244 protein-coding genes, 9 tRNA genes and 1 pseudogene (2 of these 254 cut by a window edge) are annotated in these 225,397 nt (G+C 45.2%); 85 read left to right on the top strand and 169 right to left on the bottom strand.

Going from position 1 to position 225,397, the window contains the following annotated elements:
* The 4 genes in view from H7R39_RS08050 to H7R39_RS08035 are tightly spaced (at most 16 nt apart) and all read left to right on the top strand, a layout consistent with a single transcriptional unit that may run on beyond the window.
* A protein-coding gene (locus H7R39_RS08050) for a helix-turn-helix domain-containing protein (protein WP_185898757.1) crosses the window boundary here: on the top strand, positions 1-160 show its final stretch. Its footprint begins 434 nt before the window's first position; the window shows 160 of its 594 coding nt (coding positions 435-594); the start codon falls outside the window, past its left edge; its stop codon occupies positions 158-160.
* Positions 153-293, top strand: a complete 141-nt coding sequence (locus tag H7R39_RS08045) for a hypothetical protein (RefSeq protein WP_185898756.1) — start codon at positions 153-155, stop codon at positions 291-293. The genes H7R39_RS08050 and H7R39_RS08045 overlap by 8 nt, the downstream gene beginning before the upstream one ends.
* Before the next feature lie 16 nt (positions 294-309).
* Positions 310-1,986, top strand: coding sequence for an ATP-dependent nuclease (locus H7R39_RS08040; RefSeq protein WP_185898755.1), 1,677 nt, complete (start codon positions 310-312; stop codon positions 1,984-1,986).
* Between the two features lie 8 nt (positions 1,987-1,994).
* A complete protein-coding gene (locus tag H7R39_RS08035; protein ID WP_185898754.1) occupies positions 1,995-2,864 on the top strand; it encodes a DNA adenine methylase in 870 nt (289 codons plus the stop codon).
* On the opposite strand, the gene H7R39_RS08030 is transcribed toward H7R39_RS08035, so the two are convergent.
* From H7R39_RS08030 to H7R39_RS07920, 23 genes are all read right to left on the bottom strand, one after another.
* The gene (locus H7R39_RS08030; RefSeq protein WP_185898753.1) at positions 2,861-5,356 is read right to left on the bottom strand and encodes a phage tail tape measure protein; all 2,496 of its coding nucleotides are present in this window, start codon (positions 5,354-5,356) and stop codon (positions 2,861-2,863) included. The two genes, H7R39_RS08035 and H7R39_RS08030, sit on opposite strands and share 4 nt — an antisense overlap.
* A 360-nt stretch (positions 5,357-5,716) precedes the next feature.
* Positions 5,717-5,980: a phage tail assembly protein gene (locus H7R39_RS08025; protein ID WP_170020587.1), complete on the bottom strand. Its 264-nt coding sequence runs from the start codon at positions 5,978-5,980 to the stop codon at positions 5,717-5,719.
* A 2-nt stretch (positions 5,981-5,982) separates the two neighbouring features.
* The gene (locus H7R39_RS08020) at positions 5,983-6,213 is read right to left on the bottom strand and encodes a hypothetical protein (protein WP_185898752.1); all 231 of its coding nucleotides are present in this window, start codon (positions 6,211-6,213) and stop codon (positions 5,983-5,985) included.
* Positions 6,210-6,701: a phage major tail tube protein gene (locus tag H7R39_RS08015; RefSeq protein WP_185898751.1), complete on the bottom strand. Its 492-nt coding sequence runs from the start codon at positions 6,699-6,701 to the stop codon at positions 6,210-6,212. The genes H7R39_RS08020 and H7R39_RS08015 overlap by 4 nt, the downstream gene beginning before the upstream one ends.
* A 1-nt stretch (position 6,702) precedes the next feature.
* On the bottom strand, positions 6,703-7,812 hold the full coding sequence (locus H7R39_RS08010) for a phage tail sheath protein (protein WP_185898750.1): 1,110 nt from the start codon (positions 7,810-7,812) through the stop codon (positions 6,703-6,705).
* Positions 7,813-7,828: 16 nt separating this feature from the next.
* Positions 7,829-8,239: a DUF5675 family protein gene (locus tag H7R39_RS08005; protein WP_185898749.1), complete on the bottom strand. Its 411-nt coding sequence runs from the start codon at positions 8,237-8,239 to the stop codon at positions 7,829-7,831.
* Complete coding sequence (locus H7R39_RS08000; RefSeq protein ID WP_185898748.1) at positions 8,236-8,592, bottom strand: hypothetical protein; 357 nt, start codon at positions 8,590-8,592, stop codon at positions 8,236-8,238. Before H7R39_RS08000 ends, H7R39_RS08005 begins: the two co-directional genes overlap by 4 nt.
* Positions 8,593-8,694: 102 nt before the next feature.
* A complete protein-coding gene (locus tag H7R39_RS07995; protein WP_002944602.1) occupies positions 8,695-8,979 on the bottom strand; it encodes a hypothetical protein in 285 nt (94 codons plus the stop codon).
* Positions 8,963-9,358 carry a hypothetical protein gene (locus H7R39_RS07990; RefSeq protein WP_185898747.1) on the bottom strand — a complete coding sequence of 132 codons (396 nt, stop codon included), beginning with the start codon at positions 9,356-9,358 and terminating at the stop codon, positions 8,963-8,965. Before H7R39_RS07990 ends, H7R39_RS07995 begins: the two co-directional genes overlap by 17 nt.
* Positions 9,359-9,360: 2 nt before the next feature.
* Positions 9,361-9,723 (bottom strand): DUF1353 domain-containing protein, encoded by a 363-nt coding sequence (locus tag H7R39_RS07985; RefSeq protein WP_185898746.1) that lies wholly within the window; start codon positions 9,721-9,723, stop codon positions 9,361-9,363.
* Positions 9,724-9,727: 4 nt separating this feature from the next.
* Entirely contained in the window at positions 9,728-10,264 is a 537-nt protein-coding gene (locus H7R39_RS07980) for a DUF4376 domain-containing protein (RefSeq protein WP_185898745.1), read from the bottom strand.
* A gap of 3 nt (positions 10,265-10,267) precedes the next feature.
* Positions 10,268-10,489 (bottom strand): hypothetical protein, encoded by a 222-nt coding sequence (locus H7R39_RS07975; protein WP_039888133.1) that lies wholly within the window; start codon positions 10,487-10,489, stop codon positions 10,268-10,270.
* A complete protein-coding gene (locus tag H7R39_RS07970) occupies positions 10,482-10,838 on the bottom strand; it encodes a hypothetical protein (RefSeq protein ID WP_002944563.1) in 357 nt (118 codons plus the stop codon). Before H7R39_RS07970 ends, H7R39_RS07975 begins: the two co-directional genes overlap by 8 nt.
* Before the next feature lie 10 nt (positions 10,839-10,848).
* A complete protein-coding gene (locus H7R39_RS07965; RefSeq protein ID WP_002944601.1) occupies positions 10,849-11,679 on the bottom strand; it encodes a phage tail protein in 831 nt (276 codons plus the stop codon).
* Between the two features lie 27 nt (positions 11,680-11,706).
* On the bottom strand, positions 11,707-12,297 hold the full coding sequence (locus tag H7R39_RS07960; protein ID WP_185898744.1) for a phage tail protein: 591 nt from the start codon (positions 12,295-12,297) through the stop codon (positions 11,707-11,709).
* Positions 12,297-13,340: a baseplate J/gp47 family protein gene (locus tag H7R39_RS07955; RefSeq protein ID WP_185898743.1), complete on the bottom strand. Its 1,044-nt coding sequence runs from the start codon at positions 13,338-13,340 to the stop codon at positions 12,297-12,299. The genes H7R39_RS07960 and H7R39_RS07955 overlap by 1 nt, the downstream gene beginning before the upstream one ends.
* Positions 13,337-13,627, bottom strand: a complete 291-nt coding sequence (locus H7R39_RS07950) for a GPW/gp25 family protein (protein WP_185898742.1) — start codon at positions 13,625-13,627, stop codon at positions 13,337-13,339. Before H7R39_RS07950 ends, H7R39_RS07955 begins: the two co-directional genes overlap by 4 nt.
* A 104-nt stretch (positions 13,628-13,731) precedes the next feature.
* Positions 13,732-14,196: a phage baseplate assembly protein V gene (locus H7R39_RS07945; RefSeq protein ID WP_185898741.1), complete on the bottom strand. Its 465-nt coding sequence runs from the start codon at positions 14,194-14,196 to the stop codon at positions 13,732-13,734.
* Between the two features lies 1 nt (position 14,197).
* Positions 14,198-14,653 carry a hypothetical protein gene (locus H7R39_RS07940; protein WP_185898740.1) on the bottom strand — a complete coding sequence of 152 codons (456 nt, stop codon included), beginning with the start codon at positions 14,651-14,653 and terminating at the stop codon, positions 14,198-14,200.
* Positions 14,653-14,949, bottom strand: a complete 297-nt coding sequence (locus tag H7R39_RS07935; protein WP_185898739.1) for a hypothetical protein — start codon at positions 14,947-14,949, stop codon at positions 14,653-14,655. Before H7R39_RS07935 ends, H7R39_RS07940 begins: the two co-directional genes overlap by 1 nt.
* On the bottom strand, positions 14,942-15,295 hold the full coding sequence (locus H7R39_RS07930; protein ID WP_185898738.1) for a hypothetical protein: 354 nt from the start codon (positions 15,293-15,295) through the stop codon (positions 14,942-14,944). Before H7R39_RS07930 ends, H7R39_RS07935 begins: the two co-directional genes overlap by 8 nt.
* 135 nt (positions 15,296-15,430) lie before the next feature.
* Positions 15,431-17,176 (bottom strand): phage major capsid protein, encoded by a 1,746-nt coding sequence (locus H7R39_RS07925; protein ID WP_185898737.1) that lies wholly within the window; start codon positions 17,174-17,176, stop codon positions 15,431-15,433.
* Positions 17,169-18,590 (bottom strand): phage portal protein, encoded by a 1,422-nt coding sequence (locus tag H7R39_RS07920; protein WP_185898736.1) that lies wholly within the window; start codon positions 18,588-18,590, stop codon positions 17,169-17,171. Before H7R39_RS07920 ends, H7R39_RS07925 begins: the two co-directional genes overlap by 8 nt.
* A gap of 452 nt (positions 18,591-19,042) precedes the next feature.
* On the opposite strand from H7R39_RS07920, the gene H7R39_RS07915 reads away from it, so the two are divergent.
* Together H7R39_RS07915 and H7R39_RS07910 are read left to right on the top strand one after the other, a co-directional pair.
* Positions 19,043-19,267, top strand: a complete 225-nt coding sequence (locus H7R39_RS07915) for a type II toxin-antitoxin system HicA family toxin (RefSeq protein WP_170020632.1) — start codon at positions 19,043-19,045, stop codon at positions 19,265-19,267.
* A gap of 1 nt (position 19,268) precedes the next feature.
* Complete coding sequence (locus H7R39_RS07910; protein ID WP_185898735.1) at positions 19,269-19,628, top strand: type II toxin-antitoxin system HicB family antitoxin; 360 nt, start codon at positions 19,269-19,271, stop codon at positions 19,626-19,628.
* A 10-nt stretch (positions 19,629-19,638) separates the two neighbouring features.
* On the opposite strand, the gene H7R39_RS07905 is transcribed toward H7R39_RS07910, so the two are convergent.
* The 3 genes from H7R39_RS07905 to H7R39_RS07895 all read right to left on the bottom strand — a co-directional run bounded on the left by H7R39_RS07905 (position 19,639) and on the right by H7R39_RS07895 (position 22,267).
* Positions 19,639-20,085, bottom strand: coding sequence for a hypothetical protein (locus H7R39_RS07905; RefSeq protein ID WP_185898734.1), 447 nt, complete (start codon positions 20,083-20,085; stop codon positions 19,639-19,641).
* A gap of 37 nt (positions 20,086-20,122) precedes the next feature.
* Entirely contained in the window at positions 20,123-20,389 is a 267-nt protein-coding gene (locus H7R39_RS07900; protein ID WP_170020637.1) for a gag protein, read from the bottom strand.
* A 177-nt stretch (positions 20,390-20,566) separates the two neighbouring features.
* Complete coding sequence (locus H7R39_RS07895) at positions 20,567-22,267, bottom strand: phage terminase large subunit family protein (protein ID WP_185898733.1); 1,701 nt, start codon at positions 22,265-22,267, stop codon at positions 20,567-20,569.
* A 600-nt stretch (positions 22,268-22,867) separates the two neighbouring features.
* Here H7R39_RS07895 and H7R39_RS07890 point away from each other — a divergent pair.
* The 3 genes from H7R39_RS07890 (at position 22,868) to H7R39_RS07880 (ending at position 24,023) form a co-directional block, all read left to right on the top strand.
* Complete coding sequence (locus tag H7R39_RS07890; RefSeq protein WP_002944562.1) at positions 22,868-23,248, top strand: hypothetical protein; 381 nt, start codon at positions 22,868-22,870, stop codon at positions 23,246-23,248.
* A gap of 233 nt (positions 23,249-23,481) precedes the next feature.
* Positions 23,482-23,823: a hypothetical protein gene (locus tag H7R39_RS07885; RefSeq protein ID WP_185898732.1), complete on the top strand. Its 342-nt coding sequence runs from the start codon at positions 23,482-23,484 to the stop codon at positions 23,821-23,823.
* On the top strand, positions 23,820-24,023 hold the full coding sequence (locus tag H7R39_RS07880; RefSeq protein ID WP_185898731.1) for a tail protein X: 204 nt from the start codon (positions 23,820-23,822) through the stop codon (positions 24,021-24,023). The genes H7R39_RS07885 and H7R39_RS07880 overlap by 4 nt, the downstream gene beginning before the upstream one ends.
* On the opposite strand, the gene H7R39_RS07875 is transcribed toward H7R39_RS07880, so the two are convergent.
* From H7R39_RS07875 to H7R39_RS11480, 3 genes are read right to left on the bottom strand one after another with little or no spacing between them, the layout of a single operon-like run.
* Entirely contained in the window at positions 24,004-24,192 is a 189-nt protein-coding gene (locus H7R39_RS07875) for a hypothetical protein (protein WP_002944652.1), read from the bottom strand. The genes H7R39_RS07880 and H7R39_RS07875 overlap by 20 nt on opposite strands.
* 10 nt (positions 24,193-24,202) lie before the next feature.
* The gene (locus H7R39_RS07870; RefSeq protein ID WP_002944714.1) at positions 24,203-24,730 is read right to left on the bottom strand and encodes a Rha family transcriptional regulator; all 528 of its coding nucleotides are present in this window, start codon (positions 24,728-24,730) and stop codon (positions 24,203-24,205) included.
* Positions 24,718-24,840: a hypothetical protein gene (locus tag H7R39_RS11480; protein WP_002944636.1), complete on the bottom strand. Its 123-nt coding sequence runs from the start codon at positions 24,838-24,840 to the stop codon at positions 24,718-24,720. Before H7R39_RS11480 ends, H7R39_RS07870 begins: the two co-directional genes overlap by 13 nt.
* Positions 24,841-25,156: 316 nt before the next feature.
* On the opposite strand from H7R39_RS11480, the gene H7R39_RS07865 reads away from it, so the two are divergent.
* The 6 genes from H7R39_RS07865 to H7R39_RS07840 all read left to right on the top strand — a co-directional run bounded on the left by H7R39_RS07865 (position 25,157) and on the right by H7R39_RS07840 (position 31,666).
* On the top strand, positions 25,157-25,369 hold the full coding sequence (locus H7R39_RS07865; RefSeq protein ID WP_185898730.1) for a helix-turn-helix domain-containing protein: 213 nt from the start codon (positions 25,157-25,159) through the stop codon (positions 25,367-25,369).
* Positions 25,370-25,488: 119 nt separating this feature from the next.
* Positions 25,489-26,406 carry a phage late control D family protein gene (locus H7R39_RS07860; protein WP_185898729.1) on the top strand — a complete coding sequence of 306 codons (918 nt, stop codon included), beginning with the start codon at positions 25,489-25,491 and terminating at the stop codon, positions 26,404-26,406.
* A gap of 376 nt (positions 26,407-26,782) precedes the next feature.
* Positions 26,783-28,039, top strand: a complete 1,257-nt coding sequence (locus tag H7R39_RS07855; protein ID WP_185898728.1) for a tyrosine-type recombinase/integrase — start codon at positions 26,783-26,785, stop codon at positions 28,037-28,039.
* A 206-nt stretch (positions 28,040-28,245) separates the two neighbouring features.
* Positions 28,246-29,679, top strand: coding sequence for a hypothetical protein (locus H7R39_RS07850; protein WP_185898727.1), 1,434 nt, complete (start codon positions 28,246-28,248; stop codon positions 29,677-29,679).
* Between the two features lie 41 nt (positions 29,680-29,720).
* Positions 29,721-30,005 carry a hypothetical protein gene (locus H7R39_RS07845; RefSeq protein WP_185898726.1) on the top strand — a complete coding sequence of 95 codons (285 nt, stop codon included), beginning with the start codon at positions 29,721-29,723 and terminating at the stop codon, positions 30,003-30,005.
* 140 nt (positions 30,006-30,145) lie between these two features.
* Complete coding sequence (locus H7R39_RS07840) at positions 30,146-31,666, top strand: plasmid recombination protein (RefSeq protein WP_185898725.1); 1,521 nt, start codon at positions 30,146-30,148, stop codon at positions 31,664-31,666.
* A 694-nt stretch (positions 31,667-32,360) separates the two neighbouring features.
* On the opposite strand, the gene truD is transcribed toward H7R39_RS07840, so the two are convergent.
* The 15 genes from truD to H7R39_RS07765 form a co-directional block, all read right to left on the bottom strand.
* Entirely contained in the window at positions 32,361-33,485 is a 1,125-nt protein-coding gene (gene truD / locus H7R39_RS07835; protein ID WP_185898724.1) for a tRNA pseudouridine(13) synthase TruD, read from the bottom strand.
* A complete protein-coding gene (locus H7R39_RS07830; RefSeq protein ID WP_185898723.1) occupies positions 33,463-34,296 on the bottom strand; it encodes a thiamine-phosphate kinase in 834 nt (277 codons plus the stop codon). Before H7R39_RS07830 ends, truD begins: the two co-directional genes overlap by 23 nt.
* A gap of 103 nt (positions 34,297-34,399) precedes the next feature.
* On the bottom strand, positions 34,400-36,208 hold the full coding sequence (locus H7R39_RS07825; protein WP_185898722.1) for a menaquinone biosynthesis decarboxylase: 1,809 nt from the start codon (positions 36,206-36,208) through the stop codon (positions 34,400-34,402).
* A 73-nt stretch (positions 36,209-36,281) separates the two neighbouring features.
* A complete protein-coding gene (locus tag H7R39_RS07820; protein ID WP_323874601.1) occupies positions 36,282-36,512 on the bottom strand; it encodes an ester cyclase in 231 nt (76 codons plus the stop codon).
* A 15-nt stretch (positions 36,513-36,527) separates the two neighbouring features.
* On the bottom strand, positions 36,528-36,674 hold the full coding sequence (locus H7R39_RS07815) for a hypothetical protein (protein WP_185898720.1): 147 nt from the start codon (positions 36,672-36,674) through the stop codon (positions 36,528-36,530).
* Between the two features lie 131 nt (positions 36,675-36,805).
* Complete coding sequence (locus H7R39_RS07810; protein WP_185898719.1) at positions 36,806-37,171, bottom strand: Imm10 family immunity protein; 366 nt, start codon at positions 37,169-37,171, stop codon at positions 36,806-36,808.
* A 4-nt stretch (positions 37,172-37,175) separates the two neighbouring features.
* The gene (hemC, locus tag H7R39_RS07805; protein WP_185898718.1) at positions 37,176-38,105 is read right to left on the bottom strand and encodes a hydroxymethylbilane synthase; all 930 of its coding nucleotides are present in this window, start codon (positions 38,103-38,105) and stop codon (positions 37,176-37,178) included.
* Positions 38,093-38,530 (bottom strand): FxsA family protein, encoded by a 438-nt coding sequence (locus H7R39_RS07800; RefSeq protein ID WP_185898717.1) that lies wholly within the window; start codon positions 38,528-38,530, stop codon positions 38,093-38,095. The genes hemC and H7R39_RS07800 overlap by 13 nt, the downstream gene beginning before the upstream one ends.
* Positions 38,527-40,239: a proline--tRNA ligase gene (locus H7R39_RS07795; protein WP_185899399.1), complete on the bottom strand. Its 1,713-nt coding sequence runs from the start codon at positions 40,237-40,239 to the stop codon at positions 38,527-38,529. Before H7R39_RS07795 ends, H7R39_RS07800 begins: the two co-directional genes overlap by 4 nt.
* Positions 40,236-41,528 (bottom strand): glutamyl-tRNA reductase, encoded by a 1,293-nt coding sequence (gene hemA, locus H7R39_RS07790; protein ID WP_185898716.1) that lies wholly within the window; start codon positions 41,526-41,528, stop codon positions 40,236-40,238. Before hemA ends, H7R39_RS07795 begins: the two co-directional genes overlap by 4 nt.
* Complete coding sequence (locus tag H7R39_RS07785; RefSeq protein ID WP_185898715.1) at positions 41,528-42,421, bottom strand: polyprenyl synthetase family protein; 894 nt, start codon at positions 42,419-42,421, stop codon at positions 41,528-41,530. Before H7R39_RS07785 ends, hemA begins: the two co-directional genes overlap by 1 nt.
* A 23-nt stretch (positions 42,422-42,444) precedes the next feature.
* On the bottom strand, positions 42,445-42,900 hold the full coding sequence (locus H7R39_RS07780; protein WP_185898714.1) for a hypothetical protein: 456 nt from the start codon (positions 42,898-42,900) through the stop codon (positions 42,445-42,447).
* Positions 42,893-43,150, bottom strand: coding sequence for a DUF2018 family protein (locus H7R39_RS07775; RefSeq protein ID WP_185898713.1), 258 nt, complete (start codon positions 43,148-43,150; stop codon positions 42,893-42,895). Before H7R39_RS07775 ends, H7R39_RS07780 begins: the two co-directional genes overlap by 8 nt.
* A gap of 88 nt (positions 43,151-43,238) precedes the next feature.
* Positions 43,239-43,862 (bottom strand): HAD family hydrolase, encoded by a 624-nt coding sequence (locus H7R39_RS07770; RefSeq protein WP_185898712.1) that lies wholly within the window; start codon positions 43,860-43,862, stop codon positions 43,239-43,241.
* Positions 43,859-44,191 (bottom strand): hypothetical protein, encoded by a 333-nt coding sequence (locus H7R39_RS07765; protein ID WP_185898711.1) that lies wholly within the window; start codon positions 44,189-44,191, stop codon positions 43,859-43,861. The genes H7R39_RS07770 and H7R39_RS07765 overlap by 4 nt, the downstream gene beginning before the upstream one ends.
* Before the next feature lie 79 nt (positions 44,192-44,270).
* Between H7R39_RS07765 and H7R39_RS07760 the strand changes: the two genes are divergently transcribed.
* Positions 44,271-45,542: an O-acetylhomoserine aminocarboxypropyltransferase/cysteine synthase family protein gene (locus H7R39_RS07760; protein WP_185898710.1), complete on the top strand. Its 1,272-nt coding sequence runs from the start codon at positions 44,271-44,273 to the stop codon at positions 45,540-45,542.
* A 166-nt stretch (positions 45,543-45,708) separates the two neighbouring features.
* On the opposite strand, the gene H7R39_RS07755 is transcribed toward H7R39_RS07760, so the two are convergent.
* From H7R39_RS07755 to H7R39_RS07740, 4 genes are all read right to left on the bottom strand, one after another.
* The gene (locus H7R39_RS07755; protein ID WP_185898709.1) at positions 45,709-46,515 is read right to left on the bottom strand and encodes a class I SAM-dependent methyltransferase; all 807 of its coding nucleotides are present in this window, start codon (positions 46,513-46,515) and stop codon (positions 45,709-45,711) included.
* 73 nt (positions 46,516-46,588) lie between these two features.
* Positions 46,589-48,034 (bottom strand): potassium/proton antiporter, encoded by a 1,446-nt coding sequence (locus tag H7R39_RS07750; RefSeq protein ID WP_185898708.1) that lies wholly within the window; start codon positions 48,032-48,034, stop codon positions 46,589-46,591.
* Positions 48,035-48,159: 125 nt separating this feature from the next.
* Positions 48,160-48,537: a heat shock protein transcriptional repressor HspR gene (locus H7R39_RS07745; RefSeq protein ID WP_185898707.1), complete on the bottom strand. Its 378-nt coding sequence runs from the start codon at positions 48,535-48,537 to the stop codon at positions 48,160-48,162.
* Between the two features lies 1 nt (position 48,538).
* On the bottom strand, positions 48,539-49,411 hold the full coding sequence (locus tag H7R39_RS07740; RefSeq protein WP_185898706.1) for a DnaJ C-terminal domain-containing protein: 873 nt from the start codon (positions 49,409-49,411) through the stop codon (positions 48,539-48,541).
* Between the two features lie 173 nt (positions 49,412-49,584).
* On the opposite strand from H7R39_RS07740, the gene H7R39_RS07735 reads away from it, so the two are divergent.
* The 3 genes from H7R39_RS07735 (at position 49,585) to H7R39_RS07725 (ending at position 53,198) form a co-directional block, all read left to right on the top strand.
* Positions 49,585-51,000 (top strand): Do family serine endopeptidase, encoded by a 1,416-nt coding sequence (locus H7R39_RS07735; protein WP_185898705.1) that lies wholly within the window; start codon positions 49,585-49,587, stop codon positions 50,998-51,000.
* 250 nt (positions 51,001-51,250) lie between these two features.
* Complete coding sequence (locus H7R39_RS07730) at positions 51,251-51,943, top strand: response regulator transcription factor (RefSeq protein ID WP_185898704.1); 693 nt, start codon at positions 51,251-51,253, stop codon at positions 51,941-51,943.
* A 16-nt stretch (positions 51,944-51,959) separates the two neighbouring features.
* Positions 51,960-53,198, top strand: a complete 1,239-nt coding sequence (locus tag H7R39_RS07725) for an ArsS family sensor histidine kinase (protein ID WP_185898703.1) — start codon at positions 51,960-51,962, stop codon at positions 53,196-53,198.
* Positions 53,199-53,389: 191 nt separating this feature from the next.
* On the opposite strand, the gene H7R39_RS11305 is transcribed toward H7R39_RS07725, so the two are convergent.
* The 6 genes from H7R39_RS11305 to secA form a co-directional block, all read right to left on the bottom strand.
* Positions 53,390-53,626: a hypothetical protein gene (locus H7R39_RS11305; protein ID WP_228724759.1), complete on the bottom strand. Its 237-nt coding sequence runs from the start codon at positions 53,624-53,626 to the stop codon at positions 53,390-53,392.
* On the bottom strand, positions 53,602-54,069 hold the full coding sequence (locus tag H7R39_RS07720) for a hypothetical protein (protein WP_228724758.1): 468 nt from the start codon (positions 54,067-54,069) through the stop codon (positions 53,602-53,604). Before H7R39_RS07720 ends, H7R39_RS11305 begins: the two co-directional genes overlap by 25 nt.
* On the bottom strand, positions 54,042-54,305 hold the full coding sequence (locus H7R39_RS07715; RefSeq protein WP_185898702.1) for a sodium:solute symporter: 264 nt from the start codon (positions 54,303-54,305) through the stop codon (positions 54,042-54,044). Before H7R39_RS07715 ends, H7R39_RS07720 begins: the two co-directional genes overlap by 28 nt.
* 229 nt (positions 54,306-54,534) lie before the next feature.
* Entirely contained in the window at positions 54,535-54,657 is a 123-nt protein-coding gene (locus H7R39_RS11475; RefSeq protein WP_267455024.1) for a hypothetical protein, read from the bottom strand.
* 702 nt (positions 54,658-55,359) lie between these two features.
* Complete coding sequence (locus H7R39_RS07710) at positions 55,360-56,556, bottom strand: ABC transporter permease (protein ID WP_185898701.1); 1,197 nt, start codon at positions 56,554-56,556, stop codon at positions 55,360-55,362.
* 244 nt (positions 56,557-56,800) lie between these two features.
* Positions 56,801-59,386 carry a preprotein translocase subunit SecA gene (gene secA, locus H7R39_RS07705; protein ID WP_185898700.1) on the bottom strand — a complete coding sequence of 862 codons (2,586 nt, stop codon included), beginning with the start codon at positions 59,384-59,386 and terminating at the stop codon, positions 56,801-56,803.
* 89 nt (positions 59,387-59,475) lie between these two features.
* On the opposite strand from secA, the gene lolA reads away from it, so the two are divergent.
* Entirely contained in the window at positions 59,476-59,988 is a 513-nt protein-coding gene (gene lolA, locus H7R39_RS07700; protein ID WP_185898699.1) for a LolA-like outer membrane lipoprotein chaperone, read from the top strand.
* Positions 59,989-60,563: 575 nt separating this feature from the next.
* On the opposite strand, the gene H7R39_RS07695 is transcribed toward lolA, so the two are convergent.
* Together H7R39_RS07695 and H7R39_RS07690 are read right to left on the bottom strand one after the other, a co-directional pair.
* On the bottom strand, positions 60,564-61,067 hold the full coding sequence (locus H7R39_RS07695) for a hypothetical protein (protein WP_185898698.1): 504 nt from the start codon (positions 61,065-61,067) through the stop codon (positions 60,564-60,566).
* Positions 61,064-62,386 (bottom strand): ATP-dependent DNA helicase, encoded by a 1,323-nt coding sequence (locus H7R39_RS07690; protein WP_185898697.1) that lies wholly within the window; start codon positions 62,384-62,386, stop codon positions 61,064-61,066. The genes H7R39_RS07695 and H7R39_RS07690 overlap by 4 nt, the downstream gene beginning before the upstream one ends.
* Before the next feature lie 49 nt (positions 62,387-62,435).
* On the opposite strand from H7R39_RS07690, the gene H7R39_RS07685 reads away from it, so the two are divergent.
* Positions 62,436-64,505, top strand: a complete 2,070-nt coding sequence (locus H7R39_RS07685; RefSeq protein WP_185898696.1) for a bifunctional C40 family peptidase/M15 family metallopeptidase — start codon at positions 62,436-62,438, stop codon at positions 64,503-64,505.
* Positions 64,506-65,321: 816 nt separating this feature from the next.
* Here H7R39_RS07685 and H7R39_RS07680 read toward each other — a convergent pair.
* The 3 genes from H7R39_RS07680 to H7R39_RS07670 all read right to left on the bottom strand — a co-directional run bounded on the left by H7R39_RS07680 (position 65,322) and on the right by H7R39_RS07670 (position 67,138).
* Complete coding sequence (locus H7R39_RS07680; protein WP_185898695.1) at positions 65,322-65,645, bottom strand: hypothetical protein; 324 nt, start codon at positions 65,643-65,645, stop codon at positions 65,322-65,324.
* 1 nt (position 65,646) lies between these two features.
* Positions 65,647-66,120 carry a DUF523 domain-containing protein gene (locus tag H7R39_RS07675; protein ID WP_185898694.1) on the bottom strand — a complete coding sequence of 158 codons (474 nt, stop codon included), beginning with the start codon at positions 66,118-66,120 and terminating at the stop codon, positions 65,647-65,649.
* Positions 66,121-66,283: 163 nt separating this feature from the next.
* Positions 66,284-67,138: a D-amino-acid transaminase gene (locus tag H7R39_RS07670; protein WP_185898693.1), complete on the bottom strand. Its 855-nt coding sequence runs from the start codon at positions 67,136-67,138 to the stop codon at positions 66,284-66,286.
* Between the two features lie 130 nt (positions 67,139-67,268).
* On the opposite strand from H7R39_RS07670, the gene H7R39_RS07665 reads away from it, so the two are divergent.
* Positions 67,269-67,778 (top strand): hypothetical protein, encoded by a 510-nt coding sequence (locus tag H7R39_RS07665; RefSeq protein ID WP_185898692.1) that lies wholly within the window; start codon positions 67,269-67,271, stop codon positions 67,776-67,778.
* On the opposite strand, the gene H7R39_RS07660 is transcribed toward H7R39_RS07665, so the two are convergent.
* Complete coding sequence (locus H7R39_RS07660) at positions 67,779-68,063, bottom strand: hypothetical protein (RefSeq protein ID WP_122863615.1); 285 nt, start codon at positions 68,061-68,063, stop codon at positions 67,779-67,781.
* On the bottom strand, positions 68,053-68,985 hold the full coding sequence (gene rsmH / locus H7R39_RS07655; protein ID WP_185898691.1) for a 16S rRNA (cytosine(1402)-N(4))-methyltransferase RsmH: 933 nt from the start codon (positions 68,983-68,985) through the stop codon (positions 68,053-68,055). The genes H7R39_RS07660 and rsmH overlap by 11 nt, the downstream gene beginning before the upstream one ends.
* Before the next feature lie 54 nt (positions 68,986-69,039).
* Between rsmH and H7R39_RS07650 the strand changes: the two genes are divergently transcribed.
* The 4 genes from H7R39_RS07650 to ftsZ all read left to right on the top strand — a co-directional run bounded on the left by H7R39_RS07650 (position 69,040) and on the right by ftsZ (position 73,835).
* Positions 69,040-69,627, top strand: coding sequence for a class II aldolase and adducin N-terminal domain-containing protein (locus H7R39_RS07650; RefSeq protein ID WP_185898690.1), 588 nt, complete (start codon positions 69,040-69,042; stop codon positions 69,625-69,627).
* Positions 69,628-69,749: 122 nt separating this feature from the next.
* Positions 69,750-71,213 (top strand): peptidylprolyl isomerase, encoded by a 1,464-nt coding sequence (locus H7R39_RS07645; RefSeq protein WP_185898689.1) that lies wholly within the window; start codon positions 69,750-69,752, stop codon positions 71,211-71,213.
* Positions 71,214-71,235: 22 nt separating this feature from the next.
* Positions 71,236-72,669, top strand: coding sequence for a cell division protein FtsA (gene ftsA, locus H7R39_RS07640; protein ID WP_185898688.1), 1,434 nt, complete (start codon positions 71,236-71,238; stop codon positions 72,667-72,669).
* 17 nt (positions 72,670-72,686) lie between these two features.
* A complete protein-coding gene (gene ftsZ, locus H7R39_RS07635) occupies positions 72,687-73,835 on the top strand; it encodes a cell division protein FtsZ (protein WP_185898687.1) in 1,149 nt (382 codons plus the stop codon).
* Between the two features lie 805 nt (positions 73,836-74,640).
* Here the strand turns inward: ftsZ and H7R39_RS07630 are convergent.
* From H7R39_RS07630 to rpmH, 19 genes are all read right to left on the bottom strand, one after another.
* On the bottom strand, positions 74,641-74,934 hold the full coding sequence (locus H7R39_RS07630; protein ID WP_185898686.1) for a metal-sulfur cluster assembly factor: 294 nt from the start codon (positions 74,932-74,934) through the stop codon (positions 74,641-74,643).
* On the bottom strand, positions 74,931-76,133 hold the full coding sequence (locus H7R39_RS07625; protein WP_185898685.1) for a peptidase M50: 1,203 nt from the start codon (positions 76,131-76,133) through the stop codon (positions 74,931-74,933). Before H7R39_RS07625 ends, H7R39_RS07630 begins: the two co-directional genes overlap by 4 nt.
* Before the next feature lie 8 nt (positions 76,134-76,141).
* Positions 76,142-76,480, bottom strand: coding sequence for a hypothetical protein (locus H7R39_RS07620; RefSeq protein ID WP_185898684.1), 339 nt, complete (start codon positions 76,478-76,480; stop codon positions 76,142-76,144).
* Between the two features lie 28 nt (positions 76,481-76,508).
* The gene (locus tag H7R39_RS07615) at positions 76,509-76,709 is read right to left on the bottom strand and encodes a hypothetical protein (RefSeq protein ID WP_185898683.1); all 201 of its coding nucleotides are present in this window, start codon (positions 76,707-76,709) and stop codon (positions 76,509-76,511) included.
* A 5-nt stretch (positions 76,710-76,714) separates the two neighbouring features.
* On the bottom strand, positions 76,715-76,900 hold the full coding sequence (locus tag H7R39_RS07610) for a peptide ABC transporter ATP-binding protein (RefSeq protein ID WP_122873751.1): 186 nt from the start codon (positions 76,898-76,900) through the stop codon (positions 76,715-76,717).
* A 206-nt stretch (positions 76,901-77,106) separates the two neighbouring features.
* A complete protein-coding gene (gene purH / locus H7R39_RS07605) occupies positions 77,107-78,645 on the bottom strand; it encodes a bifunctional phosphoribosylaminoimidazolecarboxamide formyltransferase/IMP cyclohydrolase (RefSeq protein WP_185898682.1) in 1,539 nt (512 codons plus the stop codon).
* 309 nt (positions 78,646-78,954) lie between these two features.
* The gene (locus H7R39_RS07600; protein ID WP_185898681.1) at positions 78,955-79,698 is read right to left on the bottom strand and encodes a TerB family tellurite resistance protein; all 744 of its coding nucleotides are present in this window, start codon (positions 79,696-79,698) and stop codon (positions 78,955-78,957) included.
* A 4-nt stretch (positions 79,699-79,702) separates the two neighbouring features.
* Entirely contained in the window at positions 79,703-80,761 is a 1,059-nt protein-coding gene (locus H7R39_RS07595) for an SDH family Clp fold serine proteinase (RefSeq protein ID WP_004320299.1), read from the bottom strand.
* Positions 80,762-80,847: 86 nt separating this feature from the next.
* Positions 80,848-80,979 carry a hypothetical protein gene (locus tag H7R39_RS11470; protein WP_267455014.1) on the bottom strand — a complete coding sequence of 44 codons (132 nt, stop codon included), beginning with the start codon at positions 80,977-80,979 and terminating at the stop codon, positions 80,848-80,850.
* Between the two features lie 3 nt (positions 80,980-80,982).
* A complete protein-coding gene (gene purL, locus H7R39_RS07590) occupies positions 80,983-83,172 on the bottom strand; it encodes a phosphoribosylformylglycinamidine synthase subunit PurL (RefSeq protein ID WP_185898680.1) in 2,190 nt (729 codons plus the stop codon).
* Positions 83,173-83,516: 344 nt separating this feature from the next.
* A complete protein-coding gene (locus H7R39_RS07585; RefSeq protein ID WP_185898679.1) occupies positions 83,517-84,269 on the bottom strand; it encodes a hypothetical protein in 753 nt (250 codons plus the stop codon).
* Between the two features lie 11 nt (positions 84,270-84,280).
* Positions 84,281-85,018, bottom strand: coding sequence for a hypothetical protein (locus tag H7R39_RS07580; RefSeq protein ID WP_185898678.1), 738 nt, complete (start codon positions 85,016-85,018; stop codon positions 84,281-84,283).
* 32 nt (positions 85,019-85,050) lie between these two features.
* A complete protein-coding gene (locus H7R39_RS07575) occupies positions 85,051-85,788 on the bottom strand; it encodes a hypothetical protein (protein WP_185898677.1) in 738 nt (245 codons plus the stop codon).
* A gap of 30 nt (positions 85,789-85,818) precedes the next feature.
* Positions 85,819-87,138: a tRNA uridine-5-carboxymethylaminomethyl(34) synthesis GTPase MnmE gene (gene mnmE / locus H7R39_RS07570; RefSeq protein WP_185898676.1), complete on the bottom strand. Its 1,320-nt coding sequence runs from the start codon at positions 87,136-87,138 to the stop codon at positions 85,819-85,821.
* A complete protein-coding gene (locus H7R39_RS07565) occupies positions 87,135-88,277 on the bottom strand; it encodes a Jag N-terminal domain-containing protein (protein WP_185898675.1) in 1,143 nt (380 codons plus the stop codon). Before H7R39_RS07565 ends, mnmE begins: the two co-directional genes overlap by 4 nt.
* Complete coding sequence (gene yidC / locus H7R39_RS07560; protein ID WP_221892119.1) at positions 88,277-89,824, bottom strand: membrane protein insertase YidC; 1,548 nt, start codon at positions 89,822-89,824, stop codon at positions 88,277-88,279. Before yidC ends, H7R39_RS07565 begins: the two co-directional genes overlap by 1 nt.
* Positions 89,825-89,835: 11 nt before the next feature.
* Positions 89,836-90,177, bottom strand: coding sequence for a membrane protein insertion efficiency factor YidD (yidD, locus tag H7R39_RS07555; RefSeq protein WP_228724757.1), 342 nt, complete (start codon positions 90,175-90,177; stop codon positions 89,836-89,838).
* A gap of 2 nt (positions 90,178-90,179) precedes the next feature.
* The gene (rnpA, locus tag H7R39_RS11300; protein WP_314997704.1) at positions 90,180-90,524 is read right to left on the bottom strand and encodes a ribonuclease P protein component; all 345 of its coding nucleotides are present in this window, start codon (positions 90,522-90,524) and stop codon (positions 90,180-90,182) included.
* On the bottom strand, positions 90,512-90,646 hold the full coding sequence (gene rpmH / locus H7R39_RS07545) for a 50S ribosomal protein L34 (protein ID WP_002946826.1): 135 nt from the start codon (positions 90,644-90,646) through the stop codon (positions 90,512-90,514). Before rpmH ends, rnpA begins: the two co-directional genes overlap by 13 nt.
* Before the next feature lie 135 nt (positions 90,647-90,781).
* Between rpmH and H7R39_RS07540 the strand changes: the two genes are divergently transcribed.
* The 3 genes from H7R39_RS07540 to H7R39_RS07530 are packed head-to-tail and all read left to right on the top strand — an operon-like array spanning position 90,782 to position 93,123.
* Entirely contained in the window at positions 90,782-91,258 is a 477-nt protein-coding gene (locus H7R39_RS07540) for a GNAT family N-acetyltransferase (protein ID WP_185898672.1), read from the top strand.
* A gap of 39 nt (positions 91,259-91,297) precedes the next feature.
* Positions 91,298-91,927 carry a uracil-DNA glycosylase gene (locus H7R39_RS07535; RefSeq protein WP_185898671.1) on the top strand — a complete coding sequence of 210 codons (630 nt, stop codon included), beginning with the start codon at positions 91,298-91,300 and terminating at the stop codon, positions 91,925-91,927.
* On the top strand, positions 91,924-93,123 hold the full coding sequence (locus tag H7R39_RS07530) for a hypothetical protein (RefSeq protein ID WP_185898670.1): 1,200 nt from the start codon (positions 91,924-91,926) through the stop codon (positions 93,121-93,123). Before H7R39_RS07535 ends, H7R39_RS07530 begins: the two co-directional genes overlap by 4 nt.
* Here H7R39_RS07530 and H7R39_RS07525 read toward each other — a convergent pair.
* The 18 genes from H7R39_RS07525 to H7R39_RS07440 all read right to left on the bottom strand — a co-directional run bounded on the left by H7R39_RS07525 (position 93,111) and on the right by H7R39_RS07440 (position 111,809).
* Entirely contained in the window at positions 93,111-93,509 is a 399-nt protein-coding gene (locus H7R39_RS07525; protein ID WP_185898669.1) for a YbgC/FadM family acyl-CoA thioesterase, read from the bottom strand. The two genes, H7R39_RS07530 and H7R39_RS07525, sit on opposite strands and share 13 nt — an antisense overlap.
* 85 nt (positions 93,510-93,594) lie before the next feature.
* A complete protein-coding gene (locus H7R39_RS07520) occupies positions 93,595-95,442 on the bottom strand; it encodes a response regulator (RefSeq protein ID WP_228724756.1) in 1,848 nt (615 codons plus the stop codon).
* 11 nt (positions 95,443-95,453) lie between these two features.
* Entirely contained in the window at positions 95,454-96,479 is a 1,026-nt protein-coding gene (locus H7R39_RS07515) for a hypothetical protein (protein WP_185898668.1), read from the bottom strand.
* Positions 96,480-96,488: 9 nt separating this feature from the next.
* Entirely contained in the window at positions 96,489-97,307 is an 819-nt protein-coding gene (locus tag H7R39_RS07510; protein ID WP_185898667.1) for a cell surface protein, read from the bottom strand.
* 241 nt (positions 97,308-97,548) lie between these two features.
* A complete protein-coding gene (locus tag H7R39_RS07505) occupies positions 97,549-98,076 on the bottom strand; it encodes a threonine/serine exporter family protein (RefSeq protein WP_122863583.1) in 528 nt (175 codons plus the stop codon).
* On the bottom strand, positions 98,069-98,851 hold the full coding sequence (locus H7R39_RS07500; protein ID WP_185898666.1) for a threonine/serine exporter family protein: 783 nt from the start codon (positions 98,849-98,851) through the stop codon (positions 98,069-98,071). Before H7R39_RS07500 ends, H7R39_RS07505 begins: the two co-directional genes overlap by 8 nt.
* Positions 98,848-99,315 (bottom strand): DUF4149 domain-containing protein, encoded by a 468-nt coding sequence (locus H7R39_RS07495; RefSeq protein WP_185898665.1) that lies wholly within the window; start codon positions 99,313-99,315, stop codon positions 98,848-98,850. The genes H7R39_RS07500 and H7R39_RS07495 overlap by 4 nt, the downstream gene beginning before the upstream one ends.
* A 156-nt stretch (positions 99,316-99,471) precedes the next feature.
* A complete protein-coding gene (gene prmC, locus H7R39_RS07490) occupies positions 99,472-100,320 on the bottom strand; it encodes a peptide chain release factor N(5)-glutamine methyltransferase (RefSeq protein WP_185898664.1) in 849 nt (282 codons plus the stop codon).
* Positions 100,307-101,512, bottom strand: a complete 1,206-nt coding sequence (locus H7R39_RS07485) for a M48 family metallopeptidase (RefSeq protein WP_185898663.1) — start codon at positions 101,510-101,512, stop codon at positions 100,307-100,309. Before H7R39_RS07485 ends, prmC begins: the two co-directional genes overlap by 14 nt.
* An 8-nt stretch (positions 101,513-101,520) precedes the next feature.
* Positions 101,521-102,651 (bottom strand): hypothetical protein, encoded by a 1,131-nt coding sequence (locus H7R39_RS07480; protein ID WP_185898662.1) that lies wholly within the window; start codon positions 102,649-102,651, stop codon positions 101,521-101,523.
* 5 nt (positions 102,652-102,656) lie between these two features.
* On the bottom strand, positions 102,657-104,018 hold the full coding sequence (locus H7R39_RS07475) for a sodium-dependent transporter (RefSeq protein WP_185898661.1): 1,362 nt from the start codon (positions 104,016-104,018) through the stop codon (positions 102,657-102,659).
* Between the two features lie 211 nt (positions 104,019-104,229).
* Positions 104,230-104,664 (bottom strand): hypothetical protein, encoded by a 435-nt coding sequence (locus H7R39_RS07470; protein WP_185898660.1) that lies wholly within the window; start codon positions 104,662-104,664, stop codon positions 104,230-104,232.
* Positions 104,665-105,154: 490 nt separating this feature from the next.
* Entirely contained in the window at positions 105,155-106,450 is a 1,296-nt protein-coding gene (hisD, locus tag H7R39_RS07465) for a histidinol dehydrogenase (RefSeq protein ID WP_185898659.1), read from the bottom strand.
* A complete protein-coding gene (locus H7R39_RS07460) occupies positions 106,447-107,481 on the bottom strand; it encodes a 1-aminocyclopropane-1-carboxylate deaminase (protein ID WP_185898658.1) in 1,035 nt (344 codons plus the stop codon). The genes hisD and H7R39_RS07460 overlap by 4 nt, the downstream gene beginning before the upstream one ends.
* 40 nt (positions 107,482-107,521) lie before the next feature.
* Complete coding sequence (locus tag H7R39_RS07455; RefSeq protein ID WP_185898657.1) at positions 107,522-108,589, bottom strand: OmpA family protein; 1,068 nt, start codon at positions 108,587-108,589, stop codon at positions 107,522-107,524.
* Positions 108,576-109,913, bottom strand: a complete 1,338-nt coding sequence (locus tag H7R39_RS07450) for a MotA/TolQ/ExbB proton channel family protein (protein ID WP_185898656.1) — start codon at positions 109,911-109,913, stop codon at positions 108,576-108,578. Before H7R39_RS07450 ends, H7R39_RS07455 begins: the two co-directional genes overlap by 14 nt.
* An 8-nt stretch (positions 109,914-109,921) precedes the next feature.
* Positions 109,922-110,986 carry a class II fructose-bisphosphate aldolase gene (gene fbaA, locus H7R39_RS07445; protein WP_185898655.1) on the bottom strand — a complete coding sequence of 355 codons (1,065 nt, stop codon included), beginning with the start codon at positions 110,984-110,986 and terminating at the stop codon, positions 109,922-109,924.
* Positions 110,987-110,996: 10 nt separating this feature from the next.
* A complete protein-coding gene (locus H7R39_RS07440; RefSeq protein WP_185898654.1) occupies positions 110,997-111,809 on the bottom strand; it encodes a peptidylprolyl isomerase in 813 nt (270 codons plus the stop codon).
* Between the two features lie 109 nt (positions 111,810-111,918).
* On the opposite strand from H7R39_RS07440, the gene nth reads away from it, so the two are divergent.
* Positions 111,919-112,554, top strand: coding sequence for an endonuclease III (gene nth / locus H7R39_RS07435; protein ID WP_185898653.1), 636 nt, complete (start codon positions 111,919-111,921; stop codon positions 112,552-112,554).
* Here the strand turns inward: nth and H7R39_RS07430 are convergent.
* The 18 genes and pseudogenes from H7R39_RS07430 to H7R39_RS07350 form a co-directional block, all read right to left on the bottom strand.
* Positions 112,551-113,120, bottom strand: coding sequence for a hypothetical protein (locus H7R39_RS07430; RefSeq protein WP_185898652.1), 570 nt, complete (start codon positions 113,118-113,120; stop codon positions 112,551-112,553). The genes nth and H7R39_RS07430 overlap by 4 nt on opposite strands.
* A gap of 268 nt (positions 113,121-113,388) precedes the next feature.
* A complete protein-coding gene (locus tag H7R39_RS07425; RefSeq protein ID WP_185898651.1) occupies positions 113,389-114,666 on the bottom strand; it encodes a M20/M25/M40 family metallo-hydrolase in 1,278 nt (425 codons plus the stop codon).
* A 15-nt stretch (positions 114,667-114,681) separates the two neighbouring features.
* Positions 114,682-114,942, bottom strand: coding sequence for a heavy-metal-associated domain-containing protein (locus H7R39_RS07420; RefSeq protein WP_122867530.1), 261 nt, complete (start codon positions 114,940-114,942; stop codon positions 114,682-114,684).
* Positions 114,935-115,264 carry an aryl sulfotransferase gene (locus H7R39_RS07415; protein ID WP_185898650.1) on the bottom strand — a complete coding sequence of 110 codons (330 nt, stop codon included), beginning with the start codon at positions 115,262-115,264 and terminating at the stop codon, positions 114,935-114,937. Before H7R39_RS07415 ends, H7R39_RS07420 begins: the two co-directional genes overlap by 8 nt.
* The gene (locus tag H7R39_RS07410; protein WP_185898649.1) at positions 115,261-116,334 is read right to left on the bottom strand and encodes a transglutaminase-like domain-containing protein; all 1,074 of its coding nucleotides are present in this window, start codon (positions 116,332-116,334) and stop codon (positions 115,261-115,263) included. The genes H7R39_RS07415 and H7R39_RS07410 overlap by 4 nt, the downstream gene beginning before the upstream one ends.
* A 594-nt stretch (positions 116,335-116,928) precedes the next feature.
* Positions 116,929-117,633, bottom strand: a complete 705-nt coding sequence (gene cmoA, locus H7R39_RS07405; RefSeq protein ID WP_185898648.1) for a carboxy-S-adenosyl-L-methionine synthase CmoA — start codon at positions 117,631-117,633, stop codon at positions 116,929-116,931.
* Positions 117,630-118,511, bottom strand: coding sequence for a bifunctional riboflavin kinase/FAD synthetase (locus H7R39_RS07400; protein WP_185898647.1), 882 nt, complete (start codon positions 118,509-118,511; stop codon positions 117,630-117,632). Before H7R39_RS07400 ends, cmoA begins: the two co-directional genes overlap by 4 nt.
* On the bottom strand, positions 118,477-119,523 hold the full coding sequence (locus tag H7R39_RS07395) for an SAM-dependent methyltransferase (protein WP_407644571.1): 1,047 nt from the start codon (positions 119,521-119,523) through the stop codon (positions 118,477-118,479). Before H7R39_RS07395 ends, H7R39_RS07400 begins: the two co-directional genes overlap by 35 nt.
* Before the next feature lie 45 nt (positions 119,524-119,568).
* Positions 119,569-119,643 (bottom strand): annotated as a pseudogene (locus tag H7R39_RS11635) (23S rRNA (cytidine-2'-O)-methyltransferase TlyA); the annotation flags it as partial.
* Positions 119,633-121,576, bottom strand: a complete 1,944-nt coding sequence (gene ligA, locus H7R39_RS07390) for an NAD-dependent DNA ligase LigA (protein WP_185898645.1) — start codon at positions 121,574-121,576, stop codon at positions 119,633-119,635. The pseudogene H7R39_RS11635 and the gene ligA, both read right to left, overlap by 11 nt.
* 24 nt (positions 121,577-121,600) lie before the next feature.
* A complete protein-coding gene (gene folP / locus H7R39_RS07385) occupies positions 121,601-122,737 on the bottom strand; it encodes a dihydropteroate synthase (RefSeq protein WP_185898644.1) in 1,137 nt (378 codons plus the stop codon).
* Positions 122,734-123,354 carry a DNA polymerase III subunit delta' gene (locus H7R39_RS07380; protein ID WP_185898643.1) on the bottom strand — a complete coding sequence of 207 codons (621 nt, stop codon included), beginning with the start codon at positions 123,352-123,354 and terminating at the stop codon, positions 122,734-122,736. Before H7R39_RS07380 ends, folP begins: the two co-directional genes overlap by 4 nt.
* A 3-nt stretch (positions 123,355-123,357) precedes the next feature.
* Positions 123,358-123,900, bottom strand: coding sequence for a HobA family DNA replication regulator (locus H7R39_RS07375; RefSeq protein ID WP_009495895.1), 543 nt, complete (start codon positions 123,898-123,900; stop codon positions 123,358-123,360).
* Entirely contained in the window at positions 123,897-125,096 is a 1,200-nt protein-coding gene (locus H7R39_RS07370) for an aspartate kinase (RefSeq protein WP_185898642.1), read from the bottom strand. The genes H7R39_RS07375 and H7R39_RS07370 overlap by 4 nt, the downstream gene beginning before the upstream one ends.
* Complete coding sequence (locus H7R39_RS07365; RefSeq protein ID WP_122862193.1) at positions 125,096-125,563, bottom strand: RNA pyrophosphohydrolase; 468 nt, start codon at positions 125,561-125,563, stop codon at positions 125,096-125,098. The genes H7R39_RS07370 and H7R39_RS07365 overlap by 1 nt, the downstream gene beginning before the upstream one ends.
* Before the next feature lie 217 nt (positions 125,564-125,780).
* Positions 125,781-126,548, bottom strand: coding sequence for a hypothetical protein (locus H7R39_RS07360; protein ID WP_185898641.1), 768 nt, complete (start codon positions 126,546-126,548; stop codon positions 125,781-125,783).
* Positions 126,549-126,588: 40 nt separating this feature from the next.
* On the bottom strand, positions 126,589-127,725 hold the full coding sequence (locus tag H7R39_RS07355; RefSeq protein ID WP_185898640.1) for a PepSY-associated TM helix domain-containing protein: 1,137 nt from the start codon (positions 127,723-127,725) through the stop codon (positions 126,589-126,591).
* Between the two features lie 87 nt (positions 127,726-127,812).
* Positions 127,813-129,774, bottom strand: a complete 1,962-nt coding sequence (locus H7R39_RS07350; protein ID WP_185898639.1) for a TonB-dependent receptor domain-containing protein — start codon at positions 129,772-129,774, stop codon at positions 127,813-127,815.
* A 113-nt stretch (positions 129,775-129,887) separates the two neighbouring features.
* Here H7R39_RS07350 and H7R39_RS07345 point away from each other — a divergent pair, with 113 nt between their 5' ends.
* The 8 genes from H7R39_RS07345 (at position 129,888) to H7R39_RS07310 (ending at position 136,690) form a co-directional block, all read left to right on the top strand.
* Positions 129,888-130,838, top strand: coding sequence for a helix-turn-helix domain-containing protein (locus tag H7R39_RS07345; RefSeq protein WP_185898638.1), 951 nt, complete (start codon positions 129,888-129,890; stop codon positions 130,836-130,838).
* 256 nt (positions 130,839-131,094) lie between these two features.
* Positions 131,095-132,147: a radical SAM family heme chaperone HemW gene (gene hemW / locus H7R39_RS07340; protein ID WP_185898637.1), complete on the top strand. Its 1,053-nt coding sequence runs from the start codon at positions 131,095-131,097 to the stop codon at positions 132,145-132,147.
* A gap of 65 nt (positions 132,148-132,212) precedes the next feature.
* Positions 132,213-132,617: a Sec-independent protein translocase protein TatB gene (gene tatB / locus H7R39_RS07335; RefSeq protein ID WP_185898636.1), complete on the top strand. Its 405-nt coding sequence runs from the start codon at positions 132,213-132,215 to the stop codon at positions 132,615-132,617.
* Positions 132,617-133,372: a twin-arginine translocase subunit TatC gene (gene tatC / locus H7R39_RS07330; RefSeq protein WP_185898635.1), complete on the top strand. Its 756-nt coding sequence runs from the start codon at positions 132,617-132,619 to the stop codon at positions 133,370-133,372. Before tatB ends, tatC begins: the two co-directional genes overlap by 1 nt.
* Before the next feature lie 25 nt (positions 133,373-133,397).
* On the top strand, positions 133,398-134,426 hold the full coding sequence (gene queA / locus H7R39_RS07325; protein WP_185898634.1) for a tRNA preQ1(34) S-adenosylmethionine ribosyltransferase-isomerase QueA: 1,029 nt from the start codon (positions 133,398-133,400) through the stop codon (positions 134,424-134,426).
* Between the two features lie 71 nt (positions 134,427-134,497).
* Positions 134,498-135,451 carry a hypothetical protein gene (locus tag H7R39_RS07320; protein WP_228724755.1) on the top strand — a complete coding sequence of 318 codons (954 nt, stop codon included), beginning with the start codon at positions 134,498-134,500 and terminating at the stop codon, positions 135,449-135,451.
* A gap of 123 nt (positions 135,452-135,574) precedes the next feature.
* A complete protein-coding gene (locus H7R39_RS07315; RefSeq protein WP_185898632.1) occupies positions 135,575-136,003 on the top strand; it encodes a VOC family protein in 429 nt (142 codons plus the stop codon).
* A gap of 84 nt (positions 136,004-136,087) precedes the next feature.
* On the top strand, positions 136,088-136,690 hold the full coding sequence (locus tag H7R39_RS07310) for an alpha/beta hydrolase (RefSeq protein ID WP_185898631.1): 603 nt from the start codon (positions 136,088-136,090) through the stop codon (positions 136,688-136,690).
* Between the two features lie 248 nt (positions 136,691-136,938).
* Here the strand turns inward: H7R39_RS07310 and ruvX are convergent, their stop codons facing one another.
* The 4 genes from ruvX to ilvC all read right to left on the bottom strand — a co-directional run bounded on the left by ruvX (position 136,939) and on the right by ilvC (position 140,930).
* Entirely contained in the window at positions 136,939-137,313 is a 375-nt protein-coding gene (gene ruvX / locus H7R39_RS07305; protein WP_185898630.1) for a Holliday junction resolvase RuvX, read from the bottom strand.
* 213 nt (positions 137,314-137,526) lie between these two features.
* Complete coding sequence (gene dprA / locus H7R39_RS07300) at positions 137,527-138,294, bottom strand: DNA-processing protein DprA (RefSeq protein ID WP_185898629.1); 768 nt, start codon at positions 138,292-138,294, stop codon at positions 137,527-137,529.
* A complete protein-coding gene (locus tag H7R39_RS07295) occupies positions 138,291-139,907 on the bottom strand; it encodes a divergent polysaccharide deacetylase family protein (protein WP_185898628.1) in 1,617 nt (538 codons plus the stop codon). Before H7R39_RS07295 ends, dprA begins: the two co-directional genes overlap by 4 nt.
* Positions 139,908-140,930 (bottom strand): ketol-acid reductoisomerase, encoded by a 1,023-nt coding sequence (ilvC, locus tag H7R39_RS07290; protein ID WP_185898627.1) that lies wholly within the window; start codon positions 140,928-140,930, stop codon positions 139,908-139,910.
* Between the two features lie 129 nt (positions 140,931-141,059).
* On the opposite strand from ilvC, the gene H7R39_RS07285 reads away from it, so the two are divergent.
* The 6 genes from H7R39_RS07285 (at position 141,060) to rpsR (ending at position 146,116) form a co-directional block, all read left to right on the top strand.
* Positions 141,060-141,878 (top strand): HDOD domain-containing protein, encoded by an 819-nt coding sequence (locus H7R39_RS07285; RefSeq protein WP_185898626.1) that lies wholly within the window; start codon positions 141,060-141,062, stop codon positions 141,876-141,878.
* Positions 141,875-143,794, top strand: a complete 1,920-nt coding sequence (locus H7R39_RS07280) for an RNB domain-containing ribonuclease (RefSeq protein ID WP_185898625.1) — start codon at positions 141,875-141,877, stop codon at positions 143,792-143,794. Before H7R39_RS07285 ends, H7R39_RS07280 begins: the two co-directional genes overlap by 4 nt.
* The gene (gene holA / locus H7R39_RS07275) at positions 143,787-144,773 is read left to right on the top strand and encodes a DNA polymerase III subunit delta (RefSeq protein ID WP_185898624.1); all 987 of its coding nucleotides are present in this window, start codon (positions 143,787-143,789) and stop codon (positions 144,771-144,773) included. The genes H7R39_RS07280 and holA overlap by 8 nt, the downstream gene beginning before the upstream one ends.
* Before the next feature lie 90 nt (positions 144,774-144,863).
* Positions 144,864-145,250 carry a 30S ribosomal protein S6 gene (gene rpsF / locus H7R39_RS07270; RefSeq protein ID WP_185898623.1) on the top strand — a complete coding sequence of 129 codons (387 nt, stop codon included), beginning with the start codon at positions 144,864-144,866 and terminating at the stop codon, positions 145,248-145,250.
* Positions 145,251-145,259: 9 nt separating this feature from the next.
* Entirely contained in the window at positions 145,260-145,841 is a 582-nt protein-coding gene (locus H7R39_RS07265; protein WP_185898622.1) for a single-stranded DNA-binding protein, read from the top strand.
* Positions 145,842-145,855: 14 nt separating this feature from the next.
* Positions 145,856-146,116: a 30S ribosomal protein S18 gene (gene rpsR, locus H7R39_RS07260; RefSeq protein ID WP_002946417.1), complete on the top strand. Its 261-nt coding sequence runs from the start codon at positions 145,856-145,858 to the stop codon at positions 146,114-146,116.
* A gap of 291 nt (positions 146,117-146,407) precedes the next feature.
* Here rpsR and H7R39_RS07255 read toward each other — a convergent pair whose 3' ends face one another.
* From H7R39_RS07255 to H7R39_RS07240, 5 genes are all read right to left on the bottom strand, one after another.
* Positions 146,408-147,001 (bottom strand): hypothetical protein, encoded by a 594-nt coding sequence (locus H7R39_RS07255; RefSeq protein WP_407644568.1) that lies wholly within the window; start codon positions 146,999-147,001, stop codon positions 146,408-146,410.
* A gap of 483 nt (positions 147,002-147,484) precedes the next feature.
* Positions 147,485-147,607 (bottom strand): hypothetical protein, encoded by a 123-nt coding sequence (locus H7R39_RS11465; protein WP_267454983.1) that lies wholly within the window; start codon positions 147,605-147,607, stop codon positions 147,485-147,487.
* 40 nt (positions 147,608-147,647) lie between these two features.
* The gene (locus tag H7R39_RS07250) at positions 147,648-148,232 is read right to left on the bottom strand and encodes a hypothetical protein (protein WP_221892111.1); all 585 of its coding nucleotides are present in this window, start codon (positions 148,230-148,232) and stop codon (positions 147,648-147,650) included.
* 403 nt (positions 148,233-148,635) lie between these two features.
* A complete protein-coding gene (gene lon / locus H7R39_RS07245) occupies positions 148,636-151,062 on the bottom strand; it encodes an endopeptidase La (RefSeq protein ID WP_185898621.1) in 2,427 nt (808 codons plus the stop codon).
* Positions 151,063-151,071: 9 nt separating this feature from the next.
* Positions 151,072-151,719, bottom strand: coding sequence for an outer membrane protein assembly factor BamD (locus H7R39_RS07240; RefSeq protein ID WP_122862170.1), 648 nt, complete (start codon positions 151,717-151,719; stop codon positions 151,072-151,074).
* Positions 151,720-151,868: 149 nt separating this feature from the next.
* On the opposite strand from H7R39_RS07240, the gene fliW reads away from it, so the two are divergent.
* The 6 genes from fliW to hpf are packed head-to-tail and all read left to right on the top strand — an operon-like array spanning position 151,869 to position 158,846.
* Positions 151,869-152,252 (top strand): flagellar assembly protein FliW, encoded by a 384-nt coding sequence (gene fliW / locus H7R39_RS07235; RefSeq protein ID WP_185898620.1) that lies wholly within the window; start codon positions 151,869-151,871, stop codon positions 152,250-152,252.
* A gap of 28 nt (positions 152,253-152,280) precedes the next feature.
* Positions 152,281-156,249 carry a hypothetical protein gene (locus tag H7R39_RS07230; protein ID WP_185898619.1) on the top strand — a complete coding sequence of 1,323 codons (3,969 nt, stop codon included), beginning with the start codon at positions 152,281-152,283 and terminating at the stop codon, positions 156,247-156,249.
* On the top strand, positions 156,243-156,893 hold the full coding sequence (locus H7R39_RS07225; RefSeq protein WP_185898618.1) for a pilus assembly FimT family protein: 651 nt from the start codon (positions 156,243-156,245) through the stop codon (positions 156,891-156,893). The genes H7R39_RS07230 and H7R39_RS07225 overlap by 7 nt, the downstream gene beginning before the upstream one ends.
* A 1-nt stretch (position 156,894) precedes the next feature.
* Positions 156,895-157,803 (top strand): type II secretion system protein, encoded by a 909-nt coding sequence (locus H7R39_RS07220; protein WP_185898617.1) that lies wholly within the window; start codon positions 156,895-156,897, stop codon positions 157,801-157,803.
* On the top strand, positions 157,803-158,258 hold the full coding sequence (locus H7R39_RS07215; protein WP_185899392.1) for a hypothetical protein: 456 nt from the start codon (positions 157,803-157,805) through the stop codon (positions 158,256-158,258). Before H7R39_RS07220 ends, H7R39_RS07215 begins: the two co-directional genes overlap by 1 nt.
* Positions 158,259-158,309: 51 nt before the next feature.
* Positions 158,310-158,846: a ribosome hibernation-promoting factor, HPF/YfiA family gene (gene hpf, locus H7R39_RS07210; protein ID WP_185898616.1), complete on the top strand. Its 537-nt coding sequence runs from the start codon at positions 158,310-158,312 to the stop codon at positions 158,844-158,846.
* Between the two features lie 447 nt (positions 158,847-159,293).
* On the opposite strand, the gene H7R39_RS07205 is transcribed toward hpf, so the two are convergent.
* From H7R39_RS07205 to H7R39_RS07195, 3 genes are read right to left on the bottom strand one after another with little or no spacing between them, the layout of a single operon-like run.
* Positions 159,294-159,737: a response regulator gene (locus H7R39_RS07205; protein ID WP_185898615.1), complete on the bottom strand. Its 444-nt coding sequence runs from the start codon at positions 159,735-159,737 to the stop codon at positions 159,294-159,296.
* 40 nt (positions 159,738-159,777) lie between these two features.
* Complete coding sequence (hemH, locus tag H7R39_RS07200; protein WP_185898614.1) at positions 159,778-160,710, bottom strand: ferrochelatase; 933 nt, start codon at positions 160,708-160,710, stop codon at positions 159,778-159,780.
* Positions 160,707-161,567 (bottom strand): Gfo/Idh/MocA family oxidoreductase, encoded by an 861-nt coding sequence (locus H7R39_RS07195; RefSeq protein WP_185898613.1) that lies wholly within the window; start codon positions 161,565-161,567, stop codon positions 160,707-160,709. The genes hemH and H7R39_RS07195 overlap by 4 nt, the downstream gene beginning before the upstream one ends.
* Positions 161,568-161,745: 178 nt before the next feature.
* Between H7R39_RS07195 and alaS the strand changes: the two genes are divergently transcribed.
* The 4 genes from alaS (at position 161,746) to H7R39_RS07175 (ending at position 167,521) form a co-directional block, all read left to right on the top strand.
* A complete protein-coding gene (gene alaS, locus H7R39_RS07190) occupies positions 161,746-164,295 on the top strand; it encodes an alanine--tRNA ligase (protein ID WP_185898612.1) in 2,550 nt (849 codons plus the stop codon).
* A gap of 264 nt (positions 164,296-164,559) precedes the next feature.
* Positions 164,560-165,054, top strand: a complete 495-nt coding sequence (locus tag H7R39_RS07185; protein ID WP_185898611.1) for a 3-isopropylmalate dehydratase — start codon at positions 164,560-164,562, stop codon at positions 165,052-165,054.
* Positions 165,054-165,599, top strand: a complete 546-nt coding sequence (gene maf / locus H7R39_RS07180) for a septum formation inhibitor Maf (RefSeq protein WP_185898610.1) — start codon at positions 165,054-165,056, stop codon at positions 165,597-165,599. Before H7R39_RS07185 ends, maf begins: the two co-directional genes overlap by 1 nt.
* Positions 165,596-167,521, top strand: coding sequence for a transglycosylase domain-containing protein (locus H7R39_RS07175; protein WP_185898609.1), 1,926 nt, complete (start codon positions 165,596-165,598; stop codon positions 167,519-167,521). Before maf ends, H7R39_RS07175 begins: the two co-directional genes overlap by 4 nt.
* A 395-nt stretch (positions 167,522-167,916) precedes the next feature.
* Here H7R39_RS07175 and H7R39_RS07170 read toward each other — a convergent pair whose 3' ends face one another.
* The 25 genes from H7R39_RS07170 to H7R39_RS07050 all read right to left on the bottom strand — a co-directional run bounded on the left by H7R39_RS07170 (position 167,917) and on the right by H7R39_RS07050 (position 190,557).
* On the bottom strand, positions 167,917-168,306 hold the full coding sequence (locus tag H7R39_RS07170; protein ID WP_185898608.1) for a hypothetical protein: 390 nt from the start codon (positions 168,304-168,306) through the stop codon (positions 167,917-167,919).
* An 87-nt stretch (positions 168,307-168,393) separates the two neighbouring features.
* Positions 168,394-169,011: a hypothetical protein gene (locus H7R39_RS07165; RefSeq protein WP_185898607.1), complete on the bottom strand. Its 618-nt coding sequence runs from the start codon at positions 169,009-169,011 to the stop codon at positions 168,394-168,396.
* A 367-nt stretch (positions 169,012-169,378) separates the two neighbouring features.
* Entirely contained in the window at positions 169,379-171,751 is a 2,373-nt protein-coding gene (locus H7R39_RS07160; protein WP_185898606.1) for a tetratricopeptide repeat protein, read from the bottom strand.
* A gap of 303 nt (positions 171,752-172,054) precedes the next feature.
* The gene (locus H7R39_RS07155; RefSeq protein ID WP_185898605.1) at positions 172,055-172,813 is read right to left on the bottom strand and encodes a hypothetical protein; all 759 of its coding nucleotides are present in this window, start codon (positions 172,811-172,813) and stop codon (positions 172,055-172,057) included.
* An 84-nt stretch (positions 172,814-172,897) separates the two neighbouring features.
* The gene (gene cuyB / locus H7R39_RS07150) at positions 172,898-173,581 is read right to left on the bottom strand and encodes a cysteate racemase (protein ID WP_185898604.1); all 684 of its coding nucleotides are present in this window, start codon (positions 173,579-173,581) and stop codon (positions 172,898-172,900) included.
* Positions 173,582-173,644: 63 nt separating this feature from the next.
* A complete protein-coding gene (locus H7R39_RS07145) occupies positions 173,645-174,988 on the bottom strand; it encodes an anaerobic C4-dicarboxylate transporter (RefSeq protein WP_185898603.1) in 1,344 nt (447 codons plus the stop codon).
* A 90-nt stretch (positions 174,989-175,078) separates the two neighbouring features.
* Positions 175,079-176,479 carry an aspartate ammonia-lyase gene (locus tag H7R39_RS07140; protein ID WP_185898602.1) on the bottom strand — a complete coding sequence of 467 codons (1,401 nt, stop codon included), beginning with the start codon at positions 176,477-176,479 and terminating at the stop codon, positions 175,079-175,081.
* Positions 176,480-177,353: 874 nt separating this feature from the next.
* A complete protein-coding gene (locus H7R39_RS07135; protein ID WP_185898601.1) occupies positions 177,354-177,686 on the bottom strand; it encodes a cupin domain-containing protein in 333 nt (110 codons plus the stop codon).
* Positions 177,687-177,827: 141 nt separating this feature from the next.
* Positions 177,828-178,184, bottom strand: coding sequence for a 50S ribosomal protein L19 (gene rplS, locus H7R39_RS07130; protein WP_002951216.1), 357 nt, complete (start codon positions 178,182-178,184; stop codon positions 177,828-177,830).
* Positions 178,181-178,885, bottom strand: coding sequence for a tRNA (guanosine(37)-N1)-methyltransferase TrmD (trmD, locus tag H7R39_RS07125; RefSeq protein ID WP_185898600.1), 705 nt, complete (start codon positions 178,883-178,885; stop codon positions 178,181-178,183). Before trmD ends, rplS begins: the two co-directional genes overlap by 4 nt.
* Positions 178,885-179,412 carry a ribosome maturation factor RimM gene (rimM, locus tag H7R39_RS07120; protein ID WP_185898599.1) on the bottom strand — a complete coding sequence of 176 codons (528 nt, stop codon included), beginning with the start codon at positions 179,410-179,412 and terminating at the stop codon, positions 178,885-178,887. The genes trmD and rimM overlap by 1 nt, the downstream gene beginning before the upstream one ends.
* On the bottom strand, positions 179,405-179,647 hold the full coding sequence (locus H7R39_RS07115; protein WP_002946320.1) for a KH domain-containing protein: 243 nt from the start codon (positions 179,645-179,647) through the stop codon (positions 179,405-179,407). Before H7R39_RS07115 ends, rimM begins: the two co-directional genes overlap by 8 nt.
* A 7-nt stretch (positions 179,648-179,654) precedes the next feature.
* Positions 179,655-179,885, bottom strand: coding sequence for a 30S ribosomal protein S16 (gene rpsP, locus H7R39_RS07110; RefSeq protein WP_002951203.1), 231 nt, complete (start codon positions 179,883-179,885; stop codon positions 179,655-179,657).
* A 67-nt stretch (positions 179,886-179,952) separates the two neighbouring features.
* On the bottom strand, positions 179,953-181,293 hold the full coding sequence (ffh, locus tag H7R39_RS07105) for a signal recognition particle protein (RefSeq protein WP_185898598.1): 1,341 nt from the start codon (positions 181,291-181,293) through the stop codon (positions 179,953-179,955).
* Positions 181,294-181,360: 67 nt separating this feature from the next.
* The gene (locus H7R39_RS07100) at positions 181,361-182,119 is read right to left on the bottom strand and encodes a pseudouridine synthase family protein (protein ID WP_185898597.1); all 759 of its coding nucleotides are present in this window, start codon (positions 182,117-182,119) and stop codon (positions 181,361-181,363) included.
* The gene (gene waaA / locus H7R39_RS07095; protein ID WP_185898596.1) at positions 182,116-183,255 is read right to left on the bottom strand and encodes a lipid IV(A) 3-deoxy-D-manno-octulosonic acid transferase; all 1,140 of its coding nucleotides are present in this window, start codon (positions 183,253-183,255) and stop codon (positions 182,116-182,118) included. The genes H7R39_RS07100 and waaA overlap by 4 nt, the downstream gene beginning before the upstream one ends.
* Before the next feature lie 9 nt (positions 183,256-183,264).
* A complete protein-coding gene (locus H7R39_RS07090; protein WP_185898595.1) occupies positions 183,265-183,975 on the bottom strand; it encodes a zinc ribbon domain-containing protein in 711 nt (236 codons plus the stop codon).
* Positions 183,976-183,984: 9 nt separating this feature from the next.
* A complete protein-coding gene (locus tag H7R39_RS07085) occupies positions 183,985-184,722 on the bottom strand; it encodes a Nif3-like dinuclear metal center hexameric protein (RefSeq protein WP_185898594.1) in 738 nt (245 codons plus the stop codon).
* 6 nt (positions 184,723-184,728) lie between these two features.
* Positions 184,729-185,613 (bottom strand): glycine--tRNA ligase subunit alpha, encoded by an 885-nt coding sequence (glyQ, locus tag H7R39_RS07080; RefSeq protein WP_185898593.1) that lies wholly within the window; start codon positions 185,611-185,613, stop codon positions 184,729-184,731.
* 20 nt (positions 185,614-185,633) lie between these two features.
* Complete coding sequence (locus H7R39_RS07075; RefSeq protein WP_185898592.1) at positions 185,634-187,172, bottom strand: AbgT family transporter; 1,539 nt, start codon at positions 187,170-187,172, stop codon at positions 185,634-185,636.
* 6 nt (positions 187,173-187,178) lie between these two features.
* Positions 187,179-187,595 (bottom strand): GyrI-like domain-containing protein, encoded by a 417-nt coding sequence (locus H7R39_RS07070; protein WP_185898591.1) that lies wholly within the window; start codon positions 187,593-187,595, stop codon positions 187,179-187,181.
* Between the two features lie 2 nt (positions 187,596-187,597).
* A complete protein-coding gene (locus tag H7R39_RS07065; protein WP_185898590.1) occupies positions 187,598-188,071 on the bottom strand; it encodes a DUF3972 domain-containing protein in 474 nt (157 codons plus the stop codon).
* Positions 188,072-188,081: 10 nt separating this feature from the next.
* Positions 188,082-188,579 (bottom strand): 5-(carboxyamino)imidazole ribonucleotide mutase, encoded by a 498-nt coding sequence (gene purE, locus H7R39_RS07060; RefSeq protein ID WP_185898589.1) that lies wholly within the window; start codon positions 188,577-188,579, stop codon positions 188,082-188,084.
* Entirely contained in the window at positions 188,576-189,835 is a 1,260-nt protein-coding gene (locus H7R39_RS07055; protein ID WP_185898588.1) for a peptidase U32 family protein, read from the bottom strand. The genes purE and H7R39_RS07055 overlap by 4 nt, the downstream gene beginning before the upstream one ends.
* Positions 189,835-190,557: a chemotaxis protein gene (locus H7R39_RS07050; RefSeq protein ID WP_185898587.1), complete on the bottom strand. Its 723-nt coding sequence runs from the start codon at positions 190,555-190,557 to the stop codon at positions 189,835-189,837. The genes H7R39_RS07055 and H7R39_RS07050 overlap by 1 nt, the downstream gene beginning before the upstream one ends.
* Positions 190,558-190,683: 126 nt before the next feature.
* Here H7R39_RS07050 and H7R39_RS07045 point away from each other — a divergent pair, with 126 nt between their 5' ends.
* The 18 genes from H7R39_RS07045 (at position 190,684) to H7R39_RS06960 (ending at position 201,486) form a co-directional block, all read left to right on the top strand.
* Positions 190,684-191,463, top strand: coding sequence for a histidinol-phosphatase (locus H7R39_RS07045; protein WP_185898586.1), 780 nt, complete (start codon positions 190,684-190,686; stop codon positions 191,461-191,463).
* Between the two features lie 85 nt (positions 191,464-191,548).
* Positions 191,549-192,979: a type I glutamate--ammonia ligase gene (gene glnA, locus H7R39_RS07040; RefSeq protein WP_002946283.1), complete on the top strand. Its 1,431-nt coding sequence runs from the start codon at positions 191,549-191,551 to the stop codon at positions 192,977-192,979.
* A 207-nt stretch (positions 192,980-193,186) separates the two neighbouring features.
* Positions 193,187-193,262: transfer RNA gene (locus tag H7R39_RS07035), tRNA-Lys, on the top strand.
* A 12-nt stretch (positions 193,263-193,274) separates the two neighbouring features.
* Positions 193,275-193,350 (top strand) — tRNA-Glu (locus tag H7R39_RS07030).
* Between the two features lie 15 nt (positions 193,351-193,365).
* Positions 193,366-193,441: transfer RNA gene (locus H7R39_RS07025), tRNA-Val, on the top strand.
* Between the two features lie 8 nt (positions 193,442-193,449).
* Positions 193,450-193,526, top strand: a tRNA-Asp gene (locus H7R39_RS07020).
* Between the two features lie 3 nt (positions 193,527-193,529).
* Positions 193,530-193,605 (top strand) — tRNA-Lys (locus H7R39_RS07015).
* Between the two features lie 21 nt (positions 193,606-193,626).
* Positions 193,627-193,702: transfer RNA gene (locus H7R39_RS07010), tRNA-Val, on the top strand.
* An 8-nt stretch (positions 193,703-193,710) separates the two neighbouring features.
* A tRNA-Asp gene (locus H7R39_RS07005) sits at positions 193,711-193,787 on the top strand.
* Positions 193,788-193,790: 3 nt separating this feature from the next.
* A tRNA-Lys gene (locus H7R39_RS07000) sits at positions 193,791-193,866 on the top strand.
* Between the two features lie 245 nt (positions 193,867-194,111).
* Positions 194,112-194,588: a tyrosine-type recombinase/integrase gene (locus H7R39_RS06995; protein ID WP_185898585.1), complete on the top strand. Its 477-nt coding sequence runs from the start codon at positions 194,112-194,114 to the stop codon at positions 194,586-194,588.
* An 11-nt stretch (positions 194,589-194,599) separates the two neighbouring features.
* Entirely contained in the window at positions 194,600-195,352 is a 753-nt protein-coding gene (locus tag H7R39_RS06990) for a tyrosine-type recombinase/integrase (protein WP_185898584.1), read from the top strand.
* Positions 195,336-196,460 carry an AAA family ATPase gene (locus tag H7R39_RS06985; RefSeq protein ID WP_185898583.1) on the top strand — a complete coding sequence of 375 codons (1,125 nt, stop codon included), beginning with the start codon at positions 195,336-195,338 and terminating at the stop codon, positions 196,458-196,460. The genes H7R39_RS06990 and H7R39_RS06985 overlap by 17 nt, the downstream gene beginning before the upstream one ends.
* Before the next feature lie 517 nt (positions 196,461-196,977).
* On the top strand, positions 196,978-197,259 hold the full coding sequence (locus H7R39_RS06980) for a hypothetical protein (RefSeq protein ID WP_185898582.1): 282 nt from the start codon (positions 196,978-196,980) through the stop codon (positions 197,257-197,259).
* Positions 197,228-197,800, top strand: a complete 573-nt coding sequence (locus H7R39_RS06975) for a hypothetical protein (RefSeq protein WP_185898581.1) — start codon at positions 197,228-197,230, stop codon at positions 197,798-197,800. Before H7R39_RS06980 ends, H7R39_RS06975 begins: the two co-directional genes overlap by 32 nt.
* A 208-nt stretch (positions 197,801-198,008) precedes the next feature.
* Entirely contained in the window at positions 198,009-198,347 is a 339-nt protein-coding gene (locus tag H7R39_RS06970) for a plasmid mobilization protein (RefSeq protein ID WP_185898580.1), read from the top strand.
* Positions 198,344-200,800, top strand: a complete 2,457-nt coding sequence (locus H7R39_RS06965) for a hypothetical protein (RefSeq protein WP_185898579.1) — start codon at positions 198,344-198,346, stop codon at positions 200,798-200,800. Before H7R39_RS06970 ends, H7R39_RS06965 begins: the two co-directional genes overlap by 4 nt.
* 611 nt (positions 200,801-201,411) lie before the next feature.
* Positions 201,412-201,486 (top strand) — tRNA-Glu (locus tag H7R39_RS06960).
* Between the two features lie 355 nt (positions 201,487-201,841).
* Here the strand turns inward: H7R39_RS06960 and H7R39_RS06955 are convergent.
* From H7R39_RS06955 to H7R39_RS06945, 3 genes are read right to left on the bottom strand one after another with little or no spacing between them, the layout of a single operon-like run.
* Positions 201,842-203,767, bottom strand: a complete 1,926-nt coding sequence (locus H7R39_RS06955; RefSeq protein ID WP_185899391.1) for a DEAD/DEAH box helicase — start codon at positions 203,765-203,767, stop codon at positions 201,842-201,844.
* Complete coding sequence (locus H7R39_RS06950; protein ID WP_185898578.1) at positions 203,757-204,980, bottom strand: M16 family metallopeptidase; 1,224 nt, start codon at positions 204,978-204,980, stop codon at positions 203,757-203,759. Before H7R39_RS06950 ends, H7R39_RS06955 begins: the two co-directional genes overlap by 11 nt.
* Positions 204,980-206,029: a dehypoxanthine futalosine cyclase gene (locus tag H7R39_RS06945; protein WP_185898577.1), complete on the bottom strand. Its 1,050-nt coding sequence runs from the start codon at positions 206,027-206,029 to the stop codon at positions 204,980-204,982. Before H7R39_RS06945 ends, H7R39_RS06950 begins: the two co-directional genes overlap by 1 nt.
* 116 nt (positions 206,030-206,145) lie before the next feature.
* Between H7R39_RS06945 and H7R39_RS06940 the strand changes: the two genes are divergently transcribed.
* The gene (locus H7R39_RS06940; protein WP_185898576.1) at positions 206,146-206,289 is read left to right on the top strand and encodes a hypothetical protein; all 144 of its coding nucleotides are present in this window, start codon (positions 206,146-206,148) and stop codon (positions 206,287-206,289) included.
* Between the two features lie 40 nt (positions 206,290-206,329).
* Positions 206,330-206,701 carry a putative periplasmic lipoprotein gene (locus H7R39_RS06935; RefSeq protein ID WP_185898575.1) on the top strand — a complete coding sequence of 124 codons (372 nt, stop codon included), beginning with the start codon at positions 206,330-206,332 and terminating at the stop codon, positions 206,699-206,701.
* Between the two features lie 98 nt (positions 206,702-206,799).
* Here H7R39_RS06935 and H7R39_RS06930 read toward each other — a convergent pair whose 3' ends face one another.
* The 3 genes from H7R39_RS06930 to H7R39_RS06920 all read right to left on the bottom strand — a co-directional run bounded on the left by H7R39_RS06930 (position 206,800) and on the right by H7R39_RS06920 (position 208,694).
* Entirely contained in the window at positions 206,800-207,306 is a 507-nt protein-coding gene (locus tag H7R39_RS06930; protein ID WP_185898574.1) for an endonuclease V, read from the bottom strand.
* A 72-nt stretch (positions 207,307-207,378) separates the two neighbouring features.
* Entirely contained in the window at positions 207,379-207,777 is a 399-nt protein-coding gene (locus H7R39_RS06925; protein WP_185898573.1) for an NfeD family protein, read from the bottom strand.
* Entirely contained in the window at positions 207,774-208,694 is a 921-nt protein-coding gene (locus H7R39_RS06920; protein ID WP_009493831.1) for an SPFH domain-containing protein, read from the bottom strand. Before H7R39_RS06920 ends, H7R39_RS06925 begins: the two co-directional genes overlap by 4 nt.
* 107 nt (positions 208,695-208,801) lie before the next feature.
* On the opposite strand from H7R39_RS06920, the gene H7R39_RS06915 reads away from it, so the two are divergent.
* Together H7R39_RS06915 and H7R39_RS06910 are read left to right on the top strand one after the other, a co-directional pair.
* Positions 208,802-209,248, top strand: a complete 447-nt coding sequence (locus H7R39_RS06915; protein ID WP_185898572.1) for a copper resistance protein NlpE N-terminal domain-containing protein — start codon at positions 208,802-208,804, stop codon at positions 209,246-209,248.
* A 39-nt stretch (positions 209,249-209,287) separates the two neighbouring features.
* Positions 209,288-210,490: an MFS transporter gene (locus tag H7R39_RS06910; RefSeq protein WP_185898571.1), complete on the top strand. Its 1,203-nt coding sequence runs from the start codon at positions 209,288-209,290 to the stop codon at positions 210,488-210,490.
* 134 nt (positions 210,491-210,624) lie between these two features.
* On the opposite strand, the gene H7R39_RS06905 is transcribed toward H7R39_RS06910, so the two are convergent.
* The 10 genes from H7R39_RS06905 to H7R39_RS06860 all read right to left on the bottom strand — a co-directional run bounded on the left by H7R39_RS06905 (position 210,625) and on the right by H7R39_RS06860 (position 218,495).
* Positions 210,625-211,431: a CheR family methyltransferase gene (locus H7R39_RS06905; protein WP_185898570.1), complete on the bottom strand. Its 807-nt coding sequence runs from the start codon at positions 211,429-211,431 to the stop codon at positions 210,625-210,627.
* Complete coding sequence (locus tag H7R39_RS06900) at positions 211,424-211,987, bottom strand: CheB methylesterase domain-containing protein (protein ID WP_185898569.1); 564 nt, start codon at positions 211,985-211,987, stop codon at positions 211,424-211,426. Before H7R39_RS06900 ends, H7R39_RS06905 begins: the two co-directional genes overlap by 8 nt.
* A gap of 354 nt (positions 211,988-212,341) precedes the next feature.
* Positions 212,342-212,530: a hypothetical protein gene (locus tag H7R39_RS06895; protein WP_185898568.1), complete on the bottom strand. Its 189-nt coding sequence runs from the start codon at positions 212,528-212,530 to the stop codon at positions 212,342-212,344.
* 73 nt (positions 212,531-212,603) lie between these two features.
* Entirely contained in the window at positions 212,604-212,873 is a 270-nt protein-coding gene (locus H7R39_RS06890; RefSeq protein ID WP_009493814.1) for a FlhB-like flagellar biosynthesis protein, read from the bottom strand.
* Between the two features lie 2 nt (positions 212,874-212,875).
* Positions 212,876-214,573 carry a flagellar hook-length control protein FliK gene (gene fliK, locus H7R39_RS06885; RefSeq protein ID WP_185898567.1) on the bottom strand — a complete coding sequence of 566 codons (1,698 nt, stop codon included), beginning with the start codon at positions 214,571-214,573 and terminating at the stop codon, positions 212,876-212,878.
* Positions 214,574-214,603: 30 nt separating this feature from the next.
* Entirely contained in the window at positions 214,604-215,800 is a 1,197-nt protein-coding gene (locus H7R39_RS06880) for an MFS transporter (protein WP_185898566.1), read from the bottom strand.
* Positions 215,790-216,452 carry a potassium transporter TrkA gene (locus H7R39_RS06875; RefSeq protein WP_185898565.1) on the bottom strand — a complete coding sequence of 221 codons (663 nt, stop codon included), beginning with the start codon at positions 216,450-216,452 and terminating at the stop codon, positions 215,790-215,792. Before H7R39_RS06875 ends, H7R39_RS06880 begins: the two co-directional genes overlap by 11 nt.
* Complete coding sequence (locus H7R39_RS06870) at positions 216,449-216,727, bottom strand: AtpZ/AtpI family protein (protein WP_185898564.1); 279 nt, start codon at positions 216,725-216,727, stop codon at positions 216,449-216,451. Before H7R39_RS06870 ends, H7R39_RS06875 begins: the two co-directional genes overlap by 4 nt.
* The gene (hemL, locus tag H7R39_RS06865) at positions 216,727-218,142 is read right to left on the bottom strand and encodes a glutamate-1-semialdehyde 2,1-aminomutase (RefSeq protein ID WP_185898563.1); all 1,416 of its coding nucleotides are present in this window, start codon (positions 218,140-218,142) and stop codon (positions 216,727-216,729) included. Before hemL ends, H7R39_RS06870 begins: the two co-directional genes overlap by 1 nt.
* Positions 218,139-218,495 carry a c-type cytochrome gene (locus tag H7R39_RS06860; protein WP_185898562.1) on the bottom strand — a complete coding sequence of 119 codons (357 nt, stop codon included), beginning with the start codon at positions 218,493-218,495 and terminating at the stop codon, positions 218,139-218,141. Before H7R39_RS06860 ends, hemL begins: the two co-directional genes overlap by 4 nt.
* A gap of 82 nt (positions 218,496-218,577) precedes the next feature.
* On the opposite strand from H7R39_RS06860, the gene folD reads away from it, so the two are divergent.
* From folD to ychF, 9 genes are all read left to right on the top strand, one after another.
* Positions 218,578-219,429 (top strand): bifunctional methylenetetrahydrofolate dehydrogenase/methenyltetrahydrofolate cyclohydrolase FolD, encoded by an 852-nt coding sequence (gene folD, locus H7R39_RS06855; RefSeq protein WP_185898561.1) that lies wholly within the window; start codon positions 218,578-218,580, stop codon positions 219,427-219,429.
* 3 nt (positions 219,430-219,432) lie between these two features.
* The gene (gene lepB, locus H7R39_RS06850; RefSeq protein ID WP_185898560.1) at positions 219,433-220,299 is read left to right on the top strand and encodes a signal peptidase I; all 867 of its coding nucleotides are present in this window, start codon (positions 219,433-219,435) and stop codon (positions 220,297-220,299) included.
* Complete coding sequence (locus H7R39_RS06845) at positions 220,296-220,946, top strand: site-2 protease family protein (RefSeq protein WP_185898559.1); 651 nt, start codon at positions 220,296-220,298, stop codon at positions 220,944-220,946. Before lepB ends, H7R39_RS06845 begins: the two co-directional genes overlap by 4 nt.
* A gap of 109 nt (positions 220,947-221,055) precedes the next feature.
* Entirely contained in the window at positions 221,056-221,496 is a 441-nt protein-coding gene (rpiB, locus tag H7R39_RS06840) for a ribose 5-phosphate isomerase B (RefSeq protein WP_185898558.1), read from the top strand.
* The gene (locus tag H7R39_RS06835; protein WP_122862113.1) at positions 221,493-221,822 is read left to right on the top strand and encodes a hypothetical protein; all 330 of its coding nucleotides are present in this window, start codon (positions 221,493-221,495) and stop codon (positions 221,820-221,822) included. Before rpiB ends, H7R39_RS06835 begins: the two co-directional genes overlap by 4 nt.
* Before the next feature lie 20 nt (positions 221,823-221,842).
* Positions 221,843-222,391, top strand: coding sequence for an adenine phosphoribosyltransferase (apt, locus tag H7R39_RS06830; RefSeq protein WP_185898557.1), 549 nt, complete (start codon positions 221,843-221,845; stop codon positions 222,389-222,391).
* Positions 222,391-222,993 carry a DedA family protein gene (locus H7R39_RS06825; protein WP_185898556.1) on the top strand — a complete coding sequence of 201 codons (603 nt, stop codon included), beginning with the start codon at positions 222,391-222,393 and terminating at the stop codon, positions 222,991-222,993. The genes apt and H7R39_RS06825 overlap by 1 nt, the downstream gene beginning before the upstream one ends.
* Entirely contained in the window at positions 222,974-224,425 is a 1,452-nt protein-coding gene (locus H7R39_RS06820; protein WP_185898555.1) for a leucyl aminopeptidase, read from the top strand. Before H7R39_RS06825 ends, H7R39_RS06820 begins: the two co-directional genes overlap by 20 nt.
* Positions 224,425-225,397, top strand: the 5' portion of a protein-coding gene (ychF, locus tag H7R39_RS06815; protein WP_185898554.1) for a redox-regulated ATPase YchF. 131 nt of this gene lie beyond the right edge of the window; 973 of the gene's 1,104 nt are visible here — the first part of the coding sequence; it begins with the start codon at positions 224,425-224,427; its stop codon lies off the right edge, out of view. The genes H7R39_RS06820 and ychF overlap by 1 nt, the downstream gene beginning before the upstream one ends.

Raw genomic sequence — 225,397 nt, 5'->3', positions numbered from 1 at the left:
CGGCAATAACAATCAAATAGGCAGTTTTGAAAACAATAGGCTAAATACGCCTGAATTTCAAGAGTTTAAAGAACTTTTTAAAAAATACGGAAACCAAAACTTATTAAACGGCTTTATCAAAAGGCTAAAAGAGATAAAAGGACTATCGGAAAATGTATAATCTCCAACTCACGCCGCGCGGTATGCTTAAAATCGTTTCGGTTAATCCAAATTTTCAAAGCTACGAGATCGATCTAAACGAAACCCAGGAGCATTTTAAAATCGTGGGTAAAGTGGTAAAGAGTATAGTTTAAATTTTAAGGGACTTTTATGAGCACAAGCGATAGTTATATTTATATAGAAAAGATTGAGATAAAAAAATTTAGAGCCTTTAGCGAAGAGGGGAAAACCTATGAGATAGAGTTAGGCAGGCATATCACTTGCATATCCGGGCACAACGGAATAGGCAAATCTACTATCTTGGCCATGCTAAGCAATTGCGGAGAAGTTAAAAAACAAGACGGAGTATTGCTTAATGGCGATAAATTCGCGGGCGAGTATAGCTCAATCGTGAAATTCGATAAAGATTACGACAAGCCCGGCGATAAATGTAGTATATATTTTCACGCTCCCGATAATGTGAAAGATTCATCGGGCTTTAAATATCCAAAAGTGATTGATTTTAGAGCGGCTATCCAAAACGGAGAAAGATATAGATTATTACCAAAAAAGACGCACGAACGCCCAACCGAAAGCAAAATAGAATGGCCGACGTATTATTTAGGGCTTTCCAGACTGTATCCAATCGGCGAATCCGAAAACGTAGACGTAATCGGGCTAAGAGCAGATGTTGAAATAAAAAATGAAATGTTTAAAGCATATTCTAGTATTTTAAATACAAATATCGATAGCATAGACTCGAGTTTCGTAAGTCCATCCGACGCCAAGAAGAAAAAGGGAGTAGGAATAAAAACGGATAAATACGGAATATTATCAAACTCGTCTGGACAAGATAATCTTGGGCAAATTTTGATGGCAGTATTTTCTTTTCAAAATCTAAAAAATACCTTAGAAAAAAAAGACAATTACTGGTATGACGGCGGCATCTTGCTTATAGACGAGCTAGATGCGACGCTACACCCCGCTGCGCAAAATAAACTTTTTAAATTTCTTTATCAAAAGTCGAAAGAGCTACATTTACAGATAGTCTTTACGACACATAGCTTGAGTCTTTTGGAGCACATAACTAAAACTCACGATTTATGTGATAAAAATAGATCGCTAGTGCTTCAATATCTAACAAACGGCAGAGGCAAGATCGAGATAAAAACCAACCCTACCATAGACGAGATTAAACATGATTTATTGATAACATATTCCGGAATATTAGAAATTCCAAAAATAGACGTCATAACAGAGGATGACGTTGGAAGGTGGCTACTCAAAAATATTATAGAACAAAAACAATTACATCTAAGTCTTAACTACCTAGACTGCAATTTTGGATACGAGGAAATATCAAAGCTGATAGTGGGTAGCTCAATTTTTAAAAATTGCTTGGTAGTTTTTGACCCAGATATCTCAAAAGAAGAAAGAAAAAATAATGTAAAAAAAGCCATAGAAAACAATACTTTTTTTACATTAAATAGTCCGTCTAATGAAAATAAAAACAAAAGATGCTTGCTTATATTGCCAGGAGGCGAGCCGATAGAAACGATAATATGGAAATATATAAAAGATTGTCCCGAAGATCACAGGATGTATTATAATCCGCAAATGGAGAATCAAGGGGTTACGAAACGGAATTTAATCGAAAATGCTCCGGAGGGCATAGAAAAAGATTTAAAAAAACAAAAAAACTGGTTTTACGACAATAAGAGTATTTGCGACATTGTTATAAAATATTGGATTAAAGATAATAGCGATTGTATAGAAAACTTCATAAAGGACTTAAAATTTGAGTATAATAAGATAGCATCTCAAATAGGAATAAAGCCTATAGATTAAGGACTTTTTTGTTTATACCGTCCCCTCTCCGCTACCCCGGCGGAAAAAGTAAGCTTACCGAATTCGTATCTCATACGCTAGAGATAAACGGCGTTAAAAATCCCGTTTATTGCGAGCCCTTTTGCGGAGGTGCAGGCGTGGCCATAAAATTACTACTCGATAAAAAAGCAGACGGAGCTATATTAAACGACTATGACATAGCTATATATTCATTTTGGTATGCGGTGTTAAACGATACTAAGAATTTATTAGATGCGATAAAAGAAACTCCTGTAACTATACCAGAACGAGAAAGGCAAAAAGAAATTTATATGAATAAATCACAGCTTAAAAAATATGATTTCGAGTTGGCTTTCTCTACGCTTTATCTAAATAGAACAAGCGTATCGGGCGTGATAAAAGGTGGAGTAATCGGCGGCAAAAATCAAGACGGAAAATACAAAATAGACGCCAGATTCGGCAAAGAAAATATCATGGCTAAGATAAAAAATATAGCCGATCATAAAGATAACATACTTTTGTTTAATATGGATGCCTCCGAGCTGATAGACGAGGTCTTGCAAAAAATGGATAAAAATAATCTATTTGTGTTTTTCGATCCGCCGTATTACAAGCAGGGTAAAAATCTATATACAAATTTTTTTAAACATCAAAATCACGAAGATCTGGGCTTGTCCATAAAAAAAATGGATGAATATTTTTGGATAATGACCTACGATAACGAGCCTAAAATTTACGAGATATACAAAGACTATAACCCGAAAAAATATAAACTTCAATATTCGGCAAACTTAAAAATAAAAGAAACGGAGCTATTTTTTAATAGCCCTCGCACAAAAGTCGAGTCTTTCGATAGGGTAATTTTTGAATCGGCCTAATCCCCAAAACTATACCCGTTATCGCTCACGGCCTGCGCCACGGCTTGCGGAGTAGCTTGCGATCCGTATAAATTTATGTCGATCTTTTTGTTATCGGTTATTTGATTTTGGCTCGTTTGCGACCTCATCTCGCGGCGATCTTGCGCGACTTTATCTACAGATCCGGCCGTAGTTTGCGGTGCTTCGTCGTTAAACCAACTAAAAGGATTATACCAGTTAGTTTCTTTGCCGTCACCGATGCCTAGTATATCCTTCGCGCCTTGCGCGGCAGACCCCGCAAAGTCCGTAACCGCTTTTATACTATCTGTTACAAAGGCAAATTTCTCCGCTAGCCAATCAAAAAAGCCTGCAAAAAAGCCTTTTATCCCATCTACGACGGAGCTAAATTTCTGCAATATCCACTCGCCTATATTACCGAAAAGATCGCACCACCAATTAAGCTCCTCGCCAAAAGCTTCTATCCACTGCGTGCCCTTGATTTTGACGATGTCGATTATTAGGCCGACGGCGGTTATGATGTTTGCTAGCGCCTCAAAAGGATACAAAAGCACGCTAAGCACTGCGCCTAGAGTCTGGCCAAAGCTAGCACCCGTATCTTTTAACGCCCCTAGCTCGCCCTCGCTTACCTTCGTCACGCTAAATAGTGCTCCAAAGAGATCAACGATCGGAGCAAAAGCAGTTTTTATCGCATCCCACGCCCTGCTAAAGCTATCCGTTAGCGGTTTTAGCCCGGTCATGATGCCATCAAAAAATCCGCTAAAAAATGCCTTTAACTCATCCCAATATTTATAAGCCACAAAAGCTACGGCCGCGATTGCCGTCAAAGCAAGTCCGATGGGATTGCTCAAAAATGCCGCACCGAGCGCTCTAAAAGCTACCCCGATATTTTTGAGTGCTCCGACGAAAAGAGCGGATTTTGAGCTGGCTGCCGCAGTGCTAGCGCTCCAAAGAGTAGATGCTCTCGCGGCTGCGTTTAGCCACATCGCTTTAAACCTCGCCGCGATACCGCACTCTTTTAGCGAGCCGCCTAGCTGCAAGCAATCAAACGGCAAAAGCTGCAATACTTTACGGTAATTTCCGAGCATCAACGTCACAATGCTTAACGCGGCTTGCTTTGCGATGAGAGCAGTCCTGACGGCTGTTATTGCGATAACGGCACCGAAAGAGTATTTTATCAAATTCGGAAATGCGCCGGCAAAACCCGAAACGGCGTAACTGATCTTTTTTATGCCATCCAGGACTAAATTTAAAGCCGGCAAAAACGCGTTACCGATGTTTATCGCGATCTCGTTAAAGGCGCTTTTCATTAGCTGGATATTGTTTGCCGTCGTTTCGCTCCTGGATTTAAACTCCATATCCATCGATCCGGCTTTTGCCTTATCTGCGCTTAGCTTCATCGCCTTGTCGTAGTTTTCTATCGCGCCCGTTACTAGCGAGATGTCGTCGCCGAAGTTTTTACCGAAAATCGCCGTTAAAACGCCCGTTTTACTCTCTTTGGGTATCTTTGAGAGCGTATGCAAAAAGTCGGTTAATGCTTTTTGAGGGTTTTTGATGATCGCTTGTTTTAGCTCTTTGCCGTCGATGCCGATCTGCTCAAATGCGGCCTTAACCGAGTCGCTTGCGTTGTCGGCGTTGTTTAACGTCGTTAGCATCGAGTTGATCGCCGTTGCCGCCACCTCGGGAGCTTTGCCCAGGGCGATGAAACTACTCGCGAGTCCGCTCGCGGCATCTGCACTAAGGCCGAAATCCTTGGCATTACCCGCGATACGCCCTAGGGCATTTACTATTTTGTTTGCGGTGGCTGCGGAGTTGTTTGAGATGTGATTTATCGTGTCGCCCAACTCGCCCACTCGCTTAACGTCCATGCCAAATATATTCATCATCGTAGCCATATTGTCGCCGGCTTCTTTGGCGCTCATATCAAAGGCGACGCCCATCTTTGCCGCGGTAGTCGTGAAGTCCATTAAATTTTCTTTAGCGATGCCGAGTTGTCCGCCGCTTGCCGTGATTTGGGCTAGCTCATTGACGCTTAGAGGGATCTCGCGGCTCATCTTCATTAGACCGTCCGCAAACTGCTTAACGTCATCCGCACCGTTAAAATCAACTACTTTTTTAACGTCGGCCATGGAGCTTTCAAAATCGATAGCTGCGCTTATTGGTTTTGAGATCGCCATGATACTACCCACGGCGGCTAGTGCCTGAGTTTTTAGGCCTTCGAGGTTTTTCTTAGCATCCTCGATGTCTAAATTTAGCTTGTGCGTTACGGCTTTTTTGATGTTTTCTTTGAGGTTTGCTAAATCTGCATTGATCTTGACTCCTTGGAGCGGATTTGCCTTAAGATCGCTTAAGCCGTTTTTATAGGCTTGCATAGCGCCCTGAGTAGCTTTGTTTATCTGATCGCTTAGGCTCGTGGCTTGTTTATTGATCGACTTCATCGCCTTATCAAAGTCGCTTAAGTCCATCCCGAAGGTTAGAGTTGCATTTTTCGCCATTTTCAGCCTTTTTTTATCTTTATATTATTAAAATTGAAATGCAAATTTATACAACGGAGGCGCTAAAGATGGATGATTTACTGCTTGCTTTGGTGATATGTATAGGGTTGATAGGGCTTGCAGTTTTCTATGTCCTAGTCGTCGCTTTTTGGTATATTTCTATCCCGCTATTTTGTATTTACGTGTATTTTAAATATTTCAGAAAAGAGAAAAAAATTGAAGCTAGGGTTTTAGAGCCCTAAAACTCTTTTGCAAGCTTTAAGGCTATTTCATAATAATCCACGAACTCGTTAAATTCCAAGCTCATGATGTCTTTTAGGGTAAAGTGTAGGGAGTGCCCTATTAGAGCAATCCCCTCGGTTAGTTTTTTACGTCGATACCCATAAACGCGCTAACCGCTTTAGACAGCTCGCTCCACTCGCTCATCGGCAAAGATCCCAAAAATTCCTTATCCATCTCGCCGTCGCTCATTTCGATCAGCATCAACTTAGCTTGCTCGATCTCGTCTTTGGCTTTTTTTTGGGCATTTTGTAGAATATCTAGCGTCGGAGCTTTGAGCTCCACTGTCTGACCGTCGCTAAACGTAAACTCCGTTTTTGGTATTTCTATTTTTCTAAGCGCCATTTTTAAATTTCCTTTCTTAATTCGTCTATTTGCTTTTTTAGCTCGTCTCTTTTTGTTATGGCTTCGGCAAGATCGTCCGAAACCGTCTTAAATTCTCTGACGTTAAAAGGCTCGTTTAGCAAAGACGTCAAATTTTCTTTTAGTCTCGCCGCCCTCGATCCCCATTTATAAGCCTCGTCTTCTTTTAGTTTAAGAAGTCCGAAGTTATAAATTTTTCTTTCCTCGGGCGTCATGATATATTTTTCCTTATCGGCTCATAAAGATCCTCGCCGTTTACCGAGTAAATTTTGTTTTCTACGTCGTATGATAGCGTGGTCTTTTTATCGACTTCGTATTTTACGACTAGGCAGCTCATCTCGATGCTCATATTAGCCTCTTTGTTCATCTCAAATTTAGGCGCTTCCAGCACTTTGACGTTGCCCTCAAACGTCGCCACGATAGCCACGTGTTTGCCCTCGCTTCCGCTATGATTGGCTTTGACATAGACTTTTTGCTTGGTCTTTGTGTTTAAGAGCCCGAAATAAGTCTCGCTGACGTTATTAACGGTAAATTTTGCCGATAGCGGTTTGAGAGTCGGCAAAACTAGCTCGTATTTTCCGATCTCCGACGCTGCCTCTATCGTCTCGTGTTCAAATTTAGGCGGCTCAAAATCTACAAGCTCGCCAAAAAGCCCGATCCCGTCAATAAAGAAATTTCCGCCCGTTATTGCTTGCGCTTTCATTTTATAGCTCCTCGATTAAAACTTGCGAATAGTCCGTAACTCGGTAAATTCTATTCGTGATATTTTTGATTAGCGGCATCTCCTGCACTCTGTGTTTGATGTAAATTTTGCCCTCGCTGATCGTTTCGTTGGTATTCAGCTCAGCCGGCACGGTCACTTCAAAACCTACTGCGACATTGTTTGCCACCAAACGGCGATAAAATGCCTCAAGGCTATCGACTACGTTTTTGAGCACGTCGCGCATCCTTTTGTCGATCGCGCGCTTTTGCGCCTCAAATATCGTCTCGATCGCCGTGTAAAATATAACGTAGGTGTGCATACTGGTAAAATCCTCGTCGCGCGTTTCGCCGCCCCATGCCCTGATACCGTCATCCACGTAAGCTATTGTGATGCCCTCGCTTCTTAGCCTATCGGCTTCGCAGTCCACGCCTTGGATAAACTCGACGTTATCCACGATCGCGGTAATGCCCGGAATTACCCTATTTGAATACGTTTGCGAGAAGCCGTATTCCGTCTCGCTCATTACTTTGGCGTAAAGAGCGATTAAAAACATGCTAAGCGGGCGAATGACCTTATCTACTCTTTTTACTTTTTGAAACGTTATGATCGCCGTTTTCGTGGCTAACGTCTCCACTGCGGCCTTTGCGGTTTGCTCATTTGTCGCATCGACTTCGATAGCATAAACGGCTCTTAGATACTCGCCTAGCTGCTTAAGTTTTTCATAAACGCCTGCGTCGTTGTATTCAGGCGCGGCGATAAATTTAGGCTTTGCCATTACTACGTTTTCGGCTTTTTTGAGCGCGTCGATAGCATTTAGGCAAGATGTTAAATTCTCCTGCTTTTTTGCGCTCGCGTCGCTATTTGTGCTTTGCTTAAACGAGCTTAATACTACTTGCGTATGAATTCCGCATGCCTTTAGGTCTTCAAGCGCGTTTTTAATCGTGCCGCCTTCTACTGCTTTGAGTGCATCCTCGACGGTGCTATAAACGTAAAGCCCAGCGGTTAGTTTGCTGTCGTCGCCGACTATTGCGATCGGGCGGCGATTGTTGATCTCGTATGGGTTTAGCGAGCCGTTATAAAGCTCGACATTGACGCCGTATTTACTTGGCATTTTTTTACCTCACTTTCTAAAATTTATTGATTATTTCCACTTGAAGCTCTTTGTTTAACGTTAGAGCCAAAAAACTTTTTAGCGTGCTAAGACTATTAAAAACGCCCTCATCGCTAAACGTAGATCCAAGAAGTATGCACCCCTCGGTATCCTTTGGGTAGTTGCCTGCATGAATCAAAATGCAGCGGTCTTTAGGCACTTTTTCGTTGTAAAGCACCGGCAAAACACGGTTAAATCTGGCCGAATGATGCCAAAACACGTCATAAATGCCCTCAGGCATGCGCCTATCTTTGCCGCGTGCGGTAGTATCGGGCCCCGCAGGCTCTAAGGTGTAGCCCTTTAAAAATATTTTGTCATTAAAAAGCAGCTCAAATTTGCCGAGCGTGCCGTCTTTGATATTTTTAAATCTCGTGATTTGTAGCTTCATTTTAAATTCCTTTCATAGTCGCTCATTTCATCGCCGCAGTAATCTTTTGAGACCATGGCGTCTATCTTTTTATCTGCGGCTTTGTTGATTTTTCGCCTAGCCCATTCAGCACCCATAAACGCGACAATGCCGCCAAGTGCTAGCGACCCCTCAACTTCGTGTATAACGAGTTTTGCGATAGCAAACGTAGTCCAGCAAAGAAACATCGCCGTAAGAGTAGCGACAGCAAAAGCCAATCTAGTGCGATGCCTCCTGGGCTTTCCGTCATCATCTAACAGCCCCAAGACGCCCCCAATCGCGCCTACTACCAATACCCAAAGCAGATAGAGGTATTCTTTCCAAAGGAAGCTCATCCTATCGCTGCCCCAAAGATCAAGGCTAGCAAGATCGATAAGGCTATCTCTAGCAATCTTTTCTTACTTACCCTAAAGCCCATGATTTTTCGAATTACTAGCTCACTCATTGCTTGCTCCCTTGCTCTTTTCGTTACCTTGCGATGCGCAGCCCTTCAAAAGCTCCTCACAAGTTTTATAGTATTCCATCAACTCGCGTGCGGTTTGTATATCCTCATAATCGTATTTTGGCTTATTTGGCATTTTATTTATACAACGTATCGGAACTAGAACATCTTGATATTCTATTTTAGTTACGATTTGCGGCTCTTTACTAGCACATCCCGCAAATAAGAAAATCGCAATCATAGTTAAGAAAAATTTAACGGGTTTATTTAGACATCTCATTTATCAACTCCTCATAATACCTCAGCTTGCTTTGGCATTCATCGTTTAACGGCTCTTTTATCCGCTTAAATTTGGTAACTATTTTTTCTTTTATCCCGGCGGCATCCGGGGGTTTAGCTTGAAGCTCTTTAAATTTAGCGTTTTGAGCTTCGAGTTTGTCACCGCAAACTTTTAAATTCGACTTTTCTATGTCTCGACTTATCTTTTCGGCGGCGAGCTTTATGTTTAGATCGCTTATTTTTTCGAACATGGCGTCGTTTGAAATTTTTAAAAAAACGCACGATCCTATTATGATTCCGACCAGCGCGCAAACTATCGCAAGCCATATTTTATTACCGCCCGCAAAACTCGCGATAGCGGATAAAACCGTTTTTATCATCTTTATCTCCTATACTTAAGCTTGTGATATGCGCGAACGCAAATATAAAATAAATTTTGAGTGAAAGCGTCGGCGTTGCACTCTTTTAAAGCCTCTTTTAGTTTAAGATCGGCAAATTTAAACCCTTCGCTTTTGCTTTTAAATTTATCGTTTGGTATAGTCTGGTCGCTAAGGTCGCAAAGATAGTCGTGTAAAACGATAGCCTTTAAGTATTTTGGAATAAAGGGCGGATAAAAGATATAAAAAATCCTCGGGATATTCGCCCCGTTGGTTTTATAGCCTTTTGGTATCGTTATGCCTAAAATTTCAAAGTCCCGCGTAAGCTCATATCTGTTTTCGCAAAGCGGCGTAACGTTTAAGCTCATTGCGCTACTCTCCAAAATCTATACTTACGGCATTTAGCTCGGTTTCGTCTTTGGCATCCTCGATCATTTTTTCAAGCTGCCATTTTTTGGAGTATAAATTTATGCCTTTGGTTTGTATCGCCGTTTTAACGGCCTTTAGTTGCGCTAGGTCTAAATTTTTACTCGTATTGTCAAACATCCTAAAAGCTATCGTTCCGCTTTTCCCGCACAGATCGATCAGCGTCATTACGTTTATGAGATATTGCACGCCGGCATCGACTTCGCCTATGTCTTGCACATAAACTTTACTTTTAGACACCACTTCGTTAAATTTAGCCGCTAAAACTCCTTTTAGGTGCCCCTTGCGACCTTCGATGCTTGCCTCAAAACTACCGGACTCGTTTAAAATCGACGGATTGAGCTCGCTTGTGATCTCGGCAAAAAACCATGCCTCATCGTCGCTGACAAAAGGTTGATTGGTTTGCGGGTTTGTGCTAAGCGCTTTTAGTTTATCTCCGTCTTCATAATATATGGTTTTATTTTTTATCTCTTTATATTGCATTTTTTATCCTTGAACGCTTACTTCAGTGATACGGATGATTTTTCCATTTGTTGAGATATTCTGGTTTATTTCATCTTCTATACTTTTTTTATCCGTGCCGGCCGGATAAATCAACTTAACGACCGGCGCTGCTGGCGACGTAGATGTCGATTGAGCTACCCAAACTATCCAAATATACCCGCTAGGACATACGTCGCAGCTTGGATTTCTTATGATTTTACGCATTGTCTATCTCCTCGTAAGTTATTATGTAGTTTAATTTTTTCCCGGAGTCGCTGTAGTTGCTTCCGGACGCAAACAAGATAAGCTCCTCGTCACTAGCTAAATATAAAGGCGTAGCGGCTCCGCCGATAGCATGCTCGCCCAAAGGCAGGACAACATTTTGAGGAGATTTTTTAAATATAGCAAGCCCCACGTCGTCTCTATGGTACTCGCCTTTTTTTAATTCGTTGGCTCTAACTAAGTTATAAAATTCAACCCGCGTAATCATTAACGTTTTGCCCTCTACTCCGCTAAGCATTACGTGTTTTTGATTGGCTCCCAATACCCGGTCTTTTACTCTTTTAATCTTCATATCCTCTCCTTTATCCGAAAATCAAAGCGTCTAAAAATGCGCTATCGTTAGTTAAATTTAAACTATTTCCGCCGCCAAGTCCTCTTAGCATCTCGTCTATTTCGTTTTTGTTATAAACTCTGCTTTTATCGTATTTTTTGGCGAGCATCTCATCTACTTCTTGCTTGTTATACGTTTTATTTTTGTCCGCTTTTAGTTCTAAAAGCTCGTTTGTTTTTGTTTTCGTGTAGGCGTCGATCTGATTGGGTATTTGGGGGATCAGAGCATCGACTTCTTTTTTCGTGTAGGTATCTTTCTTATCGGCTTTATCGGTTTCTACGTATTTACCCGCAAATTTTTCATTGCACTGCGTTTTGGTGTAAGTGTCTATCTTGTCGGCTTTCTTGCTAAGCTCGAATACCACAAATTCGCGACTCACGCTTGAGATGTCGTTATTGACCGTAAGCGTGATATGCTCGCTACTGCTTACCTCGATCACGAAGCGAATTTTAAGCTCTTTGGCGCTCCCCTCGTCTAAATTCGGTTTATACGTATGAGGCATAGAGGCCACGGCGAAAAGATCGTTTTCATCCGTAAAAATTCCAGCCTCTTTTACGTAAAAGCCACCTTCGCTAGGCGGTATAACGGCTTCCACTATCAGATAGTTGGCATTTTTCGGATCTTGCAAGATCGCAGATACGCCGACGCGAAATTTCTCGTTTTTTAACGACGTTTGATCTCTGCTCGGCTCGCCTTCACCGTCTCCTACGGCTAAATGAGTAAGCTTGATAGGGCGCTTGTTAGCTTTAGACAAAACGATAAGCTCGGCGCCTTTATTAGTAAGTAACGTTTTAAATGACATCGTCGCTCCTTTTTCGGTTATTTTTATTCATATTCCGACCTCCAAAGTCTCGAGTTCGTGCGTGATGACTCCATAATACACTCCTACGTCAGTTTTTACGTTCGTTATGATTTCGGGCACGACGCGGACAAATTCGCCGTCTACCGCCGCACCTTTATAAATTTCATCCGCTTTTATTTTTAAATTGATTTCAAAACCACCCAAGGTGGATCGGACGTTTTTATAGTTCTCTATCAAATCGTCGAGTTTTCTAAATTTTTCTTTGCTTAGGTTTTCTTTGCCGGCCGTCATCTTAAGCTTAAAATGGTAAGGCTTGCCGCCGTAGTCTTGCCACTGTTTTAACGTTATATCTTCGTAAAACGACTTTAGCGCTTTTTGAAGAGTAAAAAACGTTCCTTCGAAAAAATAAGTTTTTAAAGGTTCGTTTAAAAGCTCTTTTGTTTCCTCTAGGCTCTGAGACGATGGCTCGACGTCAAAAGTCTGCGCCAAAAAAGCGCGATTAAAATCGTCTTGCTCGTAAAAAAAGCGTTTGTCGAATTTAAGCCATTCGCGCATTTTCTCGCCCATCACCTCATCGACTCGAAACAAGGTATCGTCATAGGTTCTTAGGTCAATCATTAATCCGCCTTCAAAATTTGTAAGCTGTTTAGGATTATGAGACTGTCGCGGTTTGAGTTTGGGATCGGCGTTTTGATTTCTACGGCGCGAGTATTTTCGTCAAACGCTATCTCGATGAGTTGCGAAAAATGCGGAGTAAATCCGATGCCTATATTCGCAAAATATTCTCTCAGCTTCTCGTCGGCGTTTTTAAGCACCTCAGCAAACATATAATCTTGTTTTAGTCGCACTTCGATAACGAGATCAAATTTGATCTGCGTCGCTTCTTTCATCAGGACGTTGTCGGTGAGAGGCACTCTATCTTTCAGCGCTTCAGTGATTTTTGACTCGGCGATATTTTTTTCATATCTCGAAAAATACACGATCTGCACGACGCCCGGGCTCAAATGATAAACGTTAGCCTTTGTGATGCCCTCGATGCTTAATATGTAAAAAAGATAGCTTTTTTGGCTTCCCGCGGTGCTAAAACGATGTAAGGCAAGTAAAAATCTATTTCTCAGCTCATCATCGTTTTCTCGCGCTTTAAAACCGCTAAAGGGTTTTGTCATTTTAATTGTTTTGATGTAGATATTCGGGATCTCTAGTGTCGTCGTTTCGTAGTTTTCCTTAAAATACCCGCCCGCTTCAATCTTAACCGTTGCTTCGTCTGCGATGTTTGCATCCTCGAGCAAAAATGCAAAATGCCCCTTTCCGTCAGTAAATTTGCTACCTTTGGGCAGAAAAGTAGCCGAATTTACACTTATTTCAAGTTCGGCGATCGGCCTTACTTCCTCATTTCGTTTTATGCCAATTAACGCCACTAGCTCATCAAGATATTCACCAGTGCTAAAATTTAAATAGTTATTCGCCACCTTGACGTTAATCAGCTCAAAAAAGTTATTAAGCCGATATAAAAATATGTCGATGAGCGTCATATAATCATCGCCTACTAGCGGGATATAGTCTAGTTTGCCGCTCTTTTGTTTAAACTCCTCGACTATGCTAGTTCGCTCTTTTTCAATGTCTAGAGGCTTGATAAACTGCGGCACTCTTAAAGGTTTCATAAACTTAACCTCACTTCGTTTTCTTCAAATTCGCCCTTAGCCGTATAGCCGATCCTGATATCCAAAATATTATCAGCTCGCGGCGTTAGCTCGATTTTTAAATTTTCCACGCGTGGCTCAAAGGTTAAAATTTGAGATTTTAAATCGCGTTTTAGAGCCAAAAGCTCGCTTAGCGTCATCTTTTTGTCGATATATCTATCTAGTCCAAACGTCGGGCGCAGGGTTTTTGTGAGTTTTGAAGTTTTGCAAATGCGCCTAATACTTTCAAATTCGTTTATTTGATACATCGTTCATCCTAGAAAAATAAGGCGGCAAAAAGGACAAAACGCCGCCTTACGGCTTTAACGAGGACATAATATAAAAATCGGGCTAGAATTTATACAAGGGGATTTTAGTGCGAGTGATGCGGCGTATTTCCGCCGTCGTCGATGATTGTTCCGGTGGCGTGAATGTTGCCCTGGACATCTAAATTCCCGACGATATTCACGTTAGCTTTTATCGCGATGCGATTTGCGACGATGTTGATTAACTTTGGAGATAAAATTTCAAGAGTAGAGCTTGACGTGTCATAGCTGATTATCGTGCCGTCTTCATATTGCGTTATCTCTTTAGTTTGTGAGCTTCCCTCGGGTTCGCGGCATCCTTGGCTAAAGATCGCGCCCACGGCATATTTGAATCCGCCGTCTCTTAGTTGATGGACGATCGCCTGCTCTCCGACTCTCGGTGGCGAAAACGCGCGTTTGAATGAGTTTGCGCTTTGAACGTAGGGGATGAGCTTTGTTTTTGTGCCTAGGTATTCGACTCTTACCAAGCTTTTATTTTCGCTCACTTCACAGATCGTGCCGATAAATTGCATTTCAAACGCTCCAAAGCTGCGTATGATAAACGAAACTTAGCCTTAGCTCGGTCATAACGTAGTCTTTATCCAAAACCTCGATATTTGAGCGATTGACGGCGTTAAGCTCCATAAAATTAAATTTACCTTCAAAACTCTTTAGTCTATCTAGCACTTTTAAAAGTAGCTCGTCGTTTTTGCTATACGACGAAGCGATCAAATTTATACTCACGCTTAGCTCGTGTTTGATCCGCTCAAAGCTTACGGCCTCTACCGCGTCGTCGGTGTCTTTTATGATGATTAACGGCAGATTGTCTTTGTCAAATACGTAAATTTCAAAAACCTCAACGTTAAAATTTAGGGTCTCTAAATGCTTTTTTAACGCGTCTACGATTTGCGCCCGGATATTTTGAGGTGGCGGAGGCGTGTTGCTCTCGATAGGAACTTGTAGCTCTTCTATAAAATATTTTTTTGACATCAAATTTCTCTCAAAAATAGTCTTTTTAGCACTTGGCTTTCGATCACGCTTTTGGTGATTTCGTATTTATCCCCCAGGATCTCGACCTCATCTTTAAGCCTTATATTTTTCGCGTCTTCAAGCGTGATTAGGGCGGTTATCTCCGTGCCTACCGCCCCGTTTTCGTAAATGATCTTAGAGTTTGCATTAAAATGGCATTTGATGAGCTTATCCGTTCTTATGCATCTCAAATTTATACTAAAGTTTTGATTTAAGATGCCCTTGACGTCGTTTCTCACCATATCTAAATTAATCATTTATATTGCCGTTTTCGTCAAAACCTTTGGCATTAGCGTCCTTGTCGTCCTCGGGCGGTTTTTTATCGTCTTTTTTAGCGTCTTTGTCCTTTTCTTTGTCGGATTGGGATGCTATTTTTTTATCCTCTTTTTCGCCGTCTTTTTTGGTTTTGTCGCCATCCTCGTCTTTGTTCTTATCATTTTTTGCCGTTACGGCCTTTTTGCCGTTGTAAGGCGCGATCGCCCCGATTGTTTGCATGCGTGCGATAAAATTTCTATCCGTTCCCTCGGGTAACTCGATAATATCGCCCTCGTTACAAAAATCAACGCCGATTAGCGTGGCGTATAAAACTATAAATTTACTCATTTTCACTCCTTATTCAAGCCGAAATTCGGCTCTTAGTTTTTAGTGCGGCGCGGCTGACACGCCGCGGTGTGCTTTAGGGGTTTCCAAAGGGCGTAGCTCTTTGGTCGCAAAGGCGGGCTTAGCTCGCCTGCGAAATTAAGATGACGTTTTTGAGATTGCAAAGCTCTTCTCGCGCGCTAGTTTAGCGTCGATGTCGTAAAATGCCTGAAGCAAGACGTTTCCGCCCTCTTGCATTAGCGGCAAAATTTCGAGCGCGCCGAATGCTCCGATCCAAATGTCCTCAAAATTTCCAAAGATCACGTCGCCCGCTTTTAGGTTGTTGTTTTTGTAGTAGGCGTATCCTTGAAGGTCGTTATCTCCAACGTCGATTAACATCCGCTCGGTGCTGTTGCCTCGCTTGGTGCTTCTTAGCTTGCTGATGTCCGTTCCGTTGATAAAAAACTTCGAGTGCTCCGTATCAAGCCCCGCCGCGTCTAGCTTGTCCCCAAAGGCCAAAGTAAGCTCCAAAGTAGGCGCAGTCATATATCCTGCGACGGTCGGCACTCCGCTTGTGGCAAATAGCCCTTTTACGACTCCGTTGCCGTAAAGCAGTGTTTGCTCTATCTTTTTGCGGATCGCGTCTTTTAGCTTTTTAAACGCAAAGCTTTCAAGCTCGAATGCGCTCATATTTAGCATCGTTCTAGTGATGACGATATTTGCGTTTAGTGTATGCGGGCTTAAAGCGATGCTATCAAAGGTTAGATTTTCGGCGGCGCGTCTTTTGCCCTCCTCGACGAAGTCGGCGGTAATGCTAGACGTATCGCGCGGGATAGTCAAATTTGCGCTTAAATTCGGTAGCCACGTGCAAAAATTTAGTAGTTTGCTGTCTTGCTTTAGTTGCTCGATGAGCAAATCGCCGCGATATTCTCTATTTACCGCGTCGGCTGCCGTCGTCGTGCTGGTCACGCCGTCGGCAAAATTTGCAATAAACTCGTCCGGCAATGCAAAACGCCCGATCTCTTTGCCCGGGTGTTCCATTTCGCGCGACAAATCGACGTTTCTATCTACGGCTGATTTGATGACGTTTGCAAGGCTAAAGCACGCGCTATTATCTCTTTTTGAGATTATATTTACGGTTTTTATCTCGCTTTTTGCGTTCAGCTCTGCCATTTCCCTGCTAAATTCGGCATAACTTTTCCCCGCGCTTATGGCGGCGAGCGCCTCTTTTTCGCGTCCTAGGATGCGGGCTAACTCGATAATGTTTGCCCTAGTCTCCTCGCTTGATCTTACTTGCTCGTTTAGTTTAGCAAGCTCGTCGGCACTTGGCGTTGCGGCTAGTTTGGTCGCGCCATCCTGCGGCGCTGTTTGTTCGTTCATTGGCATTTTCTCTCCTTTTGGTTGATTAAATTTTGATATTTTTGCATTAGGGTCGGCTCCTTGCCAAACGGCTGAGAGCTCCGTTATCTCGCCCTCATAAATTTGGTAATGCTCTACTCCTTCTATTTTGTCCATTTCTTTCACCTTGTAGTTTCCAAATCCAACGCTCACGCTGTCGCTAAGGCCGGCTTTATATTTAGCGTAAGCTTCTTTTGAGCTGGCTACCTCATCGCTAAATTTAACCTTGGCTTTAAAGTCTCCGTTTTCAAATTTAGTCTCGATTATCGCGCCGATCGCATTTGCAAACGTGGGGTCATGGTCTAAATAAAGCGTTTTGGCGTTAAATTTAACCCTGCTAGTATCTACGCTCAGATAATATTCGTCGCCCCAAAAGCTAACTCTTTTATGCAGATTGTTTTTTGAGAGCGCGATAAAGCTAATGGTTTTTGCTTCATCGTCAAACGCTGCGTCTTTGCCCAAATTTACGCTAAAATTGCGTGCGTCTTTTAAAATATTCTCATTCACGGCCGCTATTTCCTTTCCTGATTTTTTCTATTTCTTGCAGTTTTTGCACGATTTGCTTCTCTTTTTCCAGCTCGTCGAGATATGTGTCGTATTCGATCCCTTTTTCTCTCAAAACCTCGATGCGCGTTTTAAATCCGCACTCGATCGCTTTAGCGTTAGCGCTCACTTCTTTATTTGGATCGATATATTCCCAGCCCTGGGGCTTAAAACTAAAATGATCTAAAATTTCGCCGTATTCTTTGGGCGATATTCTGTTCATCAAAAGCTCTATTTTTAGCCACTCTTTAAAAATGGCGTTGTGCATTTTGCGGCGGAGGAAATTTTGCACGCGCTTAAAACCCCTTCGCTCGCTCGTCGTGCCTTGACGGATCGAGCTATAATTTACCTCGCGCAAATCGCCCGTAAGCGTGGCGTAGCTGATGCCAAGCGATCGCGCCACTTCTTGGTTGGTGCTTTTTAGAAAAAACTCGATATTGGTCGGATTGTGCGGATCGATAAATTTAGGCTCGATGCCCGCGTCCAAATACCTCATCGTGCCAGTTTCCACGTTTTCGGGCAGGTCGATTTTGGCGCTCTCATTCGTTAGCTCGCCCGTTTCTTCGTCAAACTCCGGAGCGATCCCGCCTATACCGCCCTCGTCTTTTTGCGTGTAGAATCCCGTCATCTCGCTAGCAAGGCGCGCTCGGTTTAGCTCGGCTTTTTTAAATTTGTCTTTTTGGTGTATGTCAAAAATCGCCGTGGCTAGCTTTGAGTTACCGCGCGTTTGCTCGGCAATCATTGGTTTTCTTATGTGGATTACGTCTTTTGCTTCGATGCCGATGCGCTCGTTATGGTCTCTTTTTACGAAATACCTCACCGGCGTAAGGCTAAATTTGCTCTGTTTTTCTATGCCGTAAAATATAAATTTACTCTCGTCGGTGTAGTCGCTGTCGATACTCTCGGCGCTTATTAGCTCCATTTTGAGCGTTTCGCCCCGCACGAGCCTAATAAACGCCTCGCCGTCTCTGTAAAGCGCGTTTAGCGTTAGCTCTTCGTAGTCCTCAAAATCATAAACGCCGTAAATGCAGCAATCCTCCTGCCATCTCCAAAACGCGTTTTGAATTTTGGTGTTTAGATCTTTATTTTTGGTTGCGATGTCGAGGATAAATCCCTGCTCGCCCAAAACCTCGCTATCTATCATGTCGAAAAAACCGCTAGCAAGACTTACGGCAGTGCTTATACTGCGCGCTTGATGGCGTAAAATTTTATTAGCGCGATCAGGTTCGATATTTCTAACTAGCCGGCTAAGCTCGCCTTGGTTGATCTCGGGGGCTTCGATGCTAGGGTATCTAAACATCTGCACCTTAGCCTTGGGCTTAAAAAATCCGCTCTTGCCTTTGGGTTGCTTTTTAGAAAAAAGGTTAAAAAATTTCATCAATATTTACCACTAAAAACGTATTTAACGTTTGTTTTGCTTGCTCTCATATCTTTTATTAAAAGCAACTTTATGCGCCTTAACTCGTCTATTAGCTCAAGAGGCGAGCGCTTTACTATTCTGACGTTGTCGATTTCGTATTCTTTGATTTCGACGCCGTTGCTTAAATTTAATATGACCGCGTCGATTGCTTCGTTTATTTTTACGATTTTCTCTCTCGGTTTTATGGCGTGCTCCTTGTTGGTTGCAAAGTCCGGCGAGCCAAAAGCACTTAAAACACGGCTGGGCGTTTTCCGGCTACGCTTCGCTACGCGCTAGAAATCCCCCCCCTCGCTCTGCTCGGGTCGCGTTGCTGATTTTGCATAAGCGCCATATTATCAAAGTGGCTTTTTGGTTTATACAAGGGATTTTTAATAATACTTGTGTATAATACACAATATAAGGTTTAAAAAATGAGCAAAAAAGATAAATTATTAAAAGAGCTTGAAAATAATCCGACAAACGTAAGATTTGAGATACTAGAAAAACTTTTGCTAGATAGCGGATTTGAGTTAAAAAGCATCAAAGGATCCCATCATAGTTTTTCAAACGGCAAGCTGCTGATCACGCTACCGTATCACAAGCCTATGAAAATTTTCTACGTAAAAGCGGTTTTGAAAGCTACTAAAGGAGAGTAAAATGAAAAAAGATCTAGATTATTACTTAAATTTACCGTATAAAATAGAGTTAAAAAAAATCCCACAAAGCGAAGGCGGGGGATGGGGCGCGTTTATGCCCGAATTTAACGGCGTAGCATTTTTTTACGGTGACGGAGAGAGTAAAAATGAAGCCCTGGATGAGCTTGACGTAGCATTTAGGGCTGCCTTAGAAACTTTGATCGAAAGCGGTGCGATGATCCCAGAACCGATAAGCGAGGAAAAGCGCGTGCGCGTAAACGTAAATTTGCCTAAATCGCTGCTTGAGGCGATCGACAAAGTAAGCTCAAATCGCTCTAAATTTCTAACCGATGCGGCGAATTTAAAGCTAGCAGGGCTTTAAATTTAACTTTTTAAACGTATTGTTTGTAAATTTTAGACTCTTTGAGCTCTTTTAGCGTTTCTTCTATTTCGTAGTTTAGCGCGCTTTGTGTTTCGTCGCTCAAATTTACGCGCATTTTTATTTTATTGGGGAGGTTATAAAGCCTATTTGATAGCGTCGAGGCTATATCGCTGAGATCTTTTTCAAGCTTGAAAATAGGCACTACTTCGCCTTTTTTTTCGGCCAAAATTAGCTTTTTTATCTCGGCGTCGGCAAATTCCTTCTGCGCTCTAGCTTCGGTTAGCCCGTATGTGCTCGTAGCGTTTGCTATTTTATACTCGATATAGCTTTGGACGCACTCTTTTAGATCCCATTTGTTGCGCCCGATCTTGGTTATCACGCCCTCGTTTTCTAAGTCTTGGATACGGCGCTGCGTGAGAGATAAAATATCGCTTAGCTCTTTAGTCGTCACGTCCATTTTAACTCCTTAGCGCATGGTAGCGACATAAATGTCATTAGCATGCATCTTCCGATTTTGTAAAAAGCGATAGTTCGCTTTCGCATTTTGCTTTTAGGGCGCGTTTTTGTTCGGCGATGCTTTGAATGTGGTGCTTTAGTTTGAGGTTGCCTTTGGCAAAATTCTCTATGATGAGATCTATCATGTCACTCTTTTTCATCTCATAAGCTTCGCAAAGTAGCTCAAAAGTAGATGCGTTGTCGATGCTGATCGTAAAATCGTATCGCGTTTTTTTGATTTTTAGATTGTCATGAATTTTTATCATCTTTTACTCCTCGCAGAGGCAAAGCCCCTGCTGCGGGCAAGGCTTGGCGCCCTGCACCCGCACTAAAGCACATCGCGGCATGCCAGCCGCGCCGTATTGTTTGTAAATCACCGTTTACTCCTTGGTTGCGCGGGTTCCCGTGTTGCTCTTTGGTTTTCGGCGTAAATTTTTCTATTTTCATCTTTTGCCCTTTAACGCCAAATTTAGCATTTTTGCGCCCGCGTAAGCCAAAAGCGTGATGTCTAGCGCCTCGTTTCGCTCGCGAGTTTTTACCCATCTTAGTTTAGAATACCCGTTTTTGTCTTTGGTTTTTTCTATTTTTTCGGCCGTGAGCTGTTTAAAAAACTCCTCTTTGTAGCTTTCGCTAAAATGAAAATACCCTGATCCCTTCTTGTTAATGCGAAGTAGGCGGTAAAGCTCGTTTTTGCCCGCATAAGTGCCCATGGGCATAAATTTAACGCCCTTTTGGATGATTTTGATCTTATTTAAAAATGCAGCTTTGCCGCTTTGCTCGCTAAGTCCTTTTGTGGCAATGAAGTTTTTATTTAAACTAACCAGGCGATAAACTCGCTCGGTATTAAAGCCGCTATCGATCAGGGCAAGCGAAATAACAAGACTCCTGCCGTCTTCTTTTTTAAATTTCTTACAAAGATATTTATATGTATCCGCCCAAACTTTATCCTGGTCGGTATTGCCCCAAATTTGAACGTGCTCGATACAATACGCCTCCAGCCCTCTACCCCAGCCGATGAAGTTTATCTCTGTGCGATTGTCTTGAATATCCACGCCGGCCGTGATAAATTTAACCTCAGCCGGTAGGCTTTGATCGTTATAGCTCTCAATTCTATTTAAAAATTCGTTTTCGTCAATCTTGATCGCCGGTGGCTCGAAGCTCTCGCATTTAATAGTATTGATAAAGGTTTGAAGCTTAAGGTGGTTGTCTTTTGAACGATACCAATCCTTGACGACGTCCTCCATCGTGTAAAAAGGGCTATAAAGCGCATTAAGGAAAAATCCTGCGACGTCCGAGCGCGGATTGCCGGCGATCCACTCGCCGCCCTTTACCGCCTCGTTTTTTTGCTGCTCGGTTAAAAGCGCGCCGCATTCGCAGCACTGATAACGCGCGCTCTCAAAGATCGGCGCGTCGCTCTCGTCCTTATCCCATGCTAAAAACTCAAACTTCATCGTTTGAGCAAAACCGCACTCCGGGCATTTGATATAAAATTTGCGCTGATCGCTGAGCTCGTATTCGCCCTCTATCGTTGAGCTACCTTTGACCGTCGGCGTCGAGCTTATAATGATTTTGCGGTCAAAAAATGTTTTTGTGCGTTTTTCGGCTAGCTCAATACTATCGCCCTCTTTGGTAGGCTCGCATCGGTCGGCCTCATCCACTAGCAAAATCTTAATCGGCTTACTGGCGAGCTTGCTCGGGCTGTTTGATCCTACCAGCGCAAGGTTGCCGCCTTTAAAATTTTTGATCAGGATCGTATTGTTTGCGTCGTTTGAGTTTATGAGCTCGTCTAAAACCCCGCAATCTCGAAACATCGGAGCTAAACGGCGTTTTGAATAATCCTCGGCGTCCGTATCGTTTGGGAGCAAAAATAAAATGGTGCTGGGCTCTTGATGGATAAAATAGCCGATAGCGTTATTGATCGTTTCGCTTTTCCCTACTTGCGATCCCCAAAGCAGAACTATTTTGCGGCGCTTAGGGTTTGAAATTTCATTCATCGGCTCAACTTGATACGAAAACGCTTTAAACCTTCCGTAGTTGCTTGAACTCTCACGGCTTAGAATTCTAAACTTCTCAGCCCACTGCGTTAAATTTAGCCTCGGTTTGATAAAAATCGCATTTGCGAAAATATCTATAATTTTACCCATTACATTTTTGATTTTATGATTTTATAAAAGTTGGTTTGTAGTCAGTGGCTCTGTTAATGTCTTTATTTTAGCATTTTTTAGATAAAAATTCAAATTAAAAGCCCCTAAAATGCGGCTTTTGAGAATATTTCTATACTTTTTTATATAAAAATTATACTTTTTAAGTTTTTATCTCTTTTTTTGTTTAAATTTATTAATAAAAAGCCCTTAAAAACGAAAACGAACCCCCTTAAGTTTTATTATGTCTCTCAACTTTTCGCGCGTGAGCCCCCCGCAGTAGAAATATTCCCCCAGAAGAACCTAAGTTTATTTGAGCTTATTTGCACCGCTATTAAGAGAGGCTTGCACGTTACGTTTTTAGTTGGATTGCACGCTAACGTTTTAAAATAAACCGCTCACGCATCGCCCACGTCGCCGTTATAGGCGTTTTTTGTATCCGTATAGTTAAGCGGACTTTAAGCAAATCAATAACCCGCGAGTTAAGCGGACTTTAAGCGAGTGTATATCGGGAATTTATCGGAAATTAAGCTACCTCGCGCGCTGCCACGTGTATAAATTTAGCCGCCTGATTTGATACACTCCACACAAAAAAGGTAATAAATGTTAATCGTCATCGATCGTTATATTTTTGAAGTAAAGCACAATATTTTAAGCATATCAAAAACCACTAGCATAAACTTTGACAAGCAAAACACCATCACAAAGCCCGTTTATACCCACCTGGGCGGATACGAGGACGAGGTCAGTTTTGAGGCCGTGATATTACTTGAGGATATGGCGGAGTTTGCCGGCTTTGAGGAGCTCGTTAAGCTCGGTAAGCCGCTTGACATTTCGACTTTTGATCTCGCCGACGATAGGAGGATCTTTATCACCAAGCTCACCCAAACCGTCGCAAATTTCGTTAAAACTCAGCTAAACGGCGTAACCTACTACACAAAAAAGCTGCAAATTTCGGGATATTTGATAGGAAGGGCAAACTAGGCGCAATGAGCTCTAATCGCAATCATCAAGTCCTTTTACGACTAGAACGCGACGTTATTAACGCCATGAATAGAACTTTAACGCGTGCAAAGAAAGAGCAACATAGCCACCTATGTAAACGCCTAAATATAGACAAAAAACTACTATCTAAAAGGCTAAAGCCGTATCGAGCAAGACTAAACGATTTAAAAATAAAAATAAAAACGTTCAACGAAAAAATATCCATTAGAGATTTGAAATACGAATCGGGTAGCAACGGTAGCGCAAGAATAATGCCAAGACACGGGATAGTCATAACACTCAAGCACTATAAAATTCAGAAAAATAAAACAAATAAAAAAGATTTTTTTATTTCGCATAAACCCTATAAAATACCGGGCTTCATCACAAAAACCGCATCAGAAGAAGGCATCGTCTCAAGCTATAAAACAAAAAACGGCGTCAAGTATAGCGCACCCAGACCTTATACCACCATAACGCACATGAACGCCGCTATAGTCGATTTTACGCAAAAGGATATAGACGTTATCCTCAATAAAGCCCAAGAAATCTTTAATCAGGAGTTAGAAAAATGAAATATCTAGCCAAAGACGGCGACACGCTGGACATGGTTTGTTTCAAGCACTACAATAGCCTAAACAACAGCGTTTATTCACAGTTTTTGAGAGCAAACGAGCATCTTTTGGGCAAAGAAAAACTATCGGGCGGCGACGTAGTAAATTTACCCGACATCGAAGTCAAAGCCGCAGTAAAGGTTACGTATCTATGGGATTAGCGCGTTTGCTCCCGCTTCTTGGTTTAGCGTATATCAGCGTTTCGTTTTTGCCCGCGAGTTTCTTAGCCTCTTTTTCGCTTTTCACGATATAGACGTTTATCACGTTGTTGCTTCCGTATATCGCGATGTTGTCGCTTCCGATAGCTACTACTTGCGGGCTCTCTCGCATCTTTGCGCCTTTATTTCACGTATTCCGCTATCGCGTCTATCATCGCGGCATTGGCTTGCTTGACGAGATTTAGCGCGTTTATTATCTTTTCTTTTTGCGGCTCGCTCACATAGCTTTTACCCGCCATTTGACGCTTTAACAGGGCGATTTTGCGGTTTTTGGCCGCTATTTTCGCTCTTTGCCCGCTCTCGCTTTTGCGGCGCGACCTCTTTAGAAGCTCCTCTTGCATAAGATTAAAGGCCTTGATGTATTCGATTTTCCACTTATACGCCCTCTCGCCCGTAAATCCCATTACGAGCAAAGCAAAGCCGTCTTTAGTGATCTTATACATCGGCAGTTTGCGCCCCGTGCTATCGACATACTCACTCACCTTAAAATTAAGGCGAGTAAATTCATCAGACGGAAGCTCGCTGATTTTAGCCAAAACATTATCGTGCCTTTTCTCGAAAACCTCGGCTATCTGAAGCGAAGTCGTGAAAATTTTACTCCTGACGGCCAAAAGCTCCACCTCGCAGTTATTTATTATCATCGTTTGCATTTTTCGTCCTTTCTTAGATCTTCGACCTCTTTTTCTAGGCGAGTTATTCGCCGCTCGTCCACGCCTACCCAAGCCGCCAAAACGGCTATCAATATAAACTCGATGCTCATTTCCGCTCCTTTATGATATAATCTAACTCGGAAAAGATGAAAACCCCCTCGCGGGGGCCGGTCTAGCTCGTAAAGAGTTTGACTATCGCCGTTACGTAAAAGGCGATTTGCAAGATTGTCGCGATCAACCTTAGCTTTTTCATCTTTTCCTCCTTTCGTTTGGATTTATTCTTACTCTTTAAGTAAAAATATGAGTGTATTATATACTCTTTTGATGTTTTTGTCAATACTTTTTTTACTCTTTTGATAATTTTTTATTCTTTTATTTACCTTTTAGGTAAAATTAGCTAGTATTTACAACACAAAAGGATAAAAAATGGACAAAAAGAGTTTTGACGATATATTAAAAAAGTTAAATTTGACTAGACAGCAGTTTTGCGAAATAACTGGGCTTGCATATAGCTCAGTGAGTAATTGGAATGATAAAAGCAAGCCCGTCCCTTCTTGGGTCGATAGCTGGCTGGAAAATTACGAAAAAGGCAAAACCCTCGACGAGCTTTTAAACCTCATCGAAAAATACAGAAAATAAACAGTTCTATCCATATGTTATAAATTACTCACTGAGCCGAAAATTCGGCTCAGTAAATCCGCGCTTGTATGCTTTAATCTCTCAAATATCCTAAAATACACAAAAACAAAGGATATTTTATGCCAAGCTCCGTTTATTTAAGCCCCAAAGTGCAAATTTTTTATAACGGCGTCGATAAAACCTCAGCTATGGACTGGATCAACATAAGTATAACCGACAATGAAGGCAAAGACACCGACAAGCTTAATATTACGCTAGGATACGGCAGCCCCGCACCGCGCTTTAAAGATAGCATCGAGATTTATATCGATGGCTTCTTTTTAGGGCACTTCATTATTGCCACCATTAAGACAAAATATAAAAGAATTTACGATATAGAGGCTATTTCGGCCAATTTTATGAGCTCATTAAAAGATCGCAAAAGCAGATCGCACATCAAGTTCAGTTATAAGCAAATCATCGAAAATATCGCCAAAGAGCACGGACTAAACACTAAGATAAATTTTGATCGTTCAAACGAAGTCGTAGAGCTTGAGCAGCACGACATGAGCGACGCCGCGTTTTGCGAAAAGATAGCAAATGACCTAGATTTAACCTTTAGTATCAAAAACAAAACGATGATTTTTATCGACAGAGACAAAGTTGCGGATCGCGTGGAATATAGCCTTAACGAGGATGAGTATTTGGAGCTAAATTTTGAGCAAACCGAAATCCCCAATTACGCCTCATGCGAGGTTACGTGGCGAGATACTAAGGCGGGGCAAGATAAAGTAACTATAGCCGGCAGTGGAGCGCCGGTGCTAAAAAGGCAGATTTTTTCAGCAGATAACGAGGCCGAGGCGCTCAAAATCGCAAAAAGCTATCTACAAGGCAAACAAAATAGCGTTTTTAAGGGCAATGTAAGATGTATGGGCGTGCCGTTTTTTGCAGGCGGGGATTTAAATTTGCAAATCGAAGGCAAAAAAAAAAGAGGTATCATCAAAAAAATCACACACACCATAAATAAAACATGGGTTAGCGACATAGAATTTTTTTAAATTTAATGATTTTTGTTACGGTTCGATACACGATTTTATCAAAATTAGACCAAATTTTTTTACGGAGTTAAAACGGAGTAAAGCAAACCTTAAGAATATAAATGCGTATTTTGAGTGCTTTTATGCTTACGTATTAATCCGACCTCGGGCACCATTTATCCCGAAATCTCAAGTTTAAAAAGCCTGACGAAATTCCCTAATAGACGCATATAACAAATAAAAAAGGTAATGTCAATACATCTAATCCGATAATTATCGCATTGGGTGAAAATACCTCTTTTTACGGTTATTTTTGTATAGATTTGTATAGCTAGTCAACATCTTATAATTAATCTGAATAGGCGAAAACCTATATCTTTTTTTAAGGATGTTTGCTATGGCAAAAACAAAAAACTCTATTATGACTTTTAAACAAGTCGATGAGTGGATTTTAAGGCAAGATACGGGCGGTAAAAACTACACCGTCCGTTATTCAATCCCCGGCTATCCAAAATTTAAATTGGAAGTCTCCCCAAAAGGCAAGAAAGTTATTCGCTTTTACTCTCCGCAAAACGGAAAAGCCGTGTTCGTGAAAATCGGGGAAATACCGTATATAACCTTTGAAGCTGCGTTTAAAAAAGGCGCTAGCTATGTCAACCAAGAGGAAGAACCGCGAAACGCTCGAACCTTTAGAGAGGTTTGGGCGGAGTTTATAAAGAAAAACCCGCTTAGGTTTAAAGACAAAACTATCCATAGTTATAAAGTTCGAACAAATAAACATATCCTAAACACGAGTCTCGCGGATATGGATATCTCCGATATTTCCGTAAGCGATCTTAAACTTCAAATTTTTAACGTCTGCGAGCATATTCCTGCAACTAATGTGAAGCTCTTTTATGTCATCGACAACGTCCTTAAATTTGCGAAAAAAAATAATTGGATCGCCGAAAACGTCCTTGAAACCTACAAATTCAACAACGATTACGAGGTACCAAACAAGAAAAATACCGAACATCACCCAAAAATAGTTAATCCGCAAGATTTGAAAAAATTTCTCGAAAATATTTGTTTAACGCTTAAAATAGGCCTAAAGAAAAGAATTTTAGTTCTTTTTGGCCTTGAGACTGCTTTGCGTAGTATGAATATTTTTGGGTTACGGTGGGAGGATATCGATTGGGATAAAAAGCTCGTAAAGTTTGATAAGTCAAGAATGAAGGGCGAATTAAAAACCGAAAAAAGCCGTCAAGATTTTATACTTCCGCTAAGCGGTACTATGATTGAACTTTTGACATATTTGAAAAAGCTTGAAAAATCAAACGGTAAGGGGCTAGTTTTTGACGGCGTTGCCGACCAAGTCATCAATTATTTATTAAAAAAGATGGCAAATATCACGAAGCATGGCTTGCGAGGAAGTTTTAAAACCTTTGCTATGAAGCAGATGGTAAATCATGGAATCCCAAACTATATTATCGAAATGTATATGAGCCATATTCCTAGCATGAACGACGTAGAGGCTGCATATACCGATTTGCGATATGACGATATCGAGATTCAAGATATGCTGCGAGAGCTCGCGGAGTGGTGGGATCGTTATCTACTCTCGTTGTTTAATTTTAAAGAAGTCTTGCTAGGGGTTGAATGTAATGATGACTGATTGTTTTGGGGGGCAGATTTTGGAGCCTTGCCCCTCACATAAAAAATACAATGCAATAATATCCAAAAGTCGCTTAAATCCTTATAAAATCGGGGCTTTGTATGGCGACTATCGATAGAAAATTTTTATCGCTTGATGACGGCGAGGTGATTAGCGACGATCTGCTCGCCCGCTCTAGTATCGGCCGAGAGGTCCGCCTGCGAACCGTGGATATCTCAAAAACTCTCGAAAAAATCGGCTTTACCGCCCTTGGTATTGCCGTAACCCTCGATAACTCGGGCATTCGCAAACGCGGAACCTGCGGCCGTATGACGGCCGTCGAAGCCGCGCAGGCTCTCGAAAAATACCTCAAGACGCTTGTAGAGAAAGAGCTAAAACAATATCCGATCTTTGTCTCATACGTTTTTGAGGCTCACCGCGGCGGAATGCCCCATATCCACGCTATGATCTTTTGTCTGCCCTCTCACCTTGCGAAAATTTCGGCGTTTTTTTCAAGGTTTCTAAGTCGTAAAGCCGTAACCGTCGATGTTTTAAGCCCCGCATATCTTTTTAAACAAAATACGGGTGAGTGGCATTTGGAGCAAACGACGGCGCAAATTTTGGGATACGATGTTTCAAAATTGCTTCGAAAGACCACAACCGAATACGAGGCTGGCAAGAAAAAAGTTTACAAATGCGATCGAATTAAAGACCTTCAGGAAGGAAAAATTCTACACAGCGCGCAAAACTTTAAAATGGCTCGCAAATATCCGAGTGCGTATATTGAGCTCGACGTATTTATGAATGAATTGCTTGAGACATGGAATAACACTTTTGGGGTTAAAAAGAATCGTGCAAGGGCTGCGAATGCTATAAATAAAGAAACCAAAGCCCCTTATATTCTTGAAAAGGTTGTGATTTTTCCAACTTCGATAAAGAAAAATCGAAAACCTAGAAAGATTATCGGAGAAAAAAACACAAAACCTCTTGATCTCGATTTGCGCGCCGCAAACGGCGACAGGTACCACGCTTACAACTGTCGGGTTTTTCTTAACGAGAAACAACTAAAAGCCCTCAAAATTGCGGCCAAAAAACAGAGGAATAAAAACGGGCTAATCTGCCTCGTCCGCACGCTTTTTAGCAATTACCAAAACGGCCTCACGCCCGCACTTTCTCCGGCTCGTGCAAATGCGTACTTGAACTTTGTTCTTAAACAGCATCAAGATCGGCAACGGGCGCGGCAAAAACAAGCTCGCGCAGATCGAAAACTCGCGCAGGAATACGGCGTGGATGATGTCAGCTGGCTATATAACCCCTTTGCGCATCCTGACGCTTTTGGTCCGATTGAGGTTAAAACATATGAGCCTTGGCACACGGAACTATGGCAAAAAGGCCTGATGAGTGGCTTGCATGGTGGAGCCTGCGATGCGATAGTTGACGAGCTTTTGGACACGGAGGAATATTGGGAGCTCGGCCTGCATGAGAAGTATCAAAAATTAGGCGAACTCTTTCCAAAAAAGCGCACGCCGATTTTAGAAAAATCGCCGCTAAAAAATGTAGCAAGCGAGCCGCAAAAAGAGCCCGAGCCTTGCCTTTTTGCGCCTTCCGAACTAGTGCCGACATCGGCGGAAAAATTAAATAAAAATTACCATCTTTCCTGATATGATCTTTAAAACAAAAATTCAAAAAAAAGGAGTTCATTGTGGAACTAAACCAAGCTCAAAAACCAAACCCAAACGTCGCTCAATCTTTGAGCCAACCTCGCCCACAACAAGAGCAAAAACCTCAAGAGAAAAAGCCTCTCAGTGAAAACGCGAAGCTCGTCCAAGAATTAAAAAAAATTCTTGCGAAGTTAAGCTCTGTAGAAAAACGCGAAACTGCCGCGAGAAATACTATCGAGAAAGCCCAAAAAGAGCTCGACGAAATCGGCGCAGAAAAGGTCAAATATGCCGAGCTTCTCAAAAAGTTCGATGTCGTGGCTGTTTGACCTTCGCCTTTCCCCTTGTGGGCGCGGTTTTCAGTATGGGGCTTGTCCCCTACTGAAGTAGTGCGCACTACATGCATTATCGCCCACAAGGGGCATATAATGCGCATTGCTAGACTAATACTATTAAAAGGATAGCTTTTATGGATAATAATGCTAAAAGTAGTTTTAATATTGATTTTACCAAGAGTGGTTCATTTTGGCACAACTTCCGCAGAGGTTTTCTTGCTAAGGATATCCGCCCCGATCTCTCATTTCAGAACGAGTATACCTGCTCTTTTGAGGAAGCTCGCCGCCTTGCGAAACAAATGAAAATAGACGCGGATATTGCATATCTTAGACGTCGCGGTCAAAAACCAAGATACGACCCGGAAAAAATATATTGGTCGGCCGAGGTGAATGCCCGGGAATGGCACACCGTCGAGGACTTAAAGCGTGCGGCTGCCGTTATCGAAAAAGAAATGGGCTATCGCTTGATTTATGGCTGCTTGCATAAAGACGAAGGGCATTTGAATGACGCGGGTAAGTGGGTCATGAACTGCCATTTTCACTTAGAATTTATTTCGCTCGATGAAAACGGAATCTCGCAGCATAGGAAAACTTTTAATCCCTCGCTAATGTCAAAAATCCAAACAAAAATTGCTGCCGTGCTTGGAATGGAACGCGGGCAATCCAAAGAAATTACGGGGCGGGAACATCTCACGCCGCGCCAATATAAGCAAGCCGTGAAACTGCAAGAGCCGCTGAAGCAAGAGCTGAAGCTCGCGAAGGCTGATTTAGCCGACGCTAAAAAAACCATAAAGGAGCTTGAAAAAGCGCTCAAGGAAGCAAACCTTGCTGCCCGTGCCGACTTGCAGGAACAAGGGGCTAGTCGTGGGGATTATGCTGCACTCGAGGCCGAAAATCGCAAACTCAAAGACGACCTTGCCGAACTGAAAAAAATGCCCGATCTTGACAACCTTGAGGATTTTTCTAAAATCTTTAAAGAGAAAATCGAACGGCTGCGTCGCCATCCTAAACTAGATGACGAAGTGGAAAAGGTTGTTAGCGGTAGCTTGAGATCTACTCTCTTAGGCGATTTTAAAAAAGAGGATGTTTTGGCTTATATCGCTGACGCGGTTGCGACTAAGCAAGCGGCTATTAACACGATCAAGGAAGCCCAAGTAACTTTAAAAGAGGTTGCCGTTAAAAAAGAAATCAGCGTGAAAGCTCAATTAATGGCCGTTCGCGAAAATAAAACCTTGGGCGGTTTTCTGGGCGCCGTCGGTCGATCTGACGCTGACGTCGCTGTGCTGAGGCGGGAAAAAGCGGAGTTAGTCGATACGGTGGATCAGTTACAGAAACAAAATAAAGCCCTTCAAAAGACCTTAAAGGCTACCTCCGAAATTGTCGTGCAAAAAGACGCTCAGATTGCCGAACTGCAAAAGAATCAAGAGGGTTTAAAACTTGCTAACGATAGCTTTTGTCTCGGTCAAGCCTCTATGCTTGCTGAACTCGTATCGTCGGGGAAACTCTGCATTGAGCCAAAAGGTCAATCTTTGCTTGCCGGCTTAAATGACTATATGGGCGGCGGATATTCTACTGACTATTTTGCGGGCATAAAAAGCGGATTGTTAAGCTATACCTTACGGGTAAATCAGCCTGAAAACGGGTTAAAACTTTAACCTTTAACCCCTCGCGCGCGTCTGGAAATACGGCGTTTGCGAGCATTTTAAGCGTTTTCTTAATATATTATAATATAGATATATGGCAAAACCCAAAAAAGTAAAAACTCTCCTTATATCCCCTTTTCTTATCCTCAAAAAAAGACGCCGGGGGTATGGGGGACTCGTCCCCCATAGATGTGTATTCGGCGCCCCTCTCTTTAGGGAGAGGGCGACGCCTAAAAAGTGAAAGAGAAAAACAAATTTGTATTTCTTTACGCTTCTCGGATTTTTTCGAAGCGCTCAAAAATCCGTTCCGCTTGACCGAAGTATGCATTTAAAAAATAAATAAAAATAATTTTTTGCATGAGTTTAAATTTGACTTTTAAAGCAAATTAGTATAGAATAGGTTTTTAAGATTTTGACGAAACTATGCATGTATCGGCAATTAGTCAAGGCAAAAATTAATTTGACCTCGGGCACCATTTTAAAAAACAACTACTCTAAATTTCAGTTCAAGAAGTCTAACCAAATACCAGGATAGATGCACAAAAAACTATTGTAAATATCTACAAATACGACAGCATTAATAGGCATTGTCAAAACATACAGCCCATATCATCCTTATTGGTCAAAAAAACAATATCTAGCAGTCCACAAAGCCACATGTGCGTATCGGTATCATAAAGTCCGCAACAAAACAAGCGCAATAAAATTACTCAAAGATATTTTTGTGCAAGATTTCTTCTAGCACAACAGTCGCGTAGCTGCCTTTTTGCAGCGTGAAATTTATCGTAAAGTGCGCCTTTTCCTCGTTGTATTTATAGCTCGTATCCTCCAAATAACACCACGCAAAGCGCCTAGATCCCGTCATTTTAGCTTTATATTCATTTGCCTGCGCGAAAATTTGATCCTCTACTACCTTTGCCGCGCCCTGCGCCTCGTACGCCTTCGCACCTGCGATCAGCCCGCAGCTAGTGATATCTCTCGCGTCAAAGCGCGCGCCCTCCGTATCCAAATCCTCGCACAAAAAGCACTTGCCGTGCGGATAGTGACCCAAAACTTCGCCCTCTATCAGCTTAAAAAATCTTTTTTGCGATTTTAAATTTTTCAAAATCGCGCCGTCAAGGTACGGGTAAATTTGAGCTAGCTCGCAGAGGCTAAAATCCTGCACAAACCTCGAAATCTCCACGCGTTTGCTAAGCCAGCGGTTAAAAAGATCGCTTTGATATGCCGAGATCAAAAAGTCGTTTAGCTTTGGATTTTTACTCTTTTTACCGTTTACGGTGCCTGATTTTAGCAGCTCCAGTCCGCTTTGCGCGTTGTCGCCGTATTTGCCGAAACGCTGATAGCCAAAGTAGTTTGGGTACCCCGCCTCGTCAATATTTCGCGCGGCTTGTTCCAGCTTTGCCGCTTCGCTAGGCATCACTTTTTTTAGGCGGATAAAAAAGCTGTTGCCTTTTAGGTGCCCGATGCGAAGCTTATTATCATGCGCGGCGAGGCTTAAAATTTTCATCTTTTCGTGGCTAAAATTTGCCAACATAGCCTCAAATTTACGCGGCATCGAGATAAACTGCGTCGTCATGCCCTGCTTGTCTTTTAGTCCCGCGTAGCCAAAATCCCGCATCTTTACGCCGCTTATTTCGCTTAGCGCATGCAAGGCCTCCTGCGTCGTCATGTCTTTTTTACAAATTTCGATTATCAGGTGCTCGCCCTGCCCGCTAAATGCGTAAAGCGGGATCTCGCGCACCACGAAATCGTCTGAGTTTTTACTAAAATACGCGTTAATGGGCGCGTGAGTGAGCGCGTAGAGAGGCTTAAAAATGGTGGTTTCTTGCATTGCTTTTAAATTTTCCTTTCGTGATTTTGGCAAAAATTGTGATTTTCGTGCGGGTTTTGCGAGCTAGGCTTAAGATTTTGGCGCGGTTTTTCGGACTAAACGTAAATAAAATCTCGTATTCTTCGCCGCTATTTAGCTCGCGCTTGCTTAGCCGCTTGCTAAATTTTACCCCGCACCGACTCTGCGCACAAAGCTTGGCTAGATCTGCGCCAAGCCCGTCTGAAACGTCCATGGCGGCGTTTATCTTGCTCGCCGCGGCGTAGAAAAATTTATCTTTTAAAACAGGCCTTTTAAAGCGCGAATTTGACGCGACTCGTCCGCCGTTTAAAAGCGCCCTAAGCCCTTTTAGACTACCTCCAAGCTCGCCCGTAAAAGCGACTAGATCGCCCTTTTTCGCTCCGCTTCGTAAAACCGCCTTACCGCAAAGCCGCGAGATAACGGTAACGCTAAGTAAAATTTTATCGCTACCGATCGTGTCGCCGCCGATGATAGTCACGCCGTACTCGTCGCAAACGTCGGCAAATCCCCTGCGTAGCGCCGAGATCTGCGCCGCGCTCGTGTTTTTGGGCAACCCAAGCCCCAAAAGCGCAAATTTAGGCTCGGCGTTCATCGCGACGGCGTCGGAGAGGTTTACGAGCATCGCCTTGCGCGCGATCTCGTCCATGCTAAGCCAGCCTGCCAGGAAGTGCGTCCCCTCGAAAAAAAGGTCCTTGCTATACACCCAGCGGCCGCGCTCATGCGCCACTACAGCGCCGTCGTCGCCGATGAAGGAGTTGCTAAATTTATCGATTATTAGGCGTTCTTTATCCATTTTGCGATTTTATAAAATTCGGGCTAAAAAGGCGCTTGAAAAACGAATTTATTTAAGCGGCTTGGCAAATTTAGCCGCTTTTAAATTTACCGAGTTAAAAAATCTATCCAAAAATCTCAAATTTACTAAATAGCTCCGGTTCGTCTTTTACTATGCCGCGCTTAACGAGATCAGCCACGACGTAGCGGTCGCAGTCGGTTTGCAGTGGCCAGCCGCGCGTATAGCCCTCGGCCTCGCCTTTTGCGGTGGCATCTATGCAGATCGCGCCCTCACGCACGTAGATATCACGCAGAGCGTCGATGTTATTCGTCACTCGCCAAAGCAGCATATACGGATTTTCTAGGCGGTTTTCGGGACCGACGAAAACAAGTAGTTTAAAGTGCTCTTTAAATTTCAAAAGCTCTTCAAAAACCTCTTTTACGAGGCGGTTTTTATCAAATTTGACGACGCAAATCGGCGTTTTGGTATTTATCTTAAACTGCACAAGCTGTGTTAAATTTGGCTCTATTTCTTTAAATTTGGCTAACAGCGCGGCGTCGTCCAAAAGCGCAGGCGCAGGTGTCGAAAAATCCTGCGTAGCGTCGATTCCAAGCTTACCGCCGAAGCACGAGTTTGGGCTGGCGTGATCTAGCTGATCACACACGCCCTCGCTGATTAGCAGAGCATTTTTGCCAAAACGGTTTAAAATATGCTCCGTAAGCGCGTCATAATCGCTCAAATCAGGCGCATCCTCGCCGACGAAAACCGCGTGCTTTACAAAGCTCATCTGCCCTACGCCCCAAAACGCGTGCATCGCCTGCTTGGCATGCGCCGGATAAAGGGCGTTGATTTTAACTAAAATCAGGTTGTGAAAGACGCCATTTTCAGGCATGTTGTAGTCTAGAAGCTCCGGCACCGTCGTACGCAAAAGCGGCAGGAAAATGCGCTCCGTCGCCCAGCCCATATACTTATCCTCAAGCGGCGGCTTGCCGACTACGGTCGCGTGAAATACAGGCTCACGCTTGCTCGTGATCGCCGTGACCTCCATCACCGGAAACGGCTCGATCGGCGTATAAAAGCCCGTGTGATCGCCAAACGGCCCCTCAAGCTCAAATTTATCCGTATCCACAAAACCCTCGATCACGTAGTCCGCGTCGTGCGGGACGTAAATTTCATTCGTCAGCGACTTTACTAGGCGGGCGGGCTCTTTGCGGATAAAGCCGTAAAGCAGCAGCTCAAATACGCCCTTTGGTAGCGGCGCCTGACCGCACCAGATATATAGCGGATCGCCGCCGATTGCTACCGAAACTGGCATTTTTTTGCCCGCGCGCTTGTATTCGTTAAAGAAATTTGCGCCGTCTTTGTGGATCTGCCAGTGCATGCCGAGGCGATTTTTATCGTAAATTTGCAATCGGTACATGCCGACATTTTGCAGTTCGCCGTCAGAGCTTTGCGTATAGACCTGCCCCATCGTGATAAAGGCGCCGCCGTCAAGCGGCCATGTTTTTAGCGCGGGAAGCGAGAACAGATCGACGTCATCGCCCATGAATTTGACCTGCTGACACTCGCCCTCGCCTTTTAATCTTTTCGTGAAAATTTTTCTCATTTCAAACAAATACGCGGCAAAATTTAGCTTTTCGCCAAAGCTTTTAGGCTTTTTTGGTTTTAAAAGCCGCTCGATCTCGCTTGCGATCTCGTCTGGCTCGCGTCCGAAAATAAGCTCTAAAGCGCGCTTTGAGCCATAGATGTTGGCTAGCACGGGAGCAAATTTGCGCCCGGTTTTTTTGCAGATAGGATTTGTAAAAAGCAGCGCCTGCGAGTTTTCGCGCTTGACCTCGATGTAGCTCGCGTGCGCGATCTCTAGATCGATATCCGCGGGCTCGTCGATGACGCGCAGTAGGCCGTTATCTTTTAGAAGCTTGATGTAGTCCATATGTCGCCTTTTTGATTTTTGGGCGATTTTAGCCAAAAATAGCTGAAAAAGGCGAAGCAAAGTGGGGGAGTTGTTACTTATCGCATGCGCCGATAGCTCGCAAGATGGCGATCATCCCCTCGGCCGCCACGTCGTTCGTGATCTTGCCAGCGTCGTTAAAATAGTAAAAGTTCATCACCCTAGCACTAAATTTACGCCCAGTCGCCACAACGCCCGCAAAGTCATGCTCATGCGTACCCGTGCAGAGCCAATACACCGCAACGCAGCGCTCATCCGCCACCATGTCTTGCATCGCCCACTGCACGTCGTGGAAGCCATCTCACATCATCTTTACCACTGCAAAGTACCCCTCTCCTCCATAAAGCGGCTCTGGCGAAGCAGGCGTGAGAAAAGGCGCCTTAGGGTCTACCAGCTCTTTTAGAGTCGCCGCGTCTGCGCTGTTTATAGCCTTTTCAAAGCGCTTCATAGCAGCTTTATTTTGCGATATTTTATCTGCGTTTTGGCTTGCAGCATTTAGCGCGCCAGGTAGTGCCGCAGCTCCCGAAACGGCGGCAAATTTTAGAATTTTTCGTCTTTTTATCTCTAAATTTAAACAAATTATTTTGATACGCTAAGCTTTAACAGCTCGCCAAATATCTCTTTGCAGTATTTCATAAAGCGTTCACTTAGCCTCACGCCTTCTATATTGGCGCTGATGACGCTATCCTTCACTTCAAAAACTATGGTTTTATCGGTGATGGTTACGCATTTGCAAGCATTATAGCAAACGTCGCCGTTGCACTCCGCGTATAGGCCGTTTATATCGGCATTTTCGTCGTCATCTTTTTTGAGTTTGATCGGTCTTTGAAAGATTATGTAGTTTTTGTAGTTATATTTGTCGTCTGCAAGACCGATCATATAGTAGTTGTCTTTGCTATTTTTAGTAGCGGTTACGGCTTTTGCTTTAAATTTTAGCTCAAACACGCCCCTATGCCATCTCCTCGGCGCGTTTTAGCAGCTCTTTTGCGCCCTTGCCGATAAATATCCGACCAAGCTCGGCGCCCACGCTTTTCCATTCGCTTTTTTGCGCGACGATATTTTCACGTATACTCTCGCTACCGTCTGGTAGTCCCACGACCGCACGTATCTCGATCTTGTCGCCGTTTAAATTTGCATTTACGCCGATAGGCACCTGGCAGCCGCCCTCTAGCATCGCGACGAAATCGCGCTCCACGGTCGTCTCTATCACGGCTTTTTCGTCTTTCAAAAACTCTATCAAATTTAAAATTTCAGCGTCCCCTCTAGCCTCGATACCAAGCGCGCCCTGCCCCATCGCAGGCACCATCTGATCTAGCTCAAACGGCGCGATATGCGCGACTTCGGAGCGTAAATTTAAGCGGTTTACGCCCGCCATCGCTAGGATGATCGCGTCAAATTCGCCCTCTTTTAGCTTGCGCAGGCGAGTTTGGACGTTGCCTCGCAGCGAGATTATCTCAAGATCGGGACGCATCGCTAAAAGCTGCATTTTGCGGCGCAGGCTCGTCGTGCCTACGCGCGCGCCCTCTGGCAGATCCTCAAATTTAGCGTATTTTTCGCTTAGCATCGCATCTCTCACGTCCTCGCGCGAGCAGATCGCGGCTAGCACTAGCCCCTCCGGAAATACGACGGGCACGTCTTTTAGACTATGTACGGCGATGTGCGTTTCGCCGCTTAGCATGCTATCTTCCAGCTCTTTTGTAAAAAGCCCCTTGCCGCCGATTTTAGCCAGCGGCGTATCGAGTATTACGTCGCCTTTGGTTTTCATGCCCGTTAGCTCGACTGCAAGCTCCGGGTAGCGCGATAAAATTTTATCCCTGATATGCTCGCTTTGCCACATAGCCAGCACGCTTTTTCTCGTTGCGATTTTTAGTTTTTCCATATTTGCCTCTTTTCTTCTACGACTTCGACGTCGATGATCTCGCCGTCATCGCGCGGTTTGCTCTGTCCGCTTTCAAATTTTTCGTAATAATATTCGCTCCCGCTCTTGCGTTCGCCGCCGTTTTTTAAAATTGCAAAAAACGCGACCGCTACGATTGCCGCACCCAAAACGTCGGTGATAAGCCCCGGGATAAACATAAAAAAGCCCCCGATCGCCATACCTACGCTACTAAAGACGTCTGCGGGCTTAAAAAACGCGATGTTGCTCGTGAGCTGAAAAAATCCGACGCGAAACATAAAAAATAGCCCCAAAATAGCCGATGCGATGACCTCTAGGACCAAATTTAAAAATCCGTACGCGTGGATAAAAAAATACGCCGCCGCGATCTCCAAAACGACGTAGGGCGTAAAAAAATGCTTTATCATAGGCTCTTTAGGCGTGCTAAAATTTCGCTCGCTTTGACGGTTTCTTTAACCAGCCCACCCCGCGTAACGAGCTCTACCGTTCCTTCTGCTAGCCCCTTGCCCACGATCACGGCATAAGGAAATCCCATCAGCTCAAATTCGCTCATTTTTACGCCAAAGCGCTCGTTTCTATCGTCAAGTAGCACCGAAAAGCCCGCGTCGCGCAAGTCCTCGTAAAGCCCCTGCGCAAATTTAACGCCCTCTTCGTCCTTTAAATTTGAGACGATGATTTCAAATTTAAACGGAGTCAGGGTTTCGTTCCAGATTATGCCTTTTTCGTCGTGGCTAGCCTCGACGGCGACGGCGACCAGGCGGCTAACGCCGATGCCGTAGCACCCCATGATGAACGGTTTTGCCTTGCCGTTTTCGTCCAAAAACGTCGCACCCATCGGCTCTGAGTACTTGGTGCCTAGCTTAAATATATGTCCGACCTCGATACCTTTGCTAACGCTTAAATTTCCGCCGCAGCAAGGGCATTTATCGCCCGCTTTTACGGCGGTTAGGTCTTTGAAGCGCTCCGCGTTAAAGCTGCTAACGCTAACGCCTACGAAGTGATAATCCCGCTCGTTTGCGCCGCAGATCATCTGCGACTCGCCTTCAAGCTCTTTGTCGATGTAAAACTCCACGCCCTTTAGCCCGACCGGCCCGCAAAATCCGCCCACTAACCCCGCCGCCGCGATCTCGGCCTCGGTTGCGTCCGCTAGCTCCAGCGCTGCGCACGCGTTTTGAGCCTTGACCTCTTGTAGTTCGTCCTCGCCGCGTACGAAAAATACCACGATTTTCTCGCTTTTTTCGCCTTTGGCGTCAATAAAAATCGCCTTTTTTATCACCGCTTTTATGCAGTAAAACTCGTCGACTCTAAAAAACTCCGCCACGTCCTTGATGGTTTTGGCATCGGGCGTTAAAAATTTAGCCGCATCGGCCTCGGGCCTTTCGGCCTGCGTCGTTCGTTTTGCGCGGGTTGCGGCTTCTATGTTTGCTGCGTAGTCGCAGTTTTCGCAGACGATGATATCGTCCTCGCCGCTATTTGCTAACACCATAAATTCCTTGCTTCCGCTACCGCCTATCGCGCCGCTATCGGCTCTAACCGCGCGGAAATTTAACCCGAGGCGAGTAAAAATTTTGCTATAAGTTTTTTCCATCAGGTCAAATTCGCGGTCCAGATCCTCGGCATTTGCGTGGAAGCTATATCCGTCCTTCATCAAAAACTCGCGCCCTCTAAGCAGCCCGAATCTCGGCCTTGCTTCGTCTCTAAATTTAGTATTTATCTGATACAAATTTAGCGGCAGTTGCTTGTAGGACGTTACCTTACCTCGCACGAGCGCGACCACGCTCTCTTCGTTTGTCGGGCTTAAAACGAAGTCGTTTTCTTTGCGGTCCTTAAAGCGCAAAAGCTCCTTGCCATAGACGTCAAAGCGTCCGCTCTCGCGCCAAAGATCCGCAGACGTGACGAAGCTCATCGAGATCTCCTGCGCGCCTGCTTCGTCAAGCTCCTCTTTGACGATATTTTTTATATTTTCAAGCACTCGTTTGCCAAGCGGCAAAAAGTTATAAAGTCCGCTACCTACCTGCTCGGCGTAGCCCGCTCGGAGCAAAAATTTATGACTCGCCAGAGTTGCGTCTTTGGGTGCTTCTTTTGCCGTCGGCGCGTAAAGTTTGCTAAATTTCATTCGTTCTCCCATTCAAATTCGTTATTTTCTTCTTGCGGCGTTTGCTCCGCGACGTCAAAGATTTTCCCGACGGCTCTTAGCTGCGCTTCGCTTCCCGCAGTGCCCGCGAGGTTTTTCAAATTTATCGTCGGTGCGTGCAAAAACGCCCTAAAAACCTGATGTATGAGGCGATACGCCTCCTCTTTGTCGCTATGTTTTAGATAGCCCTTTTTTAGGGCTTTTGCTAGCTCTCTCTCGGCGCACTCTTTGGCCTGTTCTCTGATGCCTTTGATTAGCGGCGTGACGGCTAGCTCGCGCAGCATTTGGAAAAACGCCGCCGTATTTCGCCCGACGATACCGTATGCGATCTGAGCTTGTTCCTCTCGCAGGGCGAGGTTTTTATTTACGATCTCTTGCAGGTCATCCACGGCATAAATTTTGATATTTTCGCTCTCAGTGATCGCGATATCGCGCGGCACGGCTATATCAAAAAAGTAACGCTTAAACTCCTTTGGCTCCACCATCGCGTCGATCAAAACCGGATGCGGCGCGGCGGTCGCGGAAAATATTATTTGATATTTATTTATGTACTGCGCTACGTTTGAAAGCGAGTCGTACTCGTTATTATCCCCCAGCGTTAGGGCTAAATTTTTAGCGCGCTCTTTGTTTCGGCTGATGATTATCGTTCGCGCGCCGCTTGCGATTAGGTGTTTTGCGGCTAACTCCGCCATCTCGCCCGCTCCCACTATCACGGCGACCATGCCGTTTAGCGTACCGAAAATTTCCTTTGCCTTCGCCACCGCGACGCTTGAAACGGAGATCGGATTTTTGGAGATTTCGGTTTTGTTTCGCACCTCCGCCGCACACTTAAAGGCAAACTCCATCGCCCGCCCTAGTTTTGCGCCGCATTTGCCGTTAGCGCGTGCAAATTTATATGCCTCTTTTAGCTGTCCCGCGATCTGCGTTTCGCCGATGACTAGGCTATCTAGCGAGCTAGCAACGGCAAAGAGATGGTGCACGGCGCCGTTATCCTCGTAGACGTCGGCTCTGCTTTGCAACTCCTCAAAAGGGATGCCGCAGATGAGCGACATGCAGGCAATGATGTGCTTGCTAGCGCCTTCGACCGTCTTTACGCTAGCGATGATCTCGACGCGGTTGCAGGTGCTTAGCACCATGCACTCGTTGATGTTTTGGCTGGAGCTAATGAGGCGTAAAATTTCGTTTTTGCGCTCGATGTTAGAAAAAGAGAGCTTTTCGCGCACGGATATATCGGTATTTTTGTGCGTAAAGCTCACGCTTGCGTAATGCATTAAAATTCCCTATCTATCATTGATTTTACGATACTTTCTAGGCCGTCTACGTTAAATTTTTCTACCGATTCTATCGCCTGCTCGCCTAAATTTTTCGCCGCTTCTATGCTTTTTTTTATCGCGTCCGTTTCGTTCATCTTCGCCCTCACCCAGCCTCGCTCGGCCTCGCTCAGATCTTTTTTAAACAAGTTTTTTAGCTTCTCTTTGTCTGATTCGTTTAAGCTTTCGTAAAGATAAATGTAAGGTAGCGTCGTTTTGCCCTCTTTAAAGTCGCTAAAATTGGGCTTTCCAAGCGTCTCGGCATCTTGCGTGACGTCTAGGATATCGTCGATTATCTGAAAAGCTAGGCCTAAATTTTTACCGTAAATTTTAAAATTTGACGTGTCAAGTCCTGCCAGCATCGCTCCGACCGCGGCAGCAGCCTCGATCAAAACGGCGGTTTTGTAGTAGATCATCGTTTCGTACGCGGATTTGTCTTCGTTAAATTTAGCCGAGAGATCCACATCCATCATCTCGCCCACGCTTAGCTTACTAACCGCGCCTGATATCTCGCCCGCGATCTCGTGCGGGAATTTCGACAGCTCGTAAAAGCCCTTCGAGTAGAGGATATCGCCTAGCATCACGGCGTTTTTGGTGCCGAAGCTCGCGTTTATACTCGGGCTTCCGCGCCTGGTGTCGGCATCATCGATCACGTCGTCGTGAAGCAAGCTAGCTAGGTGAATAAGCTCGATAATCGCGCAAATTTTGAGACTCTGCTCGCTCTCGCCCGCTATTTTTAAAAGCAGCTTAGAGCGCAGCTTTTTGCCCGAATTTATCCGAGCAAACATCGCATTTGCAGGCTCATAGCCAAGCTCAGCGATAAAATTTTTCATTATCAGATCGATTTTTTCCATTTATGCTCACTTAAATTTTGCTTTTATCTTGCGTTTTGCGCGCTATTTTGAGCGCCGCTCTGCTTTTTTGGCGGGTCCAAAAACTCCACGTCCACGCGCTGTTCGTCATCGTTTATCAGCACGCGAAATTTCGCTATGCCTTGCTTAAAATCCTCAAAAACGAGATAAAGCGCGACGCGGTCGCTAGGCGGAAACTTAAGATCAGGTATCAAAGTCTGCTTATAGGTCTCAAGGCCGCGTCTTAGCGACATAACAAGCTGGCGAGGATAGTTTCGGTAGCGCGAATGCACGATGATGTTCGTGTTATCAAAAAGCGTCCAACGAAAATCAAAGCTCTCGCGCTCGTCAGTGCCCTTTTTGGTTACGAAAACCCGCGCCCACTCGTCTTTTTTGAGCTCAAAAAGGTGCTCTTCCTCGAAATTTACCGCACTGAAAGCCAGCGATAAAAACAACGAAAATATAACGGCTATTTTACTCATTTTGACTTAAAATATCCCCACTAAGCCCGATATAAATGTCGTTTAGACGCTCATTTATCAGGGTTTGATTTTGAAAAATAAACGAATTTTGCGCCGTTTCGTCAAAGCCGCTTTTTTCACAAAATTCGCTCATCGCGATAAATTTTTCAAAGGTCTTTTCAAGCTCGTTTTCGACTAAGTTTTTGTTCGCGTTAAATAAAATATCAAAGAATTTTTCTCTAGGACTTTGAGAAAATATATCATAATCCATAAATTTCAAAACCTTTCGAATCTTAAAATACATATTATTTTTTGTAAAGTATTACCTAAAATCATACGCATTATAATGCGCTAAATTTTTATAACTTCTCGATATATAGGGCTGCTTCAGCCACCGTAAAGACATTGTCGCAACTTGGACTTTGACTACCGAAACCCCAACAAACGTTTAGATATCTCATATCCGCATTGCGTGCAGCAAGCTCATCTTTTTTACTATCTCCGACGAATATCGCTTTATCAAATTCGCCTGATTTTAATATCAAATTTAGCATCGCGGGATCTGGTTTCTGAGGTACGTTTTCATCCGCTCCGACGATGAGATCAAAAAATTTAAATATCCCGCTTCTTTGTAAAATTTCATCCAAAGTATATCGCGGCGCATTGCTAGCTAGAGCGACGAAATGCCCGGCCTCTTTTAGCCCGGCTAATAGTCCATCGACGCCCTCGTATGCCTCGGCGTATTCGCGGTAGTTTTTCTTAAATTTAGCTTCAAAGTTATCCCGCAGCTTCATATCCGGCTTATCGATACCGTAAAAGTCAAGTCCCAAATTTCGCCCCGGCTCGTTTATGGCCTTTACGATAAACTCCGCGGCCAGATCGCCACGAAGCCCCAGCTCGCGCCGCACTTCGTTTACCGTCTCGCAGATAGCTTTTGCGCTATCTATGAGCGTGCCGTCCATGTCAAATATCACGCATTTCACTCTTCGGCCTTATATTTTTTTCTATGTTTTTCTTTTTTATACGTTTTTTGATTTTTTAGCTTTTCTAGCGCGTTGGCGCAGGCTATTAGCTCGCTTCTCTCGCCGCCTTTTACGACTAAATTTACGAAATTTTCAAGAGATTTCGAGTAGGCGTTGTCTAAAAAAACCGGCTCGATCTTGCGTAAAATTTCGGCATTTTTGCCCACCCTAGCGCGAAATTCGTCCTCGTTAAAATCCTCTCTTTTTAGTGCGCTAATCGCCGCTTTTGCGAATTTTTCCAGACCGCGCAGGTATTTTACGCGCTTAAATTTGTCGTTTTGTTCAGCCATTTTTTCCTTTCAAAAGCCCAATTATACCAATTTAAACTTTTAGCGGTTATAATGCGCGCAAATTTTACAAGGAGAAAAAATGCAAAAAGAGACGATCGCCACGCACTACGGCTACGATACAAAGGCTGGCCCTGGCGCCATGGCGGTGCCGATTTATCAGACTACGGCTTATGATTTCGGTAGCGCCGAAATGGCCGCGGCGAGATTTCAGCTAGAAGCTCCGGGCCACATCTACACGAGGCTCGGCAACCCGACGACGGACGTGCTAGAGAGCCGTATAGCCGCACTCGAGGAGGGTTCGGCCTCTATCGTGACGGCTAGCGGTCAGGCGGCGATTTTTTACTCGATCGCAAATTTAGCCGCAGTCGGCGACAACATCGTCGTGGCAAAGAAAATTTACGGCGGGACGATGGTTCTTTTCATGCACACGCTTAAGCGTTTCGGCATCGAGGCGCGAGTGTTTGACAGCGACAGCGCGGACGATCTTGAAAATTTGATAGACAACAAAACGCGCGCGATATTTTTCGAGACGCTATCAAATCCGCAAATCGCAATCCCGAATTTTAAAAAAATCGTCGAGATCGCGGACAAGCACGGCGTCGTAACGATCGCAGATAACACCGTGCCTACGCCGATCATTTTTCAGCCGCTAAATCACGGCATCGACGTCGTCGTACATAGCGCTAGCAAATATATCTGCGGCCAAGGCCTAAGCCTAGCGGGCGCAGTCGTAGCTAGTAAAAATTTAAACGCCAAGCTAGTCGGCAACGTCAGATACATGCACTTTAACGAGCCTGACGAGAGCTATCACGGGCTAGTTTACGCTCAGATGGCTGACAAATTCGACATCTACACGCTACGCATGAGGGTGGCTTTGGTGCGCGATATAGGCGCTACGATCTCGCCTTTTAACTCATGGCAGCTCATCCAGGGGCTTGAGACATTAAGCGTTCGTATCGAGAGACACTCGCAAAATGCACGCAAAATAGCAGAGTTTTTAAACTCGCACAAATACGTAAAACGCGTAACATACCCGACGCTAAAAAGCGACTCGGAGCACGAAAAGGCGCAAAAATACTTCAAAGACGGTATGGCTAGCGGGCTAATGTGCTTTGAAACCGATAGCTATGAGCGCGCCGTAAAGATGCTCGGCAAGGTAAAACTCTTTAAAATCGTCGTAAATATCGGCGACTCAAAGTCGCTCATCACGCACCCGGCCTCCACTACGCATCAGCAGCTCTCCGCCGAGGAGCTAACGAAAGCCGGCATAACAAAGGAGCTAATCAGAATCAGCGTTGGCCTAGAAAACGCGGACGACCTCATCGCCGATCTCGCGCAGGCTTTGGAGTAAATTTAAACGGAGCAGATGAAAATCTGCTCTAAATTTTACTCGTAATACTTTGACGCTGCGAACTTGCGCTGCGATCGGAACGTAAATTTAAGAAAATAGATCTACATAAAACTATCCGAGCTTTACTAAACTGTAAAATTTAAAAACTTTGAGCTTGGCTAGTCGGCTAACATTTTAAATCAAAATGTAAAATTTTAGCCCGCTTAGTAAAATCTACGAATTTCATTATAAGGCGGGTGGTAAATTTGAGCCTTTTTGCAAGAATCTTGCGAGCATCGGCGAAAAATACCCTCTCCTCTATCAAATTTACGCCGGCTTTTAGCGCAAATTTACTACTGTCCTCGACGCAAAAACGCATTACCGCTTCGTCGTTTCCGACGTTTTTTACGTATTTGTTGGCGTACTTTAGGCCCGCTTCGTTTGTGGCGTCAAATACGAGCTCGGCATTTCTAAAGGCGCTTTTAAGCTCGCGGATCAAATTTAAAACCTGCTCGCGCGTAAAATACTGAAACACTCCGCACGCTACGAATAGCGTCAGCAAGCCTTTATCAATGCTTCGCGCCCAAGCCATGTCAAACATATCGCAGCCTATGAGCGCTTCGTTTGGACGCTCGCCAAGCAAAAGCCGCCTAAGCTCTATCACCTCGGGCAAATCTATCTCGTAAAAGGCAGCGTTTAGGGTTTTTAAACGAAAGCAGGCCGTTTCGAGCCCTGCACCTAGATAAACAACGTTGCATTTTGGATATCTTGCGCAAAATTTACGCACGATCCCGTCTATATTGTAGTATCTAGCCGCAGATGCCATGAGCGCGTATTCTGACGATTTTTCTAGCACGGACTCGCAGTTTGTTTGCACGATATTTTCGAGAGACAGAGCCTTTTCGTCGTAAAAATACTCGGGGAAATTTTTAGAAGCGAAAATTCGCGCGCTAAGCGGGATAAATAGCGTCTTTGAAACGGCGGATAAGTCCAAATTTACTCCTTTACCAAGGCGCGCCTTTTAGCGTCAAATTTGACCGAAACCGAAGGCTAAGTTTCTGTCAAATTTACGCCGTAAACGTCTTTAAGGTTTCGTTGTATTTGTTTTCGTCCTCACACTGAATGAGCAGCAAGTCGCCCTCTTCAAACACCGATGAGCCGGTAGGTTTGACGTACTCGCCTTTGCGCTTGATAAGTAGCACCAAAAAGTCGCTAGGAAGCTCGAGCTCGGCTAGGTTTTTGCCCACGACTTCGGAGTCAAAGCGTATGGTGTGCTGGCGTAAAGTGTGGTAAAAGATCGGCAAGTTCGACATCTCGACCTCTTCGGTGACGACCTCTTCTTTGACGCCGCATTTTTGCGCGGCCTTTTCCAGCGTCATACCCTGGATGATGATCGAAACGAACACGACGAAAAATATCGTGTTAAAAATCAGCTCCGAATTTGGCAAATTTGCTCCGAACGGATAGGTCGCAAGTACGATAGGAACGACGCCGCGAAGCCCGACCCACGAGATAAACATCTTTTCTTTGATATTGTACCTAGAGAGCAAAAGCGAGAGAAAAACGCCCATAGGACGCGCGACGAACATGATCCAAAACGCGATCGCCATGCCCGCAAGCGCGACGGCCGGTAGCTGAGATGGATTTACCAAAAGCCCCAGCGTCAAAAAGACGACGATCTGCATCGTCCACGCGATACCATCGTGAAAACCGATCAAATTTTTCTTATGCGCGAACTCTTTTTTATTTATAAACATACCGGCGATATATACGGCAAGAAAGCCGTTGCCGCCGACTTTGCCCGCTAGCACGTATAAAAGCATCACCCAAGCCATCGAAAACACGGGGTAAAGTCCCCAGTACTCAAGCCTGAGGCGGTTAAAAAGCCCGGGCAGCGCGACGCCGAACACATAACCCATCAGCCCGCCTAGTAAAAACTGCTTCACCAGCGTTAGCGCAACATCGGGAACGCTAGGAATCGTGGCTATGGAGATGATTTGTAGCATCGTGACGGTTAAAAAGATCGCCATCGGATCGTTTGATCCGGACTCTAGTTCCAGAAGCGGACGAATGTTGTTTCGCAGCGAAATTTCCTTCGCTCCTAGTATCGCAAACACCGCCGCAGCGTCGGTCGAGGAGATGATAGAGCCAAAAAGCAACGCCTCTAGCCAGTCAAGACCTAGTAGGTATTTTACGAGCACTGCTATCATGCCCGCAGTCAGCACGACGCCAAGAGTCGCTAGGATGATGCCGTTTACCATCACAGGGCGGATAGATTTTAGATTCGTATCCAGTCCGCCCGCGTAAAGTATAAAAATAAGCGCGATAGTGCCCACGTCTTGGGCGATTTGGCGATTGTTAAAATCAAGCCCAAGCAGTCCGTCCGAGCCCGCGAGCATGCCCACGGCCAAAAATACGACTAACGACGGGATACCGAATCTATCTGAAACCTTACTAGAGACGATACAAGCGATAAGTAGGATAGAAAAAAATAATAAAAAAGTTTCTAACATTGTCCCTCATTTGAGTTCAAAGCGGGGCAAATTTAAGGCTAAATTTAGCGCCCTTAAAGCCTCAAATTTGGCGCGTTTTGTAAATAAATTTTACCCGATTTTACCTTTTTAACGGATAAAAAGGATTAATTTTTATCATCGTAAAAGATGAGATCAAAGCTATTTTTGCGCTTTACTAGAGCTTTTTTAGACGGCACGCCGCCCTGCTCCATTTTAGCCAGCTCCTCTTTCATCTGCCTTATCATGACCTCAGACTGCTCGATCTGCTCTTTTAGCTGCAAGATGATATCCACGCCCGCTAAATTTACGCCAAGATCGCGCGTTAGACGCAGTATCATCTTGATGCGGTCCATGTCTTTTTCCGAGTAAAGGCGCATCTTTCCCTCGGTTCTTGATGGCTCTAGTAGCCCCTCGCGCTCGTATTGGCGAAGCGTCTGCGGATGTATGGAGAGCACCTTGGCTACGACGCTTATTAGATAGACCGGTTCTTCGTATTGTTTCATCTTATGCCTCCGGGAGTTTTTGCTTCATGAGTTCGGCTAGCTCGCCGTCTAGGGCATTTACGTCCGGCAAAGACACGCGCACCCTCAAGTACAGATCGCCAAATATCCCGCTTTTTCTATTTTGGACGCCGTATCCTTTGAGCCTGATTTTTTGCCCGGATTTTGAGTTTTCGGCGATTTTTATCGTGACGTCTTTTTTAGGCGTTTTTACGTCTATCTTACCGCCAAACATCATTGTTTTTAGAGGAATCAGTACGTCTTTGTATAGATCGTCGCCGTCTCTTTCGTACTCGTCGCTAGGCGCGATATTTACGGTTAGTATCAGATCTCCGCGTCCGCCGCTACCTTTGCCTTTTATGCGTAGCTTTTCGCCGTCGTTGATTCCGTTTGGGATTTTTATTTTGATGTTTTCGCCGTTAAAATTTATCGAGTGTTCGCCGCCCTTTACCGCTACGTCAAACGGGATAGTTACCTTAGCTCGCGAGTCCAGATCCTCATCGTCATCAAAGCCACTAAATCCGCCCGTCTGCCTAAAACCGCTAAAGCCGCTTCTACTAGAAAATCCGCTAAAGCCACCTCCGCCGAAGATATTTTTTAAAATTTCGTCCAAATTCCCCATGCCCGAGCTGCTCGCAAAGTCATGGAAATTTTGTCCGCCGAACATTGCGTCGCCATGCCTGTCGTACTGCGCGCGTTTTTTTTCGTCGCTTAAAATTTCATACGCGGCGTTTATCTCTTTAAATTTATCCTCCGCGCCCGGGTCTTTGTTGATATCGGGGTGATACTTGCGAGCCAGCCTGCGATAGGCCTTTTTGATCTCGTCGCCGGTGGCCTTTTCGGACACCCCTAACGTTTCGTAAAGACTATTGCTCATGTTATGTCCTTATAGTCAATTAATTTTATAGCGATTATAGCATAAAGGTTTAGCGTATGTCAATCAAGTATAGTAAACGAAACGATTTTAAACGATTTAAATAATAATTAACTTTACGTTGAGCTTAACGCCATATAATCGCGCTTTGAAAAAATTTATCAAAAGGAAAAGCAATGAAAAAGATAATGATATTATCTTTGGCTACTTCTTGCGCGATCTTTGCCGCAAGCATAAACTTTAACGAACCCGCAGAGGATTTTACTAGAATAAATCCGGAATTTAACAAAAACGTCGTCCTGTCCTACAACAGCTCTATCGCAGACGCTAAAAAATCGGTCGTAAATATCTCCACTACAAAAACCGTTAGCAGCAACGTAGCAGATATGAACGATATGTTTAGCGATCCGTTTTTCAAGGACTTTTTCGGATTTCAGTTTAACATCCCTCAAGAAAAACAAAAAAGTAGCTCGCTAGGCTCCGGCGTCGTCATATCTAGCGACGGCTACATCGTGACGAACAACCATGTCGTAGAAGATAGCGACGAGATCGTCGTCACGCTACTAGATAGCGACAAAGAATACAAAGCCAAAATCATCGGCACCGATCCGAAAACCGACCTAGCCATCATAAAAATAGACGCCAAAGAGCTAAAAGCCATACCGTTTGCCGACTCGGCTAAACTAATGGAAGGCGATATCGTATTTGCCATCGGAAATCCTTTCGGCGTGGGCGGCAGTATCACCCAAGGTATAGTTTCAGGCCTAAATAAAGACAATATAGGTCTTAATCAATATGAAAATTTCATCCAAACCGACGCCTCGATAAATCCCGGCAACTCAGGCGGCGCACTAGTCGATAGCCGCGGCTATCTAGTCGGCATAAACTCAGCTATACTTAGCCGCAGCGGCGGAAACAACGGTATCGGCTTTGCCATCCCGTCAAATATGACTAAAGATATCGCCAAAAAACTCATCGAAGACGGCAAGATCGAGCGCGGATATATCGGCGTGATGATAGCAAATCTAAATGAAGAGCAAAAAGAGATCTATAAAAACAAAGAAGGAGCGCTCATTAGCAGCGTAGAAAGCGGCCTTCCTGCCGATGTCGCAGGGCTAAAACGAGGCGACCTCGTTATCAAAATCGACGATAAAGAGATCAAAAACGCAAATGACCTAAAAAATCTCATCGGCTCGCTAGCTCCAAACAAAGAGATCACGCTAACCTACGAACGCTCCGGCAAAATCGAAACTGCCAAGATAAAACTAGCTAACGCTAATGCAAAATCAAACGCCCCTACCGCAAAAAACGGCACAGCGATCGAGGGCCTTAGCGTCACGGCGATCGACGACAATGCAAGATACAAGTACCGCCTAGCTCCAGACGCAGCCGGTATCCTGGTAACCGACGTAAAGGCTGGCTCAAATGCCGAAAAAATCGGCTTTGAAAAAGGCGACATCATCATCCAGATCGCCGAAGAAAATATCAAAAACATGGATGACTTTAACAAAGCCTTAGCAAGCGCAAAAGGCAAAAAGACGCTCGTTTGGGTCAATCGCGGCGGACTTTTCCAAGGTCTTGTTATAAAATAATTTCTACCTTAAGGCGCGGGAAACTGCGCCTTTTCTTTTTAAATTTTTCCAAATTTCATCTTAAATTTGAATCGCCAAATTTGACGCTTTGCTATTTTAAATTTGAACCGGTTAAATTTCTAGTTTCGAATTTAACCAAGCTTAAAAAGCGTCCGTCTACAAGCTGTAAGCGTAGCGTAGCAAAAAGACGAGCCGCAGCCGCCATTAAAATTTTAGTCAAAACTCGCTATAATCCCCCAAAGGACATAAAATGATAAAAATTCTGATGATAGAAGACGATTTAGAGCTGGCTGAAATTTTGACCGAGTTTTTAGCAAAAAGCGATATGGATGTAAAGACTGCGGAGGAGCCGTATATCGGCCTTTCGACGTTAAATGTCGAGAAATTCGACCTCGTGATCTTAGATCTCACGCTGCCGGGACTTGACGGCCTAGAGGTATGCAAAGAGATCCGCAAGCGCCACGACGTACCCATCATCATCTCAAGCGCGCGCCACGATATCACGGACAAAGTAAACGCCCTAGATAACGGCGCGGACGACTATCTGCCAAAGCCCTACGACCCGCAGGAGCTGCTAGCTCGTATCAAAAGCCACCTGCGCCGCCAAAGCGCGGTAGCGGGCGCAAATTTAAGCGGCGCAAAGGAGCCTGCGCGCGAGAAAGATATTGCGGTAGACGACTTTAAACACGTCATCACGCTAAAAGGCGAGCCGTTAAATTTGACCGCGGCGGAGTACGACATCCTAAAATACATGCTCCAAAAAGAAGGCGGCGCGATCACTCGCGAGGAGTTTATCTACAACTGCGCGAGCATCAGCGAGGACTCGACGAACAAGAGCATCGACGTTATCATCGGGCGCATCAGAGGCAAGCTAGGCGACGATCCGAAAGAGCCAAAATACATCCACGCCATCCGCGGCATCGGCTACAAGCTAATGCAGTAAATTTTAAAGCCCGCAAATGAAACGCTCATCGGTTTTTTACACTATCACTTTTATCTTTGCGCTTGCGCTTACGAGCATATTTCTCGCGTTTTTGTGGTTGATGGACTACGACAAGCAAAACTACGCACGCGAGCTAAACGCCAAGTACTCTACGATCGCTAGAAATCAGCTCTTTTTGATGAGCGGTATCATAAACGAAAAAGAGTACGAGCGGCAAACGGGCGACTTTAAGATGCCTGAGATCACGAACGAGCGGCAAAAAGAGGAGATCCTGGCAAACGCTACGGTGCTTGAAGAGATATCCGCAGATATCGGCTCCAGCGCTATCATGATCTATCAAAATCACCACTACCTCAAAGTCCAACACGTGGATAAAGTGCTGCTTTTAAAGGATAACGACTACCAGCCATACCGCTACGACATCATCAAGATTATCTTTTCGTTAGTCGCGATCATACTTCTTTCCGCTTACGTTTTTGTTATCAGGAAGCTAAAACCGCTAAGAAAACTAAAGCGCCAGATAGCTAAATTTGCCGCGGGCGAGATCGATGAAGTACAAAACGTCAGCAGCGGTAATGACGAAATTTCCGAGGTTGCGGAGGCATTTTACGACGCGGTTTGTCAGATCAAAAATTTAAACGCGTCGCGCAAGCTGTTTTTAAGAAATATAATGCACGAACTAAAAACCCCGATCACCAAAGGCCGCCTCGCCGCCGAAATGATCGAAAAGAGCAAAAACCAAGAGCGACTCGTGTCGGTGTTTATAAAACTCGAAAATCTCATAAATGAATTTGCCGCCGTCGAGCAAGTCACCTCAAGCATCGCGCTAAATAACACTAAAATTTGCCGTATCGACGACGTCATCGACGAGGCTCTGGATATCGCGATGGTTGATCCCGGGCAGGTCACCATTAGCAAGCTAGAGGACGTGAACCTAAATGCGGACTTTAAGCTGCTAGCTATCGCCGCAAAAAACATGATCGATAATGCGCTAAAATACTCCCCAAACAAGCACGTAAATATAACTATCACGCGCGAGTCGATAAAATTTATAAACGAAGGCGAGCGGCTTTCAAAGGAGCTGCGCCACTATGTCGAGCCATTTACCAAGGGTGAAAGCGCGCAAAAGAGCTTCGGTCTGGGGCTCTACATCGTAGAAAACATAATCAAAGCCCATAGGCTAACTCTAAGCTACGAATACAAAAACGGGCTAAACGTATTTAGCTTTGAAAACCTGCAAAATATCGTGGCGTAAAAGTAAATTTGAGCGTTTTATAAAATTTGCGATGTGCGAGTAAATTTGAGCTGAAATTTGAAGCAAATCGCTTTTTACTTAAATTTTAAAATTCGGCATATCGTTGCGACTGACTAAACGCCAAATTTTGAGCCGTAAATTTGTCGCTTGTTTTAAATTTGCATATGGTTAAATTTAGCGCTCCTCGCTACTCATAATAAAAAGACTTTACGGGCGAAATTTAGCCCCGCCTTTTCGCACAGCGCATAAAAATCGACCTCGCCGCCGCGAGATTTAAACTCAAAATAGCACTCGTAAAGCTTTACTAAGTATTCAAATTCCAAATTTAGCCGCGCGCTTATCTCGTGCTTTTCTCTTACGTTGCGAGCTTCGCGGATTAGCCGCTCATAGCGTGCGCTCTCTATCAGACAAAGCGGTGCGCGCCCCAATCCAGCGTATCAAGTAGCATGCAAAAGTACAGCTCCACGGTTCGCGCGTCGCAGCGCTCATGACGGTATGCGCGGCGCAAAAGATCATTCTTATCAAGCTCTCCTAATCCATGCGCGCAGATCCGATACGCCCAGCGCAGATGCGGCATTTGGCCTGCAATGCAGCGATTTTTTAGATACTCGCCGACTAGCTCGCCAAGCCGAAACGGTAGCTCGCCGTTGCCGCGGTTTTTTATATTTTTTAGCTCGCTTTTGCTTTCGTCTAAAATTTCGCAGCAGAGTTCACCCAGCGCGTAGTCCCGCTCCGCCTCGCTAAACTCGCTTTTAAATTTACATACGGCGCCCTTTAGATACTCGTTTGCCCGCTTTTTTAGCCCTGTATCGTAGAGCCTTAAGTACTCGCAAAGCTCAAATTTTAGCCGCCTAAAAGCGTCCGTTTGCATTTAGCTCCTTTGCCTGCGTAAATTTTGCGCGTGAAAACCGCGACCTTGCCGCGCTCAAACGCAACCTGCCGTCCGGCTAGATACAGCTTAAAATGGAGCTTTAAAAAGTCCTCCCGCGGCTTTTGCGCATAGTTTGGATACTGCAAATACGCAGGTAGCAGATGGTCGCAACCAACCAAGTAGTACGCCTCGCCGAGCACCGATAGCTTCGCATCGAGTTTCGGTGAATCTATCATCCACTCGCCTCGTATACGGCGTCTGTAAGCTCGTGCTCATTCCCTCTAAAATCAAAACTTTCCTGCATGCGAGCGGATTTGATTTCGCCAAGCATCCTTAAAAGCTCGTCATCGCCGAGAAACTCGGCAAAAATTTTAAATTTCGAACGTACGCTAAGGCTAGACTCTTGAGCCTTTCATCATCAAAATTAGCCGTCTCGGGCAGGCAAAAGCACCAGGGCACCGCACCCTAATCAAACACCTCCCGCGTCTGCTGTACCGTGCCTGCATAGATCGGCATTATGGATGCTTGCAGCTCGGAGCAGTTTTGCAGCGGCGCAAACACCGCCCGCGCACCCACGCCGTCAGGCATAAAACACTGAAAAAGCCCGTAAAGCTTATCCTACAAATCGATCTCATCGCAATCTAAATCAATATCCAGTCCCGCCGCCTCGGCAATGCGACTAGTGTACTCGAAATTCGTCATTTTTCTGCCAAATTTGAATTAAATTTTAGGCATTATACCTTAATATAATTCATTTCAAAACGGCATTAAAATTTAGCTAAAGAGCAAGTCGTGGCGCTTGTCTGCAAAGCGCAAACGCCAGCTTGTCGCACTCTTAAATGAGTGCATGACGGCGTACGACACATAATAGTCGTCAAACCGTATAGATATGAAAAAACTTGTAAAAATAGGAGCATAAATTTAGCACAAGTGCCGACCGCAAGCGTAGCCGCCTCAATGTCGTGAGCAAATTTAACAGCCGTCACAGCAGGACAAAATACAAATAAATCTACAAGCGCGGCTTGCTTTCAGATGCTTTGTACGATATAAAATTTCGGGTTTGGCGGGCGAATCTAGTGCTGACGGAGGCGTTAAATTTAAGAAATTTACGCTTACGAGAATAAAATCAATAAAGAGAAATTGTGGAAAATTAGAAAGAAAATAAACTTAAAGCGGCGCGTTTATATGCAAAAAAAATTGCCCGCTTTAAGTAAAAATCAAAAATACATAAGAGTCAAACGCAATCCAAACGGCAAATTTAGCATATAAGCGTTTCGCTAAAATCCGATTTTACTCATTCCTGAGCGTTTCAAGCACGTTTATCTGAGCGGCTTTTTTGGCCGGATAAAACGACGAAAACGCCACGATGACGATAGCTCCGACTAAGATCATAGCAAGATCTAGCAAGGATAGCTCCATAGGAAGCTTTGCGCTGCCGTAGACGTCGGCCGGCAAATTTACGATATCAAAGCTGCCGAGCAACCACACTCCAAAGAGCCCGAGCACGAGCCCAAACACTATCCCGCCCCCGCCTATCGTAGCGCCGAGAGCAAAAAAGCTCTTTTTTATCTCGGCCTTGCTAGCGCCCAGCGAGAGTAGTAGCGCGATCTCTTGGCGGCGGTTCATGACGGTCATAAGTAGCGAGCTTACGATATTTAGCGAGGCGACTAGGATGATGAGCATCAAAACGATGAAAAGCGCGCGCTTTTCGAGCGCCAAGGCGGAGAAAAAGTTGCCGTTTTGCTGCCACCAGCCGATAGCTTTTTGCCCTAGACGTAGCTCGCGCGAGATCTTTTCGATATCGGCGAACGGATCGTTTGAAAACACGTGTATGCCGTCAAATTTACCCTCGTCGTACTCAAGTATCTTGCGCAGCGCCTCGACGCTCGTGTATAGATAACTTTTATCGTAGGCCACTAGCCCCGAGCTAAACGAGCTCACGACGTCAAAGCGCTTCATTTTGGGCGTCAGCGCGAAGCCGCTCGGGTCGTTTTTGGTAAAAATGAGCGTGAGTTTGTCGTTTTCGTTTATCATCATCTCATTTTTGACGCCTTGTCCGACGAGCAGGCCGTATCCGTCTAGCTCGCGGTCACCAAGACCGGCTGCCACGACCGAGTTTATCTGCTTTTCGTCGGGCGAATTTACGCCAAAAAGCAATCCGCCCTCGAAGCTGTTTGCCCCCTTTATGATAACTTGACTCATGATATACGGGCTAAATTTGAGGTTTGGAAACTTCTGTTTTAGCTCGCTAACGTCGCTCTCGTCGATGTTGCCGCGGATAGCGGAGAGGATCGTGATCGGGTAGTTCATAGTAAAAAGTTTGCGCTCAAACTCCTTGTCAAAGCCGTTCATGATCGCCATCGCAACGATGAGCACCATGAGCCCGACGCCCACACCTAGAAACGCTAGCAGCGCCGAAAGCATAATAAACGGCTGGGTTTTGTCAAACCGTAGATATTTGAAAAGTAGATATTTGGTTAGGCTCATTTGTTTTTCCGTTGTTTTAAATTTGGGCTTTGGCTTGCTCGCTATTTTTGCGTCGCTTGGTCTTATTTTAAATTTGCGCCGAGCGCGAGCTAAAATTCAAATTTGAATATCCGTGCAAATTTGACGTCAAATTTTAAAACCGCTTGCAAAGGCTAGGCGCATTAAATTTACGACTTCGCGCCGCTATAAAAACGGCGACGAATTTAAATGCTAAATTTAGCAAGCCGCCGCCAAAACGCCAAAGCTAAATTTTATCCCAATCCTCCGCAAAAGCTCCTTTTTTAGGGCCGCTCTTGCCGTGGCAGTCTTTGTACTTTTTACCGCTTCCGCACGGGCACGGGTCGTTTCTAGATACTTTTTTGCCGGGCTTTTCTTCACTCTCGGACGCGCTGGCGGCTTCGCTGTCTTGCGCTTCTTGCGGCGTAGACTCGGCAGGCTCGGAGAAGCTTAGGCGCACGGCCGTTAGCAGCTTGATGCTTTCAAATTTGATGCGGCTAACGAGCTCCATAAAGAGATTAAAGCTCTCTTTTTTATACTCGGTGAGCGGATCTTTTTGGTTGTAGCCGCGCAGTCCGATGCCGGTTTTTAGGATATCCATCTGATATAGATGCTCGCGCCAAGCAGTATCTAGCACTTGTAGGCAAAGCACCTTTTCTAGGTATTTGCGCTGACCCTCGCCTATTACGCCCATTTTTTCTTCATAGTCAGCCTCAAATTTAGCCGTTATCTTCTCGGCAAGCTCGGCGTAGTCGAGATCTTTTAGCTCGTCAGGCTGCATTAGCGCGCCGTTTGAGATTATCACGGAGCCTAGTTTTTCGAGGTTATACTCGCTCTTTGGCTCGCCTGCGTAAATTTCAGCCTGGGCTAGCAAGTGCTCGACAAACTCGGCGCGATTTTGTTTGATCTTTTCGCCGACTTCAAAATTCGGATCAAGTAGCTCGTTTCTAAATTTATATACGGTTTTTCGCTGCTCGTTTGCGACGTCGTCGTACTCAAGGATGTGCTTTCGCGCTTCAAAGTGCAGGCTCTCGACCTTTTTTTGCGCATTTTCGACGGCTCTAGTGACCATTTTAGAGTCGATGCTTTCGCCCTCTTCGATACCAAGGCGCGTCATTATCGCCTTTATGCGGTCACTACCGAATATTCGAAGTAGATTATCCTCAAGGCTTAGATAAAAGCGGCTCACCCCCGGATCGCCCTGACGTCCCGAGCGGCCTCGCAGCTGGTTGTCGATACGGCGGCTTTCGTGCCTTTCGGTACCGATGATGTATAGACCGCCTAGGTTTCGCACCTCGTCGTCGATGCGGATATCTACGCCGCGTCCGGCCATATTCGTCGCGATCGTAACCGCGCCACGAGCGCCGGCTTGAGCGATGATCTCGGCCTCTTTTTCGTGATTTTTAGCGTTTAGCACGGAGTGCGGGATCTTTTCTTTTACGAGTAAGCTATGCAACTTTTCGCTCTTTTCGATCGAGGCGGTACCCACGAGTACAGGCTGACCGCGGTCGTGAGCCTTTTTGATCTCGTCGATCACGGCTTTAAATTTCTCGTTTTCCGTTTTATAGATGAGATCGTTGTTGTCTTTTCTGATTACCGGCACGTTTGTCGGGATCGAAACGACGTCAAGCTTGTAAATTTGCGAAAACTCGGTCGCCTCCGTCTGCGCCGTACCCGTCATGCCCGATAGTTTTTTGTAAAGCCTAAAGTAGTTTTGAAATGTAATATCGGCTAGAGTTTGGCTCTCCTCTTGGATCTTTACGCCCTCTTTAGCCTCGAGCGCTTGGTGCAAACCCTCGCTAAATCTTCGTCCTTCGCTAAGACGCCCCGTAAATTCGTCGACGATGACGACTTGGCCTTCGCGAACGACGTAGTGAACGTCTTTTTCAAAGAGATTGTGCGCTTTTAGAGCTTGGTCTAGGTGGTGACTCAAAATCGCGTTTTCCATGTCGTAGAGATTTGCCACGCCAAAGAGCTTTTCGGCCTTTGAGATGCCTTCTTCGGTGATAGCTATCGTGCGGTTTTTCTCATCGACGGTAAAGTCGCCCGTGGCCTTTTCTTGCGGAGTCGCAGGCGGTTCGCCGCGCTTCATCTGGCGCGCGACCTCGTTTGCTTTGATGTAGCCGTCTAGCGTGCGGTTTGTAGGACCAGAGATGATGAGCGGCGTTCTAGCCTCGTCGATGAGGATACTATCGACCTCGTCCACGATGACGAAGTTATGCTCTCTTTGCACCTTGTCTTTGAAATCCATTTTCATATTGTCGCGTAGGTAGTCAAAGCCGAATTCGTTATTCGTACCGTACGTGATATCGCTGTCGTATGCGGCCTTGCGCGCCGAGTCGTCGTATTCGCCGCCTAGTATCACGCCGACGCTAAGGCCTAGAAATTTATAAATTTCGCCCATTTGCGTCGCGTCGCGTTTGGCGAGGTAGTCGTTTACGGTCACGACGTGCACGCCCTTGCCGCTCATCGCGTTTAGCACGACGGGTAGGCTTGCTACGAGGGTTTTACCTTCGCCCGTTTTCATCTCGGCGATCTTGCCGTCGTTTAGTACCATGCCGCCGATTAGCTGAACGTCGAAATGGCGCATATTTAGCGTCCTTTTACCGACCTCGCGCACGATGGCGAACACGTCGTCCAGCAGCTCGTCCTGGCTCTTTTCGCCGTTTTGCACCTGCGCTTTAAATTCGTTAAATTTAGCCTTCAGTTCATCGTCGCTCATCGCTTGATACTTGCTCTCGAGCGAGTTTATGTAGGCGACTCGTTTGAAATATTTTTTTACTTCCCTGTCGTTTTTCGTGCCGAATACCTTCTGCATAAACGCCGTTATCATTTTTAGCCTTTTTAAATTTTGTTAAAGCTTGGATTTTAACATTTTATTATTTAAACTTAGCTAGAATTTCGCCCGATAAAGGAAAATATATGAAAAAAATTTTAGCATTTTTGCTCTTTTGCGCCTCGGCTTTCGCAGTTACGTTAAATTTCGTCACGCTTCAAAGCGACTTCGTGCAAACCATCACTAGCGAGAACGAAACGGTCGATTATTTCGGTAAATTTTACGCAAAAAGTAACAACCGTGCCTACTGGATCTACGAGCGTCCGACGCCTAAAAAAATCTACTTTGATAAAAATCGTGTCGTCGTGATCGAGGATGCGCTAGAGCAAGCGATCATCTCAAAATTTGAAAAGGCGCCGAATTTGATCGACGTCGTTAGAAACGCGGTTAAGATCACAGATACGCTTTATAAGGCCAAATACGACGGCGTGGAGTATCTAATCACCGTCAAAAACTACATCCCGACAAGGATCGACTACGAGGATAAGCTCGGCAACAAGATCAAAATCACGTTAAGCAATACGAAAAAGGATTTTAAGATAAGCGATGATTTGCTGACGCCGGTGATACCGTCGTATTATGATGTCATAAACCAATAAATTTTTAGATTTGCAGCTTGTCTCGCGAGTGCTTTTTACGGAGTTTGTAAAATTTTGGCTCGATGAACTACATGTTCTATCTTCGCCAAAATTTTACCGCACAACCCTAAAAATCATCTCGCGATACTTTGCCTTATCGTTTTACACTCAAAGTTTAAAAACTCAAATTTAATCAAATTTACAAATTTAGCCTCAAAATTTTATTCGCCAAGACCCGCATCTTGAAAATACAAATTTGACAAACAAAAATTAGTTTCTAAACCCCAGCGACGCTTTGCTCGTAGAGCAAAGCTATGTCGCCACCTTGAACGTGCAGTGGGGTTAGAGAGGGCTTGGGAGAGGAAGGGGCGACGCTTCGTAAGTAGAATCCCCTTCCTCTCCCGAAAGAAAAAAGAAAAAGCTTAAATTTTACAAATTTGACTTTAAATTTGAACGTAAAATGATAAGGCAAACTGTTTTTTGGTCAGACGAAGCAGCGGCGATCGAGGCGAGGGATCGGACTAGTCGTCCGTGACCGAAGCCGACTGAGTCGGTAACGAAGTATGGCGGAAAAAGACAAGCCCTCGTTATTAAATTTACCGCTCTCCGAAGTCTTTGCCAAAATCATCTATCTGATTTAAGTCCATCGGTTTTAGCTGATTTTTGTTTCCTCGCAATATATCCTCGACTTGCTCTTTTTGCGATCTTTTTGAGCCCGTAGTTTTGACGTTTTTTAGCGCTTCAAGCAGCTCTTCGATATTTGGTTCGCGCACGGTTTTTAGAGAGATGATGAGCACCTCGTCGATATCTACCGAGTGCTTTTTGGCGGTGTATTTAGCTAGCGTATCTTTAAATTTTTCCTTGCCGAGCGAGGTTAGCAGATCCTCGACGTAAAAGCTACCGATAACGACGTTTAGTGCGTCAAGCACGTATGCTTCGTTATCCGCGACGTCACGCCCCTCTAGACGTAGGCTCACGCTTACTTTTTTGATCGAGTTTTTGGCGTCTCTGGAGTATAGATCGGTTTCAAAATTATCGATATTTAACGTCTCGGCAAAGGCCATAACCGCGGCAAAAGCCAGCGCAAAAATCTTTTTCATACGTCTTCCTTAATGTTTTCAAATTTGTTTTCAAGATAGAATTTCTCGACCTCTTCGTCTATTTTAACGACGCTTTGCAAATACTCTCTAAACGGCCGACTTTTGCCGTAAAATATCTTCAGTTTTTTGGGATCTATCGCCCGCGATAGCGCGACGTAGAGCTGCCCGTTGGCAAAGATATGATTTAGGTCGCAAACTAAATTTTCGATGCTCATGCCTTGGGATTTATGGATCGTGATCGCGTAGGCTAGCTTTAGAGGAAACTGGGTTAAAGACGCCCTCGCGCGCTCTTCTAGATGCTCGCCCTCCATCACGAACTCGCTCATATCAAATCTCGCGCGCTCCACCTCTACGATCTCGCCGTTAGCTTTTTGCACGATGACGCTTTTTATCTCGCCGCCTTCTTTTAAAATTTGCATTATCTGTCCGCGCTCGCCGTTATAGTACTCGCCCCATTTATTTACGGTAAATATAACTTTCGCACCGATTTTTATGTTTAAAATTTCAGGCGCGTAGAGGTTTGCGATCCAGCGATCCAGCGCGTTTTCGTTTAAATTTTCATCGTAAATTTCCACTAGCGCCTCGGCTCTTTCAAGCTGCGCGGGTAGTTTAGAGAGCATCTTGTTATTTAGCTCATCCGCTTCGTAGTTACGCCCAAAAAGCACGCTCGTATCGTCATCTACCTGCACGCTTGGCACGAGTAAATTTTCGATATAGGCAAACACCTCTTCGCTAAGTCGTCCGACGCGAAGCATGGATAAAATATCGTAAAATTTCTTATCCTTCGTGCGTTTTGATACGACCAGTTCGATATTTTTAAACTCAAATTCATGCCACGAGCTAGAGTTAAAAGCGTAAAGAAATTTAAACAGCGAGTTGCCGTCATCGCCGTTTTTTCGCACGGGCGGCAGCTGATAAAAGTCGCCCACGAGCATCACGCGCCCGACGAATCGCGAGCTCATCAAGCGGTAATAAATCATATCCATCAGCCCCGCGCTGATCATAGAGATCTCGTCTATCACGATGAGATCGCATACGTCGAGCATCTTTTTTAGTTCGCCGAGCTTTCCGCGCTGTTTGCGGTCGTAGTCGCGTAGTTCCTCAAGGTTTGAGCAAATGCCGAATTTAAAAAAGCTATGTACGCTCACTCCGCCGACATTTACCGCCGCGATGCCGGTGCTACCGAGTACGACGACGTTTTTTAGCTCGCTTTTATAGTGCTTGATGACCGCTTGCGTGAGGTGGCTTTTGCCCACGCCGCCGCGCCCGGTGAGAAAAACGTTTGATTTTTTTAGTATATCTAACAGCTGGTTTAACACAAATTTCCCTATTTTTTGTAAAATTATAGCTTATTTTTAAGGAGCGAGATTGAAATTTGATAAATTTATACTTTCTACGGCGGTAGCTATAGCGATGCTAGGCGGCTGCGTATCGCCAAAAGATACCCGGGATGCGGTAAATTTACCGGGTCAAGGCGCTAACGCGGCGTCAGCATACGATATGCCCGAGGAGAGCGCGGACGAAAATTTAGGCCACATCAGCTATCTGGAATTTGACGTCGATCAAAATGCAAATGCGCTACCGATACTGCCTTTTGAGGCGCAGAGTAGCGGCGAAACGCTACTACAAAAACGCTTTAACGCGCTTGATCTAAAAGTGCCGACAATAGCTGCAAAAGACGCCTTTTGGGCGCTAGAGTACTATAAAAATACGTCAAAAAGGCAGTACTTTTTCTCAAATATGCGCAAAGTCCCAAACGAGTGGTTTGAAAAAGTGCGCAAAAACGCGAGCGTAGAGAGCTTCGGCAAGGTTTCTTTGCCTGCGGTAACGACGGCAAACGCGAGTCTGCGAAACCTGCCGACCGACGAGGCCGTACTCTACAATCCCGTACGCGCGGGCGAAGGGCTGCCGTTTGACTACGCTCAGCTCTCTTTCGTTTCGATCGGTTATCCGCTTTACGTTTCGCACTTTTCGGCCGACGGAGCGTGGGCGTTTGTGGGTAGCGATGCGGCCTGGGGCTGGATAAAATCGACCGAAATCAAAATTTTAAGCGCAGACGCCGTGCAGGAGCTAAAAAACTCTAAATTTTTAAGCATCGTCAAAGACGAAGAGCCCGTCTATGACAAAAACGGCAATTTTTTATTTTACGGACGCATAGGCGCGATTTTGCCCTTTCAAAGCGAGGATCAGTTTAAATTTTACGGCAAAATCCAAACCCAAAGCGGGCTAAAAAACTACGAGATCTCAAAACAAAGCGCAAGCCGCTTTCCTCTTAAATTTAGCGACGAAAACGTAAGGGCGCTGGCGTCATCGCTGCTCGGGCAAAGCTACGGCTGGGGCGGATTCGGCGGCAAGCGCGACTGCTCGCTGTTTTTGCAGGATTTCCTCGGTAGCTTTGGCGTGTGGCTACCGCGAAACTCAAAGGCGCAAGGTCAAATCGGCAAGGTCGTAAACCTAGCAAATTTAAGCGCGGAAGAAAAACTAAATGTCATCAAAACGCAAGCCGTGCCGTATAGAACGCTATTTCACATGAACGGGCACATCATGCTCTACGCGGGCCTACGCGAAAACGAACCGCTCGCCGTGCACGACGTCTGGGGTATCCGCACGAAAGATAACGGCAGAGCCATGATCGGCGGAGTGGCGATCACGACGCTAAAAATCGGCTCGGACGTAGCAGACATCGATCCAAAACGCTTGTTGGTCTCGCGGATAAATTCGATGAATACCTTTGAAGTGGCTAGCGGCGAGGAGGCGTCGCTCGCGAAAAAATCGGCAATCGAAAAAGCTTACGGCGTGAAAATAGTCGGCAACGAGGTGATTTTTACGGACGGCAGCAAGGTTATATTTGACGACGGCGAGGTAAAGGACACGGCGCATCTGCTAAATCTAGCCGACGTAGAGGATACTTTTGCGCAGCCTTATCCGCTATTTAAGCCTCTATCGCTACCTAACAATGACGCGGGCAGATACCGAAACTACGAGCTTTTGGATAAAATTTACGGCGCGAGCGAGGCGGAAGTGAAGGCAAATTTAACCGATGTCGTTTGGCTAAAAAATCACGGCGGCAAAACGCTTAAATTTAACTCCAAAAACAGCGCAGCAACCGCCTTGCAAGCCGTTTCAAACGAGCTTGACGCACTAGCCCTGCAAAAGCCCGAGTTGCTAAAATTTATCGATAACCCGTCAGGCACGTTTAACTGGCGCGTGATCGAGGGCACCAAGCGCAAGAGCGCGCACTCCTACGGCATCGCGATCGACATAAATACCGACAAGAGCGACTACTGGCGCTGGAGCAAGGACGGTAGCTACCGCAATCAAATCCCCGAGGAGATCGTGCGCGTATTTGAAAAGCACGGCTTCATCTGGGGCGGGCGCTGGGTGAGCTTTGATACGATGCACTTCGAGTATAGGCCGGAGTTTGGGCATCTAAGATAAATTTTACGGTGCTTTTAACGATAAATTTGGGCAAATTGGGCCCCAATTTATCGTTATTTTTTGGCTGGCAGCTAGGCGTCACTGTCCGTTAAAAATTTAAGCTCCGATCAAGAAGGCGCGAATAAATTTTGCTTTGCCGCTTTTTGGCGCAAAATTTAAGCCAAACAATATCAAAAATCTATCGCTTCGGTGGCAAATTTGAGCTAAATCGGGCTTAGACTTGCCGTCAAATTCGGCTAAATTTTTAGTAAAAGCTGGATTAAATTCGGCGGTTTGATTTTGGCGAGCGTGGCATTTTCGCATTTACGTATTTTTGATATTCGGCGAAAATTTGCAAGCGATTGCAAGAGGCTTGTTACCCTTTTGCGGTTTGTAAATTTAGCTTTAGTATAGGCTGGGCGGTTAAATTTGACGCCGAAGCGACGCGGTCTTGGTTTGGCCTACGTTTTATGATTTTTATAGTTCGTAAATTTTGCGCAAGCATGGCGGATGACGATAAAATTTGACCCGCCGTTTTTTAAATTTAGGGCGGCGATTTGCCGTCGTCGATATTTTTACCGTTTTTACAAATTTTACACCGCTTGTAAATTTGCTTCCATTCTTGCTGTTTGTTTTACGGCTACGTTTTGCTTACCGAATTCGACTACGATTTGATTGTGCCAAGCCTAAAGGATCCGAAAATCTTACCGAAAAATTTAGATAAAATTTCAAGCGGTAATTTTTCCAAAGTCGCGCTTGAAATTTGATACGCACAAATTTGTAATAATGTTTCGCCGCTCGCCATCAACCTGATTCTAGCTACTAAATTTTCCCACCTTATATTACCGCAATCTCGATGCTTTTACTTACAAATACCTCTTGCAGCTTGCTTTCAAACATCCGCTTGATCTCGCTTTCAAGCACGCAGTTACCCTCTCGCTCGAGGCGGCAGATCACGTTCCCTTCTTCGCCTGCGCTTAGGCAGACGCAGTTAAAATAACTCTTATCCGAAGCATTGTCCGAGACAAGGTAAACAAGCCCGCCTTCAGGGATAAAATTTCCCTCCTCAATCCCGCACGGCGTGGACATTATCTTTATCGCCGCTCCGGCGTAAAATTTCGCGCCGTCTGCAATATCTTTAACGTTTATCCACATGGCCATTTTACGCTTCTTTTTCTAGATTTAGCTCCACGAGCGCGCTCTCGCCGACGATGCGAACGCCTAGCTTTTTTAGCGCCGCCGCGGTTAGACCGTCGCCGCTAACGAGCCGCCCGGTAAAGCTTCCGTCGTAGATCTCGCCACTTCCGCAGCTTGGGCTTCGCTCTTTTAAAATAGCGATTTTACAGCCGTTTTCTCGGGCGATATCGGCGCAAATTTGTGCACCCAAAAGAAACTCATCCGTCACGTCGCGGCCACTAAATTTAGTTAGCACTCGTCCGTTTGAGCAAATTTCGGCAGGTTCGCGCGGGGTCGCTAGTCCGCCCAGATACTCCGGACAAACGACGATTAGCTCGTAAATTTGTCTAAGTTTTGCAAGCTCGCCTGCGCAAATCGCGTCTGCGTTATTGCCGCCGTTATATTTGCAGTTTTCGCCGAGCAGACAGGCGCTGATTAAAATTTTGGGTTTATTTTTCATAGTTGGTTCCAAATTTGATAGTTCGGCAAGCGTTATTTCGCTCAAAATTTACTAACGCTTCGGACGGCAAATTTAAAACGTTCGTCAAATTTGCCGTCAAATTTAGCCGAATTTGAGCCGACTCGCACAAATATAAAGCCGGCCCAAAACGTCAAATTTTAGCTTAAAGCCCGGCCTCTTTTTTGATCTTATCTATATACATTTGCCTTAGCATCGGCACGTATTTGCCGACTTTACCGCCGTTTATCGGCTTGCCGTCGGCCTTGACGACGGGCAGTAGCGGTAGTGTCGCAGCCGAGATAAACACCTCGTCGGCTTCGTAAACGTCTTGCATCGTAAACGGTCGCTGTCTGATCTCTAGCCCCGCCTTTTCGGCAAAACCAAGGATCACTTTGCGGCGGATGCCCGGCAAAATCTCGTTTGAGAGCGGTTTGGTTATGAGGACGTTATCTTTTATGATAAACGCAGACGAGCTAGTAGCCTCGGTCACAAAGCCGTTTTCGACCATGAAGCCCTCGTAGGCGCCGGCTTTTACGGCTTGTTCTTTGGCGTAGCACTGCGCCAAAAGCGAGATGGACTTGATGTCGCGGCGCTTCCAGCGGATATCCTCGACGCTAACGACCTCGATGCCGGTCGCGGCGTCAGGGTTTGCGACGATATCTTTTTCGTAGCAAAAGACGAAACAAGTCGGCTTTAAGCCTTTTATAAATTTAAAATCCCTATCGGCGACGCCGCGAGTGATCTGCATGTAAACGCCGCCTTCTTTTAGGTTGTTCCGCCAAACGACTTCCTCTAAAACGCCCTGAAAATCGCTCTTTGAAAGCGGCAAGCTTAACTCGATCGCAGCTAGGCTCCTCTCAAATCTCTCCCAAAAATCCTCCCTATCCACGAGCCGTCCGTTTAGCACCGGCACGACCTCGTATATGCCGTCGCCAAAGATAAATCCGCGGTCAAATGCGCTAACTTTAGCCACCGCCGCGTCAATAAATTCGCCGTTTAGATATACTATTCCGTTCATTTTTTCTCCTTAAAATTTAAGTAATTTTAGCTCAAATACTCTTAAAAAAGCGTTGCCTTAAGTCCAAATTTTAGCTTGGATTACGAAGTTTTTGATATAATTGGGGCTAAATTTAAGGACAATCAGAAAAATGAAAAATAACGCGTTAAAAAATTTGATCCTAGAAAATATCTTCGTTATATCGAAGCAACCCGTGTTGTTTCGCGATCTACTCGAAGCAAACTGCCTTTTTAACGAAGGCATGTTAGTAGATCCGGCCAAGCTAAATTTTAAATTTCGCTACGCAAGAACTTACCTTGTTTACGGCCTTTTGTGCTTCTTCGTGTTTTTTGTTTTGCTGCTTTTGACGCATCATATTTTTACTAAGCTTGACTTTCACCTCTCGATCGTTAGCGCGGTGGTGGGCACTTCGGCCGTTTTTATCGGCTTTGATATGTTTAAAATTTGGGCGAGAAAAGCTGTGAGTAAAGAGCTCATAAAAAAGGCTTGGAGCGTGCATTTTCCGTATTTTAGCTACGAAAAATACTCCACCAAAGTCGAGATGATCTACAACGAAGCGGTAAAAAACGAAATCCCGCGCAAGGACCTGGAGCAGTACGTCCTAGAGCGCCTAGTCGCGCAGTCTGAGGCCGGGGTTTAGTTATTGCAAAATAAGCGGGTCTAAAATTTGATTTTTGTATTTCATTCGCTCGAGTTTCAAGCGAAGCTCTCTGTTTTCTTCGAGCAAGACGTCGCGTTTGCCGCTTAGATCGCCGATTTCGCGACTGATGTAATAAATTTGATTCGTGATGTAAATTTTAGGTAAAAACAAAGCAAGCGCGATAAAAAGCCCGAGATACGCCGTCGCTAGCGTTTTGTAGTCTAAATTTCGTTCCTTTTTTTGCTCGCCGCCGCTAAACTCTAAAACCTCGTTTTTATCTTGCATTTTTACCTCTTGAAATTTTAAAAATCCTCATTTTCGCACAGCTTGAGCGCGGATTTGCCTTGATCTCGGCAGCACACGGCGTTACCGCTTTTTTGCTAACGATTTTACCCAGCGCGTTATTCCCTCCGCACATGCATCTAAGGGCCTGCGGCGGACAAATACAGCTTTGCGCCCACTGCCTAAATTTATTTTTTACGATACGATCTTCTAGCGAATGAAAGCTGATTATCGCCACAGCGCACTCGTCGATCTGCGAATCCTCGATGCTTTGTAGCAAATTTTGCAGCTCTCCAAGCTCGTTGTTTACCTCTATCCTTATCGCCTGAAAAGCTAACGTCGCCGCACTAACGCTACGTCCGTTTATGCCCTTTAGCCCGATTATTTGCGCGAGGCGTTCGGCGCTTTTTATCTCGCCGTTTTGCCTGGCTTCTACTATTTTAGCGGCAAATTTGGCGGGATTTGGTAGCTCGCCATAGCTCTCAAATATACGCTCCAGCTCTTTTGCGCTGTAAGAATTTACGACGTCGTAAGCCGAAAATTTAGCCTGCGCGTCCATCCGCATATCTAAATTTTCGCTTTTTAAGCCAAATCCTCGCTCGTTTTTATCTAGCTGTAACGACGAAACGCCGATGTCGGCTAGGATACCGCGAATTTGACCTTGCTCTACTTTGCCCAAAATTTCTAAAAATTTACTTTTAAAATTTTGTGCTTTTTGACAAATTTTTTTTAGTTTTTCGGTGCTAATTTTGATCGTTTCTTCGTCTTGATCGCAGGCTATAAATTTTACTTTTTGTTTTTGCTCAAAAATCGCGCTGGAATGCCCGCCGTATCCGAGCGTACAATCGACAATCGCGCCGCTTTTTATATCCGCAAAAGCTTGCAAAACTTCATCAAGTAGCACGGGAACGTGTGGGGAGTTCAAATTTAGCCTTTATTTTTTGTGTATAATAACAAAAAAAGTTTATAAAAGGTTAAAATGGACTTAAAATACTGCGCAAGCGAGATCAGTAACATCGCTCTTTCGATGTTTAGAAAAAACTTTTTCGGCGTCTTTCACGGCTCTATTTCGGCTAGAATTCAGCACGACTCTTTTTTGATAAATAAAAGAACAACGATTTTCGATAATCTCAAAGAAGAAGATCTCATAATGCTAAACTCAAAAAGGGATTACCGCTGGAACGATGCTAGCATAGACGCGGACATCCACCTAAATATATACAAAAATATAAATGAAGCCAAATATATCTGCTACGCCATGCCGCCATACCTAACGGCTTATACTTTGGGACATTCTTTTATTCGCCCGAGGGATTATTTCGGCTACATCAAACATCACGAGATCCCGATTTATGATCCAAAACAGTTTGATGACTGGTATGAACGCGCAGATACAGAAATTTATCGTTATATGTTAGAGAATAAAACTAACATAATGGTCATCAAAGGATACGGCGTATACGTGCATAGCAGGACCTCGTATCAGCTGGCAAAAGACGTCGCAATCCTTGAAAATACGTGCAAATTGCTAAGCGTAGCGCACCTTTACGAGTCGGAGCGCAACTAACGTTTTTAAGAATGTTAGTAATTTTTTTGAAATTTTATCGATAAAAAGCACGTTTTTAAGGTGATATTTACGAAATTTCAGTAAAATAATGCATAAAATTTTTATAAATTTGAAGGAAGTAGATGATAACTTGGATGCAAAAGCATAGAAAATACCTCGTCGTGACCATCTGGGTGAGCACGATAGCCTTCGTCGGAGCGGGCTTCGTCGGATGGGGAGCATACGATCTAAACGCGAGCAGAGCTAGCTCGGTAGCTAAGGTCGGACATAGAAATATAAGTATCCAAGAGTTTCAAAACAGATACGGCCAACTCCACGCATACTATAGCCAGCTTTTTGACGGGCAGCTAAGCGATGAAAAAGCAAGCGAGCTAGGCATAGAAAATTTAGCCTTAGAAGCTCTAGTAAACGACGCTATGCTTTTAAATTTCGCCGATGACTTGGGGCTGGGCGTAAATGACGAAGATATAGTAAAATACATAATCGCAGACCAAAATTTCCACTCGAACGGCAAATTTGATAAAGAGCTTTACAAAAATACTTTAAAAAGAGCCAGAACTACTGAAAGTGAATACGAAGAAAGCTTAAAAAACGTAATACTTTTAGATAAACTAAGACACGCTCTCAATTTGCCTGCAAATGCTCAAGATATAGATATGCTAACGGCTAGCTTTTTGATGCAGGATAAGATCTCAATGCAAGTCGTAGAGGCTAGCGCAGACGAAGTAAAAATAGAGGAAGACGCTGTAAAAAAACTATGGGAAGAGCACAAGAACGAATACAAAACCATGACCGAATTTAAGCTTGATACTAAATTTATCCCGGCTATATCAAGCGATGCAAATACTAATGAGCTAACAGAATTTTACAACGAAAACAAAAACGAATATAAAGGTAGCGACGACAAGATAAAAGATTTTGAGGCTGTAAAGGATGAAGTCCTAAAAGACTACAACCTAAAGCAAACTAAAAAAGTCGCGCTTGAAGAGTATCTAAAAATCAAAAAAGACGAGAAACAAGCGGACGTATCGATATCTACATTTGAAGATAATGCAAGCTTGCCGATGGATGAGCTAAAACTAGCAAAAAAGGGCGATACTCTAAAGCCGTTTGAATACGAAGACGGCTATATAATAGTAAAAGTAAAAGAGATCGTAGCGCCGAGAGTAATGACTTTTGACGAGGCGAAGGATCAAATTTTAGAACTTTACAAAGAGCAAAAAACAAAAGAAATCGTAGAAGCAAAAGCAAAAGAGTTGCTTGAAAAAGGATTTCAAGGTACCGATATAGGATTTGTTAGTAGAGATACCGTAAAAGCCGAAGGCGGGCTAAGCGAGGGCGAGTTTAACGTCTTCGTCAATCGCCTGTTTGAAAAGGGCGGCAAAAAGGGCTATGTATTGCTTGGCGACAAGGCTGTAGTTTACGAGATAGCGGAACAAAAACTAACAAACAGCGAAAAAGAGAAAGAATATAAAGAGATAATAACTCAAAATGTAGGTTTCTTAAAAAATAACGAGCTTATTAGGGATTTGAGCGGTGCGCTTTCTAAGCGTTATAAAGTAGAATATTACGTTAGTAAAAAGTAAAATATTTTAAAAAGGTATTGAATTGGGTACTAAAATTTTAGGCATCGACGTAGGTTCCGTTCAAATTTGCGCTGTTATAGGACAGCATGATGAGACAGGGCTTAAAATAATCGGAATAGGAACCGCAAAAACTCAGGGCATAAAAAAGGGCGTCATAACAAACATTGAACTAGCTTCAAAATCAATAAAAAGCGCTTTAATAGACGCTCAAAGGATAGCCGGCACTCGCTATGAAAAAGTAGTGGTGTCAATCTCAGGAGCTTACACGAAAAGCGTCGAAAGCAACGGCGTAGTAAACGTACCGACATATGAAATCGGCATAAAAGAGATCCACCGCTCAATGTCCGAGTCCGAGCGAAGAGCGCAAATCCACAGCGACTACGAGAAGCTTCACATACTTCCTTATAATTTCAAAGTAGATGACCAAGAGCACATAGAAGATCCTTTGGGCATGAACGGAAGCAGGCTCGAGGTGCAAACTCATATCATAATGGCGCAGAAATCATCTCTGAGCAACCTCAGAAAAGCGTTAAATTTAGCTGGAGTCGAGCCTGATAATATCGTACTTTCGAGCTACGCTTCGGCTATCGCGACGCTAAATCAAGATGAAAAAGATTTAGGCGTAGCATTTATAGATATGGGCGGCGCCACGTGCAATATGCTGGTTCATTCCGGAAATTCGATAAGATATAACGAATTTCTAGGTATCGGCTCGGCTAATATCACAAACGACCTTTCTGCCGCACTTCATACGCCTATTTTAAAGGCTGAGGAAATAAAGCTAAGCTACGGCTCTCTTATAAATAAAGCAAATGAGCTAGTCGAAATCCCTCCGATAAACGACGACGGAAAGACACAGGAAGTATCTCTTGACGTTATCTCAAACGTAATTTACGCAAGAGCCGAAGAGACGCTTATGATACTAGCTAAGATGCTTGAAGATAGCGGATACAAAGCCTCTATAGCGGCAGGCGTAGTGCTCACGGGCGGTATGACTAAGCTTGAAGGCATCAGGGAGCTTGCTTCGGTTATATTTGACAATATGCCGGTTCGCATCGCAAGACCGAAAGAGATGGAAGGGCTTTACGAAATTTTACGAGATCCGGCAAATTCTTGCGCGATCGGACTTTGTATGTACGGCGCAGGCTACTTTACGCCTTACGAGATCGACTCCGAAAAGAAAATGCGCTTTAAAGACGAAGCTATCTTGAGAAATAAAAATTTAAAAAATATAGTGGACGATTCCAAATCCAAGAACAAAGACGACAGCAAAAAGTCCGACGAAAATGGAGAGAAAATTTTCAACGGAACGGTTTTGGACGACAACTATATAGACGATTTAAGAATTGACGACGAAAGAACTTTGCAAGACGAACTAAACGAAGATGAGAGCAAAAAAGAGAAAAAACCAAACGTATTTTCTCAAATTTGGAACAAACTAACACAACTATTTTAAAAGGAGACTGAGTTAAGATGGGTAACTTTATGGTAGAAGAGAAAAAACCTTCATACGGCGCTAAGATAAAAGTAGTGGGCGTAGGCGGCGGCGGCGGCAATATGATCAATCATATCATCAGAGAAAGAGGCGGCGAGATGGATATCGAGCTAATAGTCGCCAACACTGACGTAAAGGCGCTAGATAGCTCTTTAGCATTTACTAAGCTTCAGCTCGGAGAGAAGATCACAAAGGGTCTTGGCGCAGGCATGAATCCAGACATAGGAAGCAAGGCTGCTCAGGAAAGCTACGAGGAGATCAAAACTGCTCTTGAGTATTCAGATATCGTATTTGTGGCTTCTGGTCTTGGCGGCGGTACGGGTACGGGCGCAGCTCCTATCGTAGCGCAAGCTGCAAAAGAAATAGGCGCTCTAACGATAGCAGTCGTAACTATGCCGTTTGATTTCGAAGGCAAAAAGCGTTACAACCTAGCTCTAAAAGGCCTTGACGAGCTCAAAAAAGAGTCTGACTCTATAGTCGTAATACCAAACCAAAGACTAAAAGCGCTTATAGACAAAAAAGCAGGCATCAAAGAAAGTTTTAAAATAGTTGATAATGTTTTAGCTCGTGCCGTTAGCGGCATGTGTACCATCGTACTTGACTCAGGAAATAGCGATATAAACTCCGACTTTGCGGACGTCAAAAAGGTAATGGAGCACCGCGGTATGGCGCTACTTGGCATAGGCGAATCAGAGGGCGAAGGCGCAGCGCAAGAAGCCATCAAAAATGCCATCCAGTCTCCGCTACTAAGCGACATCACCATAAACGGCGCTGTGGGCGTTCTAGTTCACTTTAAATACCACCCTGATTCTCCTTTCAGCGATATCGAAGAGGCAATGTGCTTGATACAAAATTCAGTCGATGACGATGCCGATATCATATGGGGCACAACGAGCGACGAAAGCTTTGAGAACAACAGAGTTCAGGTTACTATCATCGCCACCGGCTTTCAGGGTAGAGAGGATGAAAATCCTACCGTAGCCGCTCCTGCTCCTGCTACAATAAATTCTAAAAACTCATTTTTAGATCAAAGAATAAGCAGACTAAAAGTCAGCGGCGGATACAACAGCGAAGAAGCATCTATAGTTCTCGAAACACCATCTTACATCAGAAACCAAATGGATTAATAAAAAGGATTGGGCTTCCAATCCTTTTTAAATTTAACCATACCGCTTTTTTGAATATCTAAAATAGCATAGATTTGAGCTTCTATTTTTAAGATTTCAAAATAGTTTGATGCATTTTACCAACTACAAATACTACAGTATTTTATAGATAACAATAAAGCAAAGCTATATCAAAGATTTTGTGCACTATTATTTTCCGAGCCAAAATTTAAATCGCGAGAAGCTTAAATTCGATTACTATATGCAGCTTAAATTTACTCGCAACAAGGACGATTCGAAACGATCACAACAAAAGATTACGCCTGTATACAATCACCAAGCAAGAGCAAATTTAGTAAAATAACATAACTATTTAAAATTAACTGTGCGGCAATAGAAATTTGTCATTAAAATATCTCTTTAGAAGCAACTAGGATTGCCGTCGCGCTAGTAAAGATAAGAAATACAGATGACTTAAACAAGCCGTAGCGACGTATTTTGAAAAATCTATCTCAAAACTACGATAAAATTTGCGTAAGTTTAGATCAACAACCAGTAAGCGAGTTATCAACTTGAATCAAATTTGTGAAACTGTTCTACGCACTCTACTGCATGGTCCTTATTTTGCCAACAACGCATCTATATCTCCCAAAACAGGATCGGGCGCGAAGGCCGGCACTATCTAGCTCATCATTCGTATTTAGGTACAGAGACGAGCTTGTCCGGATAAAGCAATACGTGCCCCGAACAAGCTTATAAACAGATTAAAACCGAGGTCAAATTTTGCCGAGCTGTCGGCTAAATTTGACCTTGCATAACGCCAAAATCACGCTCCCAGCGCCGCCCTCACCTCGTCGCTCGCCATCTCGATACTCCACGCAGGCTCCCACACGAGATCTATCTCACACTCTTTTACGCCGTCGACGTTTAGCACCGCCGTCTCCACCCAGCTTAGTATCATCTCATGCAGCGGGCACGAGCGCGTAGATAACGTCATCGTGACCTTTGCCTTGCCGTTCTCGTCGCAAACCACGTCGTAAATCAGCCCCAGGGACACGATATCAAAACCAACTTCGGGATCGACGATGTTTGAGAGCGCGCCGTAAATTTTTTCTTTCATTTTTCTTCCTTTACTCCAAATTTCGTAAATTTAAAAACATTTATCATATTTATCGCGACCAAAACGATACTAACAAGCAAGCTAGCCACGCCGCAGTGCGCGAGCGATTTTATCTCTAGCCATACTCCAAACTCGTAGAGCACAAGCCCAATGGCGTTAAAGCCGATGCCGATATATGCGGGCTTTTTAAGGATCATCTGATCTAGTAGCGGCACTTTTGTCTTGCCCACAAAGGGCGCTACGTAGTGATACCAGATGAGAAACGGCGCGATCTTGTAAAGATGAGCCGCGATAAATGCAAACAAAAAGCCGTAAATCAGCATAAACACCGCCATATCGTATCTATCCGCCGCGATAAATGCGCAAAACAGCACAAAGGCGGCGAGCGAAAGAGCGATATTGACATTCCAGTAGTCATAAGCCTTGCGAACGCGCTTTTTTAGGATATGCAGCGCCTCGGCGACAAAGCAAATGATCGCCGCCCCAAAGGCAAAGTACGTGTAAATCTCGCCAAAAAAGAGCAAAACTCCCGCCAAAATATAAAATCCGAAGGAAAATTTGCTAAGCGTAAATTTTAGATCGTGCGCCAGGGCAAACATCGGCAGCAGCACGGTCGCCACGCCGACGATAATAAAAAAAACAAAGCCGAGCACGAAATAGACGTGAAATTTAAGTGCGAACATAAAATCCATCGGCAAAGTGCCCGAAAGTATCATCAAAAGGCAAAATCCAAGCGAGATGCCCGCGAGTAAAAATATCGCCGAAACAAAGAGCATAAACGCCGTGAAGCTCTTTTTTTCATTATCCATAAAGCTAACGATATAGGTCGTGCCAAAAAACAGCAGCGCCAGAAAAAGCGCCATGCCACCGCCGTGCAAAAAGCCCGTCTTACCGCTGATCATCCCGTAGCTCATCGACGCCACGCCCGCGCAGTAAAGGACTAAATTTGCCACCGCGCCCTTGATCGTCGAAAACGGCTTTTCTAAAATCACCGAAGTGAGCTGATAAAGCGCACCGATGATGATGCTCATAACAAAGCCGACGAAAAACACGTGTAAAAATCCCGCCGTCTCAAGCCCCGCGATCGTCTCAAAATCCGCCGCGAAAAAGGCGGGAATGCTCGCGATCAAAAAGCAAATGCCCGCGATAAAATAACCGCCCACCAGCTTAAAAGGCGGCGCAAAGGTGTTTAAAAGCATAGCCTATCTCAGTGACAAAGGCTTGTGTCTACGTTTTTGACGTCTGCGCCTTGTTTTAGGCTAAAGGTCATCTTGACCGCTCCGCCCTCTAAATCCTCGCGCTCGATGTCAAATTGCTCCGCAATTTTAGGGATCAGTCCGGCGGGGAATTTGTGATTTACCATCACGATTTTGGTGTTTTGGTTTGCAAATTTGATCGCTACCAGCGCATTTACCATAGGCTCGGGCGGTACGCACGGACGGCTGTCAAAGCCGACGAAATCAACGCCGCTTTCGCTATATCTATAAAACGGAACCGTCGCGCCATCGGTATTAAACTGCTCGGCGCCTTTAAAAAAATCGCTCATTTTTTATCCTTGTTTTAAATTTGGATAATTATACTCTTATTTTGCGCACGGGCGTCTTGACCTTGCTTAAGGGGTTAAATTTTAAATTTATCGGTCGCGGAGTCAAATTTGAGCGGCGAAACCCGAGCGTTGAAGGCGTGAAATTCCAAGATAAGATAAATTTGGCGGCGTAAATTTGACCGCCGAAGGGCAAATTTTGCGTCTTTAAATGGCATAAAATTTGAGCCAAAACGCCTAGCAGTACTGCTTGTAGCCTTTTTTACAGAGCTGTTTTTTGCCCTCTTGTTTTAGGATTTCGTTTTTGCTCTCGCCGTTATAGGTCGAGTTTTGGTCGCTGCCGCCGACCTTTTCGCCGTTTACGTAGATATTGGCCGCATAAAGCCCCGCCAAAAATACCAAGAAAATCAAAATTTGCTTCATAAATCGCTTTCAATTAAATTTAATCTCCAAAGCGCAAGCAAATCGCAGTCCAAATTTAAAGCCGACAAGTCAAATTTGAGAAAATATCGTTCGCGTAAGATCGGCAAATACGAGTCAAGCTACCGTCCAATATGCGGGCTAAATATTCAATGCGGCGAAACGGCGCAGTCAAATTTACGCCGCCTCGCCGCAAAAACGATCAAATTTTAGTGTAAAAAGTGGCGCACGCCGGTAAAATACATCGCCATGCCGTGCTCGTTTGCTGCAGCTACGACCTCATCGTCGCGGATACTGCCGCCAGGCTGTATCACGGCTTTTACGCCCGCCTCGCTTGCGATATCGATGCTATCGCGGAACGGGAAAAACGCCTCGCTAGCAAGCGCGCAACCGCATAAATCAAGCCCCATATCGCGTGCCTTGGCCACGGCCGCACGCGCGGCGTCTACGCGGCTAGTCATACCCATACCGATGGCGACTACGGCGCTGTTTTTCACGTAGACGACGCAGTTACTTTTCGTGAGAGCCGCGACCTTCCACGCGATCTCGAGGTCTTTTAGCTCGGCTTCGCCGGCTGCGCGCTCGGTTTGTAGTTTCATATTTTCTAGCTCGCTAGCTTTCACCTCATCGCTTTGCTGATAGACAAAGCCGCCGTCAACGTGCTTGAAGTCGTATTTGTCGTTTGCGCGCTGTAAAAATTTATTGCCCTGGGTGAAAATTTTGATGCGCTTTTTGGCTTCAAATACCGCAAGCGCATCCTCGTCCACGTTTGCGGCGATGATGACCTCGACGTAGATTTCGTTGATTTTTTCGGCCAAAGCGCGGTCTAGCGTGCCGTTTATCGCCACGACTCCGCCGTATGCGCTCACGGGATCGCATTTTAGCGCTTCGACGTAGCTTTCTAGCAGATTTGATTTTACGGCAAAACCGCAAGCGTTAGCGTGCTTGACGATGGCGACCGCAGGAGCGGCGTCAAAGCTGCTTGCTAGCGCCAAAGCGGCGTTTATATCGGTGATGTTGTTAAAGCTAGCTTCGCCTTTTAGCGCGGTGAAGTTGTTGCTGAAAAAATAATCAAACTCGTATAGCGCGCCCTTTTGGTGCGGGTTTTCGCCGTAACGCGCGTCAAAAACCTTGCTACCGGCGATAAATTTCATCTCGCCAAAACCGTCGTTAAAGCGCTCGTTCATATAGTTTGCGATCATTGAGTCGTAGGCCGCGGTGTGCTCGTAGGCTTTTATCATCAAATTTCGCCTAAAAGTAGCCTTCTCGCTCTCGTCCGCGCCCCCTATGACGCGCAAAACCTCGTCATAGTCAAGCGGACTCGTGACGATATAAACGCTAGCGAAGTTTTTAGCCGCCGAGCGCACCATCGCAGGGCCTCCGATGTCGATGTTTTCGATGATCTCGTCAAAATCATCGGTGCGGATGGTGGTTTGCTTAAACGGATATAAATTTACGCAGACCAGATCGATGCCGCCGATGCCGTGCTGCGCGGCTTGGCTCACGTGGTTTACGTCGTTTCGCTTGTGCAAGATCCCGCCGTGAATCTTTGGGTGCAGGGTTTTTACGCGCCCCTCAAACATCTCGGGCGAGCCCGTATATTCGCTCACTTCGACCGCTTTTACGCCCTGCTCTTTTAGCAGTTTGTGCGTGCCGCCCGTACTTAATATCTCAAAACCTAGTCGCTCGAGTCCTTTGGCAAACTCTACAACCCCCTCTTTATCGCTGACGCTGATTAATGCTCTCATTTATATTCCTTTCTTTTGCCGGCTTGTCTTTTGAGTGCTTTTTCGAGATTTTGCAAAATTTTCGCTCCGCAGGCTATATGCCTAGCGCACGCTCAATTTTGCTTCAAAACTCGAAAAATCATCTCAAAATACCGCACCGAAATTTGGCTGAATTTTACAAAAACCTGGCTAAAATTTACGAATTTAAAAGGCGAAGTATCGTGAGATGATTTTGGACGTTGCGCCAAAATTTTCGACCGAAGATAGAACAAGTAGTTCATCGAGGGAGAAAATTTTAAGCTCGTTCAAAAGCACTCGCGAGACAAGCCTCTAAGTCGTACTTTGCTTTATGGTTTCATACGCCTCATTTATCTCTTGCAGTTTTCTGGTACTTTTCTCTATCATCTCCTCGCTCTCGCCGCGCCCCATAAGGATATCTGGATGATATTTTTTTACGAGTTCTCGGTAGCGCTTTTTTACCTCGTCAAACGGCGCGTCCTCTTTTAGCCCGAGCACTGCGTACGGGCTTTTCGTACGCATTTCGTAAGGATTTCTCCGCGTCTGCCTTTGATCGTAAAATGCCTCAAACCTCGCCAGTATCGCTTCAAAAATACCCTCGTCAAGCCCAAATCCTGAGGCGATCTGCTCGATGATATTGCGCTCGCTTTTGCTAAATTCGCCGTCTATGTAGGCTAAATTTAACAAAAACGATATCTTTGCGGCCGCGGCGTCTTGGCCAAGACGGAAGCGATCTCTGTACTGCCGCGCGATAAAATAGGCATTATGCACCGTCTCTTTTTCGCGGTTATAGATCTGCTTTAGCTCCGCTCTCATCGCTGCGTCGTTACCGAGCCTTAGCGTGATATCGTCTAGCGTCTCGCTGATGAGGCGAGCCTCTAGCTCATTTACCCTGCCGTCGCTTTTGGCGACTTTGGCGAGCAGGCTAACTAGAAATTTAGCCTCTTCAAACATCGCCCGTTTTCGCGAGCCACCTAAATTTGCGGGATTTTGGCTAAAATTTGTGACCAGATAGTAAATCCCGCAAAAGATCAAAAACCAAAAAATAAAATTCAAAATATCACCATAAATGATAAATTGTATTTTTGAGTTTGCCGCCTACTAGCTCGTTTTTACGCCACGAGCTCTCGTCGTTCATCACGTTCCAGCGGCGCTCGTCGGGGCGGTAGAACCAGTCTTTGTCGATCTGATAATAAATCTGCTTGCCGTTTGCCTCGATGATGTTTGCGATGTTGTTGTCGTGATAGCTGTTCTCGTCGTAGTCGGTAAACGCGCGCTGTCCCATCTCGGAGTAAAGAAGCGTAAGCTCCTGAAGCATCTCGTTTAGCTCGTTGTCCATCTTTTGCACGTGCAGTCCGATCTCCTCGGCCTCGCGGAAAAGTATCGGATAATCATGCGCCGGGTAGTCGCTGTTTAGGCGCTCGGAGATGTTTTGGATCTTTGCCTCGTCGTTCATGTGATAGCGCAAAAGCTCGCAGCAAATCTTAAGCGAGAGCGAGCTAGCGCGGTCTACGGCGCCGAAAACCAGCGGATGGATGTAGTTATATAGCGATTTATACGGGTTTTCGTCGTTGTCTTTTTCGTGCATTTTCCACAGCTTTATCACGCGGTTTAGCTCGTCCATCGACACGCTAACGCGCTCGTTGCCGTTATCTATCGGGCTCATCGCGTGCTTTAGCGAGGTATCGACGGCGGTTAGATACGCTAGCGGCCCCATCACGATCTCGTTTGCGCCAAGCGCCATCATCGTCGCGGCCGACGCGCAGTTAGCCGGGATGAGCGCGGTGATGTTTTTGCAGTAGTTTCTAAGGGTGCTAATAATACGAAGTGCTGCGATACCGCTGCCGCCGTCGCTTTTGATAAACAAAAACGCGTTTTCTATCTTTTTGCCCTTTAAAATTTCATACATCGCGCTCGCGTCGTTGCCGCAGACGCTGCCCGCGTTTGAGTTGTAGTAGGTGATGAGCGTGCCGCCCAGTTTGGCCTCGACCGCCTTTAGTACCTGCTGAGTCTCGCTAAATAGCACCGGCGGCTTAGCTACGCTTTTTTGATCCATTCCTCTGCCCTCCTTTTGCGGCTGTTCTTCTTCTTTGTTGTTTAAAAAGTCTTTCCAAGACATCTACTTTCCTTTCAAATTCGTATTAAATTTTACTTTTACGGTCGCCTGCAAGCTCGTCGAGATATCAGATCATCATCGCGAGCTACTTAAATTTGATCAAATTTGACGCCAAAGCGCGCGGATGAATATCGCCGAGGCAAGCTAAATTTAGCAAGCGTCAAATTTACGCCGCTCAAATTTAGTTCGGCTAAACCTGCCGTGCCAAAATCGGGCGTCAAATTTTAGTCCTCCTGGCGGATGATTGCGGCAAATTTATTAAAATAGACCTCGCTCACGTCGCTTAGCTTTTCATCGATATCATTTAGTTTAAATTTATCTCCGCCCACTGCGCCGATTTTTTCAAATTTGACGCCGTGTTTAGCGGCTAGAGATTCAAATTTAGCCTCGTCTTTTACGCCGACGATCGCGCGAGAAAAGCTCTCGTCAAAGATGAAATTCGGCTTTTTAACGTCAAATTTGCACTCCGCGCCAAGCCCGCTTAGGCACGCCATTTTTGCTAGCGTTATGGCTACGCCACCCACGCCTACGCTGTTTGCAAACTCTAGCGCGCCCGATTTGTTTGCCTCGATGACCAGATCCCACATCGCGCGCTCTTTTTTATAGTCCACCGCGGCCAGCTCGCCGCCCACTGCGTCAAATAGCGCCTTAGCGTAAAGCGACGCGGCAAATTCGCCATTCGTCTCGCCAAGCAGGTATATCGCCGTGCCGGCGCACGTAAAGACGCTTGGCAGGCTCGCATTTGCGTCCTCGTTCACGCCCACCGTCACGATCGCGGGCGTCGGATAGACGCTCACGCCCTCGGTGTCGTTATATAGGCTCACGTTGCCGCTGACGACGGGCGTATTTAGTTCGCGGCAAGCCTCTTTGATACCCTCGCAGCCCTGCGCGAACTGCCACATGACCTCCGGATTTTGCGGATTGCCGTAGTTTAGGCAGTCGGTGATGGCTAGAGGCGTCGCTCCGCTCATCGCGACCTTTCGTCCGGCCGCCGCGACCGCTCTAGCCGCGCCGATTTTGGGATCTACGAAATTCGCCCGCGGGTCGCACTGCGCCGCCATCGCGATCGCCCTGCCCGTTTCTTTCACGCGGATAACCGCAGCTCCGAGGAGTCCCGGTTGCTTGATGGTGTTTGTTTGGATATTTGCGTCGTATTGATCGTAGATCAGCGACTTGTTTAGCACCTCTGGCTCGCCAAGCAACTTCCAAAACGCGGTTTTATTATCCGCACTCTCCGGGATTTGCAAATTTTTGATCTCGTCTAGGTATTTTGGGCGCGCAGTCGGTCGGTCAAGCACCGGAGAGGCTTCGCTAAGCGGCGCTATCGGTATCTCGCCCGCTAGCTCGCCGTGCCAATAAAGCTCCATCATGCCGCTGTTTGTTACCTCGCCGATGATCTCGGCGTCTAGATCCCATTTTTTAAATATCTCGAGTATCTTTTGCTCGCAGCCCTTTTTGGCGCAGATGAGCATACGCTCCTGAGATTCGCTAAGCATTAGCTCATACGGCGTCATGCCAGTCTCGCGCATAGGCACGCGATCTAGATACATCTTCATACCGCTGCCGCTGCGTCCGGCCATCTCAAAGCTACTAGACGTTAGCCCCGCCGCGCCCATATCCTGGATGCCTACGACGTAATCGGTTTTAAATAACTCCAAGCACGCCTCCATCAGCAGCTTTTCGGCAAACGGATCGCCCACCTGCACGGTCGGACGCAGAGATTTGTTTGCGTCGTTAAAGCTATCGCTCGCCATCACGGCACCTCCGAGCCCGTCGCGGCCGGTCTTTGAGCCGACGTAGATCACTGGATTGCCGATGCCTTCGGCCCTTCCGTAAAATATCTCGTCGCTCTTACAAAGCCCGAGCGCAAATGCGTTTACTAGGATGTTGCCGTTAAAGCTAGGATCAAACGTCGTCTCGCCGCCGATAGTAGGTATACCCATGCAGTTGCCGTAGTGAGCGATGCCTGCAACCGCGCCTTTTAGTAGGTAGCGCTGTTTTTTCGCGTTTTCGCTCTCGCCGCGCACCTCGCCGAATCGTAGCGAGTTCATGTTTGCCACGACCCGCGCGCCCATCGTAAATACGTCGCGCAGTATCCCGCCCACGCCCGTCGCCGCGCCCTGAAAAGGCTCGATGAAGCTCGGGTGGTTGTGGCTCTCCATCTTAAACACCGCCGCAACGCCGCCTCCGACGTCGATGACGCCCGCGTTCTCGCCAGGACCCTGGATCACCCACGGTGCCTTGGTCGGGAAGCCGTTTAGGTACTTTTTACTCGACTTGTAGCTGCAGTGCTCGCTCCACATAGCAGAAAATATCCCAAGCTCGAGCAAATTAGGTTCTCTGCCTAGGATTTTTAGGATCTCCTCATACTCTTGATCGCTGATTTTGTGCGCTTTTACGGTAGCTTTGTCCATTTTTAGCCTTTAAAAAATTTTGGTTGATTTTACTTAAATTCGTATAAAAACTTGATAAACCAAAGGGGCGAAAACGAGGCAAAATTTGACGGGTGAAACAAGAGGCTAAATTTAACACGGCAAGCTAAAAATATTTTATTTGTAATTATTGATTCGACTTCAAATTTGACTGAAAATCGGCATTTTTGCGGTGCGGGTCTTGGCGAGTGGCTCAAATTTTAGACAAATGCCAATTTTGAAGCAACTGTGGAAAATTAAAAATTTAAGCATATTAGCACCCTAAATTTGACGCAAGAGCGTTCGACGCTATGTAAATTCGGCGGGCGATTACCCGCCGCAAACGACTATTTGCTCGGCATGCTATGGTAGCAAAGTATGTTTAGCAGGATGCGTCCTTGCTTTTTGAGGTCTTGCTCGATGACGTCTTGTTTAAATTTCGCAGAGGTTGCCTGCTCTTTAGCTTCGGCTAGTTTGCTGCTCGGCAGGTTAAATTTAAAGTCCAGATTTTCTATCTCAAAGCCCTTGTTTCCGACTATCTTCGCGTCGATCACGGTAGCGAAAAACTCGTCAGACGCGCCCACATAGTAGTTCGTCACGCTTCTGGCGCTTATAGGTTCGCCGCTAAAAAACGCCTTGCAAACGGGAGATTTTTGCGCGCTATAAACCACGCTCTCAAGGATCCCGCCGCCAAATTCGTAAAACTTAAATTTCTTTGAGTTTTGTAGCTTTTTTATCTCGTCTTTATCGCTCAAATCTACATTTTTACCGCTATCTAGATCAATCACTATCAGAGTTTTTACTCCGTCGCCGCTTGCATAAACCCAGCCTAGATTTTGGCTCGCCGAGTCGCTCTCGCCCGGCGATTTCACCTCGGCCCTACCCATATAGTCGCCGAATTTTTCCTCTTTTTTGCCGCCGCTCATCTCGTAGACTGTAGTCTCGGTTATAAATCCGATCTGCTGTATGCTAGCGTCGTTTTCCATATACGTACGCCACGCTCTCTCGCCGCCTATGTCGCCGGTAATGCCCGCGCAACCGCTAAATGCCAACGCCGCGACAGCCGCCGCTACCGTCTTAAAAATCATCGTATTTTTCATTTTTATCCTCTTTACTTCTCGCTCAAAGAGCAAATTTGATTAAGCCTCGGCTCATACCCGCGCAACTCGTTTTGGATTTTTTCCTCAAATTTAGGCGTTTTTTCGGCTACTTCTCGCGGACTGTCTGGATTTGTAAAATTTTCTATATGAGATTTTAAAAGTAGCGCGCCGCCTTTGGACGAAATTTTTGCCTGCGTTATAACGGCCGTAAAATACCGTTTTTCTAAATTTTGCGTATCATAGTAGCTAGATACGGATTTCACGCTAACGTCGCCGCCTTTTTTAAATGCCTCGCAAACCGAAATCGGCGCCTCAAAAACCGCTACCGTCGTCAAATTTGAGCTAAATTCATAAAATTTGATCCGCCGAGCATCCCAAAGCTCGGTCGCGCTCGCTTCATCCTTTAGATCAAACTCCGCCTCGGTATCGGCATCTTTTAGCATAAACGCTCTATCGCCGCTTTTATGGACGGCTCCGAGCCTAAAAGGTAGCCTGCTGCCCTCTTTTTTAGTAAGAGCAAAGCCTGTAGTCTCGCCGTCTTCAGGCTGAGTACGAAAATCGCGCGAGAAAAACGCCGTCAAAAAGGCGACCTCCCTAACGGTGCCATCAGTACCCAGATATCTCGTCCAGTTGTCCTCCGGAACGTCGATATTTGAGACGTCTTGCTCTGCTTTGTTTGCGCTGCTAGTGATGCCGGCGCAACCGCTAAATGCCAAGGCTGCGACGGCTGCTAGAAATAATTTTTTCATCTCGCGCTCGCGTTTAAATTTGATAAAAAAGATCAGTTTTTAGGCGCGGCGCAAACGATGTTTGATAGGATTCGCTCCTGTTTTTTAGCGTCGGCATCTATGACTTTACTCCTAAATTCCGCAGATCGAGCCCGCGTCTGAGTGCTGGCTAGCTTGCCGTCGCTAACGAAAAATTTAAAGTCTAGATTTTTGATCTCGGCGCTTTTGCCCTTTTTCACTCCGATATCCATCACGGTTGCGAAAAACTCGCTATTATTCGCGCTTTCTTTATCGTAATAATTAGTCACTGCACTAGCTTTTACGGTCTTGCCCGCTGCAAAACTCTCGCACACGGCGCCCGAGTCCGAGCTAAAAACCACGCTCTCTAGCATACCGCCGCCAAACTGATAAAATTTGACCTTTTTAGCCTTTTTTAGGGCTTCGTGCTCGGCTTTATCGCGCATATTTATGTATCGGTAGCCGAATTGCTCTTTATCGTTAAGCTCCAAAACTATAAACGAAGTTCCGTTTTGCGCGTACATGTCGCCAAGCTTCAAGTTTTGACCGTCTCTTTTTATGAGCGCCATACCGATAATATCGCCGTTTTTTTGCGCATAGGTTGCGCTCAAATTTTCCGAGAAAAATGCGATATTGCCGACAGTGCCGTCATTTTCTAGATATTTAATCCAGCCTGGCGCAGGTGATACTACGCTACTCGCTAGATGATCCTGTGAAGGCATGCAGCCGCCTAGCAACGCAGCTAGGGCGGCTGTAGATAAGATTTTTTTCATTATTTTTCCTTTTTAGAGAGTAAAATTTGATCATTTGCCCAGACAAAAGTTGCTAAACATTTCGTCTAAAATTTCGCTTCTCTCAAACGGCTTCGTGATCGACGAGATTTGCTCTATCGCCGTATTTAGCTCATAAGCAAAAAGCTCGAGCTCGGACTCGGCGAGCAAATTTAACGCCCTTTTTATAGCTTCGCTCGCCGCTTCGCAGCTTGAAATTTGACGAGTGGAATTTAGCAGTATCTCGCTCGTCTCCTGAGCGTCGAGATAGGTTTTTAGATTGCTTATTATCTCGTCTGTTCCTTGCTTTGCACAAATTTTTATCGGATTTTCGGGACTTGTAAATTTAACGCCGAGGTCGCATTTATTTAGAACGTAAAAAATCTTTTTTTGCGAGTTTTTTAAAAGCTCCAGGATCTCGCTATCCTGCTCATCAGCCTCCTGCGACGCATCAAAAACGGCCAGGATGACGTCAGCCTCCTCGATAGCCCGCAGCGAATACGAAATACCGATCTGCTCGATCTTGCCCGCGTTTTTGCGGATGCCTGCAGTGTCTATGATGCGTACTAGATGAGTGCCGATTTTTAGGGCTTCCTCGATGCTGTCTCTAGTCGTGCCGGCCTCGTCGCTGATGATCGCGCGCTCATAGGACAAAAGCGAGTTTAAGATCGAGCTTTTGCCGACGTTTGGCTTGCCGACTATCGCGATTTTAAAGCCCTCGAGCAACCCTTTTCTGCTCTGGCTTATGGCGACGATTTTATCTAGTTTAGCGCTGTTTTGTTTTAGCATTTGGCTGATACTCTCCAGCAGATCGGCAGGCAGATCGTCATCGGCATAGTCGATGCTAGTCTCCACGAATGCCAGAGTTTTTACGAGCTCGGAGCGGATTTCGTCCGCAAATTTAGCCAGGTCGCCCCTCATTGTGCGCGCGATGATTTTAACGCTATCCTCGCTTTTTGCGTTTATGAGCGAGTTTATCGCCTCGATCTTGCTAAAATCCATCTTACCGTTTATGAGCGCTCGTTTGCTAAACTCTCCTGCGCGCGCGAGTCTGGCGCCGTTTTTGATGAGCTCGCCTAGGATCAAATTTGCCACCGCTAATCCGCCGTGGAGCTGAAACTCCACCACATCCTCGCCCGTGAAGCTGTGAGGAGCCTTGAAGTAAATAAGTAGCGCTTCGTCGATAAGCTCGCCTTCGGCGTAAATTTTAGTTAGAGTAGCATAACGCGGAACAAGAGAGGTGATTTTGGTGAGTTTTAGAGCTAGACTAAGGGCGTCCGCGCCGCTTAGCCTGATGATGGAGATCGAGCCTACGCCGTGCGCGGTGGCGACGGCGGCTATGGTCTCGTTCATTTTTTGATAAAGTCGTTCACGACTACAAACTGCCCGTCGCTATTTGACTTTACGCTTACGTATTTGTCGGGGAATTTTTCGCGCAGCTTTTCAAGAGCGATCTTAACTAAAACGCCGTCTAAAGACTTGGTTTTAGCCTTGCCTGTTTCCTCTACGCGCTCGATTATTCCCTTTAGATACTGATCGATCGCGGCTTCTTGATTTTGCAAAAATTGCGCGATTTCAAGGCGTACCGCAAGGCCGTATTTCGAGCTGATCCAATTATAAAGCAGATACGAAATCGCCTTGTAGCGGTAGCCCTCTTTGCCTATGAGTAGCGCCGCATCCTCGCCGTCAAGCTCGATTATTACGGTCTCGTCGTCAAATTTACGCACGTCTATCTTGTTTATAGTAAAGAAATTTCCGCCAAAAAGCTTCTCTACGCCCTGCTTTATCTCGGGCAATACTTTATCGATGTCGGCTTTTGGTTTTTGTTCCTTTTGCTTTTGCGTCTGGGTACGATCGGCGCGGGAGTCTTGTTTTTCTTTTTTAGCTAAATTTGGCGCGGCTTGCGTCAAATTTGCCTCGCCGCCGGAAGCTTGCGAGCCTAAATTTTCGCTGCTTCCCGCTTTTTCCTCACCTTCGTAAAAGTCGTTTTTATTAAAGGTATCGATGATCGAGTGATCGAGGATGCTTTTGCTGCTCTCTTTTTTGGGTTGTTCTTTTTTATGCAGCTCTTTTTCTTTTACCAGAGGTTCTTTTTGCGGTTGCGCTTCTTCGACTTTAGACTCGTTTACCGCGCTGGTTTCGCTTTGCTTTGCCGCATGATTTTTATGATGATCGTGGCGATTTTTATGATTTTTTTTCTTTTCGCTTCGGTGATTTTGCTCTTCGCCAGAGTTCTCTTTTTTCTTAAATTCCTTCTTTTTTTCGCCGCCGTTTTCTTTATGACCGTTTTCGCGAGCGGCTTGAGGGACTTTTTTTGCTTCTTTATGCGCGCCCTCTTTTACGGCTTCGATGATCGCCGTTTTTTTGAAAAATCCCAAAAAACCCGCACTTGGATTTTGCAAAATCTTGATATCAAGCTCGGTAACGGAGCAGTTTAGCTCCTGCGCGGCCTTTTGAAAGGCCTCTTGTAAATTTGCGGCTTCTATTCGCATCAGGCCTTTACCTCCGCTTTTTTATGCTTTTCAAAGAGCTTGTTTACAAAAACTTGCTGGATGACCGAGCAGACGTTGTTTACGAACCAGTAAAGCGTAAGTCCCGCAGGGAAGGTCACGAAGAAAAACGTAAAGATAAGCGGTAAAAATTTCATTATCTTTTCTTGCATCGGGTCGCTAAACGTGGTCGGCGTGAGCTTTTGTTGAAGGAACATAGTCGCACCCATCAAAATAGGTAGTACGAAATACGGATCCATCACCGAAAGGTCGTGTATCCAGAGTATCCACGGCGCCGCTTTTAGCTCGATCGCGTTTAGTAGTACGCGGTAAATCGCAAAGAAAATCGGAATCTGCATAAGTATCGGCAAGCAGCCGCCCATCGGGTTGGCGCCGTTTTTCTTATATAGCTCCATCATGTGCATATTTAGCTTTTGCGGATCGCCTTTGTATTTGGCTTGCAGCTCTTTTACCTTCGGCGCTAGATCTTTAAGCTTGTTCATCGATAGCATACCCTTGTAGGTGAACCAGGAAAGCGCAATCCTAACAGTCAGCGTTAGTACGACGATCGCCCAGCCCCAGTTACCGATGTAACCGTAAAGCCAATTTAAAAACGCAAACATCGGTTTTGCGATAAAGGTAAACCAGCCGTACTCGATGACGTCCACGAGCTCCTCGTTTATCTGACTTAAAGTCGCGTGGTCTTTAGCGCCGATGTAGCCTTTAGCTTTAAAATTTTGCTCGCCTTTTACGAATATCACTGCATTTCCCGCGCCATCTTTTGAAACTACGGGATTTAAAAGTCCGTCAAATTTGAAAAATAAAGCCGTGTAGTATCTGTCGCTAGCCGCGGCTATATTTACGTTATTAAAGCTCTCGGTCGCGTCTACGTCGCCGTCCTCGATGATAGTTAGCTTGCCGTCGTTATGCTTAAGTAGCGCGCCGTGGACGGTATAGCTGTCGATAGCTACGTTTGGACGAAAGCCCGGAGTCACGTAGTATTCGCCCGCGCTCACTCTGAGGTCTAGGTCATAGCTTCCGTTTGGATAAAACGTAATTTTCTTAGTTACGCTAGAGCCTTCCAAATTTTGCGTTAAAACTATGCTTTTTGGCTCGCTAGTTAAATTTATCTCGCTAACGTCGCTCGCGTAGGCTACCTTGAAGGCCTGCTCGTTTAAAGCCTTGTCGCTAAAGCGAACCTCAAGCGGTAGCGGCTGAGCGCCTGCTAGCTCGATACGCTCGCCATCGGCGTTTTTGTATTTTTCGTCGTTTAGATAAAATTTAGAAATCCTGCCCAGCTCGTCGATGCGCGCCTCAAAGTGTTCGCCCTTTATCACGGCGATCTCGCGGCTTTGCGTCGTTGCAGCTTGCGGAGCACTAGCTCCTGATGCGGTTGCGCTCGGAGCGGCGTTTGCTTGGCTTGATTGCTGCGCAGCTACGGTTTGGTTTTGATCTAACGGCAAATTTTTAGGAATAAAAAAATAATCGTAAGCGATAAAAAAGATAAAAGATAAAACGGTCGCTAATATCACGCGTTTTTGAACTGACATATTGTCTAACACTATTTTTCCTTTTGAAAGTCTAAATTTTTAATAACGTAGAATTTATTTTTTTTATACGGGACGAACCAAAATGTGATATGTGATTTTAAATTTTGATTGGATATAAAAAAAGAGTCGAAATTTTTACTGATGACGGGGTAGTCGATGCCGCCCTTAAAGAGTTGATTACAGCGCAAAATTCTAAAAATAACCGCAAAAAGTGCCGAGAAAAAGCCGTTAAATTTAAACTGCCAAACGGCAAATTCCGAGCATGAGGGATAGTACCTGCAAGACTTCGGAGTAAATTTGGAGATATAATCTTGATATGCTTTTATCAAAAATAAAATAGCTTGTTTTATCATTTTCATATGCCTGATTTTATACATCCGAGTTTTTTCATAGCCCAAGAGATATTTTTTTTGAGCTTTAAAAACGAGCTTTTCTCTAGCCCGTTTTTAACGACTATCACGTAAATGCCGTCCGCAAGCTCATTTGAAATCTCGACTACGACCGCTCGCAAAAGTCTTTTACATCGGTTGCGAACGACGGCTTTGCCCACCTTTTTACTGGCTACGACGGCTAATTTGTTTTCATTGCAAGGCTTAAAAAAGACTATCGCCTCCTCGCAGTGCCATTTGACGGCCTCTTTGTAGACGCTTGAAAACTCCTTTTGGCTGCTTATAGAGCTAAATTTGCTTAAACGGCCAATCTTGCTCTGCCTTTTGCGCGTCTTGCGTTTAGCACTTTGCGGCCGTTTTTAGTTTTCATGCGGACGCGAAACCCGTGAGTGCGTTTTCTAGGGGTTTTATGAGGTTGGTATGTTCTTTTCATAAATTTTTCCTTATGGTGATTTTGATATAAGTCGGTGATTTTATCAACAAATCGCTTAAAATCCTTTTAATAAATTTTTAAACTTCGTTTTAAAATAATAAAAATATAATCGCTCATTAAAATTTAGGAGAAATTTTGTCTTACGTTATTAGAAAAGCATCCAGGGCCGACATCCCGGCCGTTTGCGAGCTAGTTAAAGAGCTGGCCGCGTACGAAAAAATGAGCGATGATGTCAAATTTACGCCCGAAGTTTTTGCCGAGTCTGTTTTTGAGAAAAACTACGCCCGGATTTTAGTCTGCGAAACAGAGGGTAAAATCATAGCTTACGCGATATATTTTTACACGTTTTCCACTTTTTTGGGACTTGGCGGGATGTATTTGGAGGATTTGTACGTCCAAAAAGAGTATCGCAACAAAGGTATAGGAAAAGAGTTTTTTAGGCATCTAGCTCAAATTTGCAAGGATGAAAATCTGCAACGTCTCGAGTGGGCGTGCCTGCACTGGAACGAGCCGGGCATCAAATTTTACGAAAAAATGGGCGCGAAAAACCAGTCCGAGCAGTGGCGAAACTACCGCCTGGACGGCGAAAATTTAAGTAAACTAGCGCTTTGATTTATCTGTTTTTAACGCCCTTTTGGATATCATCGCGCGATGAGTTACGCAAACGAAATTTTAAGAGAGCTTTACTATCTAAGGGCGTTCGGGTATAAATTTGCCGATTTTTTGCCTTCGTCCGCGGCCTTGCCAAGTAGCCTTGCCGAACTAAACGCAAGTATCAAAGAGTGCAATCTATGCGAGCTTTGCAAGAGCGCAAACCACGCGCTAACGGGCCTTGGAGATAAAAGTGCTAAGGTTATTTTCGTATTTGACGCGCCAAACGCCTCCGAGGACGCGAGCGGAGAGTTTTTAGCAGGCGACGATAATTTTTTGCGAAATTTAATGGATTTAGCAGGTCTTGAAAAAAACGAAATTTACGTCACGAGCCTACTAAAATGCAAACCCGCCGCCAAAGCTCCGGCAAGCGCATACGAGCTTTGCGAGCCGTATTTTAGCGCAGAAGCTCGTCTAGTTGCGCCAAAACTCATCGTAGCGCTAGGCGAAGAGGTCTTTTACAAAATGATAAAACAAAGTGCGCAAAGCTTTGAGGTAATAAGGGGAAACATAATGAAATTTAAGCACTCGGCCTTGCTGGCGACTTATTCGTCAAGCGACGTAGCAAAAAATCCAAGCAAAAAAGAGCTGTTTTTCAGCGATTTAAAAAAGATAAAAGAGTTCCTATGAGAAAAATTTTAACCGCTTTACTGATCTGCTCGGCGCTGTTTGCCAGGAGCGACAAACCCTCCGATATCCCGCCGGCAAGCGAAATTTATATAAATTTAGAACTGACGAAATGCAACGACGCCTGCTTGCTTGATCTCGTTAGAGACGGTCTTTTGCACAGCTTTTTGGCTCGATACGAGGGCAGCTCGAATCAAGAAATTTTACAAGCCTTTAACGCTCTAAACGGCTCGTACGTAAACGCCGGCACCGAAAGCCTAACGCCAAGCTCCAGCGCCGAGTTTAAGATCGCCGTCATCATCCCTCAAGATAGCATAAAAAGCTACGCCGGCGTCGTCTCAAACGCGGTTATCGCCTACGTCGTCAGGCAAAACGCCGCTATCGACGTTAAATTTTACAACATCGGCAACGAAGCCCCGAGCGCTATCGACGGCGCCCTAGCTCGCGCTAGAAACGAAAATATCTCCTATATCATCGCGCCGTTTACGCCTGTGGGCGCAAAATATCTAAACGAGGTTTTAGACCCCGCCATGACGGCTTTCGTGCCGACTCTGCACATCTCTAGCGTCGATTCGCCGCAAGATAATTTGATATTTGGCGGCATAGACTACAAAGGGCAAGTCGAGAAGCTACTAAATTTCTCAAACGGCCAAGTTGCCGCGTTTTCTGACGGTAGCGCGCTAGGAGCGGCGCTAAATCGCTACGCCGACGAGCTTAGCGGCGGGCTAGCCTACGAAAACGAGATCGCAAACGGCGTCACGGATCTAAAGTCAATGCTATCCGGCAACTCGAGACTAAGCGGCGCGACCGTTTTCCTAAACGTTCCGCTCGTGAAAGCTTCGATGGTGAGCTCTCAGATGCGCCTTTACGACGTCAAATTTAACGCCCTTTTAAGCACTCAGATAAACTACGCGCCGAGCATCTTTAAACTCATGCAACCGCAAGATAGAGAAAAGCTCTACATAGCAAACTCGATCTCCAAAACTGACGGCGCGCTGGACTCAAACAACGAAATTTTGGGGCAAAATTTAAACTTTAACTGGGTAGGCTACTCCGCTAGCGCCGGGCTTGACTACATCTACGCGACCTACCTAAACCGCGGCGCGCAGAGGCTTTTTAGCGAGAGCGTCGAGGACTCGCAGATCATCTATGATACGAAGGTTTTAAAAGCCGGCGAATACGGCTTTTACGAGCAATAAGAGGAGAGAAAATCCACTATTTCCTCGCTCATCTTAGCAGGTCTTAGGTTGCTGACAAACGCAACCTCGACGTCCGCTTCAAAGACGAGCTCGGGCTCGCATTTGCCGCTTAAATTTACGATTTTATAAATTTTCTGATTTATGAGCGCGGAGGCTTTTTTCAGGCTTGCCACGCTAGTTTTTACCTCGAGTAGATCGCCCAGGACGGCAGGTTTTTTAAATTTCGCCCGAATCTCGCTCACGACAAAATGTCCGTCCTTGCTAAAAGGCTTAACCTCCGAGCCGAAAAACATCTCGCTGCGCGCCCTTTCGCAGTATTTTATATAGTTTGCGTGATAGACTATGCCGCCCGCATCGGTATCTTCGTAGTAGATTCGTATTTTCATCGCTTGCCTTTATGCTTAAAGTCTCACGCATTTTACCCGTTTTTTTTAAAAGATTGATTATAAAAGCGTCGCCGTTAAAATTTCATCACGCTCTTATGTCAAGCTTTCTGTAAAATTTACACCTCTTGCTTACTTCTATACCACCGCCAAGCTCGTTATTTAAAAACGAAATATTGTATAGATCTTTTGCCGTTAGGGTTTTATTATCTCCTAGGTATATCAAAAACTGTTTTCCATGCTTAGTAGAAAAGGATTTTATAGCGCTAGCTCCTATTTCCTGGAGCGTCTTATATTTGCCGTTGGTATCTAGGATGCCTATATTATTAAAGCTTATAGAGCCAAGCTCGATGTCGCTCATGGCTTTAGTTTCTAAATTTAGGCTTGCCCTTCTGGTTTTATCTCCTAAAAGCTTACCCGTATCAGAATACAGCTGCGTTACTTCTATTTCTCTACCGCTATCAAATTTTAAGGTTATAGACCCGTTATCGTTTAGCTTCATAGCTATTACGCTATCGCTGTCGTTCATCATTAAGGCCGCTTTACTCGGATTATCCTCAAAGGCTCTTTTTACTTTCTCTAAGTTTTCTGGGCTAAATTCTAGCCTTGTAGCCTTTTGGAATTCATTTTCCATGGCGATCATGTATGACGACTTGCTACCGTTTAGCCTACTTATATATTCGTCTGCATTTTCTACGTTATACTCTTTTAGATTTTTTGATAGCCACTCTACGTCTTTTGCGTGGGCGGTGGATTCTTTTTCATAATCTCTATAAAATTTCATAAAACTATCTTTTTGATAGTTTTCATACGAGAAGTCGTCGCTCGTCTTTTTGCTTGATATGATCGGATTAAATTCATTAAGCTTTAGCTTTCCGTCAAATCCAGCCTTAGCGTAAGCAAAATTGTTAAATAGGCTATTTTTATTAAATACGTTATTGTTTCTTAGGTCTACCCAGCCGTCCTTGTCCGCATATGCATCAAAGAAGTTCTTAATACTATCGGTTTCCGCCTTTTTGTATCTGCTTTCCGGTGCAAATACGGTGTAGGGGTTTTCCTTGTAGTAAAAAATGCGATTATCGATCTTTGAGATGTCGATTTGAGTCTTGCCTTTTTCTTTCAGTTTGGCATTTAGATCCTCTATTTGCTTCCGCCTATGGTTTATATCTATATCTTTTTTAATAAACTGCGCCAGATCTATACCGCTGGTTACGTCGCTTAAATTTGCTATCTTTTCGTTGCCGTCCTTATCGTATCCTCTAACCTTGAGCTTTGAGAATAGCTTATCGGAGCTATTTAAAATTCCGTCGCCGTTACTGTCAAAGTTAAAGAGTATTGCATTTGAGCTAAATTTGCCGATACCTAGCTTGTCGTTATCGCCGTATAGATCTAAAAATACCTCTACGTCGCCGTATTTAGTTTTTAGTATATTTTCGCTTGCATAGTCGTTTAGATTGTTTCTGTCTTGACTTAGGATGGTATTTGATTTGCTGCCTTTAAAATATCCGCCGCCGGCAAATTCTTCTATTACGGGCGCCCCGGAATCTGGCAAACCGATAGAAAAACAATATCCGCTATTCTCATACGATCCTTGAAATCTATTATATCCGTCTTGAGTAACTCTATCCGAGTTGTCCATATTGGACCACATAGGCAGACTTGCCCTATAAGCGCTTGATCCTAAAAACCCGGTAGAATATCCATTTACACTATCAGATCCGCCTTTATATAGATAGGCTTGCGAATTTTGCATTAGTATATCGTTGGCTTTTTCTAAAAGATCGTATTGCCTACTGATATATTCGTCCTTGCTTATTGCCTCATTGCCCACCTTGACTAGCTCTTGTCCGGCGAGTCTAGATGCGGAAGCTTGCATTTGGCCTTGTCTTAATAATGATAAATTTACGTCATAGCCGTTTCTTAGCAGAATATCCATTTAAAATCCTTTTATACTTTTACGTCAAATTTGCCTAGTTTTGCTAGTTGACTTAAAATTTCAGTTATATCCGTCCCCTTTTCTCGTTCGGCTTTCAGGAAATTTTCAAAGAATTCTCGTCTGATGTCTTTATCTACGTATGTTTTGCTTTTACTGGTGGCTTGGATGGGTTTAAACGCCGTCGCCTCGCTTGTATTTTCCTTAAATTCAGCCCTGCCCTCAAGTAGATTTTGTATATCCAGACCTTTTTCTATCGCATCCCGCACGAATTTTATAAACGCCTTTTTGCTCTGCTCGTCCTTATACTCGATACTCTCAAGCTCCCTAAACTCCACGGGAGCCTTGTTTTTATTAATGACTATCGTGATATTTTCGCCATCTACGGATATTCTTTCCGCGCCGCTCTCGCCCAAACGCTTCAGCACGGTATATTCAGCCCACCTATCCTTAAACTCGTCCACGCTCATATCGGAGTCGAGGATTTCCATCCCCTTATTCCCTGCATTATATTCTATGCCCAAAAATGGGTATTCGCGGTTTATGTATTTTTTCGTAAATTCATCGACGTCGGTCGTATCGTATTCCGCCAAATCCCGAGTAAGCTTATCGAAACCAAATGCCCCGCTACTATTTATAAATTTCTTCAGATTTTCCGCTTCGCTCCTACTAAAAGAGCCGTCTAACCCGCTTATCTTACCCCATACGCTTATCTTTTCGTCCAGAGTATATCCGCTCAGAGAAAAAACGCCTCGTATATTAGCCGGTGCACCGGGCGGGAGCTTTTTTATCTCCCTGATGGCCGCTTGCATCTCTTTGATGTTAAAGCCTATGTCGACAGCTTTTAGGCTTGATACGTTTTCGCTATTTTTTGGGTTCGCTTGATTTGTCGAATTTGGCTGTGCGACCGCCACATTCGAAGCCTGATTTGAGGTTAAATTTATAGCCTCTTTTTCCTCGCGTGCTTTTAAATTTCGCTCATGAGCGCTACTAAAATCATAATTTACGTTTGCGTTAAATCCGTTTACGCCGCTTATCATATTAATCCTTTATGCTTTTACGTCAAATTTGCCTAGTTTTGCTAGTTGATTTAAAATTTCAGTTATATCCGTCCCCTTTTTGCGTTCGGCTTTTAAGAAATTTTCAAAGAATTCTCGTCTGATGTCTTTATCTACGTATGTTTTGCTTTTACTTGTGGCTTGTATGGGTTTAAATTTGGCTTCGGCTCTTTGCTTAGCTAAATTTTCGTTGTATTCTCTCATCTCTTGATTGATTTTTGCTACGGCTTCTTTGTGGGCTTTCGTAGTTTTCTCGATATCTTCCGCATATAGTTTTTTAAATTCCTCTATACTAATATCGGTTCTTTGTAGCAAAGCAGCTCCGACGCTGCCCATCACAGCGTCTTCGGGCAAAGAGTTTTTAAATGCTTTTAGTTCCTCTTGCTCCTCTTTTGTTCCGAGCCCCAAAAGCTTGCCCCAAATAGTCGGTTTGCCGTCTATCGAATCGGATTGTAATAACCTAGAATACCTCGCCAGCATGCCTTCTACAGCTTCTTCCATGGTTTCGGGCTCTTTGGCTCGCAGGGTTTTTATCTGCTCGGGCGTATATTTCTTAGACAATATATCATCGATTTGGTTTATGACTTTAGTTATCCAGCCTTCCTCGCTCTCGTCTACCTTGATAACTTCGTCCGCAAGTTCCTTGATAGGTCTGCTTTGATATATCTGAATTTGTCTTTTTACATCTTCTTTATTTTTTGAAGCCTGCGTTTGCTCGTTCGCCAAATTCGTCTTAGCGGTTTTATCTGCAGGAGTTAAATTTGACTTGAAATTTGCCGTAGAAATATTTAAATTTGAGCCATTTATCATTTTAATCCTTTAAAACGAGTTTTAAGCTATATCGGCAAATTTGAGAAAAAATTTAGGGTAAAGATAAGAAAGGCTATCAAATTTGACGGATTGCCAAATTTTAACAAAACAACTAGCGGAAGTATTTTAAGATAGATTTAAATGCTGCTACGAAATTTTGTCCCAAGACTAGGCATGCAGTCTGTCGCAGGGGAAAATTTTCTAGCTCATTTAAAGACGCTTAAAAGACACCGCACAAAATTTACTTTTCGCTAGGCTTCCTCGTCGCCAGATCGCACTTGGCGCCGCGAGTAATCATCAAAGACTGATCGTAAAATAAAATAAGCACCACCGAAACCCCGACGCCAAGCGCTAACGAGACCGTCGTAGTCGTGATCGCGTTATCGAAAAATATGATTAAATATTCGTTTTTCTTAGCGATATCAGGCTCGTTTAGAAACGAGAACAGCGCCAAAATGCCCTTATACGCGTAAACTCCAGGCACCATCGGCAAAAGTGCCGGAAATGCGATGATCTCGGCGGGCACCTTAAGCCGTTTGGCAAAGAGCATACCCAAAATCCCGCTTAAAAATGAGACGATAAGGGTGGCGACGCTGATGTTAAAAAAACCCATCTGCATGATCCAAAAGCGGCTAGCGTGCGCAAACGCCGCAAGCAGCGCGCAAAATGCGAGAGTCCTTTTTGGCGGAGAGCTAGCGTAGGCAAAGCCAAGCCCCGCCACCGCGGCAAAAGCGCCGTCTATAAGAGTCGCAGTAAAAAGCTCAAACATGTAAAATCTCCGCGCTGCTAAGCGAGAGCGTGATATAGACGCCCACCGCGATGCAAAGTATCAGGATGCCCGTGCTCACGGCCCTGCTGATGCCCACAAGTGTGTTGTCGTTTAGGATATCAAAGACCGAGTTTATGAGAAAAACGCCCGGCATCAAAAAGAGTATCGACGAGCCGATCGCCACATCGCTAGTGTGCGTAAAGCCGTAAAATACGCCAAGATAGGCGATAAAAGAGACGACGAACGAGACTAGGACGTACTGGATTTTTAAATTTATGCCCATTTTAGCAAGCGCAAATTTGAGGCTATAGCCAACGAGCGTCGCAAAAAATACGCATACGACCGAGCCCACGTCGCCGCCAAAAAGCTTGCAAAAGGCCGCATTTGCAAGGCTTATTAAAATAAGCGAGCTTGCAAATTTGTTCGCGCCTATACGCATGACGCCCTCAAACTGTTCTTTGGCTTCATCAAGGCTCAAATTTTCGTCCAAGATCCGCCAGCTAAGCGACGAAAGCTCGGAAATGCGGCTAAAGCTCACCTGCCCTAGCGGGATCTTTTTCACGTAGGTTCGGCGCAGGGAGTTGTCGGCTGAGTCCATGACGCTAATAGTAAAATACTTCACAAAAATCGTCACGCTAACATCAAAACCATAGCGCTTTGCTATGCGGTCGACGCACTTTTCTACGCGCGCGGTGTAGGTGCCAGCGCCCACCATCGCCGTCGTGTAGTCAGAGAGAAAATCTGTTAAAATTTGGATGTCTGGCTTCGCGCTCATTTTTCGGCGGTTTTAAATTTGATAAAAAACAAAGCAAGCTGCGCAAACAGCATCAGCTTCATCGTCCATTCGCTAGCCGCGTGCATCTGCGCAAACCCAGCCGTCTGCGTCGCCGCCTCGCCCGCAGCCTGTGCGTCCATGATGTAGGGCGTGAAGTAAAACACAAACGAGAGCGCGAGGGCTAAATTTATCGCGCAAAGCATACCCATGCTAAATTTAGCGGCAAATTTGACACTGGATCTAAACGAGGCAAGCTCGTAAAGCGCGGCTATAACGCTAACGGCTAGCAAGGCGTAGTTAAATTTAACAAATATCGTGGCCATCAACTTGCCGCTTTGAAACTGCGTGAGTACGCCCTCGCCAAGTATGCTCTGCGGATAAAAAATCGTCGGCGCAACCAGAGCGCCCAGAGCCAGCTCCGTGCCGATGAGCGCGCCAAGAAGCAAAAAATAAACGCTTTTCATGATTTTCCTTTTTTTGATTTACTGCACGCATTTTAGGGTTATAGCATTTAAAATCCGCTAAATTTAAGCAAGAAGGGCGGAAATTTGTGAGTGCTAAATTTGACGCAAGCTGGAGCAAATTTAGTTTACTAGTAAAAGCCAAAACCGCGCGCAAATTTATAAATTTGCAAATATATTTCGCGCGACGAATCCGCGGTCAAATCCAGTCAAATCCTTGTAAAACTCCGCCTCGAACCCGTTAAATTTAAGCGCACTTTGCATACTTTCTCGCTGATCGTAGCCCATCTCGCAGGCTAGGTATTTTACGCCGCGATTTTTAGCGACTAGAATAATGTTCTTTAAGATCTCATCGCCCGCCGCGCCGCCAAATAGCGCCTCGTGCGGCTCGTTTAGTACGAATTTATCAAGCCTATAGTCCTGCGCGATATAAGGCGGATTTGAAACGAGCAGGTCAAAGCGTCCGTAAATTTGATCCAGATACGCGCATTTTATAAACTCGATCCTATCCTCTACGCCAAATTTCGCGGCATTCTCGCGAGCTAAATTTAACGCACCGTCGCTGATATCTGAGGCTATGATTTTGGCGTTTGAGTTTAGCGCGAGACAGATACTGATTATCCCGCTTCCCGTGCCTATCTCGGCGACTAGGGGCGGTCCATTTTGCGCGGGTAAATTTGATAAAACTTCAAGCGATTTTTCGATTAAAATTTCAGTCTCGGGGCGCGGGATCAAGACGCCTTTTTTTACGTTAAAAGTAAGTCCGTAAAAGCCCGCCTCGCCCGTGATATACTCTAGCGGCTCGTGATTTGCGAAGCGTTTTGCTAGCGCAAAATATCCGTCCGCATCCTCTAGCTTGCGGTTTAAATTTAAAAATATCCATTCGATTTTTACGCCGAGGTAGCTCATCAAAAGCACCTTGGCTACGCGCGCAGGATTTGCGCCGCTTATCTCGCACGCAGGCGCGATCTGAGATGAGGCGGCCTTTAGCGCGTCATTTACCGTCATTTTCCAGCTCGTTTATACGCTCAAAGAGGCTTGGGTGCGAGTGATAGACGAACGCGTAGAGCGGATGAGCCTTCGGAAAGGCCTTGTTTTCGGAGCCTAGCTTTTTTAGCGCGCTTATCATGTCGGCTTTGTTTGAGACGTCGCCTGCGAATTTATCGGCGCCAAATTCGTTTGCACGGCTAAAATACGAGCTAACGGGCGAAAATAAAAATCCGAATATCGGCGAAAAAAGTAGCAAAAACACAATCACTCCGCCGCCTGCCGGGCTGAGCCCTAGAGCGCCGTACGCCGCGTCAGGGATGTTGCCGAATATAAAAAACATCGCAAAAAGCATAACCGCGCTTAGAGCGATCATTTTTAGGATATCTTTGTGCTTAAAGTGTCCCAGCTCATGCCCCAAAACGGCGATTATCTCCTCTAGGCTTAGTTTTTTAACGAGCGTGTCGAAAAGCACCACGCGTTTAGTCGCGCCAAGGCCGCCGAAATAGGCGTTTAAGCGGTTGTCGCGCTTGCTGGCGTCTATCGTAAAAACGCCGCTACTTTTAAACCCGCACTGCGCTAAGAGCCCTTCTATACGGCTTTTTAGCTCGCCCTCTTCCAGCGGCTGCATCTTGTTAAAGATAGGCGCGATGAGCGTCGGGTAGATGAGATTTATAACAAGCGCGACCGCGAAGCTCAGCAAAAACGCCCAAAACCACCAAAAATCGCCCAAAAATCTAATGCAAAGCAGCACCAGCCACACAAACAGCGTGCCGAAAACTAGCGTTAGCGCGAGCGTTTTAAGCAGATCAAGCGCGAAAATTTTGAGCGTTACGTTTGAAAAGCCGAGCTTTTTATCTTTGACGAAAGTTTCGTAGATATTTAACGGTAGCTCCAGCAGCGACGAAATGATCAAAAAGCCCATCACAAAGATGATATGATCTCTCAGTTCTCCCGTTTTATAGGCGCTTTCATACATCTCGCCAAGCCCCCAGCACGCCCACATCATAAATATCGCGGCGTGATAAAAAAGGCTTGCTATCTCAAATTTTTGATTAGTTATCGCTGCGGCGGCGGCGGTTTCGTATTCATTCTGCTCTAGCACGACGGCCGGCTTTTTAGCCTCTGCGCGTATAAAATTTATCTGCAAAATCGCCAAAATCGCCTTTGCGGCGAAGTAAAAAAAGTAAATACCGAGTAAAAAATAAAACATATCTTCCCTTAAATTTTATAAAGACTAAAGCAGCCGTAGTCGGTACGCACGGCCAAAAATTCCTCGCCGTTTATGCACTCAAATTTAGCCTCGCAGCGCTTCACGACGTGCGAGAGCTCAAAGCTAAGCTGCAAATTTCCGCTTTTTAGATCGATGATGCGGGCTTTGTCGTAGTTTATTAAAGCCAGCCGCGAACCGTCCGCGCTAACGCAAAGCTCGTCCGCCTCGGCGCATTCGTCCCGCAGCCATGCAGGATTAAGCCACTCGCCGCTTGCGGCATCAAGGCAAACTAGCTTGCCCGCGTAGTGCTCCTTGCCTAATAACGAGCCGTCCGCTAAAAAGCAAATTTTATCAAAAATGCCGAAATCGCCTCTGATCTCGTTTAAAATTTTACCGTTTAGCGTGCTTAAAATTTTGATCTCGTTTTGCTTACAGTGAAGCGCTAGCCGCATGCCGTCACCATCGAGCGCAGCGCACAAAATCGGCGTATAGTTTTTCATTTCGGATTTATACTCAACCAGAGGTGAAATCTCGCCGCCTCGCAAAGTAAAAATTTGACCAAACATAGCAAACGCCGCCGTATCTTTCGCAGCACAAACGAAACTCGTAAATTCTTTGCTGTTTTTAAAGCTTAACCCTTGAGAGAGATCGCTAAATTCGCCCGTAGCCGGGTCAAATTTGAAGATAAAATGATCCAGATCCAAAAGCAAAATCTCGCCCACGCGCTCCGCCTGCCACGCAAGCGGCTTTGGCAAGATAATCTGCTGCTTTACGGTGCCGCTCACGTCCAGCCTGACGAGAAAATCATCCAGCGCGCCACCCTCTTTGTAGCCGCCGCATTTATAGACGAAAAGCTCATCGCCAGCGCCCGCAAAGGCCAGCGCACCCGTATATCCGCCGCCGATATATACGTGCAAACTCGCCTCGCCAGCTTTCGCGTTCGCATTTTGCAGGACGTAGCCCTTCTTTAGGCTCTCCCACTCCTTTTTCACGCAGGCTTTTTGCGCCTCGTCCGCGCTCGCAAACTCTTTTTGCGTCTGTCTCATTTTGCCGTTTTTGATGCTCTCGCTGATTAAAATTTTGTCCTGCACGCGCAAATTTAAGCGGTCGCCGTTAGCTAAATTTACGAGATGTGCCATCAAATTTACTTTAAAAAGTTATCGTAAAACGAGCTGATAAAAAGCACCAAAATGATAAACGGAACGACAAATTTGATATACCAAAACCAGATATTTACGAGTTTTGCGTATTTTTCGCTGCCCTGCATTATCTCGCGTTTAGCTTCGTCTTTTAGCACCCAGCCTACAAATATCGCGCACCCAAGCGAGGTCAGCACGAAAAATATCGTAGCGCTGATGGCGTCGTATGCGTCAAAGATATTTTTACCGAAAATTTTAACGTCCTCAAGCAGGTTCGTAGCCATCAAGGACGGTAAATTTCCAAAGATAAATATCGTGCCTAGCACCAAAAAAATCGCGTTTTTGCGTTTTATTTTAAATTTCTCCTGAAGCGTCGTAATGATGACCTCGTAGATCGGCAGCGAGGTCGTGAGTGCGGCGATCATCAGCAGCGCAAAAAAAGCCACCGCAAAAAATCCGCCAAAAGGCATATGCGAAAAAACGATCGGCAAGCTCTTAAACACGAGGCTTGGGCCGCTATCGGGCGAAACGCCGTAGCTAAAGAGCGACGGAAATATCATAAAGCCCGCAAGTACGGCGATGAGGGTGTTTAGTATGCCCGTGATGATCGAGATTTTAACCAGCCCTTCGTCCTTTTTAACAAAGCTAGATAGAGTAATCATCACGCCAAAACCAAGCGAGAGCGCAAAAAATACCTGCCCCAAAACCTCAACGAAAAGCTTGATATTTATCTTTGAAAAATCTGGCGTGAGGTAAAATTTAACCCCCTCCATTGCACCCTCTAGCGTCAAGTTTTTTACGATCATCACGATCATGAGCACGAAAAGTAGCGGCATGAGGTACTTCGCCGAGCGCTCGATACCGCCGACCGCGCCCTGCACCAAGATCGCGTAGTTTACGAGCACGAACACAAGCGTCGCAAAGCTGATAGCCAGCGGATCGCTTACGATATTTTGCTCGTAAAACGCGCTCGTAGCCTCAAAACTCAGCACCTGCGACAGATCGAGCATACCAAATGCGATCTGCGCGATGTAGTTTAGCACCCAGCCGCCGATAACCATGTAGTAGGCCATGATGCCAAATGCCCCAAGCAGCCCCATCCAGCCCACGATTTTCCACGCCGGATTTATATTTTTACCGCCGAATGCGTCCACGGCGTTGCATTTTAGGCGTCTGCCGATCGCATTTTCAGCCAAAATCATCGGTATACCGATCGCGATCATCGCGATACAAAACACTAGCACGTAGGCGCCGCCGCCGTTTTGCCCGACTAGATACGGGAAGCGCCACGTCGCGCCAAAACCCACGGTCGCGCCCGCGACTGCCAAAATATACGTTATTTTCGAACTCCAAGTTCTTCTATCCATTATAAACCCTTTAATAAAACGCGAAATTATATAAAAAATTTGATTAAAATTTGCTAGCGGCGGGTGACATCGACGCGTGATCTCGGCTTTTTGCTAAATTTTAGGATTTGCGAGTGAAATTCGTTTTTGGCTCTGGGGTTTATTTTTATCTTTATGGGTAAAATTTACGGCGATTACTCAAGTTCGTAGATAAATAAATTTAACCAGTCCGTTAATCCAAAACGGCAAATTCTACGCACCCTTCCATCGCGACAAGCAAAAACCAGCCCGTCTCGGGGCTACAAAAATAGCGATGCTCGGGGATATTTTCAACCGTAAATTTTAAAAAATCGTAAAAATACTCGGGCGCAAATTTGACCCCTGCGCCGGTTAGATTGTCGCCGACGTAGCTTATCTCGCCGCTTAAAATTTTACTTTGGGTGCTTGGATTTGAGCTTAGAAAATTTTTAATTTTGTAACCAGCCGTTTTATAATCTTTTAAAATTTGCAAAATGGGATTTGAGCCGACAAAGGTAAAATTTCGCCCTATAAGCACTGCTACACCGCCCTGAGCGCGCCACTTTTGGCCTAAATTTGACAAAAAAGCAAGCATCTCATCATTGGCCGAAATGAAATTTGAAACTGGATTTTTGAGGCTTAACTGCATCCTTTTGCTAGATTGCCGTAAATTTTATTAAAAGCGTAAAATTTAGCAAACCGCTTGCGCGTTTATTTTATAAATTTCGAGCACCGAGCTCGCGGTAAAATATTTTTATCAAAATTTTATCCAAGAACAAAAAGAGATATTATATCTTGGAGAGATTTTAAGGGTTACGAAGCGAAAAATAGGCGTAGGCTGGACAAGCCAGTCCGCCAAGCCGATTTTTCGCGAGTTCCGTTAAAAGCTCCAGAGAAACAACTACGCAAAAAAGTCGCCAAATTTCGCACGCCAAACTCGCGGCAAAGAGTTTTTGAGCAAATTTAAATGTTTTTTATCAAATTTTGTCAAAAAACCGTAAATTTTTTACAAAAATGCGTTATATCTTGAGATGATTTTTGAAGTCGCGACGTAAAAATAAAACGGAGCGGACTGGTTGTCCGTGAGTATTTATTTTTACTAGCCCTTCAAAAAGCGTCCAAGAGATAACGTCATAAAATCACTTAAGAGCTTCGAGTCTAACCGCGACCGAACGCTTATGCGCTCCGAGCCCCTCGGCATCGGCTAGCTTCATGCACGCATTTCCTAGCTCGCTTATACCTTTTGCGTTTAGCGAGATGAGCGAAGTGCGCTTCATAAAATTTTCAACCCCGAGCGGCGAGTAAAATCTCGCGCTACCGCCTGTGGGCAGCGTATGATTGGGTCCGGCTAGATAGTCGCCCATCGCTTCAGGCGTAAAATGCCCGATAAATATCGCGCCGGCGTGCCTGATCTGCCTAGCTAGCTCCATCGCGTCGTTTGTCGCGATCTCTAGGTGCTCGGGCGCTAGCTCGTTAGTCAGCCTCACGCACTCATCAAGGTCGCTAGCTACGATGATAGCGCCCTTTTTATCGATGCTAACCTGCGCGATCGGCTGCCTGGCTAGAGTCTTGATCTCCTCGTTTATATGCCTTTGCACCGCCGCGCCGAAGGCTTGGTTGGGCGTGATGAGCACGGCACTGGCCATCTCGTCGTGCTCAGCCTGCGAGAGTAGATCCACGGCGATGTGGCGAGGGTCTGCGCTCTCGTCGGCGATGACGCAGATCTCGCTAGGGCCCGCGATCATATCGATATTTACTTCGCCGTAGACGAGCTTTTTAGCCGTCGCGACGTATATGTTGCCAGGACCCGTGATGACGTCGGTTTTTTTGATCGTTTGCGTGCCGTAGGCCATCGCCGCAACCGCCGACGCACCACCGACTTTATAGGCTTCCTTAATGCCGCAGATATGCATGGCGGCTAGAAGCAGCGTATTTACCTTGCCCCCGACGGCAGGCGTGCAGACTGCGATCTCTCCAACTCCCGCAACTAGAGCCGGGACCGCGTTCATGAGAAGCGAGCTAGGATAGGCGGCCTTGCCTCCTGGGATATATAGTCCCGCGCGGTCTAGCGGAGTGTACTTGGCGCCTAGCAAAACGCCGTGTTCGTCGTGCTCCATCCAGGTTTTTGGCAGACTTTTTTCGTGGTAGCTTTTTATGCGCTCAAAGGCTAAATTTAATGCGTTTCGCAGGCAGCTATCTATGCCGTCATACGCCTTTTGCATCTCGTCGGTGCCGATTTTTAAGCTATTTGCGTCGGGTTTCCAGCGGTCGAATTTCTCTATCTGCTCAAAAAGCGCCTCGTCACCTCTAGCCCGCACATCCTCAAGTATCTGCGAAACGGCGGGCATAACCGCGCTCATATCGCCGTTTGAGCGGTTTACCAAAGTGGCGAAATAGTCCTTAAAATTTTCGTTGCTAGTGAGTAAAAATTTCATCTCGTCTCCTTAAATTTTCTTTCATATCTTAGTTTTTGACTGATGTTTCCGAGCGCGCCGCCTTGATGGATGTATAAAATCTCGTTTTTAAACGCGCCCAGGTTTGCCATAATCGTTAAAAAGCCGACCGGATCGTAAATGAGCTCAAATTCTATCCCCGTTTGCTCGCATACTTCGCGCCAAATTTGATAAAGCTCAAGCTTTAAATCGCCGAAATGATATTTTTTGGGCGACGGTAAAATGCGAACCTTTGAGTTTGGCGTCAGCGCCTCGATCTCGCTTTTTAGGTAGTCTGCATCGCCCACGCAAGGGCAGGTATAGACGTCAAATTTGACGTGCTTAGCCAAAAACGCCGCCGACGTGCCGGTACCTGAGGGCAAAAATATATCCACGGTTTTGCCCTCCGCCTCCGCCCAGCGCTCTATCTGCCTAGCCTGCGAGATAAAGCCCGCCTCCGCCTGCGGCTGCCAAACGCCCTCGTTTATAAAAAGCGAATCGCCGATGAAGCAATCCTGCGCGGCGGGTAAATTTGAGCTTGTTTGGTCTGCAGGTTTTTCAAAATTTGAGTTTTTATGGCTTATGCATTTGCTGAATTTTACGCCCGCGAGCTCCATTTGTTCGTCAAATTTGCTCAAATTTAACCCGCCGGAGTCTTTTAAATTTGACCCGTTTTCGCTGCGATTGTTCGTCAAATTTACCGCCTCGCCGCCGCAAATCTCGCTCTCTTTTAGCCCGGCTAGCTCATAAGCTAAAGCCCTAGCTCGCGTCCGCCTATCTTTATCTACATATATTTTCATCCCGTTTTCAAGAGCGAATTTAAAATTTCCGATCGGATTTGCCGCTAAATTTGAGTTTAAATTTGAAACTACGTAGTGAAACTCGAAGCCCTTTATCTTTGCAAAAACGCTTAGGCTATACATCGCGTTTGACTGGCTTGAGCCGTAGCTAACGATGCGCTTTATACCGCCAAGACCAGCGTGCAGGAAATGCTCTAGCTTTCTAGCTTTATTGCCGTTAAATTCGCCGTCCATCAGATCGTCGCGAAGTACGTAAAACTCGAGTCCGTTAAATTTAGTCTTTTGAATACTTTTGATTTTGCCGCTCCAAGAGATCTTGCATCTCTTTCATCGACTCTTTGTCCGAGATCGAAAATTTGATCTCGATGCGCCTTGAGGCGTCGGGGTCTTCTTTGCCGTTTTTCATCACCAGATCGCTAAAACTGCGCCCGCTAGCAATGAGATAGTGCTCTAGGCGCTTATCCTTGTTCCACGAGTAGATAAAATCTAGCACCGAATACGCTCGCTTTTGCGACAGATCAAGGTTGTACATGTAGCTACCTACGGAGTTGGTATGCCCCTCGATCACGATCCTATCGATGTGTTTTGCGATCTCTTCACTGTTTAGTATCGCCTCAAAATAAGTCTGCAAAATTTCCTTTAGGCGCTCTTTTGCCTCATTTCTTAGCTCGTATGAACCCGTGTCAAAAAGTATAGACTCAGGCAGCGACACGACGCCCGAGCTTGGATCTATGCTGACCTTGTTTCCAAGCTTAGCGCGTAAATTTGAGATGACGTTTGAGCGAAGCGAGCTGATGTCTTTTATCTTGTCTTTTGTCTTATTAAAATCCTCTTCGAGCGCGGCATATCTTGAGACTTCATCGCCGTATTTTGCATTTAGCTCGTTTAGCGCCTCCTCTTTTTGCGCTAAAATTTGCCCTAGCTGGAGCACTCTATCCTGTAAATCCGCGATAGTTTTGTTTGCGTCGTTTAGGTTTATCTCGTAGGTTTGGGTTAGATTCGTGAGTTCGTTTTTCTCTTTTTTTACGCCTTCAAGCATCTCGTTTACGAGCCTGTTTATATCGGCAAGCTCTTTATTTTCGCTCTTTGCGCGGTCCAAATTTGAAAAAATTTCTTTTATGACGTTTTCTTTGCGCGCAAGCTCGCTTTGAGATGAAACGATTTGCTTTTCGCGCTCGCTCAAATCTTTTTGCAGTTTTGCCAAATCGCTTTGGCTAAGGACGTATTTTACGACGACGGCGCCGATGATGAGCATAAAAACAAACATCAGCCCGGCCATCAGGTCCGCATACGATATCCAAAAGGTCTGGTCGCCGCTTTTGCCCTCGTTACGCGTTTTCATCTAGTATACTCGCCTTTTCGATGGTTTGCAATATCTCGTTTGCCTCTTTGTCGAGCTCGTCGATGTCTTGCTTTAGTCCTTCAATGAGCGCGCTACTATCTTCGTAAACTTCGCCGGCTTCGGCGTCAAAAGCCTTTTTAAACGCCTGCACGCCCTCGATCAGGCTCTCTTTAAAGCCCTCCATCGCTAGCTTTTGTTTTTCTAAAATTTCGCCGCTAAATTTAGAAAGCGACTCGCTAAAAATTTTGATGTTATACTCAAGCTCGCCCACGCTCTTTTCTAGCCTTGCCATGCGCTCGCCGCCCACGTCGTATAGACGGTTGTACTGCTCGGCAAATTTTAACTGCATATCTTTGATGTTGCCGTTAAATTTATTGATAACGTTTAAGATTTCGGCATGGACCTTGATCAAATCTTTTTGATCTTTTGATGATTTTAGCAGCGTATTCATCGTTTGTTTGATGTGCTCGCCGCTTAGTTTTACAGCCTCTTCCTCGTTTTTCAAGATATTTGTAAAAGTTTTAAATTTAGCCTCGATAGTCTTATCCAGTTCCTCAAAGAACTCGGCGTTACTAACGTGCTCAAATATCACTCCAATCTTCTCAAAGTGTCTTAAATTCTCTTGCAAATACCTTCTATCAAGCTCCTCTTTCGTCCAGAAAAAGTCGCTCGTAGCGTTTTTTTGCCTTCTTACCAGCGTTTCAAATTTGCTCGTTCCGTATTTTTCAAAAAATATCCACCAAAGCGCTAGAAAAATACCGTAAATAGAGACGTAAAACGCAGTCGCAACGCCGCTAAGAAGGGTCGAAATTTCAGCCTCAAGCTCCATCGTATTTGATGAGTTAAACTCCGGCATAGAAACCGCGATACTAATAAACGTTCCTAAGATGCCCAGCATCGGAAAGATACCCGCACCCACGGAAGCAAAATTTTCGTTACGTAAATTTCTAGTATAGTAGGCGACAAATTCGTCAAATCCGGCGTTTGACTTCGTATCTTTGCCGATAACTAAAAGATGTTTGATGATGTATTCTTTTAGATTTCGCTTAAAATCAGCTCCGCTTTGCTCAAAATAACAACAAGCAAGCTCGGCGCTATTTTTAGCAAAGATTAACGAGATCACCCAAATAACGCCCATCATAACGACCGTGTGTAGGCCGATCTGGAAATTTATATATCCAAAATACCCAAGAAGCGCGACGAGATATATCGCCGTCGGCAAAAATACGATTTTCGCATAAACGAAAAATGACCGCCTGCTTTTTACTTCAGGCAGCGCCAAATCGGTGAAATTATCGCTTCTCGCTTCTTTTTTGGGTTCCATTATGGGCCTTAATTTCTATTTAAGCAGTTTAAATCTTCAAATGCGGTTAGCAGGCGTTTTACCATCGACTCCTCGCCGCTTCGTAGCCATTTACGCGGATCGTAGTATTTTTTGTTAGGCTTATCGTCGCCTTCGGGGTTGCCGATTTGACCTTGCAGATAGGCTCTATTTTTGAGCTCATACGCTCTCACGCCGTCCCAAAATGCCCACTGCGTATCGGTGTCGATGTTCATTTTTACCACGCCGTAGCTGACGGCATCTTTGATATCCTTTAGCTCGCTACCGCTACCGCCGTGAAATACGAAATTTACTGGTTTATCGGTTGTAGTTTGAAATTTATCCGCGACGTATGCTTGCGAGTTTTTCAAAATTTCCGGTCGCAACACGACGTTGCCCGGCTTATACACGCCGTGAACGTTACCAAAGCTAGCCGCTATACTAAATCTATCGCTGATTTTACTTAGTCGCTCGTATGCCTGCGCGACGTCTTCAGGCTGCGTATAAAGAAGCGCGTTATCAACGCCCGTATTATCCACGCCGTCCTCTTCGCCGCCGGTTACGCCAAGCTCGATCTCTAAGCTAATGCCAAGCTCGCTAAGCTCTTTTAGATACTTCTCGCAGGTGCTTAGATTTTCCTCCAAGCTCTCCTCGCTAAGATCGAGCATATGCGAGCTAAAAAGCGGCACGCCGTGAGCTTTTTTGTACTCGCGGCTAAATTTAACCAGCTCGTCGATCCACGGTAGTAGCTTTCTAGCTGCGTGATCGGTGTGTAGGATCACGGGCACGCCGTAAGCCTTGGCTAGCAAGTGCACGTGTTGCGCGCCCGCTACCGCGCCTAGTACGTCGGCATTCCCGCAAGCTTTGCCGGCGTAAAAGCCGGCCCCGCCGTTACTAAACTGGATGATAACGGGTGAGTTAGCCGTTTTCGCCGCTTCTAAAACAGCATTTACCGAGTCGCTTCCGACCACGTTTACCGCAGGCACGGCAAAGCCCTGCTCCTTTGCGTATTTATATAGCCTAGTTACGTCATCGCCGCTTAAAACGCCGGCTTTTACTACGTCTAAAACACCCATTTTATCGACCTTATTTATATTCTACTTTAGCTTTTGCGCGAAGCTCGTCGCCTCTTTTCCTGATATCGTTTCTAAATTTCTCCATCTTTAGGTTGCCCTCGATTTGAGGTTTAACCTCGTTTAGACCTACGGTACCGGCAGCTTTGCTATCCTCTTTTAGGATTACGTGGTAGCCGAAATTTGATTTAACAGGTTTTTGAGTTATCTCGCCTTTTTTAAGAGCAAATGCAGCGTCCGCGAAAGGTTTTACCATTTGAGATTGGCCAAACCATCCTAGTTCGCCGCCGTTAGCTGCAGAACCTTGATCGGTAGATTTAGATTTTGCTAGCTCTTCGAATTTTTTAACCAGCTCGTCGCCTTTTAGACCTTTTAGCGCAGCTATTATGTCGTTTGCGTCTTTTTCAGTAGCCACTAGGATATGTTTGGCTCTTACTTGTGCAGGCACGGCAAATTCGGCTTTATTTTTGTTATAAAAGTCGCTGATCTCGCCTTCGCTAACTTTGATATTATCAAAAATTCTCTTCATCCAAAGATCAAGCGCGAGGTTGTTTTTTAGCTCTTCAAGCGCAGCTTTGTATTCGTCGGTTTTTTCTAGTCCGCTCTTTTTAGCCTCGTCTAGAAGTAGTTTTCTGTTGATAGTCTCGTCGATCACTTTTTTTTGAGTGTCTTTAGGTAGTTGCTCTAGTGTTACGCCAGGCATAGCAGCAAGCGTGAAAGCCACGTCTTTATCGGTTATGGCAGTTCCGTTTACGGTGGCGTACTCCGCCGCGTTTAGGCTTAGAGCCGCAGCCAAACTAAGAGATGCGAATAAAATTTTATTCATCTTTGTTCCTTAAATTTAGATTTTTGCGAGGGTGATTATAGCAGGAAAGTCATTAAATATAAGTTATAATTCATCGAAAATTTAAATAAAAACGGCTAAAATCGACACTATGAGAACAAAAAAAGATATAAACGCTATCAAAAATTTATTTTTAGAAAATTTCAAAGACGCGGGCAGCGAGCTTAAATTTCAGGGCCTCTACGAGCTGCTCGTGTGCGTGATGCTAAGCGCTCAGTGCACCGATAAGCGCGTAAATTTGATCACGCCATCGCTTTTTGAAGCATACCCAGACGTAGCAAGCCTAGCTCAGGCAAATCTAGCTAGCGTAAAAGCGCTCATAAATTCCTGTAGCTTTTTTAATAACAAAGCCGAAAATTTAATCAAGATGGCAAAGAGCGTGATGAGCGAATTTGGCGGCGAGATACCAACGACCGAAAAGGAGCTGATGAGTCTAGCTGGGGTGGGTCAAAAGACTGCTCACGTCGTGCTGATCGAGCATTTCGGATCAAATTTGATGGCGGTGGATACGCACGTCTTTCGCGTGGCGCATAGGCTTGGCCTTAGCCGAGGCAAGACGCCCGAAGCTGTCGAGCTTGATCTAACCAAAGCCTTTAAAACACAGCTAAACACGCTTCATCAAGCGATGGTGCTTTTTGGCCGCTACACCTGTAAGGCGATCAAGCCAAACTGCAAGGGGTGCTTTTTAAACGAGCTGTGCAGCAGCAAGGATAAGAAATTTCCTTAATCGCCGAAAAAATTTTTCTTTGAGAGATACGGGTATTGCAGCTGCGACGAGCCGTCTTCGTCTATCAATTTTAACGCCTCGCCGAATGTGCCTTGCTCTACAAGCTCGCTATTTAAAATCGTATGCTTTGAAATAGCTTCAATAAAGCGCTGAAAATCGCTCCGCGAAATAAAATGCCCGCCGAGGACAAATATCGGTTCCGAAGTTTTGCGATCATAAAATTTAATACTACTTTTATCGACAATCGTCCACTCTTTTCTTATGACAAATTTAATGTCAGCGTATAAAAACTCTAAATTTTTACTATTTTTCTGCACGACGATGCTATTTTCCGTCAAAAACACTTTATCTATGCGAAATATTGCAAACGTCTCAAGCAAAAACATAAAAATAGCAATTCCGAAAACAATAAAATAAAGAGTCTTTACCTCGAAAACAAGGTCATCAGCAGTCGCAATCGCATAAAAAACCAAAGCAGCGCAAGGCAAAAGTATGATCATTATTGAGATTAAATTATTTTTGGCGTATCTTGCGTCCAAACAAAAAATGTAGTTATCTTTTTGCAAATTTGTCCTTAAAATTTTAAAAATGCCTTTGGCTAAATAAAATTTTTAACATTTTCAAGATGCGGGTCTCGGCGAGTAAAATTTGAAGCCGAATTTACAAATTTGGTAAAAGTTGGCCTCAAATTTGGATTAGAAACGACGAGGCGAAGTATCTTGCGATGAATTTAAATGTTGCGACGAAATTTTTGACCGAAGATAGAACATATAGTTCATCGAGGGAGAAAATTTCTAGCTCATTTAAAGGCGCGCAAGAGACGAGCCTTTCACGCTACTGAAGCCTAGCGACAATGTTTCTAACTACTTCCGCTATCATCTCCACCGACGCTATCTCGCAGTGCTCGTTCACGGAGTGAGGCGAGTGGATGTTTGGACCTATGGAGCAGGCTTGCAGCTCGGGCTGTTTTGCAACCAGTACGCCGCACTCAAGACCAGCGTGCACGGCGGCAAATTTAGCCTGCGGCTTTTGTTTTTGCAGTTCCTCAAGTACGAGATGCGCGAAGTCGCTGATGCACGGCGCCCAGTTCGCCGAGCGATCGGTTACTCTCACGTCAAAGCCCAGCGCGCTAGCCAGCGTAGCGGTCTCAAAGCCCAGATTTTCGAGCCCCTCGCGCTTCATCGCGCGCGCGAAAAAGTCAAACTCGATCACTTCGCCCTTTTGCTTGACGGTCGATAGATTTATGCTTTCGTTTACCATGCCAAGCTGCGTGTCGTAGCTGCGCACGCCCTGGGCAAAGGAGTTAATTAGCGCCAAAATTTTACCGCTGTTTGCCAGCACGTCCGCTTCGCCCTCGCCTAGGCTCTTTACCCACGCTAGTCCGCGCTGCGCCGGCTCATGCGCACAGATCGCCTTGCACACGGCGTTTGCGGGGATCGAGTTGCTCCTCTCGCCAAAATCCAGACTAATAAGCTCGCAGCCCTCCTCGGCGAGGAATTTCGCTAGCAGCTTCGTCGCGTTTGGGATATTTTTGTGTATCTCGTTGCCCGAGTGCCCACCGCTAAGCCCGGTGACGCCGATCTCGTAAATTTTACCGCTCTTTTTGATGGTCTGCGCGCCGATTTTTGCGCTCACGTTTATGCCGCCGGCGCATCCCAGCGTCACGCGGTCGTCCTCTTCGCTGTCTAAATTTAGCAAATTTGGCGATAAAATTTTACCCTTAAAGGCGTTTGCGCCCACGAGCCCGACCTCTTCGTCGTTGGTAAATAGGCACTCTAAATTCGCAAACTCCCTCATTGCGCCCATCATCATAGCCACGCCGATACCGTCATCAGCGCCTAGAGTCGAATTTTTGGCTCTTAGGATGCCGTCCTCTTCGATGAGCTCTAAATTCGGCGCCGCGCCCACGCAGACCATGTCGTAGTGGCTTTGCAGGCAAATTTTAGGCTCGCCCTTTACGGCGTGGATATTGCCCGCCTCATCGACGTTCACACTAAAGCCCAGGCAGCGCGCAAAATCCGCTAAAAACTCCCTCATCTGCTCCGTTTCGCAGCTGCAGTGGGGTATCTCGCACAGCCTCTTAAAATCGTTCATAACCTCGTTTTTTTGCATGTTTGCTCCTTAAATTTACTTAACTATCTCGCCCGTGTAGCCCGTCGTCGCCACCGCATCTAGCAGCTGCTTCTCGCTCACGCCGTCTTTCGTCTCGACGCGAGCGGTTTTATCGTGCAGACTAGCCTTGGCGCTGATGACGCCATCTACCTTTAGTAGGGCTTTTCGCACCATCGCCGTACACAGCGGACAGTGCATCCCCTCGACTTTGATGACAAAATTTTGATTTGCAAACGCCATGCTTGCAAGCAGTAAAATAGATAGAATTTTATTCATAAATTTTTCCTAAAACTTCGGGGTATGATAGCAGAATAATCACAAAAACAGCTAAAAAAACGTAGATGAAAATCCACTTTTTGCGGCGATTTGCGAGGTCGCAGGATTTTGGTTTTTTGAAAAAATAAAACGCGCTCGCCGCAAAACAGATCGAGGCAAGTGCGGTAAAATAGGGCCTCAGCTCGGTTAAGCTCTCTATAGCCTCCGAGCTTAGCAGGCTAAATGAAGCGCCGAAAATCAAAAACAAAAGCGCGGGTAGGCAGCAAAGAGTCGCCGCCAGCGCGCTCGCAACCGACGCCAGAGCTAGCCAAAAGCCCTTCATTTGAGCTCTTGCGACTTGTAGTCGTAGCTAAATTCTTTAGGCGAGTAGTAATTTAGCACGTTGTCGTCCACTTCGCCGTAAGGATAGCCGAAGTTATTTAGCGGAAATTCCGCAGGCTTTGGCGATAGGACAAAGTCGCGCGCGTCGTTAAAGCCGATCCAGCACATCTCCCAGTTGCCGAACAAAAACTCGCGGACTTTGGCGAGCTTGCTGTCGTCGTTGCTTAGCTTCTCGCCTAGGCGCACCTTCGCGACGTCTGCGGGATCGACCGGTATCCAGCCGTAGCCTTTTAGATAAAATTCCGCCCTGCAGTGCTGACCACCAGAGATCGCTGCGAGCCCCTTCTCGTCGGCCTTTCCCATCTCGTTTGAAAATCTGCTCTGCCCTACCCTGATACCGAAAATCTCGCGTGCAGGGATACCCACGGCGCGGCAGAGTCCCACAAATACGGAGTTTATGTCGGTGCATTTGCCCACCAACTTGCCGCTTTCAAGGATCGCTTTTACGTCGCCCGTGCCGCAGCCTAGGATGCTGTTATCGCGCTGCATAGTGTTTGCCACCCACGTGTAGATCGCCTTTGCGCGCTCCAGATCGCCTTTTACGCCTTTAGTGATCTCCTCTGCTTTTTGCTTTACGATGCCGTCATTTGGGATGTGCTGAGTAGGTTTTAGGTAAAATTCCGTCTCAGAGCTTAGCTTTTCGTTCGGGTTAAATTTGACCTTGCTAAAGTCGGTGTTTCGCTCGAAGGTCTCGACTCTAAATTTAACGCTAAGCGTCGGCTTTGCCACCTCGGCGTAGTCCACGTAAAGCGTCGGGATCGCGTCGTAGTTCACCGACGGATTAGCGAAATTACCGTCAAATTTGACGTCGCTCACGCTCTGATACTCCCTGATGAACGGCAGCGGTATCCACAGCCTGGTTTTCTTGCCAGCCTCTAAAATTTCGTGATTTAGAGTTACGTCAAAAACCCTCTTGTTGCCCATGGCCTTGCTCTCTCCAAAAACGGTGCTCGGAGTTGCCATAACGGCGCCTAAAATCGCAGTGTTTCTTAAAAAATCGCGTCTTTGCATGAAATGCCTTGTATAAATAATAGTTGCCCCGCAACTCTTGGGCGGTATTTTACTAAGAAAGGCTAAATTTGGCTTTAAACAGCGGTATTTTCGCGAGTTGTTTGGGCGTAGCCAAATTTGGATAGTTTTTAAATTTTACCGGCCGAGACCTGTATCGCGAAAACGCTAAATTTGATTTGGTTAAATTTGGTGTTATGAAGATATTTGGGTTGCGCCATATTTGCAATTACAAGCAAAACTAAAGAGCTGCTTTTCTCTTTTCTTCGGGAGAGGAAGGGGGTTCTACTTACGAAGCGTCGCCCCTTCCTCTCCCATGCCCTCTCCAACCCCACTGCACGTTAGAGGTTGCTGCACTGCGTGCAGATCTAAATTTGGCGCTGCCGCATCGAAAATTTAAATTTGAGTTTTTAGAGTGCTGGTCTCGGCGAATAAAATTTGTAAATTTGACTTCAAATTTGACCGCAAAGCATCAAGGCGAAGTATTTTGAGATAGATTTGAATGTTGTGCGGAAATTTTCGTCCCAAGGCTAGACAGATAGTCTGCCGCAGGGCGAAAATTTCAAACTCATTCAAAGGCGCTCACGAGACGAGCCGTTATTTAAAAGCAACAAACGTCGCAAAATTCGCCCATCTAAACATACACTCCACATTTCTAAACCCCGCGCTAAGCGCCAAATTTCTATTTTCCGCTTCAGTGTATGGTATGAGCACGTTTTCTAGCGCCTCGCGTTTTTGCGCGATTTCGTAGCGCGAGTAGCCTTGTTCGAGCTTGTATTTTTCGTAAATTTCGATCATATTTTTGCTTAGCGTCTTGTCTTCAAAAATGAGCTTTTCGCTAAAAACAAACACGCCGCCGTCATTTAGCGCGCGGTAAATTTTAGCTACGAAATCCTGACGCTTAGGCGGGCGGATAAACTGTAGCGTGTAGTTCATCAAAACGGCGCCCTGCGCGTCAAATTCGCACTCTAAAATGTCCGCTAGCTCAAGCTCGATCCTAGCGCCGTAGGCCTCTATCTTGGCGCGCGCGTTTTGCAGCATCGCAGGCGCGTTATCTACGCCTTTTAGCGCGAGATCGTTTCTCTTGCGCCAAAGAGCTAGCAGCGTCGAGGCGGTCGAGCAGCCAAGGTCTACCGCGCTTGCGCCTTGCGGTAAAATTTGCGCTAAAAAATCGGCGATCAGCTTTTGCGAAGCCGCGTAATACGGCACCGAGCGCCCGATCATATCGTCAAACACCGACGCCACGCTCGCGTCAAATTCAAACTGCTTTTTTATCGGCTCTTTAAAGATTTCGTCCTTCACGGCTCGCTCCTTTGAGGCACACCATCGCCCACGACGTAGAGATCGCACACGCCGACGAACTCCATCGCCTGCTTGATGTCGGTCCCGATCTGCCCCTTTAGCTCCTCTAGACTTTCAAATTTGCGGTTGTCGCGCAGTCGCTTGATAAAGCAAACCGCGACGTCGCGGGTGCCCTCGATATTTTCGTTTAGCACGTGCGTCTCGACGCTAAAGTTGCCGTCCGTGCTCACGCGGTTGCCGATAAAGGTAACCGAGCCGTAGGTCTTATATCCGATACGAGTCCTCGTAGCATAGACGCCCTCGCGCGGCAAAAGATAGCTTTTGATATCCAAATTTAGCGTCGGCACGAGCTCGCGCGACCCGATGCCTTGTCCTTTTATCACGCAGCCTTCGATCGAGTACTCGCGGCCTAGTAGGCGGTTTGCCTTGTAGATCTCGCCTTGTTTGATATACTCGCGTATGGCAGAGCTGTGCACGCCCATACAGTCAAAGCAAACCTCGTCTACTACGACCACCTCGCCGTCAAAAATGCGCCGCAAATCATGCTTGTCCCACGCTCTGTTTCGCCCGAAACGAAAGTCGAATCCCACGACGATTTTTTGCAGATTTTTAAAATCCCGCTTCAAAAGCGCGATAAACTCCTCGCCGCTAAGGCCCTTTATCTCATTAAAATCATACAAAAAACACGGATAGCGAGAGTATTCGGCGCGCTTTAGGCCGGGCGTGATGTTGGCCTTGTTTTTATCGATCACGACCAGCCCGCCGTACTCGCCCAGCTGCTTTAAAAGCTGCTTGTGGCCGCGATGCACGCCGTCAAAGTGCCCGATCGCGACGGCCGTGATATTATCTTTTGTTAAAAGCGTAGAAAAATTCGGCATTTCCTTCCTTTCCTTTTACCTCGCATTCGAGCGTTTGGCGCATTATCCAGCCTAAATTTGCCGCTGCAAGCTCAAATTTAGCCCTCGCCTCGCGTACGGCTTTTGCGTCCGTTACGACGCCTTTTTTATTTCGCTTAGCCGTTCTGCCGACCTCAAACTGCGGCTTAAAAAGCAAGATAATATCGCAGTTTTTGCCAGCTAGCGCGTCGATAGAGGGCAAAATCTCTTTAAGCGAGATAAAGCTTACGTCGCAGGTGATGAGATCAAATTTACGTGCGGCGTTTTTAGCGGCGCTGGAGTCAAATTTGGCGTTTTGAGTTTTTGCAGCTAAATCTACGCTAGCCGAATTTGACTCATCCATCTTAACGCCAATCTGCGTTAAATTTGACGGAGCAAAAGCTGGTTCGCTTGGTTCATTTAAAAATCCGTCTTGCTCGGCAAAATTTAATTTGCCGGGATTAAAATTCGGCTCGATTTGGTTTTTTAAATTTTGCTCCGCGTCGTCAAATTTACCGTCTGAGAGCGAGTTTTGAAACCCTGCTGCAAACTCGCGCACGTCGGTATTTTCGGCTACTATCACGCGCGAATCGGTTCGCAAACTTTTATCCAGCTGCGAGCTGCCCACATCTAGCGCCATAACGCTTTTTATGCCGTTTTGCAGCAAAATTTGCACGAATCCGCCCGTGCTCGATCCGACGTCTAGGGCGTTTTTGCCTTTGACTTCTAGCGGATAAGCCGCTAAAAAGCTTTTTAACTTTAGCGCGCCGCGTCCGACGTAGATTTCGCCGACGAGCTCGATCTTTGCGCCGTTTGAGTTTAAATTTAGCTCGCCGTTACGAGCTTTTTCGCACGCAGTCTCGGGGGCGTCCGCTAAATTTACGCCACGTAAATTTTTAGTTTCCGCTACCGCGCCCTTTTTGGCGCCGCCATTTTTGCCATCACTCAAATTTACGCTTACCGTAACGTCTAAATTTAGTCCGTCCGTGCCGTCAAATTTATCAAATTCGCCCACCTCAAAGCTGGGCTTGGAGCAAATTTTTCCATTTAGTAAAATTTTTCCGCTCTTTATGAGCTCGGCGGCTTTGTTTCGGCTGATATTTAGGCGGCTTGCGACAAATAGATCAAATCTCAATCATCCGCCTTAGCTCATCTTCAGTTATCGCCGCGACGCCTAGCTCACGCGCTTTCTCCAGCTTGCTGCCCGCCTCCTCGCCGTAAAGCACGAAGTCGGTTTTTTTGCTCACCGAGCCGCTTACTTTCGCGCCGTTTGCTTCCAAAACCCTTTTAAATTCATCCCTGCCCTTACTAAGCGTGCCCGTTATCACAAACGTTTTACCGCTTATCGCGCTTTGCTTTGTCTCGTAAATTTGCGCTTGCGGGCTAACAAAACGTAAAATTTCGTCCAAATTTTGCCTATTTACCTGCATAAACTCCGCGTAACTCTCAGCCATCGCCTCGCCGAATCCCTCTATCGCGGCGACTTCGCCAAAGCTTAGCTCGCGCCAGTTTTGCGGATAAATTTGCGCTATCTTTTTGGCCGCTACCTCGCCGATATGCTCGATGCCAAGGCTCGCTATAAAGCTGTGCAGAGTCGGCGTGCGGCTAGCCTCGATGGCACCGAGCAGATTTGCGATTTTTTTATCCTTAAAGCCTTCTAACCGCGCCAAATCCTGCGCCGTAAGCTCGTAAATGTCGGCGATTTTGGCGACTAAGCCGGCTTCAAAAAGCTGATTTACGATCGCATCGCCAAGACCGTCGATATTTAGGCACTTTTTGCTCGCAAAATGTATGAGCGAATTTATCACGCGGGCCTTGCACTCGAGGTTTTGACACTTGACAAAAACACCCTCGTCTAGCAGCATCGATCCGCACACGGGGCACTCGCGCGGCCGCTCTATCGGAGTCTGCGAGCCGTCTCTGCGCTGTTTAAAGACGCCCGTGATCTTTGGTATCACGTCACCCGAGCGGATAATGCTGATAAAATCGCCCTTTTGCACGCCTAGGCGCTCGATCTCGTCGAAGTTATGCAGCGTGGCGGACTTTACTATCGCGCCGTCGATATTTACGGGCTCAAGCACGCCTACTGGAGTCACGACGCCGCTGCGTCCGACCTGAAACGCGACGTCAAGTAGCCGCGTGGTCTTTTCGATCGCGGGAAATTTATACGCGACCATAAATTTAGGAAATTTCTCCGTGTAGCCAAGCTCCTCGCTAGCCTCTATGTTCTGCACGCGCACCACCAGTCCGTCCATCATAAAAGGCTTGCTATCTCGCTGCGCTACGAGCTGTTTATACGCTTCCTCGATCTGCTCTGCACTGCGGCAAATTTTAAAAAACTCCTCGCGCTCAAAGCCCTGCGAATAGATAAAATCCATCATCTGCGAGTAGGTTTCAAGGCCCAAATTTTGCTCGCCGTAGCCCCAGGGCTTAAACCTCAGCCTGCGCGACGCCGTCACTGCGCTATCTAGCTGGCGCAGGCTGCCGGCGGCCGCATTTCTAGGATTTGATAGCTGCGGCTCGCCCCTTTGCGCGCGGGTGAAATTTATCTCGTCAAAGTCGTTTTTAGCGATCACTACTTCGCCGCGGATCTCGATCCTGCCGTTATAGGCGATTTGTAGCGGGATATTTTTGATGACTTTTGCGTTGCTTGTTACGTCCTCGCCCGTTATGCCGTCGCCGCGCGTGATAGCTCGCACGAGAGCGCCGTTTTCGTAGAGTAAATTTAAGCTCGCGCCGTCAAATTTAGGCTGAAGCGCAAACTCCAGCCCCTCTTTGTCGCCGCGCTTTAGCCACGCTAGCAGCTCATCAAAACTAAAAATATCCTCCATCGACCACATTCGAGCGCCGTGGCGAGCCTTGACAAAGCCCTCGCTAACCTCGCCGCCGACGCGCTTTGTCGGGCTAAACATCGAGATATCGCCGGGGTTTGTTCTCTCAAATTCCAGCACTTTATGATAAAGCTCGTCGTACTCCTCGTCGGTGGCTATGGGCGCGTCGTCGGTGTAGTAGGCCTTTGCCCACGCATTTAGCGTATCTACGGCATCTAAATACTCTTTTTTATCCATTTTTCCTCGTTAAATTTGCTTTGCTTACCACGCCGCGAGCTTTCTCATCGCGTTTTCCAGCCTAAACATCTGCGCGTGTTCGGCCACGTCGTGCGTGCGGATGATCTGCGCGCCGTTTCTAAAGGCCTCCAGATGTAGATAGAGGCTGCCCGGCAAGCGGTCTTTTATCTCGCTAGGACTATAAAAATTTATGACCGATTTGCGGCTAGCGCCCGCCAAGATCGGCAAACCGAAGCGCAAAAAATGCTCTAAATTTTTTATCAAAATCATATTTTGCTCCGCCGTCTTGCCAAAGCCGATACCCACGTCTAGCACGATATCGCGGCATCCAAGATCCTGCGCCGCGGCGATCTTGGCATCAAAAAACGCGTCTATCTCGCCTAGCAAATCATGATAATGCGGGTTATCCTGCATATTTTCGGGGCTATTTTGCATGTGCATGAGACAGTAGCTCGCGCCGTAACGCGCCGCTAGAGCGCAGAGGCTAACGTCGCCCGTGATATCGTTTATCATCTTAAAGCCGTGATTTAGCGCGTACTCTAGGCAATACGCATCAAAGCTATCTAGGCTAAATATCGCCTTTTCGTGCAAATTTAGGCGGTAAATTTCGGCGAGTATCTTTTCCAGCCTGGCAAACTCGACCTCGCGTCCGACATATTTGCTACCGGGCCGTGAGCTAACCGCGCCCACGTCGATATACTCGGCCCCCTGCTCGATCATCTCTTCGATGCGTGCTATACCGCTTTTTTCGTTCACGCGGCTTGCGGCGTTAAAGCTATCTTCATTTACGTTTACGACGCCCATTATCTGCGCGCGCTGCGGTTTTTTAAACGGAGATTTTAAAAATTTGGCCAAATTTTTTAGTCCGAAATCCTGAGCGGACTCTTTTTTGGCAAGTGCAAGAACTTGCACGTCGGTAGCCATTAAAAGCGCGACCGAATTTGCGCCGCCCAGAATCACGTCGCGGTTAGTTACGAGCTCCGCGCCCACGCTTAGCGCATCTTGCTTTAGGATATTGGCAGCCGGCGAGCGCAAATCTTTAATCAAAAAAAAGTTGATCGCCGACTTTTTTTTCATCAAATTTCGCCCCTCGTCGCTAGGACGGATAATCTCGCAAATCTCGTTAAAGTCGGTCTGCGGATTTATTTTAAAAATTTTCATCTAAGCCCTTTTTCGTAAATCATAAGAAGTATCGGCGTAAGAAGCGCGTGGCTTTTGGTATTTAGCTCGGCTAAGCGCACGGCTTTGAAAAAATACTCAAGCTCTTCAGCGCTAAATTTGACCCCCTGCTTCGTAGCCTCCAGAGCTATGGTGGCGATTAGCTCTTTTAGGTCGTTTTTGCCGAGCTTTTCGGAGCGCTCGAGCGCTGATTTTTCATCGATAAACGCGCAAATTTCTTTTAGCTCCAGACGTTTGTAATCTAGCCCCGTTTTTTCGCGCTGCTTTTTTTCGAGTCTGTTTTCGGTAACTAGGCGCGAGCGAACGGTCGGCAGGAGCATATTTTTCGACTCGCAGGCTATGATAAAAAAGATATTTTTAGGCGGTTCTTCGATGATTTTTAGTAGAGAATTTTGAGCCTCGACGCGGAAATTTTTAGCGCCTAAAACCAGCAGTTTGGGCTCGCTCTCGGCGATATAGGCCTCGGCGGCGACCTCTTTTGCATTTTCTAGTAAAAAGTCCTCGGCGAAAAAAAATCTAACCGAATTTAAGCCGTAAAGCCCTAAAATTTCCTCTTTTAAGGCTTCAAAATCGCTCGTGATTACGATTTTGCTTCGCATAGACTAAAGCGTTACTTTCGCAAATAAAGCAGCGTCTATGCTCTTATCAAAGAGCCTAAACAGCGACAAAAGCTTGATATCTAGCGCGCCGTCGGAGGAGCTTAGATAAAAGCTATTTTGCGCCTGCTCGTCAAAAAGCCACATGTAGCTATCGTCCTTGCCTTTGGCGATCTGCGAGCTTTTTTCCGCGCTTTTGCCGACGTAAAAAAACACGTAACCGTTTGGAAAAGCAAGGCTAAGCATGTCTAAAAGCAGCGATACTTCCTCTTTTGAACCGATATTTTCAAAAGACGGATAAAGCGCCTTTAACGAGAAAAAAGGCAGCACCGGGCGAGCGTTCGTAGGTTTGTTTATATTTTTTAAAAAATACTCCTCAAACCAGCCGCGCTCGCTATCGGTTATCAAGATAAACGCGCGCCCTTCGAGTAAAAATTTAAGCTTCGAGGCGAGCAAGGGCGTCCACTCGGTGCGCCTCTCCTCCATCCAGCTCATCAGCGAGCCCTCCTCGCGGATCGCCTCGAGCGTCCATTTTATAAAATCGCTCATTTATCGAGTTTATAAGCTTCGTGTAGTGCGCGAACGGCTAGCTCGCCGTATTTTTGATCGACGATCATTGATATTTTTATCTCGCTAGTCGAGATCATTTGGATATTTATACCTTCGTTTGCTAGCGTTTGAAACGCCAAGGACGCCACTCCGGTGTGGCTTTTCATACCTACGCCCACGACCGAGACCTTAACTATCTCGTCGTTGTATAAAATTTCCCTCGACGCGCTTAGTTTATCCATGCACTCTTTTGCGACGTGAAGCTCGTTTTGCGGTATAGTAAAGCCTAAATTCGTCGTGCCGTCCTGGCCTACGTTTTGGATTATCATATCTACGTTTATGTTTTTTTCTGCAAGCGCGGTGAAAATTTCAGCCGCGATGCCCGGCTTATCGACCACGCCTCTTAAAGTTACTCTAGCTTGGTTTTTATCTAGCGCGATACCGCTTACTAGTACTGCTTCCATACTCTCTTCCTTTGTTATTAGTGTTCCTTCGTTGTGATTAAAGCTGCTTCTGGTGACTAAATTTACGTTTAGTTTTTTAGCTAGTTCGACCGAGCGGTTTTGCAGCACTTTTGCGCCTAGGCTCGCAAGCTCTAGCATCTCGTCGTAGCTGATTTTATCTAGCTTTTTGGCCTTTGGCTCTATGCGAGGATCAGTAGTATAAACTCCGTCCACGTCGGTGTAAATCTCACAAAGATCGGCATCCAGCGCACCCGCGATCGCCACGGCGCTAAGGTCGCTACCGCCGCGTCCCAAAGTCGTCACGTCGCCCTTTTCGTCTATACCCTGAAAGCCCGCTACTACGATGATCTTGCCCGCCTTTAGCTCCTCTTTCATACGCTTAGTATCTATCGCCTCGATCCTAGCCTTAGTATGCACGCTATCGGTGATGATGCCAGCTAGCCTACCGCTTAGACCAACTGCGGGATAGCCTAAATTTATCAGCGCTATCGTTAAAAGCGCGCAGGTAACGCGCTCGCCGGAGCTAAGCAACATATCCATCGCCACGCCGTCGGGGTCTTTGGTATAGTGCGAGGCATAGTCTACTAGCTGATTAGTCACGCCGCTCATCGCCGAAACCACGACTACGACGTCCGCACCGCTTTTTTTAGTCTCTATGACTCTCGCGGCGACGTTTTCTATCCTCTCAAGCGTCCCAACGCTCGTGCCGCCGTATTTTTGGACGATTAACATTAAATAAATCCTTTCTCTTTAAAGTAGCCGATAACCTTACCGTAGATCGGCTTTTTGAAGTGGTTTACGTCGCTCAAAACCTCGCTTGAGTTTATAAATCTATATTCGTCAAATTCGGGCTTTTTAGTGTTTATATTTATTTTCGCGCTAGGCCTTAGCCGCACCAAAAAATACTTTTGCGTCTGCCCGTCAAAGTTATAAAATTTCCTACTCGTCGTACCCTCAGGGAAGTCGTAGCTAAGCCACTGAGGATACTCGCTAAGCACGTCCACGTCGTCCGTGCCTATCTCCTCTTTGAGCTCTCTTTTTAGCGCCTCGCGCGGCGTCTCGCCCTCGTCTATGCCGCCCTGCGGGAACTGCCAGATACCCGTCATATCGCACCTTTGCGCGATAAATATCCTACAATCAAACGGATAAGAGGGCGCAAGTATGACCGCAGCGACGTTTGGTCTATATTTCTTTTCCATCTTTTTTTCCGAGAATTTTTAATTGTGGATTTTAACGAAAAATAGTTAAGATATAGCTAAATATCGCGAGGTTAGCGGAAAAATTTGACGCTTAGGCTTAAAATTTTTATTTAAATTTTTAAACTACGAATTTTACTTTTTGAGGCGCGGTAAAATTTGCGCGTTTTGCTTGGTTATCCGTCAAATTTTACTGCCCTGCTCGTCAAATTTAAGCCGCCTATTTTAACTCCAGTATCGCCCGCACCTCTTCGTCGGTAAACAGACTCGCGCTTTCGTGCTTTTTGCGTTCAAGCGCGGCTTTGGGCTCGGCGCGCGGCGTCAAATTTTGCCCAGACTCGTTAAAATCAAACAACGCAGCCTGCGCAGAATCATCCGAAACGGCCGTTTTTGCGGCTTGGTTTGAGGTAGCCGTTTTGCCAAACGAAGCCGTTTGAGTAGCTCCGCCAAAGATAGAAGCTTCTTGCACAGCGGTAGTTTGCGTGCTCTCAACTAGAACCGCGGTTTTAGGCGCTTCGCTCAAAGAGCCGGTTTGCAAAATCGCCTCTTTCTCGCGGCTGCCGTCTCGATACGGCGTAGCGTTATGCATTTCTTGCAAATTTTGCTCCTGCACGTAAGCGATTTTTTGCTCGCTCTTAGGCATTAAATTTGTCTCAAATTTGGCGTCGTCAATCGCCTGGCGCGCATTTTCAAATTTAACGTTTTCGTCAAATTTAACCGCCGTAGCCTCGCCGCTCTCGTTAAATTTATCATCCTGCAAAAACAAAGTTCCGTCCGATAAAAGCTCGTCCCGCTCGTCTCGGCGCGCAAAAAGCTCGCTTACGTTGATAGCGTCTGCGTTGTCGCCGTTTTCTCCGCCCGGCGCCTCCTCCTTTACGCTCTGCCCGAGCTCCTCGATGCCCGTTATACGAAGGCTTGGCATCACGGCTTTAAAGCTTTGCAAAATCGGCAAAAAAGAGCCGTCAAATCCATCTAAAATCACTCGCATATTTAGCCTTTTTCAGTTTTTTGGAGCGATTTTATCAAATTTATCTTTTGAGCCGTTTTAAGCTCATCCAAAAGCCGCTTATAACGAAAAACAAAACCGATGCCGAAGCTAAACAAAATATAAATTTACCGATCTCGCCCAAAAAATATCCCGAATGCAAGCTTAAAACCGCTTTATGAATCGCAAAAGGCCTGGGCATCGAGCTTTTGGCGTCGTCAAACCTCGCATGCCTAGTAATTTGCCCCTTGGCGGCGTTTATCGTCATCGTATTTACCTTATCGTCCTCTTCCAGTCCTTTGTCAAAGTAAAATATCATAAAATTTTCGCCGTCTTCTTGCGTGATGACGTTAAAAAGCTCGTAATTCTCTCTATCTCGTTTAAAAATATCTATCGCGGCCTCTAAATTTGCTATCTTGCCCTCATCCTCCAGCGAAAATCCTCGCACCTGCGTAAAGCTCTTTTTTCTGAAAATTTCCTTTTCGCCAAGCGCGTTATTTACGAGTTTTGCCGCCCAGTCGTACGACCAGTAAAGCCCAGTGACGCTCATAAAAGCCAAAAATAAACAAAGATAAACGCCCGCAAATCCGTGCAGGCTGTACAAAAACGCATAGCCTTTGGCCTTTATTTTTAAAGTAAACGCGCGCATAAATTTAGTTTTAAAACTAGGATAATAGATTATCAATCCAGATATAACCAAGATAACCAAAGCGATAGAGCAAACCGCAACGATATGCTTGCCTATAAGCCGTAGCGTCTCGTTTTCGCTAAGCCCAAAGCCTAAGTTGATATGCAAATTTAGCATTAGTCCGATAAATTTATCGCCGAAATTTTCACCCGTTATCTCGCCCGTGTATTGATTTACGAAATACGACTTAAACTCGCCTTTAGCATTCGTGCCAGATACGCCTAGAGCGTGATTTACGTCAGAATTAGTCTTGTAGTAGCTAAGCGTAAAATTTGGTTCCTTAGCTTTAAAAATATCTAAAATTTCTCTCGCGCTAAGCTCTTTTTCGCCTCGTTCGACGAAGGTTTTTTGCGAGTTTGCAAGGTCGATAATCTCGTCGTGATAGGATATGACCGCACCGCTAAGAGCGACGATAAGCAGCGGCACAATACAGGCTAGGCTTAAAATCGAATGGACGTTAAACCAAAATTTCTTTTTCTTTAAAAACGGCATCTTTCTCCTTAAATTTAAACTCGAATTTTAAAAACCGGTAGCAGAGCGGCGATCACTACGCACCGCCCCGCTCAAATACGGCTAAATTTAAAAATTTACATTAAATCCGAGTCTATATTTAATCCCGTCGGCGATCAAAATTTCATAGCGTCCAGATTTCGTCGTTACGTATTCGTTAAAGATATTATAAACGCTAAAATTTACGCTCGCATTTTTAGTTAGTTTGTAGCTTGCGCCCGCGTCAAATAGCGTATAATCCTTTATCTCCTCGTCACCCGGTAGGCCGTAAACGGCTCTGGTTTTGCCCAGATAGTTCATCTGCGTCCAGAAATTTAGATCAGGCGTCATATCATAGTCAAGCCCTATTTTTACGGTATGTACGGGTAGATTGTTTAGAGATTTGCCCTCGTACGCGCCAGATTTTTGCTTTGATTTAGTATAAACGTAGCTTGAGTGCAGGGCTAAATTTGATAGGATCTGCCAGTCTGAGGCGAGCTCGACGCCCTTTACTTCGGCTTTGCCGATATTTACGCTCTCCCAGATACCGCGCCTATAGGCCTTGCCGTTATGCACGCAAGGAACGCCAGGACGCGCGACGCAAACGGGTTTCGTACCTAGACCGTCTTTTATCCGCGTATAAAACGCCATCGCCGAGACGTTAAGGCTCTCGTCCCCGTACGCGATGCCGGCCTCGTAGTTTAGGCTGGATTCGGGTTTTAGGTCGCTTTTACCCAGCTGCGCTCCCATACCGCCGGCAAAAGGCAGAGCAAGCCCGTCGGTTCGCATCTTGATATCAGGCGTCGAGTAGCCTGCCGATACGCCGCCTTTTAACGATAAATTTTCGCTTAGATGATACACGGCATATCCGCGCGGAGATACGTGTCCGCCGTAGTCTTTGTCGTGATTATACCTTAGACCCGCAGTTAGCGTGAGCGCGTCGGTTACGTCAAAATCATCCTCGCCGTAGAGCGAAAAATCATATCTCTTTACGTTTGCGGCGTCGGCCGTCGTTGCCTTTTCGTTTAGCCTTTCTCTTCTGTATTCAGCCCCCAGACTTAGCGTGTTGTTATCAAAAAAATACGTTCCCCTGGTATTTAGCGTCGTCGTTTTTAGCGTGAGGTCTTGCTGACCGCTTTCTTTCATATTATCGTGCATTAAAAAGCTTTCAAGCAGCAGTTTGTCGTATTTGCCCGTATGCGAGAGCGAGGCGGTATATCCGCTCATCTTCTCAAAAGCCACGCTCGTGTTATCGCTAGCCGTGCGGTTTAGCGTCTTGCCCTCGGTGCGCTCGTATTTATTTACTACGCGGCGTAGGTCCAGCGCTATTTCGTCGTTTTCAGTGGCGTTATACATTATTTTCGCGCCAAAATTTACGTCCTCGTTTTTGCGGTTCGTAAAGGCTCGCTCATCTTCAAATTTATGAAAATACCGCCCGTAAAGCGCGATGCCTAGCACGTCCGGGATCACTGCGCCGTTTGCGTAAAATCCCGCCTGATAGTCGTCGTTTATCCCGCTTTTGCCCGCAAGCGTGTAGTAGCCGTTTACGTTACCGCTAAATTCGTTTGAAAAGCCCTTGGTGATGATGTTTATGACGCCTCCCATCGCATCCGAGCCGTATAGCGAGCTCATCGGCCCTCGCACGATTTCGATACGCTCGATCGTGTTTGCGGGCGGAAGGAAATTTTGAGCGCTACCGACCGCGCGAAGCCCCCTATATGCGCTATCGCTGGTCGCAGGGCGGCCGTCTATTAAAATTTTAGTGTATTTTTGCCCAAGGCCTCTCATCGTGATACCGCGTCTGCTAGCCGCCCCCAGCGTCGCGCCGAAAACGCCCGGAGCGTCTTTTACGATACTTTCTATATCTTGATGATTGCGCTTAGCTACCTCTTTTTGCGAGATTACCGAAACGGAGGCTGGCGCGTCTTTGATATTTTGCTCAAAACCCGTCGCGCTAGTTACGGTAACTTCGTTTAGTTTTACTTCATCGGCCGCCTGCGCGCAAGATAGCGCTAGGCAAGCTAGCATAGAAATTTTAGGCATACTTTTCATCTTTAAACTCCTTATTTAAATTTAAACCCTATTTTACTATAATCAGATAATTATTATCAATACTTAGGCAAACGGTAGAGGGATTTTTATCAACGCTAAAAGGATAAAAATAAATGAAGGTCGAATTTAAAGATATTTTACGCGCAAACGAGCAAGAAATAGCGCAAAATTTGGTGCGCTACGGGCAAAGCGCGTGGCAAGAGCAAGATAGAAAATGCAAGGTCGAGTTTTTTAAAGGCACAAGCGGCGCAAGCTACTGCAGGAGCGAAATAATCTGCAACAAAAGCGTAAAAAGACGGCTTGAAAGGAGCGCTGGCTACTGCTTTTTGCTCTTTAACGACGCAAGAGGGGACGCCGGGCTTAAGGCAGGTAAAAAAACTTTTTGTCTAAAGGCCGGAGAGTTTTGGACGGGGCGCGTAGATAGCGGATTTGAGGGCATTTGCGAGTATCAAAGTAATAGCTACGCCGGGCGATGCATCGTGCTAAAAAACGAGCTGGCCAGCGAGCTAGCGGCTTTTAAAAATCTAGGCGAAGAAAACGAAATCTGCATCCAAACAGCTAAGATAAATTTAGCCCAAAACCTGATTTTGCGAGAGCTTTTAACCGCGAGCGAGTTTGAGGGCAAGATGCGCGAAATCTTTATGGAAGCTAAAATTTTAGAGCTAATCTACAAAAGCCTAGGCGCGCCTAAAACGCCCGAAGCCGATGAAAAAAAGCGCGATTTTGGCGACGAATACGTAAAAATTTTAAACAAAGCAAGGCAAATTCTACTAAGCGACGTCCAAAATCCGCCCAGCATAAAGGAGCTAGCAAGAGCGTGCGCGACGAATGAATTTAAACTAAAAACGGGCTTTAAAAGCTACTTTGGCGATACGATCTACGGGCTGCTAGCGACCGAGCGGCTAAACGCGGCGAAAAAACTTTTAGAGCGCGGAGACGTCTGCGTAAGCGAAGCCGCAAAAATCGTCGGATACGCCAGCGCTCCGCACTTTGCAAAGATTTTTAGAGAAAAATTCGGCGTTTTGCCGACGCAAATTTTAAAACAAAAGAAATTTTATACGTAAATTTAACGCTCTTGCGGAGCTTTGGGGGCGTTAAATTAAAATCAAATTTAAACGTATCGGCGCGACTTTTTAAATTTAACGGGCAGTAAAAACGGCGGTAAATTTTAAAATTTAAAAGCGTCAAATAGCTTACCGGAGTCGGTTTTACGCCTAAACCCGGCCTAAATTTACAGCAAACGGTACAAAAAACCAAATTTAAAACGCCGCGCGATAAAGCCGTAAATTCTGCTAAAATACGGCAAAAACAAAGGTCAAAATGCTTCTTTACGTCCACATCCCCTTTTGCGAGAGCAAATGCCCCTACTGTGCCTTTGGTTCGGTGGTGGGCAAACGAAATTTAACGAGCGCGTATTTTGATGCGATGATTGCGGATTTTAGGGAGCAGATTTTAAAATTTGACGTAAAAAACGGCGAGATCGAAACCGTTTTCATCGGCGGAGGGACGCCTAGCGCCGTAGACGCGGGCTACTACGAGCGGCTATTTGAGGCTATCGCGCCATATCTAGCAAAGGACGCCGAGATCACGACGGAGGCAAATCCGAACTCGGCGAGCCAAAAGTGGCTCTTTCAGATGAAATCATACGGCGTAAATCGCGTAAGCTTCGGCGCTCAAAGCTTTTTTGAAGATAAGCTTAAATTTCTCGGGCGCATCCACGACGCGAGGCAGATCTACGAAGCCATCATAAGCGCCAAGACCGCGGGAATAGAAAATATCAACGTAGATCTCATCTACGGAACAAAGCTAGACTCCAAAAAACGCCTCGAGCAAGAGGCGCAAAATGTCCGAAATCTAGGCGTTTCGCACGTCTCGGCATACTCGCTAACGCTTGAGGAAAATACCCCCTTTGCCGGCAAAATAAGCTACGCAAAAGATAGCCCGAGGCTGGCGAAATTTATGATAGATCGCATCGAAGAAACTGGGCTAAAACAATACGAAATCTCAAATTTCGGTCAAATTTGCAAGCATAATCTAGGCTACTGGCAGGGCAAAAACTACCTTGCCATAGGCGCTTACGCAGTCGGATTTTGGCGAGATCATCGTTTTTATAACCCCTCAAATTTAAACTCCTACGTAAAAAATCCGCACGCTAAAAAAATAGAAAATTTAAGCGCAGGCGAGCTAAATTTAGAGCGGATATTTTTAGGCGCCAGAAGCATCGTCGGTATCTGGCAAAATAGCCTAAACACGGAGCAAGAGCAAAGAGCGCTACTGCTAAAAAAGAGCGGGAAATTAAAATTTAAAAACGGGCGGTATTACGCCGAAAATTTCATCACCGCGGATGAAATTTCTTTATTTATCGCGGGCTGATTTATGCAAATTTGAGATAAAAAACGATAAAATGAGCGCTTTAAAATAAAATTTAGGATAAAAAAATGTTTGGCATGAGCTTACCCGAGATCATCGTCATAGCCGTCATCGCGGTGCTATTTTTGGGGCCCGATAAGCTTCCTAGCGCGATGGTAGAGATAGCGAAATTTTTTAAAACCGTCAAAAAAACGGTCAATGACGCAAAAAGCAGCTTCGATCAAGAGATAAAAATCCAAGAACTCAAAGAGGACGCGAAAAAATACAAAGAAAGCATCGCAAAAACCACCGAAACGGTGCGAAAAAAGCTCACCTTTGAGGAGCTTGACGAGCTCAAAAAAGGCGTAAGCGACGTCACTAGCGGCATCACGGACGGCCTAAACGACGTAAAAAAGAGCGTCGAAGCGGTCAAAAACCCGGGCGAAGCGGTCAAAAACGCCGTTTTAGGCGATAACGAGAAAAAAGAGGCGTAATGTTTGAAGAGCTAAAACCGCATTTAGTAGAACTTAGAAAAAGGCTTTTCATTAGCGTCATGACTGTGATCGTGATGTTTGTAGTGTGCTTTAGCTTTTGGAATCAAATTTTAGACTTTATCATCGCGCCGCTGCAAAACACCCTGCCAGATAACCAAAAAATGGTCTTTCTCGAGGTGCAAGAGCCCTTTTTCGTAGCGATGAAGGTGGCGTTTTTTACAGGATTTTTACTCTCGTTGCCGATTATTTTTTGGCAGTTTTGGCTCTTTGTAGCGCCTGGACTCTACGAAAACGAGAAAAAGTACGTAATCCCGTTTGTTATTTCGGCCACTTTTATGTTTTTAGTTGGCGCGGCGTTTTGCTACTACGTCGTCGTTCCTATCGGTTTTGCATTTCTTATAAATTTCGGCCAACAGCTATTTTCCGCGATGCTAAATATCGGCGGCTACGTCGGCTTTTTTACGAAACTGGTCATTGCGTTCGGTATCGCGTTTGAGCTTCCCGTTATCACATTTTTCCTCGCTAAACTCGGCCTAGTCGATGATAAGATGCTCAAAAACTCCTTCCGCTACGCTATCGTCGTGATTTTTATATTTGCCGCGGTTATGACGCCTCCGGATATCCTCAGCCAGTTTTTGATGGCGGTGCCTCTCATCGGTCTTTACGGGCTTTCTATCTTTATAGCCGCCCGCGTAAATCCGGCTAAAAACGAAGAGCCCGACCAGGAAACCGACGAAGAAAAAGAGGACGAATAGTCATGAAAGCAAGTAGGCTAGCCAAATGAGTCAAATTTTAAATCCAAACTCGCTTGACGCCTACGACTACGAGCTACCGCCGGAGCTAATCGCCAATTTCCCAACATTTCCTAAAGAGGACGCTAGGCTACTAGTCTACGAGCGAGCTAGCGAAAAAATCTCTCATCTAAAATTCGGCGACTTGCCTGAAATTTTACCGACTTGCGATATTATTTTTAACGATACTAAAGTCGTAAAGGCTAGAATTTTCGGCAAAAAAGATAGCGGCGGCGAGACGGAGCTTTTGCTAAACTCTCCGCTTGCGGACGGTAAATTTAGCGTCTATATAAAAGGCAAGGTCCGCGCGGGCAGCGTTTTAAATTTCGACCGAAATTTGACCGCCGAGGTTTGCGAGCTCTTTGAGGACGGCTCGCGCACGGTCAAATTTAGCCAAAACGGCGAGCCTTTGGACACGGCCGCGCTTTATAAAATCCTATCTCACATCGGTCACGTACCTCTGCCGCCTTACATCAAACGAAGCGACACCGAGGATGATGAGAGCTGGTACCAAAGCGTGTTTGCCAAAAACGAGGGCGCGGTGGCGGCTCCGACGGCAAGCCTGCATTTTAGCGACGAGATGATCGCGCGTCTAGCAAAAGACCGCGAGATAGCCTACCTCACGCTGCACGTTGGCGCGGGAACGTTTAAGGGCGTGGAGAGCGAGGATATCACGCAGCACAAGATGCACGCGGAGTTTTACGATATCCCGCAAGATACGCAAAATTTAATCAACTCAGATAAACCGATCCTGGGCGTGGGCACGACGGTGACGCGCTGCGTGGAGGAGTTTGCAAGAAACGGCAAGTCTAGCGGCGAGTGCAGACTGTTTTTAAATTTAAATAATAAACCGATCCGCCAAAACTACCTGCTTACGAATTTTCACCTGCCAAAATCGACGCTAATCATGCTCGTTACGAGCTTTGTCGGGCTTGATCAGACTATGCGGATTTACAAAACCGCCGTGGAGCAAAAGTACAAATTTTACTCCTACGGCGACGCGATGCTGGTTATATAGCCGTGAGTTTCGCGTATATTTTCCTGATTTTCGCCGCGTTTTATATAGCGGTTTTAGGCGGTTGCTATTTTATGGATAAATTTAGAAGGTCAAACGGCGTGATAAAAAAAGAGACGATTCAAAAAGGCAAGATGAGCGAGACGCAAGAATCTGTCGAGGCAAACGCGCTACCAAAAGTCGATATAGCGGGCGGTTTGCTGTTTTTAGCCTCATCGCTAAATGAGGACGCGCAAAAAAACACGAACTACGTACTGCCAGACTACGACATCGCCTATCCTAGGCTGTTTTACGCAGATATAGCCGCCCTTGCAAAGCTCATCGACGCGATGGCTCAAATTTTCCTTTTAAACGTCTCAAACTCGACCGTTACGATCAAATTTTTACTCTCGAACTACTATAAAAATAACATCAAATTTACCCTTAGCGTCCACTGCGACCACGACTTTTTTACAAGCAAAAGCGCGCCTCGCGTAAACATGAACGCTCAAAGCCGCAAATTTTACGAAACGGCAATGGCGCTAGCCGAGCAAAACGGCTCGAGTATTAGATTCGAGTTTGATCACGGAGTGCGCGCTAGCACCGAGATTTCGCTACGTCTGTGCGACGACAAGCTTGATCTCATGCAAAGCTTTAAGATAAAAAATTCCAAAAATTTTAGCGCCCTCGTTGCCGAGCCCAATCCGCACTCCTTTAATATCATCAAAAAAGATCTCGAATTTATCGGTATCGACGTGAAGCCAAGCAACGAGTGGAGCATCGTAAAACGCCACATAGAGGATATGATATTTCGCCCAAACGTCGTCTTTATCGAGGAGAGCCTGCTGTGCGAGATAGACGGCGCTCTATCTACGCTTTTGATAGAAAAAAAGATCGCGCTAGTCGTGCTAAAAACCACGAACGCGGCGATAAATTTAAACCCGAAAATCCGCGTCTGGACGCTAGTTCAGCCCTATCTCTCCGACACTCTCGTGCGTATCTTAAACGAAACTTACGAATTTGAGACGCAAAACGGGGATAAAATTTAGCTTTTTGAAATTTTACCCGTTTTTTGAGCCTGCAAGTCCTTTCATTTCATTTTATAACGTCAAATTTGATCTAAAACCGCTACCGCCAAAATGATATAATAAACCAAAATATCGGAGGCAAAAATGAATAAAATAACCTGCATCTGCCTAGGCGTGCGAAGCATGCAAAGGGCGCTGAAATTTTACAGAGACGGCCTAGGATTTAAGACGGATTGTAAAGACGACGACCCGCCGGTATGTTTTTTCAACACGTCGGGGACCAAATTTGAGCTCTATCCGCTAGACGCGCTGGCGCGAGATATCGACGAAAACGATCCGCCCAGGGGCAGCGGATTTGGCGGCATCACGCTAGCCTACAACGTAAAAAACAAAGAGGACGTAGCTAGCGTCATAGAGCTAGTAAAAAAGGCGGGCGGCACCATCGTCAAGGAGCCCCAAGATACGTTTTGGGGCGGATACCACGCGTATTTTGCCGATCCGGACGAATACTACTGGGAGGTTGCTTGGGGGCCCGGTTTTAAATTTGACGAGGACGGACTGCTCAAATTTTAACTAGTTGCGGCGTCAAAGTGCGCTTTATTTTGTCCGTCCACTTACCGCAAAGATAAATTTTAGCAGCCGCAAAAAGGTAAAATCATGAAAGATATAGTCGTGTATATACACGGTAAAGGCGGAAGCGCGCAAGAAGCGGCCCATTTTCAACCGCTTTTTGCAGATAGCGACGTGCTAGGATTTGATTACGAAGCGCACACGCCGTGGGAGGCGAAAGAGGAATTTGCGCCGTATTTTGAGTCTATCCTTAAAAGCCGCAAATTCGTGACGATCGTAGCAAGCAGTATCGGAGCGTTTTTTGCCATGCACGCCTTGCGGGACATGCGTATAAAAAAGGCGTATTTTATCTCCCCTATCGTAAATATGGAAAATTTGATCCTAAACATGCTGTCGCGGGCAAACGCGAGCGAAGAGGAGCTGCGAGACAAGGGCGAACTGAGCACAAAATTTGGAGAAAAACTTTCGTGGAGATATCTTTGCTACGTTAGAGAACATCCTATCTTTTGGACGGCGCCGACGCATATTTTATACGGCGAAAACGACGATCTAACATCTTTTGAAACGATTTGCGAGTTTGCAAACCAAATCGGCGCAACGCTTACCGTCATGAAAAACGGCGAGCATCGATTTGGCACGGCGGAGCAAATGCGGTTTCTTGATGATTGGATACGGCACTATAGCCGGTAGCGGCGCCTAGCTGGAAGGCAAAGAAACATTTACACCGAGTCCGTGCGGTCAAATTTGACTCGAAAATCCGCCGATCAAGCCGCTTTTAAATTTTTAAGCAAAAATCTCAGCTAAATTTACAGCAGAGGCGTAAAATAAGCTCAAATTTTACTCGCCGTCCGCGCTAGCAACGACCAGCCAAGACGGCCCAGGCGTAACCCTAGCGCAAAACTCAAATTTGCCGCCGTTTTACCGCACGTCAAACTGCCTCAAAGCCCCAAATACCGCTTTAAAATAATCATCGCAGCGATGCTGTCCAGTCGTCCGTCGCGTCTGCCCTCGGCGTAAATTTCGCTCGCCTCAAAGCTACTCATCGCCTCGTCCTGATAGACCACTTCGCCGTCAAATTCAAGCAGCGACACGAAGTGCGCGATCCGTCGCCGCATCTCGTCCTCGCTAGATCCCCCAAGCGGCACGCCCACGACCAGCTTTTTTGCTCCGTATTCGCGCAAAATGGCGCTAACGTCGCGCGCGGCTTGATTGCGATTTTTGCGCAGTACGGGCGTTTGCGGCATCACGGTTTGCCCGACGGCTAGCGCCACGCCGATACGTTTTAGCCCCACGTCGATGGCCATTATGCTCATTTTCGTCCTTTAGATTCTCAAATTTAGCTTTTTGTAAAAGTAAATTTAACGGCAGGCAAGCTCAAATTTGACAGTATCGCTCCGTCAAATTTATATCGCCAAACGTCGCTCGGGCGCATTTGATGCCGTTAAGCCGCCAAAATTTACTTCAAATTTTACCGCCGTTTTATCAAAACTCGCGCGACGTAAATTTAAACTCAAAAGCCGCTAATTTTACTCCGCAAACACCGTAAGCCACGATATTCGCAGTTTGCCTTCCAGTTCGTATTCGTAAATTTTATCGCCGAATTTTGCCAAGGCCGCATCAAGGCTAGCGCCATTTTTGCAAAATTTTATCACCTCGTCGTCTTGCGCGGGCGCGGGTTTGCCGCCGAAACGAAGCGCAAATTCGTCAAAATCGTTTATCAAATTTGCCGCGCCACTAGCGACCAGTTCGTTCGTCCCGTCGCTCTCGCCTAGGCGCTGAGGCAGCGTAAATATCGGCACGCCAAGCTCCTTTGCCATGCGCGCGCTTTGCATCGAGCCGCTTCTGGTATCTGCCTGCGCTACGACCAGAGCCTGCGAGAGCGCGACCACGATGCGGTTTCGTTCCAAAAATCTATATGCAAGCGGCGGCTCGCCCGGGTCATACTCGCTAAGAGCTAGCGCGTTTTGGTAGATTTCTTTGATGATTTTGGCGTTGCTTTGCGGGTAGATTTTATTTAGTCCGTTGCCAAAAACGGCGACCGTATGCGGATACGCGCCCTTGTGCGCGGCGATATCCACGCCGATGGCCGCACCGCTAACTACGCAAACGCCGCTGTTTGCCAGCGTCCTAGCTAGCGCCTCTACGCACTGCCTGGTGTAGGCGCTAGCTTTTCTAGAACCCACGATCGAGACCATCGGGCACTCAAGCAGAGTCAAATTTCCCTCGAAATATAGCTTTTGCGGCGGCTTTTTAAGACGCAAAAGGCCGCCAGGAAGCTCGGCTAAGACGTTCAAAAAAGATCCTTTAGATAGACGACCTCGACCTCTTGCAGGAGTTTTGCGCTTTCTTGCAGGACTTCGATCGTGTTTTTGTGCGGATGGCCGATCGCGATGGCGTATGAGCGCTTTTTGGCTAGCTCGACGGCGTATTTTAGCTGCTTTCGCACAGCCGCCTTTGAGCCGTCGTGATCCAAAAACACGTCGCGCGCGATGTATGGCATCGAGTATTTTTTCGCCGCGCCGTAAACCTTGGTCGGCGAGGTCGTCTTGCTATCGACGAAGATCAAATTTTCGTCCCGCATCGCTCGCATCAGCCTATCCATCGCGGTCGAGTCGCTCGTAAAACGGCTGCCGGTGTGGTTGTTGATGTATTTTAGATCCGGAAAGTCTCGCTTGATGCTTTGCAGTTTTTTAGCGATCTTTTCGTAGTCGTCGTTTACCGTGAGAGTGCCGATCTCAGCGCCCTTAAAGCCGCCTAGAGCCTGCATAGGCAGGTGGATCATATAAAAGCTAAAACGCCGCGCCAAAACAGGCGTCTCGGGATGGGCGGAGGTCGCGGGGAAAAAGGACGGCGTGAGCTTTAGATTTACCGATTTTATCGCGTCTGCTTGGTGCTTATACGCCACGTCGTCGATAATGATGACTAGACGCGGCTTGTAGCCCGCTTTTACGGCGGCCTTTACCTCGTTTACCTCGGGTGCGGTTTTTTTATCCGTTTTTTTCGAGTCTGCAATTTTAGCTTTTTCGTCCTTTTTAGGCTTTTCTTTTTCGATCTTTTCTTGCTCGTTTTGCTCGGAGTTTTGCGACGCGTTTTCTGCGTCAAATTTCGCCTCGACCTGCCCCGCCTGATCGTTTGCGTCGCTAAATTCGATATGGATTTTTTCTTTTTTTAGCGCTTGCTCTAGGGGGCTGTTTTGCGCCTGCGGCATAGGCGTATCGTCAAAGATCACGGCTTCGGAATTTGCAAAAATATGCGTTCGCTGAGGCGTTTGCGAGGCGTCAAATTTGACGGTATCGCCGCTATTTTGAGCGGATTCGTTTTTAGAGCTTAAATTTGTCAAATTTAACTCGCCTACCTTTTTAGCGCTCGCCCCGTCCAGCTCGGATGTATCGCGGGAGGCTAAATTTCCGCCCTCAGGCGAGCTTTTATCATTTATCCTCTGCGCGCCCTGCCCGTCTTTATCAAATTTAGCTTGCTCGTTTGGCAAATTTTGACCGTTTTTATCTTCGGCTCTAGCTTTTTCGCCGCAGATTTTTACTTTACCTTTAGCTTCCGCCTCGTCAAAAAGCGCCTTTATATCGGTCAAATTTGCTCTCGAGTGCACGCCCGATGCAGCTTGCGCGTCTTTTATGGTAACTTTTTCGGAGCCGTTTGAGGCCGAAAGGCTCGGTTTATGGCTTAAATTCTGCTTTTGCTCGGGCTCGCTCTTATCGCCGAAATACCGCTCGATTTTAGCGATTAGCACGTTGTCGCTCTTAACTTTAACCCTGACGTCCAGTAGATAAAATGCCCCGACAAGCAAGATACAGGCGATGAGAAAAACGGAAAGTAGTAGCTTTAGGCCGCCGCTAGAGCGCCCCTTTTTGGAGCGCCTTTTCGCGGTTTTTTTTCTAGGTTTCGAGTTCAATTAATTTTTGCTTTGATCGATGAGTTTGCCCGCACTTATCCAAGGCATCATGGAGCGTAGTTTTTTGCCGGTTTGATTTAGCAGGCTTCTTTCGGCGATACCGCGCTCTGCGTTCATGCGTACGTATCCGGCCTTGCGCTCGAGGATGAAGTCTTTTGCAAATTTACCGTTTTGGATCTCTTTTAGGATTTCTTTCATCGCTTTTTTGCTATCTTCGCCGATGACGCGCGGACCGCTCACGTAGTCGCCGTATTCTGCAGTGTTTGAGATAGAGTAGCGCATATCCGCCATGCCGCCTTGATACATTAAATCCACGATTAGTTTTAGCTCGTGGAGGCACTCAAAATACGCCATCTCAGGCTCATATCCGGCATCTACTAGCGTCTCAAAGCCTGCGTTTACCAGCGCGCAAAGTCCGCCGCAAAGTACCGCCTGCTCGCCAAAAAGATCGGTTTCAGTCTCGTCTTTAAATGTAGTTTCTATAATGCCCGTTCTGCCGCCGCCGATCGCGCTAGCGTAGCTTAGAGCTAGTTCTTTTGCTTTTCCGCTTGCGTTTTGCTCTACGGCGATTAGATCAGGGATGCCGCCGCCTCGGACAAATTCGCTTCTTACGGTGTGGCCAGGCGCTTTTGGGGCAATCATGATGACATCGATGCCTTCAGGAGCTTTTATCTGTCCAAAATGCACGTTAAAGCCGTGTCCAAAAGCTATCGCGTCGCCGTCGTTTAAATTCGGCTTTATATCTCTTTCGAAAATTTCAGCTTGAAGCTCATCCGGAGTCAGTATCATTATGACGTTTGCGGCCTTTGCGGCTTCGGCTACGGTTTTTACCTCAAATCCCTTCGCTTCGGCTTTAGCCCAGCTTTTACCGCCCTTTGCCAGGCCTACGATCACCTTTACGCCGCTATCGCGCAAATTTTCGGCGTGCGCGTGTCCTTGCGAGCCAAAACCTATCATCGCCACGGTTTTGCTTCTAATCAAGCTTAAATCGCAATCTTTGTCATAGTAAATACTTACTGCCATATTCTCTCCTCTTAAAAAATTTGTGAGATTATACTACCTAAACACTGAAACAAACTTGACTTTAAGTTTTTTAAAAAGCCTTTTAGTGTAGAATTAGCGATTATAAAATCTCGATATGAAGTGGGAAAAATGAACGAATCAATCTATAAACATATAAAAGCTCTTCCGCCGCTTGACGACACGGTCGTAAAAATCCAAGCCATTTGCAGAAACGAAAATAGCTCAATGAACGATCTATCCCAAGTCGTCGAAAAAGACCCGATGCTAACGGCAAACGTCTTACGCTCCGCAAACTCTCCGCTTTACGGATTTAGTAGGGAGATAACGACCGTTTCTAGAGCGGTGGCGCTGTTTGGCATGGCGACGGTTCGCGGTTTTGCCCTATCAAGCGCGGTCAAAAAAAGTTTTAAGATAAATTTGGATCCTTACGGTATCACGAGCCAGGATTTCTTAAACATCTCTACTATACAAAACGCATTAATGTATAACTGGTACTCGAAAATAAACGCTAGCGATCTTGCGATTTTAAGCCCCGCTTCGTTTATGCTCGAAGTCGGTAAAATCGTCATCTCTAACGAGCTAAATGAATCTGGCAAAGCGGCCGAATTTAAGGCAAATTTGAAAAACATCTCAAATCCTTTCGACCTATCCGAGCTTGAAAACAAAATCGTCGAGATATCAAACGAAACCGTGACCGCTAAAATTTTCGAGCAGTGGAATCTCGAGTCCGAGCTAGTCGATGCGATTTACTATTCAAATAACCCAGATGACGCGCCGGAGCATATAAAAAGCTACTCAAAAGCCCTTAAAGTCGTAAAAAGCGCGGTAAATATATTTAACCAGCTAAACGACGATAATCTGCAAAATACGCTAATGTGCCTCGACGAATACGGCTTTGCGCAAGACAAATTCCTAGAAGCCGTCGCAAAAGTCAAAGCGAATTTGTGAAAGATTTTTTAATCAAACTACTTGACGGAGTGAGCGAAAAGGAAGTCGCCTCCTCCGATAAAGAAATCCTACGAAATTTACTAAATTTAAACGCCGTAAGCCACCACAAAGATCGCTACTACCTAAATAACGGATTTGTTTGCGGTAAACTCGATATAAGCGCAAACGGCACGGGCTTTTTGGCGCCCTACGACAAACGCTTTAAGCAAGATATAATAATAGAAAATAAAAATTTAAACGCCTCGCACTACGGCGATATCGTGCTGGCAAAACTCCTGCCGCTAAAGAAAAAACGCCAAAGCGCCAAGGTCGTGATGACGCTAAAACTCGCCAACGAAACGAGCGTGGTTTATACTAAACAAATAGGCTCGGTAATCCTTGGCGTAAACGTAAAAACTGCGCTTAGCTCGCCGCTAAAAGCCTCGCAAAAATCGCTAAAAATGCTGCCGCCCGGCACTCTACTAAAAATCGGCAACCTAAATAACGAAATAGTCGAGGTTATCGGCAACATAAACGACCCGCTCAGCGACGAAAAAATCTCACTCGCCGTCTTTAACAAAAACGATGAATTTAGCGAGGAGTGCGAAGCTGAAGCGATCGCATGGGGCGACGAGGTCGATCCTGCGATGTACCCGCAGCGAGCGGATTTGCGGGAGCTACCTTTTTGTACAATCGATCCCGTCGATGCCAAAGACTTTGACGACGCGATATATTTTGACGAGAAAAAGCGCGAAATTTACGTCGCAATCGCCGATGTGAGCGAATACGTCACCCCCTACTCTCCGATAGACGCCGAGGCCAAAACGCGCGGATTTTCGATATATTTTCCGCACAAAGCCGTGCCGATGCTGCCGCGAAATTTGAGCGAAAATATCTGCTCGCTCAAGCCAAATGTCGCGCGCCTTGCGTTTTGTTTTAAAATCACGCTAGACGAAAACTGCGAAGTCGTAAAAGAAGAGCTCTTAGAGGCCCTCATCGTCTCAAAAAGACGCTTTAACTACGACGAAGTCGATCAAATTTTACGCGGCGAACGCGAGGATGAAACCGGCTGGATAAAACCTCTTTTTGAGCTTACTTCGCGCCTACGCAAAAAACGCCTGAAAAATGCGTTTGACTTTAGAACACAGGAGCTTCGTATGAGCCTTGACGCAGACGGCGGGCTGGCCTCTACGAGATTTGAGACCGATACGGACTCGCACAGACTCGTCGAGGACTGCATGCTACTAGCCAACGTCGCTGCGGCAAAACGCATCGGCAAAGGCGTTTTTAGAAATCACGGCTCACCGGATCTGCGAAAAATACAAATTTTACTCGAAGATCTCGGCGCTCTAGGTTTTGACTTCGTTTATGAGAGCGATATCGCAAATTTGGTTCGCAAAATCCAGGCCCAAGCCGACGCCGTAGGCAACCGCGAGGAGATAGATAAGCTCATCATCAAATCGCAAAAAAAAGCCGAATATGGTGCGCAAAATTTAGGCCACTTTGGACTGGGATTTGAGCGCTACACGCATTTTACGAGCCCGATCCGCCGCTACTCCGACCTTACACTACACCGCCTTTTAAAGGCTAAATTGCGCAACGACGAGAAGTTTTTCAACTACCTGCTTTTAAATATCGAAGCGACTTGTTCAAATTTAAGCGAACTCGAGCGTGAAGCCGACAGGGTCGCGTTTGACTTTATGGATAGAAAATTTGCGCGCTGGGCAAAAGAGCGCGTCGGACAGCGATTTAACGCCTATATCAGCGAAAATCAAAACGTCGCGGTCGCTAGGCTTGACGACGAGATAAAAGGCGCTAGGATATTTTTGGGCTCGTACAGCGTAAATTTACTGCAAAAAGTCATCGTCGAAATCACGGATGCAAATATCGCAACGGCCGAAATTTTCGGCAAGGTCGTAAAGAAAATCGATGTATAGAAAAGAGCTTGAAGCCGCGCTAAATTCGGCCAAATTTCCAAATAATTTCTTGCTTTACGGTGCGGACGAATACCAAATCGAGCTTTTTGCAAAGGAAATTTTAGCCAAATTTAAAGATTTTGAAATTTTGAGCCTTTACTACGACGAGTACGATTTTGAGGCTGCGCGCGCGCATCTTTGCGAGCCTTCACTATTTGGCGGCAGCCCGCTTTTGCACGTAAAAAGCGATAAAAAAATCCCCGCAAAAGAGCTAAAAACCCTGATAGAGGGTTGCAAAAACGGCGGCGCATTCGTTTTCGAGCTTTTTGAGCCCGACGCCAAAGCGGTTTTTGATACGCAAAAGGCTTTCGGAGTAAATTTTGCAAGATTTTTTAAACCCGGCTCGCCCGAAGAAGCCGTAAATTTACTCGGTAGACAGGCCGCAAAAATGAACCTAAATATTACAAAAAACGCGCTTTTTGAACTCTACCGTATACATAATGAAAATTTATATCTAGCCGCTAGCGAGCTAAATAAACTAGCCTCCCTAAACGAGCCAATAAACGAAAATATCGTAAGAAGCTTGGTCTTTTCGCTATCAAGCGTGAGTTTTGACGATTTCTTCGATAAATTTATCGCGCTAAAAGATATTAGAGCCGATTTTTTCTCCTGCGCGGACGATGGGAATTTTAATGAAATTTTGTTTATAAACTCGCTTTACCGTGCGTTTTTTAGACTCTTTAAACTACATGCGGGCATCAAAATAACAGGCAAATTCGACATCAAAGAAACGCTCGGCTATGCGCCGCCGCCAAACGTCGCAAACGAACTAAAAAGGCAGTGTCTGGCAGTAAATTTAAAAGCGTATAAAGAAATATTTACCGCGCTAAATTTGGCGGAATTTGAGCTAAAAACAAACTCTGCGCTCGATAAAAAAACCTTTCTACTCTCCTGCGTGCTGGGCCTACAAAATCTTATCGGCAAAAACAGCAAATATTAAGTAAAAAAAAGATAAAATCAGCTCTTGTCGAAAGACTTCCTTGCCCGTTTGCAACCGCGCAAACGAGCTTAATACCCACAAGGAGAATCAATGAAGCACTACGAGCTTTTATTCATTTTAAAGCCTACTTTGACGGAAGAAGAAGTAAGCGCAAAAGTTGATTTCGTTAAAGAAATCCTAACCAAAAACGGCGCAAATATCGCGTCTGTGCAGTCTATGGGCACTAGAAAACTAGCCTATACCGTAAAAAAATACGAGCGCGGAACTTATTTCGTCGTGTATTTCGAGGCTCCGACCCAAGCTATCGCCGAGGTCGAGCGTATCATCAGAATCACCGAAGAGATCATCAAATTCTTAACGGTCAAATTTGAAAACAAAAAAGAGATTGCCGCTTGGGAAAAGATGAGCAAGGGCATCAAACTAAACAAAAAAGAACCAAAAGTCAAAGCAGAAGAAGCTTCGGCAGCGCAAGAATAAGGACGAAAAATGTTTAATAGAGTCGTTTTAGTAGGAAATTTAACACGAGATATCGAGCTTAGATATACGACTGCGGGCGCAGCCATAGGCAACAGCGCCATCGCCGTAACGAGAAAATTTAACGTGAACGGCGAAAAACGCGAAGAAACGTGCTTTATTGATATAACATTTTTCGGAAAACAAGCGGAAATAGCAAACCAATATCTTTCCAAAGGTTCAAAGCTTCTAGTCGAGGGTCGCCTAAAATTCGACCAATGGACGGACAACAACGGACAAAATAGAAGCAAACACACGATCAGCGTGGAAAATATGGAGATGCTGGGCGGAGGACAACAGCAAGGCGGATATAATCAAAATAGTAATCAAGGCTATCAGCAAGGCGGTTACCAAAATAACAGCTACGGCGGCGGCTATCAAGGCGGACAAAATCAGCAAAATAGCTATGCTCAAAGCGGCACGCAAAGGCAAAATTTTAATAAACCGCAGCAACAAAAACAACAACCAAAAGACGAATACTACGGCGATAACGTCCGAGAAATAGATATAGATGCCGACAAATACGATGACGGCGACGAAACCATACCATTTTAATTAAGGAAAAAACGATGGCTGAAAAAAGAAAATATTCACGCAAATACTGCAAATTTACAGAGGCAAAGATAGATTTTATCGACTATAAGGATACTTCGCTTTTGAAGTACTGCTTGTCAGAGAGATTTAAAATCATGCCAAGACGCCTAACAGGAACGTCTAAAAAATACCAAGAGATGGTCGAAAAGGCTATAAAGCGCGCTCGCCAAGCAGCTTTAATACCTTACGTAGTCGATCGCGACGACGTAGTAACTAATCCTTTTGAAGGACTATAATTTTTAAGCCCTTTTTAGGGCTTAAATTTTAAATTTTATTTTTTACTTCCTGCATTAATTTTCTAAAACACAAGTTATAACTTAAGCGGATTTTTAGTTACAACTTTATCTTGTCACTTATCAGACCTATACGCAAGTTTAAACAGTCAAATTTATAGAGCCGTGCAAATTTTACTCTCATGTGGCATACTTATATTGATGAGCAATACGGTAAATATCATATCTATACATTACCTTCTTGCTTTCTTCGCCATATATAGTATCGTCTCTTTTGTGCAGTCTTTGTTTGAGTTAAAGATACTTTATTGTCTCATCTTTGTTTGTATTACATCGGAGCCTCTGCTGTTGTATACGGATCTTTACCGTTGTCGCCCACTGGATAATTGCTCTCTGAATATTCTTAGAGTGCTTCATTGCTGCCAAGGTGAGGATCTTTTTGGAGTTTGTAAATTTATTGATCGCTAGAGGCTTGCTACCTTTGCTTAACGCTAGCTTATCGCCGCTCAGTTTATACTCTATACTTTTATCATCGCTTAGATATACTTTTTTCTCTTTATCGTATACTCCGCCCACTAGCTTAGTCTTATCAAAATACACCTCTCCCTTACCGTCACTATCGGTTATGATATCTTTATCTCCGGCGTAGTATGCATCAAAGCCTTCTCCGCCTTTTAGTATATCTTTTTTATTGTCTCCCACTAGGGTATCGTCTCCTCCGTTTGCATCTATTAGGATATTTTCTGCGTTTCTATCGCCTGTTAGGACGTGATCTATCTCGTTTATTTTCAGTATGTTTGATTCTACCGATACCTTGTTTTGCAGGAAAGATACCCTGACTTCATCTGCCAGCCAAGTGTTTAGTTTTAATAAGCCTTTGGTAGCCATACCGTTTTTCTGTGCTATGGTTGAGAGAGTATCTCCGCTTTTTACTTTGTATATTCCCTTGCTTCCCAGATCCAGCTCTTTACCCGTTCTTATTAGGATGCTAGAAAGCAGGAGTCATCTTATCGATAATATTTCTTATTTCTAAATTTGAAAGGTTTCTTGTGTCGTAGGCTTGTTTATCTATAACTAATTGTTTGACATTTGCATTTAGTTACTTAGCGACTTCTAAGACATTATTATAGCTTTAGTAGCCGTTTGTGCACCAATAGCCACTTCCTCCACCCATGGTTACCCAAATTTTAACAGACGCTTTTAAAGCTTTACATGATAGGTTATCTAAAGAAATGGCTTTAAAATTAACTTAACGTATTTGGGGTATTTCTCATATAGCGCGCCGCGGTTGTAGCCGCCACGGCTAAGCCCTTGTTACTTTTAACTCTTTTGTAGTTTCTTCTATAGCGGTGGCTATCACACCCATATCTTTTATGGCTTTTTGGCTTCCTTACTTAACATAGTTTTTGTTGCCTTCACTCTCTCCCCGCAGTCGTCGCTATCTGCTTTGCATACTATTTCGACTTTGTCGAGAACTACTTCCTCTGGCTTCATGTCTATTCTCCTTTATTTATTAAATTTTTTACCTACTGCTTTAATTTTCATAAATTTTATAAAATAGCGTACAAAATAATGCAACAAACATTGCTACGCCGAACATAAAAATAGCTTGAAAAAGTAGTATGTATTGAAATATCTCAAATTTGGTTGCAAAATCTATCTCGATACTCCACGCCATAAAGCTCACGCCGCCAGTGACGATGTAACCCGTGTAATATACGTAAATCCCAAATATACTCATCCCAAAAGCAAAGATCAATAGCGGCCAGCTAAAACTTTTTACTTTTTCTTGCAGTTCTTTATCCTCTCGGTAAAATATCGTATAGCAACAAGTCGCGTAAAACGTCATCTCCGCAGCCCAAAGTAGCCCGATCACCCACATATAGCTCGTATAAAACTCAATCTCTTGCTTGAAAGGGCTAACGTCGCTAAAGATTTGGACATTTGGAAAGTATTGTTTCATAAAATTTACGAATTTTGCGCAAATAGGGTAGCTTGAGAGAATATCGCCGGGAATAATAAAAATCCCGAGGGCGAATATAAAATAAACGGCAAAATCGATGTTTGCTATGATTTTATCGTGAATTTTACGGTATTTGTAAAGTAGTCCTTCTTGCATTACGTAGACCTTTTGTGTTGTGCTAAATTTCCGTTCTCAGCATTTTATCTTTCGCAGTCCTAAACAATATTTAAGTTATAATCAATATTTATTTTTAAAATATTATCGACTATTCGATATTTTTAATGCTTTATTAAGAGTGATTGCAATTAAATCTATACCTAAATTTCATAGCAGTTAGGAAAGTAGAGTTTGCGAAGGATATCTATTTTGTTTTTTATCGTTTACTTTTTTTGGCATCTCTTTATCTGCTAAATCCGTATCCTTCTCCTCCGTTGCTAAATCTCTAGAATCCACTAACTCTTCTATCTTAGGCCTAAGTAAAATTTTTAATCATCAATTGATGATATTAAAGTAGAAATTTAGCCCCGCAAACGAGGCTAAATTTAATCAAATTTTGTAGTTATTTTGCGACGAACGCATTTTTTAACACGTCTTCGATGACGTCCACAGGGATGATTTGCATATCGTTTTTGACGTCTTGCGGGATGTCGCCCAGATCTCGTTCATAGTTTTTGCGCGGTATCAGAGCGGTTTTGATGCCAGCCTTATGCGCCGCGATGAGCTTTTCTTTTAGCCCGCCGATAGGTAGCACGCGGCCGCTTAGCGTGATCTCGCCCGTCATTGCTACGTCGCTTCGCACTTTTGTATCCGTTAGGATCGAGGCGATCGCAGTCACCATCGTGATACCGGCACTCGGCCCGTCTTTTGGCGTGGCGCCCTCAGGTACGTGGATGTGCAGATCGTAGCGACGATACACTTCGCTAGGGCTCGGCTCTTTTTTCACGCCGTCTTTGACGTCATCAGGCAGGCTTGGGATGATTTTGGCCGGTACTTTTATCTTTTTAGTATCGATCAGCACTTTAACGAGGCTAAACGCTATATACGCGCTTTCTTTCATCACGTCGCCCAAAGACCCGGTTATCTGCAGGCCGCCTTTGCCTTGTATACGTATAGCTTCGATCTTTAGCACGTCGCCGCCCACGCTCGTCCACGCCAGCCCGTTTACCTGGCCGATCTGCGGTTTTTTATCCGCATGCTCGATCTCAAAGACCTTCTTTTCTAAAAACTCGTTCAAATTTTTAGTCGTCACGGTTATCTTTTGCACGTCGCCTTCGAGCAGCCTTTTTGCCGCCTTTCTAAATATATCCGCCAGACGGCGGCGCAGGTTTCGCACCCCGCTTTCGCGCGTATAGTCCGAGATGATGAGGCTTAGCACGTCTTTGCCCAGAGCTACTTCGCTCGGCTTTAGGCCGTGTTTTTTGAGCTCTTGAGGGATTAGATATTTTTTAGCGATCTCAAATTTTTCCTGCGGCGTATAAGAGCTAAGCTCGATAAACTCCATCCTGTCGCGCAGTGCCGGCGGTATGGCGCTCACGTCGTTTGCCGTCGCGACAAAGACGACCTTGCTTAGGTCGATATTAAAATTTAAATAATAATCCCTAAATTTGTTATTTTGCTCAGGATCCAGGATCTCCAGCAGTACCGCCGTCGGATCGCCGCGAAAGCTCCTGCCGACCTTGTCGATCTCGTCTAGCACCACGACGGGATTCATCTGTTTTGCTTCGATGAGCCCCTGCACGATACGGCCCGGCATCGCGCCTATGTAGGTGCGGCGATGTCCGCGCAGCTCGTTTACGTCCTCAAGACCACCCAAAGCCACGCGCACTAGCTCGCGTTTTAGCGCCTTTGCGATGGAGTTTGCCAGACTCGTTTTACCAACGCCCGGAGGCCCCGCAAAGCACAAGATCGCGCCGTTATTTACCTTGCCTGCGACGCCTCGCAGTTGCAAAAGCTCGCGCAGAGCAAAATACTCCTCTATCCTATCTTTTGGCCTCTCAAGCCCGTAGTGATCGGCATTTAGCTGCTTTGCGACCTCTTGTACGCTTAGTTTTTTGTTGGCCAGGTTTTCAAACGGTACCTCTACGACCCAGTCGAGGTAGCTTTGCGTCGTGTTGGCGTCGGCGGAGTCTGGATGCATGCGCGATAGTTTGTCGATTTGCTTTTTTATCTCCTTATACGCGTCCTCGCCCATAAATTTCTTCTTAGCTTCCAGCTTCTTGCGGTACTCCTCGATCTCCTCTTCGCGGCTCGTATCGGAGCCGAGCTCTTGCTGGATCTGTTTTAGCTGCTCTTTTAGAAAATACTCCTTATTTACCTTGTCGATCCTTGAGTGGACTTTGTTTTTTATCTCGCGCTGAAGCTTGTTTGCCTCGATCTCCTCGATGACATAGTCGATGAGTTTTAGCAGCTTTTGTTCCAAATTTTCCTCGATAAAAAACTCGTACGCCGTTTTTTTCTTTAGCCTTAGTGAGCTTAAGATGAGATCGCAAACGCGGCTAGGTTCGGCGCTCTCCTCTATCGTTTTTAAAAGATCGGGCGGAAAAAAGTGGCTAAGCGCGGCCAGATCTCGCACCTTTTCGCGAAGTACGGTTAGTAGCGCGTCGCTTTTGGTGTTTTCGGGTCTTTTTTCATGTAGTACGTCTACGACGGCTTGCAGCGGCTTTGAGGATACTCTTGAGACTATGCGACCCTTGCTCGTGCCTTGAAATAAAATTTTCACTCTGCCGTCCGGCAGCGGTACTCGCCTCATCACGGTGCCGATGACGCCGGCATCATAGATAGAGTCAAATTCTCGCGCGCCTTCGTTTTGCGCCTTCGTCGGTACGACCAGGATGGGGCTCTGCGACTCGAGGGCCAAATTTAGCGCTTCGATATTTTCCTCGTCGCTTAAAAAAAGCGGCGTGATCATAAATGGATATAAAAACAGCTCGTCTTCTACGATGACGGGTAGCTGCGCAGGGAACATTTTTGATTCGTAAATTTGCAAATTTAGCTCCTATTCAAACATTTTTCTATACCAAGGAAGCTGCGGAAGCACGATATTTGCGTCGTTTAGCGGCGAAGCTTGCACCTTTTCTTTATAAATTTGCGCCGACTCGTCCCTGCCGGTACGCTCATATAGATCAGCTATTTGCACGTCCAGGTTGTAGATCGCGAGCTTAAATTTAACCAGCATAGTTTCGATCAGCGGGCGATACTGCGTGTTTGGGTAGATGTAGAGAAATTTTTCTATCTCGGCGATGCTGTCTTGCATTAGCTTTTGATTGCGATTAGGTTGCGAGAATGAGTCAAAATTCGCTTTTATTTTTAAATACTGCGCAAATTCGCTCCTAGGGCCGCTATCGCCGTATCTTTTGAGGTATTCGTCTAGGTAAAAATTCGCCATCAAATACTCTTCGTCATTAGCGTGGGCTTGGGCTAGGATTAGTAGCATTTGCTCTAAAAGCGGGCTAGCTACGTGCTCGCTAGACATCGCCGTGTAGTGTTTGTCGGCGCTTTCTAGGTCGCGATTTTTGATATCGCCGATGATCTCGGAGTACCACTGATCCGGCGTTAAATTATAAAGCTCCGTGTATTTGTCGGCACAACCGCCGATTAAACAAACAAAAAATACCGCAGATAAAAATTTGATCAAATTTTTCATACGTTCCCTTAAATTTAAATTTTTTAAATGGGCTATTTTACCATTGTTTTTGTTGCTTTTTGGTAAATTTTTGTTTTATTTATGCTTAAAAATAGAAAAATTTAGGTACAATTCGCGTAAAAAGTAAATGCATAATTAAGGAGATGTATATGGTTTTTCAAGTCAAAAGTCCGATTTTAGGCTTTGAGCATATCAAAAGTTACGAACTAAAAGAGCTAGATCAATTTTTCGTAAAGCTTCAAAGCAAGGACGACGAGACGTCTTTTACCGCGATAAACCCGTACGCCTTGAGAAATTACGAATTTGAGATACCGACGTACTACCAGGAGCTGATGGACATAAACGACAAAAGCGAGCTAAGGATCTACAACATCATGGTCGTAAGCACCCCAATCGAGACCTCGACGGTAAATTTCATCGCTCCTATCGTTTGCAATATGACAAACATGACGCTATCTCAGATAGTGCTTGATGCGTGGGCATATCCGATGTATAAACAGGCCGAAAAAATTTCGGATTTTATAGAAAAATGAAATATTTCTTAACAAGAAGGAAATAGAAATGAAAAACATTAAATTTGCGCTAATTGCGCTTGTAGCTTTATTTGTCCCAGCTTTTGCAGAACAAAGAGACCCGATACAATATCATATTGACCTTGACGAGAAACAACCAGATCTAAGAGTAACACATCCTATTCAATGGGTTTATTACGATGGAAATAGAAATAAAGGTACGTATATTGATATCAAAGAAGATGTTATGGCAAAAAGACCGATATTGGATAAAGATGGCAAAGAAATTAAGCGCATATACGGAGATATGGATATAATAGGCGCCACCATTTCTAAGCCAACAAACGGAGGGTATGATTACAATCCTATAACCAAATTATGGTCAGGAACTCTTACGTATATATTACCGGAGAATGACGACCCAGCTCATTTTAGCTATAACTCAGCCAAATCAACATTTGATTTTTCAAAAAAGCCTACGGAACTAGAAAGAAATAATATAGACGGCAGCAAGGTAATATTTGCCAGGCTTTATTGGGCGGGCGGTATATCTAGTTGGTATGGTGCAAAAGCGCAAGACGTTAATGGACTCAGAAAAGACTATTTTAGCGAAATAAGAGGTTTTAATACAATCAAATTTCTTACACCTGATGGCAAACAGCACTCTATAAACGCAAAGCCTCAAGACGTGTTTTGGTATGGCTCATATAGCTGGGTGAACACCAGTGCAAAGGGTGGAATGTATTTTATGTACCAAGCAAGTGCTGACGTTACAGATATTGTAAAAAAAAGCCTTACAAAAGATCAAAGAACCTTTATAGCGGGCAACATAAAATCATCTACTAGTGCCCCCGGCTGGATAGAAACCTATCGTAACGGAAATTGGAGCGGTCGTTATGATAATCGTCCAAATCTTGCACCGCACTATGGTGGATGGGCATTAATTATAGTATATGACTTTGGTGAAAATGAATCAAAAAATATAAAGCCTAAAAGCATTAACATATACGACGGACTTAAAGTTTTAGATCCAAATTCAAGTTGTCCAAATTTGGTTTCAAAAAGAACCCTGCTTCACTTTACGGATTTTTATACCCCACCTAGCGGTCCAGTAAATTCAACTCTTGCTGTTTTGACCTTTGGTGCAAAAAAAGAAACCGGAAGCGAGGATATACAGGTATGGCGCGATAATAAATACGAATCAGTAACTTCCAACGGAAATATGTCTGGCCAGCAACTTAATAGTACAATCACAAAATTCGGCACAAACATAAACTCCGGAAGGACATACAATAACCAAATGGACCTAGATATCTTTGATATAAGCGGAAAGATTGGAAATGCCGAAACCGAAGCGTGGGTAAATATAATTGCAAAGTCCGAGTGGAAACTAGATAAAGACAAAGAAGATGCAGGCTACAAATTATCATCTAAAAATTGCGAATCATGGAAGTATGGGGTTCCGCCCGCTAGAATATATGCCGAAAGAGCAAACGTCGGTCTAGTGGCCTTTTCAACCGAACTTTACTCTCCAAAAGTGTGCTACGAGGAGACGTTGTTTACCAAAAATCAAGCGGGTGTATTTGAAGAAGTAAGTACCGATAGCAAATCACATACGCAGGTAAATAAAGATAGCATCCTAAGAACTCAAGTCGCCATAAAAAACCTAGGAAACGAATCTGCCGAAAAACTAACCGTAACCGCAAGCCTAGATCCTAAAAGCTCGGAATACGAGCCTCAAACTACCCATATGGTATTGAGTGCGAAATCAGACGCAACTTTTACAGTGGGAGCTCTCAACCCGGACAATACAAACTTCCAAAAATCATCTAAAAATTTACTAACCTTTGCCGTCGGTAAAGATGCCGGCAGGATAGGAGAGTCAAATCAAGGCGGCACCATAGATCTAACAAATCAAGCCTTTATCCAATACGACTCCAAGCTAAAACAAACAGATGATTTTAATGCGACTATATATAGAGCATCCTTTACCAATAGCGCTTTAAATTTAAGTTTCGAAGGAAAAATAGAAAGATGCCAGGAAAAGCAATACTACCTTAAAGTTATAGACGTACCAAATATCAATAATTTTAGAGCCGTAAATAAAAATTTTACAGGCGATGTAAAAGACTCCAAAAACCTATATACTCAAATAGCTAATCGTAATTTTGATATAAAGATAGTACACTTCGGCGAAGAGACGACTCCAGGCGTCGTCAAGCCAGCTAAAACAAATATGGACACCAAGGTAAAGGTAGATATACGAACCTCTTGCGAGGCGACCGGCACCTCAGTATATTCTAAAGAAGTAGAATTTAAAAAAGGAAAAGATGGCACCGCTATCGTTGATCTCAAGGGGGTATTAATAGAACAAGCGTATTCGAATTTATATGTACAGCTCTCTTTTACGGATCCGATAACAAAAGCCGTCAAAGCAAACTGCGCCTCCGATACCTTTACTGTTAGACCTAAAGAGTTTAAAATTTATAATACTTCAACAAATAGCGAAATAACAAATCGTGTTTTGGTTGGCGGAAAAAGCTATCCTGCTTTTGGAGCATGGGCCATGAACGATAAAAACAACAAGGCAGAAGGCTACACTACCGACTTCACTGGCGACAATCTTGATACAAAATATATCAGGTTTACTCCAGAAATACCAGCAACTTGCACATCCGTTACTAGCCTGCCGGTAACTTCGCTTGCAGCAAAATTTACAGACGGAGCAGCTAAGCTTCAAAGATATCAAGAGGGAGCAACAGTTATCGCAGATAAAAAAGATTTTGCGTATTACGAAGTTGGCAAAGCAAAACTGGTAATATTTGACAACCAGTGGACGATCACAAGTCACGACCAAAAAAATGGTGACTGCATAGTAAATAGCCACAAAAACACAGAGACCAATGGAAAGGTTGGTTGCAATATCAGATCGGAATTTGACTTCGAATTTAACCCGCAAGATATTCATGTAGAAAACCTTAGAATAACCGGCTTTAACGGCGGCGCCATGACATATATGTCAAACGAAATAGCGATGTCTGCAAGAGCTACATTTGATGTAAAAGCTAGACTAGGAGATGCAGATCACACAGTAGCAAGAATGTACACAAAAGGCTGCTATGCTAAAGATGCGCAGTTTGAAATAGATATAGATACCGGCATAGCCGACCTAAACGACAAGGATAATATCAAAACTCCAAATCAATCAGATGCGAAAAGTAAAATTTTATTTTTCCGCGATAGTACAAATACATTAGTAACAAAAAAGACGACTACTAATGATAACTCTGGAGTATATAACGTATCCAAGGACGCGTTTACAAATGGTGAAGTAAAAGCGGATGTCAAATTTAACTTTGCCAGAAAAGTAACCGAGCCATTGGATCCATTTACGGTTAATAGCAACATATTTACCTTTAAAAACGTAAAAGAGCAATCCGGAAGTACAACTGTAGCTAACACCTATGTAAAACCACTGCTTGCTGACGAAACAACAACTCAGTTCTACTACGGTATAGTATATGCACCATATTACGAAGGCCCTAAAGTGGGTTTTGATGCCGATGTATACTTTGGAATTTATTGTAAGAATTGTAAGAAGGATACATATACTCTGGCAAAAGGCACTTCATTACCAAGCATCTCCGACTGGTACCTAAACGGATCTCATGTGGATTCTTCATATGGTTCGGTAAGTGAATACAAACCTAAATCAGCTACCGTTAGTCTAACATCTAAAGACATATCAAATGGTATCCAAACACTAACGCTATCTGATACCCAAGCTGAAACTACAGAGATAGAGATGGTGGCATCAAAATGGCTTATATACAACAAAACCGACGACTTGGCAACGTCTAATAAATTTAGTGTAACGTTTTTTGATAGGCCTAAGTGGGGTGGACGAGCCCTTAATCAAAAAGGTGAAAAAATCACAAACCCAGGCAAAGTGCTAGACACCAACGAAGGAGACCTAAACGGTTACTCTGAAAAACCAAGCAAAAGATCGGATTGGTAAGAGACATGAGAAAAGGTTTTTCTTTAATTGAACTGATTTTATCTATAGTGATAGTAGGGATAACTGTGATAGCTATCCCTACGGTAATATCTCGAACATTAAGCAATAATACCCAAGGATTAATACAACAAAGCGTTATGGATGCCAAGACAAGAATGGCTCTTATATTAAAAGCGCCGTATTCGTGTGTAGGTAGTTTTTCTTTAAAAGATCCAACGCCTATATTTGGAAACGCAATGGGCAATGCTACCGATAATTTTTATACTAAAAATACAATAAGCGAAGACGGCAGGAGAGTTTTTGCGCTTCCGGATCCCAAGGGGGTTATAAAAACAGTAAATTTTGACGAGAGTTGTAACGGGCTAGACAAGAGCATAAACTCCTTTAACACAGCCGAGGGATCAAGCGGCCTAAAGACCACCACATCTGTTACGTACGGAGATAGAGATAATATAATAGAATCAGTTATAACAACTGATTCAAACTATTACGACATGCAAGGCAATTATGACAACAACAAAGGGGTAACAAGAGTGCAAGTAACCTCAAAAACATCATTAGGCAAAGATACCAAAACTATAACTCTTAGTGCCTTTGCCGCAAATATAGGCGATAGTCCAGAAATATTATCAGGGTCTTGGTAAAATGAAAAAAGCCTTTACATTGCTCGAGCTTATCTTGGTAATCGTTATAATGGGTCTTTTGTCTTTTGCAGGCATTAATATCGCAAAAAATTTATATACAAACTATTTACAAGCAAGAGCAATAAATACCCTTGAGACACAAACAGAACTAACACTGGAGCAAATCTCAAAAAGGCTTGCCATAAGGGTAAAAAGCTCAACTATAGGAAGAAAAAGTTCTGACAGTAGTTTTATATCAACATCAAGTCCTGGATTAAATAGTGATTATGATATATTAGAATGGATAAGCTATAGCTATGAAAGTTTTCAGGATGGCGGTTGGAGCGGTTTTGTTGATCTAAAAAGCTCAGATAATGCAAGGGATGCAACAAAAGACGGCGGAACCATATCAACCCCTGATAGCAATCTAGAAAGAGCAAGCAATACTATATCTGATTTAACAGACAAAAATGCCACGCTTGACAATGGACAAGTAGGTTTGTTTTTTAAGGTAGCTAAACCATATATAGTACAAACTGGCTTTGGATACAATAGCTCAAATCAAGCCGATGATATAGCTACCGTTAAAAAAGATGGCAACAATAAACTAAAAATAAAAAAATATACATCTGATAATATTTACGAACAGTATTACCTACTCCACACAGCTTACGCGGTAGTACCAAAAAAGAAAAAAACAGAAGATACTGACTTTGATTTATGGCTACACTACAACTATAGGCCTTGGGTTGGAGACAAATACAATAATGCAAAAACAAGCAAGGTCTTGCTTGCAGAAAACGTAACTAGATTTAACTTCACCGAAGCAAGTGGCGCCATAGTCATGAAGCTGTGCATAAGAGATGCCGGCAAATCCCTCGGTCAAAACAAGGCCGAAACCACAGTGTGTAAAACAAAGGCGGTGTATTGATGAGAAAAGGTTTTAGTCTAATTACAGCGATAATTTTTATAGTTTTAATAGCTACCCTATCTATGTTTTCCCTTAATATTTCATCCTTAACTGCAAAGCAAACCACGGATGTCTTTTTGAGAGAACAAGCTGAGCTCTTAGCCCAAGGTGCTACCGAGATGGCTATATTAAATTTACTATCAAGAAATTTTAGTACTGATTGCCCAGCTGGAGCGACAATAGTATCCTCTTTTTTTCCAGGTAATGAACCATCAAACTCATTATTTAATGTAAGTGTTAAAGTGGAAAAGATCTTTGGCGTAATCGGCACCTGCAACGGGACCGGTGTGACAGCCATAAGCACTCCAGAATCAGTTGGAACGGTAATACTAAACACTACCGTCACAAGCATTAGTAATGATGGTAGAAATATACCACCGATAAGAATTCACAGACGCACGATTCAAAAACTCTAAAATAATACTTTATATGCTATAATGTTAGCACTTTAACGTAAAGGAGAGATGATGAATCTAAGCATCGTAGGTAAACAATTTGACCTAACGGACCCAATCAAGCAACACATAGAAAACGCATTTGATGCGCTTAACAAATACGGACTGGATATAATTTCAGGTCGCTGCGTAGTTTCAGCGGACGAAAAAAACGGCAAAAAAGGTTTTAGCGTAGAGTTTGCGCTAAATTTGGCAAAAAAAGACACGATCGTAATCCGCCACAAAGATAAAGATCTCTACGCCGCAGTTGATCTTGCGCTTGAGCGCGCATCAAAGGTGCTTCGCCGCGAGCACGACAAAAACACAACCGTCAAAAACAAAGACGACGGCAAAGCTGTTAGAGCTGCGATCGCCGACGAACACCATATAAACGACGGCGAAGTAGACGAGATAATCCCTATGGAGCTTGAGCTATACAAGCCGCTAGAAATCGAAGAGGCTATGCAAAAGCTAAAAGATAGCGATGCGCAGTTTTATGTATTTAACGATATGGATGCCAAAATGCGCGTAATCTACAAACGCTCTGACGGCAAATTCGGACTTTATTAATCAACTTTAGGCGAGACAAACTCTCGCCTCCTCACTTTTTAAATCCACAAAGATACCAATCAAAATTCAATCGTTCTTGTTGCCGACTTCATAGTAAATTGCTTAAATTTTATGTAATAAATCTCAAATTTCAAAAACTACCAACGATAAAGAAATTTGTATAACACAGGTAAACCGCTTTTAGCGAAAAGATTTTTAGGCAAGATTAAAATTTGAAAGATATTTTTAGATTTAATAATTCGCAATAAAACAATTTTTTACTACTTTGTTTTTAAAGGCTAGTTTGTAAAATTATCTAAAATTTTACTTTTTATCTTGGATGAATACGCTTAAATAACGCAAATTTTAATATATTGCCGATTTAGTCTCGGCGAGCTTTTAAGGCTTTGATTCTTAACTAAATTCAAATTTCATGCCGACTCGCCGCGACTTAAAACTACGCCAAATTTATACGATACCTAAAATCGTGCCTAGCATTGACGGATTTTTATTCTGCAAGGCTTGCTGTTTTTCTAGTAATGAGTTGCTTTGCAAACTAGCTCGTAGCTCTTTTTCGTATTTAGTTAAAAGCTCGTCTAGCACGGCTTCAAGCTCGTCTCTTAGGCTTTTTTTCATATCGGTATTTAGCCCTAGAGCTTCCATCAGCTCCTCTTTTTTGGCTCTTAGTTTTTCTTGGATTTTTTGTTCGTTCATTTGCGATAAAAATCCAGCCGCGCCAAGCTCGGTAAGAGTCCTTTTAAAGCCCTCCACATCTGGCTCTTTGGAGGTTTTCACCGGCTCTGCAGCTCTCTTAAGCTCCTTTTCAAAGTCGCCCTCTTTTGCCGCTTTTGAGCTCTTTTGCGCAAGCTCGGCCAAAATCTTTTGGATAAATTTCTGCTCTTCGATCGTCATTTTGCATCCTTTATACAAGATGCATTTTTACAAGCAAATTTTATTCCTTAGCTCTATCTGCGATAAATTTAGCAAATTTATCATCATCGTTTGGGCAGGCTACGACGTCGTAAAAATCAAATTTTAGCTCGTCTGCGATACGCTTAAATTCCTTTGATAGCTCAAAAACGGTCTCGGAGTTGTCAATACAAAACGAGATCGGATAGATGAGCGCTTTTTTATCTTTCATCTCGGCTAACGCTTGATTTAGCGAGGGTTCGAGCCATTTTACAGGGCCTAACTTCGACTGATATGCGAGCAAAATCTGCTTAAATTTAACTCCTCGCTTCTCCAAAATTTCGGTTAAAATTTGAACGTGCCGCTTGACGTGCTCCTCGTAGATATCGCCCGCATCGATCATCTTTTGCGGCAAAGAGTGCGCCGAAAACACCAGCGTTATCTCATCAGCGTTTAGATCGCGCGCGCTTTTTTCGATGCCGTCTACGATGATCTCGTTATATCTCTCATCCTCGAAAAACGGCTCGACGATTTTTACTTTCGCCTTTAAATTTAGCTCGGCCCGCGCTTTTTCAAAGTCGCTTATACTAGACGATACGGTCGTAAACGAGTGATGCGGGTATAGCGGGAAAACGACGATCTCGGAGGCCTCCGTAAACTCGGCCAAAACGTCTTTCGCAAAAGGCGGCGTATAGTTCATCGCAAAGGCTACCGCCGTATCATCGTCTAAAAAATGCGAAATTTTACCGCACAGTCTTGCCGTAAGCTCGCAGATAGGCGACTTGCCGCCGATTTGGCGGTAGTTATTTTGCGCGGTTTTTAGGCGCGAGCTAGTTATCATAAACGCCACGAATTTACGCAAGATCGGGCTTTTTATTCCCAAGATATACGGGTCGTTAAACATATTTTTTAAAAAAACTCCAACCTCGCTAAGGTCGTTCGGTCCGCCCATATTTAGTAGTAAAATAAGTCTCATTCGCAAATCTCCTGAGCCTTTAGGGCGTCTTCAAGCGTGCTTAGATCGCTTTTTGCACCACAGCAGGCCTGATAAAACTCGTTTAATAGCGCTTTAACCGGCGAAACATCGCTGTAAACTTTCAAATTTTGCTGCCCGTCAAGCGTGTATTTGTTTAACTTAAGACCCAACATATCGCCGAAATACACGCCCCCGCTCGCGGCAAATTCGATCGTAAATCGCTCCGCTTTAAAACGCTTTGAGTTATGGATACTAGCTAGAGTCTGGTTTTTAAATTTAAGCTGAAAAAGCGAGTCTGTTTCGCTTCTTTTGTCGTCGTTTTGGATTGAAACTTTATTGCTAAAGATTATCTCGCTACCCGTTATAAACCTTGCAACATCGATGTTTTGTAAAATTTCAAGATGCAAATTTACGCCCCTACTAAACCCTCGAGCGATATTTATCGAAAAAATATCTTTTTCTTTGGCGAGTTCTTTTTTTATAGAGGCGATAACGGGATTAAATCTATCTATAAAAGCCACATAAGCGCCTATATTTTGGGATTTAAAGCAGTATTTTAGCTCCCTTATCTCGCCTGATTTGCAAAGCCAAGGATCAAGCAAGATAAATTTTATAAAATTTAAGCACTTAGGTATCAAATTTAGATATTTATGCGTGTCGGTGACGATAAGGGCGTCGATACGCACCGACTCCAAAAGGTCGTTTATATTATCGTAAACAGGAATCCGTCCGCAAATTTCGCTATTTTGCACGCCGTCAAAAACCGCCGCCAGCTCAAAGTGCTCTGAGCGGCGAAGCTCGTTGTAGTAGTGCTTCGCATCGTTTCCAAAACCTACTATCGCAACTCTTTTTTTCATAATCTTTTTCCCAAATTTTAATGTTTTTGTGACAATTATAGTAAAAAATAGTAATTAAACGGCTAATGCGAGCGATTTTTAAAATTTAGCCGATGCCTTTTACGGCGAGCCTCAAACAAGTTTTATCAAATTTATGATAAAATCAGCCCTATTTTAAAACTTTAATCAGGAAAAAACGATGGATATTAGAGAGGCTTATTTAAATTTTTTCGCAAGCAAAGGTCATGAAATCATCCCGTCAGCGCCGCTAGTGCCGAATGACGCTACGCTGCTTTTTACAAACGCGGGCATGGTGCCGTTTAAGAGCATTTTTACTGGCGAAGTGCCGCGCCCTACTCCGCCTATCCGCACGAGCTGTCAGACCTGCATCCGCGCAGGCGGCAAGCACAACGACCTAGATAACGTCGGCTACACCGCGCGCCACCACACGTTTTTTGAGATGCTAGGAAACTTTAGCTTCGGCGAATACTTTAAAAAAGACGCGATCGCGTATGCGTGGGAGTTCGTCACGCAGGTGCTAAAACTACCAAAAGACCGCCTCTACGTGACCGTCCACGAGAGCGACGATGAGGCGTTTGCGCTATGGGAGCAGCACATCGCAAAGGAGCGCATTTATAGATTCGGCGATCACGATAACTTCTGGCAGATGGGCGATACGGGACCGTGCGGACCGTGCTCGGAGATCTTTTATGACCAGGGCGGCGAGCACTTTAACACGCCTGAAGACTACATGGGCGGCGACGGCGATAGATTTCTTGAAATTTGGAACCTAGTCTTCATGCAGTACGAGCGCAGTAGCGACGGCAAATTAACTCCGCTACCAAAACCGAGCATCGACACGGGCATGGGGCTTGAACGCGTCACGGCGATAATGGAAGGCAAATTTAGCAATTACGATAGCTCGCTTTTTATACCTCTTATAGAAGAAGTCGCAAAGCTTTGCGGCAAGCCTTACGCCTACGAGAGCGGCGCTAGCTACCGCGTCATCAGCGATCACATCCGCTCGGTGACTTTCCTGCTAGCTCAGGGCACTACATTTGACAAAGAGGGTCGCGGCTACGTGCTTCGCCGTATCCTGCGCCGCGCGATCAGACACGGATATCTACTAGGCATAAAAGAGCCCTTCATGTACCGTCTCGTCGATAACGTCTGCGAGCTAATGGGCGGCCACTACGCCTACTTAAACGAGAAAAAGGCGGCGGTAAAAGAGCAAATAAGGCTCGAAGAAGAGAGATTTTTGGCCACGATAGCAAGCGGACTCGAGCTTTTTGAGAGCGAGCTAGCGCGCACGAAAGATATTTTTAGCGGCGAGGCTGCGTTTAAGCTTTACGATACTTTTGGATTTCCGCTAGATCTCACGGCCGATATGCTACGCGAAAAGGGACTCAAAGTCGACGAAGCTAAATTTGACGAGCTAATGAGCGAGCAAAAAGCACGCGCTAAAGCTGCTTGGAAAGGCAGCGGCGACAAGAGCGCAAAGGGCGATTTTAAGGCGCTTTTAGAGAAATTCGGCGAAAATAAATTCAGCGGCTACGAGGAGCTTGAGCGCACGAGCAAGGTTTTGGCACTACTTGACGAGGATTTTAAAGAAACCCAAATTTTAAAAGCAGGCGAGCAAGGCTGGGCGATGTTTGACGTGACGCCTTTTTACGCACAAAGCGGCGGCCAGGCGGGCGACAGCGGCGAGATAGAGGGCACAGCCGACGTGCTAGATACGCAGAAGTTTTTCGGGCTAAATTTATCAAACGTCGCGGTTAAAAAAGAGCTTAAAATCGGCGATACGGTGAAGCTAAAAGTAAGCGAGCAAAGAGCCGAGATCGCGCGCCATCACAGCGCTACGCACCTGCTCCACTCTGCGCTTAGAAGCGTGCTAGGAACGCATATCGCGCAGGCCGGATCTAGCGTCGAGGCAAGCAGGCTCAGATTTGACTTCTCGCATCCAAAGGCAGTGACGGCGGAGGAGCTAACGAAGATCGAAAATTTCGTCAACGCCGCGATTAGCGAAAATATAGAGGCAAAAACAGAGATAATGGATATCGAGGACGCCAAAAACAGCGGCGCGATCGCTCTTTTTGGCGAAAAATACGCCGACAAGGTGCGCGTGCTAAGCTTCGGCGAGGTCAGCAAGGAGCTTTGCGGCGGTACGCACGTGGCAAATTTAAGCCAGATCGGCGCGTTTTTCATCACAAAAGAAGGCGGCGTGAGTGCGGGCGTGCGCAGGATCGAAGCTGTGTGCTCTAAAGCCGCGCTAAATCTAGCAAAAGCCTGGCGCGGCGAGATCGAAGAGCTAAAAACCGAGCTAAAAAGCGCCGAGCCGATGAATGCGGTAAAAAAATTAAAAGCCGAAATAAAAAGCCTAAAAGACAAGACCAAGCAAGCCAAAGACGCGCACGCGCTGGCGGTAGTGAACGTAAACGAAACCAAGCTTTGTGTCGCGGTGCTTGACGGCGGCGATATAAAGGCGACGATAGACGAGTTTAAAAACGAGAACGAAAAGGCGGCGATCCTACTCGTACAAGTAAACGAAGAGGGCAAAATCGCTCTGGCTGCAGGCGTGAAAAACGCGCCGTTAAAAGCCGGCGAATGGGTCAAATTTACGGCTCAAATTTTAGGCGGAAACGGCGGCGGCAAGGACGACTTCGCAACCGCAGGCGGTAAAAACGCACTAGCGATCGAAGACGCGATCAGGCAGGCGTTAGAGTTTGCTAAAACGAGGCTTGAAAAATAAGCTCGCGTCGGTCAAATTTAAGAAAATAGCTTAAATTTGACCGCGGTTTTGCGGCGTAAAATTTTAAAGCGAATTTGAGCTGGTTGCGGCAAGATCAAATTTGACGCCGCAAAGCAAATTTGGAAATTTGCATTTTACGAGCCGAGATAAAATTTAAAGGAAAATATAAGTTTATGAGTTTATTTTATTCGCGCATTTTGGCGTCAAATTTTGCCGCCGTCCAAGTAACTTTAGCGCGAGAAAATTTAAAATCAAAGGGGACAAATGCCCGAATTTAACATAGCTTTTGCAAAGATTAGCAACGCCCTACCCTTTATCCACATCCTCTCCGTGGTCGTTTTTATCGGATTTCAAGCAAATTTTTTACTCATCGCTAAATTTTTTATGAAAAATATCGAAGGCGACACGCAAAAATACCAAACGATAATCTCCATGCTAAAGCGCCTAGGCTACGCAATCTACGGCTCGATCGCCGTCATGGGCGTAACCGGCGCGATACTAGCTAAGCAAAACGCGATCAAAAACGCCGATCCGATGCTAAATACGATTTTAACGACGAAATGGGCGATCTGGGGATTTTTGTTTCTAAACGTCATTTACGTCACGTACCGCCTAAACAAAGCCTCAAAATCCCTGCAAAATAGCGAATACGTCGAGCTTCACGAAAACCTCATAGTTACGATTTATTACTTCATCCCGCTAAACGTCGCATTTGCGCTGCTGGCTGCGTATCTGGGCGTATCTTACAGGGAGTTTTGATGATTATTTTGGCTTCGAGCTCGGTTACTAGAGCTAAGGTTTTGCAAGATCACGGCGTTAAATTTGAGCAGGTTTTCTTCGACTACGACGAGAGCGGCGTGGATAAAAATTTACCGCCGCACGTCTACGTTCAAAAGATCGTAGCGGCAAAAAAAGAGCAGTTTCTAAAAGCAAACGACGGAGTAAAAAACGTCGTTTTCGCAGACAGCGTCGTCGTATGCGACGGTAAAATTTTAGGCAAAGCAAAAGACGAAAAAGAAGCTTTTAAAATGCTAAAAATGCAAAGCGGCAACACCGCTAGGATCGTAACCGCAATGATATTTTTAGGCGAAAAATTCGAGCTTTTTAACGTCAGCTTTGCCGAGTATAAATTTGCTAAATTTGACGAAGCCGACCTGCAAAACTACCTATCTGGCGATCTTTGGCAGGGCAAAGCCGGAGCCATGACGATAGAAAATTTCAACAAAAAATACATCCTAAGCCAAAACGGCGAAACTAGCACCGCAATGGGGCTAAACGTGAAAATTTTAAAGGCCTTTTTATGAGAATTTTAGCTTCGATTTTGTTTATTATCTTTGTTTCGCTGAGCGCCGCGTTTGTTTATCTTTATTCGCAAGTCACCTTTGATGCGTCAAACATTATCGATTTTAAGCCAAAGCTCGCGACTCAAATTTATGATAGAAACGGCGAGCTCATCGCAAATATCTTTGACGAAAACAGGATCTACGTCAAGTACGAGGACATCCCACCGCGCGTCATCGAGGCACTGGTAGCCATCGAGGATACGAGCTTTTTCGAGCACGGCGGCGTAAACCCCGAAGCTATCACGCGAGCTGTCGTTAAAGATATAAAGGCCGGCAAACTGGTCGAGGGCGCTAGCACGCTCACACAGCAGCTCGTTAAAAACATGGTGCTAACTAGAGAAAAAAAGCTAACTCGAAAGGTCAAAGAGATGATCATCTCGATGAAGCTGGAAAACGAGCTAAGCAAAGAGCAAATCCTGGAGCGCTACCTAAACCACGTCTATCTCGGGCACGGCTACCACGGCATCAAGACCGCGGCCAAGGGGTACTTTAGAAAGGAGCTTAACGAGCTCACGCTAAAAGAGATCGCGATCCTAGTGGGCTTACCAAAGGCTCCTAGCACCTACGATCCGACTCGCCACCTAGACCTATCTCTAAGCCGCGCAAATAACGTAATCTCAAGGATGAACGCGCTAGGTTGGATCAGCGACGCCGAGTACAAAGCAGCGCTAGTCGAGCAGCCCGTAGTCTTTGACGATACGCTCACGCAAAACAAAGCCCCGTACATCGTAGACGAGGTGCTAAAAGAAGCCTCAAAACGCTTTGAGGATATCAAAACGGGCGGCTACGTCATCGAAACAAACGTCGATCTAAAAGTGCAGCAAATGGCGTCCGAGGCGCTCAAATACGGCCATAACGAGATCCTGAAACGAAACAAAGACGCAAACGCCAGCATCCTAAACGGCGCCATCGTCGTCACCCTGCCAAAGACAGGCGAGGTACTCGCGCTAGTCGGCGGAGTAGACTACGCCAAAAGCAGCTACAACCGCGCCACGCAGAGTATGCGCCAACCGGGATCTAGCTTTAAGCCATTTATCTACCAGATCGCCCTAGACATGGGCTACTCGCCGATGAGTAAGGCTGCCGACATCTCGAGAGTCTTTAACGAAGGCAGCCAGTACGAGTGGCGCCCGAAAAACTACAGCGGCGGCTTCCAGGGCTACATCACGCTGCGCGAGGCCCTGCGTCAGTCGCGCAACCTCGCCACGATAAATTTACTCGACGAGATCGGGCTTGATACGGCTTACAAAAAGCTAACCGAGATGGGCTTTAAAAACATACCTAAAAACCTATCCATCGCACTTGGTAGCTTCGGTATCTCGCCGTTAGAATTCGCCAAATTTTACTCGATGTTTCCAAACGGCGGCGAGATCGTGGAGCCAAGCCTCATCAAACGCATCATAAACTATCAAAATTTAGAAGCGGTTTTTGAGCCTGAGCGGACGTTCGTCACCGAGCCAGAGCAGGCCTATCTGATGACCGATATGATGAAAACAGTCGTGGAGCGCGGCACGGGACAAAGCGCCAGGCTAAACGGCGTACAAGTCGCGGGCAAGACCGGCACGACGAATAATAACATCGACGCGTGGTTTTGCGGATTTACGCCCGAGGTCGAGGTAGTCGTATGGTACGGCAACGACGACAACACGCCGATGAGAAAGGTCGAGGGCGGCGGACGCACGGCGGCTCCGGTATTTAAGAAATTTATGGAAAGCTATATGAAGGAGTACCCGCTAAAACAAAAAACCTTCATCGAGCCAGAAGGCGTCTTTCACACCGCGTACGAGGGCCTGATCGAGGTCTATACGAAGATCTCGCCGGTACCGAAACAAGACGCGCAAGATACTCTAATAAAACAAGACGACGAGGGACTGATTTTTTAATTTGCTAAAATGTCGGCTAAATTTGAGCATTTTAGGGCGTAAATTTAGCCGATATTTCGTCAAATTTAAATCCATTTACAAAATCGCTTTTACTCTTACTTCAAATTTATGCTCGGACTTTACGGTCGAATTTGATCTCGCACGGTTAAAATCCAATTTTAAAAGCACTTATAAATTTGCTTGTTGATTCTACTCTCGTCAAATTTAAGCTTGCCCGCAAACCCAAAACCAAAGACACGGTAAAATTTGAAGCCAAATTTAAACGGTCTAAATTTTACAAAACTTATCAAATTTATCTTGCACGGCAAATTTAACCAAGCCTCAAAAACAAGCCGTGTCCGTGCCGCTTAAATTTACCGCCGTGCCAAGCGTAAGCGCCCCTCAAATTTAAAAAATTACGCTTCGTCTTTTGGGATATACGTACTTCGGTTAAACAGATAGCATGCCGCAAAAATAACAAGACAAGCCGATAATACGTTTGATCCGCCCAAAAGCATGCTCATCGTCTTTTCGTCATTTCTAGCGATCAGGGCTGCTACTATGAGTACAAGCGGATACAAGATCAAAGCAATGCTAGCTAAATTTTCAACTGTAAAAATCTTCAAACAAAGTCGCTGATTTTTTATGAAAAATTTGCTGTATTTTTTCGTAGGATAGCTTTTTAAGTAAATTTTCGTGAAAAAATACGGCAAAATCAGCACCACGGCAAGGTATGCAACTCCTAAGATGTTTCCTATAAAGCCCGCAAACCACGAAACCATGAGCGTAAATCCGATAAATGCCATACTAGCGCACCTGATAAGCCTATGCACGTCGTAACGGTTTTTTAGATGCCAAGGTATTTGATCAAATTCCGCGTCCAGGTCGTTTAGCTAACTGAGTCTTTCCTCTGCTGATTTTGCGCTTTGAGCCGCTAAGCCGGACTCCCTGCGCAGATCTGCATCTTCGGGTGCCGGTTCGTATGAGCTTTTATTGCGAGAGTAGCATACGGCAAAAACAAGCAAGCAAATCGGAGCTACGACAAGGCCGTATAAAACATAAGCGGCATATCCGCCGCCACTATCCTTCACGAAAAACGACCCGATAATAAGTAAAATCGGGTACGAAATCAAAACTATGCTGGCAAAATTTTCTATCCTAAAGGCTAGAAAACTATCCCACTGATCCCTAACGAAAAGATAGCTGTATCGCTTGGTTTGATCTCGCCTTAAAACATAAAACGTCCAGAAAATAGGCGCAACTATCATCACAGCGCCCCGAATATAGCTAAAAACTTCAGGCGGCAATTCTATGTCGTTACTTATGAAAAACGACTCCAAACAAGACGCCAATATCGTAAAAAGATAAAAAACGACAAACGTCGACGACCAGTACGTCATAGTCGCCCGTCTGATAAACCTATGCCTATCATACCGCCTTTTTTCATCCTTAGGGATAGCGGCAAATTTCTCGTCCAGCTCTTTCATCTCGGCTTGAAATTTTACGTTCACGGCCAGCTCCTTTTAAAAGCGCTAATTTTAGAAATTATATCGAATTTAACGTAGTAAAGTGCCAAAATTAGGGGCTTAAATTTGGTTGCAAAGGCGTAGCTGCATTTTTTTAGGACTGCTGCCGCTTGGCAAATTTAATCAGGCAAAAAGTCAAATTTAACGTCAAATGGCCTTAAATTTGACCCGTTTGTCGTAAAATATCTGCGGATAAAAAGATAGCGCCGCGTCCCGCACGAGCCTAGGCCCGGCACAAAGCCAAAAGTACGGCGATCAAACCAAAATTTAACCCGAGCTTCCCGGCTAAATTTGAGCAGGTTTTTCAGTAAAATTTTGGCCGAATTTAACGTAAAAAGCAAAAGCTCAAAATTTACTCCACGAGCTTCATCTGCTCGGCGCAGATAGCCTTCCACGAGCTTTGCAGATTTGAGCCGACGCACTCTTGCAGATACGGCTTTGCTTCGCTTTCGCGTTTTAGTTTGATGTAGATTTCCGAGATCTGAGTTAGCGCTCGCAGCCTGTTTTCGGGATCTAGGCGCGTATCTACGAGCTCCTGCGCGGCTTGCAACGCCTCGTCCAGCCTATCCAGCTTGCTTAGCGAGCCGATGTACTCAAAGTCGATTTTCGGGCTAAAGGTGGCGATATGCAAGCGTTTTTGCAGGTCGATCGCCTTTTTGGCGTAAACCGACGCATTTAAAAAGTCGTTCGCGCCGTATGTCGCCTCGGCCATGCGGTCGTAGAGCTCGATGACCTTAAAGTCGTTTTTGCGTAGCGTCTCGACGGCAGTTATCGTCGCGGCGGCATCGGTGAGCCTACCCAGTCCCATCAGCGCCTCAAATCTATAAAAAAGCACGGGCGAGACGTCGGCATACTCCTGCCTAGACGCGATAGCTAGGGCTTCGTCTGCCACGCGCAAGGCGTCGTTATACTTTTCCGTCTTTATCAAAACGGAGGCTAGCTTGATGAGCCACTCCACGCGGTCGAGCATGTCTGGCGCAAGGATATTTTGCGAGGCGAGCTCGTGCGCGACGGCGAAACGCGATAGGCGCATATAGCAGTCAAAGAGTTTAAATTTAGCCCCGATTTTATCGCCTACGCCGTAGTTTTCGGTCAAATTTACTACCGCGGCGCAGTCGTTTTGACGGATGGCTTCGTTTGTCAAATTTAACGCCGCCTGCTCCAAGACGGCGCTAGCGTCCGTATCGTTTAGATCGCGCACGGCCTGGGTATAGCGCAGGACGGAGTCAAATTTACGCTCTTTTAGATAGAGTGCGACCTGCTCTTTTAGCGCCTTGGCGCCGACGTCGGTTTTTCCGTATTTACCCATGAGCGCATCGTAGTGCTCGTGCAGTTTAGTCGCGTTGTTCTCGTCGTTTCTGGCGAAAAATAGCTTATCGAGCGCATTTTGCACGATGGCGGCATACTGTCCGTCCGCAAACTCGCTTTGGTATCTTTTTAGGTAGTCGTAGGCTTTTTGCGTATCGGGAGTGCCCGTTAGCGCGATGCCTAGATTTTTTAGCACTGTTTCGTAATCATCGTCGTTTTTATTTAAGCGGGCGAGTAAAATTTCATAAATTCTCGCGGCGATATCGTCCATCTTTTTCTCGTGAAATACCCCCGCCAGCGTCATTAGCTTGGATGCGTCGTTTAGTAGGTACTCTTGATTTTTGTTTAAAATTTTAAGCATAAAGTCCTTGGCGCGGTCGAATTTCGCCTTGTCGATACTGCCCTGCACGAGGCTCAGAGCCGCGCGGCTAGCGACGTCTAGCGTCTGCGCCGAGTACAGCACGTCCTCGTACATCTTTACCGCCTCGTCTTGCCTGCCCGTGACGTATAGCCTATCGGCAAACTCAAGGACGGCTAGCTTGGTAAAATTTGAGTTTGGATGCTCGTTCATGAGGATATCTAGCGTATAGTTCGCGTCGCTAACGAGCTCCTGCCTAAGGTAGGCTTTGGTCACGAGATAGAGCACCTCTGGGTAGTTTTCGTCCGACACGAACCGCCTCATCCACGCGCGCCCCTCGCTTGCGACATCCGCCGCGCCGAGCCCTTCGAAGCTATTTTGCGAGTCTAAAATTTTATCCAAAGCGCGCAGTCTATAGAGCAAAAACTCGCTAGCAAAAATGCTGTTTGGGTAGCGGCGTAGCGCCGTCTGGATCGTGGCTATCGTGTCGTCGTAGCGCTTGGCGTCGTAGCTTTTTTTGACGTCTAGGTACATGTTTATGTCGTTGCTATCGCTGCTTTCTATCGGAGCCTTGTTTAGATCGAGCGGCCCGACGCTAGGCGCGGTCATCTGGTCAAATATCGGGGCGAAATTTATCCCAGCGTTTGCTTGTTTTTTAAATTCGCTTAAATTTTGATCTATCACGATGGCGTGGCGTTTGGCTGCGCCGCCGTTTCTGCTAAACGGCACTGCGGGCGCGCCGTAAAGAGGCTCGCTAGACGAGATCAAGCGGGAGCTCGCGCGAGGCACGATATAGACTCGCATGCCGCTCTTTTCCTCGCGAAATCTAACTTCGGCCAGGGCCAAAATTTTATCCTCGACCTTCGGCAGCGCACCGCTAGCGACGTCGCAAAAATAAAGTTTGCGGTCGTAGGCGAGGATCTCCTCTTTGCAGACGAATTCCTTCTCGTCGCTGATATTTATCACGGTGTAGGGCCTGCCGTCCTCTGCGCCCGAATTTACGCTCAGGCTAAAAGAAAACGCCAAAATCGGTAAAAAAATCAAAAAATATTTTCTCATGCGGCCATTATACCCTTTTTCGTTTAAAAAGCGATATAAAAGCGAATATTACGTGCTTTTGAGGCAATTTTTTTACTAAATTTCGCGCATTTGGATAAAATTTTATTTAGCTTAAATTTAACTTTGACATATCTAGGAAATTTTGATTTTGAAGTAGCGCGGTTGCGGGTAAATTTGCCCGCCCCCACGCCAAAAACCATGCCCTCTGAGTCAAATTTGACGTTACGACGCCGCGTTTTGAGATTAAATTTAATGTAGCGCGCCTAGGCGGATAAACCTATCCGCCAAATTTAACCGCACTAGTTACTGCGCTGTTTTTGCGATTTTAACGAGCTTAAAGGCGTATCCGCTAAATTTTGCCCTGCAAAGCGCAACCGTGCCCTTCATCTGCGGCTCTAGCTTAAATTTAGCCTCGACGTGCGCACCCTTAGCCTGTACGCTCACCATATCGCCGTCTTTTACCTTTGCGGCCGCGGCAAACGACGCCGAGCCGATTAGCTCCTTTACCTCGCCGCTCAAATTTGACCCGCCCGCTTCATCCATAAAAAACACAACGCTACCGTCAAAGCTCTCAGGCTCTTTTAGCGGCGTTAGCTCGCCGTCCGTTTTAAACTCGCTCTGCTCGCCGTCAGCCAAAACGACGTTTTTACCGAGCATTTGCAAAAACTCGAATATATTTTTCGCGTCCGCATGCGCCAAAAATGAGCTGTCGATCACGATATTTTCGCACCCACTCAAAAACTCCGCGATCTGCTCGAACTCCTCCTCGCCGACGTTGCACTCGCCGCTTAGATATCCTTCGTCTAGCCCCTCAAAATATTCGCGCGTTTGCTCGTCAAATTTAGCCGCGTCAAGCGAGTATTTGCAAAGCAGCGCCAGCACATAGCTAGCCGAGCCGATCTCGCATCGAACGAGGTTTTCGGTGCCTAAAATTTTATCCTCAAAGCAAGAAATATATAAAAACTCATTTTGCTTTATCAGCTCTGCTAGCTGCGGGTTTTGCTCGCAAAGCAGGCTTGCCAGACTCAAGGTTTTTGCATTTTTAAATTCGCCAAATTTCATCGTCTATCCTTTAAATTTAGCTTGGATTTTATAAAAATTTGTTTTAAGAGGGGGTAAATTTGCGCCGATTAGACGCAAATTTGGTTATTTTTCTAGGCCGAATTTGACGGCTGCTTTAGCAAGCTCGAGAGTAGCGTCTACGAATTTATCTTTTTTCGTCGCGTACGGTAAAAACAGCGGTATCTCCGTGCAAGCCGCGATATATGCGTCAGCCTCGATAGCCGCGATCGTATCGTTAAAGAGCTCAACGTACTCTTTTAGCTTGTTTGCCTTCGCGCCCTTGTAAATGCAGTCCATGATGTTTGTCATCAAATTTTCGGGGATTTTCACACACTCTAGGCCCGCGGCGATCAGCTCGTTTTCGTAAATTTTAGCCGCGGTCGTGCCGGTGGTGGCGATGACGGCGATCTTTTTAGCGTGCGGGAAATTTGACTTTATCGACGCGGTCGCGATTTTAGCGATGTGCAGGATATTTACGCCACACTCCTGCGTTAGTCGCTTGGCAAAAAAGTGAGCCGTGTTGCAAGCTATACAGATAGCCTCGCAGCCCGCGTTTTTGAGCCTCGTCGCGGACTCTTTCATAAAAGGAAACGGATCCTCGCCTCCGTGCAGGATATACGCCGTACGGTCGGGGATCTGCGGGTAGTTGTCGATGACGATAGGGATGTTATCCTGATCTTTTGCGGCATTTGTGAGTTCTACGATCTTAGCGTATAGATCTATCGTAGCCAGCGGTCCCATGCCGCCTAAAATTCCGATTCGTTTCATGAAAAAGTCCTTAAATTTAAAAAAGCCGAGAACGAAGTCTCGGCTAAATTTGGCTCAAAATTCTTAGAGAAGAACAGGAGCGATGAGGAATGCTAACGCAACCGAAAGAGCAACCATGATGGTGCCAGGTACGAAGAATGAGTGGTTAAATACGAATTTACCGACTCTTGTAGTACCGGTATCGTCCATAGCGATAGCGCCCAAAGTCGTAGGATACGTAGGAAGTACGAATAGTCCTGAAACAGCGGCAAATGAAGCTACTAGGATCCAAATTTGACCTGAGTTTTCAGGGCTAGTCATACCTAGCGCAGCAGCGACCGCAGGCATCATAACGCGAGTGGTTGCGGCTTGAGAGTATAGCAAGCAGCTTAGGAAATATAGCGCGACGGCTAATATAAACGGATACTGCGTAACGACGTTTTTAGCTACCTCTTTGATGCTATCGATGTGACCGTTAACGAATGTAGTACCTAGCCATGCGATACCGATGACGCAGATGCACGCGTTCATACCGCTTTGGAAAGTGCTAGTTGAAAGCAATTTGCTAGTGTCGACCTTACAAAGCGTAGCGATAAGGAAGCCGATAGTAAGCATAAAGCTGATGATAGCAGCGTCTCTAGAAAGGATAGGTTTCGCCACGATACCAAGGCTCTTTGAAATAATGAGCGCATAGCAAACGACGACTAAAACGCCGACGGCAAATATCGCAACCGATCTTTTCGCATAAGGTTTTAGCGCCTGATACTCTACCTCTTTTATCTCCGAAACCGCGCCTCTAGCTAGTCTGTCTTGATAGATAGGGTCTTTTGAGAGGTCAAGATCGTAAAATTTATTTACGATGAAGGCCGTAATAATCATAGCTACGAAAGTGGTAGATATGCAGATGAAAAGTAGCATCGGATAGCTAACGCCAAGAGGCTCGCAAACGCCCGTCATCGCAACGAAAGCCGCAGATATAGGGCTAGCGGTGATCGCTACTTGAGATGAAACGACCGAAAGCGCAAGAGGCGCGCTAGGTTTGATGTTTTGCGTTTTAGCAACCTCTACGATAACCGGAATCATAGAAAACGCAGTGTGACCGGTGCCCGCTAGTATCGTAAGTAGATAGGTAACGATAGGCGCTAGGTAGTTGATTTGCTTTGGGTTCTTGCGCAAAATTTTAGATGCGACCTGAACCAAATAATCAAGTCCGCCCGCGACTTGCATCGCAGTGATGGCCGAAATAACGGACGCGATGATTAAAATAACGTCCATCGGGATATCTTTCATATCCACTTTCATGCCAAGCACCGCCAAAACGACTACGCCAAGACCGCCGGCATAACCCACGCCCATACCGCCTAGCCTAACACCTAGGTAGATACCTCCGAGTAGGACTATAATCTGTAAAATCAGCATTATATCCATAGGAAAACTCCTTGTATTAAATTTTATTTTTCACTTACTAAATTTAAAAGGCGCCGAATTTTACCTCGGCGCTTTAAGACTTTTGCTTAGTTATTTACCCATATGAGGGTTTAGCATATTTTTAGGCTCTAAGATTTTGTCGATTTCCTCTTTTTTGAGGTAGCCTCTCTCCAAGCAGATATCGCCTACGGCTTTGCCCGTTTGCAACGCTTCTTTAGCTATGCTTGCGGATTTTTCGTAGCCGATGTATGGGTTAAAGGCAGTTACGATACCGACTGAGCCGAGCACTGATTTTAAGCATGCCTCAGGATTTGCGGTTAGCTTTCTGATAGCTTTTTCGGCTAGGGTTTTCATCGCATTTTCAAGGATAAAGATAGAGTTAAATAGCGCGTAAGCGATGCCAGGCTCAAACGCGTTTAGCTCAAATTCGCCTCTCTCGCTGCAAAGCATGATGGTTACGTCGTTGCCGATTACCTCGTAGCACGCCTCGCCTACGACTTCTGCGATGACAGGGTTTACTTTACCAGGCATGATGGAGCTACCAGGCTGCATCTGAGGTAAATTTATCTCGCCAAGACCGCATCTTGGACCTGAGTTCATTAATCTTAAATCGTTTGCGATCTTGCTTAATCTAACGGCAGCAGTTTTTAGCGCGCCACTAACGTGAACGAAATCCGCAGTGTCTTGAGTAGCTGCTATGAAATCATCGGCAGGTTTGAAATTTACGCCCGTGATTTGGCTTAAAATTTTATGAACGGCCGCTTTGTAATCAGGATGGCAGTTGATGCCCGTTCCGATCGCAGTTGCGCCCATGTTTAGCACAGCCATAGACTCTCTTGCGGCGGTGATTTTTTCGATATCGCTTTTGATGTAGCTTGCAAATGCGTTAAACGTGTTGCCAAGCGTCGTAGGAACGGCGTCTTCCAGCTCAGTTCTACCCATTTTGATGATATCTTTAAAGTCTTTTGCCTTGGCTTCCAGCTCGTTTTTAAGTAGCTCCATAGCCTTTAAAAGATCGGTTAGTTTAGCGTATGTAGCGACTTTGATCGAGCTTGGATAAGTGTCGTTGGTGCTTTGGCCGAGGTTTGTGTGGTCATTTGGATGTAGATACTGATACTCGCCTTTTTTGTGGCCAAGGCTTTCAAGCGCGACGTTTGTTATAACTTCGTTCGCGTTCATATTGGTGCTAGTTCCCGCACCGCCTTGGATCATATCTACTACGAATTGATCTAAATATTTACCCGCGATTAGCTCGTCGCACGCTTTTGCGATGGCGTCGGCTTTTTGCGCGTCTAGAACTCCGACTTCTTTGTTGGCTAAGGCTGCAGCCTTTTTGATTTGAGCAAATGCCTTAACGAAATACGGATAATCTTTAAGCGGTCGTCCGCTCATGTGGAAATTCTCAAGCGCCCTAAATGTTTGTACGCCGTAATATACATCATCAGCTATCTCTAGCTCACCTATGAAGTCGTGTTCTCTTCTGGTTCCCATAATGGTACTCCTTGTGATGAAATTGAATAGTGAAACTATAGCGCAATTAAACTGATATTTAAATTAAAAGTTTAATTTTCTATTTATTTTTTTATTACTATTTTGTTATTTTTATATATCCATGTGAACTTAATTTATCTTTAAAATAGCGTAAATAACGCAATACTTTTTACTTTTAAATATTATATATTTTTTAAATACGAGCAATAAATGTATGAGATAGTATTTCTAAATTTTAAATTATTAACTTTTTGTTTTACTATTTTATACTTATAATAAAGCTTAACTTAAAATGTTATATTAATTTTTCTTGAAAGAGCTTGATGGTTTAAATTTTGATTTTTTGAATGGTTTGACAGCTATAAATTTTATATGGTTTTAAATTTATATTTTTTGTTGAAGTATGACTAAAATTTAGTTTTTTATAATTTAAGAAATTTTAGGCATCAAATTTAAACCAGCTTATTTTATATAGCTGGTTTTTACTTTGTTTTTTAGGCCCATGCTAATAAATTGCTTCTAGTTGCGCGTCGTCGTCTAAATTTTATAAAAATTTAAAGCTAAATCTTATACACATAAGACTTTATGAGGATTAATAACTTTACCACTGCCACTCAGAGGCAAACTATGCAAAATCATGTATTAAAAAGTTTAAAACACCTTGCGGAACGATGCCAATACGGTAAAATTTGAATTACCGCAACATAGGCAACCCCGTCAAAGCCCCAGCGGAGTTGCCTATGTTAAGCTCTTTTCATTGTCGTACTTTGGTGCCAAAAATTAATCGTAGATCCTTGCATAGCGCCACTACAGCTATTCTCTATAAACTAACATTTTTATCGGCAGCTTTATAGCAAAGCCACAAGAATAGAGGCTAAGGCCTTAAGACCCCAAAAACTCTACTTACATCGTCGTTTTTGCTCAAGCTAAGCCTTACGATACTATTTTCCAAAGCAGTCAAGGCATGAATGACGTTTGGCTCAAGTGTAATCATATCGAGCGCATCCAAGATAAAACTATTTTCTCCAACGCTAAAATCTACCTTGCCGCTTAAAACCTGCACCATGATAGCACCAGGAGCCTTATGCTCCTTCATTTGGGCACCTTTTTCTAAATTTATGCGTATTTCTTTACTGTTCGGTCCATCAAAAAGCTTAGCTATAGTAACGCCGTTAAATACGTCATTTTGCCATACAATTTTTTCCATTTATAACCTTTATTATAAAATAATAATGGCATTGTAACTCTAATTTTAGATAAAACGATTGATTTTAATTAAGCGTTTTTAAAATTTAAGAATACAAAAAGAAGGCAAAAGCCTAAAACTAGACTTTTGCAAGGAGTAAAATTATTTTTTAAGCTCTTTGATGCGAGCGGCTTTACCGCGCCTATCGCGTAGATAAAATAGCTTAGCGCGGCGAACGCGACCTTGTCTTAGAACGGTTATGCTCTCTAGACTTTCGCTATAGATAGGGAAAATTCTCTCTACGCCTACGCTATTTGCGCCGATTTTTCTGATGATAAATGTTTCGCCAGTTCCGCTTCCGCGTCTTGCTATGCAGATACCTTCAAAATTTTGAATTCTCGTTTTATCACCCTCTTTGATGCGGATGGCTATACGTAAAGTATCTCCAGCACGAAAATCAGGCACAGACTTTTGGGCTATTTGAGTTTGTTCAAACGCCTCTATATACTTGTTTCTCATATTTTTTCCTTAGTCGGCGGCTCAAATTTTCGGTATAAATCCGGACGAAAAAACCTAGTTTTTAAGAACGCCATATTATTTTTCAAAGCTCTAATTTTAGCATGGTCTCCCTTTAAAAACGCTGAAACCACACCAGAACCTTTGTAATCACTAGGTTTTGTAAAAGACGGAGCCTCAAGTAAATCGCACTCAAAACTCTCAACTTCAAGACTTTGATTATTTCCCAAAACGCCGTCAATATTGCGAGAAATCGCATCGGAAATACAAAGAGCCGCCAGTTCCCCTCCGGTCATCACAAAATCGCCGATACAAAAAATTTCATCTGCGTATTTTTCTACTATTCGCTCATCTATGCCCTCATATCTACCGCAAACTAGACAAATATGTTCTTTTTTTGCTAGACGCCTAGCATCGTTTTGGGTAAATTTTTTTCCAGCAGGCGCAAGAAAAATAGTATGGGGTTTTGGCTTATTTTTTAGTAAAGAATTTAAAGTATCATCAAGAGGCTGACATGTCATGAGTAACCCTGCGCCGCCTCCAACCATATAGTCATCTACCTTTTTATGCTTATCGGTAGTAAAATCCCGAGGATTTAAAAAATCAATTGAGATAAGTTTTTCTTTTATGGCGCGACCCAAAATACTATCTTCAAAATAAGGTCGTACAAGGCCTTCAAAAAGTGTAACAAAGGTAAATTTCATCAGGAATTTTCTAGAATTAAGATAGCATTTTTGGTATAAATTTTTTTATTTTCCACATCGACTTTTTCTATATAAACGTCGATATACGGAATATAAAAACTTTTTTCCAACCCTTTGGAAATCAAATTTTCATCTGTTTTTACTAGAAATAGATGATTTGCGCCGACCTCGTCTATATCCTCTACTTCGCCGAGCCTTTGGTTATTTTCGTAAATTTCGCAACCGATGACATCAAAATAGAAAAATTCGCCCTTTTTTAGTTTGCAGTTTTTTCTAGTTTCTTCTTTTGTAGTGTAGATTGTTTTATTAGTAAGAGTTTTTGCGCTATCTATATCTTCAAAACCGTAAAAAGAGATCGTATCATTTGTGTGATTGTAGTTTTTTACGACGAGTTCTTTACCGTCTTTGTCGAAAAATGTAGCATTTTTTTTAAACTGGTTAGGAAAGTCGCCTTTATTATGAAGCTTGACAAACCCCTTTAATCCTACCGTTTTGCCAAGCAATGCGACTTCTACAAGCTCACTCAAGAGGTTTTACCGTAACGCGGTATGATGTCGCATCTTTGGCTTTATAGCCCACGATTACGGTCTTTATCGCGTTTATCATCCTGCCGTCTTTGCCGATAAGCTTGCCCGTATCGACTTTATCGGCGTAGATTATCAGCTCGGCAAAATTTTCGCCAAGCTCGACTCGCTCAAGTTTCACTTTATCTGGAAAATCAGCGATGAGCTTAGCGTATTCAAGTAAAAAATTTTCTACCATTTTTTAATTATTTGCTAGTTATTTTTGCAACCCTGTCGCTAAGTTTCGCACCGACGCCTTTCCAATAAGCCAAACGCTCAGCGTCAAATTTTACCACCTCAGGCTCAACCATCGGGTTGTAGTAACCGATCGACTCTATCCAGCCGCCGTCTCTTCTTTTTCTACTATCCGTTACGACTATACGATAAAAAGGTTTTTTCTTGCGTCCCATTCTCGTTAGTCTTACTACTGTTGCCATTATATTTCTCCTTCTGTTTTTTAAATAGGCTTAAATTTAGCCACGCTCGTAGCCAAATTTAAGCCCTTTAATTAGGGCGAGAGTTTTTAGCTTGGTTTAGTAAATTTCCAAGCCCCTTTAGGCCTTCTTTACCAGAAAACCTCTTTGCTATTTTTGATGCGTTTTCAAACTGCTTCAAAAAGCGATTTACCTCTACTTGAGATAGTCCAGATCCCGCAGCCAAACGTCTTTTTCGGCTGTTGTTTAGCAAATCAGGATTCTCACGCTCTTTTTGCGTCATAGAATTTATCATAGCTTTGATATGTAAAATTTCCTTGGAGTTATCAAGGTCGATATCTTTTATCTGATTTGCCACGCTTGAGAGACCTGGTATCATACCGATTAGGCTTTTCATATTTCCAAGCTTTTTGACGCTTTCCATTTGCGATAAAAAGTCGTTAAAGTTAAACTGTCCTTTTTTGATCTTTTTATTTATTCTTTTTGCCTCTTGTTCGTCTATCACGGCGCTAGTTTTTTCAACCAACGTCGCCAAGTCGCCCTCGCCCATTATGCGGCTCACGATACGCTCAGGGATAAAGCTCTCCATATCGCCGACTTTTTCGCCGATACCAACGAATCTAAGCGGTATATTTAGCTGCTTGGCTATGCCGATAGCTACGCCGCCTTTGCTGTCCGAGTCAAATTTGCTTAGCACCACGCCGCTTATTTTTAGCGCATCGTTAAACATACTTGCTGTTTTTACGCCATCTTGTCCGCTCATGGCGTCAGCTACGTAAAAAATTTCATGCGGCTCGAGCGCTGATTTGATATCTTTTATCTGCTTCATCAAAGCTTCGTCTATCGCCAAACGTCCCGCCGTATCGACCAAAAGTACGTCGTAAAGCCCGCTTTTTACCTTAGCTAGCGCTTGCTTGGCTACGTTTAGCGGATCGGTTTCATTTTCTATACTGAAAAGCTCTATCTCGTTTGCTTCGCAAAGTTGACGAAGCTGCTCGACGGCCGCCAAGCGTTGCAAATCGCACGCCGCGACCAAAACTTTTTTCTTTCTAAGCTTTAGATAGTTAGCTAGCTTTATCGTCGTAGTGGTTTTTCCGCTACCTTGCAAACCAGCCATCAGCACGATCGTAGGAGCTACTGGCGCGAAGACAAAGCCCTGGTTGCCCGGCGCGGTTAAAACTTTCGTTAAATTTGACTTGATAGCGTCTAAAAATTGCTTTTGGCCTATCCCGCTTTGCTTTAGATCGGCCTCTATGAGAGCTAGCAATTCTTTGGTAACTTTGTGATGAACGTCGGCTTTTAGTAGTGCTTTTTTAAGCACGTCAAGCGCGTTATTTAGCGCTTTTTCATCGTCTACGAAACGAATTTTACTAACGGCTAAACGAAACGACTCGCTGATTTGTTCAAACACATTCTACCTTTTATTTACATTGTATAGCTAAAGCGCGTATTTTATTAAATTTAAGCTTTATCGCTCTTTAAATCTCAAAATTTCTTGAAATTTCAAAACCGAGCTTGTTAAAATCGCTGCTCAAATTTGACCTTAATTTATAACCTAAAAGCTCGATTTTATAAGCGTGCAGATACATTCTTGCGGATTTATTTTTAGCGTATTTTTCATCGCCGACGATCCCGTATCCGGCGTGATTTAGGTGCACTCTGATTTGGTGCGTTCTACCGGTTTTTATCTCGACTTTTACGAGACTTTTTTTGCCAGCGACCATCACTGGAGTTACGTGCGAAAAGGCCTCTTTGCCGTTTGGCGAGATCTTAGAAAACGCTCCACCTTTGTTTTTTAGCGTGATTATTGGTTCGTTTACGCTAAATTCCTCGCTCACGATACCCTTGACTGCCGCGACATACTCTTTTTTTACGCGGCAGTTTTTAAACTCCTCGATCGCTTTTTTTTGAAATTCCTCGTTTTTCACGAGTAAAAGTACGCCGCTAGTTTCCTTATCGAGTCTGTGAAGCAGAGGAAATTTATAAGTTTCGCTCACTTTTTCCGAGGTCAAAAACGCCGGTTTATCAATCGCAATCAAGTTTTCATCCTCAAAAATCACGCTTGGACGCGGCAGCTTTTGCACGTTAAATTTAGTCGTCACGCTCATCATTGCACGCGCCACGGCGATCCTTTGCCCTTTGGCGCTAACCAGCCCAGCGTCGATTAGTTCCTTTGCCTCGTTGTTTGAGATGCCCTCCTGGATCGCCAGTAGTTTATAGGCTTTTTCTTCTTTCATAAATTTTCCTCAATATCTTTTAAAATCTCGCTTGCATCGCCTTTGGCGACTATTTTTGCTTTAGGTAAATTTTGCTTTAAAAGCGAATTTATCTCGTCCGCTTTTGCAAATTTTATCCCATCTACCGCACTATACAAGGCTTTTTGATTAAATATAAACTCCCCGCTTATCACCGCGTTTTCAAACTGCGCCGCCTCAATCGGATTGTGTCCGCCTACGTTTGGCACGAAGCTGCCGCCAAGCACGACGACGTCGCTAAATTTATAAATATTTACCAGCTCGCCCATCGTATCGACCAGCACGCACTGCGCGTCAAAATTTTTGGCTTCGCTAAATTTGGCAAATTTTAGTCCATTTTTTACGGCAAATTTAGCCAAAATCTCGCTCGCATCGTTAAATCTCTCAGGATGACGCGGAACTAAAATCAGCTTGTCGTTTGCGCTCAAATTTAAATCACGCAAAATCAGCTCCTCTTCGCCCGCATGAGTGCTAGCCAGCACGATCACGCGCTCCTTTGGCTTGGCATAAATTTTACTCGGGCTTGGCAAAAAGGCTGATTTTATATTGCCGCTAACGACGATATTTTTAGCGCCGAGCCGCTCCAAACGCTCTTTATCCAGATCGCTTTGAGCGTAAATTTTATCTATAAATTTAAACAAATACCTGTAAAAAAAGCCAAATTTGAGATAGCTTTTGTAGCTCCTATCAGAAATCCTAGCGTTTATCAAAATGACGCGCGAACCCTTAAATTTAGCCCAAAAAACAAGCCCCAGCCAAAGCTCGGCCTCAAAAATGACCGTGATTTTAGCAGGCTTTAGCCAAAACGGTAAAAATATCTCAAACGGCAAAAAGCGCGTATTTTGCGTGATTTTTTTCGCCTCGTCAAATCCGGTTTTGGTTACGACCGAGACTGCGATCGCGTCTTTAAATCTACTAACTAGCGGCGCGATAGAGCGCACCTCGCCGAAACTACACGCGTGAACATGCAGGCGCGAGGCGTCAAATTTGGGATTTTTAAACAAAAAAAATCTAGCGGGAATCGAGGCTCTGTACTTTTTCTTAAAAGCTAAAATCGCAAGCGGTAAAGCCCCCAAGGCAAACGCCGAGAGGACTAAAACGTAATAAATTATTATCAAATTTAAAGGCTAGTTCGCCGCTTCTTTGTATAAAATTCGGCCGCAATGAGGGCAGGTCACGATGTCTTCGCCCTTGATGACGGCAGAATAAGTCTTGTCGTTTATCTGCATAAAGCAGCCGTAGCAGGCCTGCTTTTTGACCGGCACGACGGCGGTGTTGTGCGCCCATTTGCGGATTTTCTCGTAAAAGGTTAAGATTTTTTGATTCATCTCGCCGACTAGCTTGTTTTTCTTAGCGTATATTTCGTCTCTTTGTTGCTCGATGGCGCCGACTTCGGCCGAGATCTCGCTCTCGATTTTGGTCAAATTTTCGCCTAGTTCCGCAGCCTTTGCCTCAAGCTCGCTTTTTAGCGCATTTTTGCTATCTATGATTTTTTCTAGTCTTTCGACCTCTTCGTTTGCGGCTTCTAGCTGCTCTTTAGCTAGCTCGTCTTCTAGCTGAAGCGCTTTTATTTCTTTTTCAGTTTTTGCCGCGCCGCTTTTTTTGGCGACGTCTTTTATCTTTGCGCTAAATTCCGCTATATGCGCGTTGGTTTGAGATTTTTGATTTTTTAGCTCGGTCACGCTCGTGGTCGCGTCCTCGATCTGCGATAAAATCGCCGCCTGCTCGTCCTTGGTCGCTTTTAAAACGCTTTGAACCTTCTCAAGGCGCGGGGTAAAATCGTCGATATCTTTATCGATGTTTGAGAGCTCGACTAGCTGTTCTAAATATTTATTCATCTTTTTCCTTTAACTGTATGAAAACGGGTTTTTTGAGTTGGATATTATAGTAGGAATCGGCAAAATTTGCAAATATTTTGCAAGCGACTCCCCAAAATACCGCTCGCTCTCGAAGTGCCCGATGTCTATCATAGTAAGATTATTTTGCACGGCGCTCATGGCTTGGTGATACTTCAGATCCCCGGTTAAAAACACATCCGCTTTGACGCCATCTATCAAATCTCCGCCGCTTCCCGTACAAAATGCAAGGCGTTTTATAGGCGTATTATGATCAAATTTTCGCCCCTTACAAACCCTTAAATGGCTTAAATTTAGCTTTGTTTTTACCATCTCACAAAGCTCGCCAAAGCTCAAATTTACATCCGCATAAAGCACGAATCCATCGCGTTCTTTTATTGCAAAGCCCAAAATTTCGCTTAGCACGTATTCGTTTAGGTGGCTTAGATCATAGTTCGTGTGCATCGCGATCAGGCTTAAATTTTTAGCTACCATCTTTGCGATTAGGCTGCTTGGATATTTGTCCAAATTTAGCGATTTTAGCCCTTTAAAAATGAGCGGATGATGCGTAATGATAAGCGAATTTGGCTGCGCTTCGTCCAAAAGCTCTTCATCGACGTCAAGGCTAAGATAAACGCGCTCCGCGCTTGCCTCAAACGAGCCCACGAGCAGTCCGCTGTTATCCCACTCTTCTTGACTCGCAAACGGGCTAATCTCGTCTAAAATTTTATAAATTTCGCCGATTTTCATCAAATTTTATTCGCCCTTCGCGTCGTTTTGGGCTGCGGCGTCGATGCTGGCTTTATACGTCAGCGCGCACTCTTTGGCCAGCTCGCGGATTTTTAGGATATAGTCTTGCCTTTGCGTTACACTGATAGCTCCGCGCGCGTCAAGGACGTTAAACGTATGCGCCGCAAGCATGCAATAATCGTACGCAGGCAGCGAAATTTTAGCCTCTAGGCAGCGTTTGCACTCGCCGAATGCATTTTCAAACTGGCGAAATAGCATATCTACGTCTGCGATTTCAAAGTTATATTTGCTCCACTCAAATTCGCCCTGCTTATGCACGTCGGCGTAGGTCACGATATCGCCGCCCCTATCGTCCCAAACGATATCATAGACGCTATTTACGTCCTGCAGATACATCGCAAGGCGCTCAAGGCCGTAAGTGATCTCGGCCGAAACCAGCTCGCACGCGATGCCCCCAACTTGTTGAAAATACGTAAACTGCGTTACTTCCATGCCGTCTAGCCAGACCTCCCAGCCTAGCCCCCAAGCACCCAGCGTCGGACTCTCCCAGTTATCCTCGACGAAGCGGATGTCGTGATTTTTCAAATTTAACCCGAGCTTTTCAAGGCTTTTTAGATAAAGCTCCTGTATATTTTTCGGGCTTGGTTTTATAAGCACCTGAAACTGATAATAAGCACCCAGGCGGTTTGGGTTTTCGCCGTATCTACCGTCGGTCGGACGGCGAGAAGGTGCTACGTACGCCGTCGCCCACGGCTTTGGCCCGAGGCTCCTTAAAAAAGTCGCCTGATGATAGGTACCAGCACCTGCAGGCATATCGTATGGCTGCAGTATCACGCAACCCTGCTCGCGCCAGTAGTTTTGCAACGTCAAAATAATCTCTGAAAACGTCATTTTTCTTCCTTTTTAAAATTTTATTTTAGATAATGTATAGCCGCACCAGGCCCCAAAGGTAGGTCAAAAGCGTACCAAACCGACATCAGCGCCGCCCACGAGAGCAAAAACGCGACCGTGTAAGGCAGCATTATCGAGACTACCGAGCCGATTTTTAACCCCTTGTCGTAGCGCTGCATAAACGCCACTATCAGCACGAAAAACGGCATCAAAGGCGTTATGATATTCGTCGTCGAGTCGCCTATCCTAAAAGCAGCCTGCGTTAGCTCGGGCGAGAGGCCTAGGTTCATAAACATCGGCACGAAAATAGGCGCCATCATCGCCCATTTAGCCGAATCCACGGCGATAAATAAATTTATAAACGCGATCACGACTATAAAAACGATAATGAGGCTAAGCCCCGTTAGACCAATATCTTTTAAGAAAACCGAGCCTTTTATCGATAGCACCAGCCCGATGTTTGAGGCGTTAAATAGATACGTAAACTGAGCCGCGAAAAATATCAAAACCAAAAATCCAGATAGCTCGGCGACGGCTTGTTCCATAAATTTAACCGCATCGCCGCTGTTTTTTATCGTCCCCGCTCCGACGCCGTAAGCCGCACCCGCAACTATAAAAAATAGCATCATAAAAATGATGATAGAGTGCATGAAAACGGACTTCGTAAAGCTCTCGCCCTCTTTTGCGCCAAAGAGCGAATTTGACGGCAAAAGCGCCGCTAGCAAAAGGATCGCGAAAACAACAGACGCGATGAGGGCAAATTTTAGCCCGCGCCTTTGCTCTGCGCTTATCTCGTCGCGCTCATCTAAATTTAACGCGCCCTCAAAGCTAAATTTGCCAAGCCTAGGCTCGACTATCCTATCGGTCACGAAAGAGCCCACGATCACGATCAAAAATGTCGAAGCTATCATAAAATACCAATTTGCCGTAGCTAAAACGACGTAGTCGGGATTTAGCACGCTAGCCGCCTGCGTAGAAAACGCCGCAAACATCGGATCGTTCGTGCCGATTAGCAGATTTGCCGACCAGCCGCCGCTAACGCCGGCAAAAGCCGCCGCAAGCCCCGCGATAGGATGGCGCCCAAATCCCGCAAATAAAATAGCTCCGAGCGGTATCAGCACGACGTATCCGACTGAGGAGGCGACGTTGGACATCACGCCCAAAAAGATCACGATAGGAGTTACCCATTTTTTGGACGAATTTAGGGCGATTTTTTTAACCAGCGCCGATAAAAGCCCGGCCTTATCCGCCACGCCGATACCTAAAATGATCGCAAAAACCACGCCAAGAGGATAAAAACCGGTGAAGTTTTTAAGCATGGACGAGACAAAGGTCCTGATACTATCAGCCGAGAGCAAATTTACGACGTTTGCGCTTAGCTGCGAGATCTGCCCGTCCTTGATAGCCTGATAGCTGACGCCAACTCCGAGCCTCTGTAGCACAAATGACAGCAAGATCGTGACAACCGAAAGATAGACGAAAAGCATGGTGGGATTAGGCAGCTTGTTGCCGAATTTTTCGATAAAACCTAAGATCGATCCGCTATTTTTGTTATCCATTTTTTCCTAATCTAAAACCGAGATATAAATTTTTATCTCGTCGCCGCAGTAAAACTCAAAGTCCGTTTCGTAGGCTCTTTTTAGCTTTGAGCCTTCAAAATATTTCCAAATTTCTCCCCAAAATTTTGCTACGTTTTGCGGCTCATTTGGAAAGCTAAAAACAGCGTATTTGCCGCTTTTTATCTCTAAAATTTCGCCGCCTGAGCAAAGCGACTTCGTACCGATAAATAAATCGTAAAGCCCGTTTACGCCGTTTTCGTAACTACAATAAACGCCGTAAATTTCGCTTTTACCGTCATAAAATTCTTTTGTAAATTTAGCCCACAAGGCTGGGATTTTACCGTCGCCGTTTATCTCGTCGGCATTTTTGGTGCGAGTTTTTAATCCGCAAATTTTAAAACCCTCTACCGCTAAAATTTCCATGACTACTCCTTGTCGCCTTTAAAATTTTCAACCGCCTTGTTCCACATGAGCTTGTATTTTCGTTTTAAAAACTCGACTTCATCTTGCGAATTTTTTAGCTGTTTCGTGAGCGTTTCTACCGTTTTTCTATCCTCGTCGTAGAGCTCTTGCATCGAGATTAGCGCCTCTTTTAAAAACTTATTTTCGTTGCGCAGGGTCTCTAGTGTCTCGTCTTTGGCATCTAGCACCTTTTCGTGCAAATTCAGTATCGTACCGATCGTCTTTTCTACGAAGCTAAAGCCATCCGCGCCGATCTGGGGTGCAGGTACGGCCACGACGCTAGGCACCACGCTCATCGTGCCCTGGCTGGCTTCTATGAGGATTTCGCCGCCCTCTTCTTTCGTATTTAGCACGCCGCGGTTTATCATCCCCTCGATCACCTCGCGTTCTAGGTGCACGAGCTTGCAAAATTCGTCTATATTTAGGTATGTCTGCATCTTTGCTCCTTTAGGCGAGTAAAACTTCCACCTTCGCCGAGTCTTCCTCTACTTGCTTAGCTTTCGCCGCCCGATCGGCTTTTAGCATTTCGTCTAGATTTTGGTCGTTTAGGGCTAAAATTTGTAGCGCCAAATAGGCTGCGTTTACCGCGCCAGCCTTGCCGATCGCTACGGTACCCACAGGCATGCCGCCTGGCATCTGCACGGTCGAATAAAGCGCGTCCACGCCGCTAAGCGCCGAACCGCCCATCGGTATGCCGATCACGGGGCGAGTGGTGTTTGCTGCGATAGCACCCGCTAGATGCGCCGCCATGCCGGCTGCTGCTATAAATACCTGTGCGCCTTTTTCCTCGGCTGCGGCGACGTATTCGCTCGTTCGCTTCGGGCTTCTGTGCGCGGAGCTTATGATCAGCTCGTAAGGAACGTTAAATTTCTCAAGCGTTTTCGCCGCCTCGCTAACTACGTCGTAGTCGCTTTTGCTTCCCATTATTATAGATACGAATTTCATTTTATTTCCTCTCTTAAAAAGCTAAATTTAGGCAACTTCGCGCCCAAATTTACTTCGTTTTTGTTGCCGCTGTGGATTTCTGCTATTTCCTTACCTTTTTTGGTTACGAGCTTTTTAAATTTGATAAATTTCTTGCCGTCGCGACCAAAAATTTGAGATATTTCGCTCTCGCACTCATCTATCTGAGCGCCCAGGGGAGCCACGATCTCGTACTCGTTGCCAGGGAAAATTTTATATTTGCATTTAAAAAACTCGCCGTCTAAAGTCATGGCGTTTACCTGATGTGTGCCCTCCTCTAGGCTACTAGCGTAATTTTGCGTATCAGCCTTTTCAAACGGGCGATTTACCAGGTAGCCGTCGGTAAAGCCGCGATTTTTTAGCGTATTTAGCTCACCGGTGTAAATTTTCGCGTCAAATTTGCCAGCTACCGCATCGTCAACGGCCATACGGTAGGCTCTAGTCGCACAGGCGGCGTAGTATTCGCTTTTCGTGCGACCTTCTATTTTTAGGCTATCGACCGCGCCGCTTTCGATGATATCCTTGATGTGTGCGGATAAATTTAAGTCTTTGGAGTTCATTATGTGCGTACCGCTTTCGTCCTCCTCTAGGCGAAACAGCACCCCGCTCTCCTCGCTTTTGGCGTAGAGTTCGTATTTAAACCTGCAGTCGTTGGCGCAGCTGCCGCGGTTTGATTGGCGGCCGCTTTGAACCGCGCTAACCAAACAGCGTCCCGAGTAAGCAAAGCACATCGAGCCGTGCACGAAAATTTCGATATCCAGCGTCGGGATTTGCTCTTTTATCTTCACGACGTCTTTTAGGCTCATTTCGCGCGCTACGACGATGCGTTTTGCACCCATTTCGTGGTAGATTTTAGCGTCAAGCGCGTTCATGACATTTGCCTGCGTCGAGAGGTGTATCTCAATCTCGGGGGCTATTTCTTTTGCCAGACTCATGACGCCCGGAGTCGCGATGATAAAGGCATCTGGCTTCATTGCAGAAATCGTTTGCAAGTGGCGTTTTAGCGGCTCGATTTGCGAATTAAAAGGAAACGCGTTTACCGTCGCGTAAAATTTCTTGCCCTTTGCGTGCGTGTACTCGATGGCTTCTTTAAAGCTTTCTAGGTTAAATTCGCGCGCCGAACGGGTGCGAAGAGAAAAGCTCGCCACCGATGCATAAACCGCGTCTGCACCGTACTCTAGAGCTATTTTTAGCTTGGTTAAATTCCCCGCGGGAGATAAAAGCTCGGGCTTTAGCACTATTTTTTGCCCAAACTTTCTATCAGAGCTTCGATGTCGTCGTTGCTGACGAGATTTTCGGTGTGCGTATCGCCCGCGATATGTACTGCCGAGGCCACGCGCTTCTCGTCGTCGATCTTGCCTTCAAACAGGCTGCTCATATACTTGCTAAGCGCGCGCATGACGTTGATGACGCGCTCGATCTTTTGGCGGTGGATGTCTTGATACTGCATCATATCCATCGCCATCATTATCTCGTCTTCGGCCATCCTGACGTTATCTAGAGTCGTTTCTGCAGAGCTTTTTAGTGCGTTATTTTTCTCTAGCGCCTCGGCAAAAGTAGCGATATTTGGGAATTTTTCGTGCAGTTTGGTAAAAATTTCGATATTAGCCTCGATACCGCTGATAATCTCGCTAAGTCCGCTCTCCGCGTCCATTGAAAAGTTATTGATCGCATCAAGCTTGTCAAACATCTGCGTGGCTTTTTCCTCGCTATCCTTTGTGACGTCGTCTAGCTGGTGAACCATCTTGTGATCGTCAGTCGGTGGAGGCGGAGGCCACGGCATATTTGAGGATATACGCATCTCGGTGCCCTCGTAGTTTATTATCTGTTCACTCGGCGCCGGATCGGTTTTTTTCGCGCTCTCTTCCGCAGGCGGCGCAATTTCTTCCGCTGTTTCCTCGCCGATCTCTTCATCTTCGAAATCGCCCGCCATCAAGGCGTCAAGTTCTTCTTGCGTCATAAAATCTCCTATTTAAATTTGGGCTGATTATATAGAAAATTAACGAAATATAAGTTTAAAAACCCGAACTTTATCCTTAAATTTATTAAATTTTAGGTAGCATTTGCAAAATACTTAAGGATAAAAATGAGAGTCGATCTACACAACCACACGCCGCTTTGCAAACACGCCGTAGATGAGCCTAGAGAGTATGTTTTAAGCGCGATAAATTCAAACTGCGAGTATTTTGGCTTTAGCGATCACGCGCCGATGAATTTTGACGAAGCGTACCGAATGGAATTTTCGCAAATGGACGCTTATGAGGGCGAGATTTTGCGCCTTAGAGACGAATTTGACGGGCAGATAAAAATCCTACTCGGCTATGAAGTCGATTTTTTAGAAGGCTTTATGGACGAGCGGGTTTTAACGCGCAAAGTTGATTACCTCATCGGTTCGGTGCATTTTTTAGGCGGCTGGGGCTTTGATAATCCCGAATTTATCGGCGAATACGAAAAACGCGATATGGATCAAATTTGGCGAGATTATTTTTACTGCGTCGAAAAGATGGCAAAGTCCGGTAAATTTGACATCGTCGGGCATTTGGATTTGCTAAAGGTATTTAAATTTATGCCAAAAACCGACGTTAGACTCCTTGCCAAAGACGCGATCGACGCTATAAAAAAGGCAAATTTGACGGTCGAGATAAATGCGGCCGGCTTTAGAAAACCGATCGGCGAGCAGTATCCGAGCGTAAATTTACTAGAAATGATCGCCGAAAAAGAAATCCCTATCACCTTCGGCTCAGACGCACACGCAAAAGACCAAGTCGGTCTAAACGGCGAAAAATGCGAGCAAATCGCTAGAAATTTAGGATTTAGCAAGTGTGCGGTATTTAAAAACCGCGATAGAGAATTTGTAAAATTTTAGATCGGGTAGAAAAAATTATTTAAATTAATCTTAAAAGTAAAATTTTATGATAAAATTACGAAATCAATAAACACAGGAGCGAAAAATGGGAAAATTCGTAAAAAGCGTCGATCATTTTTTTGATTTTTGCAAAGAACACGAGGTTAAATTCGTGGATTTTAGATTTACCGATATGAACGGCGCCTGGCACAGCATATCTTATAACATAAAATTCGTAGAAAAAGATCACTTCGTAAACGGCATACCGATGGACGCGAGTTCGCTAGGAGGATGGCAACCGATCGAAAGAAGCGATATGCTGATGTGTCCCGAGGCGACCAGCGCCTTTTTAGATCCGTTTACCGCCGACGTTACGGTCGTGGTTTTTGCCGATATTTACGACATTTACAAGGGTCAAATTTACGAAAAATGCCCACGCTCGATAGCCAAAAAAGCTATGGCCTACGTCAAAGAAAGCGGCATGGGAGACGTGGCGTATTTCGGGCCGGAGAACGAGTTTTTTATATTTGATAACGTAAAAATAGTAGACAGTCCAAACTGCGCGATGTTTGAAGTAGATAGCGAAGAAGGCGAGTGGAACGACGCTAGAGACTTTAAAGACAGCTACAACACCGGTCACCGCCCAAGAAGAAAAGGCGGCTATCTGATGACGCAACCGACCGATAGCATGGTCGATCTGCGCGCCGAGATGATGCAGGTTTTAGAGCAAGTAGGCCTCGAAGTCATGCTAGGACACCATGAGGTCGCGCAAGGACAAGGCGAGCTTGGCGTTAAATTTGGCACCCTTCTTGAAGCGGCCGATAACGTGCAAATTTACAAATACGTCGTTAAAATGGTAGCCCACCTAAACGGCAAAACGGCGACGTTTATGCCAAAACCGCTCTACGGCGACAACGGTAGCGGCATGCACGTGCATCAGTCGGTATGGAAAGACGGCAAAAATTTATTCTACGGCGAGGGAAAATACGCAAACTTAAGCGATTTTGCGCGCTGGTACATCGGCGGGATTTTAAAACACGCAAGGAGCGTCGCGGCATTTACAAACCCGAGCACAAACAGCTACAAGCGCCTAATACCGGGCTTTGAGGCGCCGTCTATCCTAACGTATTCTAGCCAAAACCGCTCCGCCTCGATCCGCATCCCATACGGCTCGGGAGAAAAATCGGTCCGCGCCGAAATGCGCTTCCCTGACGGTACGGCAAACCCGTATTTGGCATTTTCAGCGATGCTGATGGCGGGACTTGACGGCGTAAAACACAAGATGGAGCCGGTCGGCCCGATGGATGAAAATTTATTTAAACTCACGCTTGACGAGATCCGCGAACGCGGTATCGAGCAGCTCCCACACACGCTAAGAGGTAGCCTTGAGGCGCTAATTCGCGACAACGAATACCTACGCCCGATCATGACTCCGACGTTTATAAACGCGTATCAGCATTATAAATTCGAGAGTCAAGTATGGCCGTACGAAGCGCGACCTACTCCATACGAGTTTAAAACCTGCTTTTCTTGCTAAATTTAAGGGATTGCAAAATCCCTTTTTAGTTTTTCGGTCAAATTTGACCTTTTAAATTTGGGCCAAATTTGACTTTTTCCGTGATTTTAACGAACGTAAAATTTGTTAAATTAAATCAAATTTGCGGCTAAATTTAAAAAACAGCAGCTTTTTGTCTTGACAAATCAGCCTTTTTTATATATAATCACGTTTCGTTTTTTGAAAAATGTCTTGTTAGCTCAGTCGGTAGAGCATTTCACTTTTAATGAAGGGGTCGCTGGTTCGAGTCCAGCACAGGACACCATTTTTTTATATAGACCCTTTCGTCTAGTGGCCCAGGACTCTACTCTCTCAGTGTAGCAACAGAGGTTCAAATCCTTTAAGGGTCGCCACGATTTAGTCTTTTCGGTCGCTTAGCTCAGTTGGTAGAGCGCCACCCTTACAAGGTGGATGTCATAAGTTCGAGTCTTATAGCGACCACCATTTTAGGTGCAGCGGTAGTTCAGATGGTTAGAATGCCGCCCTGTCACGGCGGAGGTCGCGGGTTCGAGCCCCGTCCGCTGCGCCATTTGTCTTGTTAGCTCAGTCGGTAGAGCATTTCACTTTTAATGAAGGGGTCGCTGGTTCGAGTCCAGCACAGGACACCATTTATTTTTTTGTTAAATTTGGGTCGCTTAGCTCAGTTGGTAGAGCGCCACCCTTACAAGGTGGATGTCATAAGTTCGAGTCTTATAGCGACCACCATTTTAGGTGCAGCGGTAGTTCAGATGGTTAGAATGCCGCCCTGTCACGGCGGAGGTCGCGGGTTCGAGCCCCGTCCGCTGCGCCATTTGCCTCGTTAGCTCAGTTGGTAGAGCATATCACTCTTAATGATGGGGTCGTAGGTTCGAGCCCTACACGGGGCACCATCTCCCCTTAAGATAATCCCAAAATATTCGTATTTAGAAACTCAATCAAAATCCCAATATACGCGTTATATCAAACAAAAAAACATTGTCAAAGTATACTAATTCGATAACTTTCCTATTAGTAAAATATACTGCTTAGACGATAAAATATTAAATTTTTTTGTTTGATTTTTGATATTTGTTAAATCTCTTATAATTAATCTAGATAAGGAGAAATCCTTATACTTTAACGCAGGAGATTTTTCATGATGACACTAGCTCAAGTTGATCGCTGGATCGAGAAACAAACAAACTCCAAAGACTTTACTATTCGTATAAAAATACCGGGATATGAAAAATTCCGTTTAGAGATTTCTCAAACCGGAAAGAAAACGATCCGTATGTATTATTACAAAAACGGAAAAGTTACATATCCCTTGGTAGGAGAGATTCTGTATGTAAATTTCGAGGATTGTTTCAGAAAAGGTTCCTTATATATAAAGGAAGACAAAGAGCCTATTTCGGCAAAAACCTTTAATCAAGTATGGGAGAAATTCATTAATGATGAGAATATCGGACTAAAGCCCATAACTATCTCTAAATACAAAGTTAGATACAATAAATACATATTCCCCTTTTTAGGCTATATGAATATCGAGGATATTTCTCTAGTCGATATTAAAACTAAAATCTTTACTCCTAACGAAAAAGCCCTAGCACCAACATTAAATTGTACTATATAATAGATAATGTCTTGAAATTTGCTAAAAAGCGCAACTGGGTTTCTCAAAACGTGCTAAAAGATTTTAAATTTTCGGAAGAGTACGATGCCCCAAGTCGCAAAAACTCAGGACACTATCCTAAAATAGTAGACACTGAAGATTTAAAGAACTTTCTTATAAACGTTTCAACTAACGAAAAAATTAATCTTAAACGTAGAATATTGATACTTTTCGCTCTATCTACCGCTTTAAGGTCAATGAATATTTACGATCTACGCTGGCGAGATATAGATTTCGAGAAAAAGCTAATAAAGATAGAAAAAGAAAGAATGAAAGGCGAGTTGAAGACGCTTAAATCTCGCCAAGACTTTATTTTGCCAATTTGCGATACTATGGTTTCTTTACTAGAAAAGCTTAAAAAACTAGATAAGGTGACAAAACCTAACGCCAAGGTATTTGAAGGTATTTCTGATCAGAAAATAAATTATTTTCTTACAAAAATTGCCGGCATAACAAAACACGGACTCCGCGGAACGATGAAAACCTTTGCAATGAAACGCATGATGGACCATAAAATCCCGAACTTCTTCATCGAACTATATATGTATCATAGTCCTTCAATCTCTGACGTAGAAGCTAGCTATATTGATGCTAGATACGATGACGGAGATATTCAAGCTATCTTAAGAAGTTTGGCTAACTGGTGGGATTCTTACTTAAGAGATCTTTATGATTTTAGAAAATTTCTATTAAACGAAGGAGATGAAGATGAATTTTCATTGTGATCCATGGGAGTACATGGGGGCCGATGTCGGAAGTTTGCCCCCTTTTCAAAACATTGATGAAACGATTATAACAAAAGATCGCTTAATCGTCAATAAAGAGTGCGCAAAAGCTTTGGAGCGTGCAAGAAAATTAAGGCTATGCGCTCAGGACAAATTAAACACGGAATCAAACTGGTTAATCCCTTATGTTATACAAAAGCAAAGCATCGTAGTCCTTTACGCTCCCGCAGGAAGCGGAAAGACTTTTGCAGCTTGGGGATTGGCAAAATTCTCATATTTAACGAAAAAGGCATCCGAAGTTTTCTATTTTGATGGAGATAACGGGCTATCGGTTATATTCGATCGCGGAGCCGAAGAGCTTATAAAGTATAAGAATTTTAACTACATTGCGATGAATAATCCGCGGATACACAAAGAATTCGGCGAAATCGATAATCTTAAGCTTCTTAAAGAGATCGTAAATTCAAAAGAAAATCTATCAAATATGCTCTTCGTGATCGATAGCTTAAAGGACTTTGTAGGCGAGCTAGATATGGAGAGCGGCAAGGATATGAAGACGTATTTTCGCGACTATATAATGAATTTACGCCTTCGAGGAGCTACAATCGTTCTTTTGCATCATACAAACAAGGCTATTAAGAAAAAAGACGGAACCGTAGACACCAATCAACTAACCTTTACGGGAAGTCAGCAGATGTTAAACTCCCTAGAAACTGCATACATGGTAGTTCCCAACAATGGAGATACGGCTCAACAAGATGGGTATATAGCTTACGATTTTATCGGGGAAAAGCGCAGAGTTGGGGGAAACAATTTAAAGCTTACCGTTTTTACGAGATTTGAAAATAATCATAAAAACTTAGATATCGAACTTGAAGTTCCAAACATGCAAGCATATATCAGAAACAAAAAAGAGTTAAAGACTATCGAAAAAATAACGAACATTTTGCTTGAGCATGGAGATACGGAGCTTGAGGTTTTATTTAAAAAGCTCAAGAAACACCGAAGAGATCGCTTGTTGGCACAAGTTCTACAAGACTATGAGCTAATCTTTTGGAAAACGTATTTCTTGAATAGAAAAAAATACCTAAGTATAATAAAAGGTTAATATCTATAAAAAAATAATATTCAGAAGCTCCACTTTGCGTAAAATTATCTCCACTTTGCGTAGTTTTGAGACCACTTTGCGTAAAAAATCGGGCACTTTGCGTAGTTTTCGACGACTTTGCGTAAAAATTTGATGACTTTGCATAAAATAAAGTTTCACGTAAGTTTTCTAAGATATCGTTTTTATCATAGTTAATAGGACTTTTTGTATTGAAAACCGTTGTGAAACATATAAATTCCCGTACTTCTAGAAAAAATCTACGGGAATTTTAGTTAAACATAAATAAAATAGTAATATTCCTAAAGGAGGAAAAAAATGGAAAAAATAAGTTGCTCTAGCGAGCTATACATGCATATTAGAAGAATCCAAGCCAAATACGAGGAAGTTCGGGAAAGGATCTACTAAGCCGACGGGGTTAATGAATATTCAAGGGGGGGGGGGGGGGATATTCAATATTTTCTCGATCAGCTTGCTATCGAGCTTGAAGAAATTTCGAAAATCTACAGGGAGATCAGCAATGAAAAAAATTTCAAATAAGTCGCTTGAAGAAGCATTAAACAATTTCGTTAATACAGATGATCGAGAATATATCAAAAAACGATGTCTCGAAACGATATTTAAGACTCAGATGTCGAATAAAAAATACGTTGAGTTTATCCGGAAAACGTTTGAGTTCGATGTTTCGCTATCCGAGATCTCAACATGGAAGAAAGAGTTTGACGAATTGCAAAACAAGCCTCAAGCTCCAACTCAAAATGAGATAAGCCATGGCTATCCTGATAAATCAATCGAACAATAACCTGAGCGGGGAAAATCTCCTCGCTTCTAGTTCTCTTGAAAATTCGATCTCTGAAGCTAGAAATTTAAGTATACAGCTTGATCAAAAATCGGCAGATTTAAAGGTAAAAGCTGATGAGTTTAAGCAAGAATCCGAGATAACTTTAACGGCTGTTTTTGCAAAAATGGATGCTAAAGAAACCGCTTTAAATAGATCTGCGGATAACGCTGTGAACAAAATATCCAAATCGGTAAACGATCTAAAACAGGCTTCAGATTTAATAAAAAGTATTTGGATAGTTCCGCAAGCTATAGCTATCCATGTGATTATATTTTTAGTAGAAATCGGAATCGCTTTTTGGTTTGCGGTACCGCCTATCATAGAAGCAAAAAAGAGCTTGGTCGACAATGAAAAAATTTTAAGGATTGTGCGAGAACGAAAACAAGAAAACGAGAGACTAGCTCTAGAAAATCAAGAATTAAATGATTTTATTCTTTTCCTATCTCGCGGGAATGTCGAAAAAGCGCGAAAGGCTTTTGCTGATTGGAAATCGAACAAATGATTTTTCTTATAATTAAGATAGTAACAATGTAGCGTGACACATATATGTGGGGGCATACGCCTCCCCCATAGATTGTCCCGCTCTTGCAGAGGGCTGTTAATCCTTTAGCTTAAAACAGAGCTAAAAGGATTAACCAAAGGTAAGAGATTTTAGCCTAAGGGCTAAAACTATTCAATCATCATTTTTCCAATCAAAGGAGATTAAAAAAATGATAAAAAACGAAAACATAAAGTTTCGGATCTCGGCGGATCTGAAAGCTCTTTTGAAAGAAAAAGCTAGCCGAGTAGGTATATCTGAATCAGAGTTTATTAGAAAATCTATCCTAAACTCTGAAATCGTAATGAAAGTTACGAAAGAGATTGATCCGCAAATCAGATTTAATTTTTATCGCGCGGCGAAGAACATAAATCAGATCGCCAAGGCTTTAAACGTAATTGTAAAAAGAGATCAAATCGATCGAAATTTTCAAACGGAAATCCTCGAAAATCTTTTTAAAAACGAACAGCTTTTGAATCAAATTTACAATCTACTCAAGGAGTCAAAATGATAGCTCAACTAACGAAAGGCGAGAAGGGAATCGCTGAATATTTGCGAACAGGGCATTCAAAACATAGTCGATATACCCGAGATGAAAAAGACGAACGAATACCGCTCATGGGATCACTTCAGGCTATTGAAGATTCTCAAAACGCACAACTCGCGAATCCAAAAAGCAAGCAAAAATACAACTACTACCATGCAAGCTTAAGCTTCACTAGAGAGGAATGGGAAAAGATCGAAAAAGAGGGAAATATCCAAGAAATCATAGATGAGTATTTAAAATTAAACTTCCCAAATCACTCTAAAGATGAGATGATTCTCTATGCCGAAGCCCAAATCCCGATCATACAAAGCGAACCGTACATTCCGCGAGAAGGGAAAGACACCAAGAGTAAAAGGCTAAATGCCGAGTACGAAGGTAAGGAGATCGGACGAAGTCCGCATGTCCATTTGATTATATCGTTTGAAAATATGAAGTTTAGCCGAGGCATAAAAACCGCGGGAATGGTATATTCAAAGGATCGTTCTCAAATGATAGCTTCGGCTATAAAGTTCAAGTCTATTGTTCAAGATATCGTTTGCGAAAAATTTGGACTCGATAATCCTGAACCTTTGGGCTTGAGTAGATCGGAGTTATTGAGACAATACGAGAGTTTCCGCAAAGCAGCTATGGTTGAGAAAGGGAAGCCTCGCATTGAACAAGAGATCGATCAAAAACATATACTACCACTTGATCGAAACCTAGCTGAAACGAAAGATATAGCTCTTGACGAAATCAAAAACAATACGAAAAATTCAGTCATTGCCAACGAGATCGTAAAAGCTATCGATCCCGAGGTAAGAGCGCAAAACGTGCAATTAGCCGAAACTTTAAAAAGCAAGGATGTTAATCTATTCATTCCTACATTAAAGGCTAAATTTGGCGTAGATATTCGCTCTAACGAGGATGGAACAAGAATTCGATTCGAGACGATAACACCGAAGACCCGGAAGCCAAGTACTCAAAATAGGAATGTCTTAGATTATTGTACGAAGCAGTTAAATCTGAGATTTGACGATGCCGTAAAAATGCTATCAGAAATCGCGCTCGAACAAGAATCGCTAAGCAAAAATCTAAAGAATACCGATACTATCGAGCTTAGCGTAAGCTCTGATTTTAAGTTGCTCCAAGGCAGCACCAAGGAAAAACCAAAACCTCAAGCAGTATTTGGATGGAAGACTATTTTGACAAATCCTCAAAACCTAGAAAACACCTTAAAACAATACTCGGCGATAAGTATGGCTAAATTTTCGAACGGATCGAGGAATAATGCGAATATATCGGGTTTTACAAAAACCCTCATATTCGATATAGATAACAAAGAAGCACATCAGGATATGAAAATTTCCGATGGTATCGAACTACTCAAAAGAAAAGGTATTCAGGGCTTTATCTACCCTTCAAGTAGCCATCTCTACGACGGAAAAACCGAGAAATTTCGTATGATTGTTCCTACCACGAAAGCCCTTCAAGACAAGGATATTTATAAGGATTATATGCATCTTGTAGTAAGGAATCTCGGGCTTGAAGGAAAGATCGATACTGTTTCGGATACTTCTTCCCAATGCTACTATCAGCCATTAAAAAAAGATAACGTGATTTTGGTGGACGGAAAGACATTTGATAATTCGGAGATCTTACGACAAGCTAGTTTGTTAAAAGAAGCAAAAATCGAACAAGGTATAGAGAATCAAGCCTTTGGGAATATCGATCAAATCAGGAAAGGCATAGATGCTACAAAGAAATTTGAACTTCAGCATGAACCGATCGATGATGAACGATATTTGACGAGAGTGTCGCTACAATCATTGCATGATCGCGTTCCTCTTTATGATCTTGTTAGGTATTTCGAGCCTAACGCTACGATCCACCAAGAAGGAAAAAACCAAATCATGCATACGAAGGAAGGTAGACATCTATACATCCAAGATCAAAACTCGGCTTATTCGTTCAAAAAAGGCGAGTATGTAACTCCTTATACATATCTTCAAAAGAGGATGAACGAAGCTGCAAGCGAGATCAAATATCAAACGAGTAACGAAAATATCCTAAAGTTAGGGATTCAACCTCAAGAGGAAAAATCATTCAATCCAAAAAACCCTAATGAAATTTCGAAATTTTTCTCTAGGAAGTTAAGCAAATACTGGAGATCTATTACTTCCTTTAACTTTATAGGGTTTACAAAAAGCCTAAATAGACTCATGACTTCATGGAATGATCATCAAGGAAAGAAACTCGTGATGGACCACTATGGACTTAATAAATTCGATATATTCGACAATTCTCTAAATGTAGGGTATTGGGGATCAATCAAGAAGTCAGATCTACTATCCAACGGGTTAGATCAAAGGTTCAATAAGCCTGAAATCGAAATCAAGGATGAAGAACAAACTAAAAAATACGATGGTATCGATTTCTAAGAAAAAATTTTAAACAATATAAATTTAGTTTAGATCATAAATGGTCCAAACAAAGCGTAATTCAATAGGTCTTTTTTATCTCCCCGCTGTGAGCTAAAGCTCCCTGCAGGGAGATACGCTCTTCGAGCTATACCGCGGTTTCGTCCCAACACGCGCAAATACTAACAAAGTCTAGCGTTTGATTGCGCGTGCCGGGTCCCCGAAATCCGCGAGAGATGGAAGAACTAGCATATATCTTCATCAATCATTATCTTTCAAATTTCGATTTTTCGGGTCCCAAGGCGACGCAAGTCGTTTTGGGCAGAAAATCGAAGGTCATTCTCGCGGGCGTAGCCGGCGGTATTCTAGCACCATTGCCCGCCGTCCTCTGCCGAAAAATAAAAAAGCAAAGGCGGGGCAAGGGCGCTAGTAAATGACATATTGCATTACGCCTTAGCCTTAGGAAAAATTTTCAATTAAATTTTGAACAAACCTTTATATTTTTAAGATGATTTTTACGATTTTTTGTTATAATACGCTCCGTTGGTTTAACGGAAATATCCGTATATCGTGATTTAATCGAGTTTTTCAAGGATTATACACGGGGCACCACGATTTATTTTATCATTGTTGGCCCTTTCGTCTAGCGGTTAGGACACCAGCCTCTCACGTTGGTAACACGAGTTCGATTCTCGTAAGGGTCACCAATCCGCTTTTAAATTTACGACTTCGCTTTTTAAGTTGCCCTATATAAAAACCATATTTAAATATGAGCCTAAATTAGTAATCTCTAGCTTTTATAAAAAGCCACAACAGCAAGCATTTAAATTCACGCCAATTCTGTTTTTATAATCTGCAAAAAGTAATAATAAACCATGCAATCATGGGAGCTTTAATTGAATTAAAAGGCTTCAAAAACTATCTGTAAATTTCATTTCAAGCAAGTTTTAAAAATCATGAAAATCTAAACGCAGTTTTTACCGATTTTATTTCAAATTTAAAAATAAACAGAGAAATACTCAAGCAAGCAGCAAAATTTTGCCGACTCAACGGCAAATTCAGCTAAATCCCAAGCCTATTCTTTGCCGCTTGCGTGATCTCCTCTTCGTAGTCGTAGTATTCAAACGTCGCGCCGTGCTGAAACGCGCCGTTTAAGATGTCGCCGCTTTGGCGATTTTTGAGGTCTATCTCAGCGATCTTAAAGCCGTCCAGCGTCTCGCAAAACTCCCTCAGGCGCGTCGGTGGATTTTTGAGCTTTGTAAACAAAAAGCAAAATCCGCTCCCGCCGTTTCGCCCTACTCGTCCGCGCAGCTGATGCAGGCTCGCTAAGCCAAGCCTTTCCGCGCCCACGATCACGATCGTGCTAAGCCTGGGCAGCGAGATGCCGACCTCGACCACCGTCGTCGATAGTAGCACGTCTCCGCGCTCGCGAAATTCGCGCAGCACTTGCTCTTTTTCCTTGTCCTTGCCGTGCGTCACGTAGACGTTTGCAAAATTTGCCCGCCAAAATCCCTGCGCTTCCTCCAGCCCCTGATAGTTCGAGCTTTCGCTACCCTCCACGAGCGGGTATATTACGGCGACTTGCTTGCCTTTGGCGATTTGCGCTTTGATATGCGCCAGTAGCTCGCCAAAGTCCGCGCTTTGTAAAATTTGCGTGTGGATGTGCTTTTCAAAAGGCATCTGCCGCAGAAAACTAAACTCCGCAAAACTGCTTTGTATCATGCTTAGCGTGCGCGGGATCGGCGTCGCTGAAAACTGCACCACGTGAGCTCTGGTCTCGTTCGCCGCTTTTGTTTGCTTATTTCTTTTTTCGGGCGCGGTTGCGGTCAAATTTGCCTGCTCGCAGCCGTCAAATTTACCGTCAAATTCACTCTCCGCTGCGTCAAGTTGCGGGTCTTGCACAAGTCCTCCGCTAGCTAGAGCATTGATTTTCTCGCGCTGATTTGAGCCGAAACGGTGCTGCTCGTCTATCATAACTAAAGGCGCTGCGGGCAAGCTTTGATAAAGCAAAACATGCGTGCCGATGATGAGATTTACGCCGTCAAATTCGGGCTTGTCGCCGCTTTTAACAAGCAAAACTCGCATAAAATCAGGTAGCAAACGCGCCGCCTCTGCGTAAATTTGCTCGGCTAGTATCGATGTCGGCGCCATGATGAGCGCAGGGCCGGGATAGACGCTAAGCGCGGCAGCTAGCATAACAAGCGTCTTGCCGCTGCCCACATCGCCCATCACGACGCGCCGCACCGCCTCCTCGCCGCTAAAATCCGCGCGCAGATCGGCGATAGCGTTTAGCTGGTCGGAAGTCGATGCAAACGGCAAATTTTTAAGCCACTCCGAGATATCAAAAAGCTTGATTTTAGGCGCCTTAAAATGAGTCTTTTTGGCGTTTAGCTTTTTTAGGTAGTTGTAAATTTCGACGAATTTTAGCACCTCTTCGCCCGCCTTTTCCCGCACGAGAGCATCTAATATCGCGATGCTTTTTTCATCACCTCGATGCAAATCAAGCAAAAACCGAGCCTCCTTAGGCGCGAGTCCAGCCTCAAGCAAATTGGGCAAATTTACGTATTTTTGGATCAAATTTTTAAACGAATCGTCTCTGAGAGAGAGTTTGTATTTGGGTATGATTTCGTTTATTTTCGTGACGATTTTGGGATTGGTTAGCTGCCACGAGCCGTAGGCGTAGGCGCATTTGCCGCTTACAAACACGCTTTTGCCGACTTTAAAGGCGCCGTGATGCCAAGGCTTGGCGTTAAAAATTACTATTTTGACGTTTTGCTCCCACGCCTCGCACCAGCATGCGGCATGTAGCATCCCGCCTCCTTGGCGATACGCGCTTTTTATCTCCACGGCGACGCTCACGTGTCCGTCTTTTGGCGCGGAGGCCAGGCTCGTATCTTCAAAGCTTTTAGGAAGCTTTAGCGCTAGATCGAGCAGAGTGGTTACGCCGATTTTTTTTAGATTGTTTCTGTCTTTTTCATCAAATTTCATTGTAAAGCACGGCAAAACTGAGCTTTTCTATCTCTGCGTGCTCCGCGATAAACGCGTTTAGCTCGGCAAGCTTTAGCTTCGATATTTTTTCTAGCTCGTCTTTAAAATTTCCTAGTTTAAAGCCGTTATAAAACTCGCTCTGAGCGATGTTTAAGCGGTTAAAAAGCGTCTCTTGGCGTAGCGGCTGCGAGCCTAGCAAAAATCTTTTAGCCTGCGCTAGCTCGCCTGCCTTTACGCCGTTTTTGACGAATTTTGCAAATTCGTCTTTCACGACTGCGACCGCCTCGCTCCTGCTTTCGTTTTTGGTTTGCAGATATCCCCAAATTTGCGAGTGGCTCAGCGCAAATTCACTCCTAGCATACGCCGAATACGCTAGCCCCCGCTTCACGCGGATCTCCTCCATCAGCCTACTGCCAAAGCCGCCCTCGCCCAAAATAAACGTCGCGACCTTAGCCTTATATCGCTCCTCCCGGGAAACGTCAAAAGGCGCGCCAAAGTAGATATAGGCTTGCTCGCTAGGCTTGATTATTGTTTTTTCGCCGCATTTTTCATCGGTTTTAAAAAGCTTTAGCTCGCGCGCTTTGCCCTGTTTTAGCGAGCTTAAAATCTCGTCTAAATTTAGCTCCCCAGGCGTCACTTCGCCGCCCAGCACTACGAATAAATTTGCCAGATCAAGCTTGCTATCGATGAAATTTTTAACGTCCTCTAGCGTGATACTCTCTACGCTTTGCTTCGTGCCGATGCTTGGGCGCGCTAGATTCGTACCAGGATACAGCAGCCCGTTTAGCGCGACTCTAGCCAGATAGTCGTAGTCGCTCTCGTTACTAGATATCTCGCCCAGAGTCAGAGTTCGAACCTTCTCAAAGCTTTTTTGGCTTAAATTGGGCTCCTCTAAAAGCTCTTTTAGCTTGGCAAGCGCAAAAGAAAAGTGCTCCTTTAGGCAGTTTAGCTCAAACGCAAATGTCTCAAATCCCGCGCTCGCGTAAAGGCTAATCGCGCGCGTTTCAAGCTCTTTGGCAAAGCCCGCCGCGCCCTTGCTTAGCGTTCCTTCGTCAAAAATTTTAGCGACGAATTTAGCAAGTCCGGCCTTCTCCTCCGCGCAAGCTCCGGCAACCTTGAAAATAAGCTTTAGGCTCACCGCGGGCAAGGTTTTGCTAGCCTCGTAAACGGTAGGGATTTGTAAATTTGCGGCTTTTAAATTTATGATTTTCATCAATAAAACCTTTCTAAAATGTCATAATTTGTATTGCGTTTGGCGGGTTTTTCGCCGATGTCTTTGATGAGGCGTATCATCTCGTCTTGATTCATACGGTAGCTAGCGCCCGCGGCCTTGACGACGTTTTCCTCCATCATCGTGCTGCCTAGATCGTTTGCGCCAAACAGCAACGCCAGCTGCCCGATGTAGCTGCCCTGCGTGACCCAGCTGCTTTGGATGTTTGGTACGTTGTCTAAAAACAGCCTAGAAACCGCAAGCAGGCGCAAATAGCGATTCGAGCTTTGCTTTTTGATCTCGGGACGTTCGGCGGCTAGGCGCGTGTTTAGCCCCTGAAAGCTCCATAAGATAAACGCTCTAAAGCCGCCCGTCTCGTCCTGCAAGCTCCTGATATGCTCCCAGTGCTCCACGATCTCGCGCGTGGTTTCGACGGTACCAAACATCATCGTAGCCGTCGTCTTTAGCCCCTCCTCGTGCGCCTCGCGGTGGATGCGCAGCCAGGTCTGCACGTCGCATTTTTTAGGCGCGATCATGTCGCGGACGCGGTCGCTAAGTATCTCTGCTCCGGCTCCTGGCATAGAGTAGAGCCCTTTTTCTCGTAGACGGCGTAGCGCTTCCCTAGTACTGATGCGTGAGATCCTCGCGATATAGTCGATCTCGACCGCGGAAAATCCGTGAATCGTGATGCTTGGGTATTTTTTCGCGATAAACTCCACGAGATCCTCGTACCACTCGATTTTTAGTTTCGGATGCACGCCGCCTTGAAATAAAATTTGCGTCCCGCCGATAGCGATGAGCTCCTCGATCTTTTGCCCGATCTCCTCAAAGCTAAGAACGTAGGCGTCCTCGTCCTTATGATCGCGGTAAAACGCGCAAAATTTACAGTCCACCCAGCACGCGTTCGTGTAGTTGATGTTTCTATCCACGATAAATGTCGTGACGCCCTGGGGATGCAGCTCGCGCTTGCGCGCTAGAGCCATCGCTCCAAGCTCGTTAAGCTCGGCGTTTTCTATCAAATTTACCGCCTCGTCCACGCTTAGTCTATTCAAATTTTTCCTTTAAATTTTTTACGCGAGTTTAGCAAAAAACGCTTTTATCTTTGATAAATTCACGTTTTTTAACTTCTTGCGGATATCGTTTCGCGCCTCAACGCAAAGGAAAAGAAATGATTTTAAAATCCGCAAAAAACGCGGCTAAGCTAAGAAATTTAACCCTTTTGGCGCTAGACGGGGCGTCAAATTTGACGCGGCATTTAAATTTAACCCGTTTTTGCAGCCCGCTCAAATTTAACCCGATTTATAAAGCTTAAATTTGATAAAATCGCGAGACATTTTATCAAAGGAGAAAAGATGAAAAATTTAGTTTTAGCTGCGATTTTGGCGCTATTTTTTGTAGGCTGCGCGGCAAACAAACCAGCTCCCGCCGAACAAAACGCGCAGGAGTATCGCCATGCTACGCAGATAAAAGACGCTAGCTGCCCGCATCACGGCATGCCAAACGCTAGCTGCGCACAGTCTCACGCAGCGATGAAAGAGTGCCCTCATCACGGAAATCACGGAGCGGACAAAAGCCTAGGCTGCGGCGGCGAGAGCGCCAAATCAAAGCCATGCCCAAAATGCGACGCAAAAGCGCAAGGCTGCGCGCAGCATAAAGAGTGCGCTCATCACGACAAAAACCGCGCAAGCGACGAAGCGCACGCCTGTCCTCATCACAAACACTAAAATTTAATGCGGTCAAGGTCAAATTTGATCGCATTCCCTCGTCAAAATTTGCGCCCGCTAACAAAATCAAAATCAAGCCAAATTTCACAACAAAGTAGTTAAATTTCGGTTTTAGTCTCGTCGTCTAAAATTTTAAGTAGACTAGGCATCCTAAACTCGCCGCTCATCCCCTTTACTAGCCGCGCCGCTTCGTCTACATCCATACCGATCGCGCTAATAAAAAGCGGCCTTTTGCTACCGCCTCTGCAAATTTCTCTTACAAATTTGCAGCTACCTTTAAAAGGCGATTTAGCTACGCCCACAATCTGCACTCTGCGCTCCAAGCACTCGTATAAATGCCCGCCCAGACCGCATCCGCCCTCATCATCAAGGTAAACAAAACCGTCGATCACGATGAGCGAGACATCCCGTACATCCAAATCCTGCAAAAGCGAGACGATGCACGGTAGCTCCCTTTTATAAAAACTTCCGCTCTCATAGGGCGCTACGTTGCCGACTACCTTTGAGATGATTTTGAGCGGCTTTTTGTCGCAAAAGTTTTCAAACAAAACCCCTGCGACTTTAGCCTTGTTTCCCGTATAGTACGCGTCTACGGCAAGCTTCATCGATATCTTTTAAATTTGAGCGGCAAAAGACGGCTTAGATTTAAAACACTCAGCCGTCTCAAAAGCTCAAATTTAATCCCTCTCCAAAACGACTTTATTGCCTTTGGTGCCAAGCACGCGCACCTTTGCACCTTCGGCTAAATTTCCGTCGTAGCGCCACAAAGTGCCTTTAAAATAAACCATACCCTCTCTGATCTCGCCCTCGCCGCTCTCGTTTAAAAAGTCGTCCTTAACTTCGCATTCATGCTGGTTAAATTTAGCCTTCAAAGGCTTTCTGAGCGCAAAAAGCAGAACTAGCGAAATGATAGCGATAAGTAAAATTTGATACTCCCAAGCGATATCTACGAAAAATCCCAAAACTCCGACTGCTAAAAATCCAAGTCCGAAAAATAGCACGAAAAAGCTACCGAGCATAAACTCGAGCATAATTAGGCCTACGCCCGCAGCCAGCATCAAGTACGCAGGTATCATTTCGCCGCCCTAGCACCCAAAAAGTCCTTCAAGACGCTTAGAGAGCCGATGAGCTCGGTCGCTTCGTAAGGGACTAAAATTTTATCTTTCGAGCCGTTTTTGGCTAGCTCGTTAAAGGCTCCGACGCGGTCGCGCGCTAGTAGGAACTCGGCAGCCTTGGCATTTTGCGCCATGCTTTCGTTTATCATATCCATCGCCTCTTTTTGAGCCGTGGCTAGCGCGATTTGCTCGTACTTTTTCGCATCGGCCATACGCTCGATAGCCTCGGCTTGCAATACTTTTTCTTGTTTTAGCGCCTCGGCGTTGCGAATGAGCGCCTCTTTTTCAGCCTGCGCTTTTAGCTCGATCGCGCGTTTTTCGCGCTCGGCTTTCATTTGTAGATTCATCGCCTCTTCGATGCCGTGCGGGACGGAGATCTCGGAGATCTCGACGCGCATGATCTTTACGCCCCAGTTATCGGCGGCGTCTCCGAGCGCTCTTTGTAGCGCGGAGTTTAGGCGGTCGCGCGAGCTAAGCGTATCATCGAGATTCATCGCACCGATCTCGCCGCGCAGCGTCGTCATGGCTAAATTTGCGATCGCGCGTTTGTAGCTATCGACGTTATATAGGGCCATTTTGCCGTCGACGACCTTTAAAAACACGATGCCGTCGACGCTGATGTTTACGTTATCTTTGGTGATGACTTGCTGCTTCGTGATATCTACTAGCTGCTCTCTCACGGTGATCACGGCGCGGATCTGATCGACAAAAGGGATGATGATGTGAAAACCGCCGTCAAGCACCTTATGAAATTTACCCAAACGCTCGACGATGTAGATATCAGACTGCGAGATGATCTTAATGCCGGCTTTTAAAAACAAGACCGCAAAGGCCAGCACGACCACGGCAAATACGATAAACGGGATGCTCTCTTCCATGACTACTCCTTAAAATATTTTTCATCATTTTAGCCGCTTTTTGCTAAAATTTCGCCATTTTGGCGGAAAATTTTTAGTATAATTAGCCAAAATTTTAAGGATAAATCATGAAAAATATTTTATTTTTAGCTGCAGCTGCGATGATATTTGCTGGCTGTGCGACTGGCGGAAGCGCCGTAAATAACAAAAAATGCGGCGGCACTGAGGTTTTTGAAACGTGCGGCGCCCAGATAGATAAGGAAAATTTGATCGGGGTTTACGAGGCTAAGGTGTTTTGCGACGGTTGCGGCGAAAACTCAAAAAGCACGCTAACGCTCAACGCGGACGGTACGTTTAAAATCGACACCGTTTATCAAAAAAAGATCGCGCAAAGAGAGCTACAAAATGGCAAATACGAGATAGAGGGCAACACCCTAAGAGCGACGAATCAATACCGCGAAAAGCTAAATTTCGAGAGTAACGGCGATACGCTACGCCAGATAAGCAACCAAAACAGCTTTATCAAAGAAAATTTCGCCCAGGAGCGCATTTACAAAAAGCTAGAAGCAAACTAAGCGGCAAATTTAGCGCTCAAATTTAACCCGAAGCCCAAAATGAGTAAATTTATCAATCTACTAAAAACCCAGCCCGTTTTCGCGCGCCTCTCGCTCATACAGCTAATTTGCTATTTCGGCGTTTGGTTCTCGCACACGGGCATTTTCACGCTACTTATCGAGCTTGACGCCCCCGTTTGGGCGATCACGGCGGCGGCTGCGCTTGCTTTCGTGCCGGGCGTGCTGCTATCGCCTTTTAGCGGTATCGTGGTGGATAAATTTAGCCCCAAACCTATGCTAATAGCGCTCACGGTCGTAGAGATGGCGACGGTTTTTATGCTCGTTTTTATCGACAAACTCTCCTTGATGTGGCTGCTATTTGCGATAATATTTATCAGAGTCGGGGCCGGCGGAACGTATTTTCAGGTCGAGATGAGCCTGTTTCCCAAAATTTTAAACAAAGACGAGATAAAAACCGCAAACGAGATCCACTCGCTCATCTGGGCGTTTTCATACACCGCAGGCATGGGGCTAGCGGGTATTTATATCCATTTTTTCGGGATCAAAAGCGCCTTTTTGCTAGACTGCGCTCTTTACGCAGCGGCGCTTATCGTCCTGCTTAAAACCGACATCGCCGTGCGAGCTAAAAAAGGCGGCGAAAAAGTCCGCGAGATGCTAAAAAACGGCCTAAAATACGTAAAACGAAATCCGCTCATCGCGCACCTCATCATGCTACACGCTGTTGTGGGCGTGACTAGTTACGACGCGCTCGTGGCTCTGCTAGCCGACTATCCGTACGCGGGCATACTCTCGGCATCGCTCATCATCGGTTACATCAACGCCTGCCGCGCCGTCGCGCTGATCTTCGGCCCGCTCGTGCTTAGCAAATTCGTCTCAAACTCCAACCTAGTCTATATCTACGTCGGTCACGGGCTTGGCGTCATCGCGTGGAGCGCGCTTCAGTTTAACTTCTATATCGGATTTATCGGGATTTTCTGTGCAGGATTTTTTACCTCGACGCTTTGGAGCTACACCTACACGCTCATCCAGCAAAAGTGCGATCCCGCATTTTACGGTCGCATCATCGCCTATAACGATATGGTTTATCTAGGCGTCGCGGCAGTGATTTCTAGTGGTATAGGGCTGCTTTTTGAGCTTGGACTTAGCCTCTCGCTGATCACGGCGCTGATAGGCTGCATGTTTTTTGCCGGAGCGATTTATTGGGTATTCGTGCGTAAAATTTACAAAGACGAGCTAGCGTAAATTTGCTCTGCGGCGCGGGCCTAGCAAGGCAAATTTAAACGCACAAATTTACCGTCCGCGTCAAAAAACGTAGCCGTCCGCTCGCGTCAAATTTAAGCAAATTTGAGCCGAATTTGACCTCAAATTTATCTCGCTCAGGCCTTAGCGTAATAAGTCGTTCCGTTTGAAATATGCTTTTTATAAAGCGTCGTAAACGGCACCAGATCGGCGTGTCCTACGTAGAGTCTGCCGTGATCGCTCAAAATTTTATGAAAGCGCTCTACGGTTTTTAGCTTAAATTCCTCGTTAAAATAAATCATCATATTTCGCGAGAAAATGATGTCGAATTTGCCGAGCTTAAAGATCGCATCGTCAAAGATATTTGCCACGCTAAACTCGCATCTAGGCAGCATCTCGCGCTTGATTTCGTACTTGCCGTCGCGTTTTGTGAAGTAGATATTTTTTTGATTGTCGTTTAGTCGGTGCAAGGAGCGCTCGTTATAAACGCCCTTTTTACAGCTATCGATAGCCTCGGAGTTTATGTCGATACCAACGATACTGACGCGGTTTACGTCGAGCAAATTTGAGTGCGCGAGCATACCTAGCGAGTATGCCTCATCGCCCGTCGAGCACGGCGCGCACAGTATCCGCACGCTATCAAGCTCCTCTCTGGCGTAGTAGATCGCGGCTTGTAGCTGCGGCAACTCTCTGTAAAAATAGGTCTCGTTCGTAGTGATTAAATTTACGATCTCTTGCCTCATAAAGCGGTCTACGACGACTTTTGAACTTAGGGCTTCAAAGCTTGAAATTCGGTTTGCTTGACAGAAATTTATTAGGCGTTGTTTTATCATGTCCTTTTTGGACTCTAGATCCACGCCGCACATATTTTTGATGACTTCGACGAATTTATTTAGTCCCGCCGCATCGCTAGGAGCGGGCGTCAAATTTGCATTTTCAAGCATGTAAAAACCTTTCTAGTTCCGCCCTTATACCGCCGATGGGTAGCGACCTTAAATTTGCGTTGATTTCTTTCGCGCGCTTTGGCATGCCGTAGACGATCGCGCTCTCCTCGTTTTCGGCGACGCATTTAGCGCCCGCTTTATATAGCTCGTTTAGTCCGCGCGCGCCGTCGTCGCCGATGCCAGTTAGCAGGATCGCCATGACGTCGGCAAATTTGCAAGCCTGCACGCCCGAGCGAAAAAGTACGTCCACGTTGGGGTTATACGTGGTCTCTTTCATGGGCGAACACATACCGGCCGTTAGGGGGCTAGCGGAGATTATCTCGGAGTTTTTCTCGCAGATATATATCGCGCTTTTTAGCTGCACAGGCGCGCCCAGCATAACCACCTCCGCCGCGCACTCCTTGTCAAACTGCGAGATAAAACTAGGGATGAAAGCCAGGCTCATATGCTGCGCGATAACGACGCTAGCACCGTTTAGATCAAGCCCCTTAAAAAGCCTTTTTAAATGTCCCGGACCGCCTGTCGAGGCGCCGACTAAGACCAGTTTTTGTTTCAAATTTATTCCGTTTTTTGAGTTAATTTTACGGCTATTTTATCTTTATTTATATTAAATTTAGCTATAAGGCAAAAATACATAAAATAATGCAAATAATTTTACGCTAACTAAACGCTGCGGTCAAATTTGAGTAAGATTTTGGAGATTGCAGAAACGGCGTGAAATTGGTTAAATTTTACTGAGACATCGGCGGTCCAAGTAACGGCTTTTATACAGAACATATCTTGCTCAAATTTGGCTGGCTTTCATTTTATTCACGCCTTGCTGTGCTTGTACTCAAATTTGACCGCACGAAACTCATTTTATCGCACTTGCTTTAGTTGCAACATTTAGACGCGAACTTTCCGTCAAATTTTACTTTATGATTGACGGTTTTATCTTTTTTGGATGAGGCTCTTTTTTATCGTGAGTTACCGCTTTTTCCAGCGCGTGTTTTGGGTAGTTTGCGCCTTTTGACGCGTTGTCGCTAGCAAAAACTAGAGCAGAAAACAAGATTAATAAGGGCAAAGCTAAAATTAGCATTATCCCGACCGTCTTTTTCATTTAAATTTCCTAATTCTCGTCCAAATTTACGCTTGAAAGCAGCCTGATCTCGCCTTGCTTTACGACAAACGTCCTATTTTTTATTCGTCATTTGATACAAAAAGCTAAAGATTTCGGCGACTGCTTTATAGAGATTTGGCGGGACTTCCTCGTTTAGATCGACCTTACTTAGAACCTCGATTAGATCGGCGTCCTCTTTGATCGGTATGTCGTGAGATTTGGCTAGATTTATGATATTTTTTGCCACTTCGCCCGAACCCGTAGCCAGCACTTTTGGGGCATTATCTTTTTGACGGTTGTAGCCAAGAGCCACGGCTTTTTTAGTTTTTTGCACTTTTGCCAATTTTACGCCTTTTTATCAAAGCCCATATCAAGCTTATCCAGACCGCCGTAAACGCCGCTAAGGCGCAGCTTTGGCATGGTTTTTAGACTAAAATTCGACACTATCAAGCCCTGCTCGCCGATAGCCCTTTTTAGCTCCTTCGCGCCGCTTAAAATCAGCTCCTTAAACTCCTCTTTTTGCGTCGCGATCGCAAGGTCGATGTATTTGTTTTCGCTAAGCGCCACCATGATGTTGATTTGGCCGAAATTTTGAAAATTTAGGTCGATTTGCGCGTAATGTTTTTGCTTTTTGCCCTGCTTAAACCTGATGTTTCCGCCCTCTACGCCCTCCCAGACGTAGGGCAGATAGGTCTGCACGCCGCCTGCGACCGCGGAGGCTAGCTGGTGCATCTCGATTTGAGCGAGTAGCTTTGAGGCAGCGTCTTTTACGGGGCTAGCGTCCGGAGACTTTGACTGCATGTTTAAAAGCGCGCTTTTTACGTCGTTTTGCAGCACCTTTGCCGTCTCTTCGGCGCTTTTTGGCGTCACGGCGCCAAGCTCGCCGCGAGCGATATTTTGCTGTTTGATTAGCTTGCCGACTTCATCTAAGTTATTTTTTGCTTCAAAGCCAGCTTTATCGGCGATTTGCAAGGCGAAATTTAACTTTCTAGCCGCATTTTGCAGCTTATCTTGCAGCGTCGCGCCCTCGCTCCCATCCGTACCGTCTCGGACGATTTTTTGCGCAAAGTCGTTAAATTTATCCTGCGAGGCCGCAAGCACGCTAAGCTCGCCCGTTAGATCTTTTGATGCGTTTTTTAGTTCGGCGAAATTTAGAGCAAAGCCTCTGTTTTGACTTAGCTTTTCGCTGTTTAAATTTTGCATTTTTTCGCCCGCGCTTGCCAGCAGCTGCGAGATTTTATTTAGCTCGTTGTTTAGCGTTTTTTCGTTTAGGCTTAGTCCGCTGCTACTCATCGCGTTTGCCTGTTTATCCATAAATTTAGCTGCGTTTTCGAGTTTATCCGCGATCTCAAAAAGCTGTTTAAAAGGCGAGCCGGCTAGCGTATCCTTGGCTGCGGTTTTAGCGTTTTGTAAAATTTGATCAAGCTTAGCAAAGCTTTCGTTCGTACTTAGGCTGTCATCCTTAGTAAGTGTTGAAATTTGCTCCAAAAGCTGCTGATTCGAGAGATTTTTTATATCGCCAAACAGCTTATTTATCGCGCTGGGTAGGTTAAATTTGCCGTTTAGCGCCTCTTTTAAATTTGCCTCTAGCATGATGCCCGAGCTTTTTATCTGTTCGTTTAGAGGCGCGTTTTTTAGATCGGCGACCGGTTTTAAAAACTCCTTTAGCTTGAGTGCAAATTCCTTTAGATCGGGCTCGTTTTCGGCAAGCGCGACGAGGCTTTTCATGTCTTTTGCGAGATTTGGCGAAAGTTGCAGATTTTTTGCCTGAGCGGCTAGCTCTTTGGCCTGCGCCGGACTTGATTTTAGCTCGTTTAAAAGCTTATTTACGAGCTTATCTAGATCCTTTACGGCGTTATCTGCGGCCTCGGAGTCCAAATTTTGCGCAGGCGCGGGCTGATTTTTAAAAAGATTTTTGGTTTCGCCCGCCTGACCCGTCTGTCCGGCGCCTGGGCCGCCGGGTCCGCCCGTTTTAGGCAGAGCGCCGCTGACTGCGGCCTGGGTTGCGATTTGCGAACTTACTGAGTTGCTTACTGATTCCATACGGCTATATCGTCAAATTTGAGATTTTCATTAGCTATTTGCCATCGTGCCGGGACTATGTTCAAAGTCGCTTCTGCTTTCAAGCGGAACGGTTTTTTGCGTGAAGCAAAACGCAATGAGAAACGCAAGCAGCGCCACGTAAACCCACATAAAGCCGTCAAAGCCTAAAATTTGCATGCTAGCGCCCATTATCACGGACGAAAGAAGCGAGCCGAAAGAGTAGCTAAAAAGTACGGCGCGCCCTACTTCGATGCCTTGATTTTTGTGCTTTAAAACGTCGTTGGCGCGAGCAAGCGATAACGCGTAGAGGCAAAAAGCGCCAGAACCCAAAAAAAACGACAAAACGTACTGTGCGTAGATAGAGGGCTTAAGCGCCAAAAAACAAATAGCCGCAAATAGAGACACGCCCGCGCAGCACATTATCGCGGGGCGGCGACCGAATTTATCCGAAAAACCGCCGATGAGAGAGTGGGCGATAAAGCCGCCCGCCATCGCGACGGTCATAAAAAACGAAACCTCCCTCGCGCCGTATCCTTGCAGCAGGATATAAACGCTAGCCATCGTAAAAAAGCCGTTTATGAGGATGCCCGCTACGATGCTGGTAATGAGCGCCAAAGGCACGAGCGCAAAGACCCTCGGGATCGAGACGCTCTTTTTTTCGGGGATAGGCGGCTCTTTGATGCGGATTAAATTTAAAGGAATACTCGAAAACAAAATAAACGCCGCACTAAGCAAAAGCACGTGCGAAGTGGATAAATTTAGCGATAGCACGAGGATGCCCAGCCCAAAACATACGTAAAACGTGATCTCGTAAAATGCCAGTACTCGCGAGCGCACTTCGTTTCTAGCGCGCGCGTTGAGCCAGCTTTCGATTATCATTAAAATCGAGTAGTAGCAAAAACCCAAACACCCGCGCAAAAAGGCCCAAAAGTAGAGATTTTGGCTAAGGTCGTGAAACATCGCCGCGATACCAAAAAGCGACGCAAATATCCCAAAGCTTCTTATGTGGCCGACTTTTGAGACGATTTTATGTGAAAATATCGTAGCTATCATAGCTCCAACGAAAAATACCGCGATGACAAATCCCGTTTCTAGCTCGTCCGCGCCCATTTTTTTTAGTTCGACGCCCGCAGAGCTGATGATGAGGCCGTTTCCCACAAACAAAAACGCCATCCCCACAAATAGTGCAAACATCGATCTGATCGTTATTATCGAGCTATTTCTCATTGCTTTTTACTCCATATATCAAAGCGCCCGCGGGCATCGCCGCAAGCGCAATCAAAAACGCGGCGATATCAAGGTTGTCTTGTCTTTTTAGCGCCAAAAATCCGACGACCAAAACCGCATACGCGATCAGCCGAAAAGGCACGAAAGCGGTGAAGTAGTTGGGCGAATTTTGCTTTAAATTACGCGCGAAATTTTGCTTTTTTGAGGGCTTAGTTTCGCTATTTTGATTTGACTTGCTCAAATTTGACTCGTTTGCCAGGCTTAAATTTAAACCACCGCTTTGGTCTGCGTCACTTAAATTTTGCTCGTCAAATTTAGCCCGCTCGTTTTCGTCGTTTAAATTTAACTCATCTAGACGCTTAGTATCTTCGCGGCGCGGGTCATGCTCGTCAAATTTAGCCTCCACAGGGCGGTCGGGAAACTCCTCGTGATTTTCGCCCCACTCGTCTATATCGTCATCCGCGGAGGCGTCATAGTCTCGCACGCCGTTTTCTACGCGCTTTTTATAGGCTCTAAAGGTCGCCGCCAGCACCAAAAGCGAGCCCGCAAACGCGACCTGCGAGCTGTAAAACCACGCGCGGCCAAACACCGCCGAGCCCAGCAATAGCAAGGCCTCAAACGCGCCGTAAACGGCAAGGAGCTTAAAATTCACTCATCGTCCTCGTCATCGTCTTTCGCGGGTTTAAATTTACCTTTGTCTTTTAGTTCGTCAAGGCTTTTTATCTGCGCGTCGTAGGCCTTTTTGACGTTTAGCGCGGCTGCGGCGATGCCCACGGCGACGCCCGCAAACAGCGTCCACGTCCAGCCGGTTTCCTTCATCGCCCAGTAGCCAAACCCGGCCCCGATAGCAAGCGCTACGACGATAGATATGCCCAGGCTTAGCTGCTCGGCGCCCTTTACGACGTCGCCTAAATTTATCTTCGCCATTAGGCAAATCCCCAGCTATTTTTCATGCGCTCTTGTATCGCTTCGCGCTCTTTTCTAGCCTCTTTTAGACGCTCTTCCAGATCGGCGATCCTTGCTTTTACCTCGCGCATCTCCTCGTTCTCGCTAGCGCTCTCCGCAGCTATCTCGGCAAAGCTCTCGTCCGCGGCCTTAACGGCAAATTTGATATCGTCCTCGCTCATCGCGTCGCAGATGAAGCCCGTCTCAAACTGGCTAGGCGCTAGATAAACGCCTTTTTTAAGCATTTTGGCGTGAAATTTAGCGTAAAGTTTAACGTCGCTTTTTAGCGCGTCGTCGTAGTTTTTGACCTCGTTTGCCGTAAAGAAAAATCCAAACATCGAGCCTCTCACCGTCGTTTGCAGAGCGATGCCGTGCTTCGTGGCGACGCTTTTTAGTCCGTGAGCAAATAGCACGGCTAGCTTGTTTAGGCGGTCATAAAGCTCGTTGTCGGCAAAAATTTTACTTAGGCTTGCGATGCCTGCGGCCATAGCTACGGGATTGCCGCTTAGCGTACCGGCCTGATATACGGCGCCTTCGGGACTTAGGCAGTCCATGATGGCAGACTTTCCGCCAAACGCAGCCGCCGGGCAGCCTCCGCCGATAACTTTACCAAACGTCACTAGATCGGCCTCGATACCGTTAAATTCGAACGATCCGTGTCTGCTCGCTCGAAATCCGCTCATGACCTCGTCAAATATCAGAACCGCGCCGTTTTCGTCGCAAAGGCGTCTAAGCTCGCTCAAAAACTCGTTATCAGCAGGCACGAGCCCCATATTTCCCGCGATCGGCTCGATTATCAGCGCGCCGATTTTGCCTCTATTTGCCTCAAATATCGCTCGCACGCTTTCTATATCGTTATAGCGCGCTAGATACGTGTTTTTCACCACGTCCGCCGGTACTCCGCCGCTAGATGCGTTGCCGTAGGTGGTCGCGCCGCTACCTGCCTTTACCAAAAGCGCGTCGCTGTGCCCGTGGTAGCAGCCTTCAAATTTTATGAGTCCGTCCTTACCGCTAAAGCCGCGCGCTACGCGTATCGCGCTCATAGTGGCCTCGGTGCCCGAGCTTACGAAGCGCACCTTTTCTACGTTTTTAAACTCGTCGCAGATTAGTTTAGCTAGCCTCGTTTCTAAATTTGACGGAGCGCCAAAGCTTAGTCCCTTTTTAGCCGTCGCTATCACCGCGCTCTCGATATCGGGGTCGCAGTGACCGAAGATAAGCGGTCCCCAGCTCTGGATGAAGTCCAGATAGCGGTTTCCCTCGATATCGACTAGATACGCGCCCTCGCCGCGATCTACTACAAAAGGCTCGCCGCCGACGCTGCCAAACGCGCGAACGGGCGAATCCACGCCGCCCGGGATATAAATTTTCGCCAGTCCAAAAGCTTCTTTGTTCGTCATTTTTTATCCTTGTTGAAATTTATAACGTATTCGTAAAGTAAATTTATCTCTTCGTCGGTTAGAAAGTAGCTAGGCATCACGCTTTTTGCGCTTAGTACGCCCTCTTTAAACGTCTCAAAATCAAGATTGTTTATCCGAGGCGCTCTTAGCTCGTCGTCGATGACCTGCTTCGTTTTTTTATCAAAATGTCTATATTTTGATATGAGCGAACCCTCGCCGCCCTTGCCGTGACACTTGTCGCAGCCGATGCCGCGCGGGTTTTGATAGAGCATCTTTGCGTATTCGTTTTTCGTGATAAAATCGCTCGCAAACGCTGCGCCGCAAAGTAGCCCTAAAATCAGCCAAATTTTCATAAATTCTTTCGCTTTTTCGTAAATTTAATCTAAAATTAGCTATCATACAATCTTTGCGATTAAAAAGTAATAAAGGACGAAAATGACGATATTAGACGGCAAAAACGTAAGCGCGCAGGTAAAAGAAAGAGTAAAAAACGAAGCGCTAAATTTGAAAAATCAAGGCATAGAGCCTGCGCTCGCGGTGATACTGGTGGGCGAGGATAAAGCCAGCCAAACCTACGTCGCGGCAAAAGAAAAAGCCTGCATAGCCTGCGAGATAAAAAGCGTAATGCACCGCTTGCCCGAATCTACGACGCAAAGCGAGCTAATTGCGCTAATAGACGTGCTAAATTTAGACGACGGCATCGACGGCATCCTAGTGCAGCTGCCGCTACCAAAACACATAGATACGAATAAAATTTTAGAAACCATAAGCCCCGAAAAAGACGTGGATGGATTTGCCGCGATAAACGTCGGCAAGCTAGCTAGCGGGCTTGACGGCTTCGTGCCGTGCACGCCGCTAGGCATAATGGAAATTTTTAAAGCGTACGATATCAATTTAGAGGGCAAAAACGCCGTCGTGATCGGACGTAGCAACATCGTGGGAAAACCGATGGCAAATCTACTGCTAAACGCCAATGCGACCGTAACCGTGACGCATAGCAAAACACGAAATTTAAAAGAAATTTGCGCGGACGCCGACATCCTGGTAGCCGCTATCGGTAGGGCTGATTTCGTAACGGCGGGTATGGTAAAAGAGGGCGCCGTCGTAATCGATGTAGGCATAAACCGCATGGACGACGGCAAGCTAAAAGGCGACGTCAAATTTGACGAGGTAGCGCCCAAATGCTCGTTTATAACTCCGGTTCCAGGAGGCGTAGGTCCGATGACTATCGCGATGCTGCTCTCTAACACCATAAAATCAGCCAAAAACCGCGCGAAAAAGGCATAAATTTTGAAAAAAGCGTTTAATAAATTTTTAGATTTTTCAAACAGCTGGACGGGCACGGTCATCATCGTCTTGCTCGTGATTTTCTTTGTCGCGCAGGCTTTCGTGATACCGTCTGGTTCGATGAAGGACACGCTTTTAGTCGGCGATCATCTTTTCGTTAAAAAATTTAGCTACGGCATCTCGACACCGCGCATTCCGTGGATAGAGGTCAAGGTTTTGCCCGATTTTAACGGTAACGGCCACCTCATCGAGGGAGCAAAGCCGCAGCGCGGCGATATCGTGGTTTTTCGCTATCCGCACGATGAAAAGATCCACTACGTCAAGCGAAATTTCGCAGTCGGCGGCGATGAAGTGATATTTACGGAAAAAGCGCTATTTTTGCACCCGCACGAGGGCGAGGAGTTTATAAAGGCAAATTTCGACGAAAAAGATATCGTTAAATTCGGCGGCAAACTTTTCGTCAAAGAGCCCTATAAATTCGGCGGCATCCACTACGACGAGAAGGTAAATTTATTTGAACTAGCCGTAAACTACCTAAACTCGAGCAAATTCGCCATGCAACCGGTTATCGTAAACGAGCTACCCAGCGTAGGCAACTATCCGTTTAACGCATTTTATTTTCAGGTTCCCGAAGGCGAGTTTTTCATGATCGGCGACAACCGCGACCACTCAAACGACAGCCGATTTTGGGGCCCCGTGGCATACAAAAATATCGTCGGCAAGCCTTGGTTTGTCTATTTTAGCTGGGACGACGAATACAAAATCAGATGGAACAGGGTCGGTAAGAGCGTGGATTTTATACAAAACTCGCCCGAGCTACTAGACGCCGCCAGAGCAGAAGCTAAAAACGACGGAAACAAGATCGAATGAACCTTGATAGCATCGACTTCGCGCAGGTAGCGATCCTAGTCGCCGTGCTCGTTATCTCCGTCGTCGGGCACGAGATCGCGCACGGATATGCGGCGTTTAAATTCGGCGACTTAACCGCCAAAAATTTGGGGCGGCTCAGCATAAATCCTATAAAACACGTCGATCCGCTAGGCACTATCGTCGTGCCCGCGCTCATGTATCTTAGCACCGGAGTGACGTTTGGTTGGGCTAAACCGGTACCTATAAATTTACGCACGGTGCTCTATAACGGCGGCTACAAGGCCGCTATAGTCGTCGCGCTTGCTGGCATCGCATACAACCTAGCTCTTTTCGCGTTAGCGTTTTGCGCGTTTAAATTGATCGGTTTTGGGTTTTTTGATAGCTCGGTAGCGGAGTTTGTTTTCATGCTCGCCGCCGTAAATTTAGTCCTAGCCCTCTTTAACCTCTACCCTATCCCGCCTCTTGACGGCTCAAAGGCGCTTGAGTATCTTTTGCGCATTTTCGGACTTCACGGCGCTGCAAACTGGCTAAATAGCATGCAAAGATACGGCTTTATCGCGCTAGTTGTCATCGTGATCTCGCCGCTAAAAGATTATTTTTTCGAGCCGATACGATATGCCGTTACTATCATGAGGATGTTTTTATAAGCGGCGAATTTAAAATTTAGCCTAAATTTCGCTCCTAAAGGCTCGCGGCGAAATTTTACTTTAATGCTTTTTTGCTATAATTAAGCATTTTTTAGCTTATGGAAATTTCATGAAAATAGACAAAATTTTTATCGCGAGCGACCACGCGGGCTTTGATTTTAAGGCGCAAATTTGCGAGCTTTTAAAAAGCGAAGGTTTTAGCGTATGCGACCTAGGAACGCATAGCAAAGATAGCGTAGATTACCCCGATTTTGCCGAGCTTCTAGCGCAAAATTTGCAGCACGAAAACGAATACGGCGTGCTAATCTGCGGCACGGGCATCGGCATCAGTATCGCGGCTAACCGCCATGCGCACGTTCGCTGCGCGCTCTGTCACGACGTCACCACGGCAAAACTAGCCCGCGAACACAACGACGCAAACGTGCTAGCCATGGGCGCTAGAACGATCGGCGACGCGGTCGCGGCAGATATGATAAAGGCCTTTTTCGCTACCGAATTTGCAGGCGGCAGGCACGAAAGACGCGTGAAAAAGTTAGGAGGCGAGAAATGACCGATTGGCTCGTACTTACCGTTTTGATCTGCATTTGTATCTATCTCACCGTTATGGTGTTTTACTTTAAAACCTTGCTTAAAAAAGAGCGCACGACGCGCGATTTTATGAAAAATAATCTCCAAGATACCGAAGTCGTCATCCGCAAGCTGCAAGTCCAGCTACAGCGCGGTCTTGGCAACATCGACATCCTCACAGACGAGCTAAATAAAGTCAAAAACGACGCCAACGCCCTTCGCACCAGAAACTCGCAGTACCGCCTGGAAAACGACAAACTCCGCCAGCGCATCCGCGAGCTAGAGGGCAAAATCGAAGCGCTACTATAAATCAAATTTAAAGGCAAAAAATGAAAGAACTAGACAAAGCGGGGAAGGAATTTTTATTAAATTCCATCCGCTGTATAAACGATTTTCCAAAACCGGGCATAGTATTTCGCGACATCACGACGCTGCTAAACAACAAAGAGGCGTTTAATTTTTTAATCGATCACCTCGTCGCTCGCTACGAGAGCGCTAATATCGACTTTATCGCGGGTATCGAATCGCGCGGATTTATATTCGCAGCGGCTTTGGCGGCTAGACTGCGGCTACCTTTCGTGCCGATTAGAAAGCCTAAAAAACTGCCTTACATCACGATCTCGCAAAAATATAGCCTAGAGTACGGCGTAGACGAAGTGCAAATTCACGTTGATGCATTCGGCGAAAAAGCGGGCGCAAAAGTGCTTTTAATAGACGATCTAATCGCTACTGGAGGCACGGCTAAGGCTAGCGTCGAGCTAATCAATCAAACAAACGCCGTTTGCGTAGAGGCCTGCTTTTTGATCGATTTAAAGGATCTTGGCGGTAGCGCAAATTTACGCCCGCTAACTAAAATTTACAGCATTTTGGAGCTATGATGGAAGAATTTTTTACAAAACTACTCATCGAGTACGGCTACATCATACTATTCGTCTGGTGCATAATGGAAGGCGAAATGGCGCTCATAATGGCGGGCATCCTCTCTCATCAAACGCATATGCATATCGCGCCGGCCCTCTTCGTAGCAGGTCTGGGCGGCTTTGTCGGCGATCAAATTTACTTTTATCTAGGCCGCTACAACAAAAAAAATATCGCCAAAAAACTTCACACGCAGCGCCGCAAATTCGCCATCGCGCATATAATGCTGAAAAAATACGGCTGGCCGATCATCTTTATCCAGCGCTATATGTACGGCTTTCGCGTCATCATACCGATGACTATAGGCTTAACCGGATACAGCGCAAAAAAATACGCCTTTATAAATCTAATAAGTGCGTGGTGCTGGGCCGCGATAACGATAATCCCCGCGTGGATCCTCGGCGAGCACATACTTGATATCTTGCACAAAGCAAAAGAGCACTGGTACGTCGCCGTGCCGGTAGTAGCGCTATTTTTGGGCATTTTGCTCTACGGCTTTAGGCGCATAGAAAATAAAATTTTAAACGATAGGAGACACAGAAGTGCAGTTTCAACTCACTAATAAAAAACTAAACGAAATCAAGGCTGATTTGGAGCTGATTTTCGTCGTAGATAAAAACCTGAAACATAAATTTATAAAAGACGAAAAGGCGTTTAAATTTGCCAACTACAAAGGCGAGAGCGTCTTGCTTTTACTAGAAAGCGGCAGGATCTACGTTCCGCTTAGTAAGCTTGGCTACGACGAGCTTCGCATAGCTGCGGCAAAAGCATATAACGCCGTAAAATCGCTAAACGTAAAAAGCCTAAAACTAGCCTCATACGTCGCAGGCTGCCAGAAAATGAGCTTTCAGGCTCTAACCGAGGGCTTTTTGCTAGGCGCTTACGAATTTAACAAGTATAAAGAAAAAAAAGAAAAATACGCGCTAAAAGATATTATTTTTAGCAACGAGGAATTTAGCGGCGAGGACGTCCGCGAAAACGACGCACAGGACGGCTTTGCCCACGGCGAGATAATCGCTTCGGCGACAAATTTCACCAAAGATATCGTAAACGAGATACCTGAAATCTACACCCCGCAAAAAATGGCGGAAGAGGCTCAAAATCTAGCTAAAAATTATCCAAATTTAAGCTGCAAAATTTACGATGAAAAATTCCTCGAAAAAGAAAAGATGAACGCATTTTTGGCCGTAAACAAAGCCAGCGTCCATCCGCCTCGCCTCATCCATCTTGTCTATAAGCCAAAAGGCGCAAAAAAACGCATAATCTTCGTCGGCAAGGGACTAACCTACGATAGCGGCGGGCTTAGCTTAAAGCCGGCTGATTATATGCTAACCATGAAAGCCGATAAAAGCGGCGCAGCTGCGGCGATGGGTATAATTAAAGGTGCGGCGGAGCTAAATTTGCCTTTTGAAATTCACGCTATTTTAGGCGCGACCGAAAATATGATCGGCGGCAACGCCTATAAACCCGACGACGTGCTGATCTCTCGCAGCGGAGTTAGTATTGAGGTGCGAAACACCGACGCCGAGGGCCGTTTAGTATTAGCAGACTGCCTCAGCTACGCGCAGGATTTTAAGCCCGATATCCTCATCGACATGGCGACGCTAACTGGCGCTTGCGTGGTCGGACTTGGAGAATACACAAGCGGTATAATGGGCAACAACGAGGAGCTAAAAGCGGAATTTAAAGCAAAAGCAGCAAAAAGCGGCGAACTAAATACGATTTTAGAGTTTAACCCTCATTTGCGCGAGCTGATCAAAAGCCAGATCGCAGACGTCAGCAACACAGGCTCTAGCCGTTACGGCGGCGCGATCACGGCGGGGCTTTTCCTCGATAAATTTATAAAAGACGAATTTAAAGACAAGTGGATACACCAAGATATCGCAGGCCCCGCATACACCGAAAAAGCTTGGGGATATAACCAGGCTGGCGCGACGGGAGCGGGCGTGCGAATGAATCTTTATTATCTATGCGCTATGGCAAAGGAGCTGTAATGGGACTAGCAGTAGGTATCGTAGGCTTGCCAAACGTCGGCAAATCAACCACATTTAACGCACTAACCAAAGCGCAAAACGCCGAGAGCGCGAACTATCCGTTCTGCACGATCGAGCCGAATAAAGCCGTCGTGCCGGTGCCCGATAAGCGCCTAGGCGAGCTAGCCAAAATCGTAAATCCAAATAAAATCCAATACTCAACTATCGAATTCGTCGATATCGCAGGACTCGTAAAAGGTGCGAGCGCGGGCGAGGGTCTGGGAAATAAATTTCTTTCAAACATCCGCGAAACCGAGGTGATTTTACACATCGTGCGCTGCTTTGAGGACGAAAACATCACGCACGTAGAAGGCGGCGTCGATCCCGTACGAGACGTCGAGATCATCGAAACCGAGCTCATCCTCGCCGACATCGAGCAGCTAAACAAAAAAATCGAGCGCCTAACCCGCGAAGCCAAAGCAAACGCAAAAGGCGCAAAAGAGGCGCTAGAGACGGCAAATGCGCTGCTAGCTCACCTAAATGACGGCAAAAGCGCGAGCAGCTTCGGCGGCAAGGACGACGACGCGTTTATAAATTTAAATAAAGAGCTAAGGCTACTCAGCGCAAAAGAGGTCGTCTACGGCGCAAACGTAGATGAGGACGGTATCTCGGAGGATAACAAATACGTGCAGGCACTTCGCGAATTTGCGGCGCGCTCGGGACACGAGGTTATCAAGCTCTGCGCCAAGATCGAAGAGGAGCTCGTGGGGCTTAGCGACGAAGAGGCGCATGAGTTTCTAAGCTCACTAGGCACAAACGAAAGCGGCCTAGAAAAGATCATCAAAACGGCGTTTGCGAAGTTAAATTTGATCAGCTACTTTACCGCGGGCGTCGTCGAGGTACGCGCATGGACGATCGTAAAAGGCTGGAAAGCGCCAAAAGCCGCCAGCGTCATCCACAACGACTTTGAGCGAGGATTTATCAGAGCCGAGG

The organism is Campylobacter massiliensis (genome assembly GCF_014253065.1).
In the GTDB taxonomy this organism is placed as follows: domain Bacteria; phylum Campylobacterota; class Campylobacteria; order Campylobacterales; family Campylobacteraceae; genus Campylobacter_A; species Campylobacter_A massiliensis.
Note: the sequence above shows the minus strand (reverse complement) of the source record. Positions and strands in the feature narration are given on the sequence as shown.

Coding starts and splice junctions, on each gene's coding strand:
- H7R39_RS07065 (WP_185898590.1), bottom strand. CDS start 188,071: ATGCAGACATACCTAAATATAGACGAATTTTGCAAGCTCGTGCACCTA.
- H7R39_RS07115 (WP_002946320.1), bottom strand. CDS start 179,647: ATGGTAGAAAATTTTTTACTTGAATACGCTAAGCTCATCGCTGATTTT.
- H7R39_RS07255 (WP_407644568.1), bottom strand. CDS start 147,001: ATGGCTACCAAAGGCTTATTAAAACTAAACACTTGGCTGGCAGATGAA.
- H7R39_RS07155 (WP_185898605.1), bottom strand. CDS start 172,813: ATGAAATTTGGCGAATTTAAAAATGCAAAAACCTTGAGTCTGGCAAGC.
- fliW (WP_185898620.1), top strand. CDS start 151,869: ATGGTTTTTCAAGTCAAAAGTCCGATTTTAGGCTTTGAGCATATCAAA.
- H7R39_RS07415 (WP_185898650.1), bottom strand. CDS start 115,264: ATGAAGGGCTTTTGGCTAGCTCTGGCGTCGGTTGCGAGCGCGCTGGCG.
- rpsF (WP_185898623.1), top strand. CDS start 144,864: ATGAAGCACTACGAGCTTTTATTCATTTTAAAGCCTACTTTGACGGAA.
- H7R39_RS08030 (WP_185898753.1), bottom strand. CDS start 5,356: ATGGCGAAAAATGCAACTCTAACCTTCGGGATGGACTTAAGCGACTTT.
- H7R39_RS06905 (WP_185898570.1), bottom strand. CDS start 211,431: ATGCTTGAAAATGCAAATTTGACGCCCGCTCCTAGCGATGCGGCGGGA.
- H7R39_RS06985 (WP_185898583.1), top strand. CDS start 195,336: ATGAATTTTCATTGTGATCCATGGGAGTACATGGGGGCCGATGTCGGA.
- H7R39_RS06935 (WP_185898575.1), top strand. CDS start 206,330: ATGAAAAATTTAGTTTTAGCTGCGATTTTGGCGCTATTTTTTGTAGGC.
- purE (WP_185898589.1), bottom strand. CDS start 188,579: ATGAAATTCGTATCTATAATAATGGGAAGCAAAAGCGACTACGACGTA.
- H7R39_RS07645 (WP_185898689.1), top strand. CDS start 69,750: ATGATAACTTGGATGCAAAAGCATAGAAAATACCTCGTCGTGACCATC.
- H7R39_RS07220 (WP_185898617.1), top strand. CDS start 156,895: ATGAAAAAAGCCTTTACATTGCTCGAGCTTATCTTGGTAATCGTTATA.
- H7R39_RS07365 (WP_122862193.1), bottom strand. CDS start 125,563: ATGGAAAAGAAATATAGACCAAACGTCGCTGCGGTCATACTTGCGCCC.
- glyQ (WP_185898593.1), bottom strand. CDS start 185,613: ATGACGTTTTCAGAGATTATTTTGACGTTGCAAAACTACTGGCGCGAG.
- nth (WP_185898653.1), top strand. CDS start 111,919: ATGAGAACAAAAAAAGATATAAACGCTATCAAAAATTTATTTTTAGAA.
- H7R39_RS07070 (WP_185898591.1), bottom strand. CDS start 187,595: ATGGAAATTTTAGCGGTAGAGGGTTTTAAAATTTGCGGATTAAAAACT.
- H7R39_RS06920 (WP_009493831.1), bottom strand. CDS start 208,694: ATGGAAGAGAGCATCCCGTTTATCGTATTTGCCGTGGTCGTGCTGGCC.
- H7R39_RS07610 (WP_122873751.1), bottom strand. CDS start 76,900: ATGAAGCAAATTTTGATTTTCTTGGTATTTTTGGCGGGGCTTTATGCG.
- H7R39_RS07075 (WP_185898592.1), bottom strand. CDS start 187,172: ATGGATAACAAAAATAGCGGATCGATCTTAGGTTTTATCGAAAAATTC.
- H7R39_RS07525 (WP_185898669.1), bottom strand. CDS start 93,509: ATGAAAATACGAATCTACTACGAAGATACCGATGCGGGCGGCATAGTC.
- H7R39_RS07870 (WP_002944714.1), bottom strand. CDS start 24,730: ATGCAAACGATGATAATAAATAACTGCGAGGTGGAGCTTTTGGCCGTC.
- H7R39_RS08015 (WP_185898751.1), bottom strand. CDS start 6,701: ATGAAAGCGCAAGCAATAACGGGCGGAAATTTCTTTATTGACGGGATC.
- H7R39_RS07990 (WP_185898747.1), bottom strand. CDS start 9,358: ATGATAAAAACGGTTTTATCCGCTATCGCGAGTTTTGCGGGCGGTAAT.
- H7R39_RS07355 (WP_185898640.1), bottom strand. CDS start 127,725: ATGCCGTTTTTAAAGAAAAAGAAATTTTGGTTTAACGTCCATTCGATT.
- fliK (WP_185898567.1), bottom strand. CDS start 214,573: ATGGAATCAGTAAGCAACTCAGTAAGTTCGCAAATCGCAACCCAGGCC.
- H7R39_RS07890 (WP_002944562.1), top strand. CDS start 22,868: ATGTTAATCGTCATCGATCGTTATATTTTTGAAGTAAAGCACAATATT.
- H7R39_RS07450 (WP_185898656.1), bottom strand. CDS start 109,913: ATGGAACCCAAAAAAGAAGCGAGAAGCGATAATTTCACCGATTTGGCG.
- H7R39_RS07750 (WP_185898708.1), bottom strand. CDS start 48,034: ATGTTAGAAACTTTTTTATTATTTTTTTCTATCCTACTTATCGCTTGT.
- hemH (WP_185898614.1), bottom strand. CDS start 160,710: ATGAGACTTATTTTACTACTAAATATGGGCGGACCGAACGACCTTAGC.
- H7R39_RS07315 (WP_185898632.1), top strand. CDS start 135,575: ATGAATAAAATAACCTGCATCTGCCTAGGCGTGCGAAGCATGCAAAGG.
- H7R39_RS06975 (WP_185898581.1), top strand. CDS start 197,228: ATGGCTATCCTGATAAATCAATCGAACAATAACCTGAGCGGGGAAAAT.
- H7R39_RS07995 (WP_002944602.1), bottom strand. CDS start 8,979: ATGAGATGTCTAAATAAACCCGTTAAATTTTTCTTAACTATGATTGCG.
- rpsR (WP_002946417.1), top strand. CDS start 145,856: ATGGCTGAAAAAAGAAAATATTCACGCAAATACTGCAAATTTACAGAG.
- H7R39_RS07975 (WP_039888133.1), bottom strand. CDS start 10,489: ATGCGTAAAATCATAAGAAATCCAAGCTGCGACGTATGTCCTAGCGGG.
- H7R39_RS07375 (WP_009495895.1), bottom strand. CDS start 123,900: ATGAGCGATTTTATAAAATGGACGCTCGAGGCGATCCGCGAGGAGGGC.
- H7R39_RS07950 (WP_185898742.1), bottom strand. CDS start 13,627: ATGTATCAAATAAACGAATTTGAAAGTATTAGGCGCATTTGCAAAACT.
- hemL (WP_185898563.1), bottom strand. CDS start 218,142: ATGACGAACAAAGAAGCTTTTGGACTGGCGAAAATTTATATCCCGGGC.
- apt (WP_185898557.1), top strand. CDS start 221,843: ATGAAAGAACTAGACAAAGCGGGGAAGGAATTTTTATTAAATTCCATC.
- H7R39_RS07050 (WP_185898587.1), bottom strand. CDS start 190,557: ATGACGCAAGAAGAACTTGACGCCTTGATGGCGGGCGATTTCGAAGAT.
- H7R39_RS07460 (WP_185898658.1), bottom strand. CDS start 107,481: ATGGACGGCGAATTTAACGGCAATAAAGCTAGAAAGCTAGAGCATTTC.
- H7R39_RS07170 (WP_185898608.1), bottom strand. CDS start 168,306: ATGGCATTTATCGGATTTACGCTCATGGTTTCGTGGTTTGCGGGCTTT.
- H7R39_RS07175 (WP_185898609.1), top strand. CDS start 165,596: ATGAGAATTTTAGCTTCGATTTTGTTTATTATCTTTGTTTCGCTGAGC.
- H7R39_RS07855 (WP_185898728.1), top strand. CDS start 26,783: ATGGCAAAAACAAAAAACTCTATTATGACTTTTAAACAAGTCGATGAG.
- H7R39_RS07785 (WP_185898715.1), bottom strand. CDS start 42,421: ATGGAAAAAATCGATCTGATAATGAAAAATTTTATCGCTGAGCTTGGC.
- folP (WP_185898644.1), bottom strand. CDS start 122,737: ATGAAAATTTTTAAAATAAATCCGCAGACCGACTTTAACGAGATTTGC.
- H7R39_RS07380 (WP_185898643.1), bottom strand. CDS start 123,354: ATGCGAAGCAAAATCGTAATCACGAGCGATTTTGAAGCCTTAAAAGAG.
- H7R39_RS07880 (WP_185898731.1), top strand. CDS start 23,820: ATGAAATATCTAGCCAAAGACGGCGACACGCTGGACATGGTTTGTTTC.
- H7R39_RS06895 (WP_185898568.1), bottom strand. CDS start 212,530: ATGAAAAAGACGGTCGGGATAATGCTAATTTTAGCTTTGCCCTTATTA.
- H7R39_RS07440 (WP_185898654.1), bottom strand. CDS start 111,809: ATGAATAAAATTTTATTCGCATCTCTTAGTTTGGCTGCGGCTCTAAGC.
- hemC (WP_185898718.1), bottom strand. CDS start 38,105: ATGGAAAAACTAAAAATCGCAACGAGAAAAAGCGTGCTGGCTATGTGG.
- H7R39_RS07660 (WP_122863615.1), bottom strand. CDS start 68,063: ATGCAAGATAAAAACGAGGTTTTAGAGTTTAGCGGCGGCGAGCAAAAA.
- H7R39_RS07470 (WP_185898660.1), bottom strand. CDS start 104,664: ATGCAGTTAAGCCTCAAAAATCCAGTTTCAAATTTCATTTCGGCCAAT.
- truD (WP_185898724.1), bottom strand. CDS start 33,485: ATGCAAGAAACCACCATTTTTAAGCCTCTCTACGCGCTCACTCACGCG.
- H7R39_RS07795 (WP_185899399.1), bottom strand. CDS start 40,239: ATGAAATTTAGCAAACTTTACGCGCCGACGGCAAAAGAAGCACCCAAA.
- H7R39_RS07045 (WP_185898586.1), top strand. CDS start 190,684: ATGAGAGTCGATCTACACAACCACACGCCGCTTTGCAAACACGCCGTA.
- mnmE (WP_185898676.1), bottom strand. CDS start 87,138: ATGAACGAGACCATAGCCGCCGTCGCCACCGCGCACGGCGTAGGCTCG.
- H7R39_RS07145 (WP_185898603.1), bottom strand. CDS start 174,988: ATGGATATAATGCTGATTTTACAGATTATAGTCCTACTCGGAGGTATC.
- H7R39_RS06980 (WP_185898582.1), top strand. CDS start 196,978: ATGAAAAAAATTTCAAATAAGTCGCTTGAAGAAGCATTAAACAATTTC.
- H7R39_RS06910 (WP_185898571.1), top strand. CDS start 209,288: ATGAGTAAATTTATCAATCTACTAAAAACCCAGCCCGTTTTCGCGCGC.
- H7R39_RS07320 (WP_228724755.1), top strand. CDS start 134,498: ATGGATAAATTTAGAAGGTCAAACGGCGTGATAAAAAAAGAGACGATT.
- holA (WP_185898624.1), top strand. CDS start 143,787: ATGTATAGAAAAGAGCTTGAAGCCGCGCTAAATTCGGCCAAATTTCCA.
- H7R39_RS08000 (WP_185898748.1), bottom strand. CDS start 8,592: ATGAGCTTCCTTTGGAAAGAATACCTCTATCTGCTTTGGGTATTGGTA.
- H7R39_RS07575 (WP_185898677.1), bottom strand. CDS start 85,788: ATGAAAAAAATCTTATCTACAGCCGCCCTAGCTGCGTTGCTAGGCGGC.
- secA (WP_185898700.1), bottom strand. CDS start 59,386: ATGATAACGGCGTTTATGCAGAAGGTATTCGGCACGAAAAACGACAGG.
- lolA (WP_185898699.1), top strand. CDS start 59,476: ATGAAAAAAATTTTAGCATTTTTGCTCTTTTGCGCCTCGGCTTTCGCA.
- yidD (WP_228724757.1), bottom strand. CDS start 90,177: ATGATAAAACAAGCTATTTTATTTTTGATAAAAGCATATCAAGATTAT.
- H7R39_RS07580 (WP_185898678.1), bottom strand. CDS start 85,018: ATGAAAAAATTATTTCTAGCAGCCGTCGCAGCCTTGGCATTTAGCGGT.
- H7R39_RS07765 (WP_185898711.1), bottom strand. CDS start 44,191: ATGGCTGAACAAAACGACAAATTTAAGCGCGTAAAATACCTGCGCGGT.
- trmD (WP_185898600.1), bottom strand. CDS start 178,885: ATGAAATTTACCTTTGTTACACTTTTTGAAGGCCTTGTACGACCTTAT.
- H7R39_RS07865 (WP_185898730.1), top strand. CDS start 25,157: ATGGACAAAAAGAGTTTTGACGATATATTAAAAAAGTTAAATTTGACT.
- H7R39_RS07565 (WP_185898675.1), bottom strand. CDS start 88,277: ATGCGAATAGAAGCCGCAAATTTACAAGAGGCCTTTCAAAAGGCCGCG.
- H7R39_RS07940 (WP_185898740.1), bottom strand. CDS start 14,653: ATGTCAAAAAAATATTTTATAGAAGAGCTACAAGTTCCTATCGAGAGC.
- H7R39_RS06880 (WP_185898566.1), bottom strand. CDS start 215,800: ATGAGAAATAGCTCGATAATAACGATCAGATCGATGTTTGCACTATTT.
- rpsP (WP_002951203.1), bottom strand. CDS start 179,885: ATGGCAACAGTAGTAAGACTAACGAGAATGGGACGCAAGAAAAAACCT.
- H7R39_RS07760 (WP_185898710.1), top strand. CDS start 44,271: ATGCAAAAAGAGACGATCGCCACGCACTACGGCTACGATACAAAGGCT.
- H7R39_RS07710 (WP_185898701.1), bottom strand. CDS start 56,556: ATGAGCCTAACCAAATATCTACTTTTCAAATATCTACGGTTTGACAAA.
- H7R39_RS07310 (WP_185898631.1), top strand. CDS start 136,088: ATGAAAGATATAGTCGTGTATATACACGGTAAAGGCGGAAGCGCGCAA.
- H7R39_RS07285 (WP_185898626.1), top strand. CDS start 141,060: ATGAACGAATCAATCTATAAACATATAAAAGCTCTTCCGCCGCTTGAC.
- H7R39_RS07265 (WP_185898622.1), top strand. CDS start 145,260: ATGTTTAATAGAGTCGTTTTAGTAGGAAATTTAACACGAGATATCGAG.
- H7R39_RS07515 (WP_185898668.1), bottom strand. CDS start 96,479: ATGATAAGCGGCGTAAACGGATTTAACGCAAACGTAAATTATGATTTT.
- H7R39_RS06925 (WP_185898573.1), bottom strand. CDS start 207,777: ATGATACCTGCGTACTTGATGCTGGCTGCGGGCGTAGGCCTAATTATG.
- tatB (WP_185898636.1), top strand. CDS start 132,213: ATGTTTGGCATGAGCTTACCCGAGATCATCGTCATAGCCGTCATCGCG.
- H7R39_RS08045 (WP_185898756.1), top strand. CDS start 153: ATGTATAATCTCCAACTCACGCCGCGCGGTATGCTTAAAATCGTTTCG.
- H7R39_RS08025 (WP_170020587.1), bottom strand. CDS start 5,980: ATGGCGCTTAGAAAAATAGAAATACCAAAAACGGAGTTTACGTTTAGC.
- H7R39_RS07715 (WP_185898702.1), bottom strand. CDS start 54,305: ATGATAGATTCACCGAAACTCGATGCGAAGCTATCGGTGCTCGGCGAG.
- H7R39_RS11480 (WP_002944636.1), bottom strand. CDS start 24,840: ATGAGCATCGAGTTTATATTGATAGCCGTTTTGGCGGCTTGGGTAGGC.
- H7R39_RS07500 (WP_185898666.1), bottom strand. CDS start 98,851: ATGAGCGCGAAGCCAGACATCCAAATTTTAACAGATTTTCTCTCTGAC.
- H7R39_RS07680 (WP_185898695.1), bottom strand. CDS start 65,645: ATGGCCATGTGGATAAACGTTAAAGATATTGCAGACGGCGCGAAATTT.
- H7R39_RS08005 (WP_185898749.1), bottom strand. CDS start 8,239: ATGAAGCTACAAATCACGAGATTTAAAAATATCAAAGACGGCACGCTC.
- H7R39_RS06955 (WP_185899391.1), bottom strand. CDS start 203,767: ATGAAATTTGATGAAAAAGACAGAAACAATCTAAAAAAAATCGGCGTA.
- H7R39_RS07140 (WP_185898602.1), bottom strand. CDS start 176,479: ATGGGAACCAGAAGAGAACACGACTTCATAGGTGAGCTAGAGATAGCT.
- H7R39_RS07505 (WP_122863583.1), bottom strand. CDS start 98,076: ATGTTTGAGCTTTTTACTGCGACTCTTATAGACGGCGCTTTTGCCGCG.
- H7R39_RS07420 (WP_122867530.1), bottom strand. CDS start 114,942: ATGAATAAAATTCTATCTATTTTACTGCTTGCAAGCATGGCGTTTGCA.
- maf (WP_185898610.1), top strand. CDS start 165,054: ATGATTATTTTGGCTTCGAGCTCGGTTACTAGAGCTAAGGTTTTGCAA.
- H7R39_RS07090 (WP_185898595.1), bottom strand. CDS start 183,975: ATGAATAAATATTTAGAACAGCTAGTCGAGCTCTCAAACATCGATAAA.
- H7R39_RS07100 (WP_185898597.1), bottom strand. CDS start 182,119: ATGAAAGAAGAAAAAGCCTATAAACTACTGGCGATCCAGGAGGGCATC.
- H7R39_RS07410 (WP_185898649.1), bottom strand. CDS start 116,334: ATGCAAAGACGCGATTTTTTAAGAAACACTGCGATTTTAGGCGCCGTT.
- purH (WP_185898682.1), bottom strand. CDS start 78,645: ATGAGAGCATTAATCAGCGTCAGCGATAAAGAGGGGGTTGTAGAGTTT.
- H7R39_RS07900 (WP_170020637.1), bottom strand. CDS start 20,389: ATGATAAAAATTCATGACAATCTAAAAATCAAAAAAACGCGATACGAT.
- H7R39_RS07980 (WP_185898745.1), bottom strand. CDS start 10,264: ATGCAATATAAAGAGATAAAAAATAAAACCATATATTATGAAGACGGA.
- H7R39_RS11475 (WP_267455024.1), bottom strand. CDS start 54,657: ATGCCTGACGGCGTGGGTGCGCGGGCGGTGTTTGCGCCGCTGCAAAAC.
- H7R39_RS07480 (WP_185898662.1), bottom strand. CDS start 102,651: ATGGCACATCTCGTAAATTTAGCTAACGGCGACCGCTTAAATTTGCGC.
- H7R39_RS06845 (WP_185898559.1), top strand. CDS start 220,296: ATGAACCTTGATAGCATCGACTTCGCGCAGGTAGCGATCCTAGTCGCC.
- H7R39_RS06965 (WP_185898579.1), top strand. CDS start 198,344: ATGATAGCTCAACTAACGAAAGGCGAGAAGGGAATCGCTGAATATTTG.
- H7R39_RS07620 (WP_185898684.1), bottom strand. CDS start 76,480: ATGAGCGATTTTTTTAAAGGCGCCGAGCAGTTTAATACCGATGGCGCG.
- H7R39_RS07230 (WP_185898619.1), top strand. CDS start 152,281: ATGAAAAACATTAAATTTGCGCTAATTGCGCTTGTAGCTTTATTTGTC.
- H7R39_RS07840 (WP_185898725.1), top strand. CDS start 30,146: ATGGATAATAATGCTAAAAGTAGTTTTAATATTGATTTTACCAAGAGT.
- hemW (WP_185898637.1), top strand. CDS start 131,095: ATGCTTCTTTACGTCCACATCCCCTTTTGCGAGAGCAAATGCCCCTAC.
- H7R39_RS07915 (WP_170020632.1), top strand. CDS start 19,043: ATGAGCAAAAAAGATAAATTATTAAAAGAGCTTGAAAATAATCCGACA.
- queA (WP_185898634.1), top strand. CDS start 133,398: ATGAGTCAAATTTTAAATCCAAACTCGCTTGACGCCTACGACTACGAG.
- H7R39_RS07730 (WP_185898704.1), top strand. CDS start 51,251: ATGATAAAAATTCTGATGATAGAAGACGATTTAGAGCTGGCTGAAATT.
- H7R39_RS07780 (WP_185898714.1), bottom strand. CDS start 42,900: ATGAGTAAAATAGCCGTTATATTTTCGTTGTTTTTATCGCTGGCTTTC.
- tatC (WP_185898635.1), top strand. CDS start 132,617: ATGTTTGAAGAGCTAAAACCGCATTTAGTAGAACTTAGAAAAAGGCTT.
- H7R39_RS07510 (WP_185898667.1), bottom strand. CDS start 97,307: ATGATAAATGGCTCAAATTTAAATATTTCTACGGCAAATTTCAAGTCA.
- hisD (WP_185898659.1), bottom strand. CDS start 106,450: ATGAAATTTTTACTCACTAGCAACGAAAATTTTAAGGACTATTTCGCC.
- H7R39_RS07135 (WP_185898601.1), bottom strand. CDS start 177,686: ATGGAAAAAATTGTATGGCAAAATGACGTATTTAACGGCGTTACTATA.
- H7R39_RS07475 (WP_185898661.1), bottom strand. CDS start 104,018: ATGGATAGAAGAACTTGGAGTTCGAAAATAACGTATATTTTGGCAGTC.
- H7R39_RS07895 (WP_185898733.1), bottom strand. CDS start 22,267: ATGGGTAAAATTATAGATATTTTCGCAAATGCGATTTTTATCAAACCG.
- H7R39_RS07735 (WP_185898705.1), top strand. CDS start 49,585: ATGAAAAAGATAATGATATTATCTTTGGCTACTTCTTGCGCGATCTTT.
- H7R39_RS07815 (WP_185898720.1), bottom strand. CDS start 36,674: ATGAAGCGCTTTGAAAAGGCTATAAACAGCGCAGACGCGGCGACTCTA.
- H7R39_RS07800 (WP_185898717.1), bottom strand. CDS start 38,530: ATGATAAAGCATTTTTTTACGCCCTACGTCGTTTTGGAGATCGCGGCG.
- H7R39_RS07965 (WP_002944601.1), bottom strand. CDS start 11,679: ATGTCATTTAAAACGTTACTTACTAATAAAGGCGCCGAGCTTATCGTT.
- H7R39_RS08040 (WP_185898755.1), top strand. CDS start 310: ATGAGCACAAGCGATAGTTATATTTATATAGAAAAGATTGAGATAAAA.
- H7R39_RS07195 (WP_185898613.1), bottom strand. CDS start 161,567: ATGAAAAAAAGAGTTGCGATAGTAGGTTTTGGAAACGATGCGAAGCAC.
- H7R39_RS07695 (WP_185898698.1), bottom strand. CDS start 61,067: ATGAAAAAGATTTTTGCGCTGGCTTTTGCCGCGGTTATGGCCTTTGCC.
- H7R39_RS07345 (WP_185898638.1), top strand. CDS start 129,888: ATGAAGGTCGAATTTAAAGATATTTTACGCGCAAACGAGCAAGAAATA.
- H7R39_RS06860 (WP_185898562.1), bottom strand. CDS start 218,495: ATGAAAATTTGGCTGATTTTAGGGCTACTTTGCGGCGCAGCGTTTGCG.
- rpmH (WP_002946826.1), bottom strand. CDS start 90,646: ATGAAAAGAACATACCAACCTCATAAAACCCCTAGAAAACGCACTCAC.
- H7R39_RS07630 (WP_185898686.1), bottom strand. CDS start 74,934: ATGAAAGAAAAAATTTACGGCGCGCTCTCAAACATCGTCGATCCCGAA.
- H7R39_RS07250 (WP_221892111.1), bottom strand. CDS start 148,232: ATGCAAGAAGGACTACTTTACAAATACCGTAAAATTCACGATAAAATC.
- H7R39_RS06940 (WP_185898576.1), top strand. CDS start 206,146: ATGATTTTAAAATCCGCAAAAAACGCGGCTAAGCTAAGAAATTTAACC.
- H7R39_RS06835 (WP_122862113.1), top strand. CDS start 221,493: ATGACCGATTGGCTCGTACTTACCGTTTTGATCTGCATTTGTATCTAT.
- H7R39_RS07160 (WP_185898606.1), bottom strand. CDS start 171,751: ATGAGAAAATATTTTTTGATTTTTTTACCGATTTTGGCGTTTTCTTTT.
- rpiB (WP_185898558.1), top strand. CDS start 221,056: ATGAAAATAGACAAAATTTTTATCGCGAGCGACCACGCGGGCTTTGAT.
- H7R39_RS06930 (WP_185898574.1), bottom strand. CDS start 207,306: ATGAAGCTTGCCGTAGACGCGTACTATACGGGAAACAAGGCTAAAGTC.
- H7R39_RS07945 (WP_185898741.1), bottom strand. CDS start 14,196: ATGCAATTTATCGGCACGATCTGTGAAGTGAGCGAAAATAAAAGCTTG.
- H7R39_RS07215 (WP_185899392.1), top strand. CDS start 157,803: ATGAGAAAAGGTTTTAGTCTAATTACAGCGATAATTTTTATAGTTTTA.
- hpf (WP_185898616.1), top strand. CDS start 158,310: ATGAATCTAAGCATCGTAGGTAAACAATTTGACCTAACGGACCCAATC.
- prmC (WP_185898664.1), bottom strand. CDS start 100,320: ATGACGGTAAATGACGCGCTAAAGGCCGCCTCATCTCAGATCGCGCCT.
- alaS (WP_185898612.1), top strand. CDS start 161,746: ATGGATATTAGAGAGGCTTATTTAAATTTTTTCGCAAGCAAAGGTCAT.
- H7R39_RS07085 (WP_185898594.1), bottom strand. CDS start 184,722: ATGAAAATCGGCGAAATTTATAAAATTTTAGACGAGATTAGCCCGTTT.
- H7R39_RS07585 (WP_185898679.1), bottom strand. CDS start 84,269: ATGAAAAATACGATGATTTTTAAGACGGTAGCGGCGGCTGTCGCGGCG.
- H7R39_RS07485 (WP_185898663.1), bottom strand. CDS start 101,512: ATGTTTTATTTTTTACTCGGTATTTACTTTTTTTACTTCGCCGCAAAG.
- H7R39_RS07535 (WP_185898671.1), top strand. CDS start 91,298: ATGAGTTACGCAAACGAAATTTTAAGAGAGCTTTACTATCTAAGGGCG.
- H7R39_RS07595 (WP_004320299.1), bottom strand. CDS start 80,761: ATGTCTTGGAAAGACTTTTTAAACAACAAAGAAGAAGAACAGCCGCAA.
- H7R39_RS07910 (WP_185898735.1), top strand. CDS start 19,269: ATGAAAAAAGATCTAGATTATTACTTAAATTTACCGTATAAAATAGAG.
- H7R39_RS07625 (WP_185898685.1), bottom strand. CDS start 76,133: ATGCTTTTAAACACCTTTGCGCCGCCTTTTAAGCTGGTGGGCGGTTAT.
- H7R39_RS07775 (WP_185898713.1), bottom strand. CDS start 43,150: ATGGATTATGATATATTTTCTCAAAGTCCTAGAGAAAAATTCTTTGAT.
- H7R39_RS07725 (WP_185898703.1), top strand. CDS start 51,960: ATGAAACGCTCATCGGTTTTTTACACTATCACTTTTATCTTTGCGCTT.
- ligA (WP_185898645.1), bottom strand. CDS start 121,576: ATGGATAAAAAAGAGTATTTAGATGCCGTAGATACGCTAAATGCGTGG.
- H7R39_RS07935 (WP_185898739.1), bottom strand. CDS start 14,949: ATGATTAATTTAGATATGGTGAGAAACGACGTCAAGGGCATCTTAAAT.
- ruvX (WP_185898630.1), bottom strand. CDS start 137,313: ATGAGCATAATGGCCATCGACGTGGGGCTAAAACGTATCGGCGTGGCG.
- H7R39_RS07860 (WP_185898729.1), top strand. CDS start 25,489: ATGCCAAGCTCCGTTTATTTAAGCCCCAAAGTGCAAATTTTTTATAAC.
- H7R39_RS07520 (WP_228724756.1), bottom strand. CDS start 95,442: ATGGATATTCTGCTAAGAAACGGCTATGACGTAAATTTATCATTATTA.
- H7R39_RS07530 (WP_185898670.1), top strand. CDS start 91,924: ATGAGAAAAATTTTAACCGCTTTACTGATCTGCTCGGCGCTGTTTGCC.
- H7R39_RS07360 (WP_185898641.1), bottom strand. CDS start 126,548: ATGCGAGTGATTTTAGATGGATTTGACGGCTCTTTTTTGCCGATTTTG.
- H7R39_RS07350 (WP_185898639.1), bottom strand. CDS start 129,774: ATGAAAAGTATGCCTAAAATTTCTATGCTAGCTTGCCTAGCGCTATCT.
- H7R39_RS07920 (WP_185898736.1), bottom strand. CDS start 18,590: ATGAAATTTTTTAACCTTTTTTCTAAAAAGCAACCCAAAGGCAAGAGC.
- H7R39_RS07985 (WP_185898746.1), bottom strand. CDS start 9,723: ATGAGCTTAAACGTTACGCCGCTTTGCGAAAACAGATATGAGCTTACG.
- H7R39_RS06950 (WP_185898578.1), bottom strand. CDS start 204,980: ATGAAAATCATAAATTTAAAAGCCGCAAATTTACAAATCCCTACCGTT.
- H7R39_RS07400 (WP_185898647.1), bottom strand. CDS start 118,511: ATGCCGAATTTTTCTACGCTTTTAACAAAAGATAATATCACGGCCGTC.
- H7R39_RS11465 (WP_267454983.1), bottom strand. CDS start 147,607: ATGAAGCCAGAGGAAGTAGTTCTCGACAAAGTCGAAATAGTATGCAAA.
- H7R39_RS07650 (WP_185898690.1), top strand. CDS start 69,040: ATGGACTTAAAATACTGCGCAAGCGAGATCAGTAACATCGCTCTTTCG.
- H7R39_RS07960 (WP_185898744.1), bottom strand. CDS start 12,297: ATGATTGACCTAAGAACCTATGACGATACCTTGTTTCGAGTCGATGAG.
- H7R39_RS07970 (WP_002944563.1), bottom strand. CDS start 10,838: ATGAAGATTAAAAGAGTAAAAGACCGGGTATTGGGAGCCAATCAAAAA.
- glnA (WP_002946283.1), top strand. CDS start 191,549: ATGGGAAAATTCGTAAAAAGCGTCGATCATTTTTTTGATTTTTGCAAA.
- H7R39_RS08010 (WP_185898750.1), bottom strand. CDS start 7,812: ATGCCAAGTAAATACGGCGTCAATGTCGAGCTTTATAACGGCTCGCTA.
- hemA (WP_185898716.1), bottom strand. CDS start 41,528: ATGCATTACGCAAGCGTGAGCTTTACGCACAAAAATACCGATATATCC.
- H7R39_RS07495 (WP_185898665.1), bottom strand. CDS start 99,315: ATGAAAAGCGTTTATTTTTTGCTTCTTGGCGCGCTCATCGGCACGGAG.
- H7R39_RS07955 (WP_185898743.1), bottom strand. CDS start 13,340: ATGAAACCTTTAAGAGTGCCGCAGTTTATCAAGCCTCTAGACATTGAA.
- H7R39_RS07745 (WP_185898707.1), bottom strand. CDS start 48,537: ATGAAACAATACGAAGAACCGGTCTATCTAATAAGCGTCGTAGCCAAG.
- H7R39_RS06915 (WP_185898572.1), top strand. CDS start 208,802: ATGAAAAATATTTTATTTTTAGCTGCAGCTGCGATGATATTTGCTGGC.
- H7R39_RS07205 (WP_185898615.1), bottom strand. CDS start 159,737: ATGACGATCGAAGAGCAGAAATTTATCCAAAAGATTTTGGCCGAGCTT.
- H7R39_RS06825 (WP_185898556.1), top strand. CDS start 222,391: ATGGAAGAATTTTTTACAAAACTACTCATCGAGTACGGCTACATCATA.
- H7R39_RS07370 (WP_185898642.1), bottom strand. CDS start 125,096: ATGTTAATCGTCCAAAAATACGGCGGCACGAGCGTTGGGACGCTTGAG.
- ilvC (WP_185898627.1), bottom strand. CDS start 140,930: ATGGCAGTAAGTATTTACTATGACAAAGATTGCGATTTAAGCTTGATT.
- H7R39_RS07665 (WP_185898692.1), top strand. CDS start 67,269: ATGAAAAATAACGCGTTAAAAAATTTGATCCTAGAAAATATCTTCGTT.
- yidC (WP_221892119.1), bottom strand. CDS start 89,824: ATGTCAGTTCAAAAACGCGTGATATTAGCGACCGTTTTATCTTTTATC.
- fbaA (WP_185898655.1), bottom strand. CDS start 110,986: ATGGGTGTTTTAGACGTAGTAAAAGCCGGCGTTTTAAGCGGCGATGAC.
- H7R39_RS07670 (WP_185898693.1), bottom strand. CDS start 67,138: ATGAACGGAATAGTATATCTAAACGGCGAATTTATTGACGCGGCGGTG.
- H7R39_RS07675 (WP_185898694.1), bottom strand. CDS start 66,120: ATGAAAAATAAACCCAAAATTTTAATCAGCGCCTGTCTGCTCGGCGAA.
- H7R39_RS07240 (WP_122862170.1), bottom strand. CDS start 151,719: ATGAAAAATTTGATCAAATTTTTATCTGCGGTATTTTTTGTTTGTTTA.
- ftsZ (WP_185898687.1), top strand. CDS start 72,687: ATGGGTAACTTTATGGTAGAAGAGAAAAAACCTTCATACGGCGCTAAG.
- H7R39_RS07740 (WP_185898706.1), bottom strand. CDS start 49,411: ATGAGCAATAGTCTTTACGAAACGTTAGGGGTGTCCGAAAAGGCCACC.
- H7R39_RS07455 (WP_185898657.1), bottom strand. CDS start 108,589: ATGAAAACGCGTAACGAGGGCAAAAGCGGCGACCAGACCTTTTGGATA.
- purL (WP_185898680.1), bottom strand. CDS start 83,172: ATGGACAAAGCTACCGTAAAAGCGCACAAAATCAGCGATCAAGAGTAT.
- H7R39_RS07830 (WP_185898723.1), bottom strand. CDS start 34,296: ATGGATAAAGAACGCCTAATAATCGATAAATTTAGCAACTCCTTCATC.
- H7R39_RS07720 (WP_228724758.1), bottom strand. CDS start 54,069: ATGCAAACGGACGCTTTTAGGCGGCTAAAATTTGAGCTTTGCGAGTAC.
- H7R39_RS07185 (WP_185898611.1), top strand. CDS start 164,560: ATGCCCGAATTTAACATAGCTTTTGCAAAGATTAGCAACGCCCTACCC.
- cuyB (WP_185898604.1), bottom strand. CDS start 173,581: ATGAAACGAATCGGAATTTTAGGCGGCATGGGACCGCTGGCTACGATA.
- H7R39_RS06995 (WP_185898585.1), top strand. CDS start 194,112: ATGATGACACTAGCTCAAGTTGATCGCTGGATCGAGAAACAAACAAAC.
- H7R39_RS07905 (WP_185898734.1), bottom strand. CDS start 20,085: ATGGACGTGACGACTAAAGAGCTAAGCGATATTTTATCTCTCACGCAG.
- H7R39_RS06970 (WP_185898580.1), top strand. CDS start 198,009: ATGATAAAAAACGAAAACATAAAGTTTCGGATCTCGGCGGATCTGAAA.
- H7R39_RS06870 (WP_185898564.1), bottom strand. CDS start 216,727: ATGGCGAAGATAAATTTAGGCGACGTCGTAAAGGGCGCCGAGCAGCTA.
- H7R39_RS07930 (WP_185898738.1), bottom strand. CDS start 15,295: ATGAGTAAATTTATAGTTTTATACGCCACGCTAATCGGCGTTGATTTT.
- H7R39_RS07875 (WP_002944652.1), bottom strand. CDS start 24,192: ATGCGAGAGAGCCCGCAAGTAGTAGCTATCGGAAGCGACAACATCGCG.
- H7R39_RS07425 (WP_185898651.1), bottom strand. CDS start 114,666: ATGCAAAAAAACGAGGTTATGAACGATTTTAAGAGGCTGTGCGAGATA.
- H7R39_RS07825 (WP_185898722.1), bottom strand. CDS start 36,208: ATGGACTACATCAAGCTTCTAAAAGATAACGGCCTACTGCGCGTCATC.
- H7R39_RS08020 (WP_185898752.1), bottom strand. CDS start 6,213: ATGACGCCCGAGGAAAGAAAAATTTATAACTTCGGACTTCTTAAACTA.
- folD (WP_185898561.1), top strand. CDS start 218,578: ATGACGATATTAGACGGCAAAAACGTAAGCGCGCAGGTAAAAGAAAGA.
- rplS (WP_002951216.1), bottom strand. CDS start 178,184: ATGAGAAACAAGTATATAGAGGCGTTTGAACAAACTCAAATAGCCCAA.